Below are 230,686 nucleotides of genomic sequence, written 5' to 3'. Positions count from 1 at the left end.
ACAGCAATAACACTTATTACACAGGCTACCATACCAGCCGTTCGGCCACTGGTGTTGCTGTTGGCTATAATGGCCTGGAAGGCTGCTTCTATATGATTAAAATGAGTAAACCACTTAACCAGCAGCAAATGCAACAGATTGATATGGCTGAGCCACAGTTTGATAATGGCATTGGTGAAGCTGGGGGAGAAGCACTCTTCTAGAAACTATTCATTTGTTTTTATGCAATGTAAAGCCGGCTGATTGCTGGCTTTATGCTTTTACAGATATGATATGCCATTAAATTTGTAATGATAAAAATGAGTGGCAAAAACAATGCGAGCACTTATTCAACGAGTAAAGCAAGCCAGTGTCAGCGTGAATAATGATGTGGTTGGTTCTATTGACCAAGGCTTATTGGTGTTACTGGGAGTGCAAAAAGGTGATGATCAGGCAAAAGTCACCAAATTGCTTGAAAAAGTATTGAAATATCGTATTTTTGCTGATGCTGAGGATAAAATGAACCTCAGTCTAAGAGATATTAATGGCGGGCTGTTAGTAGTCTCTCAGTTTACCTTGGCAGCAGACACCCAAAAAGGTTTGCGCCCTAGTTTCAGCTCTGCAGCTCCTCCAGTAGAAGGAGAAAACCTGTATAACTATTTTGTGGAGCAAGCAACCAACCTTCATCCAGCAGTTGCTACCGGGCGTTTTGGTGCCAATATGCAAGTCAGCTTAGTTAATGATGGACCAGTGACTTTTCTTTTAGAGGTTTAAACTTTAAGCAGACTTTCTCTTAGCAACTATCCCTCCCATCAACAACCCAGCTTCAAACAGCAGCCACATAGGCAAGGCGAGTAATGATTGGGAAAAGACATCAGGTGGTGTTAGTAACATGCCTACTACAAAGCAGCCAACGATTATATACGGACGCTTTTTTCTTAAACTAGCAACACTGCTTATCCCGGACCAAATCAATAAAACGGTAGCAATAGGAATTTCAAAGGCTATCCCAAAAGCAAAAAACAGTTTTAGTACAATGCTCAGGTAACTGTGGATATCTGGCATTACTGATACATCATCAGGGCCTATGGTAGTAAAGAAGTTAAATAGCAGGGGAAATACGACATAATAGGCAAACGTAATTCCCAGATAAAATAACACAACACTTGAAGCTAATAGTGGGATGGCCAGCTTTTGTTCATGTTGGTAAAGCCCTGGTGCAATAAACCCCCATACTTGATGCAGAATATAGGGAATCGCTAAAAAAATAGCGGCGACTACGGTCAGTTTAAAGGGTGTAAAAAATGTCTGGGTAATTTCCGTTGCAATCATTGAGGAGCCTTCAGGCAATATGGATCGTAAAGGCTCAGAGATAAAGCTATAAATGTCGTTGGCAAAATAAAACAGGCAGGCAAATGCTATCAGTACTGCAACCAAGCAGCGGAGAATGCGAGATCTAAGCTCAACCAGGTGCTGTACTAAGGGTTGCTCTTGGCCTAGTTCAGGGTCTTCTGAATTGTAATAGCCATTCGGTTGGTCTGTCATAAAGGCTTAAGTCACTAATCGTTTAATGAGGACGTGGCTGAAGTAGGTTTGGCTTTTGGCTGCTGGTCAGGGGTATGGCTAGCTTCAATACTAGGGGTGGCTTCTGACTGGGCAAAACTAGTCGCTTGATTTGTATCAGCTGGTTGCGTTGTTGTGCCATCAATGTTGTTTTCTGCTTTTTCAACAGAGCTATCAATAGACTGCTTGAACTCATTGATCTGGCGATTAACATCTGCCTGAGCCTGTTTTAAGTCCTGCATAATCGATTCATTATGCAGTTGCCGGCGGATGTCATCAGCGCCAATTTCTCGCTCGATTTCTGACTTCATAGCCGCAAAGCCACGTTTGAGTCGCCCAGTCCAGAGCATCAGTTTCTTTATTGCATGGGGGAGCCGCTCGGGGCCAAGCACTAGCAAGCCAATGATGGCAATAACAATTAGCTCTGCAAAACCAATATCAAACACAAATCACCTAAACAAAGCTGAGTGGCTATTTATTTTCTGACTGTTTTGCTTGTTGCTGATCAGTAAGGGGCTTTTCACCATTAGGCTTATCAAGCTGTTGCTGAGAGCTACTGTCTTCATCACTTACCGCTTTTTTAAAGCCTTTAATAAAAGAGCCTAAATCGCCACCTAATGAGCGTAAGCGTTTTCCACCAAATATCAGCAGAACAATAACCAGAATAATAATTAATTGTGGAACGCTAATGCCAAACATCCTTTATCTCCAAACTATTTTGATACCCAAGCTTTCTAGCAAGCTGTGCTATTACAGAGCACCACTTGTTGCAACACCCTCATCTTACATGGGTTTTAGTACACCGCCACCTAAAATATGAAAGTGTAAGTGGTAGATTTCCTGTCGACCCCCTTGCCCGGTATTGGTAATGGTGCGGAAGCCATTCTCTAGCCCCACTTTTTTAGCCACTTTAGGAATCGTTAACATCAATTGGCTCATTATATCACGATGCTCAGAGCCAATGTCGTAAAGATTGGCGATATGTTGTCTGGGGATTAGAAGCAAGTGCACTGGTGCTTTGGGATGTAGGTCATTAAAAGCCAGGCAGTGATCATCCTGGTAGACAATCTTGGCTGGTGCATCACCACTGGCAATTTTGCAAAAAATACAGTCACTCACGGACTTCTTTAATCCTTTTTATAGTACTTATAGCTTATAGTAGTTATAGCTTATAGTAGTTATAGCTTATAGTACTTATAGATTGTAGCACTTATAACCAGGTTATCGCTCTTAACCTGGGTGTTGTTGTCTGGCTGCTTTCTCTACCAAACCAGAAAGATCGAAGCGCCTTGCTAGCTCCCTTAATACATCTTCAGGGCCTAAGCCAAGGTGAGATAGCATCACCAGTGTGTGGAACCAAAGATCAGCTGTTTCATAAACCAGGTCTGATTTTGCTGCTGCTTTGTTACTTTCAGCTTGATTGGCTAGGTCTTTAGCTGCCAAAAGGGTTTCGGTAGCTTCTTCTCCTACTTTTTCCAGAATTTTATTCAGTCCTTTCGCATGTAGGCTGGCAACATACGACTCATCGGGATCAGCTAGCTTGCGGGCTTCCAAGACCTTGGCTAACTCAGCTAATACATCACTCATAAGGCTTATTGTCTTTACTAGGTTGTTTTTACTGGTTGTCTTTATTGATAGCTTTTTGATAAATGGTGTCTGGATCTTTTAATACTGGCTCAGTAGTTTGCCATGTCCATTTATCGCCTTGTTTAGTCAGCTTGCGGAAAAAGCAGCTTTCGCGCCCGGTATGGCATGCAATTCCCCCTTTCTGTTCCACTTGTAAGATAATGACGTCACTATCACAGTCCAGGCGAATGGCTTTGATTTGCTGCTGGTGTCCAGAAGACTCGCCTTTGTGCCAGAGCTTTTGCCGAGAACGAGACCAGTAAACAGCATGGCCTTGCTCAGCAGTTAAAGCCAGAGCTTCCTGGTTCATCCAGGCCATCATTAATATTTTTCCAGTTTTATAGTCTTGGGCAATGGCTGGAATCAGGCCATTTTTATCCCACTTGATTTGGCTAAGCCACTCCGTTACAGCCATACTACGACACCTGTTTTACGCTTTTTTTTCGTTTAGGATTAAATATAAGCCCACCACACCTACCGCTATGCTAGGTAAATTTGCCTGGTTGAATAGCTGAGTCCAGTCAGGCCAAATTAAACTGGCGGCAGAGCCTGCCACTAACAATAAGCCGATTAAATAGCGTTTGTTAGTGGTTGAAGGCTGTTTTGTTATTTGAGTCGGCGCTTGAGCACGTTGTTCCAGCCAATGAAGCACATTTTGACTAATAATAGGTGCTTGCTCTAGCCACTCTGGGGCCTGTTGGTGAATATGTTTTAAAACCCCTAATGGGCCTACACGATCTTTCATCCACTGCTCAAGAAAGGGCTTGCCTGTATGCCATAGGTCTAAATCTGGGTAGAGCTGGCGACCAAGCCCTTCGATATTAAGCAGGGTTTTTTGGAGTAGTACTAGTTGGGGTTGAACTTCCATATTGAAGCGGCGAGCGGTTTGGAATAAGCGCAGCAACACTTGGCCAAAAGAAATATCCTTTAATGGTTTTTCAAAAATGGGCTCACATACGGCTCGAATGGCTGACTCTAGCTCATTTACTCGGGTATGCTTGGGTACCCAGCCAGAGTCGATATGCAGCTGAGCAACCTGTCGATAATCCTGATTAAAGAATGCCAGCAGATTGCGCGCGAGATAGCTTTGGTCCTCGGCAGTTAACGAGCCCACAATACCGCAGTCAATGGCTATATACTGAGGAGACTCTGGTTCGTGAGGCGATACAAAAATATTGCCGGGATGCATGTCTGCATGAAAGAAACTGTCACGAAATACCTGGGTGAAAAAAATTTCCACGCCACGCACAGCCAGTTTTTGCATATCAATGCCATGGGCCTTTAATTGGTCAATTTCTGCTACCGGAATACCATAAATTCTTTCCATCACCATTACGGAGCGTGAGCAATAATCCCAAAACACTTGTGGTACATAGAGCAGATCAGAGTTAGCAAAATTACGCCGTAACTGTGAGGCATTCGCCGCCTCCCGTTGTAAATCCAACTCATCGAAAATAGTGTGCTCGTAATCAGCTACTACCTCTACTGGGCGAAGCCTTTTACCTTCAGTAGAAAAAGCCACCAACAGTTTGGCCATAAAATACAGAATAGTCATGTCTTGTTTGATGACTTTATTAATGCCAGGGCGAATTACTTTTACTACAACCTGCTTGCCATCAGCCAGCTTGGCTAAATGCACTTGTGCAACAGAAGCAGAAGCCATTGGTTTTGGGTCAAAATCAGCAAACAGTTCATCAACTGTCTTGCCTAAACTTTGCTCAATTAGTTTGGTGGCTAATGTTCCAGAAAAAGGGGGTACTTGGTCTTGCAGCTTTTTCAGTTCATCTGCAACATCATCTGGCAACAGGTCTCGTCTAGTGGATAATAGTTGACCAAATTTGACGAAGATGGGGCCAAGCTCTTCAAGTGCTTTTCTTAGCCGTTCGGCACGAGGAGCTGGGTTTTTAATCCATCGCCAAGGAAGTAAAAGCAAGGCAAAGCGAAGATACCAAGGCAGTTGTGGGTGGTAGACCAACTCGTCTAAACGATATTTGGCAACAACACGGGTAATTTTAAACAATCGAAGCAGTTGGACCACGGTTTACTCTGTAGTTGTGGTTAATCAAAGTGTTTACATTGTCGTTATGCTAGGCAGTTTCGTCAATAAACTGACTGAGTTATATGATGGATTTCTATGGTTTAACTAAGGTAGGTTACAGTAAAGATATACAAAGTTAATCACTACTCTTTATATTGTGTTTCTGGCGAACTGTTGTACAGTTTTGAGTTCTTAGTTAGCGATACTTCTGGAGTCTTGTCAGTTGATGATTGCACCGAAAAAGCTTTCGTATCGGGAGTATAAGATTTTTGGTGTTATTTTTTTAAGGAGGATATAGATAATCATCAAGCTAAAAAACTTTTGGCCAGGGAGCTGCGAAGAATAAAGCGGTATATAATTGACAAGCTGTATAATCATCCAAAAAAACATTAGTGTAATGGAATAGTCAGTTGTCATTTGTATTGCTTGTATAGGGCCAAACTACTTTTTGCAATTCAGTTTCGAATGACTCCATTGGTATATGGCGATCCACCATTCTTTGATAAGTGCAGTCTACTGCTGTCCAGACCCATTCCTCCCAATCAAGCAAATAAGAACGTAAGCCTGTCTCATATACGCCTTTGGTGTGGCGATAGCATAATTTGAGCAAAGGCTCGTGTTGTTCTATAAGCTGCTTAATTATATTCTTGCGTTCTTCGTCGTATACTTCAGCTAACTTGGGGGGTATATCCATTAACTATCAGTCCTTGCTATTCTTTATTTAAACTTGGTCGCTCAACAACAGGCTTCCAGATAAGTGTAGATCGTTTGTGTGTTTTTCCTAGTTTGCCTGAATGTGTCAATAGTAAGCGCTAAATATTTGAGAAAATAATTTTAATAATAAAAATTTAAAGTGATAGCCAAGATTTATTAACTTGAAATGACAAACTTTATCTTTTTTTCGGAAGTTTATGAAAGTTAACATATAAAGGATAAAGAAAGTCATATAACTAAATAAAAAATTTGCTCATGAATATTTTTTATTTAGTTGCTGCTAGTCCATTGACATAAAGAAATATCTTGTTTTTTTACAGACTAACAGGCATTTTGGTTGTTAAAGTCATTACACCAGCTTTTATAATTAAAGCCTGTTTCTTTATATTTGACATGGGTACTAGGTTAAGTACTTATGCGGCTATCTAATTAATATTTTTGGTTGTAATTATGCAGAGTACATAAATAAATCAAGGCGTGAAATTATATAAACAAAGGTGAGTTTTTGTTGATTTATATAAAATAGCTCGCCCAAATTATAAAAAATGATTGGCAAACTGGGTGTTTTTATAATCAAGTGTAAATATTGTGTAAATTTTTTCAGGTTTGTATGGCTTGTAGGTATTTTCTGCTATATCCAGTCTGCTTAAACTTAAGTAGCCTGTGTTTTTTTAAAACTATTATGATTTATCAAAAATGTAGGGTATAGCTCTAATATAAGGTATAACTCTTTTGCTGTACGAATAAAGGGTACCTCTAATAAGAGTGATTAAAAATTACCTGCTAGTCCGGATATTCAAATAATTAGAATGTTCTGGCTAATCAGGCTGCTGGAGAGGTATTTTATGCAAGTAATTCGATTGATGTGTTTGTTTTGTCTTACAATTATTGCATTACAAGCAAATGCTGGTGGGCGTTATGGATTAATCCAGTCCGCAACAGGTAAATGTCTGGATGTCGATGGTGGAAGAGCAGATAATTTGGCTCCAGTCATTGCCTGGGACTGCCACGGCAAAGCAAACCAACTCTGGAAAATGGACCGTAAAGGTCGTTTACGCCCTAAGCATGCACCCCATATGTGTTTAGAAGCGGGACAAAACTTAAGGCAGGGTGATAAGGCATTTATTTATGAGTGTCATTCAGGTAGGCATCAGCGTTGGCAGTGGAATGGCAATACTATACAAAATAAAGCCAATCGTGGGGTTGTATTGGATTATTTTGTTGATCAAGGTCGAGTGGGTATATGGCAGCGTCATAATCGCTCCAATCAAAAGTGGTATTGGCAGCCTCGCCAGTCCAGAAGCAACGATGACTTTTTAGATCAGTTCTTTTATCAAGAAGAGCGGCAGCAATACAATTACAGACCGGCTTGCCAAACAAAAGACCGTCGAGCAGGGCCTATTTGGGATCAGCGCCATGCGAATGAAACCTGCCCAGGGGTATGTTCTGCTTACAACAGCCGTTGGACAGGCCACTGGAACACAGTAGAGTGGGGTTCAGTGTCAGTATGTCAGTGTAAGCAGTGTTGATAGTTTAGCTTTCAAATATTGAGGCAAAATCAATCTCAAGCTACATGTGGTAATAAAAATTAGATGGAAGACAATAATTTTTATTACCACTTATTTGTCTAGCTGCGCAGCTAACCTTTTTACTCGTGCGGTTAGTCGATCCGTAGCCAGTTTTAGTTCATCTATGTCGTCAAAAAAGCATTCTACTTCGTTGCGTGAAGGAAGCTGGCGCAACTCTTCTTGTAGGTATTCAGATAAGTTTTGCTGGAAAGTGCTGACGGTCTTTTTAGCAAAAGCTAACCCACCACGCACGCTTTGGCCAAAGGTGTGGGCAAATACTGGCCCGGTATATTTTGCCAGCCAGCCTTCCCAGTCTAATTGGCTATTTTGCAGTATCTGCTGGATTTGCATGGCAAAATCACTGCTACCAATTATTTGTACTGCGCCGCCAAATAGCTGATTATTTTTATCTTGGCTGACTAGTAGTTGTAATAAGGCAGGGCCTGTGCCTGCAATACAACAAGTGATTTCTGCCTCGTGAAGGCTTTTCAGCCTGAAGCCTTCTGTCGTTGGCTCAAGATAAATTACTAGTTGGGGCATGGTGCATTGAATGCACAGGGTTTTGCCAGCTAGTTTGGCCAGCTGCTCTAAAGCAATAGGGTCAAGCTGTAAAACGCGGTTAATAGCTGTTTCTATAGAAGCAAAAGCGGCGGTTGTAATAATTGAACTGGCCATTATAAAAATACTATCCTCTTACCCTATATATTTAAGGGTGCCTCTAAGGTTTTATTCCTTTATGCACAGCAACAATCCCACCGGTTAAATTATGATAGGTTGCTCTAACAAAACCGGCATCAACCATCATTTCTTTCAGGGTTTCTTGGTCTGGATGCATCCTAATCGACTCGGCCAAATAACGATAGCTCTCTGAATCATTGGTGACAAGTTTGCCCAAAGCCGGTAACACAGAGAAAGAATATAAATCGTAAGCTTTGCTTAATAAGGGGTTGTCAGTCTTTGAAAACTCTAACACCAGCAGCCGGCCACCGGGCTTTAATACCCGTAACATCGAGCGTAATGCGGCATTTTTATCGGTTACGTTCCGTAAACCAAAGGCAATGGTAATGCAGTTAAAGGTATTATCAGCAAAGGGTAAGCATTCAGCATTGGCTTGGACGAACTCGGTGTTATCAACTATTCCTCGGTCAATTAACTTGTCACGGCCTACAGTTAACATGGAGTTATTGATATCTGCCAAAACTACCCGACCGGTAGGGCCTACCAACTTGGCAAACTGAAATGCTAAATCACCTGTACCGCCAGCAATATCCAACACCTGATGGCCTTGTCTAACAGCGCTGAGCTCGATGGTAAACCGCTTCCATAAACGATGGACACCAAGTGACATCAGGTCATTCATAATGTCGTATTTTTGGGCAACAGAGTGGAAAACCTCAGCAACTTTTTCAGCTTTGTCTTTTTTCGCAACGGTTTGATAACCGAAGTGAGTGGTATCTTCTGCTTGCTCTTGCTGTTTTGTCATCACATGCCCTCGTTAAAGATCGACTAACTTTACCACACTGGTGTCTGGGTCTCGACTGGCACCTGCCTCGTGAAGCGCTGATAAATATTGCTGCCAAAGTTTATCTTGATTAATGCTCAGATGATGTAAGTATTCCCAAGTATATAGCCCGCTATCATGACCATCATCAAAAACCAGTTTTAATGCATAATTGCCAACTACTTCAACACCAGTAATGGCCACAAGGATTTTACCCGTTTGCAAAATAGGTTTGCCATGGCCTCGGACTTCTGCTGAGGGCGAGTGAACACGCAGAAGCTCGCTGGTTAGAGTGTAGCTTTGGTCAGCATAAACGAGCTCTAATGTTTTGGAGCGTTTATGGAGCTTAATGTCTTGTGGAATTGGTGCTGTAGTTGCCATGGGTAAATAAAGTTTTAATAACAATTTAACCCAGTTTACACCGAAATAAAGGGAAGGGAGATAGGTTTTTTTCTGTTGCTTAAGTTGTGCAGAAAAGGTGCTGTCGTAATAACAGCACTATGGTGTATTGATAGTTGGGAGGTTAATTTGTTTTACGGCGAATAAGTAAAGCAAGTGAGATTATAAGCAGTCCCAGTGAAGATGGTGCTGGAATGTCAATTACAGGGTCTCTTGCCCATAAGCTAATGTTAGATAGCCCGGCAGGATTGCCACCTCTATTTTTCAAAGTGTTACTAGTATCCCAGGTACCTGCAAATTTAAAATTAAAGTCTTCAGCTAAAACGGGGTCTATCCCTAAATCACCTATATTAAAGTTATATATGGAAAAGTAGTTAGCACTTTTGAAGATGACTGCTACTTGATCAAAAAACATACCGCCGAGCAGGTCTAACAGATCTTGTGGGTTCATGGTAGGTGGATTCCAAGACCATTCACCCATTATTGCATCACCTCCTACGCAGGCGGTAGAATCACCATCCTTGTCTTTGCAGTTGCTCAACACAAGAAGGTCATCAATAAACTGATAGCTTGTTACACCATCGGTACTAGTAGCCCCTTTAAACCCTTGACCATCATCTTTGCCTAAATAGACCCAACCGGGGTCGTTGACTTGACCATCACCATCTAAGTCTTGCAACTCACTACTTTCGGTAAAAGCTGCAGGTAAGCCTGGCCAGAAATTGGACTCTTTATTAAACCAGCCATCATTGTCATAGCCAAGATTACCCATGGTGGGGTTTGCAAAAAGGCTATTATTGCCTTGGAATGCTCCTACACAGTCACTAGCATTGAAGGGAGGATTAACTGTTGTGCCAGGGTCAACACCATCCAGTCGTTGTACGAAATTAAGTTGAATATCTGACACATCACAAGGAAGTGCAGTTGCGTAGGCATTATTGATTCCTACTAATAATCCTACAGCAACCAAGAACGTACGACACTTCATTGATACAACTCCACGATCTTTTTCGGCTGAGTTTTTCTTAAGTGTGCTACGCATTATTAATGTCAGAAAAAAAATAATAACTTAATCAATGAGTTGAGAGTGTTGTGTAGATCGGTTGTAAAAAATAAACCTAATTAGAGTACATAGGTTTATTCTAGCTGGAGTTTGTATTAGTAACCATTAAACTCAAAGCTAAATGCGGTTACAGTTGTTTTACTAGCAGGTACAATAGACTGCAAGTGACGAGAAACCTCCCCTAATGACATGCCTGGTTGAAATCGCTGCATTAATTGTTGAAAAACATTATTGGGGCTATTATAAGCGCTATTTATTTGGGTCACATTTTGTAAATAGCTAACTGTTGGCTGGTTTTGCGCAAGTTGTTTAAAACGCTGAGTAAATAGTTCATCGTTATTGAGTTTAGCTGCAATAGCATTAGCCATATCAGGGGTTAAATAAGAGTCCACTTTAATCTCATTAACATCATTTAATGAAACCTTCAGATAAGTTGACTCCATCAATCCCATCTCTTTCAAAGTATGCTGTAGCTGGGCTTTTAGTGAGTCAATGGTTTGGCGAAGCTCAGTTTGGTAGCTGGCTAACTTGAAGTCTCTGTGTAGTTTCAGGCTGGGAGAGTTAATCTGCCCTGAGAGATGAATAGACTCAGTGCTTGCAGCCTTGTTATTCCCCTCACCTTGCTGATGGTCTGTTTGAGAATTAACCTTTGCCTGCTTGCTCCCTTCCTGTCTGGCATGGTCGATTATGGGGTGAGTACTAGTTGTTACGTTCATAGTTAGCCGGTAATTGTTTGCCGTTTATTGATAGTTATTAGCTAGCCAGCAATAAGTGTACCGATTTAATTTTAAGTGGTAATGCTGTAATGATGTTCTAAGCTAATGAGCTTATAGAACCTTAAAGATACCGGTTAAAAATAAAAGCTCATTCAATAAAAGGATATTGCGCTCATGTTAAGGATAATATTAATAATATTTATCACTTTATTTTCTATTACCAGCTTTGCTGAGCCCCCTAAGGAATACCAATGGACACAGGGACGTTATGAGCAAGAGATGGGGTTGGCAGCATTTAATGTTTGTTATTTAACAGGTATTAAGGGCGTTTTTGAAAGCAGAAATGAAATTGTTAGAGTTTATCAAAATAACGGTAAATATTATTTAGGCGGTGCTTCACGCCAGCAAGGAGTAGGGGGATGGGCGATGTGTGTGGGTTCATTTTATGGTAGCTCCTCATTTACAGCTTTTAACTGGTTAAGTAGCCAAGGCGGTGGCACGCAAATGGTGCCAAGTAATACCCATCGTTGTTTTTTAAGTGGTTTAGCTGGAGCATTTAATAGCAGCCAGGATCAGGTGAGTATTAATCGAATGAGTAACTCATGGGTTTTAGGTGGTAATACAACCAGTCAAGAGCTGGAAGCTTGGGCGGGTTGCGTTAAAAACCCGTTATCTATTTTTTGGACACAAACTTTTACCTGGCATCATGGTAGCCCAGAAGTAGTTATGACCAATGCCAATGATTCCATGTGTTTTTTGCATAGTGTTAAAGGGAAATTTGATGCATTTTATGATTGGGTAAGAATCGCTATAAAAAATGGTAAGTTTGTTTTATCGGGCTCATTTTTCAGACCAGGTGTTTCTGCGACGGCAGTTTGTACGCCTAGGTTGTTGTAAAAAGTGAGAGTGAAATGTTCAAATATACCAAAATGAGCATTAGTTCGAATATTTCACCAAACCATAGAAAAGTTCCATATAGCTTACTAGAATCAGTGGTATTGCTAAAAGTGGCTAATAAGCGGCTTTTTTGAGTCTGTAATGTATGTATGTCTTCTATTGTTGTGATTTGGCAACAGTCTTTTGCTATCGTTTATTCCCTTGCTTTTTATTATTTTTTTAAACTGAATAATTTATCTCAAAGCCCGTAATGATGTAATCATTATTGAAATATATTAAAACAAGCTGCGTTCTTTAAGAAGTAACCACTCCTAAGGTTAATAATTGAAAGTTTTATATTAAAAGGTGCTGTTATGTTTTCTGGTAAAAAGCTTACACTGGGTTTATCTATCGTTTTATCGTCTACCCTTGCTAATGGAGCCTCTCTACATAATTCCAAAATTGAACATCAGCCTAAAGATGGGGTTGTGACTGTGTTTGGGCCTGGTGGGCCACATACAGCCTTAATTAGAGCAGGTAATGCTTTCCAAGCTAAAACGGGGAATAAAGTTGAAGTTGTTTTTGGTCCAGAATATAAATGGACAGAGAGAGCCCAAAAGTCGGCAGATATTATTTTTGGCTCCTCTGAGCAATCAATGACAGCTTTTACTGAAAATTATAAGTTTTTTGATGAAAAAAATGTTGAACCTATTTATATTCGTCCTGCGGTGATTATTGTAAAAAAAGGTAACCCTAAGAAAATTAGTGGTTTTCAAGACCTACTTAAACCAGGTGTGAAAGTAGTAGTAACAGAGGGTAAGGGGGTTTATAACACATCTGGTACGGGTGTGTGGGAGGATGTTGCAGGTCGCTTAGGTAAGCTAGATGATGTGAAAAAGCTGAGAAGTAATATTATCTCATATGAAAAGGGTAGTGGAGCTAGTTTTAGAGCTTTTAAAGAGAAACAGGCAGATGCATGGATTACCTGGGCTCATTGGGCTTTAAATCATACAGATAAAACAGATTATGTAGAAATTGAGCCAGAACGAAGAATATACCGTGATATGAATATTGCCATATCAACTAAAGCTGATAAAGAAGCAACAGAATTTGCTGAGTTTTTAAAATCGAAAGAGGCGCTGAAAATATTTAAGTCGGAAGGCTGGATTAAGTAAACAAACGAGTTTATAGAACGAAAAAAAAGCCACCTCTTATCAAGGTGGCTTTTGGATTTCTACAGAATATAACGACTTAAATCTTCATCCTGCGCTAAGTTGCCTAGATGTTTATCAACATAGCTGGCATCTATTTTCAGTGGCTTGCCATTTTGCTCGGTACCCAAGTCGGCAGCACTAAATGAAATTTCTTCTAATAGGCGTTCGACAACGGTATGTAAACGACGTGCGCCGATATTTTCGGTACTTTCATTTACTTGCCAAGCGACTTCAGCCACACGGGTGATGCCATCTTCAGTAAATTCTATAGTTAAACCTTCAGTATTAATTAATGCTTGATACTGCTCAGTTAAAGAAGCATCTGGCTCAGTAAGAATACGTTTAAAGTCTTCTACAGATAGCGCATTTAATTCTACACGAATTGGCAGGCGGCCCTGTAATTCTGGAATTAAATCAGATGGTTTAGATAAGTGGAATGCACCAGAGGCAATGAATAAAATATGGTCAGTTTTTATCATGCCAAACTTAGTGTTTACCGTGCAGCCTTCGATTAAAGGAAGTAAATCGCGTTGGACACCTTCACGGGAAACATCGGCATTGCTGCTGCCAGAAGAGCGTTTAGCTACTTTGTCTATTTCATCGATAAAGACAATCCCATTTTGTTCAACAGCATTGAGTGCTCTTGCTTTTAATTCGTCTTCATTGACCAGCTTAGCCGCTTCTTCATCTTGGACCTGTTTGAAAGCATCCTTTATTTTCATTTTGCGGGTTTTCTTTCGGCTGCCAGACATATTTGAGAACATGTTTTGCAGCTGGCTGGTCATTTCTTCCATGCCAGGAGGTGCCATAATTTCAACACCGATAGGGCTGTCTTTAACCTCAATGTCAATTTCCCGCTCATCTAACTCACCTTCACGCAGTTTTTTGCGGAATACCTGGCGAGTAGCCGAGTTATCTTTTTCTTCTGTATTTTCTTCAAAGCCTCGTGCAGGAGGGAGTAATGCGTCTAGAATACGTTCTTCGGCAGAATCTAAGGCGCGATGTTTAACCTTTTCTACTTCTTCTTCACGCATCATTTTGATCGCTGCATCAGCTAAGTCACGCACAATGGACTCAACATCGCGGCCTACATAACCAACTTCAGTAAACTTGGTGGCTTCTACTTTTATAAAAGGCGCCTTGGCAAGCTTGGCTAAGCGGCGAGCAATCTCAGTTTTACCAACACCGGTAGGGCCGATCATTAAGATATTTTTAGGGGTGATTTCGTTGCGAAGTTCTTCGTCCAATTGCATCCGGCGCCAGCGGTTCCGTAAAGCAATCGCTACGGCACGCTTGGCTTCATTTTGGCCGATAATATGCTTGTCTAATTCATGGACGATTTCACGAGGGGTCATGTTGGACATAGTAAACCTGTTTGCTACTGATCAGTGATTATTCGCAGTCTAGTTCTTCAATCGTGCGGTTATGGTTGGTGTAAATACAAATATCTGCTGCTATTTCCAACCCTTTCTCTACGATATCGCGTGCGCTTAGTTCGGTATTTTCCAGTAGTGCTCTTGCTGCAGACTGAGCAAATGGGCCACCAGAGCCAATGGCAATCAAGCTGTCTTCCGGCTCAATCACATCGCCATTACCGGTAATAATCAATGAAGCTTTTTCATCAGCAACAGCTAGCAATGCTTCTAGTCTTCTAAGGGCTCTATCAGTCCGCCAGTCTTTGGCCAGCTCAACGGCTGATCTCACTAAATGGCCCTGGTGCTTCTCAAGCTGGGCTTCGAAGCGTTCAAATAAGGTAAATGCATCAGCAGTACCACCAGCAAAGCCGGCAATGACTTTGCCATTGAATAGACGGCGAACTTTTCGAGCATTACCCTTCATAACGGTATTGCCTAAAGAAACCTGACCATCACCACCAATAACTACTTTACCTTGACGACGAACAGATAAAATCGTCGTACCACGATATTGTTCCAAACTTGATTCCTCTCTTTGATGAGGGTTGCCTGCTCTTTGGCTCGTAATAAAGCAGTCGCTAAAACAACTTCTTACAGTTTAGTTAACAAGAGCATATGCACCACTATTTTAGAGGTATATGGGGGGGAGCTGGCGGAATTCAAGCAGTGGCTATCATCTGATCCGCACAGCCAATGAATCTATTTTGTTGCTGGCTAGTAAGGTTTTGGCTTTACCAAGCTTATCTTTAGTTTTAAATGGGCCAACTTGTACCCGAAACCAGGTTTCGCCATTTTTAATATTAACTTTTTGGGTTTGGGCGGATAATCCCATTAATATTAGCTGTGCTCTGCGCCGATCAGCATCTGTTTTATTTCGGAATGACCCCGCTTGTAAAACATAGCTTTCATTAGCTGGCGGCTTAGATTGTACAGGCTTTTCTGGCTTATTGTTTTCCTGACTAACCGTAGGTTTTGGTGTGGGCTTTGGTTTTACTGGTGTGGGGTCAGAAACAATCGTCTCATTTTCAGTTAAAATAGTATAAAAATCAAACACTGCTTTTGTCGGCTGTTGTGAGTTAGCCGATTTCTCTTGTGTAGGCTGGCGTGGCTGATTGTTATTAGCCACGGCTTGCTTTAAATCAATAGCATTAGGTGCCAGTTTAAACAGCAGCGCAATGAATAACCCAACCACTACACCCGTAAATAACCACATCCAAGGTGGCATGGCTGGTTTTCTGGCAGCAGGTTTTTTTTTGCTTGCCCCACGTTTAGGTGGGCTGTTTTTTGTTTTGCGATTAGCTTGAGCCATAAGTGACAGGTAAGGTGTTTTAATACTCTCTAGTCTAGGTACTCTCTAGTGTAACATTCATAATAGTAACTGACACAAACTTAACAGGCTTTGTTTTCAGCTATCCTGCATCTTGAGTATATTGACCAGCAAAAAATATAAAACTAACACGCGTGTATTTTTTGGTGCTCATGGAACATGGCAGTTTTTCAAAGATTATGAGGTTTTGAATGCCTGATAAGTAACTCCGGGTGACTTCATGTTGAGTTAGAAAAAGTATTTAGGTACCATTTTTCCATGAATAAACTATCACCCTCATTATCTCAATGTTTGCAGACAGCTGTCATAGCCTGGCAGGCCCCGTTTGTACAGCGACGACGATAATCACTCCTACACTATGCAACTCCAGGCACTCGCTTGCTGTCCTTAGTTGTTAACCAGACATGCTAGAATGCCTTTAGCCAAACCGTATTGTTGACCTTAGCCCCAGTGTTAGTAAGGAATTGTAATGAATATTCGCCAGTATCTTGAAGCGAAAGTGAGAGAAGCGCTCGTAGCGGCAGGAGCACCTACAGGATCACCTGGAGTGGTAAGGCCGAGTTCCCGAGCGAACTTTGGTGACTATCAAGCAAACGGGGTTATGCCTGTTGCTAAAAAGCTGGGTATGAATCCTCGTGAGTTCGCAGAGCTGGTACTAGCCAAGCTTGATTTAGATGAAGTGGTTGATAAGCTGGAAATTGCTGGCCCTGGCTTTATCAATATGTTCCTTAAGCCCGAGTGGATGGCTGATCAGCTCATTACAGCTCAGCAGGATGAACGAGCCAACATTCAACCAGTGAGCAAACCACAAACAATTGTTGTTGACTTATCTGCACCTAACCTGGCGAAAGAAATGCACGTAGGCCATTTACGTAGCACCATTATTGGGGATGCTGTGGCCAGAACCTTGGAGTTTCTCGGCCATAAAGTGATTCGGCAAAACCATGTGGGTGATTGGGGTACTCAGTTTGGAATGCTGATCGCGTACATGGAAAAGCTGACTTCAGAAAACCCAGATGCGTTGTCTATGGAGCTTTCTGATCTGGAAAACTTTTACCGTGAAGCGAAAAAACTGTTTGACGAAAGTCCTGAGTTTGCTGATCAATCCCGTGAGTATGTAGTTAAACTGCAAGCAGGTGATGAGCACTGCAAAAACTTATGGCAGCGCTTTATTGATATTTCACTTTCCCATAGTGAAGAAGTGTATGAGCGGTTGAATGTGTCATTAACACGTAATGATGTAATGGCAGAAAGTGCTTATAACGATGACCTGCCTAATATTGTTAATATCTTGTCTGATAAAGGTTTGTTGAAAGAGGATCAAGGCGCCAAAGTCGTATTTCTGGATCAATTTAAAACCAAAGATGGTGACCCGATGGGGGTGATTATCCAGAAAAAAGATGGAGGCTATCTTTATGCTACCACTGACTTAGCTGCGACTCGCCACAGAAGTCGTACACTTCATGCGGATCGGGTACTGTATTATGTTGATGCCCGCCAATCACAGCACTTTCAGCAGGTTTTTACCATTAGCCGGTTAGCCGGTTTTGTGAACGAAAATTGCTCTTTTGAGCATCATCCATTTGGCATGATGCTAGGTGAAGATGGCCGTCCATTCAAAACCAGAGAAGGTGGGGTGGTTAAGTTAGCTGAGTTACTTGATGAGGCTGAAGAACGTGCTGCTGTAGTGCTGGCAGATAAAGGCACTAATCTGGATGAAGAGCAAAAAGTTAAGGTGATTCGTGCTGTAGCAATGGGTGCTGTTAAATATGCAGACCTATCAAAAAACCGCACCAGCGATTATGTGTTTAGCTGGGATAATATGCTGGCCCTTGATGGCAATACTGCACCTTATTTGTTGTACGCTTACACGCGTATTCAAAGTATTTTCCGGAAAGCGAATGCTGATCCTCAAACATTGGAAGGCAGTATCCAGGTAGTAGAGCCAACGGAGCGGCAACTGGCTATTCAGTTATTACGTCTCCATGAAACCATTGAGACAGTTGCTTTAGATGGTACACCTCACTTGTTATGCAGTTACCTTTATGAATTATCTGGTGCATTTATGAGCTTTTATGAAAAATGCCCAGTAAATAAAGAAGGTGTTCCAGAAGAGATTAAAAATAGTCGACTATTGTTGTGTGCTTTGGTGGCTAAAACACTGAAAATTGGTTTGGATGTACTTGGAATTGAAACAGTAGACCAAATGTAGTTGGGGAGTAAGGGCTAGATAAACGATACAGAACACGCAGCAAGCCCATCCCTGGAGGCTCTAATCGGCATCCATGCCTCATAAGGTTCTGAATCGTTTATCTAACCCTAACAGTGATTAGTCGTTACTTGAAAATTGTTGTTTAGTAGAAAAAATAAGTATCAAAATCTAATGGATCTAAGGGTGAAGATAGCAATGCATAAAAGGCCCTTCACTGTGGATATAGATCTAGAGGGCAATACTAAAGATGGTAGATGTGGGGTAATAGGTATTCTGTAGCGGCGACAGGGATGTCGCTTCAAGAGCGGAGGAAGAATAGCCTGTTATTCCATATCATACATTGAGTTTATTATCTGTTATCGTCTCTCTTTAATATGGTGTTGGCAGCGAAGGATATTAGTCTGTAATTAAACTTCCATCGCTAATTAAATTAGAAATAATTGTACTGCTATTGCTGGTACCATAATGGGTGGTTAAATCGACATTATCGAGCACAATTTTCTGCGTGACTTGGCCATTACCAGTATGAGCTACATCTATTGTTGTATCGCCACCAGATGCACTAACAGTAAGGAATTGATCTAAAGTGCCTTGAGTTTCTCCTACTAATAAATCCTGTAAATGTAGTACATCGTTTTCAGCAATATTAAAATCCATAATGGTATCAGTGGTAGGTGAAGCAACTGTGCCTTGGTCATTTACATTCCAATCAAATGTGTCAGCACCTGTGCCGCCTGTCATGGTGTCAGTACCAGAGCCGCCAATAATTAAATCATCACTGCCACCACCAGAAAGGATATCGTTACCACCTAAGCCAGAAATATAGTCACCTGCGGCAGTGCCAGTTAAATTATCATTCCCTCCTGTTGGTTGGGCAACGGTATTTCCAGTGATTGAGTCAATTAAATAGCTGGAACCTAAAGGCCCGCCATCTTGTAATTTTGCTGTGAATTGTAATTGGTCAAAACCGCCGCCAATCGCGACATTAAAATTACCTTGGTGGCCGTTACTAGCTGTAAAATCCCCTTGTCCTACTAGCACTCCATCTTTATAAGCATCCCAATGACCTATTTCATCTTTACTAGCATGTAGTCTTGCATAGCTGACAGTGGCATCAGCCATATCCTGGTCAAAATCGATAGTTACAACTTCTGATTTATTCCAGGTGGTGTCATAGCCAATTTCTTCCACTTTAGTATTGCTTTCATTTCCAGATGTAGAGGCATCAACACCAAACCCTTGATTACTAAAAGTATCAAGAGAGCCAGCTTCAAGAACGCCAGTAGATGAATTTATTTTTTGTCCTGTTACCTGAAAACCTTGGTTTGTTGTCGTGTAATTATTTACATCAACTGTTATATTGCTGCTTTGCGAGGCTGGGTTAGTGCCTGTAATAGTATTTAAAATATCAATATCCATTTGTGCACTGTTACTACTCCAATTGTTACCATCACTGACTTGATAATTAAAAATTGCAGATTGGCTGCCAGAAATTCCAGAAGCAGGCTGGTAAGTTAATAAATTATTATTTATATCACTAAGTGAAATTTCATCATTTATTGATACGGTAGAACCGTTTAATAATAATTGCCCCGAAGCAGGTAAACTTGTAATTTTTACAGAGGCTAATGAACTCCCTGCATCAACATCGGTAAATTTAAAATTACCGGCTGAAAATGTATAAGTCGTATCTTCAATTGCCGTAACTGTATTATTCGCTGTGGTAGGAGCCTCATTTACATCGGTAATATTAATTGTAACCTGAGCTGTTGTTTGATTGCCGGCTAAATCAGTTGTTTTAACATTGTGCTGAACGCTATTAGCACCTGCTTCATAATTTAATAAATCTGCTGCTGCGCCAGCTGCGGTTAAGGTAATTGCACCAGTATTTGCGTCAATTTGAAAATATCCATCACTACTGGTTTGAGTATCATTGGAAAAACTATAACTTAATGTGGTTGCATCAGTACCATTGGCTGTACCAACAGCTGTACCTGAAGCACTATTTTCTGTAAGGCTAAATACTGCATTATTAAAGGTTGGATTTGTCGTATCAATTGTTACTGGTAAACCGCTGGATAAGGCACTGACATTGCCGGCGGCATCGGTGGCACGGGCGGTGATGGTGTAATTACCATCGGCCAGGGTCGTACCAGTGTGATCAACGCTCCAGTTCCCCGAACCATCCGCACTAGTGGTACCGATGGAGACGCCATCAATAAACACTTCCACGGAGCTATTTGCTTCAGCCGTGCCGCTAAAGACGAGGGTGTTATCTGAGGTAGTCTCACCACCACTGTTTATGCTACTCATAGCGGGTTTATTGGGGGGGGTGGCATCTACTTGAGCTGGGGGGGCTGCTTCTTCAGTGTTGTTAGTTATGGTGTTGCTATCACTTTCGCTGACTTGGCTGTCGCCATTAAAACGGATATCAGTAGAGTTATTATCAGGCGTTGGTGCCTGAGGAGGGGGAGTTTTAGCGTTGTTTGCATTAGCATCATCTGCTGGTGCTTGGTTATCAACAGTAAGGTTGTTTACTGTTAATGTGGGTGAGTTGTTGGCTATTAATCCAGTCAGGCTAGGGTTTGTTTGAGTCTCAGCTTGGTTTGGTGAGGGTTGAATAATGAGGCTGAAGGTTTCTAAGACAGGTGAAACTGTAGCATAACCACTAGTAAAACCAGCGCCAGAAATGGTTTCTGAATCATCTCGGTAAATCACAGGGCTTGCTATTTCTTCTGCTGTTCTTTCCTCGACATTAACTGATGGAGCAAAGTCTGTTATTGATAGCTTGTTAAGAAAAAAGCTTGAAAAGATTACTGGCTGATTAGCTTCTGCAAACTCAACTTTACTGTTTTCAGTTGTGACATTATGGGAATAGTCACGAGCTGATGAAGAGGTAGTGTTTTGATTAAGCTCAAACAGGTTGCCAAGTCTGAGATTTTCCCCTGTATGCTGAGAGGGCTTATCGATGACTTCTGGGTGGCCAAATTTTTCTTCAATATTACCCTTAGAATAAACTTGGCTGCTTCGCATTAGTTGGCTGCCCGCTAGCAGTAAAGCATTGGCGGTAGCCTCTTCTGAAAGACTTTTAGTAAAGTCGGTCGGCTGGTTTTGAGCGGCCATTGTTATTCCTTTGTAATGACCACACCTTGCTAGGCACTAAAATATCACTCTGGATATAGCCTCTAACATCGCAAGTGCTTCGTGGGTGTTATTATTTTTAACACTTATTGAGATTTATAAGCAGAGTGTATTTTGGTTGCTCGAATGATAGAAGCACTTAGTTAGACTATCTTGCGATAACATTATGAGGTAAAGGCGTGCAAGGGCAGCTTGGCTAACAAGATGCCCTTTTTACTATAATTGAAATATACAGCTAGCCATGTACAACAGTTTGTTCATGATTTTCTAAGAGGCTGTCCAGCAAAATATTATTGTAAGCTCCAAACTGTAGCTCATTACTATGAGATTGGTCATTACTCGCAGTTGAGGGTAGCTCAGTTTGTAGGTTAGTTGCTGGTATTAGCTGAGTAACACTGGCTGACTCATGATCAATTAACACGTCTTGTAAGTCGAGTGGCTCTGGTTGACTAAGACTGATAATCATAGCCTCGTATTCAGACTGAAGGTTTGATAATAGGCTGTATTCATGACTATTCGTTGCATTTGGCTCACTGGACGATGTTAGTAGACTGTCATCTTCAATCAAGAAGCTAGAGAAGTCATTCCAAGCTGTTACAATCTCAAAAGGCACCTCATAAGGCATTGCAGTGCTATTACCCGCTTTATCAAAGCTGGTTAATGTTAGAGTGTAACTACCATCTGCTAAGTTGATATGGGTGTTATCAAAGCGCCAGTCACCTAGTTCATTGGTAGTTGTTGTGCCAATGCTAATGTCATCTATATATAGCTCGACTATTGTGTCTGGTTCTGCTTTGCCACTAAAAATCAGCTTACCATCATCAATAAAACCATCAGATGCACCATTACCATTTGAACCTTGAATATCCCAAAGCTCGGGTTCTAGTTCTGGGTCAGAAGTATCAATCAAGATAGGGAAGTCTTTAGATTCAGGGCTTTTAATACCATGCTCATTAGTACTTTGTGCAGTAATAATGTAATTACCATCAGGTAAGACAGTATCAGTATGGTTAAATACCCATTCGCCTTTGCTGTTTGAAATGGTAAAGCCGACACTAATCCCATCAATAAATACTTCAATAACGCAGTTAGCGGCTGAATTACCAAAGAAATAAAGTGTGTTGTCTGAAGTTATGCCATCAGCATCACTAAAGCCTGTGTCCATTGAAATATGAGTAACTTCTGGAGTGATAACAGCGGGTAAATCTGGCTCAGGCTCTGCGGGTTCTGGCTGTGGTTTAGGCTTCTCAGCTGTAGGAAGCTCTGGATCAGGAGTTGGTGGTTCAGGCTCAGTTATTGGTGGTTCAGGTTGTGGCTTAGGTTTTTCAGCAACAGGAGGAGGTTCTGGACTAGGTTTTGGCTCAGGTATTTGTGTGGGGGCGATGATCACTACTGGAGTAACAAAGGTGGCTGGTGTAGTAAAGCTCGACTCAGGAGAGGCCAACTTTAGACCAACATCTTCAGTTTGTTCAGGTGTCTTGAATTCGTAAGAAAGAGAGGTTGTTTCAAAACCATTATTGGCAATAGTGTTGTTGCCATCACGAAATATTAAAGCCAGTTCTTTAGTGCCTTCAGATAAGGTTGTTTGCCGGATTGGATGATAACCAATGGCCTGGGTGGGGGGCAGTATTTGGCTAGGGTCAGCCCCAGCACTAATCAGTTGTTGGATGTTTAGATAAGAGACTGTACTGGTAGCAGGTAGTAGAGCTACAGAGTTAGGAGTAAAACTGTTGCTGTCAGCCTCTTCAAGCGTGCTGTCTGCAGCGGTTGTGCGGCTAGTATGGAATAGAGAAGAGCCTGTTCCAGAAGTGGTTAGTGTTTTGCCGTTTTGGGGTAGTGCCTGTAGGCTAGTGCCGTCACTATTTTGCTGAAGAATCTGAGCTGAGTAACGAGCAATGTTACTGGCAACTATATTTAGCATACCCATTGTTAAATCCTCCATGACTTTACTTAAAGCCGTCCTTATTCGGCTTGTACTGGGCGGGCTTATGTCTTGTCGTTATGTTTAACATTAGTGCTGTTTATATAGGTTGCCAGGTAAGTTAGTCTAAACTGTGAGCTGGTTTGCGTAAGGGGTAGCTTGTTTTGAATGTGAGTCACACTTTGGTGGCCTTATTTGCTTAAAGCCGTGCGTAACTACCCCATATCTTGAGGGTCAACATCTACTGACCAGCGCACTTGACGACTTAGCTTGTTGTTCTCTAGACACTGGATAAGCATATGAGTCAGCTGATGAAGCGGCTGGCGTTGACGGGCATGTAAAACCAGTTGATAACGAAACCGCCCCTGTCGTTTTTCCATTGGGGCAGGTAGTGGTCCAAGCACTTCAACACTGCTAAGCAAAGAGGCTGTTACTTCAGTTTGTTGAACCTCTTGGCAGGCTTCATTTAGTAAAGCTTCAGCTTTTTGCTGGTGGGGAGATTCGGCTCTTAGCAAAACCATATAGCCAAAAGGAGGCAGTGAAAGTCCTTGTCTTTCCTTGAGTAGCGACTGGGTCAGCTCGCCATAAAGTCCAGCTTGAAGCCGTTGTAGCATCTTGTGGTCTGGCTGGTGGGTTTGAATAATGACTTCACCTTCAGTTGCCGCTCTGCCAGCACGCCCTGCTACCTGAGTAAGCAGTTGTGCCAGTTTTTCTACACCACGGAAATCGGCACTGAATAGGCCGCTATCTGCATCAACTACTACGACCAAGCTGACTTTAGGAAAGTGGTGGCCCTTAGCGAGCATTTGGGTGCCCAGCAAAATGGCCGGCTTTTCTTGATGGATTTTTTCCAGTAGCTCCTGCATGGCGTTTTTACGCTGGGTGGTATCACGGTCAATTCGAACAAGCTCAGTTTCTGGAAACCACTGGCTAAGTGTTGCCTCGCAGCGCTCTGTTCCAGTACCGACTGGGTGAAGGCTATTTTGCTGGCATTGTGGGCAGAGCGTTGGAATGCTTTCCTCTATACCGCAGTGGTGGCAGCGTAACAAAGGTGGATAGCGGTGTAGGGTTAAGTGGGCATCGCAATGGCTACAGTCTGATAGCCAGCCACACTCGTGACAAATAAGGGTGGGAGCGAAACCGCGTCGGTTGATGAAAACTAATACCTGGTTGCCTTTGGTTAAGTGGCTGGCAATCAACGGTTGTAGGTCTAGGGCCAGCCCATCAGACAGTGGTTTGCCTTTCAGGTCCAGCATATTGATGGCAGGTGGTTTGGCATCTCCAGCACGATCAGGTAGCTCCAGCTTTTGATAGCGCCCCATTGCAGCATTATAGAGTGACTCTAATGCTGGGGTGGCAGAGCCCAGTACTATAGGTGTTTGTAATTGGTTTGCTCGATAAACTGCCACATCACGGGCAGAGTAGCGTAGGTTATCTTGTTGCTTGAATGAGCCGTCGTGCTCTTCATCAATGATAATGACACCAGGCTTAGCTAGTGGTGTAAAAATAGCGGAACGAGTACCTATGACGATACCAGCTTGCCCTGAAGCCGCTGCTTGCCAGGCTTGCCAACGCTCTAAATCCGTTAAATTAGAGTGCAGGGTGGCAATAGGAACGCTGAACCTGGCTTGAAACCGTTGTAAAGTTTGCGGGGTTAAACCTATTTCAGGAATGAGCACCAAAGCTTGTCGCTTTTGTTTTAAGCAAGCTTCAATGATTTGTAAATAAACCTCTGTTTTTCCGCTGCCAGTCACTCCTTGTAACAAGAAACAGCAGAACTGCCCTAACAGCTGGCTCACTTTAGTTACCGCTTGTTGCTGCGCTGGATTAAGAGAGAGAGCAGGTTGTCGTAGTAGACTGTTTGGCCATGGTTTGGCAGTCGCTGGCTCGCGAGCTTCGACTGCTATAATTAGCTGTTTTTGTCTAAGGCCTTGGATTATGTGACTAGCGATGCCAAGCCCTTTTAGCCCGGCTAGTGTCAGGCCCGATGGATGCTCTAATAAGGCTTTGTAGGCTGCCAATTGTTTAGGCGCGCGGGACAGCGCAATGGTCTGATCTTGGTCAGCTGCAGCGGCGCTATATTTTGTAGCAGTGCCGTAGCCAGCGGTTTTCCCTTGCCTTAGCACGGCGGGAAGGGCAACTTGTAGGGTTTCTCCTAAGCTGTGGTGGTAATACTTTGCAGTCCACTGGCACAACTTGAGTAGCTCTGGTGGTATCAATGGTTGCTCATCAATTAACTCTAATACTGGCTTGAGTTTGTTGGCTGGCCAGTCTGACTGATGGGTGGTACTGATGAGTACGCCAATTAGCTGCCGGTTACCAAAACTGACTTTTACCCGAATCCCAGGCTGTAGTGGTTGGCCGTTCCAGCGATGAGGGGTGTGATAGTCAAATAAGCGCCGAAAAGGAACGGGCAAAGCAACTTGTAAATATGTGGTTGGGGCCTGAGAGTCGGGTTGGCTCATTGAGTAGATGGCTTAAGGCTGGAAAGTAAATATCTTTACATCGAAAAGTGATTCTTGATAGGCGTATCTTGACAGAAGTTGCTACGTGAGCCAATGCTTGGATACCGTTGCTTAAAAGTTAGATATGCCCTTTAAGTGCATTGCTTGCTTATTTAGTGCACTCTGGTAAGATGCGCGGTCTGATTTAAAAGGCCTATACGGCAGAATTTTCGTGCGGTGCTTGACGGTCAGTCAAATAATCAATGGCAGCTGATCAAGTAGCGGTACAATCCCTTGAGGAATAGTCCATGAAAGCTGATATTCATCCAACTTATGAAGAAATTACTGCAACTTGCAGCTGTGGTAATGAAATCAAAACTCGCTCTACTCTTTGTAAAGATATTCACCTAGACGTTTGCTCTGCATGCCACCCTTTCTATACTGGTAAGCAGAAAGTGTTAGACTCTGGTGGTCGTATTGAGCGTTTCAATAAGCGTTTCTCTGTGCGTGGTCTTAAAAAATAAAACTGTGCACTTCAGCTTAAAAAAGGCGCTACTGGTTAGCGCCTTTTTTATTGCCCAATTTTTTTACTCCTCCTATGGATGGACAAAGGGTAACTGCTTTCTTTCAGGTCCTTGGCAATCGGCAACATTGGCTAAAGTGCTAGATGGTGACACGCTGCTACTGAAATCGGGCGATAAAGTCAGGCTGATTGGTGTGAATACACCAGAACAAGCTACCGAAATACATCAAGCTGAGCCGTTTGCCATGCAGGCAACTCAAGCGACAAAAACTTTTTTTAATAATCAGCCTATGATTAAGCTGAAACTTGGTAAAGAGCCTAAAGATCACTATGGGCGAATCCTAGCTTATGTGGCTCGATCTGATGGAATGCTGCTTAGTGAATATCTGGTTGCTCATGGGCTGGCATTTTATCTGGCGATTCCTCCTAACCTTGATTTACTCGTTTGTTTGATGGCAACAGAGCAGCAAGCCAGACGCCAGCAAACAGGCTTATGGAAGCGCTACCGACCTACTACAGCTCAAACTATTAAGCAGGCGGGGTTTAGCTTGGTTACTGGTAAGGTGGAAAAAATCAGTCAGGCTGCTAATGGTGTATGGATTGATTTGGCTGGGAAGCTAGCACTGTTTATTCCTAAAAATAATCTGAAGTACTTCAGTAGAAGTGCATTTGATCAGATTAATGGTCGACTGGTAGAAGTGAGAGGTTGGTTAATTGATCGTCGTGCTGGTGGGCGTAAACTAAAAAAGGGAAGAAAACGTTGGATGATGAAAATTTCTCACCCTGCATCGATCATATTTAAATAAAGGGTACCTCTAATAAACACTGTGGTAGGGATCTCTGTCATGTCTCGATTGTTGGCGATTGCTTTTGTTTTATTGGCATCCTTGATGACTGGTTGTGCGGTTAATCCTGCAACGGGTAGTCGTGACTTTGTGTTGATGTCGGAAAGTGAAGAAGTTTCTACAGGGCGTCGTCATGCAAACCAAATTAGCAAGCAACTACCAATTTATTCTGATAAAAAGTTACAAGCCTATGTGCAAAGGGTTGGTCAGCGAATAGTGGCAAGAAGTCACCGACCAAATTTAGCCTACCAATTTACAGTTATCGACACGCCAGACATCAACGCATTTGCCTTACCAGGTGGATATATATACATCCATCGTGGGCTGATGGCTTATCTGAACTCTGAAGCTGATCTAGCTGCTGTACTTGCCCATGAAGTAGGGCATGTAACTGCCAGGCACAGTGTTCGTCAGCACAGTGCAAGCATGGCTACTGGCATTCTTGGGCAGGTTGTGGCTGTTTACACGGGTGTAAGAGTGGCTGGTGATCTCACTAGCTTGTTAGGTACCGCAGTGGTGAGAGGCTATGGTCGAGAGCATGAATTGGAAGCTGATCGGCTAGGGGCGCAATATCTGGCTAGCGCAAACTATAATCCTCAGGCAATGATTAATGTGATTGGAGTATTAAAAGATCAGTCTACATTTTCTGCCAGTAAAGCACGGGCCGAAGGTCGTGAACCTGTTTCATATCATGGTGTTTTCTCAACTCATCCCAGGCATGATGAACGTTTACAGCAGGTGATTAATAGTGCACCACAAGTGTCTGGCGATAGTGGTCGTGATCGTTACTTGCGAGCAATTAATGGTATGGCATTTGGTGATAGTACACAGGCAGGTGTTAGGGTAGGGCGAGACTTTTTGCATAAGCCAATGGATTTGAAAATTACCTTTCCCAAAGGCTGGAAGATTCAAAACAACCCAGATAGTGTTGTGGCTATATCACCTAATGAGCAGGCCATACTGGCCATGAAATTACTCCCAATCAAAAATCAAATGCAACCAGTGGAGTATGTGCGCGACCTTATTGGCAGTGACCAGATGCTGGGAGGGCACGACATTCAAAAAACACGAATAAGGGGCTACTCTGCAATTGCTAGGTCAGGCTTTCAAGGGCAGTTAAAACGCGTAGCGATTATTTATTACAAAGGCAAAGTATTTTTACTAGTAGGGGCGACTAAGCAAAGCCGCTATTTTTCAACCTATGATCCACATATGCTGGAAACTATACATAGTTTTCAGGTTCTTCCGAGAAAGGATTATAAAAAAGCAGAGGGTTTAAGGATCAGGCTAACTCGCGCCCGGCGTGGTGAAACCATTGCAAGGTTAGCTAAACGTAGTGCATTAAAAGAGTATGCTGTTGAGCAGCTCAGACTGCTAAATCATTACTATCCTAGTGGTGAGCCAAAAGCAGGTGAGTGGCTGAAAATAGTGCAGTAGTTTTGCAGCAGCCTAATTGCGGAAGTTACCAGCTTGTTAGGCCCCCCCCTTTTTTATATGCTTCTTCTCACAAAATAAACAACCGGAATCATCGCCATGTCTGAGGATATGAAAAAAGCCGCTCTCGATTACCATGCCTACCCTAAACCAGGAAAAATCAGCGTTGAATTAACCACCGCAGCAGAAACTTCTCGTGACCTTTCCTTGGCTTACAGCCCAGGTGTAGCTGAACCTGTGCGTGAAATTGCCAAAGACCCAGAAAATGCCTACAAATATACAGCAAAAGGTAACCTTGTTGCTGTCATTAGTAATGGCTCAGCAATTTTGGGTTTGGGTAATTTAGGTGCATTGGCCAGTAAGCCTGTAATGGAAGGCAAGAGCCTTTTATTTAAAAAATTTGCGGGTGTTAACTCAATTGATATCGAGGTGGATTCTGAAAGTCCTCAGGCATTTATCGATACAGTTAAACGAATTGCCGACACCTTTGGTGGAATTAACTTAGAAGACATCAAAGCACCTGAATGTTTCGAAATTGAAAAAGCACTTATTGAAACCTGTAATGTGCCAATTTTCCATGACGACCAACATGGTACTGCTATCGTGACAGCAGCGGGTATGCTGAATGCCTTGGAAATTGCTGGTAAAACCATTGAAGAAGCAAAAATGGTTTGTCTAGGAGCTGGCGCTGCTGCAATTGCATGCTCTAAATTATTAATCAGCTGTGGCATGAAGCCAGAAAATATCCTGATGCTGGATCGTAAGGGTGTTATCCACAGCAACCGTGATGATTTAAATCAGTATAAAGCTGCTTTTGCTAATGATACTGATAAGCGAACTTTAGATGATGCCATTGAAGGTGCGGATGTATTTCTTGGCTTATCTGGTCCTGACCTACTAAAACCAGAGCAGTTGGCTAAAATGGCTGATAGCCCGGTTGTATTTGCATGTTCTAACCCTGACCCAGAAATTAAGCCAGAATTAGCTAAGCAAACTCGCTCTGATGTCATTATGGCAACGGGTCGTTCTGATTATCCTAACCAAGTAAATAACGTACTTGGCTTCCCATTTATCTTCCGTGGTGCACTAGATGTGCGCGCTACGGTGATTAATGAAGAGATGAAAGTAGCTGCAGTTCATGCCATTAAAGATTTAGCTAAGCAACCTATACCAGAGGAAGTGATCAAGGCTTATGGTGGTGAGCAAATGACTTATGGCCGTGAGTATATTATTCCTAAACCAATGGACTCTCGATTGTTGGGTGAAGTGGCTGGTGCAGTAGCAAAGGCAGCAGTAGATTCTGGTGTTGCCAAAACACCTTACCCTGAGCATTACCCATTAAAAAGCATTGCTGACATTAAATAATTTGTAGTGTAGCTATTGCTCATAATAAAAAAGCCTCCAGATTGGAGGCTTTTTTATGTGTAACATTTTCTCTTCTTACATATTTTGGGTATCTCTAAAAATAGTAATTTTTTTAGGAGAGCAAGGCAGCACCGCATGGAAGGCCGCAGTGTATTAAGAAATACATGAGGACCTGAGTACGGAGCTAACGCAGCTATCATGTAAAAAGTGCATTTTTAGAGGTGCCCTTAAAAGATATCTTCGGTTTTCAGTGCTCCTTCATCATCCAGCCCAGGCAGCTCACTGGATGGGTCGTACTTAGGCGCAAGCTCCGTTCTGAAAATCTCGAAAATCGTATCATGGGCGCTGGCTTGGGTGGGTTTGCCTGTATTTGCATTAATTTTGACTTTGACTAGTCCATCAGGCTGTTTCAAAGGGTGCTCAGGCTTACCTGCTAGTGCTAGCCCCATGTATTTGATCCAGATGGGTAATGCGGCTGTACCTCCAAACTCGCGGCGACCTAAAGTAGAGGGCTGGTCATAACCCACCCAAACGGTTGTGGTCAGGTCACTGTTAAAGCCAGAAAACCAGGCGTCAACCTGATCGTTGGTAGTGCCTGTTTTACCTGCAATATCAGAACGCTTCAGTACTAACGCGCGACGCCCCGTGCCCCGTTTAATTACATCTTGCAGCATGGTGTAGAGAATGTAATTGGCTCGTTCATCCATGATACGAGGAGCAGGTTTAAATGCTTCACCTTCCTCAACTGAGCCTGCTAAATAAGGCTGGGCCTGATAAACGGTTTGGCCTAGGTGCTCAATGTGGTCAATAAAGTAAGGTTCAACTCGGTAACCACCATTGGCTAAGCTGGCGTAACCTTTAGCTAGGTCAATTGGAGTCATTGCGCCACTACCTAATGACAGAGAAAGGTCTCGAGGGAGAGCTTCTGGGTCAAAACCAAACTTATCAACATAAGAAAGCATTTTATTAATACCCAATGCTTGTAGTAGTCGAATTGAGACCAGGTTACGAGATTGGTAAAGGGCTTTACGCAAACGAGTTGGACCAAGAAACTTGCCACTGGAATTTTTGGGGCGCCAGGCTTTATTGGTGCTTGTGTTGTTGTAGATAATTGGCGCATCGTTAACAGTGCTTGCTGCTGTGTAGCCATTTTCCAAAGCTGCACTATACAGGAATGGTTTAAAGTTAGAGCCTGGTTGCCGAGAGGCTTGAGTAGCACGGTTAAATTTGCTGAGATTAAAATCGAATCCACCAACTATGGCTGTTACTGCTGCATCTGTTGGTCGTAGTGAAACCAGTGCCCCTTGAACTTTGGGAATTTGAGCTAAATAGAGGGTTTCATCAACCTGAATAGTTCGTATTAAATCACCCACAGCAAGAATATCAGCTGCTTTTTGGGGGGCTGGACCTAAGCTGTTGACCGTTTTATGAAGGCGTGCCCACTTTATCCCATCCCAGTTTAAGGTTTGCTCTCCTTTTTCAGTGAGAACGGTGGCTGTTTTTTTATCAAGACTAGTGACAATGGCAGGTACCAGGCGACCAATAGTAGACACCTTCTTGAGTGCTTGTTGCCACTTTTTCAGGTCAAAGCCAGCCTCAGGAGGCATTTGTTTTTCTGGACCACGATAACCATGGCGCCATTCGTACTCAACAAGACCATCCTGTAGCGATTGGGTTGCCATTTCTTGGTTACTGCTGTTAATAGTCGTATACACTGAGTAACCATCTGTGTAAGCGTTGGGGCCATAACGGTCGACCATAGCCTTTCTAACCATTTCAGCAAGGTAAGGTGAATTAAGCTCAATAGTCAGGCCATGGTATTTGGCAATGACAGATGTTTCTTTTGCTTGGTTGTACTGCTGCTCATCAATAAAGCCCAACTCATTCATACGGTGTAATATCCAGTTGCGCCTTTCTAAGGCTCGGTCTGGATTAACAATGGGGTTATATTTAGAGGGAGCTTTAGGCAGCCCTGCAATCATTGCTATTTCTGCTAGGTTTAGTTCATCTAGGCTTTTTCCATAATAGACCTGCGCTGCTGCTGCTACACCATAGGCACGGTTACCTAAATAAATTTTATTTAGGTAAAGCTCCAAAATTTCTTCTTTAGGTAGCTCTCGCTCAATTTGCAGTGCTAATAAAATCTCATTGAACTTTCGGGAAAAGACTCGCTCGCGGCTAAGGAAGAAGTTTCTTGCCACTTGCATGGTGATCGTGCTTCCTCCCGTCCTGATAGAGCCGCTTTGCAATAGCTGAACTGCAGCCCTAGCGAGCCCCTTGGGGTCGACTCCATGATGTGAATAAAAGCGATTATCTTCTGCTGCAACAAAAGCTTTAATCATAAGTTCTGGCAGCTCGCTATACTTGATAGGGGTTCGACGCTTTTCACCAAACTCAGCAATGAGTTTCTGGTCAGCAGAATAAACTCGCAGAGGTGTTTGTAATTTAACCTCTCGTAAAGCTTCCACATCCGGCAGACCAGGGCTAAGGTATAAGAAAGCGCTCGCTAAAATGAGGAATGTGCCACATATTGAAAGAAAAGTAGCCCATAGTAAAAATCTGATAAATGTCACAACTTTCCTCTAGATCCTACGAAATTGAATGGCTATGCGTAAACATGGGTGATTGTGCCGCGATTTACTGATCATTATAAGGACTTTTTTAGCATTTCACAGAATTGCGGAATCACTGCTACTGTTATTTAATGTAGAAAAGTAACTTTCATTTGTAAGTACCCGGTGCTGATAGGAAATTGGCTGTGATTGGAATGCTAAAAAAGAAAACTCCAACAGTCCTTGGTATCGACATAAGTTCAACCTCGGTCAAGCTAATTCAGTTGAGCAGGTCTGGCAGCCGATACAAAGTAGAAGCGTATGCAGTGGAGCCACTGCCCGATAATGCTGTCGTTGAGAAAAATATCAATGAAATCGAGACGGTAGGGGATGTCATTGCTAAAGCGTTTAAAAAATCTCGAAGCGGCTGCAAAGATGTTGCAGTGGCTGTTGCTGGCTCGGCAGTTATCACCAAAGTGATTGAGATGGATGGTAACCTCAGTGAAGACGAGATGGAAACCCAAATAACGGTAGAGGCTGATCAGTACATCCCATACCCGTTGGATGAGGTGTCTATCGACTTTGAGGTTGTTGGCCCTGCTGAGCGTAACCCTGAAATGGTTGAGGTGCTGTTAGCTGCCTGTCGAAAAGAAAATGTCGATATGCGTGAAGCAGTGCTTTCTCATGCAGGACTAGCGGCTAAAGTAGTTGATGTGGAAGCCTATGCCATGGAGCGCGCCTTTGAACTGCTTGAGTCGCAACTGAAAGAGGTGGATGAGCCAACAGCCGCTGTTGTTGATATTGGCGCTACCATGACCACTTTAAGTGTGCTGAATAATGGTAAAACTATCTATACTCGGGAGCAGCTATTTGGTGGCAAACAGCTAACAGAAGAAATTCAGCGCCGTTATGGGTTGTCATTTCAAGATGCTGGGCTATCGAAAAAGCAGGGTGGTTTACCTGATGATTATGAGCCTGAAGTGCTGAAACCTTTTATGGATGCTGTGGTGCAACAGGTATCTCGATCGCTTCAGTTCTTCTTTTCTTCCAGCCAGTTTAATGATGTGGACTATATTATTTTGGCAGGGGGTACAGCTTGTATTCCAGGTTTGGCTGCTATGGTGCAGGAGAAAATCGGTACTAAAACAGTTGTTGCCAATCCTTTTGCTGACATGTCGCTGGCAAGGTCAGTTAACTCGGCAGCATTGATGAATGATGCCCCTTCACTCATGATTTCTTGCGGTCTGGCAATGAGGAGTTTCGACTAATGGCTCGGATAAACCTCCTTCCATGGCGGGAAGAGTTGCGCGAGGAGCGCAAAAAGCAATTTTTGATGGTTTTGCTGGGAACAGCAGTAGTAGCTGGTATCACGATTTTTTTAGGTGATATGCAAATTAATGGCGCCATTAATTATCAGCAGAGCAGAAATGAATTTATGAAAAAAGAAATTGCTGCTCTTGATAAAAAAATTGTGGAAATAAAAGAGTTAAAGAAAAAACGGGAAGAACTACTGGAAAGGATGAAAGTTATTCAGGATCTGCAAGGTAACCGGCCAATAATTGTAAGAGTGTTTGATGAGTTGGTTAAGTCTGTTCCTGATGGTGTTTACTTTACGTCCCTGGAAATGAAGAAAAACCAGCTGTTGGTTAATGGCTTTGCTGAGTCTAACAACCGAGTTTCCAATCTAATGCGAGACTTTGATAACTCTAAGTGGTTTACCAGTCCAAACCTTACTTCGGTAAAAGCTGCAGATAAAAGTGACCTGGCTAATCAGTTTGTATTGACTGTTAACCAGACGACCCCTAAAGCCCTTCAGGAACAAATGAAGAAGGAGCAGGAACAATGAGCTTTGCTGACTCCCTAAAACAGCTGAATGAGCTGGATCCTGAGAATATAGGATCATGGCCGGCTTTTGCAAAAGCGTTTGTTGTGGTGATTCTTTTTGTAGCTGCAGTAGGGGCTGGCTATTATTTTCATTTAAGCGACTTAAAAAAACGTTATGACACGGTTCAAGGAGAGGAAAATACCTTAAAAGAACAATTTCGTCATAAAGCATTTCAAGCTGCTAACCTTGATGCATACAAAGCACAAATGGTTGAAATGGAAAAAACCTTCGGTGCATTGGTGAAACAATTGCCCAGTGATACAGAAGTGCCGGGCTTGTTAGAAGACATAAGTCGTGCAGGTTTGGGTAGTGGACTATATTTTAATTCAATACAGTTGCAGCCTGAAAAAGCTCAAGAGTTTTATGTTGAACTGCCGATTAATATTAGTGTGCGCGGCAACTACCACGATTTAGGTAATTTCGTTAGCTCCGTGGCCAGTTTACCAAGGATTGTCACCTTACATGATTTCAGTATTAAGCCTTCTGCAGATAATGTTGAAATTTTGAATATGGAAATAGTGGCCAAGACTTATCGCTATCATGATAAGTCTGGGGATGCAAGCCAATAGGAGACGAGGCACGAGATGAGCAAACCAATGCATGTGAAATTGATTGCCTTGAGCGCCCTATGTGTTTTGGCTGGCTGCTCTCCCAGTGGCCAGTTTGCTGATTTAGAGCAGTACATTGAAAAGGTGCAAGGGGAGCCTAAAGGGCAGATTCCACCACTTCCTAAATTTAGCACGTATGAGGCTTTTGCCTATAGCGCTTCTGGCCTACGCAGTCCTTTCCTGCCTCCGGTAAAAATTGATATTGCTAAAGAGGAGCAGGAAGAGTCAACCGTTAAACCAGACCCAAACCGCCAGAAGGAGTATTTGGAAAACTTTGGTATTGAGTCATTTGAGATGGTTGGCACGATGAGTAATGGTGCTCGGTTTTTAGGGCTGGTTAAAGGCGGCGATGGTATTCATAAGGTAGAAGTGGGTAATTACCTTGGTCGTAACCATGGTAAAATCATTGATATTAGTGAGACAAAAATCAGTGTGATTGAAATTGTTCCCACAGGAAAAGACCGGTGGGTCGAAAGGCCAAGAGAAATAGAATTAAAAGAAGGTGGCTAATCGGCGCAAAATTAACTATATCGTTTATAGGGGTGAACAGGGTAACTCTGTATTGGCAACCTAAAGCGATAAAAAAGAAACTGTAAAATAATAAAATTTCTTGCTAGTAAGTAAATAAATGCCTTTCGATTTATCTATAAATTGACAGTAATTGTTTCGGTTTTAGCTAGCAAACGAGCTGTGGCCGTTTAGGTGTTTTGGCTGTAGCGTAACTATTTATCCGGGCTCTAGGAAAATTGTTGGTATTTCCTGACTAAGAGCATTTAAGACTCAATGAATCTGACAAAAACAACAACTGGTGGGTAGGTATGAGCACCAAACTGATAAAAAGTGCGGGAATTTCGCTGTTGGCTGCAGTGTTTAGTATTGACTCGCTGCAAGCGCTTGCCGCAACCATTAAGGACCTGGAAGTGGCTTCTCTACCTGGCGAAAAGGTGGAATTAAAACTGGAGTTTGATGGTGATGTACCAAAACCTAGGGGTTACACGATTGAAAAGCCTGCCCGGATTTCAATTGATTTGCCAGGCACTAATAGTGCTTTGCCAAATAAATATAATGAAATTGGTTTTGGCAGTGCTAAAAGTTTGACAATTCTGGAAGCAAAAGACAGAACTCGTCTTATTGTTAATTTGGCAAAACCTTCAAAATACACCACCCGTATTGAAGGTAATAGCCTTTATATTTTAATTGGCTCTGATGTGTCGGGTGCCGTAGCAACAGCAGCCAGTCAGCAGCCTAGTGAGTCTGCAGGCTCAAGGTCAAGCGCAACTACCCGGTCTTTGACTCAAGCAACAACTGCGAGAAGTAAGCCTAAGCAAGACTACAATAGAAAAGCTATTACCAATGTTGATTTTGAGCGTGGCGAAAGTGGAGAAGGTAATGTGGTTATTACCTTATCTAACCCAAATGTGCCACTCGATATGTCAGAAGAAGCAGGGCGGATTCGCTTAGAATTTGCAGGCACTGAGTTGCCTACCGAGCTACGCAACCGCCTGGATGTAGTTGACTTTGCTACGCCAGTTCACTTTATTAATGTAACAAAAGAGCGTAGTGGTGCAGTTATTGTAGTGGAACCAGAAGGGTTCTATGACTATCTTGCTTACCAAACTGATAATACTCTGACCATTAGTGTTAAGCCATTAAAAGAGCAAGAAGTTGAAAAAAGAAGACGTGACCGGTTTGTTTATACCGGAGAAAAACTATCGCTTAACTTCCAGAATATTGATGTCAGAAGTGTGCTGCAGTTAATTGCTGATTTTACTGATCTTAACCTGGTTGCTAGTGATACAGTTACAGGCGATATTACTTTAAGGTTGCAAAATGTGCCCTGGGATCAAGCTTTAGACCTAGTGCTAAAAGCCAAAGGACTAGATAAACGTAAAATAGGTAATGTCTTAATGGTGGCGCCAGCTGATGAAATTGCTGCCAGAGAGAAACAAGAGCTGGAAAATGATAAACAAATTGAAGAACTAGCGCCAACCTTCACTGATTTAGTGCAAATTAATTATGCTGATTCTGCTGAAATTGCTGCAGTATTGCAAGGTGGTGCCGAAGGGGATGTTGGTCTGTTGAGTGAGCGTGGTACGGTCCAGGTAGTGGAAAGAACCAATAGCTTATTAATTCAGGATACCCGCAAAAAACTGGATGAAATTATTGAGCTGGTTGAGAAAATAGATATCCCTGTTAAGCAAGTGCAAATTGAGGCGCGTATTGTTGAAGCGAGTGATGAAGCCAAGGAAGCTTTAGGCGTAGAGTGGGGTGGAATTCTTTTTGACAATAAAGGTAAGTGGGATGTCCAGGGTAATGATAAAACCAGTACTGGTGGTATGCAATTTAAAAGACCGACAACTAGAGTAAAAGCTGATGGAACCATTGAAGAAAGTGAGGATGAGGATACTTTATTCACTGATTTAGGGGTTGAAGCGTTTACCTCCAACTTGAATATTGGATTTAGTTCAAGCCATGCTGTACTAAGGGCACAGTTGTCAGCTATTCAGTCTGAAGGCAGTGCAGAAGTAATTTCCCAACCAAAAGTATTTACCACAGATAAAAAAGAAGCATTGATTGAAACAGGGACTGAAATTGCCTATCAAGAGGCAAGCTCAAGTGGTGCAACCTCAACTTCTTTCAAAAAAGCAGTGCTTTCATTAAAAGTAACTCCACATGTGACGCCTGATAATCAAATCTTTATGGATATTGTGGTTAATAAAGATAATGTAAACTTACAACTGGGCACTTCAGTGCCAGGTATTGATACTAATGAGCTACAGACTCAAGTACTGGTACCCGATGGTCAAACAGTGGTGATTGGTGGAGTATTTATTCAAGAGTCAGAAAAAGTTGAGTCTAAAGTGCCTTTCTTGGGTGATGTCCCAATAGTAGGCAGACTCTTCAGAAAAGATGTAGTTGAAGATGAGAAAAAAGAACTCCTCATTTTCATTACACCCAAAATCGTTGATAATGCTCTGACGTCGCGATAACCAGTTATGTAATAGATGTCGAAGTACAATATATTTTTAATTGGCCCGATGGGTGCTGGTAAAAGCACCATCGGGCGTTTGCTTTCTAAAGAGCTGAACTTACCATTTAAAGACTCTGACCGAGAGATAGAAGCCCGATCAGGTGCTGATATCCCCTGGATCTTTGATGTTGAAGGTGAGGAGGGCTTTCGGCTGCGGGAAACAGGCATGCTGCAGGATTTAGTGTTAGATGAACGGGTAGTGCTAGCCACTGGTGGTGGAGCAGTGCTTCGTCAAGAGAACCGTCAGTTGTTGACTACCTATGGTACAGTGGTATATCTGGAAACCAGTGTTGAACAACAGTTGGAGCGTACTTCTCGAGATAAACGCCGACCGTTACTGCAGCAAGCTGATCCAAGATTGGTTTTAACCGAGTTGCTGTCTATCAGGGGGCCAATCTATGAGTCACTAGCTGATATCACCATTCATACTGATGGTAAGTCCCCCCGTGGGGTGGTAAGTGAGATTATGGAAGCGCTGGACCAGCTGAATCTGAATAGAGCTCAGTAATTTATCAACCTTTAAAACGCAGTAAATCAAGATGGAAAAGTTAATTGTCGATTTAGCTGAAAGAAGTTACCCCATATATATAGGCCAACAATTAATTGACCAGCTTGAGTACTATCAGCCCCATATTGACGGCCAGCAAGTCTTAATTGTCACGAACGATACCGTAGCACCTTTATACCTTGAGCAAGTTAAGCAAACTTTAGCTGATCACTATCAAGTGGCTGAAGTGATTTTGCCTGATGGCGAGCAGTACAAAAACTTAGTAACTGTCGAAAAAGTCTATGATGCTTTACTAACCAATAAATTCAATCGTACTGTGACGCTAGTTGCTTTAGGTGGAGGGGTTATTGGAGATATCACAGGCTTTGCAGCTGCTACCTATCAGCGAGGGGTTAACTTTATCCAAGTGCCAACAACTCTTCTTGCTCAAGTAGACTCTTCTGTTGGCGGCAAAACGGGGGTGAATCATCCGCAGGGTAAAAACATGATTGGTGCTTTTTATCAGCCCAAATGTGTTATTGCTGATACAACCACCTTAAACACTCTTCCAAGTCGAGAGTTGTCAGCAGGTATTGCGGAGGTGATTAAGTATGGTCTAATTTCCGATAAGCCTTTTTTTGATTGGTTGACAGAAAATATTGACTCACTGGTTAGCAGAAACTCTGATAATTTAAGTTATGCCATTTTGCGCTCTTGTGAAAATAAGGCTTGGGTTGTTGCTCAAGATGAAAAAGAAGGTGGTATTCGCGCTATTTTAAATTTAGGTCATACTTTTGGCCATGCCATTGAGAATTATATGGGCTACGGCAAGTGGCTGCATGGCGAAGCTGTGGCAGCAGGTATGGTGCAAGCGGCTGACTTATCCTGTCGGATTGGCTGGATTGCTGCGTCGGAAGTATTGGAAATTCAGTCATTGTTAAAACAGGCTAACTTACCAATCAAGCCACCAAAGGAAATGTCTTGTAATGATTATTTAGAGCTAATGGCGGTGGATAAAAAAGTTATTGATGGTCAGCTTCGTTTAGTATTGTTAGAGTCAATAGGCAAGGCCATTGTGACTGCTGATTTTGATCGACAATTGTTGCTTGATACTCTTAGCTAATTGTGTGCAGATAGTTAGGTCTACGTTATTTTGTGATAGATGATTTTCAGCAGCACCTACAGCAGGCAAAAAGTCTGCTAGCAAAATATAACAGTCCATTTTTTTGGAATGGTGCTGAACGAGGGCGTGCTGTTGAGCAGATAAGTCACCTGGTCAGTTTTAGTCAGCTGTTGCTGTTGATAGCTGGTCCTACTGGTAGTGGTAAAACTACTATTCTTCAACAGGCCAACCAGGTGCTTCAGGAGCAGTGTCGTAGCTGTTTAATCACTGCAACGCCGATGATGAATGCCAGCCAGTTATTTTCTCAATTATGGAAAAAACTGGTTGATCAAACCCAACCTGTTAGTGTTAAAACTCCTGAAGCCCTGCTTTTTGCTGTTAGAGATGTTTTATTGACGGAGCAGCAGGCCGTTGTATTGATAGATGATGCCTTATTACTTGATGTAGATGCATTACGCCTGTTAATAGTGTTAGCAATTAAAGCCAGTGAGCATAGTTTACCTATTCATTTTATTATTACAGGCAGTGAAGCATTAGCTAACAAATTACAGCAATGCAATCAATTAGCTCAGACCGACCTGTTGTATACCATTCACTTAAATCAATTAACCCTGGAAGAAACCGCTGATTATTTGCATCAGTACTTAAAACTAACAGCTACTGGTGATGTAAAGGAACTTACGACAACTGACTTAGACAAAATCCATAAGCAGGCACAAGGTAACTTTAGCAAGCTGAATATGCTTGCCGATGAGGTATTAGCACGCAAAATGGATATCAGTGAGCCAACTAAGTTGGGGCTACCAAAAGGGCATGTCTATGCTATTGGTGTAGTGGCAGGTACTTTATTAATATTGCTGTTAGTAAATTCGCTGTTTTTTTCCGAAACAGCAGAACAAACTCAACCTAAAGCAGAAACCAATAGCAAAACCACAACAATTGAAGTGCCGCTTTGGGACGAGGAGGCTGCCGTTACAACACCAGAGTTACCTGTGGTTGAGACTGAATTAACTACTGAAACAGCTGAATCTATTGAAAGTGAAGCAACCCGCACAGTTATTACCATAGAAAAACCCTTAGCGGATTCAAATGACCAGAAGCCAGCTGTTGTAGAGGAAAAGCCGCTTAATGATGAACAGAAGCAAGTAAATAAAGTTGACTCAAGTACCCAGCAAAAGCAGTCTGAATCTATTGCTAGTACCCATCTTGCGTCTGATCAAAAAACAGCACCTGAAAAGCAACCAGTAGCACCGAAGGCTGATAAATCACAACCAAAACCACAGGTTAAGCAAGCCAAGCAGCCAGTTAAGCCTCCAGCAAAAGTGGCTAAGAAAAAGCCTCCCGCTTTTTTTGCTGATGAAAACTGGTACTTAAGGCAGCCTAAATCAAGTTATGTACTACAAGTGTTAGGTGTTAGCTCAAGTCGGGGGGCTAAAGCATTTATTAAGCAACACTGGGCTGCTGGCAAGTTAAAGTACTTTCAGACTTATTATAAAGGCAAACCTTGGTATGTGGTGACTATTGGCTTGTATCCTAATCGTGATACCGCACTAACAGCCTCTCGCCAATTACCACCAGAGCTTAGACAGCAAAAACCCTGGGCTAGAAGTATTGCGAGTGTTCAGGCCGATATCCGGAAAAACTAATAAGCTGTTATTCAAAGCGGTTTTTGCTCTTCAGCTACAATAGGCTGTTGAAGTTGAATGTACCTTCACTATCCTGTAACCCAATCCACGTTGCCTGCTTATTAATCAACTGGCTTTTAAAACGCAGTAAGTAGATAAGAACAAGTGGGTTTTAACTAAAAGACTTACTTGAAGGCTTGGTATGCTCTGATTGACTAAGGGGTAGATAGCGATTTCTTCTTGGTAGGTGGATGCGATCTCATTAACAGTTGCAATAGTAAGCTGCCTTAAAAAATTATGACTATGGGACACTTATTTGTCTCAGATGGACATCATGTGTAGAATGTTTGCCCCTTGCACCAAAATTGCTACCACATAATAACAACACCAAGGATAGCTAAGTAACTGAAAAAACAAGAAATTCCTGGTGAGAGTGTGCCATATGAAAGTTTTGTATCACCCTGAGCAGTATAGGGATAACTGTGGGTTTGGTTTGATTGCGCATCGTGATGGGCAAAAAAGCTACCACTTACTGCAAACGGCTATTGAAGCCCTGACCTGCATGACCCATCGTGGGGGAATCGCTGCCGATGGTAAAACCGGTGATGGCTGCGGCTTGTTAATTCAAAAGCCTGATAGCTTTTTTCGTGCTGTTGCCAAAGAGACTTTCCAACAAGCATTAAATCAGCATTATGCTGTAGGAATGGTGTTTTTAAGCCCAGATGATGCCATTGCCGATAAAGGCCGCGAGGCACTGAACCACCATTTAGCTGATCAAGGTTTAGAGGTTGTGGGTTGGCGAACTGTGCCAACTAACCCTGAATGCTTAGGGCCTATTGCTCAAGATATTCAGCCTAAAATAGAACAGGTATTTGTTAACTGTCCTTATGGTATGTCTGAGGAGCAGTTTGAGGTTGGCCTGTTTATGGCCAGACGTCGGGCTGGCTTAGTTATTAAGAACAATAAACACTTTTATGTGTGCAGCCTGGCCCAGCGAGTCATTTCCTATAAAGGGCTGATGATGCCAGTGGACTTACCCAAGTTTTATCCAGATTTGGGTGACTCCCGGTTTGAGACGGCAATTTGCGTATTTCACCAACGCTTTTCCACTAATACCATGCCGGAGTGGCACTTGGCCCAGCCATTTCGGATGTTGGCTCATAACGGTGAGATCAATACCATTAGCGGTAATCGCAACTGGTCGGTGGCAAGAAGCAGTAAGTTTCGCTCAGAGCGTTTGCCTGAGATGGACACCGTTAAGCCAGTAGTTAACACCACGGGATCAGACTCATCCAGCCTGGATAATATGTTAGAGGTGCTGGTCAATGGTGGGGTTGATATCTATCGTGCGTTGAGAATGCTAATCCCTCCTGCTTGGCAAAACGTGAATACCATGGACTCTGACTTGAGGGCATTTTATGAGTATAACTCCATGCATATGGAGCCTTGGGATGGTCCGGCAGGCTTGGTAATTACTGATGGCTTAAAAGCGATCTGTATGTTGGACCGAAATGGCTTGCGGCCTTCTCGTTGGGTAATGACCAAGCAGGGGTACATTACGGTTTCTTCAGAAATTGGGGTTTATGGTTATCAACCAGAAGATGTAGTTGCTAAAGGCCGGGTAGGGCCTGGTGAAATATTGGCCATTGATACGGAAACTGGCCAGATCCATGAAGCCAAAGCCATCGATAACTACCTGAAAACCAAGCAGCCCTATAAAAAGTGGTTAAAAGAGCACGCCTATCGAATTCAATCTAAATACTTTGAAGAGCCCCATCGGCTTGATCAGCACTTTGATCGTGAAGAGCTGAAAACTCACATGAAAATGTTTCAGGTTACTTTCGAAGAGCGAGACCAGGTGTTACGCCCACTTGCAGAAGGTGGTCAGGAGGCGGTGGGCTCTATGGGAGATGATACGCCAATGGCTGTATTATCCCAGCGAGTGCGCCCGGTTTACGATTATTTTCGCCAGCAGTTTGCCCAGGTAACCAACCCGCCGATTGATCCATTGCGAGAAGCGATCGTAATGTCGTTGGAAACCTGTATTGGTGCTGAGCAAAACCCATTTGAAGAAACCCCGCAACATGCCGCGCGGGTTATTTTGGGTTCACCGGTTTTATCACCAATCAAGTTTTTAAAACTGTTTGATATTGAAAAGCCCGGGTTTGAGGCCACCACTGTTTCGCTTAATTATTCCGAACAGGAAAGTCTGGAAAGTGCGATTAAAAATGTCTGCAAGCAAGCTGAACAGTCCGCTCGTGATGGCAAGGTGATTTTACACTTCACTGATAAAAATATTCAACCAGGTCAGTTACCTATTCATGCTGCAATGGCAACAGGTGCCGTTCACCATCATCTAATTGAAAAGGGCTTGCGTTGTAATACCAATATTGTCGTAGAAACGGCTACTGCCAGAGATCCTCATCACTTTGCAGTATTAATCGGCTTTGGTGCAACTGCTGTATATCCCTATTTAAGTTACGAAGTGATTTATGATTTGATCAGAACCGGAGAATTACTGGCTGATCCTATTCCAGCTTTTAAAGCCTATCGAAAAGGCATCAATAAAGGCTTGATGAAAATCTTGTCAAAAATGGGGATTTCCACCATCGTTTCCTATCGGGGAGCCCAATTATTTGAAGCCATTGGTATTAGCAGTGAAGTAGTAGAGCTTTGTTTTAAAGGGGTGGCCAGCCGAATTGAAGGGGCTAATTTTGAGCATTTCTCGTATGAACAGCAGCTATTAGCTAAAGAAGCCTGGAAGCCTCGTAAGTCAATCCAACCTGGTGGCTTGCTCAAATATATTCACGGCATGGAATATCACGCATTTAATCCTGATGTTGTACAGACTTTACAACAAGCGGTTAAAAACAGTGATTATCAAGCATTTAAAGACTATTCACGGCTAGTGAATGAGCGCCCTGTTGCCACTATCAGAGACTTATTTAAACTGGAATCTGATCGAGAGCCTATTACTATTGATGAAGTTGAGTCAGTTGAGCAAATTGTTCGCCGTTTTGATAGTGCGGCCATGTCGTTGGGAGCATTATCTCCAGAAGCTCACGAAGCATTGGCAGAGGCAATGAACCGATTGGGGGCTCGTTCTAACTCAGGTGAGGGAGGGGAAGATCCGGCTCGGTTTGGTACCAATAAGGTATCCAAGATTAAGCAGATTGCTTCTGGTCGGTTTGGGGTGACACCTCATTATTTGATGAGTGCAGAAGTGCTGCAAATTAAAGTAGCTCAGGGCGCTAAGCCTGGTGAAGGTGGTCAGTTGCCAGGCAGTAAAGCTAACCAGTTAATTGCCCGCTTACGTTACTCTGTACCAGGGGTGACTTTGATATCACCGCCTCCTCACCACGATATCTATTCGATTGAGGACTTAGCTCAGCTTATTTTTGACTTAAAACAGATCAACCCTGAAGCGTTGGTGTCAGTCAAACTGGTATCAGAGCCAGGGGTAGGCACTATTGCTGCGGGTGTGGCAAAAGCCTACGCTGATTTAATCACTATTTCTGGCTATGACGGCGGTACAGCCGCGAGTCCGCTTAGCTCGATTCGTTATGCAGGCTCACCCTGGGAGCTGGGCTTAAGTGAAACTCATCAGGCGCTACGAGCGAATGACCTTCGGGGCAAAGTTCGAGTCCAAACTGATGGTGGTTTGAAAACGGGATTGGATGTTATCAAAGCGGCCATGTTAGGGGCTGAAAGTTTTGGCTTTGGTACGACTCCGATGGTGGCAATGGGCTGTAAGTATTTACGAATCTGTCATTTGAATAACTGTGCCACAGGGGTGGCTACTCAGGATAAGCATCTACGTGATCATCACTTTATCGGCACGGTAGACATGGTGATTAACTTTTTCACTTACATGGCTCAAGAAGTGAGGGAGTTATTAGCATCGTTAGGCTATTGCAGCCTGGATGAAATCATTGGTCGGACAGATTTACTACAGAGTGCTGAAGGCACTACCCCTAAACAGCAGCACTTGGATTTGTCACCGATTTTGGATCATAGCCATATCCCTGAAGACAAACCTCATCGTTGTCTGGTTGAGCATAACAATCCGTTTGACCGTGGTGAGTTGGCTGAACGAATGGTTCAGGACATTCTGCCCGCTATCGAAAACCTGGTTGGTGGTGAATTTCAATATCGAGTGAGTAACTGTGATCGTTCGATAGGTGCCAGACTTTCAGGAGAAATTGCCAAGCGTTATGGCAATCAGGGCATGGCTGACACCCCTGTAACCTTGAGCCTGACAGGAACAGCGGGTCAGTCATTCGGTGTGTGGAATGCAGGTGGTTTGGATATGTACCTGGAAGGGGATGCCAACGATTATGTAGGTAAAGGAATGACAGGTGGCAAGTTGGTGATTGTGCCGCCTAAGCAAAGTGAGTTTAAGTCTCAAGATACAGCAATTATAGGGAATACCTGTTTATACGGCGCTACAGGAGGCAAGTTATTTGCTGCTGGTCGAGCGGGTGAGCGGCTGGCGGTAAGAAACTCTGGTGCCCATGTAGTAGTGGAGGGAGCAGGCGACCATTGTTGTGAATATATGACGGGGGGGGTTGTAACCGTATTGGGACAGGCTGGGCATAACTTTGGTGCAGGGATGACCGGTGGTTTTGCTTATGTACTGGATTTAGATCGACATTTTTTTGATCGCTACAACTATGAGTTAGTGGAAATTCATCGCATTGATACGGAAGCGATGGAGCAATACAAAAGCTATCTCTACACGATTATTGAGGAATATGTAGCGGAGACGGGTAGTGAATGGGGTAAAACCATTCTCGATGATATGTACGACTTTGTTGGTAAGTTCTGGTTAGTTAAACCGAAAGCCGCGAACTTAGACCAATTGCTATCAAGTATTCGTACCCGTCCCGAGTAGATGGCAAAACTATTGTGCTTGCAAATACGGCGTTAAAAATTGGCTCAAAATGCTTATTTATAATTAATAAACTCCGCTTTTTCGCCAATTTTTGCCTTGTCTTTGCTGCGCTCATAACGTTTTGCAGAGCTTTCAATAATGTATATTTTTAAGGTCAATGATGACGTATAAGTACCTACAGCGAAGATAACAAAGCAAAAAATCATTCGCGAAGGGTATAAGAGGTTTGTAACAATGAGCGATCGATTAAATAACAACTTCCAGTTTGTTGATGTGGGGCGGACAGACCCAGATAAAAAAGATATTTTAGCAAGAAAAAAACAATTTGTAGAAATTTACGATAGTTATACTCCCCGTGAAGCGGCTGGACAAAGCCACCGTTGTTTAGCTTGTGGTAATCCCTATTGTGAATGGAAATGCCCTGTTCATAATTATATTCCTAATTGGCTTAAATTAGTGGCTGAGGGGAATATTATTGAAGCGGCAGAACTTTCCCATCAAACCAATTCCTTGCCAGAAGTCTGTGGGCGGGTGTGTCCACAAGATAGATTATGTGAAGGTGCCTGTACTTTAAATGATGGTTTTGGTGCGGTCACTATTGGTGCTGTAGAACGTTATATTACCGATACAGCATTTGCGATGGGGTGGCGGCCGGATTTATCCAAGGTGGTTAAAACCGATAAAAAAGTAGCAGTTATTGGTGCAGGCCCTGCTGGTTTAGCTTGTGCTGATGTGTTAGTACGTAATGGGGTTAAGCCGGTTGTATTTGATCGTCATCCAGAAATTGGTGGGCTGCTCACTTTTGGTATTCCAGAATTTAAACTGGAAAAAGATATTATTAAAAAGCGTCGTGATGTTTTTACCAAAATGGGTATGGAATTTAAATTAAATACCGAAGTAGGCAAAGACATCTCTATTCAACAGTTGTTGGATGATTATGATGCCATTTTTATGGGTATGGGTACTTACACCTATATGAAAGGTGGTTTTCCTGGAGAAGAGTTACCAGGGGTATATGAAGCATTACCTTATTTGATCTCCAACGTAAACCGCTGTTTAGGATTAGAAAAAGCCTCTGATGAATTTGTTGATATGCGTGGCAAGCAAGTCGTGGTGTTAGGCGGTGGTGATACCGCAATGGATTGTAACCGAACGGCGATTCGCCAGGGAGCTCGTTCCGTGATTTGTGCTTATCGGCGTGATGAAGAAAATATGCCCGGCTCTCGTCGTGAAGTAGCAAACTCAAAAGAAGAAGGTGTAGAGTTTTTATTTAACCGTCAGCCGGTAGCGATTGTGGGTGATAACAAAGTAAAAGGCGTTAAAGTTGTCACCACTCGTCTTGGTGAGCCTGACGAAAATGGTCGCCGTAGTCCAGAACCCATTCCAGGTAGCGAAGAAATTTTACCGGCAGATGCAGTATTAATTGCTTTTGGTTTTAGGCCCAGCCCTGCAGACTGGTTTGAAGAAGTAACAATTGAAACAGACTCAGCTGGTCGTGTGACTGCTAAAGAAGAGAGTGAATTTAAATTCCAAACCTCTAATCCTAAAATATTTGCTGGTGGAGATATGGTTAGAGGATCTGATTTAGTGGTAACAGCTATTTGGGAAGGACGCCAAGCGGCAGAAGGAATAATGGATTATTTAGAAATTTAAAATATTGCTTATGAAAGCTGTAGAAATTACGGGCCCAGGAGGCCCTGACGTTCTCTCTATTACTGAGAGAAAAATGCCTGAGCCTAAAACTGGTGAGGTATTAATAAAAGTTGCTGCTGCAGGTATTAATGCCCCTGATTTATTGCAACGAAAAGGTAAATACCCGCCACCACCCGGTGCTTCTGATATTCCTGGTTTAGAAGTAGCTGGTGAGGTAGTCAAGGTGGGCGAGCATGTAACCCAGTTGAAAGTGGGTGATAAAGTGTGTGCACTATTATCGGGTGGTGGCTATGCAGAATTTGCTGTAGCCGCTGCGGATTTATGCTTACCGATTCCAGACAGTTTTTCCATGGTTGAAGCTGCGGCTTTGCCCGAAACTTTTTTCACCGTTTGGCACAATGTTTTTGAGCGAGGTCAATTAACAGCAGGAGAAACCTTGTTAATTCATGGTGGTACCAGCGGTATTGGCACCACGGCTATTCAGTTAGCGGTGGCCAAAGGTGCTACTGTATATGCCACTGCCGGTACCAAAGAAAAGTGCGATTTATGTTTAAAACTTGGTGCCAGTGCAGCAATTAATTACCGTGAAGAAGATTTTGTTGAAAAAATTAAAGCATACACAGAAGGTAAGGGTGTTAGTTTAATTCTGGATATGGTGGGCGGTGATTATTTTCCACGAAACTTATCTTGTTTAGCTGTAGAAGGCCGGTTGGTGCAAATCGGTATGCAACATGGTGCAACTAGTGAAATTTCACTATGGCAAATAATGTCAAAAAGGCTAACCATTACAGGGTCTACTTTAAGGGCAAGAAGTGTTGAGGATAAAGCTAAAATAGCGGCAGAGTTAAAAGGAAAAATTTGGCCGTTATTAAATTCAGGAGCAGTAAAGCCTGTCATTCACTCAACTTTTCCATTGGCTGAAGCTAAACAAGCCCATCAATTGATGGAAAGCGGTAAGCATGCAGGGAAAATTATATTAACGACTTAAATAGGACTACTTTTATAACAAAGGGCAAGCCATTAAATTATAGACTTGCCCTTTTAGAGTATTGGAAGAGTAGGTAGTCTTTTATCCTATATTCATTGTTAAATTTTTACCTGTTGTAGCCTTCTTCTGTGTAAGAATAAACCTAATAAACAAACTGCAAGTATTCCTGCTGTACCAGGTTCAGGCATTGGGGTTGGCTCATCTGGCGTTGAGATTTCATTTAATATTTTTTGTTTGACTGCTGAGGCGAATTGTGTTTCATCGAATTCAGTTGTAAGAACAAATCCTTCCTCGGTAATTAAATGTAACTCTAAATATTCTTGCAAGTTTTCAGGTAAACCTAACATATCAACTGTTTCTTGGCCTAAAATATCGATCAGGTCTGATAAATAATCTTCCGCCATTTGAAGGTCAGTAATAGCTAAACCATTAATCATGACTCCTTGCCCGTCAGCCTCATCTCTTGCTCCATTAATTGCACTGTCAAATGCTGCTAAACAGGCTAATAACTCTTCTTCTGATGGTGGAAGGTTAAATATATCAATACACAATCCTCCATCTCTAAACAGGTTTTGTACGCCATCAGTTGATACATCAACAATTAGCATATCGCCTTCAAAGTCGTTATTTAACATAGAATTGACAGCGGAATCGACACCGCCAGCAATATTAGTACCTTGTGCATCACCATTAGGTATTGCGCTAATTGCATTTGCAAAATCCATTGCGCTCATCGCATCTGTTATATGAAACCAAGGGGTAGAGTTTAATTCGTAGCTGGCGGGAGCCATTGGATCATCAGCGCCAAATGCAGCGAATGGAAAGGCTGCTGCTGCAATACCATTTCCATTAGGTAATGCTAGAATAGCATTGATAACATCAGGGTCTTTAAATGCTGCTGCATAACCATTCATTTGTAGCGCAAATTCAGTGTCATCAATACTGCTTGATACATCAATTACCAGCGCCAGTTCTTTATCAACTGGCACGGCTTGCGCCGTATTTATTAGGGTAAATGGTAGTAGTGCTGTGACCAAGGCAATAGTTTTTATGGGTTTCATGTGCTCCACCATTTGAAATTAGTTCAGTAATCGCGGAGCAATATCTAAGCCACTATTTTTTATACATATAAATCAATTGGTTATCATGTCATCATAAATGAGGGTTGTAATTTATTTCAACATAAAGAAGTAAATATTAAAAGACTTGTGTGGTATTTGTTGCTTTTAAATATTAATCAAAACCTGGCTTGTATGGTTGACTAAGACGGTTTTTAATATCTTATTAAAATAGAAATACAGTTTTTAGTCTACAAAAAGCATATAAAATGGTGTGATTATGAAAAATGATAGAAGACGGCTGTTGTAAATTAAATAAACAGCTAATGATGAATATATCAAATAGCTCTGAAAGGCATTGGGTTAAACAAGCTGGGCATGAAAACCTATATCGAACAATAAGTGATCAGATTGGGATTTGAAAGCTACCGGAGATAAGTTAAGCGAGGCTATAAGGAATCTGTTATAGTTTTGTTAAAATCGTTTCTGATGTGCCCTTTGCGAAGGGTGTAAATGTAGTAGTTTTATTATCAAATTAGCAAGATATACAGACGACAGGTTCCAAATGGCTGCTTTAAAAAATGATCGCTTCTTGCGTGCTTTACTTAAACAACCCGTAGATGTAACCCCAGTTTGGATGATGCGTCAAGCAGGCCGCTATTTGCCGGAATATAAGGCGACAAGAAGCAGCGCAGGGGACTTTATGGCTTTATGTCAAAACCCTCAACTGGCCTGTGAAGTTACCTTGCAGCCATTAGACCGTTTTCCTCTTGATGCTGCTATTTTGTTTTCCGATATCCTAACAGTGCCTGATGCTATGGGCTTAGGGCTTTATTTTGAGCAAGGGGAAGGCCCTCGTTTTAAAAAGCCTATTCGTACGGAAGCGGATGTAAATGCGCTACCTATTCCTGATCCATTAGCTGATCTTGGCTATGTGATGGACGCGGTGAAAGTTATCCGTCAAGAGCTGAATGGACGAGTACCGTTAATAGGTTTTGCTGGCAGCCCCTGGACATTGGCTACCTATATGATAGAAGGTGGTAGTACTAAGGATTTTCGGGTCATTAAAGCCATGTTATATGACCAGCCAGAAGTATTGCATCAGTTGTTAGGAAAGCTTGCTCAGGCAGTGACTGCCTATTTAAATGCCCAGATTGAAGCGGGTGCTCAGGCAGTGCAAATTTTCGACACTTGGGGTGGCGTACTAAGTCCAGCCGCATACCAAGCATTTTCATTGAGTTATATGAAACAAATAGTCGATGGTTTAATTAAACAGCAAGATGGCCAGCCAGTGCCTGTTATTCTATTTACTAAAAATGGTGGTCAGTGGCTTGAAAAAATAGCCGCAACAGGTTGCACTGCTGTTGGATTGGACTGGACGACTGAAATAAACAATGCCCGTGCTCGAATTGGTGATAAAGTAGCGTTGCAGGGTAACATGGACCCTTGTGTGTTATATGCATCCCCTAAACGGATTAGAGAAGAAGTTGCGACTATTTTAAAAGCTTATGGCAACGGCTCTGGACATGTATTTAATTTAGGTCATGGTATTCATCAATTTGTGAAGCCTGAACATGCGGGAGCTTTTGTAGAGGCAGTACATGAGTTATCCCAACCTTATCATCAAGGGCATCTCTAAAAATTACTCTTTATAGAGATGCCCTCAATATGCCTGGACTAAAAATGTTAATGCGTAAGTTATATTTGCCTGCTGTTTTCAGCTTATTACTGACACCTGCTTTTGCGAGTGAAGCAGATAAGCCAGCATCAGAAGGAATTTGGGAATCATTACAGCAAACAGCAGATGAGTTTGCCACTGATGTGCATAAAAAAACAACTGAGAAGCTGTCGGCAGCTAAAGAAAAACTTAAACAAGTAAATACCAGTAAAGATCAGCAGTTAGAGCAGTTGTTGGCAACGCTTGATCAGAATATGCGGGTAATAGAACAGGCTGGCTTTCAATATTACTTCTTGAGAGGAAACTTTGAAGGGTGGTAGCAAAGGATAAAAATCATTTCTGAAGAGTATAATAATCTGGCGTTGAAACTTGGCTCTAGATTATTATCTAACATGACTAAAGACGATCAATTCCTAAGTGCTTTTTATATAGTTTTTTAACTTCGCCACTATCTATTAACTGTTTAACGATAGGGTCATAATTGTCGATCACTTTTTTCAGGTTAGGGTTTTTTGAAGCTCGACTGAAAGCATTGTAGTAAGGCTTTGCTTTTAGTGGTTTAGGTAAAAAACTAATGCGATTCATGAGTCCTTGCTCTTGCAATATAAGAAGGGTTGGGAAGGTATTAAGCGGTACAATATCGATTCGTTTTTTTAGTAGTTTTGGAATATGTAGGTCATTGTTAGAAACAATATCTAGCTTAAGTTCTGCTTGCCAGAATTCTGGTGTATAAGCCCAATCTTGGGTAGCGCCTATAGTTAAATTAGCTAAATCTTTAAGAGAATTGTAAATAATTTTATTTTCATCTTCTTTGCGAATAAAAAAATTCCACGTAAACTCTTTATATGCAATCTGAGGATAAATAAGGTAGGATTCTCTAGACTCTTTTCTTGAAAAACTCATAACAACGTCTACTTTACCTTCTTGAGCAAACTTGATAATTCTGGAGCCAACATTGATCAGTCTGAATTCACTCGCTATAGATAATTTATTGAAAACAATCTTAAGAATTTCAGCATCAATACCGATAATTTCACCGTTAGCTGCACTATAACGAAAAGGTTTTTCTGGAGTGCCGACAACTTTAACAGGTTGATTAGAGTAAGCAGTATTACAGTAAATAATGATAAAAAGAATACCTATAAAATAGGTCGTTGACTTGTTGCTTTTCAGGTGGTTTAGCATAACAGTTAAATCTGGTTAAGTATTTGGTTTTTGTACACGTCTTTTATCTGAATCAAGTCATTTTTATCTAGCCAGCTTTCAAAAATTATTTTCTTATATTCTTCCTGATGAATTAGGGTTTTCAGCATATTGTTAATGTCTGAAATCACTTGTTTACCCCAGTCATTTCTAGGACAAACTGTATATACTAAGAAATAGGGCGTAATTTCATCAATTTGAATGCTGGCATAATCATTTATATTTTTAAAGTATTGTTTACCATGATAAGAAGCAATAAAAGGATATTCGATAATGTAGTTGATACGGTTGTGATCAAGCATTTTAAACAAGCTGTCTGCTGCAATTGTAATTTTTTGGAAGTTACTATTCTTTTCGTGGCCGGTGAATATTTCATCAAGCTCTTTGGTATAAGAACGTTGGCTCTCAACAATACCTTTGAATCTTCTATCAGTTATAAGTTTTATTATTGAGTATGATGCAGGGCTATTTAGTAAAGCTGCATTAGTTTTCTTCATTATAATCCGATGAGATACAGCAACATCGACTGGTGTTGAAAAATAAGCAATTTTAAGTCGATCTGGTTTTTTTAAGTGCATGGGGCTACAAATTTTTTTGCCAGCTTTTATATCATGCCAAAACCTGCCCCAACTCATTTCTAGAATCTTATGATTATATTGAGATAATTTCGATTGATAGAGCTGCAGACGCATATCCACTCTTCCTGATCCCTTGTCATCCCCCCTTAACATCATCAATGGTGGCCAGTGAGCGGCAAACCAGGTAATAGTCTCTTTTTCAGTTGCATAGCTGTTGCTCCAAATAAAGAGAGTGCTAGTAAGAACTAATAATAATACTCTTAGCATTGTTTGGTTATAGAGTGCTGGCTTGAGAATATTCATATGAGTCATCTGTATACTAGCTAAAGCAAAAAACTGTATCTATTAAGACAATATAGAAGCTAATAGTATTCTAGGCGTTACCTACTTCAGGGGGAGATATGACTCAGAAAATTGCATTTATTGGTTTGGGCGTGATGGGCTTTCCAATGGCTGGTCATTTGGCTAAGGCTGGTTATCAAGTAACCGTATACAATCGAACGATGAGCAAAGCGAAAGCATGGTGTGCAGAGTATCAGGGGAGCTATTCAGAAACACCTGCTGAAGCAGCAAAGCAGGCTGACATTGTATGTTGTTGTGTAGGTAATGACGATGATTTACGACAGGTGACTTTGGGTGAGCAAGGGGCTTTTGCTGCTATGAAACCTGGCGCTATCTTTGTTGATCATACAACGACATCTGCTCAAGTGGCGAGTGAGTTAGCTCAACAAGCAGAGCATAAACAAATAGTTTTCTTTGATGCGCCTGTATCTGGTGGGCAGGCAGGGGCTGAAAATGGTCAGTTAACGATAATGGTTGGGGGCGCTGAGCAGCAATTTACAGAAATATTACCGTTACTCAATTGCTATGCCAGGTTTGTGAAATTAATGGGAGGGATTGGTAGTGGGCAATTGACCAAAATGGTTAACCAAATTTGTATTGCTGGTGTTGTACAAGGCTTGGCTGAAGGTATGCATTTTGCCCGAAGTGCAGAGTTAGATGTTGCTGCAGTCATTGAGGTAATTTCTAAAGGAGCTGCTCAGTCCTGGCAGATGGAAAACCGCTATCAAACTATGTTAGCTGGTGAGTATAATCATGGTTTTGCGGTAGATTGGATGCGTAAAGACCTTGGGATTGTTTTAGATGAAGCGCGTCGAAACCAGTCTCACTTACCTGTTACTGCTTTGGTTGATCAATTTTATTCAGAAGTGCAAGCAATGGGTGGCTCCCGGTGGGATACTTCTAGTTTATTTGCCGTTCTGGAAAGTAAGCGAAAAGCGACCTAGTTTGTAATTGCTGTTTAACGAAAAAATTTCATTGGATACTACAAGTTAAGAGTATTTGTACTTAATGGCTTTTTTATAATAGACTTTTAAACGAGGGAAAATGGATGGAACTGTTTCGTTTCCCTCTAGTCCTGTTAAGCTATAGGTAGTCGTTTTAGCCTAACTAATAGCTGATTAATATCATCTAGATCATGTTGTAAGCCAAAGCCAAATCGAATTCGATTATCTCGGCAGTCAACTTTAACTTTTAAGCTATTTAATGCAATGGATAAGTTTTTGCATATTTCTCGGTCTGCTAATTTGAATGTTAAAAAATGTCCATGAACATACTCGGGAATATACAATAAGTTACGGTAGTTTAATAATGGGTGTTTTGATGTACTGATTGATTGTAGAAAAGCTTGCTGCAGGGCAAAGACATGTTGGTGGACAGTTTCTACGGTGATTTTATTTTCTTGCCATAAATCAAATACTGCATTTAGCCTATAAATACCGGTAGGATCGAAAGTAGCTCCTGCAAATCGTTGGCCGTGACTATCATAGCCTATCACTGAGGAATCACTTTCCTCCAATTGTGAAAAATTTGCAAACCAGCCTGTATTCCATGGACGCAACTGGTTAGCTTTAGGCGGTGAGAGTAAAAAGCAGCAGCCTTCTCCAGACTGTGCATACTTATAGCCACCAGCCAAAAAAAATACATTATTAGCAATTTCAGATAAATCTACAGGTATGGCAGCAAAACTATGATAGCCATCGACAATGAGTATGCTGCATTGAGAAGATAGCTTTTCAATCACTTCATTTAGATTTTGAACAGTGTAGCCAGAGTTGAAAAAGGTATGGCTAAAAAAAATGATGTCATATTTTTTTGTATTAGCGGCCTGATAAAATCGCTCAATAAAACCATTAAATGGTTCTGTATTAACAACAGTAGTCTCGGTCCATTTTTCTTCATTCAAGCGTTTTAGCTGTCGGCTAAAACTATAAAACTCACTATCAGTGGTTAATACTGTTAGTTTCTTTCTAGCAGGAAAGCAGGAAATTAACCTGACTAATAGCTCGTGAGTACTAGGTGCGAAAGTAACTTGCTCTGGATAAGGATAGTTGAGTAATCGGCTGATATGCCGTTGTGCTTTTGGGATGATACTAGAAAAAATATATTGCCACTTATCATCAACCAATCTGGCAGAGTCATGCCAATAACGCATCATTGCCTGTAGTGTTACATCTGGCCAAAAATGATGACTATGGGCTGTAAACCACAGGGTATCAGTTTGATACTGGTTAAATTGTTGGTACCAATGTTTATACATCTAATACTTCGCAACGATAATTTATTTAATAACGGGTTACTGACTTCAGCTGCAACTTGGTATTTGGCAATAGAATAGCAAAGAAAAGATGAATAGGTGAGAAATGGTTAATAACTAATAACATGAGCTGCTACATCAAGGCTTGTAGTAGCAGCTTAAGTGAGTATTTGGAAATAGCCAGTTGGAAATATGAGAGGTGACCTTATGTTCCAGATAAGTAAAAACCTAGCGACTGCTTGATGGTATCTGGTAATTCAGGTCTGCTTGAGCTTGGTATTAAGAAAGTAGAAAGGGTAAATAAATCAGTGAACACTTTATTGCCACTCGCGGCTTTGGCAAGGTAGTCATGACCGGAAGAACCACCAGTACCTACTTTTCGGCCAAGCATGCGTAAAGCCATTTGGGCATGACGAGTTCGCCAAGCGGAGAAACGCTCATCGATATCCATTAAACAGGTCAATAGTTTATAAGGCTGTTGTAACATCGGCTCATCTCTATATAGGCTGATAAACAGAGCGGCTAAAAAAGCATCCTGACTAATTCGATAAAACCCCGTATCAAATTGCAACTGATAGGCTTTGGGTTCTAGTAGTTGCTTAAATTGATTACGAGTGTCAGCCAGACTGTTTAATTGCTGATCTTTTTCGTCTGCGCCTAAATGAGGGTTGTTGGTAATGATTTGCTCGTCTCGGTTTAACATATTATTAACTGCTTGCTGATAGCTTTGCCAGAAATTAAATTCACCAAAATTTAGGAAAGGTAATCTGGCTAACCATTGATCTATTTGTTCTAGTAAGCTGGGTTGCAATTCGAGATTTTTTAAATATTCCTGATGCTCTGTTTTGAGTCGACGATAAAAGTTCTGTTGGTCAAAAGCAATGCGATAACGACTTTTTAGACCAAAACGAATTTCTATTTCTTTAAACTGTACGCTTTGAAATCCAGACGCAGGTACTAAGTAATCTCTAAAATCAAGGAAGTCTAAAGGGGTCATGGTTTCAAGTACGTTTACTTGTTCAATCATTAATGTCTGTATGGCTAAGATGCGCTCCAACCGATGAGTAGCTACCCCTAGCTGTTTGTCATCTATAGGTTTTTGTTCAAATACGGTTTGGATTGTGCGTAGTTCATGTAGTATTTGTTTGAACCAGAGCTCATAAGCTTGATGGGTGATGATAAACAGCATTTCATCATGAGCAGTGTTATTGTAATCGCTACTTAGTAAGTGCTGACTATCTAATAGTTTATTGAGCTGTAGGTAATCGCCATAATATACGTCTTGATTTTTTTTCATTGTGCATCCTGCCTTATGTTTGTTATTAATTGATGTATATCAAAAATTACTTAATTGTATAGGATTAAGTTTAGGTTTAGCGAACAACCGCGTTTATTCTTTAGTTTTTAATGACTCCAAGCCCGGATAATCGATGAAATATCCAGGCTAGCTATCATCAGGACTTAGCCAGGTATAACATCAAGGACGAGGTAATGAAAATACTGCTATTAGTGTCTGCATTTAACGGCTTAAGTCAGCGTGTTTATGCTGAGCTTCGGCAAAGAAACTATTGGGTGTCAGTAGAATATGCTAGCACTGAACAGCAAATGAAAGAAGCTGTTGCTTTGTTTGAACCTGAGTTGGTTATTTGCCCTTTTTTAAAACAGGCAATACCCCGCTCGATTTGGCAGCACTACCTTTGTTGGATTGTTCATCCTGGGATTAAAGGCGATCGAGGGCCATCCGCATTGGATTGGGCTATTTACCAGCAAAAGCACTATTGGGGAGTAACATTAGTTGAGGCTGCAGAGGAGTATGATGCAGGTGATATATGGGGAAGCCAATCATTCAAACTGCCAAAGGCTAATAAGTCAACTACTTATCGTCACCAAATCACTGAAGCGGCTGTGGAGTTAATTTTAACAGCTCTTAAACAATTGGAAGCAAAAACATATAAGCCCGAGCCTTTAGATTACACTAAACATGATGTAAAGGGGAACTGGCAACCATTAATGAAACAAAACCAGCGGAGTATTGACTGGCAGCAGGATAGTACTACTGAAATATTAGCAAAACTTCGTGCTGCAGAAAGTTTTCCTGGTGTAAAAGATTTGATTAATGGCAAAGCTTATTATTTATTTAATGCGCATCAAGAAAAAATCCTCAATAAAACTAGAAATGCTTCACCTGGAGAAATTATTGCACAAAAAAGTCAGGCAATTTGTCGTGCAACTCGTGATGGTGCTATTTGGTTAACTCATTTAAAACAAGTGAGTGTGGTTGAGCCCAAGATTAAGTTGCCTGCGGCAGAGTATTTAGCAGATCATTTACAACAAGTGCCTGAACTAGTTGATGAAGGATTGCCAGGTTTTGACCCTGCGACATGGCAGGACATTCACTATGAGGAAGATGCTCAAGTAGGGTATTTGCACTTTAACTTTTATAATGGAGCAATGAGTACAGGGCAGTGTTACCGTTTATTAAAAGCCTATCGGGAAGCTTTGGAAAGGCCAACTCAAGTACTGGTTTTAATGGGAGGGACTGATTTTTGGGCAAACGGTATTAACCTGAATACTATTGAAGCCAGTCCCGAGCCTGGTTTAGAAGCTTGGGAAAACTTAAAACAAATAAATGACTTGGTTGAAGCAATTCTAACGACAGAAAACAAACTGACAATAGCTGCATTGAAAGAAAATGCAGCTGCAGGTGGTGTAATGTTGGCGCTTGCCTGTGACAAAGTATTAATCCGAGAAGGTGTTATTTTGTCTCCTTATTATCAGCACATGGGGCTTTATGGTTCTGAATATTGGAGCTTTAATCTGCCTCGGCGAGTAGGTGAGCAACAGGCTAGCAAGCTAATGGCAAATTGTCTTCCATTACTGGCAACAGAAGCTGTAAAAGTGGGCTTGGCTGATGAAGTTTTACCTTCTCAACCAAAGGGTTTTTTACGCAGCCTTCATAAGGTTTGTGAGTGGTATAGCCATAAGAAAACAGTGAGACAGCTTATTCTTCGTAAACAACAGTTACTTCGTTTGAATCAGCAATTAAAACCATTAAAACAGTACCGAGAGGAAGAAGAGGCTAAAATGTGGCAATGTTTTATGGCTCCGGAAAGTGCCTTTCATCAAGCAAGAAAGCAGTTTGTTTATAAACTGCCAGTATCTGCTGCACCTTCTTATTTGGCAGTTCATCGACAAGCAGCTCTTTCACAGCATAACCAGCAAAAATCTGCTTAGAAGTGATTATAAAAACTGTTATACCTATAGAGTTGCAGCACAGTAAAGGTTATTATGATTTTATAATATCTAAAAATAAATCGTGATTTGTATGGTTTAATTTAGTGCTTTGTTGCTCGACGGCCGTCCCTAAAAACCCTACACTTTTGGTATATAATACTTATTTTTGTGAACTTGTATTATAGAGTGGTTAGTAATGAAATGGCTAGGGTTGATTGCAGTACTAGTAGTTGTAACAATTGTAATATTAGCAAGCAAAGGACAACTACCAGCAGAAATAAAGGCCTTATATGACTTTCCTGGAGGGGACAAAGTAGGTCATATACTGTTGATGGGGACATTAAGCTTTTTTGTCAATTTGGCTGTTGTCAGTACTTTGGTGGCTAGGCCAACACGAAAAATAGTTATTACTACTGCTATTCTTGGGCTGGCTATAACGTTGGAGGAAATCACTCAACAGTTCTTTTCAACGAGAACTTTTTCATTATTGGATCTATTGGCTAGCTTTCTGGGATTGACAATAGCTGCTGTTATAGTCAACTTCATAGCAGGTAAAAAGCAGTCGTAGAAATAAAAAATCAACCAACTATACCCTTCACGAATGACTTTTAGGGTTTGTTGTCATCACTCCTCACCCCAATCACCTATTATTTATAGGCTCATGGGGCCTCGTCGCTCGACGGCCGCCCCTAAAAGCCATTCGTATTGGCTATAAAGTTTTAAATAGCGTTTTATTTTTTCCCATGAAACAAGCTTAAAGTTTGTTTTTTCACGCTGTCTACCTTTTGAATCAAAGCTTATTGGTTCATCATTGCCGTCTTGCACTACCATTAAGCCTTGAGGGTATTGTGCACCAATTGTTTGAGCTGTAATAGCTATACCATCAGTATGGCTGGAGCCATCAACTAGCCCTTTGTTTATTTGAAAACGGCCAATGAACTCTGGTTGTTGGCTTAGAGGTTGGTGATTAAGCTGGTAGACAGCATAGTGATCATCTCCTTGGCTTGAAGCAATCAAATATTGCTGTCCTTGTTGTGGTTGGTATAAAGCAAGGCCTTCGACATCGGCCCTTAAGTGAGCGTTTTGGGGGAGGGAGTTAAGCCAATGGCATTGGTATTCTTCCTCAGACGGATCCCAGATACGTTTATAGGGCACACCAAAACTAGCAACCGTGTCGATGAGGAGTGGTAAACCTGGCTTTGTACTAAGCTGATCTGTTTGATAAGGAATTTGCCAAATGCCTACTTGCTCTTGGCTAGCATAAAGCTGTTGTCGCTGAGGGTCTATAACCAGCCCTTCTAGTTGAGGCAGGTCTCCATCATCTTCTTGGCATGGTGACCAACGAGGATCGCTCTCTGTATTAAAATCTGATGGCAATAAATGATATGTATTAACCTTGTAACTTATTTTTCCTATGGGTGTGGTATAAAAGCTAACTTGAGCTATTTTGGTATGGTTTGCCTGGGTAACAAAGCCCATACTTTGTTGCTGTTTCTGATTATAATGAACAGCTAACCCGTATGCAGTATTCTTAGTTTTGACATCATCAATTGATCGACTAAATAACATAGGAACACTATTTGATGTAATATCTGTTAATACAGGTTTTTTTTCACTTTGATAATCAATTGAGAATATTTTTAGTTTGTCAGTCCCCCTATCAGTAACAACGGCAAAATCCATTTGACTATCTTCTAGTAAATAGCCAGTTAAAATATCGACATTATTATAGCGGCCTTGTAAACCAGTAATTTGATTTTTTTCTGGAATGATTTGTTGAAGCATATCTCCTTGTAAATTAAAAACGGCTAATCCCCCTTTTTTTAATGTGCCAATAATTAGGCTTTTAGAGCTATCGTGGGGGTTAACCCAAACAGCAGGGTCATCAGCATCTGACTCACTGTCCCATTTATCATCAAAAAATGTACGGGTTTCCTGGTTGGCTGTAACTGAGTTTATAGCTGAATAGTTATCATCTGAGCTACTTTGGGCAAAGGTAATGTTTGTAAATAAAATTGCAGAGTAGAGAATTTTTTGAACTATATATTGGTTTATATGCATTGTAAGTCCTTTTTTAAATAATGAATAAATTGATTAAAGGTTTCAAATATCAATAATGCATTTTACTATAGCGCTAGTGTGTTACAAAATAAAAAGCTAGTACAGAGGATGGTACATATCAAAAAATTCTGGATAAGCATATGCGGATAATTTAGGGAGAGTAAAAATAAAGTTTATTATCATGTTGTAAAGCCATACTTATGGTAGTTCTGTTGCTTTAGACATTCTTGATCAAACGGCCTACAATGCAGCTACACTACGTTGCAATCAATACTATGGGAGTGTTTATGCAATCGCACGTTCTTGCGGCATTAACTGAAGCAAAGCAGGCTCTGGACAACTTGTTGTCTAATGAGGCGATGATCGAGCAAATCACTAAAGCAGCAGCAGCATTAACAGCCACTTTTAAGCAGGGTGGGCATGTATATAGTTGTGGTAATGGTGGTTCAATGTGTGATGCTATGCACTTTGCAGAAGAGCTATCAGGACGCTACCGACTTAATCGGAAAGGTCTACCAGCTATTGCTATCAGTGATCCCAGCCACTTAAGCTGTGTATCAAATGACTTTGGTTATGAACATGTCTTTGCTCGTTATGTAGACAGCCATGCGCGTGCAGGGGACACCTTACTAGCTATTAGTACCAGTGGTACCAGCAAGAATATTATTGCTGCAGCAGAAGTAGCCAAACAAAAAGGAGTAACTGTAATTGGGATGACGGGGAAAACTAATTGTGCGTTAGGTGATCTAGCAGATATCCATATTTGTACACCAGGCGGACAATTTGCTGACCGGGTGCAGGAGCTGCATATTAAAGTCATCCATATTTTTATGGAGTTAGTAGAGCGCGAATTATTTCCTGAAAACTATCAATAACTTGCCTGCCTGTTACTAGATGTTTTTAGGAGCACCTGGAAAATAGATTGCTAAGCTAACAGTCCTCCCAAATAGCCTCAAAAGTAGAAGAGGCTAAGAGGATTTTTTGGTAAACTAGTGTGATGCAAATGGATGTTTAGTTAAAAAAAACTATAAATAAATTTTTGAATGCCCACTATCTTTTATTAAAGACTATCCTGATATTTTTGGTGGGCTTAAACCCATTTTGGTATTTGTCTACATAAAACTAAAACAATCAATCATTCAATCTTATCTATACTACTCGCTTCGTATAAGTAAAGTTACTCAAGCGCGATTAGTAAAAGCGGTTAGCGATTTGGATGCGATCTGCTTTCATATTTGTATTGAATATAATTCATAGAGTTCATTTCTTATTAGTTTTCAACTGTAAAATAGGATAACAGTCACGGAACCAGCTCAGCTGACCTCTTATTCTATACTGCAGAAACTTGTACAAACCAAGGTATGCAGTGATGAAACCCATTTTACGCTGGAGCATCATGGCTGTTTTGGCTACTGTCTTATATGGAGGTCCAAGCTATGCAGACTTATCCGAGCCAGACCAAAACACACTAACCAAGAATCTTGAGACGCTTGCAAAAGGTTGGAGCCAGGCTGATGCGAGTAGTGCATTCAAAATCTTTCGGCAAAACAGCTATGCAAGAGAAGATTACAGTAAATTTTTTAAAGACTTTTTTCAACACCAGGCTTTTACTGACCACCTAAAGGTTTACTTTGGCTATTTAGGTTTTGCGTTTTCCGAAAAATACCAAGATATACGCCAAAAGGTTAATCCGGCGTTAGCAGAGGTTTTGGCGAACAAATTATTGAAGCCATTTGATGAACAGGGCCAACAATTAGCAGAGTGGTTTGAGCAGAATCCTGAAGAAGCTAGATCGTTTTTTAATCAGCTGGCGTTCTTGAATCAATACAGCCAAACAGAAGCAATTGCTATTAATCTACGACGCGTCTATCAATATATATGGCAACAAATACCTTTAGTTGATGCACCAATTAGAGACAATAACTATCAGTGGTGGCCTCATATAAAACAGCAGTTGGCTATTAATTACCTCGATGCTAACCAAAGCCAGGTACCCAATGAGTTAGTGGGCCATTGGGGTGGTCGACGACAAAAGCTATTAGAAAACTATGGTCTATTACTGCTTGATAATGACCAACTCCTGGATCATGAAGTCAAACAAATCAGTCAACTAATTTCCAAGTTACCAAAACAGTTGCTCAATATCCGTTTTATTCATATTCAAACCCAGCATTCTCAGCTGATAAAAAGAGGTGTTGTCAATAGTAATGAAGTTGTGAACACTTATGAGAGTAATACGGTTAGTTTGAGTTTGCCCAAACTGACGTCTGTCAATAGTGATCTAGTGGTTAAGCGGCCCGCTACAAGCAGTGTTGCAGCTAGACAACACTTCTTACAACTACTGTTAGCAGAGTTAGGAAAAGAATTAGCTAAAAGGCAAACGGCTAACGCTAAAAGTAAAACCAAGCTGGGTCAAACTGTTGTAGTAGATGGAGAGCTTGCAAGTTCTATCAGTAGCTGGCTGTTTGCTACGCATCAAACATTAGCTAATGCTGTGGAGTCTTGGCAGCAAGGCCAAACAGGTGCTATAAAGCAGTTGTTTAGAGTTGCTGAATTGCTGAGTGAAGGCAAACCAAAAACCATCGCATTTGATTTTGCTAGCGAAAAAATCAGTTTTTCCTTACTTAAGTTAGCACGTGATGAGGAAGGTAAAATCACTTCACTGGTAACTACTCAAGCTCAATATGATTTTACCTATGATGAATCGGGTGCTTTGGTTGATATAAAAATAATTTAATCAAAGTTTTGGAAAACTTAGTTTTATAGGGGCTATTTGTTTTGCTGGGAAACTAACCACACCAACAATCTGTCTTCCTACTAACCCTCCACCTAACTCTCCACAACTATACAAGTCAGTTACTTGTATATTGCTTTTTTAATACCAATTTCACTTCCAATGTCTACATATATCATATTGATGGGTCTGAGTATTCCATTATAACTCTTTATTTTTGGGTATAAAGTACACTGTTTGGTTTGAATGCCCAGGAAATTTGATATTCAATGAAAGATTTAGGTTAGTTATTGTAGTTGATTAAAAGATCGGTTAATTTGCTATACATTTGATTTGGTTTTAGCGGGAATAGGTGTGAAATCTTTAACGTACCAAGATATTGAAGCAAATATAGAAAGAGCTTCTTTGCAAAAAGGGAAGGATTATTTTTTAAGCGGTCATGTAAATAGCCTGCATTGGGATAGTGAAAATGAAGTGATCGAGGCGAAAGTAGCAGGCCGTTATCCTTACACACAAGAGATCTTCCTCACTAAAAATGGTCGTAGAGTAGATATCGATGGTTATTGCTCATGTCCTATGGACTATAATTGTAAGCACGTAGCAGCAGTCCTATTAGAATATTTAGGTCAGCGGGATGCTATTACTGAAGCGAAATATCAAGAGAGTCGATCAAATTTTCACTCCTGGCAAGAGCAATTTCAGGTAGCACTGGCTGAAGAAAAATCAGATGAATCCCATACTAAATTTGAGGCTTACCCTGGTATTGAATTTATAGTATATATTCTCAAACCTATAAATGACAGGGATTTTTCCATTAGCCGTTATTACACCAAGAAATATAAAAAAGGTGGTTTTGCATCGCTGAAGCGTTATGTTAATAATTGGTATCACCGAAATGATATCAGCTCGCAGGATGATAATACTATTAATAATATATTAGGGTATGCGGCTGAATTATCAGAGGCACGTAACCCTTACTTATTGCTTAATCAGCTAGTAAATTGTGGGCGTGCTTATTTAAATGAGTTTGATCCTAATAACCTGTTAACTAAGGGAAAATTACTCAATGTTGTGTTTAACTGGGAGGAACAGAATCACTTAAAAAAATTAAAAGTTAATTTAGATAATTTCAAAAATGATGATTGGATGATTCTAGCAACACATCCAGCTTGCTATTTTAATAAAACCACCAGGCAAGTAGGTAGAATTAATAGTCAGTTAGGCTATGAGCTGTTACTGATGCTCAGAACCATGCCTGCAGTAGATACTAAACAGCAACTTGAAGTTGCTGGTTTATTAAGAACTCAATTAGCCAGCCATAATATCCCACTACCAGTAGAGTGGAAAATAGTGGAAGTTAATGAACAGCCAATACCGAAGTTACTGATTACTAAAAGTTTGGATGAACAAAGGTATATTGGTGAGCTGGTTTTTGAATATGGAGAACATGAGCTTCCTTACTTAGGAGAGAAGGAACTTAGTCAGAGAATAATTGTTAAAAATAATATTGAATACAAAGTTTTATTAAAGCCAGATCAAGAGCAGGAAGCGGCTAGGCTTCTGGATGAATATAATTATACACTAATCGATACCAGTGAAGAGGAGCCTACAGAACAAGCTGAAAAAACCGTTGTTAATATTGCAAGCTGTCCGGGAGACTATTACCAGTTTACAACAGAAGTGGTTCCTATTCTTGAGGAGAGTGGTTGGCTGGTTGATGAAACAGATGTAACAGAGCAGTTTAATGCAATTGATTCCTGGGAATTAACGACTAATAATGAAGGATCAAACTGGTTTTCTCTTGCTTTAGATATTGATATTAATGGCAATAAAGTGGCTGTTCTGCCATTAATCGTTCAGTGGCTTGAATCCTCAGCTGATTATAAAATTGAGCATGCCAAAAAACCGGCTTGTTTACCTCATCCTGATTATGGGTGGATTGTTGTACCGGCAGAAACTATTAATTCCATTCTGGATATTCTGGTTGAACTGTATGATCGTCCAACTTTAACTGAAGATGGTAAACTAAAAATTACCTATGCCAATGCGGTCAGGTTGCAAGCATTAGCTGAAGCATTACAACAAGTACGTTGGTTGGGTGATAAATCAATCAAATCACTAAGTCAAAACCTAGCTAATTTTAAAGGAATTAAAAAACTAAAACCACCAAGAGGATTGAAAGCCACTTTACGTGATTATCAACAAGAAGGTGTTGAATGGCTACAATTTTTAAGAGCTTATAAGTTTGGTGGTATATTAGCGGATGATATGGGCTTGGGCAAAACCATTCAAGTGCTATCACATATTCAGCTAGAAAAAGAGCGGGGGCGATTAAAGCAGCCTGCAATGGTAGTTGTTCCCACCAGTGTATTGGGTAACTGGGAGAAGGAGGCTGCTAAATTTACCCCCAAACTGAATACACATGTCTGGTATGGATCGGATCGAGGTGAACATTATGAGCTTTTACCAGATTATCAACTCATTATTACTAGTTATGGCACATTTCACCGAGATGCAGAGGAATTAGCTGAATATGAATACCATATGCTGATTTTAGATGAAGCGCAGTATATAAAAAATAGTAAATCTAAAATAGCGACAGCCGTTAGATTGATTAAAGCCAATCATTATCTTTGTATGACTGGCACACCACTTGAAAATCATTTAGGCGAATTGTGGGCTTTATATGATTTTTTGATGCCTGGTTTCCTTGGTCACGAAAAAAGTTTTAACCGTTTATTCCGTAAACCAATTGAGATAGAAGGTGCTCAGCAAAGGCATCATGAGCTATCTCAGCGGGTTAGACCTTTCTTGCTAAGAAGAACCAAAGACTCTGTTGCTGATGAACTCCCAGAAAAAACAGAAATGATTAGAAGTATAGAGTTGGGCAGTAGTCAACAAAAGCTTTATGAAAGCATTCGACTAAGTATGGAGAAAAAAGTAAGGAACCTACTAAAAACTAAAGGCTTAAACCGCAGTCGCATAGAAATACTCGATGCCTTAATGAAACTACGCCAAGTGTGCTGTGATCCGAGTTTGGTTAAGCTTGATAAGGCAAAAAAAGTAAAGCAGTCAGCTAAATTAAGCCTATTAAAAGAATTGCTAGTAGAATTATTAGAAGAAAATAGAAAAATCTTATTGTTTTCACAGTTTACTTCAATGTTAACAATTATAGAAAAAGAACTGACTAACCTGAAAATACCTTATGTTAAGTTAACAGGTAAAACTCGTAAACGTGAAGAAGTAATCAGTAAATTTCAGAGTGGTGAGGTACCAGTATTCTTAATTAGCTTGAAAGCAGGTGGAGTAGGTTTAAATCTAACTCAAGCTGATACAGTTATCCATTATGATCCCTGGTGGAACCCTGCAGTTGAACAACAAGCAACAGACAGAGCTTATAGAATAGGACAGGATAAACCGGTGTTTGTTTATCGGTTGATCTGTTCTGAAACAGTAGAAGAAAAAATACTAACTATGCAAGAGAGAAAACAACAGTTAGCAGATGGTATTTATAATAATAAAGCGGGGGAGCAGTTAGGATTAACTGGTGAAGATATATTGGATTTATTTAAATCTAATGTATAAAAAGCATACCCTATCTTAGCTAAAACCAGTAAATTTAGCTAAGATAGGGTATTTTGGTTTTATATTTGTAAATAATTTGTATATATAATAAAGTATCAATTTTCTTAACTAACAAAGTTATTGATTAAACCAGGTATCTTTTCCTTTGATAAATGAGTCTGATGACTCCATTGGTTCTAACTCCCAGTTTGGAGTATCTTTACTAATATTGCTTTTAAAGTGACAGGTAGGGCAGCCAATAATTTCGAAATCAATTTTGTTTACTGGACTTGAGCAGTTAGGGCAAATTACCTCCGGCTCATATTCTTTATTTAATTTCTTGTCGTCTAACATAAGAATCTCCTCCCTATTATGAATAGTAATAACTTATATGGGAAGTTAAGTTGTATTGCTATTCGAAAATGGCTTTTAAAGCTTGTTTCTATAATTTTTTGCTGCCTCCATTTTCTATAAGCTTAACCTGAATTGTGTTTTAATTTATTTGAGCTTGTTTTTTGTTGTTTTGATTTTGAGCAATCTTTTTATCATCTTTGATAGTAAAAACAAAGTTTTTAGGTTGATTAGGTGGTCAATTAAACACTATGCATGCAAAGAAGTTGTTATAAAACAATAGGATAAATATATTCATATAGTGTAGAAGTTTATGTTTGGGAATATCTATAACAAAAAAATATATGAAGATTATTTAAATAACTATAATGAAATATAAAAATTTGAGTTAAATAACTTGCCAGCTATTGAACTATTTTTTCTTGGACTGGATTGTAACTAGTACCAGTATAGCCATATAAGTTGTTTTAATTTGTATATTCATGTGGTCGTTTCAGGAGTAAAAGTAATAGCTTTATTGAATAATAGATCATATTGTGATAATTCCTGATCTTTACTTGTCTTGTGAAAGCGTATAGGATTTTTTAAAAACAGGTTAACGATTTAAGAGTGGCGGATTCAACTAACAAGTGCAACTCCGCTTTTTAAATTCCCTACTGACGCAATGTTCTGGCAAGAGATCGACTCATCATCTCTTCAGGTGTTTTATATCCAAGTGTTTTACGAGGCCTATTGTTAAGTTGTTAATTTAGCAATTTCACTATATTTTCGTCATCAAATGCTTGATGTAAGTACTAATATCACGATGAGAATAAAACAGTTTTTCTTTAAGCACCTATATAGTAAAGAGCCTGAATTTTTTGCTAACCACTTTCCAGGCGAAATATATCAGCGCTCAACAGAATTTGAACGCTATACACAATTTTGGTTTTCTTTGATCAATCAAGCTTTTGACTCACTGTTATTTGCTATTGCTGCCGCGCTTACAATTTTTTTAATTAGTCCATTAATTGGCTTTTATGAGCTTAATGTCAGGAATTTTAGTAACAGCTTTGGAGCAAATGGTTGCACAGTTTAAAGAGTACCTGGAAATGGAGGCAATTACTTACCGTGTAGCAGAAGTGATTGAAACTAAGCAGCCAATACCCAAACCAACAATTAGTATAAATGCTTCAAAACTAATACGTAAAAATGAATCTAATATAAGTACTAAACCATGTGTATTAACAATGGATAATGTAACTTATCGTTTTTCTGAACAGACAGAACCTATTATTTCTGGTACTTCCTTTGAGGTCAAACAAGGAGAGATTTTTAGTTTAGTGGGTAATAGTGGTTGTGGCAAAACGACCTGCTTAGAAGTACTAACTGGCCGGCGTATAGTAACTACAGGTCAAGTTAAATTTTTAGGTGTACCTGTATCTGGCCGAGTTTCATGTGGTTATGTATTTGCTGATGATGAGTTTATTACTGGCTCAGTAACAAATTTTGTTAGCAGCTATGGTAAAGCCAATAAAGATAAAGTGCTAAATGTACTTAAGTTAGTAGAACTAGAAAGAAGACTAGGCTTTTATGTGGATGAAAATCCTCCTTATATATTGTCTAAACATGATTTAAGCCGTGGTGAAATTCAGCGACTAATGCTAGCAATGGCTTTATCTCGTTCACAGGATTGTATTATTTTTGATGAAGCATTTAGTCATATTGGCTTAGAGCAAAGTCAACGAATAATTACAAGATTAAAAAAATTAGGAACAACTTTAATTATGGCAACCCATCGTCCAGAAATTCAAAAATTGTCTGACAAAATATATCAGATGCCCTAAAAGTTATCAGAAGTATCAAATCTATACTTAGCCAAGTACTAAAATTCAATACTTTGATAGTAAAGAAGTGAAGCTTTGCTGATCCTGTTATAGTTACATTGGTATGGTTATTAAAAGTATCTCATGCTTTGGGTACCATTCTATTGAAAACTAACTAGGCGCAGTAGATGGAAAAAGAAGAGTTAATTGCTAGAACTGACCTGGCAACTATACCAGCTAATCGTCGTTTGGTGGACGAGCTCTACGCTCACGGTTATCTAACTGCTGAAGGCAAAGCTTATGCATTGAACTTGCTACATCCTCATAACCAGTGGGGTTTGTGGGTATCAAGACTACTGCTTATCTTGGGTACAGCTTTGGTGCTTGCTGGGGTGATTTACTTTTTTGCTTTTAACTGGGCCAGGTTAACACCAATAATTAAATTTACAACAATTCAAACAGGATTAGTTGGATGTTTAATCGCTGCTTATAGTTATTCACTGCAAAAACTTGTCGGGAAAATATTTCTATTAGCAGCTTCGGTGTTGGTAGGTGTATTTCTAGCGGTATTTGGTCAGGTTTATCAAACAGGTGCTGATGCTTATCAGTTATTTATGGGGTGGGCGTTATTAACCCTTGGCTGGACTATTATTGCTAACTTCTCTGTACAATGGCTACTTTGGTTAATAATTTGTAATATCTTTGTCTTATTGTGGTGGGAGCAATCAGCTTTACCTTCCCGTTCAATGGAAGACCTGCTGTATAGTTTACTACTAGGCATTAATGGACTTGCCTTAGCCTTGAGAGAATACGCTGCTCAACATAACTATAACTGGCTATCAGCTCAGTGGCTTAGAGCTATTCTAGTAATAGCTTTATCTATATTCTTGGCTATCCCAATTGAGTACTGCATTATTGATCCTGGCTCAGCGCATGTCTCCACTTATATTAGTGCACTATTTGGTGGTGTCGCTTTGGTTGGTGGTTTTTGGGTATACCGTTTTATATTGTTTGATATGTGGGCGCTAGCAACAATAGTACTTACTTGTTGTGTTGTTGCTACCACAGCTACTTTTAAAATATTTTTTGAACTTATAGGTAAGTATGAGTCAGTTACTTTTCTATTGATGGGGTTGGCTACATTAGGTGTATTTACTATTGCACTGATTTATCTTCGAGCTGTTGTACATAAAATGGAGGCTACTCGTGACTGATTTAACGACTAATCAAAATACTGGTTACAGTGCTGAGAGTTTGTTAGCTAAGTTAGTTGATCAGTCATTAACTATTGGCAACCCTGATCAGTTAAAGCGCTTTATAATAGCTCAACAGCAAGTATCTGAATTGCCATTATATTTACGTTGTTTGATCGGTGTTGGTGCATTTATAGCTTCACTTTGCTTTATTGCTTTCTTGTTCTTAGTAGAACTGATTCAATTTAACAATGAGGCTGAATTAGTGTTATGGGGGCTGGTATTCACTGCAGTGGCTATCACTTTATTAAAAGTTGCAGGTGAGGTACATAACGCCAAACAAAGCTTTTTCATTCAGTTGTCATTTGTAGCAATGGCTATGGGTAAAACTTTGTTTGTATTAGGAGTTGGTATTGCAACTGAGTCTGCATGGGGAGTGACTTGTGCAATATTAATAATTACACTCATAACTTATTCAGTCTATCGTATTTCTATTGATCGGTTTTTATCTAGCTTTGCTGTTTTAGCTTCGGTAATGGCAAATATTTTTTGGGATAAAGACTTAGTTAGTGTAAGGGAGATTGTATTTAATGTTTTTTTGTTTCTTCAGTTATTAATTGCAGCATTATTGCTTTGTTATGAAAAAGTAAAACGATCTTTGATTCCTTTATCATATGCCTTTGTGTTTTCTATCATATGGGCAATATTAATATTAATGGATACATCTCAATTTGGCTATAGAAATGAACAAGAACTAATTAGCATAATGTTACCAAGCTGTATGTTATCAATTAGTTTGATAGCTTGTATGGGATGGGTTGCAGGTAGCTTTTCTATGCTAAAAAGCGTACCAATGGTATTAGCTACTTTAGTTGTAATTATAATAGGTTTTTTATCCATACCAGGTGTTACTTTATCGATTCTTTTACTGGTATTAGGGTATGCCAAACATGAGAATATATTGTCTGTTACTGGGGTATTATTCTTGCCCTATTGTCTTGTAGTATTTTATTACAATCTTGATATTACATTGTTACATAAATCAGTATTGCTGATATTGAGTGGTTTAGTGCTGTTAGCTGGTCGTTTTTGTATCACTTATCAAGGGTGGGATAAATGCAAAGAAAATTATTAGTCATTTGTTCATTGTTGGTTCTAGTAATACTTAATTATGCAATATTTAAAAAAGAACAAACAATTGCCCATGGTGAAACACTCCTATTGGAGTTAGCGCCTGTTGACCCTCGCTCTTTACTACAAGGCGATTACATGGCTTTAGACTATGCTATTGCTAGAAAAGCTTCGACAAAAGAGTTATCGGCCCATCATCGTCGCGGTTTCATTGTTATTAAAGGTGATAACAATAATGTAGCTCAGTTTGTTCGTTTCTATGAGGGTAAGCCTTTAGAGGCTGAAGAGAAGCTATTACGGTTTCATCATAAATATAATCGGGTGCGTATTGTACCCCATTCATTTTTTTTTCAGGAAGGTCATGCAAAGTATTATGAAAATGCAAAGTATGGAGTATATAGATTTGATAATAGTGGTAACCGGGTCTTGGTTGGGCTGGCAGGTGATGACAGGCAAATGATTGAGCCTTCACTAGATAGGCCTAAAATAGAATGACTAGTGAGTCGAATAGTGTGATATTAAAATAGCCAATTCAGAGATAAGCATAATAGTTGCTATTACTTTTTATTATGAGAATCATATGGTTTAGATAATGAAAAATGATATACACTACAGTTTCTGGTTACTTTTAAACCAGAGGCTACTGGATAATTTATGCGTTGGTTATTGTGTAGCACTAGCTCAAGCAATGCATGTTACAGAGAAATGACAAATGAATATATATGTTGGTAATTTGGCTTATAGTACTACTGAAAATGACTTGAGAAAGTTATTTGAAGAGTTTGGTGAAGTTTCTACTGCAACTTTAATTAAGGATAAAATATCGGGTAAATCAAAAGGGTTTGGTTTTATAGAGATGCCAAGTAATGCTGAAGCAGAAACAGCAATTCGTGAGTTAAATGACAAGCCTGTAACTGGCCGAAAAATAAAAGTTAATCAAGCTAAGCCAAGAACTGAGAATCGCCAACAACGAAGACCAAGATATTGATAGTACATTAAGTTTTTTATATATTCTTTCAAGCTATAGCTGAAGTATAGGGCTAGCCTGTACGATGTAAGTTTTAACTTTTAACTTATGGTCTTTTGCAGGCTAGTTTTATTTGCTGGCTAATAAACCTCGGGTATTGGTAAGTTTTGTTTAGACCCTCTCTGTGAAAAAATTATGAAGAACCAGGCTAGGCTACCAAACAAGGTGAACCCTATAGTTAGTGGTATTACAGTCATATTAAAGCTTTGACCTACAATAAGCCCTAGTGGTAAAGAAATCAGTGTTGATATTGCTGAAATAATTGCTGCCGCTATACCTGCTATTCTCCCCATAGGCTCCATTGCTAACGCATTAAGATTGCCAAAGGCTAATGCAATCGAAACAAATCCAATCGTTGCATATATCATAAAAATAAAAAAAGGTGGCGCTCCATCAGATAATAAACAAATAATAAAAAAAACTACAGAACAAAATACTAATAGTTGAACAGCAATTAATGATAGTTTTTCCATACCATATTTTATTACCAGCTGAGCATTGGCTAAGGATGAAGCACCAAAAGCTAAGGCTAAGAGAGCAAAGTATAATGGAAACTTGTCACCTGTCAGGTATATGTCTTGAAAAATCTGTTGTGAAGAATAAAGATAACCAAGAAATCCACCAAATAAACAGCCAATAGCCACGGTGTAGCATAGGGTTGTTTTGGTGGCTACTACAGTTTTAACAGATTGAATGATGGTCTCAATATGGAACCGACTTCTTTTTTCTTGAGGTAAAGTCTCTCTCTGACGCATAGAAAACCAGACTAATATAATTAAGCCAAGAACTAAGAAAAATACGAAAATACCATGCCAGCTGGTAAATTGTAGAATTGCCTGACCAACACTAGGTGCTAGTGCTGGTACTAGAATAAAAACAGCGGTTACAAAAGATATGACTCTGGCCATATCTGTACCTTCGAATAAGTCTCTAACCATGGCCATTGAAACTGTACGTGGGCCAGCAGCTCCTAATCCTTGGAGAATACGACCAGCTAACATTTGCTCAAAGGAGTGAGAAAGCCAACAGATTAAAGTACCGGCTAAAAAACATAATAACCCTAACACTATGGCAGGTTTTCTTCCTATGCTGTCAGATAAAGGACCAAAGATAATAGGTCCAATAGCCATTCCTATAAACAAAAAAGCAATTACCAGTTGTGCGTCATTATCATTAGTAAGAGCTAACGAAGTTCGAATATCTGGCAGTGCAGGAAGTATTGCATCAATAGCAAGAGCAACTAATGCAGACATCATAGCAACCAGAGTAACGAATTCTGGAAACGATATTGGGCTTTGCGTAGAAAATTTTGAATTCATGTACACCTTCTACTTACTGATAATTTTAAATAGTAAACCTTTCGGTTATACCATAATAAGTGGATATTCGCTTTAAAAATATAAACAATCTATTGCGAATACGACTAAAGTTTATCTCGACTTTGAGGCTTATATTTATATAAAGGATATGAGTTTAACTGAAGCAGTGTTTTGATTAAGGGGACTCTCTTCTATATAAATATATCAATTTTAGCATAATGAAAATATATTTTATTGCTAAACTTACTTTAATGATACATGGTCGCTTTTTTATTGAGTAAATTTACTGGATTGAAGGTGTTAATAATTTTATTTGAACCTGATTGTTCATTGGTAGTATTGAGGTGTGCTTGTGAATTAAGAAGGCTATACCCGTCGCGAATCATTTTTAGGTTTTGTTATCATCGTTCCTCACCCCAATCACCTATTAATATAGGCTCATGAGGCTTCGTCACTTGATGGCCTCACCTAAAAACCCTACGCATTGGGTATATCTCGCAAGTTTCCATTTGACATTATTAAAGTAGATCGCAGCTTTATTTCTAACCGAACAAACTCAAATCGTGATCAAGAGTTGGTGAGAACTATTATTACAATGGCCCATAAACTTTTAAGCTAAAGATGATTGCTGAAGGTATAGAAGCAAAAGCTCAAGCTGACTTTGTTCGTCAAAAGCAGTGTGATTTGGGGTAGGACTATTTTTATAGGACACCCCAATCTTCTAATAGCTTCGAGCATCAATACTTTTCTTAGCTTATTTTTTAAACATTCTATTACTTTGTTGCTTTTAATAGACGACAAACCACTTTAATATATTACTTCATTCTGATGTACACTAAGTGGTTAGTTGAATCTGCGAAGGAGTATTTTGGTGTTTGTCGATAAAATTAATATACAAGAAAAATTTTTAAAATTCTCTGATTACTGGTCTCCCAAAGTGATAGCTGAGATGAGTGACTACCAATTTAAACTGGTTAAGATTAAAGGTAAATTTACATGGCATGATCATAAAGATACAGATGAAGTCTTTATAGTTATTGAGGGCTGTATGAGAATTGAGTTTCGAGATAATCAAGTGGAGCTTAGAGAAGGAGAAATGTTTGTTGTGCCTAAGGGAGTAGAACATAAGCCAGTTGCTGATGATGAATGTAAAATCATGCTTATTGAGCCGAGAGGAGTAGCCAATACAGGGGATGCTGGTGGCCAACTAACGGCCGATGATAATATTTGGATTTAAAAATAAAAATCATTCGCGAAGAGTATAGTTTTCAAAGTAGCAGTGAATACTATTTACACCATCTGTGGTGTTCAGCAATGATAATAAAACACAAAGCTGGTTGTACCCACTGCTACAGTTTAAGCACTATTCTAAAATAGTTCTGGCATTCAATGGTTGGACAGGGCGGTTATTAGATTGCTTTAATGTTTTTACAAGTTGTCTAGCTTGCTTTTGTGAAATTGTGATAGGTTGTTTTAATACTAACCATAATACGCCTTCAGAACAAGGTGGTGTGGTTAAAGAGCCATTAAAGCGATAATACTCATGAGACTTAGGTAGTAAGTCTGTAGCATTAAATGGCTTCGCTAAATTTTGTTTTGTATTTGCTTGATTAGGCATGGCTTGCCAAAGTTCTGCAAGCTTTTGATTTGCATCTCCATTTTTAAACATAACGCCTACAACAGCTAAATTACCTTTGCTATCTGCATGAACAAAGTGAGCTTCTAGCGGAAAGTGTTTGCCATCTATAGTATTTTCACTGGGCGAGTGGAAGTGAAACTGTTTAAGCTCATATTGGTTACCACTCAAAGTGATATTATTACCTGCTGGGTAATCTACTTGAATAGTGTGACCATTATTTTTGATTGTTGAAGCGAGAATATTATAGTTAAACTTAACTGGTGCTAAATTGGTGTTGATACTGTCTTTGATATCAATAGGTGACTGGTTTCTTCCTTGTTTACACATAATATAATGCTCGCCCCAGCTTGCGGGCCCATACTCACCTTTATACTCCCACTGACCACCATCTGTAGCATAGCTATAATTGAACAGTTGAGTTAAAAGAAGGGTAGAAACAGATAGCTTGTTTTTTAAAAGTGACTTCATTGGTAGATTACCTTGGAATGAGTAATACATGTAGGGTGTTTGTAGCATATTGAATGCAGGTAGTGAAACTTGTGGTTATATTGTGAGCTTGGTGTTTTATAATGCAGAATAAGATCGGTGTGAGACACAACTGCGATGGAGCTTCGCCACTTGATGGCCTCACTTAAAAATCCAATGCATTGGGTAAAGGTATCGTGTGGGAACGCTAAAAAGTCATTCTTTCAAAAAAACAAAATTCGGTTGGTGACATCATGCTTTTCAACTTCTTGGTAGTTTTGTTTTAGTAGTCGTTTTCGGTGCCAATTGTTGTATAGAGCGGTCCAACCAATGACTACGCAAAAAATAACAAAACCATCCAGAGTATGAGAGTAACCTCTAAGGATTGTAAATAAAGTATTCAAGCCAATAACTGCCAGGATACTGATTAGCCAATAAATACATCCTTGCACGTCTTGCCTGATTAACATCGGAATAGGGCCAAAAAAGAATACCGTATATGACATACTATCATAGGCTTTGGCCAGCTTACCTGAGTCAGATTTCAGTAGGTATTGAGTATCAGCCATTGTAAACCACCTACTCTGTGAGCAGTTGCAATCTCGAGCGGGCCTAAGATGAGCAGCTGATAGTCAGCTTTTTACCCCACTCGGGAGGAGGTTTAGCGTAGTGCTCCCTATCTGGCTGTTCAGCAAAAGGCTTTTTTAATAAGTTTAGCAGTTGATTGACTTCTGGGGGATTGCTACAAAAACGACACCTAACTTGCTACAAAATCGCTTTGCAAACATCCGTTCTGACTGAGCTTTCATGCTTGATGTTTTGCTACAAAATAGGGCGACGGATGCGTAATTTAGTGTTAAGAGGAAGTACATACCACTTCCGCAAGGTGCTTCCTGAAGATGTGCGAGGCACTTTCCGTAAGAGGGAAATAACTTTGTCATTACAAACCAAGTCGAGGCGCTTAGCGCGTTCTAAGTCAGCTGTCATGCTTGGTGCTATTGATACGGCTATCTATGAAATACGAGGCCTGTCAGACCCAGCTCAAAAAGAAGCTGTTTATAAAGAACTTGAAGGCTATTTAGATAAGTTCAGGATAACAGGTAAAGGAGGCATGCTTTGCAAGAACATAATTATACCGACAAAACCTGTCAGTGTGGCTGAAGAACCAGGGATTAAGTTAGAAGATGCCCATGCCCTATTTATCAGTGAAAAAATGCGGATGGACTGGACCGATAAAACTAAAGATTCTGGTGCATGCCCAGCTTTTAAATGTCTCATAGATATTCTAGGCAATATGGAAGCTAAAAAAGTTACCAAAAGAATTGCAATTGATTGTACTCGCCAGCTTTATGAGTATCCTGCGAAGCGTAATCAGGGAGAAAATAAAAACCTAAGTTTAAAGTGCCTTAAGAAGAAGGATGTACCTGTTATCGCACCACCAACAGCAGTAAAATATTTTACTCATATCTCTATGTTTTTTAACTGGCTGGAAAATAGAGAATACATTGATAGCAACCCATTTAGAGGGCTTAGACCCCGAGCTAAAAAAGCAGCCACAAGTAAGAAGGCATTCACCCCAGGTGAACTTGAAATGTTATTTAAGCAATACATAATAAAGGAGAAAAATAAAACAAAGGAATGGAAATTTTGGGTCCCAATGCTTGCTTTATATACTGGGGCTCGTTTAGAGGAAATAGCGCAACTAAATACAAGTGATGTGAAGCAGAAAGATGGTATCATATACCTCGATATTCATGACGACGAGAATAACCAACTAAAAAATAATTCATCCATACGTAAAGTACCTATACATATTGATGTACTGCAGATGGGTTTTTTGGCTTACTGTGAAAGTAGGAAAGATGAAACAAAGTTGTTTAACTTATTTCGTGCAAAAACAGGCCAATATGGTAGGACAGTAACCGCTTGGTTTTCTCATATTAAAAAAAGTTTAGGCCTTCCATCTACAAAAGTATTCCACAGTTTCCGCCATACCTTCAGGGACCTTGCAGTTGAGTCAGGCATTCCTAATGAGCACCTAAAGGCATTACTAGGCCACGCACAAGGCGACATGACACATGGTATATACGGCTCAGGGTTTAGCTTAAAGCTGCTCAATGAGAGTATGCAGCGGATTGACTATAGCTTTGTGAGGGAGCTTCTGGTTTAACTTATTCAGGCTCCCTCATTTAATCTTGAGGGGCCTTAAGCAGAGTTGGCAGTGTTAATTGTTTTCTAATTCAATAGCTTTTTTAAATTCAGCCAGCGTATTTATTTCTGCTAGTTCAATATCAAAGCTGTAGTCGGAATCAATAGCCCTGAGTGGTAGGCCAAGAGTTTTCGTCAGCTCTAAAGCAAAGGTTAGTGCCTCATCCCCAGTACTACTACAGCTTATGGTCTCAAGGTTGTCAGATAACCTAATTATTGTTTTTCTTCCAAAAGCTTTATATACACACTCAAAGACTGCGCCTATCATTTGGCCTTCTTTGGTATTTATTGTTCCTTTCAGGTTGGATATTACTGTAATAGCGTCTTGCTTATCAAAGGCAAGACCACCATTTATAAATAGGAGTAAATTAGCCACTAATCCAGCCAGAAAGTTAAAAATTGTGGGAAGTTTTCAAAGGTTTCTGTTTCTCTGTAGTCTTCTGCTAAATGCCGCCAAACCACTTGTCCAGCCCTTGGGTGACCTTCACAAAATAAAGACACATAAGACTCGCCGTTATCAAGAACTACAACTGCATTATGTTCCAGTTTCGGGAGGCCTTCAGCATAATATTTTCCTTCGCGTCTGTCCTTCGTGAAATCTATAACAGACACATAATCATTTAATTCTGAAGGACACACACCATTGATACAAATACCGTCACCCAACATAAAGCCAAAGCGCCGTAAAAAGTCAGCATAATATTCAGGTAATTTAACCTGCAAGGTGTTCTCAATATGTTTTATTTCTTCTTCAGTTGCTTCTCGCCCTAAGTCCATATACTCAGGTTTTTGTTGTAACTGTCGATAAATTTCATTCAAGGTTATTTGTTGAGTCATTGGGGTCTATGCCTCTATTTTCCAGTGTTTTTCTGTAAGGGTTCTTACCATTTTCATACTTATGCAACTTCTTAGTTCTACCTTGATGAATTTTCTTTTGAATCACCCGCAGGTTATCGTAACTGTTATCTCCGCCCCTATAAAGAGGCTTCATATGGTGAACTTCGTAACGTTTGGGGAGCTTACCTGTTGCCGTAGCAAGTTTTAGCTCCATTGGGCTTAATATTCGCTTGGCCTGATTAGACGTTTTTGCCCAATGCCTAATAAAGTCTTTTTTAACATGGTTATCAAACTGTTGTCTCTGTCGTTCATGCCTAAGTACACCTACTTTTTGATACCTGTTAACTTCAGGGTTTTTAGGCGAAGGTTTCAACGCATAATTAGAATTATTTTTATAGCTGAAAACCTGCTCCCGGATAAGCTTTTTAGTGTCCCCCTCAATGCTCATCCCATCCCGAGTATATTTATTTCTCCCTTTCTTATCGCCTTTCCCTCTGCCTCTTGTAGACCCAATAGCTCCACCTAAAACCCCCATTTCAGTAGCCATGCCCATGACATCCCCAGTCTCTCGGGCTTCCTGCATAGCTGCGTCAGGACCATACTGGGCAATGAGCTTTTTAATGTAGGCTAACTGGTTTAGTTGGGGATTATTATCGCTGGCGTCTCTTTTTAGCCCTTGCCTGACTGCTTCGCCCCTGTCGTACATGTGGCTATCAGGACCAACATATAAGCCTGAAGCTCCACCACCATGCATAATGGCCCAGTCTTCCCCAGCCATGTCCTTTTTAGGTAGGGTTTCATTGCGTTTTAATATGGGAATACCTGGATAGCCCCAGGCTTCAGGTTTAAGCCCTTGAATATACGTCAGCCACCTTATGTCACCTTTTGTCGGGCTAGCGGTATCAATAGGGCTGCTGATGCCTTGGTCAGTTAGTAGGGCGCTATGAATCTGCTCTAAGCGGAGTATCCGGGCTTTTGGGTCTTTTATCTGTAAGGCTTTATTACCCTGCTCCTGTATCCTTTCAGCGTAGGACACATCACTTTCACCAGGCCGACGGGCTAAGTGCATATCGTACTGGTCGTATGGTTCTATCTCAGGGTATTCAACGGTAACTTGCTTAACGTGCTCAGGCAGGGGAATGTGTTTATTGCCCCTATCATCCAAGTAGCCTGTATCAAGGAGCTGACCACTAGCAGCGTCTTTAACAACGTAGACCTCGCCAGCCAATCCCTTTTCGTTCTGGTCTACAAGCTGTATTTTTACCCAGTTCTTAGGCTTCTCCTGCTCCTTCTTCGCTTCTCCTTGAATAGTCCCATTGTTAACCGCAGCGTTAAACCCAAGGCCTGAAGAGTCCATGTCACCGAAGTAGTGCATCCCCTTATTGCCGTCTAACTCAGGCCTTGCTGGGTCCTGCTGAAAGGCGTACTTCATGCCTTGGAAAGCGACAAGATTAAAGTCAGAAGGGGAGACACCACTGCCACCAGGAGCACCTGCACGAGTCGTAGAGCTGGCCTCAATCACTCCGCCATGACTTGTAACGCTGCCAAGTACTGCAACTGGTTTATTATCAACGTTCAGCCAACCAAGGCCTGTCACGATGGTTGCACCGCAAGTTGTCTTATCGCCAACTCGGGCAACTGGGAGTCCATCTACAAGAGTGCTTGAGGAGCCTTCTACAACTGTATTATCACCACAGAGAGGACAGCTTACTTTGTCCCCAACCTTTGCCAAATCTGCCACTGCTTCTTCCTTACAGCTCAATGAACAACAGGAGCAGTGGAGTCTATCAGGGTTTTAGGTGGGCTTTGTTTTTGATGGGTAACTTTGTGAGGTGCTTTGGGTTAGGTTTTTTCCCATGAGTAGCTAATATTTAAAAGCCTCTTAACCTGTGTTGTTGGTAAGAGCCGATGTCGTTAAGTATTAATCAACAGCAGAGAATGGTATTACACACTCACGATTAGTAATCAAGGAAACTAAGTGATACAAGAATTGTGTCGGAGAAATTCGTACTAGCTCAGTGATAAGAGGTCTCATTTCACCTTTCATAACCTCTTTAATATCATGGGGCCTGTAACGTGCTGCTGAGCCTAAATAGAACATAGCTGCTAGTGATGTACATAAAAAATGCCAATTTAGAGGCTCCAAGTCGACATAGTATCTATAACCTTCAGCTCTTGTCAAAATAGAAACAATTTTAAATTGGTTATACTCTCCTAGGATTTTTTTATAAGGTGTATTTATAGATTTTTTAGTATATTTCTCGTATTTTTTACTTATATAAGTTATGCGGCCTTCTTCTTTTATTCCTTTAGGACTATTACTGTACTCAGCACTGTGGTCATCTATTTTTCTAAAATAATCTTTCCTTTCTCCTCTATAAAACTTTTCAGTTTTAGCTTTATTTTCCTGTTCTTTTTGGTATGAAATCTGCGTATACATAAGGTTATGGTCTGGATTAGTCATAAAAGAGATATTAATAGGCAATAATTTACTTTTATCATCATCCGATTCTAGATTGCAGCAGAGACCATGTATTTCAGGTATGTTTCTTAATAATTTGAGCAGTTGTATTTCTCCAGAATCTACAGGTGTTTCTAATATTTCAGCAAATTCAGCAAATATATTAACCATGTCGTTTTTTTTCTGGCTTATCTTTACAGCTTTCCCTTCATCAGTAATTTTTAATCCATGATGCTCTGTCTTTTTTTCAAGCTCAACTCCTTTAGTTGAAAGAAAACATTTAACTAAATTCAGCATACTGTAGTAAATTAAGGTAGCCTTAGCAGGTAACTTGACTGCTTTGGAAGCAATAAAAAAGTTCTCTGCCAAGTCTGCGTAGTAACCTGCACGCTCCCATTGAGGAAGGTCCGCTTCGTGGCTGTTACTTTCTGATTCCTTTGCTTTAGATAGTAAATAATAAGTTAAATAAGACCATGCATCCGATGATAACAAGCGTGCCTGGCATACATCGCATTGCACAAATGTAAAACGAACAGCATTATACTCGTATTTTAAGGTTTTATCTTTAGTTTCTGACATTTTATAGACCCTTTATAATTACATAAAAAATCTGTCAGCTCTTTTTGAATATAAGCTAAACCAAAATCCCCCCGTAGGGGTGTCCATCAATCTAAGTTTAGTCGTTACTAACCTTTCCTTTAGTCACATCTCAATGACATTTATTAGGCGTTAACCTGTCAATTAATTTGTAAGTCGGTTGACACCCATTAATTCGTCAATTATCGTGTACATTAAATCAATAAATCACACCTAAGCTTACACATTTGTAAGTTAATCAATTTAATTGACACAAAAGACACAAGGACAGTGAACTATGGCTTTACTTGGTTATGCTCGTGTATCGACTCAACAACAAGACTTACAGTTACAAATTGATGCTCTAATTTCTGCTGGTGTTAAGGGCCACACTGATTACCTCTTCACCGATAAGGCTTCAGGTAAGAATGATGACAGGGAAGGCTTGAAGTTACTCCTACTCAAAGCTAGGGAAGGTGACACGATACTTGTTACCAAACTGGACAGGCTAGGCCGCAACACATACGACATGATACGAATTATTGAAGAGCTAGATAGCCGAGGGATTGCCGTTAAGTTTCTTCATGATGGTATTAGCACTGAGGGAAGCATGGGTAAAATGGTCGTCACAATCCTGGCTGCTGTGGCTCAGGCTGAGAGAGACAGGATACTAGAACGGACCCAAGAAGGGCGCAAGGCAGCCATTGAGCGTGGTGTTAAGATGGGTAGGAAGCCCACAGTAAGCCAGGAGTTAAAGCAGCAGGTTAAGCAGGCAGTTGAGCAGGGGATACCTAAAGCTAAAGTAGCTAAGCAGTACAAGATTAGCAGGCAGAAGGTGTATGACATACTTGAGGAGCTAGCCGAGACAGCTTAGGGCATATACCTAATTTGTGGTCCATCCCTACTCATTACCTATCATTGACTTCATAATGTGGCGCTTTGAAAATATAGCTACTGTGAGGAGTCAATAACGTGGAAGATGTATTTAAATTAGTATTGCCATTGCCTGAAAAGGTAAGAGAAATAATTCAAGATGCAGGATTAACAAGAGCTGAAGTAGCTGAGATGCTGCATGTGTCTTCTAGCAGGCTAAATAAATGGTTGTCACCAATTGGAAGCTCAGGCGCAAGACGTATTCCTGATGGAGCTTTTGAGCTGCTATTAATAAAAATAGGTAAGCACCCATTTTATAGGACAGACAAAAACTGTAAGGATACAATGAACATTGAAGACATAGAAACAATTGCACACTCGCCTGAAACTCTCAGAGAAATAGTAAAAGAAGCAGGTCTAACAAGAGCTGAAGCTGCTGAGCTTTTACATTTATCACGCAATAAATTTAGTAGGTGGTTAGCTCCAGAATATGCTGAAGACCACCGACCAATCCCTTTGGCTGCATTTGAGTTGTTATTGATTAAACTCAACAAACACCCTTTATATAAAAAAGTTGAAATTTAATATTGATAAATAAAAATTTAGGTGTATGATTATTTTTGTCTTGGATTAAGACACTAATAACTTAGGACAGGAAAGTATTTTACTTTCTACCATGTAAGGATAATTACAAAATGAACCCTCACGCTATCTTTGCGTTTAAACTCTTTTCTTTTTCCTTCGAAGTAGACTCATTAACTACCTACTACATTAAACTAGGCCGTCTAGCTTGGTATATCTGTAAGCCCTCTGATGATGTCTTAGGCCGCTCTTTTCTTCAGCAGTTAAAGCCTGATGTATTGGACTCAACAGGCCGCTTTATTTACTGAGAGCAAGGCCCTGAAATAGCTTAGGGACAGCTTTTAATTCGTCTTTAAGCTACAACAGCAAAATAAAATAAGCTTCGCATGGACCACAACAGAAGGCCTATTTAACTCTCTTTTGTTGGGTCCACTGCTTATGCATTCATATTTTTTATTTTAATTATTTACCTCTGCTGTAAAGGAATAAGCATGTCTGTAATAAATACACCTATCATTAACGAAGAAATAAATACTTTTAGTCACAATGCCTTTGGCGAATTAAGAACAGTAATTAAGGAGGGTGAGCCTTGGTTTATTGCTAAAGATGTCGCAGAAATTCTAGATTACTCCGTAGCAAGCGCAATGACCCGCCATTTAGATGATGACGAAACTCGTGTGTCAACTAGACACATGAATGGAAGCCCCCGTGACTTAATAATTATCAACGAGTCAGGCCTTTACTCAGCTATTTTCAGGAGCAGGAAGGAAGAAGCCAAAGCCTTCAAAAAGTGGGTAACAAGGGAGGTCCTACCAAGCATTAGGAAAACCGGAGGCTACCTCCTAGCCCACCCTGAAGACACCCCAGAACAACTAGAAGCAAGAGCCTATCACCTAGCCCAGGACACAATTAAACGGCAGGAGAAGGAAGTTAAGGAGCTACAGCAGACCGTTATTTCTATGGAGCCTAAAGCACTCTTTGTAGATAAATATGTGATGGCAAAAGGCACCTATGCACTGAGAGACGTAGCTAATCAGTTAGGCATTAGACCAAACAAATTTAATCAGTTGTTGAGGCAAGATAAGGTGCTGTATAACAAGCGCGGACAAAGGAATGTGCCTTATCAGTATTATTTGGCTAGGGGTTACTTCTGTTTAAAGCTTGGCGTGGATGAGGAAGCAGGGAGAGCTTATCAGGGAACCAGAGTCACTAATAAGGGCTTATCCTGGCTCACCAAGAATTATGAGCACATGAAAGGCCAGCTATAAAATAATTATTTCTTTTCTTGGTCCACTTATTAATAGAGCCTCAGCTAATCCCTGGGGCTTTTTTATTTTCCAAAGAATGTAAATCTTTTCTAGCTAATGGAAATACAGCCCTTATCAGCCGTAGCCTAGAGTAACCCCCCATTATTGATAACACATCGCAAAACAAAACTGACCAAAAATTAATCAATCAGATTAACTTTAAGATACCTAAAGATAACTCTAATAATCTCCTTAACTAAAAGGACCTCAATTAAAATGAATAATATTAATTCTTCATCTCTAACAACCACAGCACCTATCATCATTGACCAAGTTGAAATAAAACAAAACGAGAATGGTCTCTACTGCCTTAATGATATCCATAAAGTCTACGGACGTAATAAACCTAGAAAACATAGCCAGTGGATAGACCGTAGGTTAACTCAGGTCCTAATTAATGTAATTGAGCGTGAGACAAAGACTCCCCGTGATAAAGTTATCTCAGGTCAAAGAGGAGCTAATAAGACAGGAGCAGGCACTTATGCTTGCCTAGAGCTTGTCCTTGATTATGCTTCATGGGTATCAACATCTTTTGGAATTAAAATTAAAAAGGCATTTGAGAAGGTAAATAAACCAGTTGTTGTACAGCCAGTGGTGCAACCAGAGCCGCCTAAAACACCTAGCACAGAGTTAAGCACGTTTAATCATGCCCTTTTCGGGAAAGTGCGCGTTGTTAATAAAGGTGGTGAGCCTTGGTTTATCGCTAAGGATGTCGCTGATGCTTTAGGTTATTCTCTACCTAGTGCTATGACCCGCTATTTAGACGAAGATGAAAAGGGTATGTCAATTAAGCATACCCTTGGTGGCCCCCAAGAATTACAGGCTATCAACGAGTCAGGCCTTTATTCAGCCATACTACGCAGCCGTAGACCTGAAGCCAAAATGTTTAAGAAATGGATAACTAGTGAGGTCCTACCTACCATTAGAAAAACAGGCTCTTACTCATTACACCGAGAAACGCAGACACATCAACTACCAGACTTCACCAATCCCTCAGAAGCCGCTAGAGCTTGGGCTAATGAGTACGACGGTCGCCTTGTAGCTGAGCAGAAGGTAACAGCGCTTGAGCCTAAAGCAGCCTTTGCTGAAGAGTACCTGGAAGCTGACCACAACGTTGCTCTTAGATACGCCGCACAAGAGCTTAACAAGCAGAATGAAATGGTTTACCAAAGTACGCGCACTTAGAAATAGTGGGTGACATACGTGCAATTAGGTTGCCTGCTGACATTGAAAAAGTGCTAACAGCCTTGATTTAGCTAACTACGTTTGGTGATATGATGACTAAAGTTTATCGAGATTTATAAGTGAATGCATGCTGCAAACTAAGGTGCTGTAAGGTATGAAAAATATTCTGGCCACATTCTTATTGTTACTCTCAACTCAAGTATTCGCCGGAGGGGGCAGTATTGAAGTTGAATTGCTGTCCATGACTGAAACAGAAGATGCAGAATATACATTAAAATACAGAAGTATTGAGTCAGGTGAAACTTATACAGTTTATCTGTCATACGACAAATGGGGCTATCTCTTTGACTCTTGGTATTCGCAGGATAAATATGCTTCAGCAATAAATTTACTTAAAAAGCAACTGAAACAAAAAGCGCCTGCAAGGTTTGGCTGGTTTCGTCGTTGCGTAGTAGATGAGAGCAAAAATATATACCGCAGTGATGCTCTTGATATATTCGAAGAAAGGAATGCTGATAAAAGAATACCGGTTGTCTATGCTTTTTGCGAGCAGGGTTAAATAAGTTAGCCGTAAGATAGAATTTAGCAGCAGTGACCCACCTATCATCTTTGCTTTGAGCTGCCTTGTTTATGTAAACCTGTTACAATGGCACTCTTTTATGTAGTGGTCAGAGAAGTAAGTTTGTAATGCAGAGTAGTAAAGAGATTTATCAGGCACCAGAAGCTAAGTTAGACAAGCCAGAAGAGGTCAAAGTTTACGAACTAGCTTCAAGATGGCGCAGACTTGTAGCTTATTTTTTAGATTTGTTTATATGTGGTTTGATTGAAATAGTATTGCTTGTATTCCTCGATTTCTTTGTACTTAACCATGCTTTTGAGCAGCTCCAAGAAGAGAATCCAGCTAAATCTGAGCTTATACTTGTTTTAATATTTATTCCCCTCTTTTTTATCATTAATGGAAAGATGTTAGCAAGAAGTGGCCAAACTTTCGGTAAGAAATTGTTAGGTATAGCCATAGTCTCATATACTACAAATAAGACAATCCCTGTAATGAATATTATTTTATTTCGATATGGGATTTTTTGGGCATTGAGCTTTATTCCCTTGGCAGGTGAAACTGCAAACTTTTTTAATATTGTAGCTATTTTTGGCAAAGAAAAACGCTGCTTGCATGACTTAGTTGCAGATACGAAAGTTGTCCGTGTACGTTAATTTCTAGGTGTAAGTGGACCACAACAGAAAAACTAGGCCTGCGTATAACGAAACGTTAGGTGCAAGCAATAACAACAAGCACAGCCAGAACACCTACTAACTTATGTCTATTTTTTAAGCGTTCCGAAGATTCCCGGAGCGCTCCTTAAGCCACTGCGGAAATTCAAAAGCAGACCACGCTACAGCCCCCATTCTCTCTAAGCTCATCCAACCGCCCCCTTAGACAAGTTAAAACCCCCTGCGGAATCTCAAAGCCAGCCAAGCTACAGGCCCCAGCCTGCCTAGCGTTAACCAACGGACCAACTTAGAAGAACTAGGCCTACTCATATTGTGAGTACGAAGGGCAGCCCTTTGGCACCTATCACTTGCCTGCGGAAATCTAAAAGCCTCTCCCCGCTAGGCCTTACCATCCCTGGCCATTTTTACCCCGGAACTTAGATAAGTTTTCTTGGCTGTTATTTGCCCTAAGGCTCGAAGATGAGAAATTGAAGAAAACCTAAGCCCAATAAAAAAAGGGGGGGATGAAACGTCCCATCCCTCGTATTAGGGAGCTGCAATGTCAGTAATTATTTATTAGGTTAAAGCCTAAGTTGAAGCCGGAATTCCGGCCTTGACGAAAGAACAGTCAATAATTCCAAGGGTGGAATTCCCCCCTTGCATTAAAATAAATAGGTAGCAAGTAAGTGAATGCAAAGGGTACTCACAATCTGCGCACCCTTTAGTCCCTTAAGCCACCCAAGCGCGGGCTCGCTGCTTCCCCGTTGCCTTGTAGCCCTTGCGTTATCTGGTCTGCGAAAAAGGGACCATTATTGATAAGAGAGGCGTGTTTACCTTGCTCAAAAAGTAGGCGCGGGCTCAGCACTTGCCAGCTTCCGTATAGCCCACAGATACCAAGGGCTGTGAATTAGGGTGGGTTATTGAAGACATGAGCTGTCCAATTTGGCAGGCAAAAGTAAATAGCAATTGAGAGGGGAATAAAGGCTAATTTACCTATCATTTTTCGTGGTCATTTTACCTATTAATTTCTCTCTTTTTTGGCTACTAATTAGCCATTATCACAACAGTCATAAGTTATTAAAAACTTCTTTTTTATATGCGGAAAGATATATACTAAAATCGCTACAGCTCAAGGATGACAAGGCCTAGAGCTACCCCGTCCCTTAGGACCCGTCGGCAAGGTATCGTTTGGTTAAAAAGTGTACGTAAATCTTGTCTTTCTAATGTGCCTACAGCCCAGAGCTAACAAGGGCTAGAAAAAGGGCGCCGTATTGAAGACATCGCACGTCTTATTCTTGGCTGAAATTCGAACAAATTTATAGGCTCTTATAAATCAACCTCAGACTCTATATAAGTCGCTTTTAGTCTTGCCTATGGAAGTGCATTAAGAAGGTAATTAAGGCCGCTCTAGAAAGCTATTAGACGCCTTCTGACGGCTATTTATTATAGGAGCAAAAAGATAGTGGACCACAAAGCTAAAACTCGTTCTCAAATGACGACAGGTCTTGCTTAGGCCCTACACGCTTAACTCTTCCCTGAAAAAGGGCAAATTAATTGAGTAAAAATCAGCAGTAAATCAACCCCAAAAAAAGAAGGAAAATAATACATGAAAAACAAATTAAAAATAACCAAAGATGACTTAAGCTGGTGCCTGGACTTCGATAAGCAAGGCCGTGTGTGTCTCTGGTCAGTTATGTCCTCTGCCACTGATGAAGATGACTACAGCCCCGACGCTTGGTTCGCTGAGGAAGGCCAGGAGGTAATCAGGGAGCTAGCCGAGGATGAGCCCTTAGATAAGCTCGTCGATTACAGCAAGCGCCTAGCGATGTACCCAGGCTTTGACCCCGTCATTCTTGACTCATTCTATGCGGATAAAGCAGTGGCCTTGAGCTACGCCTTGTGGGTGTCTCCTGTGCTCTATACGGGCTTGTCTCCATACCTATACGGCTTATGTAGTGTTGCTTAGAGAGGCTTATAGATGCCTTAAATAAGGCTTATTATTTGGGACCAAGAAAAAGGAGGATAAAATCAAATTGGTGAGAAAGGACAGGATTCGAACCTGCGTCCGGCTGTTACACCAGAGAGCGGACCTTTCGGCAGCCGCCCACCTTCAGCCACTCAGTCACCTTTCCCATTTGAGTAGGCGGGGGAGTATATCAGCAACAAAGGTAAACTAACACCTGAATATTAATTAGCCATTCGCCTTATTTATCTGGACAACAACTGCTGTATCCGTTAATACATACCTGACTTGCAATATAAAGGAGTAATATTTCAATGACGACAGATACAAGCAAGACAAGTACAACAGATATAAAGCTCAGTCCTGCTATAGATGAGCATGGCAACTTTGGCTTGTGGTCTCTCCTTAACTCATTAAAGACTCCCAATAAGAGCAATTTAGAACCTGAAATCTGGCTGGATGGACCTGGAGGAGAGCTAATTGCAGTTTCAGCAGAATACTTGCCCTTAAAATCCATAATCCACTATGAGGATGATGTAGTACAAGGCAGTCATGGACTGGTTCAGCGTGAATATTATGCAGCACCTGAAATAGCCCTTAGCTACGCCTTTTGGGTATCTCCAGAACTCCACAAGAGCCTATTTAACTGGATGAAGAGTTTTGGTAATAATCCTTATACCACTCTACATTAAGCAGGCCTAGAGGCAGGCACAAGCCTGTTCTCTTTTTATGGACCACAACAAAAGGATGGTTTAGCCCTGGGTCAAGATAAAGCTGACTAGAGCTGAACTTAAAGTCACCTATTTGAACAGCCTTGAATACAGCTCATCAATAAGCCTCTCTCTTTTAATCTTTTTTCTTGGTCAATTAACAACAAAGACAAACAAGCCAAAGGTAGCAGCTAGTCACGATGAGTTAGCTTAAGGTCAGCCTATGCACATAGATAGCCTTAAGTCATCTCATCACTACCTAGCTATTCACCTATCACTAATTAATTGAGTAGGAAGAATTAATAACAAAGGAATAAATAACTAAGACAGACTAAAGGTAGCTTTAAGTTATCCTCTAGTTACCTATAGCTTCTGTGTCTGTTATGTCTTATTTATTCCTATTAAAAGAATTACTAAGAAGAGAATAACTAATAAGGAATAAGTAACTAAGAAGTAAATAAGCTTAAGTAGCTAAGGATATCTATAGCTAGCTAGAGGTAACTTAAAGATATCTTTAGGTATCCTTAGGGATATCTTATCTCATCTTAGAGCTTCCCCTCGCTACCCGAACCGTAACGAAATACCCCTTCATAGATAGCATATTTCTAATCATTTTTATTAATCACTCAACCTACTAAACTAGGAAATACTTACATGCGTAACCAAGTAATAACACCCCATATCAAGAAGCACAAAGTCTTGAGCAAGTTGCAAGAAAAGACCTACTACAGCCACTATCCAGCATTGCACTTAGGAGCTTTTAATAGTGACCAAGAAAATGTAGTAACTGAGATTTTAGGAGGCAAGGTTAAAAGGCATCGTGAGAAGTATTTAAAAGCCACTCAGGCAATTATTTTTAATCTACACACCAATTCCCTAGCTAGAAATAAAATAAGCTCAGAGGAGTCTGTAGGGCTTCATATAACACGCACAAAAAGTCACTACAGCAACCAGTCAAGATATGCAGTTAAAGACATTTCTTATCAGCCAATGATTAGCTTGTTAAATGGACTAGAAAACAAAGGCCGTATACGTGTCCTGAAGGGCTTTAAGAGCAAGGGGCAAGCAACAGGCATCCCTAGTACTATTGAGCTAACGGAAGGAGGCCTAGCGTGGCTTCAGGAGCTTGTAGACACATGCTCACTCATGGAAATAGACCCAGATAAAGAGCTTATTTATTTAGGTGATGAAAATACAAAAAACATTGAGTACGAGGACACAGAAAAGACCAATCAATTTAGACAGCAGTTGAAGTCTTTTAATAACTTCATTGCTCAGCACTCACTAATATACACCTCAGCGGATGACCAGGAAGAAATGCAGCCACACAGTTTATTCCTGAAGTATCACCGAAAGTTTCACAAAGATTTTTCCCATGGTGGCAGGCTTTATTCCCCAATTCAAAATTTAAAGAAGGAAGAAAGGAGGACAATAAAGTTAGATGGACAGCCAACGGTTGAGCTTGATTTTAAATCGTTGCATTTACGGCTGCTATACAACATGAGCGGTTTAAAGAGTCCTGAAGACTGCTACGAGTTCGGGGATATACAACGAAAAATAGCGAAGAAAATAGCCCTTGTCTGCCTCAATTGTAAAAGTCAATCTGGTGCTCTCCAGGCCTTGCACAAAGAGCTTAGAAATGAGATGAGCTACAAGGATATTAAGCAGGCTGTAGATATCTTCCTGAAGGCCCATAGACCACTCTCGCAGTACTTCTTCCGAGAGACTTGGGCACAGCTACATTACTGGGACAGCACAATTGCCTTTAACGTGATGCGTACTTTTCAGGAGGACAATGTGCCTATCATTGGGGTGCATGACTCCTTTGTGGTCCCAGAAAAAGAAGAAGACAGGCTTTACATGGTGATGACCAGTAGATACCGAGAGCTTGCTCAGTTTGAGCCTGTCATTAGCAAGGAGTGAGAGAGGTTGCTAGGGGGAACGCTTCGCTCCTCCCCAATATTTATAAAGCTTGTATTGTTAGGGGGCGTTTCATCCCTCCAAGCACTAAAGCAGTGCCTCTAGTAAATATAGGGATTAACAAGGGGGTCGCGTTTCACGACCTCCCCTTAAATTCTGTCTCAAGTCCTCAGCTTTTTGTTTTGCTGTCTGTCTTTGATTACCTGTTTTTACGGCTAGGGTTTCTTAAGGCATCTTCAGGCTTTTGATGTAGCAAAATTGTAAATAAAGTAGAGCGATACACAAAAGTAGCTTCTTGTCAAATGGGCTATTTTTCATGCTACAAAAGTTGTATGTACTTTTGCTACAAAACTCTACTAAACTTAAACGTAGGACGGATGAAAATTAGTTTGATAAACAACAAGTTATGTCGATTGCCTGTGGTGTAAGTGGTATATGACATACTATCATAGGCTTTGGCCAGCTTACCTGAGTCAGATTTCAGTAGGTATTGAGTATCAGCCATTGTAAACCACCTACTCTGTGAGCAGTTGCAATCTCGAGCGGGCCTAAGATGAGCAGCTGATAGTCAGCTTTTTACCCCACTCGGGAGGAGGTTTAGCGTAGTGCTCCCTATCTGGCTGTTCAGCAAAAGGCTTTTTTAATAAGTTTAGCAGTTGATTGACTTCGCTGAAGTCTTGCTGCTTTGTTGCTTTGTCTATGGCTTGTTGGGCCAGGTAGTTACGTAGGATATATTTAGGGTTAACAGATTTCATTTGTTGCGAGCGGTTTGTTTGGCTGTCAGCTTGCTGAGCTAGTCGTTGACTATATTGTTTAGCCCAGTTATCAAATCCATCTCGGTCAATAAATAGATCTCTAATAGAAGAGTTTTGCTGATTAGGTATAAAGTCGCAAAGCTGTCTAAAAAATAAAGTATAATCTACGCTGTTTTTTTGCATTAAAGTAAACAATTGTTGTACTAACTCTTGGTCAGATTCAGTCAACTCTAACAGTCCAAGCTTTTGCCGCATTAAATCAGCATATTTATGTATAAAAGCCTTTTCAAATTCACTTAATAGCTGCTTGATGGTGTCCGGTTTTATAAAAGGTACAAGCACTTGACCAAGGCAGGCACAGTTCCAATATGAGATTGATGGTTGTTGGTTAAATGCATAGCGACCAGAGTGGTCTGAGTGATTACAAATAAATCCCTGGTCATAATCATCCATAAAACCAAAAGGACCGTAGTCAAAGGTATCTCCTAGCAAGGACATATTGTCTGTATTCATTACGCCATGGGCAAAGCCAAATGCTTGCCAGTAAGCAATGAGCTGACCAGTTTTTATGACAGTTTGACGGTAGAACTCTTCATATTGATCTTGGCTACCTAATAAACTGGGATAGTATTGTTCAATTGCAAAGTCAATTAACTCTTTTAGTGCTTTATGCTGTCGGGTGTAATAAAAAAACTCAAAACTACCAAACCTTAAGTGAGTTTTTGCTACTCGGATTAAAGTAGCGGCTGTTTCTACAGTTTCTCGATATACAGGTTCATTACTGCCGACTATACATAATGCACGTGTAGTAGGGATGCCCAGGTGATGCATTGCCTCACTGCATAGATATTCTCGAATTGTCGAGCGTAATACTGCTCGACCATCGCCTTGGCGAGAGTAAGGTGTTATTCCAGACCCTTTAAGATGCAGATCCCATTTGTCGCCATTAGTGGTGCATATTTCACCTAGCAATAAGCCTCTTCCGTCACCAAGTTGGGGGTTATAAACGCCAAATTGATGGCCTGAATAGACCATGGCTAAAGGTTCTGCCGCAGGCCAAACTTTTTGGCCACTCCCTATACTGACCAAAGAGTCTGTATCTTTGCTGGTAGTTAGTTCAAAACCCAATAAATTAGCAACAGATTCATTAGCACTAACTAGGTGAGGGTTAGTTAAAGGTGTTGGGGGCTGTTTGGTGTAAAAGCAGTCATTAAGTTGGGCAAACTGGTTATCAAATGCCAGGTCAGTTATTGATTTCACAACAGAAGCAGCCCTTAGAAAGTAAATACTTGACTATATTACTTGGTTTTTGAGCTTTTGTGTAGTAGATCAAACCAGCTACTTAAAGTTAAAAGAACATAATGTAGGAATATTAATTAACAACTAGCTTGGTTTAATTGAGTGAAAAATTAAGATTGTGCTTTAGTAAATATACTTGTTAATGTTACATCAGTAATAATAAAAATCGTCCTATTTCTAAATATTCTCAATAATAGGTAGCATAGACTGGAAGATGGTGTTGAGCTTTGCAGGTTGTTTTTATAAGACGACATGGCTTACGCAGAGTCAATAGCAGTTTTTTATAATTGTAAATGGAGAATGTGCTTTGGCTGATTGGCAAATTTCACGCTCACTAATTGTGCCTGCTGATATCAATATTTCGAATGAGAATGAAGTTGAGAAAAAGGCTGATGTAAAAGCTACATTTAAAGGCTCGACTATTACGCTTGTTGAAAGCAGCGCTCGTCAGCTATTTGAGCAAAGCCAGACACCTGAGAGTGTTACTAGAGATTTTGGAGCTTTATCTTGCAGAAGTATTAAGGTTCAGCAGGTAAATAAAGAGACATCTAAAGATAGTGATCATAACACTAACAATGTTGATAAGCGCTTATCTGAATCGCGCATTAGAAGCAGTCCTCAAGTGGCGACGGCTGCTGACTTTTGGGGGGATCTTGTTGAAAAGAATACGCGAATTATTATTGGGTTAAACAGCGCTGACTACCAGTTACAAGGTCCGCGTGAATCCTGGTATGGCAAAAGAGATGATCATTTCATAGTTACTAAAGAGCCTCTGGCCCTAAGTGCGAAAACTGGGCATCTAATAGATGAGAAAAAACTAGAGAACGATGAAGTAACGAACTCAAAGTTTACTGTTGAAAGTAATCATATTGAAGGAGCTTTACGCACAGTTTATTCACAACAGGTAACTGCTATAAATTTTAATCAATGGCCTGATCGTGGGGCTATTACCCCAAAACAACTCTATAAACTTGTGGAAACAATTAACTCTGCCAGGTTGCAAGACCAAAAAGGTTCAGGTGAAATTTTGGTTCACTCTGCAATTCAAGATGGGCGCTCTGAAGTGGTTGTTACTGCAGAAAAACTATATCAATTAAATCTACAGAATAAACTAAATAAAGAAACACTAAATAAGACCGTTAGTGGATTAGTTGCTGAAGCAGGTTGTATTTCTACACAACAAGAATTGTTAAAGGATTTTGGCAGGGTGTTATTGGGGGAAGGTCAGTAATGCTTGCGTTAAACGTTAATATTAAAGTTGAGCCTTGCAATGTCCTTTGTATTGAGAATATTATACCCAATATGAGTTTTTTGGCACCTTCGTCAAATGATGAGACTCTATAAGCCTATAAGTAATAGGTGATTGTTGTGAATGCAGTTAAAAACTTCTGCATTCACAACATTTCTGGTGATAAAGGGTGAAGATAACATAGCCTAAAAAACATCGTAAAGGATACAAAAAGCGAACTGACCTTTGCCTTCATAAGTTCTTTTCTTAAAAGCTAAGCTAAAATAAAACTCTTAAAGTATTAAATTTTTAAATACTAGTATAATGGATTGACCTAAACTTCTGTATTAATCTTGTGATAAAAAAATGAGAAGTATATCTATTTATTTTTGTATGGATGTGTGAGCCAACACATTAAAATGGTTCCTCCTGTCACATTTTTTAGCTCACTTTATACTTGACCTGTTTTTAATTTGAACTAAATCACTTCGTTTATTATTAGACGACACATAATTCGCGCAGAAATTTAAACCATCATTTAAATAGGTATAAAATGAAAAGTATCGATGGGGCAATTATCAAATTAGCTGCTGCTTCTTGTGTGGCTTCTCTCTTATTTTCAAACCCTGTAGTTGCAAACCAAGCACCAACCACTATGAGTCAAAGCCATCAGGTTTTTCCTGGCAAGCCAGTTAAGGCAAAAGTTTGGGGGCAGGATCCTGAAAAGGCAACTTTATATTATCAGCTAGTTAGTTCTCCAAAATTTGGTACCCTATCCTTTGATAATTACAAAGGAACCTTTACTTATACAGTACATAAACCCCAAAAAAACTATGATGAGTTTCGATTTAAAGTTTGGGATGGTGAGCAATATTCTAATGAATCAGTTGTTCAATTCTTAATTAATACAGAGGCTACTAAGCCAACAACTCATAGCACAAATAAGGCACCACTAACTATAGGGCATAGCGATGCTGTTGAAAGAGGTAAGCGACTAAATAGTTGGGTATGGGCAGAAGATAAAGATAATGACAAGCTTACTTATAAAGTGGTTAGTCAACCAAAGCACGGCGAATTAAAGTTAGACTCAGCAACAGGAAAGTTTACTTATTATTCAGCGGCTAATATTAAGCAGGATATTTTTTCTTATCAAGTTTTTGATGGTAAAACAATCTCAAATATTTCTTCTGTTTATTTGTTATTTAATAATTCTACATCAACACCCAATAAACCGACTAAGCCAGGCAAACCTACCAAGCCGAATAATCCAGGTAAACCAAGTACCCCAGATAAACCTTCTAAACCTAGCAAGCCAAATAATCCCACAACCCCAGTAAAATTATATCCATCTCATTGGACAAGCAAAGCAAGTTTACCTAGTCACATACAAACAATTCTGTCTGCAACTCATTCTCAACGTAATAGTATGACAATGGGTATTTACTCAAAAGAGAAAGTGCTTGATGTTTTTAAATCACTTGCATTTTTAGCTGATCATAATAGCGCAAAAGATGAAGCTTTCGATGGTTTATTGACTTATATACAGGCTTGGCTGGCTAACCAGTCTGCAAGCCATTTTTCTTTAAGTGATGCATCATTGATCAATGCTACACTAACAAGATTAATTACAATGCCTGAGCTATCAGATATTGTTCCAGATATGAATGCAGAGATTAATTATCGTACGTCACTTATTATAAAAGGGTATGGAACAATACTTGATCATTGTATTAGAAATAAAACTGCACGAAGAATTTTTGCAAGACAATTACCTAACTTAGTTAACTTATTCGAAAGTATTTATCAGCAACAGAATGCAGTAAATGGGGCAAGAGGATATAGCCCTGCTATTGGTCAAATGTTCTTAACACTTAATATGTTTTCATATTTTGCAAAAAATGAAGGTGCTATATTAAAAGAAAATATTGTTTCTCAAACTAAGTTGCCAGTCTTGCTTAATAAAATTGGCAAAAGCTCTTTAGCTCAATTTAAAAACCGTTACAATAATAAAAAAGATGGTTATATTCTACTAAATACAATAATTTCTTTAGGCAAGATGTATATCAAGGGAGAGGAAAGCTGGAACAAGTTAATTGAGCAAAATGTTGTTGATATTGTACGAGCCCAGTCACGCTATCCTGATCAGAGAGAGTTGAAAGCCACATTCTACAAGTCTTATGTAAGCCAAACTCGTGAAAACCCAACTGAAAGCTGTAATAAGGAGTTTTCAGGGTTATGCTATAAATTACAAGTAACGGAAATTTTGCCTTATACCCATCAATGCAGTAACTCATTAAAACTACGTTATCAACAATTATCTTCAAAAGAAGTAAAGGGCGTCTGTACCAGGTTAAGTCGACAAGAGTATGACTTCCATTCTATGATGAGCACGAACTGGCAGCCAGTAAAAGATGATTTTAATACAGACTTAGAACTGGTTATTTTTAATTCTAAAAAAGATTATAGGAAGTATGGCTCAACTTTATATAGAGGACTAATGACAAATAATGGTGGGTATTATTTAGAAGGCACCCCTTCGCAAAAGAATAACCAAGCACGATTGTTTGTTTATGAGGAAAATAGATTTGGTAAATGGGATATTAGAAATTTGCAACATGAATATGTGCATTATTTAGACGGACGCTTTAACAAGTATGGTGATTTTAGCCAATATGATCATTTTAAGAAAGGGAGTGATGTAGTTTGGTCAACAGAAGGTTTAGCTGAGTATATTGCTTGGAAAAAGGACTTTCGCCAAGATGGAATTAATAATTTATTGCAATCAGCGAGGTCTGGTATCCCATCAATGAGTCAGGTCACTAATGTGATATATGGTGAATCTCAAACATTGATATATGGCTGGGCTTATACTTTAAACCGTTTCTTGTACGAACGTTATAGGTATGAATATTTACAGTTGCTAAATTTGTTACGTAACAATCAGCTGTCAGAATATAAAGTTCAGCTTAACTCTATGACAAGACGCTATAGTAGTGAATACTATACTTGGACTAATAATTTGATAACAGAACTGAAAGCAAAACAGAAGGGATCAACAGCTTCAGCAAGTATGGAAGAGGTAAGGCATAAGCATACTAATCACATGCCATCTGAAGCAGAAATAGCAAGTACAGTTCGTTATCCTTTATATGACTAGGCTTGTTTTAGTCATTAACTAAAAAGCTCCCTCTTTCTATAAAGGGGGAGTTTTTATCAAAAGATTACCTAAATCCTCTCCCTAGCTTACCCTTATTATAATCATCCCGCCTTCAAGTCTATACTCTTCGCGAATGATTTTTAGGCTTTGTTACCATCGCTCTTCACCCCAGTCATTTAGTTTATCTAAACTCCTGGGGCTTCATTGCTCGGTGGCCTCGCCTAAATTATCCTTCGCTGTGAGTATATACCACTTTATTTTTACACCTAAAAATGATTCATGATGGGTATATATATCCACAAAATTGCTAGTGTAAAAATGTGTTTACTATATAAGCAGTATTTTGTATGAATTGTAGGCGATTCATTACATTAGTAATACTTACAATAGTTGAATATAACAACTTATATGCCATCTCTTCTATTTTGTAATTTATATCTGGTTGCAAATTTTTTGTGCTCTATATCAATATTATATAGTGATACATGTTTGATATTCTTGAATTAGTGAGAACTACATCAAAGTAAACGTGTGTTACTTTATTGTAAAGTTCGCGTCAAATTTTAATGAATAACCTGCGCATTCAGTAAGGCTAATGATGTCTATTGCCATAACCAATATAACCTATTCTGCTATGACTAAAGTACTACAAAGGTACTTCTTAATAAAAGCTTACTGTTTTATTTGATGACAATATTGATAATTTCGGGAGTGAGAAAATAATGAGTTTATTTGGTAACGCTTTAGTTAACCAATTAGTAGTAGCCGTCACATTAATGAGTAGTATAGCCGCATCAGCTGAGCAGCCAGTAATTCTAGATGTTATGGCGGTTTATACGAAAAATACAGATAATAAACATGATATGGCAGCTAAGTTAAGTCAGTTCGTTAATTATGCCAATAAAAGTTATCAAAATAGTAAGATCAATATTAAATTACGATTAGTGCACCATAGTGCTTTACCAGAGTCAGAAGGATTTGAAGATAAATTAACAAGGCCTTCATTAAAAAAGTTAAAAAATAGTGAGTATGTTGCAGAACTTAGAGCTAAGCATGGGGCTGATTTTGTAACCTTAGTCGGGCCTTCTAGTCAATATTGTGGTTTGGGTTACTTACCTTGGAACAATGGCAAGGATGGGATACTTGCTAGCTCAAAATCACTGGCATACAACTGGGTAGCACTAAACTGTGTTAGCTCCTATGCCCATGAATTGGGCCATAATATGGGATTAAGCCATTCTCGTGCTCAAAAAAGTAAAGGTTCAATTTTTGACTGGGGCGTGGGCCATGGCGAATATGGTCAATTTGTAACGACTATGGCCTATCAAAGTGCTTATGGCGAAGGAAAATGGGTTCCTCGCTTACCGTATTTTTCTAATCCTGATATTCGTGAATGTAAAGGAATAGCGTGTGGAGTTGATAGTCATGACTCTAACAGTGCTAATGCTGCTTTGGCATTAAATCGGGTAGCAATGCAATTAGCTGAATTTATGCCCACTAAATATGCTTTAACTAATACCAATAATACACATATTAATATAACTGAAACAATAAATAACACCCATACTAATACAACGGGGACAACAACGAATAACACTCATACTAATACTACTGGAAGTACAACGAAAAACACCCACACTAATACAGCGGGGACAACAACGAATAACACTCATACTAATACTACTGGAAGCACAACGAAAAACAGCCACACTAATACAACAGGAAGCACAACAAATAACACTCGCACTAATACCACAGAAACCACAACGAATACCAATACAACTGGAACATCAACTAACAACACTAATACCACCACGAACACAACAATTACTACAATCTCAACCAGAACTTTTATAAATAACAAAATATGTAAAAAACCAGAGATAGCTGGAAATTTAATTAAAAATGCTGAGTTCAATAATGGCCAATATCAAGGTTGGGAGGCGAGTTATGAGAGCCAACTAAGAGTTGAGTCTGTGACTAAATCCTGCGGAAAAGACCAGGTGCTAAAAATAACAAATGATCAATATCCTGTAGGTGCTTATACTCGAATTGAAGGATTAAAGCTAAATACTCGTTATGACTTTACTGTTAAGGTAAAACTAGATACCGAGAATAATACTCGTACGGATGTGAAAATATTGTTGTATGTGCCAGGACAAAACTACAGCGAATTAAAATCGAAATCAGTCACTGATCAAGAATTTACCCAGTTAAAAGCTCACTTTACGATTAAGCAAAGTAAAGCGTTACAGAGTGCAGAAGGGGCTGCTTTAGTTGTTTATACTCCACGCTCAGGTATTTCATTTATGTTAGATGAGGCTGTGGTTAAACTAGCAACTAACCAGCCGACCATTCTAACAACTCAACCAACTAGAACAGTTCAGCCAGTTCAGCCAACTAAACCAGCTCCCGTCCTTTCTAGTGATTTTGAAGAAAATGGCTTACAAAGCTGGTATGAAGGCTTTCGTAGTGATGTAACTTTAGCTTCGGAGTCTGCAGTTGAAGGCCGCTACAGTTTAGCTGTCATCAACCGTCAATACTGGTATGCAGGAGCAGCTTACGACATGCAAGGCTTACTAAAAAATAACCAAACCTATAAGGTGAAAGCTGACTTTAAATTAGTGGGGCAGGTTAAGGATATTCAACACGCAGACATGAGACTGTACTATGTTGATGACGATGGCTATCACTGGGAAACCATTAAGCGTCAGCCTGTGTCAGCAGGTCAATGGAATACGATTAGTGGAACTATTAAGATTGCACCAAAAGGAAAAGTGAGCAAGCAAAAACTCTTCTTATTTGGACCTCAACCAGGTGTGAACTTCAACATCGATAATGTTCGGGTTGAACTATAACTGATAGGGCAGTTTATGCTGCCCTTGTTTTCTCAGACTATGTTTTTGTTGAATCAATTTGGTTAGAGGTTAAAATATGTTAAGGCCTGTAATATTAGGAATCTGTGCACTGTCAATTGGTATTGTGTCAGTAGTAATAATAAATCAACAAAGTAGTCAATCAGTACTATCCAATGACGTCGTTCTAGTAGATGAAAAACCTGTACCAATAATACAGCAACAAACTATTAGTCAAGAAGAAATTATTGCATCCAATAATAAAAATAAATTAGCGGGTATGACGCCAATTGATTTAGGAAACCTCAAACTACCACGTGAAAAACAAACTGCAGATGAAGATAGCTTAGGAGCAGGAGAAGCCATAACAGCATGGGTTGTCGATGCCAATAATCCTATTATTGAAGAAGATGGTATTCATGTTGGCCATGCTAAAGTGGACCTTAATGTTTTAGAAAGTCTAGCTTTGGGCCAAACCTTAGAGATAGCACTGCCACATCTTAATGAGAATTATAAGGCAACTATTGTCTCAACCTATAATACTCAAGATGGTGTTGAGGTTTGGCAAGGGCAAATTGAAAATGGTCAGGCGTTTGAAAATATTTCGATAAGTCGTGGCTCCCGAGAAACTTACATCACGGTTGTAACATCCAATGGGCCTTATTCTGTCAGTGCCAACAATGAAACAGGTAAAACCACAATTATTAATATTAGTGAAATTACAGATAAAAAAACACAAGGCCGTGTTGATTCTGTCAGTGTACCTAAATTTGAAATTACACCGCCGCCTTTAATCTGAAATGGGATTGAATTGTAAGATAGTTGTTGTTTATTTGGTTAATAAAAGCTCTAAGCTAGTGATCCATGCGCAAAATAAGGTAACAACTTCTTCTCCATTTATCCTCTAGCAGTGTTGCTTTTCTTTGACGTAGGCCCACTATGCCTGCAAAAAAGCGCCTTGCCAGAAAATAAATGGCTTTGAAGAGTGTTACCCAATTTTACGAATGCACCACTAGGGCTTTTGAGAACCTTTGACTGAATGATCTCTTTACTTCAAAAAGACACGCTTTTTCTCAATTTGGCTCTTCGTTTGGCCACCTGCTGGCTTTTTATTTTTACTGTGAGTGCTCTTCTTTGCTTTGACTTGTTGCTCTCCAACAGTTTTTTTATTATTCGTTTTTTTTCGTTGTGGCTTGCGGCTTTCACTGTTGCCATTATTTGACCGAACAATGCCCTTAGTATTCGCTTTAGTAAAGTCTGTTTTAACCTTCAACTTTTTAGGTCGTTTGGGTTTCTGATTGGGATCGGCTTTTCTTGAGGTTGGCACGACATGCTCAGGTTCAAATCCACCAACTTCTTCTCGCTCAAGATTTCTTTTAATAAGGCGCTCAATATCTTGCAGCAGTCTTATTTCATCTGCACTTACTAACGAAATAGCTTGACCTTGACTTCCTGCACGGCCAGTCCGCCCGATTCGGTGTACGTAATCTTCTGGCACATTAGGTAAATCAAAATTTACCACCTGTGGTAGTTGGTCAATATCAATGCCTCTTGCTGCAATATCTGTGGCTACCAATACATCCGCTTTGCCTCTTTTAAAATCAGAGAGTGCCTTGGTTCTTTGTGATTGACTTTTATTGCCATGAATTGCGGCTGCAGAGATACCATCTCCATGTAAGTCCCTTACCAGGCGGTTAGCCCCATGCTTAGTTTTAATGAAGACTAATACTTGCGACCATTTTTCAGTGCGAATTAAATGGCTTAATAATTTGGTTTTGCGCTTTTTATCGACAGGGTGAATCAGTTGTTGTACTGTTTCTGCTGTGGTGTTTTTGGGTGCAACATCTATCTCCAAAGGATTCTTCAACATGCCTTTAGCCAGCTGGCGAATATCATCAGAAAAAGTGGCGGAAAATAAAAGCGTTTGTCTTTCTTTTGGCATTAAAGCTTGAATTTTTTTTATGTCATGAATAAAGCCCATATCTAACATACGATCGGCTTCATCTAAAACAAGTGTTTCTATGTCAGTAAATTTAATAGCATTTTGTTGGTAGAGATCCAGCAAGCGTCCAGGTGTTGCAACTAACACATCCACCCCACGACGTAGCTTCATCATTTGTGGATTGATTTTGACGCCACCATACACAACCGTTGAGCGAATATGTAAGTGCTTACTGTAGCTTAAAACACTTTCATGAACCTGAGCAGCAAGCTCACGGGTTGGGGTTAAAACCAGTGCGCGTACGTGGTTGTTTCTTGCACTAGGGGCCTTGCTTAGGCGCTGCAGTAAAGGCAGCGTGAAACCAGCTGTTTTACCAGTACCCGTTTGAGCAGAAGCCATAATATCGTTGCCATCCAGAATAGCTGGTGTTGCTTTTGCCTGAATAGGAGATGGTTTGCTATACCCTTTTTCTTGGATGGCACGAAGAATCGGTTCAGACAAACCAAGTGTTTCAAAAGTCATTAATAATTCCTATTGGCAAAATTACTCGCCATAAAACTAATAAATTAGGGCTAATGCTACATAATGATGAGCTTTGCCGTGAGTGTGCTATTTGCACATTGCGGCATTCAGTAATTGGCTCTCTTGAGGAGGGACAGGCGCTTTGGCCATGCAACTAACGATGACGCTTACTTACTGGCGGTAAGCCAGGATGCAAATGGTAACACAGTTGAGTAGATAAAACCTAACGTTAGGGTATCTATACCCTTCTCGATAATTCTTATTATTCGAGTCATGGTCTCTAGTAACTCCAAGTATGGTGTTAGCATTTGGTAGAAAAATGACCATCGGACTCTGTTGCTTGTTGCTTGGAGATTTGGTGTATTCTGTAATAACCCTGCTTCTAGTTCTGGAGAACACATGCTAAATTACTAAGCCAGTATAGAGATGAACAATCAGCATTTAAAACTGCAGTATATTGTAAGAATAAATGTGAAGATATCTGGCAAGAAATCGGAAAAATAATAAATTTAAAATGAACAGATAGTTATTGATTGCTGATATTGTTAAATTTTAACCCTAGTCAGAATTTAATAAACTTCTGACTAGCTTAAGTCGTTAAATCTAAGTGCAGCTTTGGAGTGTTTCAGGCGAACCCAACTTAGTTATTAATAGGCTTTCAAGCTCTGATAAAGAAGCAACTTGATAATGAGGGTTAATACCTTCGGGAGTAGGCTTGTTATCTGCATTTAACCAGCAAGTATCCAGACCGGCATTAATTCCCCCTAAAATATCAGAACCTGGGTTGTCGCCAACCATTAACACGCATTCGCGAGGTGGGTTACCCATAATAGCAAGTGCGTGATCAAAAATATCCCGATGAGGTTTAGCAATACCCACTTGTTCGGAGATTACTACAAAATCAAAATAATCTTTAAGCCCAGTGCGTTCAATACGAATCTGCTGTAACTCAGAAAAACCATTGGTAATAATACCCAATCTGGCTTTACCTTTAATGGTGTCTAATAGGCTGATAGCGCCTGTAAGTGGTGTGCAAATTTCAGCCATACTACTTAAGAAAGCACTATTTAACTGTTGCGTTGAAACTTGCAGATGGTCAGCCCAAGTGCTGAAGCGTTGATGTTGTAACTGTTGTGCAGTAATTTCACCATTTTGATAATCTACCCATAAGGGTTTATTGACTACTTGGTATTCATGATAGTCTTGTAGAGTAAAAGTAACACCAAAATCTGAAAACATAAGCTGCAAGCCACTAAATGCATCGAAATGAAACAGGGTTTCATCAGCATCAAACACAATCCACTCATAGTTTTTCATTCAGCTTATTTCTCCATTTATACTGCATATTAACTTATATCGAAGTATTATACGGGAATAATGTTGGCTAGGGAAAGCCTTCGCCTGTCTATAGGTGGCTATATAATACCAAAGTTATAAATCAAAAGGAGTGTATTTATGGTAATATGTAATTACTGAAAATGAATTATATAGTCATAAAAACAGCTTAAATAATAGATTATTGTAGCTGGGAGTAATTGATGGTAGTGGCAATTGTTATGGTAATTATTGTTGATGGCAAACAAGAAAGCTGCGTGAGGTAGCTATTAAGGCGAAAGACCTTGAGTACACAACGGTGTGATTTAGAGTAGTTCTAAATAATATTCGCATTATCTTCATAAAAGTTAAAAGAAACCTATTCATGATGAGCTGGCAAATATATTTATAAAGTCAACAAAACATGGAGGTTGCTTTTAATGGCTATGAGCATAGGGAAGTTATCCATATTTATAATCACTCTCCTGTCTCTGCAGAAGGCATTGGCAGGATTAGAAGTTGTTAATCATTCACATAATACTGCAGTTGCTCAAAACACAATATCATCTCTCAACCGTTTGCCTGGTGATAATACAACGGTAAATGTTTTTGAAAGCAGTTGGATTCAGTTTGGAGGTGTCAATCATCGAGTAATTGATATTGAAGTGGATTTTCCTGAAGCTAGCAAAACCTACTCGTCAGTAGTTGGACATTTCTCTTTAAAATGTCCGAATCAGACCAAGTGTGATTATTGGGATCGTTATGGTAACTTTGGTTTCGTGATGAATAAAGGGACTGAAAATGAGTACTTTTTAGAAGCAGATCGTTTTATTACCGCTTATCGAGTAGGTTTTTCTTGGAAAACAGATTTCACTGCATTGCGCCCATTATTTACTGGTAAGCAAACCATGCGAGTTTTTATTGATACTTGGGTTGGCGAGGGCCATGCACAAGGTGATGGTTGGTTATTTAATGCTTCTATTGAGTTTGTTGGAGGGCAGCCCCCACAGCCTGAAGCAAAACAAGTAATTCCAATTTGGCCACATTTAAGTTGGAAGTCTGGCCAGCCAGATAAGCCTGTCCACCAACAGGTTCGACCAGTTAATCTAGAAATACCCGCAGGTAAAAAATATATTTTGCGTTCATTTATCAGTGGTCATGGTTGGAATAATAGGCAGAATTGTGCAGAGTTTTGTCCAAAGACGCATTTTTATACTGTTGCTGATAATGAATATTCAAGGGAAGTCTGGCGAACTGATTGTTGGGAAACTAAGACAGATGGTGTACAGAGAGGAACTTGGCAATATTCAAGAGCAGGATGGTGCCCGGGTGCACAGGTACATCCTTGGGAAATGAATGTAACCAATGTATTAATGGGTAGAGAAGTAGCTAAATTTTCTTATCGGCTGGAGGATTTTGAATGGCTGAAGGATGGTGATGTCCCTTTCTATTATATGTCTGGATTACTCATTGTTTACTAGACTGTAAGCTGGACTGCATGGAAGTGATCTGTGGTTTGATGAATTAATCGGGCTAGGGAGAGCATAATGAAAGTACGGGTACTGGTGGGTACACGGAAAGGCGCATTTATCCTGACATCAGATGGAAAACGTGAGCAGTGGGATGTTAAAGGACCTCTCTTCGGAGGTTGGGAGGTTTACCATATTAAAGGCTCTCCTGTTGATTCTAATCGAATATATGCATCACAAACTAGTGACTGGTTTGGGCAAGTCATTCAACGATCTAGTGATGGTGGAGAAACCTGGGAACAGCCTGGCACTCCCCCTGGTGAATCGGCTACCACAGAAGATGGTATGCCTAAAGGGGAAAGTAATAAGTTTGTTTACGATACTTCACCTGAAACAGGAAAGCCGCTTACCACTCATCAGTGGTATGATGGAACCCAACACCCCTGGGAGTTTAAGCGGGTATGGCATCTTGAACCCTCACTAACGGACCCAGATAAGGTTTATGCTGGAGTAGAAGATGCTGCGCTATTTCATACGACAGATGGTGGTAAAACCTGGCGAGAAATTGCTGGCTTGCGTGATTGCTCTGGAGCCCAATGGTCACCAGGAGCGGGTGGAATGTGTTTGCATACCATCCTTCAGGACCCAACCAATGTTAAACGACTATATGTAGCTATTTCTGCAGCTGGTGCTTTTCGCACAGATGATGGAGGATTAACCTGGAAAGCAATTAACCGTGGCTTAAAGTCAGAATATATTCCTGATCCAGCAGCAGAAATTGGTCATTGTGTACACCGTATTGCATTTCACCCATCACGTCCCGAAGTGCTTTTTATGCAGAAGCACTGGGATATTATGCGCAGTGATAATGCAGGTGATTTGTGGTATGAGGTAAGTGGAAACTTGCCGTCTGATTTTGGCTTTCCCATTGCTGTGCATGCTCACGAGCCTGAAACTATTTATGTAATTCCTATCAAGAGTGATTCAGAGCATTATCCACCAGACGGCAAGTTGCGTGTATATCGTAGCCGTTCGGGTGGCAACGAGTGGGAGCCTCTCACTAAAGGTCTGCCTCAAAGTGATTGTTATGTCAATATATTGCGAGATGCGATGGCAATTGATTCACTTGATGAGTGCGGTATCTACTTTGGCACAACAGGCGGGCAGGTGTATGTGTCTTCTAATGGTGGCGATAACTGGGCACCTATTGTTAGAGACTTGCCAGCAGTGCTATCTGTAGAAGTTCAAACATTGTCATGATTAGAATAGTACTCCCTCAACATTTAAGAACACTGGCTCATATTACTAGCGAAGTGCAGCTTAACGTTGAGGGGCCTGCTACCTTGCAAATAATTTTTGATGAGTTAGAAATACACTTTCCCATGTTGAAGGGAACAATTCGAGATCATGTGACTCAGCAGCGCCGCCCTTATTTACGTTTTTTTGCCTGCGGAAAAGATATTTCTCATGAGCCATTTGACTTTTTACTGCCCGAAGAAGTCAACTCAGGCGAAAAGCCATTTATGATTATTGGTGCCATAGCGGGTGGGTAATTAAACATCAATTAAAATCTATTAATATTTACCCAGCTATGTCATTTATTTTTCAGTAGAGTGGTGAAAAGGGAGGCGGGCTAGTATAGCAGATAACCCCTCTCATCCTCGATGTTGTTGAGTTGCATTTGTTAGTTGAATCTGCGCTTTAAAAACTATGGTGATTGGGTTTAGTCACTTGATGATTTCACCTGAAAAACTAGTATTGGACATACATTTTATTTTATTGCAGTTTTTAATTTTTCACCAAACTGACTCATCCAAAGTGTATCTGGATCCCATTGGAGTTTTACTTTCATCCACTCATTTAGCTTTGGATAAGCGTTCCTTAATTGTTGATTAGTATAATTTTTTCTATAGGGTAAGTAAAAAGAACCACTCAGACTTAGAATATCCTCGATGACTGCTTGAGTGAAGATTTTCATCTTTACTTCTTCTTTTTGAGTTGGTTCGTAGTTAAAAAGGCAAACTAGTGCAAAGCTGTCTTCCTGAGCGTAATTAAGTAAAGAAATTTTGTCTTCAAGTACTTCTCGAATGGTAACATTCAATAAATTAACAGAATGCTCTGACACTCTTGTTTTAAAAATTTTTAGAAACTTATCTAAAGCCGATTTAGGAATAAAGTATTCTTGTAAAATATCCTGTGTCCCAGGTTTTAAAGGCCAAAGCACATGAACATCAGCATACATTGCAGTATTTCGAGACATTTGTATAAGCTTTCCTAATGAAGTTGTGTATAGCTTTTCTGAAGCCCAGCGAAACTCTTTGCCAGTTTCTGAGTATTGTGACTGTCTAAAAATGGCTCTTTTCAGTGCAATAAATGATTCTGGCTCAAGTTTTTGATTTGATGATATATCGATTCGCTCAAACCAAACGAGTTCTGCTTCATCAAATAAATTATCCTTAGCAACTGATAGTCGACCGTAGGCGAGCTCCACATTAGGGTTTTGGTTGACTTGCTGGGTGTAGTGACTAATAAACTCATGGCTAGGAAAGAAGGCAGAAGACATTTTTAGGGTACTATTTGGTACTGTCTCAAGGCGTGCTTCCAAAATTACACCAAGTTGTCCATACCCTCCTATAACAGCTCTAAATAAATTGGGATGTTTGTTTAGAGAGGTTTCAATAACTTCACCATTAGCTGTGGCTATTTTAAGTGATTTCACTGATGAAACGATAGGTGGCTGCTTTACTTGCCAGCCATGAGCATTTACGCTAAGAGAGCCTCCTACAGTAAAAATATTATCAGATTGCATAATTTTAACAGAGCGACCTTCTTTATCCAAAAGGAGTTGTATTTGCTTCCATGTTGCACCTGCTTCAGCAATCAGCTCTTGATGCTCTGCATCATAATGTATCTGATTCATCCCCATCATATTTAAATGAATCGAGCTTGATAATAAAGTCTGTCCACCCATAGAATGTCGGCGGCCGCCTACACTAATTTTCTTACCCTGTTGTTTGGCGTCTCTTATTGCATTTAAAACATCAGACACACTCTGTACATATCTTACATCTGATATTTGTGCTGATACACCACCTGCATCGACCAGGTGATTTGGTAGAGCACTAAATTGAGTAACCATCTGTAGAGGCTTGTTGGTTTGAATGCTCTTTATTCCCATGTCTAAAAACTTGTGGGCAGTATCTTTAGAGTCCAGTGTCCAAGTAATTATAGGATAACCATGGGTTATTAGTTTTTTTAAGTTTTTTACAGGAATAGTCCATCTTGGACCTAAGTAGTCTGGTCGAATGATTCTGCGAAGCTGTTTTTGCACGAAGGCCTGTTTTAGCAACCATGGTATTTGATCAAATTGAGATTGACTTTCTTCTCCTATAGCATTCGAATCAAAGGTGAAATCTAGCATCAGTTGTACATCACGTGCTTCTAATCTCATTGCGGTCAGAAAAAATGGGTTAAATGACTCAACAATTACTGTTTCAAAAAGTAAGTGTTCTTTAATTAAGGATTTGATTGAATTAATCAATACTTCATTATTAACATTTTTCGATTTTACATCGAGAAAAATCCATTTTTTAGAGCCTACTATTTTGAAGAGTTCTTCCAAAGACATGATAGTTTCTGATGGAGAGCTACGATATTGTATTGTTTTCAATTCTTTCCAAGAAAAAGACTCTGGAAAACCTGTATTATTGGTGCTTTCCTCTAGTCTTTGAGGGTGGAATAAAAAAGGAATGCCATCTTTAGATATACGAACATCTACCTCTAATGCATCAACACTGCTTGCTAATACTTCGGTTAATGCTCCTCGTGAATTTGCTGGGAAATGAGAGGTTTCTAAACGACCTTTATGAGCAATTACTTTAGGTAAACTTAATTGGTTTGATGGTACTGATATTGCTGTAGGCAGATAAGCTGGTTCAGTATCAAGATATAAAATTACAATGGTTAATAAGGTAAGAGTTATAAGCCATTTTTTACGAATAAGCATAAGACATACTCTGGTTCAAAGTGACTATCATTTAGAATAACTCTATTGCTGTCAATTAATGAGTTTAATATATATGAAAGTAGCATCATATAATACTTTGGGTGTTGTTTTGTTAAGTTATAATTTGAACTATAAGTACTTAATAAAGTTGCTAGTATAAAAAACAACCAGCTTTTTCTTGAATCATTCTGGAATAGAATGATATTAAAATATATTCTCGGATTAGATGAATAAGAATACTATTAACATGAAACTGCAGTCAACCAGAAGTTATTGAGTTAAAATGAGTAGCTTACTAAAAGGAGATAACTATGCATTTTTATATTTTGATTTTTGTTTGTTTTTTCAGTTTTCCCATTGAAGCCTTTCAGTTTGATTGTGAAAACCCTAATACGATAGATACCAATAAAATTACTTCTTATATAAGCCAAATTGAGAGCCAAGACGACAGCTTGTCAATTGACGGTAAGTTGGTATCTAAAAAGTTAAAGGCTTATGAAAAACTATTTAAAAACTGTATAGATAATCGACAATCATTCAGAGAACTTAGTATACAAGAGTTATACAAGCACTATAAAAACATCCACACTATAGCTTTTTATACTAGCAATGTTACTCATGTGAATTACATGCAGACAGTGCTGGATGAAACAATCAAGCGTGGAGAAAAAAATAAAAGTCAGTTAAGTGAAATGTATAGAGCCTATGTTCAAACACGCCAGTTTACACAAGCTAATCGGCTAAAAAAACAGTACCCAGATATAGGTCTTTCACGATTACCGACTATAAAAGGAAATGAAGGGGGAGGGCGTAGCCTTTTATTTATTGAGCAAGATGGAAAAATTTTGGTACAAAAGTCATTTGATTTTTCTCAAGGTGCTCAAATAGTTGTTATTAGTTCACCAATATGTGGCCCATCACGTCGATATTTATCCTGGCTGCAAACTAAACGAGAAATTTTATCAGTATTTAATAATCACTCAACCTGGATAATGCCTGTTACTGGCCAGTTATATATAGATGAGGTAGTAGAGAGTAACAAGAAAAATGCGCCGATAAAAATGGCTTATACCTATAAGGAATCTGACTGGCCTGAGATTACTTATTGGGGAACACCTACATTTTACTTTTACTTAGATGGTAAACTAAAACAGCAAATAGTTGGGTGGCCAAGAGAGGGTAGAGAAAAGGAATTAAAACAAGCTCTTAAAGACATCGGGTTACTTTCATAAAAGAATATATACCCTTCACGTATGATTTCTAGGTTTTGTTATCTTTGCGCCTTGCCCCAATCACTCTAGTAGTAAGTATATACTGATATAAATAATGGTATCGCTTTTACAGCTGATAATGTATCTCACTGTTCTTCTCTAATAATTGGCGAATGACTCATAGCAGGCCGATAATCTAATGAGCCTAAAGCTTTAACAGCATTATCAACTACTGTTATGGATTGGTCTGATGTTGCATCACCGTTGCTATGTATCAGCAATTACCAGTTATTGGAAAAAACATATTTACATAACTTTGTATACCTTCTGTTTTCATGGCAAGGTAACCACGATAGTTGTTGTCTTGTCCACATAGGGTGGAATATGATAGGGCTGAGTTAACCAAGCAGTTTTAGCTTGTGGTGAACCGTCTAAGGAAGGTTATCTTTTGTTAGTGATAAGTAATCGGTAATAATATGGTTGTATTGATGAATGCTATTAAAAGATAGAAAATATCCTGTTAAAAAATGGAGCTAGTTGAAAGTGATATCTCAGTCAATTCATATGGAATTTGGTCAGTTAACGAATAATGAAGCATACCTTAGTTCCTTTTGTAAAAGAGTGATGAAACCCAGCTTAGAACCTTTGGATCCTTTTATTGGTAATACCCAAAGAAAAGATTTTATACCGTTACTTAGTAACTTGATTAAGCAACTTCCAGATAAACCACATGTTTTTGATGTGGGTGGTGGCAATGGAGAAATGGTTGACTTGATTCTTAAAAAGAATATCCCAAACAGTGCTTATTTTACAGTAGTAGAGCCTAATTCTAAGATGCTTCAAGAGTATATTTGTCGGCTGGAAAAAGCGAACATAAGGGTTAATGAATCTTTTCAGTCCCCAGTCCAAGATGTTTATCGGAAAAATCTACAAAAACCAGCTGATTTAATTATTGCGGTTCATATGATTTATCATCTAGTTGATTGGTGTAATAGTAACTTTACGCCAGATAAAGAGCTTATTGAGTTTATTAAATTTTTATATTCACAGTTAAAGCCAAGAGGAAGGATATTTTTGGCTTTTGCTGATGATGAGCAAGGATATGTGGGACAGGCAACAGTCGATTATTATAGGAAAAAACATGATCAAATTATAGTTGATAGACTAAATCTTCTGTATAAGTCACAAAACCAACTTTTGGCAGCAAAAGGAATTGAAGAATATTTGACAAAAGAGTGGCCGATGCATAAGCCAAAGTTAAGTATACATAAGTTTGACTCAAAATTTTTTGGAGAAACGAAGGATGATCTCTCTGCAATGGCGTTAATCAGTGGGATAATACCATTTAATGAACAACCTTTTGATATTAACAAGCTTTTTTGCACTAGACAATTTATTGAAGAGAACAGTGAGTCTATAGGTTTAAAACAAGAACTAGAACCGGGTGAGAGACAGTACATGTGGAAGTCTTGTCAACCTCAGGTTGTGTGTGTGATAGAAAAAGGTGAAACTTAAAAATATCACCTCTAGCTTTATTAATCGGTGATTAATATTTAAACAGCTCTTCGGTTTGATTGCATACTGAACAATTAGAATATTTTTAATGAAAAAATAGCATAGTTTAAATCTAGAGTATTATTTATTTGAAAATTATAGGCTGGTTATATTTACAAATTTAATAATGACGATAATATCTGTTCAACCCACTAAGTAAGTAATATAGTGGCTGCATAGCCAATTATTTATATAGTAATCAAATCCAGCGGGAGTCAAAAGTTGAAAATGGTGTCATTTATACTAGACAGCATCCAGGCGCAAAAGCAGAGAATGGGTTTGGTGAACTACTGGCTGCTACAATGCCTATGTTTAACTCAATGTTTGGCTCTGATGTAAATGCTTATTGGACTTTTCAAATTCGGTTAGCAAGGGTAAACTCTGGCTCACTTTGTAAACTCATAATGGTTGAATATTGATCGGCGCTTAAAGAAAATAACTAACTTGTTAATCCAAATCCAAGTTGTTGACCCTAAAAAAACACGTTTGATGTGACTTCTCACAAACTCTGTGGCTCAATCAGTTATCTAAAAATGAAAAGCGAGTCATCTTCGTGCATGGTCAGGGAAGAAATATAATGAATTTTCTACATATCTATATAATACTATCAAGAAAATTATTGGTTTTGTATCATTTGCGCTACGTAATAGAGAAAGTTTATACAGCCAATATTAACTATAGCTTATATAGTTTGAAAACATTTACAAGATAAAACGCTATGACTTACAACAAAGAAATTCAGTTTAATTATACTCGCAATTTAGATAATGAAATTTGTTTTTTACATAAAAATAACGATATATGTGAACTACCTGAAAGCCAAAGAATTAAAGTTGTAAACTCATATTATAATGCAGGCTACAAAGGAACTACAAAAAAATATATACAAGAAAATCAATCTTAAAAAGAATAAATAATGTTGTTCATAACTTACCTGACAACTTAGGATTACTTATATTTGATGCTTTCAGAACAAAAGAAACCCAGAGAGATATTTTTAATAGGTTTCAACTTGAAATCATAAAAAATAAACCTCATCTTAGTGACGAACAACTTCATCAAGAGGTACGAAAGTTTGCGGCCCACCCGGATGAGCCTTCTAGATTTGCAGTACCACCCCATAATTCAGGTGGTTCTATTGATCTAGCTTTATATGATATTAATACACAGCAGCAATTAGATTTTGGTAGTGACTTTGATGATATGACAGTTGTTTCCGCCACAGATTATTTCGAAAATAATATTAAAAATACTAATTTTAGTATAACTCGCACTAATATAGTAAAAATTAACAGAAGAATTCTTTATCATGCTATGACTTCACAGGGATTTGTTAATTTTGAGAATGAATGGTGGCATTATAGTCTTGGGGACTGTTTATGGGCTCAAATGTTAAATTTAGATTGGTATTATTTGTCATTAGAGCAAGAAGTATTAAAAATTATGGGAGATTAATAAATTTATGAAAAATAGCCCTCATTACGGATGGGTCAAAGCTGTTATTTGATCAGTTCTATACTGCTACTGGCTGGAACTTTACCACCTTACGTTCGCGTCTTCCTTAATGAAGGAGCATTGTATTCAGCAGCTAAATGGTGATTTAGCCATTTTCAAAGAGACTCATTTGTCTTGGAGAGGGGGCTCATAACACAGCTATCATGTATGTCGAAATTTCTATGGACATTGTGTTGTAGTGGTTGTTGAGTTATGTAAGCTGAAAACCTTGATATTTTTGGACTTTTTGCCATCCTTATTGGTACTTCAAGTTGAAATAAAAAAAGAAGTATCGATGATGAACACCAAAAAGCTTACCAAACTGTCAAAACAGCACCCTCGTTTAACTGTCCGGACTCTAGCCACTCTAATGGCTATCAAAGACAACGAAGGCTGTTCGGTTTCAGAGTTATCCCAGTTTATGGGTGTAAATGAGAAAAATGTGGCTACCACAATCCGCCGATTGGAAGAGGGTAGGGAAGGAAGTGGAGATGTGAAGCTAATTAAGGTCAAGCAGAACAAAGAGGATAAGCGCTTTAAGCTGATATGGCTAACAGCAAAAGGTAAATCCTTGTTGCAAAGGTTGTAGGGATTGCAGCGATTTAGACATTTGTAGCTGCTTTATCAGGTTAGTAAAGTGCTAGGGAAGGCCTGTGTGCTTATTGCTGGCTAAGCTCTGCTTTAGTAGCGCTTGAAGTACCTTGTGGTCCTTCAAGCGTTTGTAGCAGGGTATTCTATTTATTTTTTATAACCTCTCGACAAGAGAGGGAGCTATCAGGAGAAAAATGTTAAGCTGGCTGAACTGCTTCCACCAGTCGTTCCCGCTGTCTGAATAATAAGAAATAAATCACTGCATAAAGTCCTATTACCAATAAGCCAACCCACTCAATATCAAATGGTGTGAACTGATAGGCTAAGATTAAACCGTACATTACAATGAAATTTCCTGCCATATAGCGAACTTTACCAAATCGCTCCACTGTAATACCCATGTTAGATGTGTATAAACGGATTAATGAGTCCAGTGAGTTTATAACAAATACTACTCCAACAAATACCATGGCGATCTTCATGATTTGTACGACTTCGATGGCACTGGCGTGATAGTAGTAAAGTACTGAGAACCAAATGGCTAGCGGGATAGAGGGGATAACTAGTAAAGCGATGCATAATTGCCAGGTTTTTAAGCCACCCACAAAGCGAGCGACAAATTGGCCAATCATAATACTCCAGCTAAACCACCAGAATAGATAGAACTGATGATAATCTGAAATTGGGCTAACAAACTTATCTAAATTAGAAAAGTAGCCACCTATATTGGCCATAGTGCCAAACATTTCTTTTACACCCAAGCCTGGGGCAAAAAACATAACGCCAGCAATTAATGCAAAAAATACCCAGGTTGAGGAAATACTTAGTATTTTAACATAGTTAATATCTGTACTGGAAAATACTGCTGCGGCCACTACTATCGCAACCAAACCAAATCGTGCCCAGTCTGGAATACCTTCGATATAGCTGGGGAGATAAGAAAGGAATAAATAGCCGGTAAAAGCACAAGTACCAATAATCACTAGATTATTAACCAGCTTGACTAAAGGAATTTCAAATAATTTAACTTTTGGCTCTATTACACAGAAATAAAAAGTGGTTAAAAAGTAAAACCCCCAGACTAAAAAGCCCCAGAAGCCAAACTCAATGGCGAGAGGGTTGGTAAATTGGTAGGCTTCTTCTTTTGCATAAGTAGGAAACTCTGTCAGTGGGAACATAATCAGTCCCACATCTAATCCAGAAGTAAATAAAATAGCCATAAAAGCAAATAGGGAACTGGGTATTGTTCCTTTGCAGTTCACGTTTCCGGCGCGAATTATAATAAACGCTGAAGTAATAAGTGTCACCACGATGGCGACAGAGAGAATGCTAGTCATTGATTATCTACTCCTTATAATTTTTATATGTATACTCTTCGCGAATGATTTTTAGGTTTTGGTATCTTCATTCCTCACCTAAAATCCATTCGCATTGGGTATATGTTTGGGCATAGCGCTACCCATGTGCATTAAACTTATTGACTCATGAGTAATTTAAAGCCCGGTATGTTTTACTATTGCTGATTAACGGCTAGATTAATCACTTTAAGCCAAATAGGGTTGGTAAAAGCTCGTTTTCCTTGACTATCTTCCACTACCAGACTAAACCAACTGTCTTGTTGGGGAGTGACTGTAAATAATACCTCAGTTAATTCTTGACTATTGTTAAATGTCTTTTCATTTTTTACTTCGCCCCGTTCAATTAATTTCACAGACTTAAGTCCATGTACTGCTTGTACATCAAAGCTTAGTTTAACTTCAGCGCCTGGAATTGTTTTAATTTCCTCGCCCAATTTTTGGTGTGGGTAAATGAGTGGGCCAAAAGTGACGTATGCATTACCGGTCTTGATTGCTTTGACAAAACTATCTGCTGTTACCTCTCCATTAACCTGGGTGTAAATTCTCACTTTTCCTGATAGTTCATTCCAAACGTCATGGGTGTCAGATCCAGCAGAGAAATAGTATCGGTTACCATTATTCCATTGTTGCCAAACACGTTTTATTGTTTTGTCGTATTCCACAGCAGAGTTTATTTCTAGTAGTTCAAAATTCGGGTGAAACCCCCCTGGCACTTTTTTATTATCGGTGTTTTTAAAATAACCATAAGCAATCATTGGGTGATTAGCTTGGATGGCGCTTGCACCTAATTCAATAGCAGCAGTAAGTACTTCTTTGGCAGAGGCCGTGCCGGGATCAATCGTTAATGGCTTGCCGAGTTGTAATGGATAGGCATTAAAATGTCCCCAAGAGGGAGAAATTTCCATAGAAGGGATAAACGGCACATTACGGCTACGTGATAAATCTGCCATTTTATAATGGTTTTTAGCCGTATCGTGATCACTTAAAAAACTAAGGTCAAGGCCTGCTGCAAGTTGTGAACGTAGTACATATTCTGGTGGAGTAAAACCATCCAATACATCAGAATGGTGATGTAAGTCTGCACTATACCAGTGACTAGCATTAGGATTGGCTTGAGGACTAATTGCTGCTACTAAGTTTTGACTGCTTTCTGGTTTTATGCTGATATCGTAGTATTTTGCTTTAGCCAAAAAACCTTCTGCATGGGCTACTTTTAGTTTGTATTTACCGGGAGCAATGGTAATTTTAGCCTGGCCTGTGGGATGTAAATTAGTAAAAAAAGTTTTCTTACCAAAATACTTGATGAGTGGCTTATCCCCCTCTTCAATGGTAATTCGGGCATCCAATGGTTGGCCTGAACTAGTGGATTTAACTTTTACTTGTAGCTCACCAGGGGCTTGTAAGTCATTAAAATTTTGGGTGACAGTGTGCTTTTTCTTTAACTCAATTTCTATAGGCGTACTACTGGCATGGCCTTTGGCTGTGGCATATACATTATATTTGCCTGCAGGTAGACGCAGGCTGTATTTTCCTTTGTCGCCAATCACCCAGGTATAAGGTTGACCATTTTTCTCTACAACAATTGCTGGCTTTTCTACCGTTTTTCCTGAAGTAGTGACTACTGAGCCTTGAATAGTGCCAGCAGGTAGATTTTTTAATTTAATTTCACTGGCTACCATAGGAGACAGGTCACCGCTGGGGCCTACTTGCAACCAGCCTTCGAAACTACGCTCTTCACCTGGTTGTAATTGATGAGACAGATACATGTCCCGAGAACCATAATTAATAAAATTAAAGTAGGGGGCATGTAGGCCAAGGCTCCAGTCTTCATCATAAGCAGACATCCAGTCTGTAAGAGCATGGGTAGCTTTACCCTGTTTGGCACCTTTCATACCTGGCACGCCAAATAGATAGCCACCGTCAGGCCATAGCACATAACCAGAAAGCAATTTGTCATAGGCTTTCTTAGTGGTGTTTTTCATTTTGGTGACAACATGTACTTTGTTGTCGTTGGCTTTCAGCCGGTAGCGGGTATGCAGGGTCACGCCTTCCCAATCACGATCGGTGGTAATAATCGCTTCTTTAGGGGTATTTTTTACTACGTTGACTTTCTGGTAAGTGGTTGGCCAGCTTGACCAGTTATTGGGGATAAAATCCATTAATGAAGCTTTATCAGAACCGATAACGCCATCTTTAACGGTCGCTATATCAATGATGCCACCACGGGCAACCCCCCAAGGTGGGGCCGTTTCTACAGCGATGGCAATTGCCAGCTTATTGTTTTGAATGGTGATATCTTTTTTACCGACAGCATTGCCTTGGGGAATAGAGGTAGGGCCAACCTTGACTGATACATCAGCAGTGGCGAAAGGTGAGGCTAACCCACCAAGCACTAGGCTGGTTGCTAGTGTTAGTGTGGTTTTTTTGTTCATAAAATACTCCTAGTGTTTTTAATTTTTAGGCGTCCACTGCCGTGCTTTTATTTCGTTATTAATTAGTTGTGACGGAAATTGCTTCTTGTTGTTCTTGACTATGTTCAATAGTCATTGCTCGCATGGGTGAGCTAAGTCGCTGGCATTGCTGCCAATCAGGGGCAATCCATACATCCACGGGCTCGGCAGGTAGTGGTTGGTTGCCTAAAATTAAATCTGCTGCTTTTTCGGCCACCATAATGGTAGGTGCATTCAGGTTACCGTTGGGGATAGTGGGGAATATGGAGGAATCCACTACTCTGAGTGACTCTATGCCACGCACTCGACATTGCTCATCAAGCACAGCCATTGGGTCATCAGTTGCGCCGATTTTGCAGGTGCAGGAAGGGTGATAAGCACTTTCGACATTGGCTCTTACCCAGCGATCAATTTCCTCATCACTGTTGATTTCTACCCCAGGTTGAATTTCTTCCCCACGGTATTCATCCATGGCGGGTTGATTGAGAATTTCTCGGGTTAAACGAATACAATCGCGCCAGTCTTGTTTGTCTTGCTCAGTGCTGATGTAGTTAAACAAAATGCCTGGTTTAGCTTTGGGATCAGCTGATTTAATCCAGACCTGGCCTCGGCTTTCTGGTTTGTTTGGCCCAACATGCACTTGAAAGCCATGGCCATCAATTGCTTTACCACCGTCATAACGCATGGCAGCAGGTAGGAAATGATATTGGATATTTGGCCATTTCAGCCCTTTGCGAGAGCGAATAAACGCGCAGGATTCAAAGTGGTTGGTGGCACCTAAACCATCTTTAAACAGAATCCAGCGGGTGCCGATCATGCCTTTGCTGATCAGATCTAGTTTGCTATTTAGGGTGATAGGCTGTTTGCAGTGATACTGGAAATACACTTCCAAGTGATCCTGCAGGTTTTCACCCACACCTGGTAAGTCTTGTACAACGCCTACTCCTGCATCTTGTAATACCTGGGCAGGGCCAATACCTGATAGTTGCAGCAGTTGTGGTGAGCCTATGGAGCCTGCAGAAAGAATAACCTCTTGATTGGCTTGAACTTCAACCAGCTCATCATTTAGCTCATATTTAACCCCGGTGGCTCGCTTGCCTTCTAACACAACCTTATGGACAGTTACGTTACTAACCAAAGTAAGGTTGCTACGTTTTAACGCGCGGCGCAGGTAAGCATTAGAAGTAGAAGCCCGCACACCGTTATCCACCGTCATATGCATGGGGCCAAAACCTTCCTGACGGTAGCCGTTATAGTCTTCAGTGGTGGGGTAACCCGCTTGTTCTCCGGCATCAATAAAAGCCTGATATAGCGGGTTTAACTTCATATCATTGCCATTGCAGGTGGCTAAAGGGCCATCGCCACCCCGATAGGTATCACCGCCTTTGTACCAACTTTCAGCTTTCTTGAAGTAGGGTAGACAGTGTTGGTAACCCCAGCCTTTGGCTCCCTGGGCTTCCCATTCATCAAAGTCACAGGCATGGCCACGCACATACACCATGCCATTAATTGAAGAGCTGCCACCTAGCACCTTGCCCCGTGGACAGTGCATAGAGCGGTTATCTAAATAAGGCTCCTGCTCCGTGTGAAATTGCCAAGCGTACTTTTCAGTATTCATGGGGTAGGAGAGGGCGGTAGGCATTTGAATAAAAATGCTTTTATCGCTGCCACCCGCTTCTAGAACCAGTACTTTATGGCGACCATCTTCAGTGAGCCGGTCTGCCAGCACACAGCCTGCGGAGCCTGCGCCTACTATGATGTAATCGTATGCATCTGTACTCATTACTCGCGCTTCCCCTTAGCTATACGGGCACTCGATATCGCCCAACGCCACAAACACGCTTTTGGTTTGGGTGTATTGGTTGAGGGTCTCGATACCATTTTCACGGCCGATACCTGACTGCTTATACCCCCCCACAGGCATTTCGGCAGGAGAAGCACCCCAGGTGTTGATCCAGCAAATACCGGCTTGCAGTTGGGCAATCACTCGGTGGGCACGGGCAAAGTTGCTAGAGAAAACACCGGCTGCCAGGCCATAGGGGGTGTTGTTCGCTCGCTGAATAACTTCTTGTTCATCACTAAAGCGGAGGATTGACATAACTGGGCCAAAGATTTCGTCTTTGACATGGGGCATTTCATCGATACAGTCAGCAAATACGGTAGGCTTAACGAAGTTGCCTTTGTCCAGATCATTTTCGGTGGCTCGTTCTCCTCCACAGACTAACTGAGCGCCGCTGGCTTTAGCGGCTTCGATAAAGCCCAGTACTTTTTCCATATGTTGGCTGGATATCAACGCTCCGATTTGCGTGTTGATATCTGTGGGGTCACCAATGACTAAGCGCTGAGTGCGTTCTGCTACTTGGCTGACAAATTGGTCATAAATACTGTCGTGGACAAATACTCGGGTACCATTGGTGCAAACTTCGCCCTGGGTGTAGAAGTTGGCGAGCAGTGCCCCAGAAACAGCGTTATTCAGGTCAGCATCTTCAAAAACGATCAGTGGGGACTTGCCTCCCAGCTCCATAGTGACTTCTTTTAACGAGCCAGCAGCATCGGCCATGACTTTTTTGCCCGTGCCGCATTCGCCAGTAAACGACACTTTGGCTATTTCAGGGTGGCGTGATAGGGCCTGCCCGACCCGGTAATCCCCCTGTACCACGTTGAATACTCCATCAGGCAAGCCAGCCTCAGTGAAGATTTCAGCCAGTTTCATTGCACCTAAAGGGGTTTCCTCTGATGGTTTGAAGATCATGGCATTACCGGCAGCTAGCGCTGGTCCAGCCTTCCACATAGCAATTTGAATAGGGTAATTCCAGGCACCAATTCCTGCACAGATACCTAACGGTTCGCGTCTGCTATAAAAGAAGTTATTACCACCCAAGTCTTGTTGCTGGCCGTGAATAGTGGCAGCTAGGCCCGCGTAATACTCAATGACATCGGCACCTGTGGCGATATCTACGCAAATGGCTTCTTGCAGCGGCTTGCCGGTATCTTGTACTTCAATCATGGCAAGCTCGTCGTTACGTTCCCGCAAGATTGCAACAGCTTTCATTAAAATGCGTCCACGTTCAGCACCACTCATTGCAGACCACACGTTAAAGCCTTCTTTTGCTGCTGCTACAGCGTTATCTACATCAGCTAATGAGGCTTGTTGTACTTTGGCTAATACTTCACCTGTTGCGGGGTTACGGGTAACAAAGGTTTCTCCAGACGTGGCATCTTGATAGCGACCATTAATGTACAGTGAGTGTTGCATAGAGCTTTATCCTGATAATTCAGCTGTATATATCCAGTGATGCAGTATTGATTAGTGATGCAGGCTTGCTAGTTAAAGGCAGTGTTGTTGTGTAGTAGATGAGATGCTGTCTTAGCTAAGCCTGATGTTTAATTTTTATACGGCTTTAATTTAATTAGTTGTTCAATTAAAAATAATTTTGACTGTTTTTTATTCAGAAGTCAAGGGGGTGGGACAAAATGTCGCTTTTAGCCCCTGATATTTGATTTCAAAGAAACCCTAACAATGATTATTGTGGATAAAAATAACTGGCAGGTATGATTGATATGTGTCGTGCTCAGATAAACAGCTGGCAGCAACTGTCGTAAATGAAGTTAACTATGACGTGAATAAATAAGCTCAGTTGTTGGCTAAATAAACCACACAACAAACCATTGAAATCATTCGAGAAGGGTATTTTTATTCATCACCCATAACGACTTGGTTTTTTCCATTTTCTTTGGCTTTATATAAAGCCATATCAGCAATATCAATCAGTTTGGTTGTGGTATTGGCCGTTTTGCTGATAGCGCCTAACCCAATACTGACAGTGACATTAAAACTGCAAAAGGTTAGGTTTTCTATTTTTTTTCTGATACGGTCACCCACTTGATAGGCATCTTTCATAGTGGTATTAGGCATAATAATAGCAAGCTCTTCACCACCATAGCGGGCAGCTAAATCCATTTCCCTTACGGAATCATTGATAGTATCGCCAATTTTGCTTAACACTTCATCACCTTTTTGGTGGCCATAGGTGTCGTTAACATTTTTGAAGTCGTCAATGTCTATCATTAATAAACACAACATCGAGTTACTTCGTCTGGCTTCACCAAGTTCTTTTTTAAGGACTACATTGAATACTTCTCGTAAATATAAACCAGTTAATTCATCTTTAGTTGTAGCCTGAGCAACATAGTTAATTTTGTCTTCTTCAATTATTTTAGGCTCAATTAACGTGCATTTAATATTGGTAAGGTAGTCAAGAGAAGCGACTGATACACCTACATATCTACCCAAGGTATGATTTAGCTTTTGCATATGATCAATTATTTCATACCAAAGGGCTTTGGCTTCATTTTCAGGAAATGACTCATGGGTGAGAGACATTAAAATATTAGAGTATAGATGGCTTTTATATTTTTCTTTATAGCAGTTGTGTACTTTTTTATCATTAGCAATAAACTCAAGCTCAGCTAATGATAGAGTATTCTCATCAACCTCTATAATGTCTTCTAGCTGCTTTTCTGTATTGTCTAGCGAGTTGGTTGCAGCGTTACTGATTCTATCGTTACTTTTGGAGTTGTTACGATGAAGATTGCTATTGCTGTTATCATTACTGACAGTATGGTTTTTACTACCTTGAGCCACTTTTTATACCAACCTTTTATACCAACCCTAGTTTATGAATCTGCTTGAAAATCCAGAGTTTAATTATATCTAAAACTTTTATCGTAAATGAATGATTGGCCTCATTTTTTATGCCTTTTATAATATGATGATTTGAATTGAGTATTGATTAACACTATAGTTTCCAATGCTTAAAACTATCTAATAATCATCTTAAATACGGAACAGTGTTGTTTGAGATAGGTTTAACAAGTTGTGTTGGTTTTACTGTTCTTTTGATTTTAGCTCCTTTTGTTTTGAGCATGGACAGCTAATTCTCTATAAGCTGCCTTTTGGTGATACTAAGATTGTATAGCCAAAACTATTGTAGCCTTTCTTTGCAAATACTCGCTTAGGGCTGACCTATTTTAATTCAATACTATGCAAACAATAAAAAACTATAACTATTAATGGTTTTTATTTCAGTTTTAACTTTATTAATCTTTAATTATCTAGCCTACCTTGATAGATATCCTATGTGTGCTGGAGGCTAGGTTATGACCACCTTTCGTCAACGTTGGGTCAGTGGCCCACTTTTGCGGCACTTGAAAGCAGTTTTGCCCCCCATTTCTGAAACCGAGCGACAAGCACTGGAAGCTGGTGGTGTTTGGTGGGATTCAGAGTTATTGTCTGGAAAGCCTGATTGGTCGGTGTTGCATAGCATTGGTAAACCGAAGTTAACTGAAGAAGAGCAGGCTTTTTTAAATGGCCCGGTTATTGAACTTTGTAAAATGATAGATGACTGGGAGATTACTTTTGAGCATCGTGATATTCCCGCGCCCATTTGGCAGTTTCTAAAAGAAAAGTGCTTTTTTGGCATGATCATTCCTAAGCGTTATGGCGGCTTGGAATTCTCTGCTTATGCCCATTCTGAAGTAGTCACTCAAATTTCTACCTGTAGTACAACGGTTGCAGTGACTGTGATGGTGCCAAACTCGCTAGGGCCTGGTGAGTTATTAATGGAGTTTGGAACAGATGAGCAGAAAGAACACTATTTACCTCGCTTAGCTGATGGTCGTGACATTCCTTGTTTTGGTCTAACAAGCCCAGAAGCTGGCTCAGATGCAGCAGCAATGACTGATAAGGGGGTGGTTTGTTATGAAGAATACAATGGTAAGCGAACATTAGGGATGCGAGTAAACTGGCATAAGCGTTACATCACTCTGGGTCCTGTTGCCACTTTATTAGGATTGGCTTTTAAGCTGTATGACCCAGACCATTTGCTTGGAGAAAAAGAAGAACTGGGAATAACAGTAGCTTTAGTACCTACCAATACCCCTGGAGTTGAGATAGGCGAGCGCCATTACCCAGCGTTTCAAGCATTTCAAAATGGCCCCAACTGGGGGCGTGATGTGTTTATTCCTATGGACTGGATTATTGGAGGCCAAGAGCGAATTGGTGAAGGCTGGAAAATGCTAATGTCGGCACTGGCTGCTGGCCGGAGTATTTCATTGCCATCACTCAGTACTGGTGGTGCCAAACTCGCGGCGCGATCCACTGGTGCCTATGCGCGTATTCGTGAGCAATTTAATGTGCCAATTGGAATGTTTGAAGGTGTACAACAACGCTTAGCTCGAATAGCTGGCTATGCGTATATGTTAGATTCTGCTCGAAAAACCACTACTTGGGCGTTAGACCAAGGTAAAGTGGCTGCCGTTATATCAGCAATATTAAAGGCACACTCTACTAACTGTTTGCGAGAATCCATTAATGATGCGATGGATGTTCATGGAGGAAAATCCATTTGTGATGGGCCGAGCAATTATCTGGGTAATTTTTATCGCTCAATTCCTGTGGCTATTACGGTAGAAGGTGCGAATATCCTTACATGCAGTTTGATTATTTTTGGGCAAGGTGCCATGCGTTGTCACCCTTATTTATTGGATGAACTGCATACAGCTGAAATTAAAGATGAAGCGGTTGCTTTAGAAAAATTTGATGCTTTAATTGTTAAGCATTTAGTTTTTCAACTAAAAACATTCGGTCGTGCTTGGTTCCATGCTTGGACAGGCGGTTATTTTGCCACAAATCCAGATAAAGACGGTACATTACGCAGGCATTATCAACAGGTTGAGCGTTACGCATCTGCACTAACACTAGTGAGTGAAGTTGCATTACTAACACTGGGGGGTGAATTAAAACGAAAAGAGTTTCTTTCTGCTAGGTTGGGTGATGTACTAAGCCAGCTTTATTTAATTTCTTGTGTATTAAAACGCTTTGATGATGACGGCCGTCAGCAGGCCGACTTACCTTTAGTGGATTGGTGCGTTCAAAATAGTTTATGGATTATAGAGCAGCGCTTGGCGGAGGTGATTGCAAACTTTCCATCACGACCGCTGGCTTGGCTAATGCGTTTATATGTATTACCAAGGGGAGCTAGCCGTAAACCTCCTTCAGATAAATTAACCCAGGCTTGCGCGGAGCTGTTGTTATCTCCTTCCGATACCAGGCAGCGATTAACAGGTGGCGTATTTGTGGGTGATGCAAATACTGGTGTAGGCCGGATCGAAGCAGCTTTTGAGCAGGTCGTTAATACCCAACCCTTACGAGATAAAATGAAAGCAAACCAATTGAGGACTATTGAACAGGCAGTTGTGCAAGGTGTTATTACTGATCTTGAAGCTCAACGGTTAAAAGCAGCAGAACAAGCTGTTACTAAAGCAATAGAGGTAGACTACTTTGATGCGGATTATCTAAGCCAGTTAAAAACCAAACCAGGTGGGCACGCTGGTGTTAAGAAAAAACGGAAGCATTAAATAAAGGATACCTCTAATCAATGTTCAAGACCCGTCAACTTGCGCAGAGGCCGTAAACAATTATTATAAACCCAAAGCCATTACTATTGTTATAAAAATAGTAATGGCTTTTTTTTGAATTCTTAATTTTCTTATTTTTTTAAGTTTAATCCTGAGTTTTTATCCTCTTCATATACCTCTTGTGAATAACTTTTAGGCGTAAAGAAAAATAGTTATATACTCACAGTGAAGAATTTCACCTGATGTCAGCTCGTAATCGGTGATAAATTTACCCATCAGTAAATTGAAAGAGCGAATCAGATGAAATCATGAATAAACAATACTACAACGTACTAACAGAGGTGGGTACAGCGAAGCTGACTAATTCCACTTTAATGGGTGATACCCTTAAATTAACCACAGTTAAAGTAGGTGATGGCGGGGCAGAAGAGGGCAAAGAAACTTTCCCTAATGAAGCTGCGACAGCCCTGGTACGAGAACGTTGGTCTGGTAATATTACCAATCTATCCATTGACCCGGAAAATAAAAACTGGGTAGTGGCCGAGGCTGTGATACCTGTTGATGCAGGTGGTTTTTATATTACCGAGTTTGGTTTATATGATGACCAAGGTGACTTGATTTGTATTGGTAAATACCCTAAAACCTATAAACCCAAAGTGCAGCAAAACAGTGGCAGTGCCAGCAGCCTTTATTTAAAAGTGGTGTTGGAAGTGTCAAACGCTAAAAATATAGAACTTAAGATTGATCCCGCAATTGTGCTGGCTTCGCGGGAGTATGTTGATAGGGTTTATAAGGAACAATTATCTAGCTTACCATTCCCACCGGAAATCGTAGGTGGTGATAATCGGCTTAAAGTTACTATTAAAAATAATGAAAATAAACTAGTGGTTCAAAAAGACCAAAGCATTCGTTGGCGAGGTTGGAAGGAATTTAACACAGCTGATTATGATAAAAAAGAACAAAGGACATTTAATTACGAACCAGAAGAAACTTATCACTTAAGATGGAGTCCTACTGACGCTTTTAAATTATATGATGTTACTGATAACACATATAATCCAAATAATTTATCAGAGTATGATCAAATATTTGATACGAGTTATGATGATGTGCTGATGGGTAAGCTTGAAAAAGGCGAGTTTTATCCAGCTATTGTTGCAGCGAAGCGGGTTTATCGTTATAAGCTTAATGGAGATGGTGTTATAAAACTACCTTTAGGTTATCTAGATAAATCTTTTCGTATGCTCGTAACGGTTAGAGATATAGTTACAGCTAATAAAAACCATATACAGATTAATGGAGTTACTGGTCGTTGTGGTTATTTTTTATTAGATGAGGATCATACTACGATTACACCTAGAGTTGAAAAAAGCTTTTATATCAGTAGTGCTAATGCTCTTAATGAAGTTTCCATTACAACAGTTCACGGGGATGTTTGTGGAAATGAGCTGTATTTACAATCTCATCAAAGTGAATATTCAAATAGTGCTGATGAAGCAAGTGAAGAGCTTTTGGCTATGGGAGTTAAGCAGCTAAATTCAATAGAATTAAAAGAAGGACTGCCGCTTAATTACTTTGATGTTAAAAACGCAACTATAGTTTTTGAAGTATTTTAATTAAGTAAATTTTATCGCTGTTTAACGCCTCTCAGGGAGAGGGCGTTAAACGTTGCCAAAAAACTACTGCCAAGACCAGGTCATATCATGATCTGATGTGATCATTGCTTGCCAGCTGTCTGGGTTATAAGTCAGGGATAAATTAAAGTTGGCTAGATTCCGTAAATAGTCGCCATTCCACTGCCAACGTTGTGCACGGGTATTATTGCAGCGCTCGATCACTAGTTTACCACCTTCATTTAACTTCGCTGTTGCACACATATTAGTTGCGTGGGCTGGATGTAGACGACCATAGCGGTCTTGCCACCATTTTTGGTTATTACCTGAATGACAGTCCCAAGCCAAAACGAGTGTGCCATCAGTAGTGCCATTGTTAGCAACATCTAAACATAAGCCATCATTAGATACTATTTGACGCCACTCATCGTTGGGCGTATTACTGTCATCAGAAGCGCGAGAAAACAGTTCATTAACTACTGAGGTTAATGGTTGACCATAACGAGATGATTGCTTGGCTTTAGTCTTCCAGTTAGCAGGAACAGATTGACCTGCACTCCACTTACCTGAACCATCTTGCCAAGATTTAGCCATTGCTTTTGGTGTCGGCGTCCAGAGGAAATCAGGATGACGATTACTATACCACTCTCCACCTAAGATTTTTCCTTGGTTATTTAACTCTAAGTCATAGTAATAACTGACTTTAGTAATACCATCATACTGTGGACTATCAGTGCGTCGATGCGATGGATTAGTTTCAACAACATAAGACACATCCATTCTTACCCCAACAATATGGGTAGATTGACTACCACGATAGTTACTAAACTTATCATTGGTATAGTTTGATAGGGGGATAGTGGCAGCTTTGGCAGATGAATAGCTAGCGTTAGTTTGTGGATTAAAGTAAGTGACTTTATAAGACTGGATTGGCTGATTCCAAACTTGATAATCATAGGTGGCATCCATAATTAAGCTGCGACCAGAGATGCCTATCTGATTCACCACAGACATATGCCAGGTGCCGGGGTTTGTATCAAAACATACATTATTAATTATCCGGCCATTAGCATCTCGCTGAGGGTTCTTAATATTACAGCGGCTACCAATAAAACGGGTATCAAACCGAGCATTAGCCCACAGTAAAGTAGCCAGCGCTTTTATATCGGATGGATAGAAAGTGAGATTTTCACCACTGGCATCTTTTACTGTTAAGGTTTTTGTTGGACGTGGCAACATATAGGCAGCTGGTGCCCAACCATGACATAGCCCCATCCAACGTTCTACTTTGCCACTACGTTCATAATAGCCTTTGCCGCTATTCCAGGCATTTTCAGTAAGCGTATAGTTGGAATCACCCATTAAGAGGTCATATTTTTCTGCTGGGGATAAATTGTCTCGAGCTTGTCCTGTATAAGAAGAAACAGGTTTAGTGACATAACTAAAATTCCAGTAGTCTTTCCAGCTAGATGGTGATGAACGCCATAAGTCACTATCGGCATAACGCCAGCCTGCTGCGCCAGAATAAAGTGGCCAATAAGTATCTGACCAAGGTTGTACATCTAATGAGCGTTGTTTAGGTGCTTTTTTATCAAGAGTATATAAGTTGCTAATGACATTGTTGCCTAAGTCAACTAACCGGGCAGGGTTGTCATTGTTATAATTTATAGGTGCTCTTGGAATATCTAAATTAGTATTTTCTCCTCGAATGATTTTTTGTCGAGTTTGATCTTTATATTGAATGTAATCTCTGTTAGTGATAGCACTTTCAGAAAATAATGTGGCAGAATACCCTGTTTTAGGTGGCAATTTGTCCATTACTGCTGCAGGATTTTGGTGAAACTCCTCCATATAGGTTTTTATTTCTTCATTTAGATCTGCAAATGACCAGGTAGAGCACATCGCCAATGTTAAAGCTGCCAAGGGTAGTGGTTTGTTAATCATTAATATTCCCTTACTTTCTTATTTTATTTAAGTCTATCTAAAACGACTGATAATCTTAGTGAATAAAGATTACAATTTTATATTTACACATTGAAAAAAATAGATAAACATTAAACTGTTAGAAAATTATTTAATATTCCTGGTGAGTATGGTAGGGAGTCGTTTGAAGCGAGAAGATTAGAATTATATATTATAGCGGTATGGAAGTATGAACTTACCATAAGCGAGACTTGAGGATACTATAGAAAATCATTTTTAGCGGTTCTCTAATGATGTATTGACGATAGGAGGAATTGGACAGCCAATTAAAATAGCAATAGCCCTCAATACTTGCGCCTCTTTTAAAGTGACCTTTTGATTAAACTCAATGCAATAGCAGCAAATGTTAATAAATTGCTGCTTAAGTCCTGGCGTTAGATTTGCACAACATTCGAGTGCTCTGTAAAGTTTTTGGAAGGAAAGTTGGGATGGTAGCTGGTCTTGATTAATATTTAGTTTTAGCATTGCTGTTGCGAAGCAATGTTGTTGTTGCTCAGCAGGCATACCTGAGACACGACAAATAATGCCAATTACTTGAGGAATTTCATAGGTTAAACTACTAAACTGCTTTATTTCTTTAGATAGCTTGCCTGCACGATGAGTTTCTGCCCACTTATTGAAATAATGTTTTATAATAGCAGCAACAGCCCACTCAAATAGTGAAATCTTTTTATCAACTTGAATGAGTGCAAGTATGCTTTTTTCTAACTTAGTACGCTGTGCCAAACTACCTTGCTTTAACGTGGGAATAGCTATTTCAACTAATACTAATGGGTCGGGCATAGCAGCTATTTGGATTTGGTTTGCAAACTGTTCTACTTTTGCTGCTGTATCGGTATGAGGGTAATGTTGAGAAAGTAACTGTAATTGTTGTAATTGCAGGTCTTCTTCCTTAGCAAAAACTAAGGCCATCATATACAGTGGAGCATCAGTGAGTGAATGAAGCCCCTTGCTGATAGCAAAGGGTAAAGTTTTTAACAGTTGCTGAGCATATTGAATATGTTCAGGTTCGGGTTGGCCAATATGATTAATCGCTTGTTCTAGTTGCTGGTGAGTCACTGCTGCAACAGAAGAACTAAAACCCATGGCTGCTGAAATATTATTTGATTGCTCTTGGGCAGAGGCTGTTTGCTCCGGTTTATCTTCGAGCTCTGCTATATTTAATGAGGGTAAAAACCTGCCGTCCCAGCTGGGTTGTAGTTTTCTAATACGTTTTTCCAATGGTGGGTGAGAAGCAAATAAACTGGCAAAAAACCCCGTTGAGCTGCTACCAAACATCATATGACTGACTTCGTTGGCATTAGCTGATTCCAGGTTAGTGCCTACAGAAGCGCCACCTATTCGTTTTAGGGCATTACTGATACCATCTGGATTACGAGTGTATTGCAGTGCAGAAGCATCTGCTAAATATTCACGGGTTCGACTGATGGTGGATCGGATCCAACTGGCGAAAAAGGTGCCAATAGATCCTGCAATAACAAAAGCTAGCCCAAGTAGAAAGGTTTTATTTTCTCTGCTACGGCCACTATGGCCACCTCGTAATATAATCTCACCTAAGTGAGCAATCATGGTAATACCAAATACAATACCAATTAGTCTGATATTGATTCGCATATCCCCATGAATGATATGACTGAATTCATGTGCAATAACGCCTTCTAATTCATCGCGAGTTAATCTTTCACTGCAGCCACGAGTAACACCAATCACAGCATCCTCAAGCTGAAAACCAGCGGCAAAAGCATTAATAGCCAGCTCAGAATCTAGAACATAGACATCGGGAACAGTAGTGCCAGAGGCAATAGCCATTTCTTCGACAATATTTAGTAAGCGTTTTTCATAGAAGTTGGTGGTATTTACACTCACTTTTTTGCCACCTAAAGCTGAGGCAACTGTATATCCACCAGAAGATAATTTATAAGTTTTAAACAGACTGCCACATAGTACAGCGAATGCAACACCAGCTAAACAAGCAAAAAAGAAAGGTATATTGATCCAGTCAATTTGTAGGTAGGCTTGTTCTGGTGAGGGGATCGAACCGCTTTGTAAGTAGTAGAAAAAAAATAAAAGAGGAAAATAGAGGATTAGGCTGATACCAACAACGCTTACTATAAGTGCTAGTATCAGTATTTTAGTTTTTCTTTTGGCAATTCTTTGCCACTCAAAGAAATTCATAAAATTATATAGTATTTAATAGGGCTATTTGCCTTTTATGGAAAGAGTTAAAAAGATACCTTCGGCACTTGCTGAATTTGGGCTGAATCTGCAAATTCAAGCAAGCCAATATCCTGAGTGTGGCCAAACATATTGGCAAGTACATTAGGCGGAAATGACTGCCGAAAGTTATTGTAGTCAGTGACTGCGTCATTATAAAACTGCCTGGCTCTAGCCACTTTATTTTCTGTGCTGGTTAATTCCTCTGAAAGCTGCATCATATTTTGGCTGGCTTTCAGGTCCGGGTAATTTTCCATTACAACATTAAGCTGTCCAAGCGCACCTGTTAGAGACTGCTCAGCTTGACTAAATTTTCTCACATCATCTGGGGTTAAGTGTTGTGCTAAATCCTGTAATAAATTTGCTGCTGCATTTCTAGCAGATATAACTTTTTCTAAGGTTTCTTGCTCATGTTTCATGTAGCCTTTGGCAGTTTCAACTAAGTTTGGGATCAAATCATGCCGTCTTTTTAGTTGCACTTCGATTTGGGCAAAGGCATTTTTAAAAGTATTCCGCTTTTTCACCAAATTATTGTAGACACTAATTACATAAAAGGCTGCACCGATTAAGATAGCAAGGATGACGATTGTGGAGATAGACATGGTATTTGTTCTCCCTATGTGACACTTACACTGAGTATTCTAGACAGTATAGTTAGTGTATATACTCTTCGCTTTGATATAGCATGTTTACAGTTGAGAGTTTAATGAAACCGGTAATAGAACCTCACCCTTGGGATTTGGCTGAAGCTGAAGCACTAGAACTGCAAGGTCAGTTAGCTGCCAAGGTAATAAAAGAAGATAAGTTTAGTGAAATTCACTATGTTGCAGGAGTAGATGTTGCTTATGAAAAGCACAGCAATCAGCTAATTGCTGCTGTAGTTGTATTAAATGCAAGCACGCTTCAAATAGTTGAAACAGCGACAGCCTCAGGTTTTGCACAGTTTCCTTATATTCCAGGACTATTCTCATTTAGAGAGCTGCCTCCATTAATCAAGGCATTAGAAAAGTTATCAATGGAACCTGATTTAATCATATGTGATGGTCAAGGAATTGCACATCCTCGTCGATTTGGTTTGGCTTGCCACTTAGGGGTTTTGTATAACATACCAACCATTGGTTGCGGTAAAACTCGGCTAATAGGTGAGGCTGGGACAATAGAGCGGGTTAGGGGAAGTTGTGCAGAGCTAATTGATAATGAAGAAGTCATTGGTTGTGTGTTACGTACGCAAAGCGATGTAAAACCAATTTATGTTTCTATTGGGCATCGTGTATGCTTAGCAACTGCATGTGAATGGATATTAAAACTATCACCAAAATACCGGTTACCAGAGACAACAAGGCAAGCAGACCAGCTAGTAAATAAATTAATGACAAAGGCAAACAATGGCTAAATCAGAAATATATGTAAGCACTGACATAGAGGCGGATGGGCCAATTCCTGGTCCTCACTCTATGTTAAGCTTCGCTTCTGCCGCTTATACAGCAGATAAAAAACTCATTAAAACATTCTCTGCCAACTTAGAAACATTACCTGAGGCAGCTGCACACCCTGATACCAAAGCTTGGTGGGAGAAGAATTCTGAAGCTTGGGCTGCCTGTAGGGAAAACTGTCAACCACCAGACGTTGCGATGAAAAACTATGTAGAGTGGTTAAAAGCGCTGCCAGGTAAACCTGTGTTTGTTGGTTATCCTGCAACTTATGATTTTATGTTTATTTATTGGTATTTAATTCGGTTTGCAGGCGAAAGTCCATTTTCTCACTCAGGGTTGGATATTAAAACCTATGCAATGGCAGTATTAAAAACTAATTATCGTGAGTCCACTAAAAGAAATATGCCTAAACGCTGGTTTGATAAGCTTCCACATACACATGTTGCATTAGACGATGCGATTGAGCAAGGAGCTCTATTTTGTAATATAATGCGTGAGGCGGATAAAATGAACTAGAAATAGAACAATGCTGGTCTACTATCTTGTGATGGTAGACTTTGAGTGGAGTTTGTCTGTAGTTGATTTATATTTTCTTAAAATGGATAACATACTTTTGTCTTCTAGCATTTTATGTGCAGCGTTAATGAGTTGCTTGGCTATTGCTGGGGAGTTTTTTGAAAATGCGCAGTGTAGAGGATATTTTTTATCAACTAAAGAACTTAGGCGCAGTCCTGATGCGACACCTTGTTTTTTTAAATAATTGAACGAAATTTCATTATCAACTAATGCGTTAACTCTATTTAATTTCAGAAGTCTATATAGTAAAGCGGTTTTTTGTTTATTAATTCTTGTGGTAAGTCCCTCTTTAAATAGTGCCATCGTCTTTTTGCTGTATGTATAGCCAAGGTGGGTAGCAATGCTTTTACCTCTTAGCTGTTGATGATCAAAAATATCAGGGGACGCGTTACGAATGATGAAATATTCTTTACGGTAAAACATCACAGGTCCCCAATGGAAGCGCTTTGGAGAGCGGACCCACATAGGATTGTGAAAGCAAATCATTGCTGTTTTGCCTGTAACAAGAAAGTCATCTACCCGATTGGTGGGTAGATTCATGAAATAAGCTTGCTTACCAGTATTAGCTGCGATGGCACTAGCGACATCATAAACTAAGCCGCCGGTCAACTTTCCATTAGTTAGTTGATGGAATGGAGGGCCATGTTCAACATAACCAATATTGACCTGGTTGCTTGTTGCATTTAGTGAGTAAATTAGACTTAAAATTGTAAAAATAAAAATGTACATGATGTTGGGTGGAGTGAATTAATTTTTGCAAAGTCAAGTTTTAAGTTTGTAACAAAATATAAAATTCACAAAAAAATAAAAGCAACTTTATACTTGCTCATTTTTGTATAATAGCTGTTATATGTGAATATGCAATCTACATCTTTCGTGTTAGCATATGGTTTTTTTTATGGTTTCCTGAAAAATATTTGTTGAGACTATTTTTGATTGAGGTTTATATATACCCAAAGCGTAGGGTTTTTAGGGGCGGCCGTCGAGGATGAAGTCCCAGGCGTTTAGATAAACTAAATGACTGGGGTGGCAGTTGAATACTCCTGCATAAACTGCATTTCCACCATCCTTGGTGGTCAAAAGTGACGACAACAAACCCTAAAAATCATTCGAGAAGGGTATATGTTGGATAGGAATTGGTGTTATAATTATTTGTTAATATAAAGCTTCTCTACACTTCTTACTCCTTCTTTGTCTATAGCGATTTTAAATGCAACATTGCTTATAGCTTTTTCGCATTGCTTTATTTCTGCAATTAAATAGATGTTGTATAGTCTTCTTGTTGGTAGCGACACTACCTCATTATTTTTAGTGAAGGAAGGAATTTCTTTGTAAGCCTCATCAAGGTTCTCAAAGTATCTTCCCATATTGATTCTGATGATGTTCTGGAGTTCATAGCCAGTATTTTGAATTTCATTTTGTAAATTTATGGTATATAAATATCTTAAATGAATAATATCTTCAGGTTGATATTTGTCGATTTTACTTCCCAGTTTACTGTATCTTAGTTGATGAACTGAATTGGGTAGTGTAGAAGAGTCTGTTAGATGAAACCACTCTTTTATAAAACCAATTTTATTATTTTGAATATCTAGAATGATGTTTCTATCAGGAAAATAATTTGATAAACAGTTGCTGATTACTAATTTGATTCTATCTTTAAGTCGATCTCTAATTGCATAGCCTATAATGCCCAATGCCATTAGGTATAATCCACCTCTGCTTATGGCTTCCCAGTTTGAAGCTGCAACTTTTTCAACAGTAAATCCACAGATAGCTGCTAGAATTGCAGAAAATACAGCAATAGGTTCTTTAAGTCTTTTAATGGCAACTTTATTATTTTTTGTGTCAACAAACATTTCAGATTGAAAGTATTTTTTTAGTTTGCTGATCTTGATCAGATAATCTTCAGCTTCTTTCTCATTTGCTAAGTCAGTATTTAATTGTGCTTGCTTGGAATAACATGACTCCTCGTAAGTTAATTTTCTCAATAAGTTATCTATATGAACTGTATCTTTATCAATGTTTAAACTGTTTTTGTTTATATTATTTTTTATGGAGTAAATGTAGCGGATATTAACATAATTTAAGAAAGTTGCTAAATTTAATCGATGCTCAGGGTTTGGTAGAGATAAGCAGGCTTCCCAAATTTTTTTATTTGTTTCTGTGATTTGCTCAATATCATTAGTTAGTTGGAGAATACTTTTTGATCTGGCTCCTGGGTTGGTTTCTTGGGTTAAGCGATTGATGATTTTGGTGTGTATTTTGGTTTGCTTTTTTATAATGTCCCACCAATAAGCTCCCAGCTTTCGAATAACTTTTAAATCATCTTTTTGGTTTTGAATTGCAGTATTAAGAAAAGAGCTCTGGTCTGAGATTTGGCTCTTGAGCGACTTGGAAGATAGAGCAAGTCGTACCCGGCTACTGATATATGAATAAGCTTCCTCTTTATTCAGGTTACTTATACCCAGTGTACGTGGGGCTATAAAATAGAAGGCAACATCTGATACTTCCTTTTTTTCTTTGGGGATCAGTAAAGACTTTATTTCAAGGTTATGGGTGTCGTGTTTGGATACAGAAATTTTATGTTTCATTTTACTATAGGGTTATATCCTCCCAGTTATGCTTTTTTATGAGTAATATCTACCTATTGGGTATGACCAATATGAGCTCATATTTTAGGTGTACTAATGTAAGAGTAGAAAATGCAATATAGAATTCAAGAAAGAGTCGTTTGATGTACACATAGTGCGGGCCAGCTCTGCACTATGTATATAAAAAAAGGCCCTAATGGGCCTTTTTGTGTTTAAAAATTAGCCTTCATCCTCTGGGCTGGGTAGCATTTGCTGTGGCCACTCTTTTATATGTATATCTTGTTGTGGGAAGGCAATTTCAATATTGTGCTTCGCAAATAGCTGATTGATAGTCCTGTTTAGCTGATCTATAACAGGCAGCCGATCGCGTAGCTCTTGAACATGAATGCGTAGCTCATGATTTAAAGTGCTATCACCAAAAGCAAGGAAAAACACATCAGGTGCAGGGTCATGCAACACTTTGGGGTGTTCGTGAGCTGCTTTTAATAGTAGCTTGCGAGTTAAGTCTAAATCTGAGCCATAGGCAACACCTACATTGATAATGACTCGAGTAATAGGGTTAGACAGTGACCAGTTGATCAGCTGGTCTGTAACAAAGACTTTATTGGGAATAATGATTTCTTTATTATCCCAGTCGGTGATTGTGGTGGCTCGAATTCTAATTAGGGAAACAACCCCATGTTGATCACCGATGGTTACAGTATCGCCAATCCGAACAGGGCGCTCAAACAAAATAATTAAGCCTGAAATAAAGTTAGCAAAAATTTCCTGTAAACCGAAACCTAACCCTACACCGAGTGCCGCGACCAGCCATTGCAGCTTGCTCCATTCTAGGCCCAAGGTAGATAGTGCCATGATTATACCAACCCCAGAGATCACGTAACGTACCATGGTGGTAAGCGCATAGGCTGTGCCTTGGCGAAGTCTTAGTTTTGATAGAATGGCAATCTCCAACAAGCCAGGAAGGTTACGGCTTAGAATCATCGAAACGCCAAAAATAACTAATGAAAGCAAGAAGTCTTTGAGTTTGATTGGTACCAGCTCAGTACCTGTTTCTGTCGTAGACTTGTACTCCCATAGGGTGAAAGTATTTAAATATTCAAATACTGGCAATAGGCTAGACCAGATAAGATAAAATACGCCGACTAAAACAGCGAGCATTGCTGCATTAATTAGTCTGGTCGATTGACTGCTGATCGCTTCAATATCGATGGTGGGCTCTTCAAATACTTCCTGGGTTTGCTCTGCATCTCGGCTGGCAGCTCGTTTTTCCAGTGCTCGCTGGAAAGCTAGGCGACGGGCTGCTACATGTAAGTTACGAATAATTAGTGCATGGATAATGACCCAGCCAAGCAACACATAAAGTGATGCTAACAATAAACCTTGTACTGTCAGTGCGGTGTAGAAATATCCCATTAAAGTGAGCACAACCATTGCTAACGGGGTCAATGCAAAGAAGTAACCAAACAGATAATGGAGTAGTACTGATTTAAATAAAGCCACTGGTGGTTGAATTAACCTGACCAGTGCCATGCTTAATAATAAAGAGGCAACCATAAAGGGTATTTGGCCGATAACATCGCTATCCAGCTCCACCATTAAATAAGAAGAGGCTGCAGTAATAAAAGCAAGGGGGATTAATCCTAGAGCAAGCTTTCTAACATTGCGGTGAACATGTTCACTGACTTCAGGCTTCCATTTAAAGTGTTCAGTAGTAATGCCCTCAGATTTGGTGATTTCTTTTAGCCAAATAACACATAATGATGCAATGGCTGCTGCTATAAAACCATCACTTAAGGTTTTGCTTAAGGTGCTATTGTCACTACCGTTAATGAAGTAGCCTAAAGCAAATAAGGCAAGTGGTACTGGCAATGAGTGCATTAGGCTAACAGCCAGCACCTTAGGGGTTACTGAGAGGTTGTCTCGCTGTACTTTCCCTACTTTTTCTGTTTGCCATTGTTGGTAGTCAGCTAGTGATTGGCGACGGAAGATACAGAATAGGATTAGCACTAAAAACATCAAGGCTTCAGGCCAATGAACTTGAACATTAATAATCAATGATTCCCATGGGCTTCCCTTGAGTGCTTTTACTTGGTTACTGAGGTTACCTGAAAAATTTTTGAACCAGTCAATATCCATTTGGTCGTTACTAGCAATCCAGAACAGTTGTTTCTGTAGCTTTACCGCTAGCTCATCGCGATTTTTTTCTAATGACTTTTGGTCACCAGCTAAGTCTATGGCTTCTTTTAAAAGTTTATCATGTTGGTTAATTAAACTGTCGAGTAACTCCTTTCTGGTATTAACGAGTTTGTTAATTTCATCGTCAATTAAGGCACGTTCTTGTTCGGGGAGATCTGCTGGTAATTTTTTGGTGATTTTTTTTATGTAATCGTCTTCCAGTAGTTTTTTTTCTTCTTCTAACTGAAACTGATTGAAACGAAGGTTGGTGATTACCTCTGGCAGATCTTGAACAAACTCTGTTTTAGGTAAAATTTGTTTTTGTTTGCGGAGAAATTTACCCAGATTATGGCTACCACCTAATAAAGCAGTTTGCTGATCAATATCTTGTTGAATTTTTTTGATAGTTTCATGTGCTTGCTTAATCTCAGACACTTTTTTGCTATATTCACCGATTTTTTCAGCCACTTTTGATAAAGCGTTGCTATGATCAAGGTTTTTCTTTGCTTCTTTTTGTACAGAAGGGTGCTTTTTAGTAATGGATTCAGTTACTTTGGTAGCAGAATCAAGCACTTTCTTAGCTTCTTCCGTGCGCTTTTCTATAACCAGTGTTTCCATTGCCTTGACTTCTTTATCCAAGACTTTTATTTGAGCATTAAGTCTTGCTTCTTGGGCTTGAAGTAACTTTAGGCTTTTACTGCTGTTACGGTTTTGCAGTCTAAGGATTTTATTTTTTTGCTGTATAAATTCAATCTGGGCTAAACTTTGTTGGGCTCGTTCTTCAGGAAAACTGTCGCTATCGTCACCACTTTCAATATCTCGAATGACGGCGTTTAGCTCTTCGATGTGGTCATTATTTTTTCTGATATCTTCTTTGGTAGATTCTGGTAGTTTTTGGGTTATTGTGATAAGGCTTTTGGTTCGGTCGAGTTGGCTTTGAAATTCAGCCAGTTGTCCTTGTTTGTCACTAATGGTCTCATCAAGAGCTCTGGAGTCCATCTTTTTGAATTTTTGTAATAATGCATTGTCTTCAGGAATATTGATTTTAGCGACTTCTGCCTCTACTTTTTTCAGTTTGGCTGGAATTGCTTTGTACTCTGCTCGAAGCTGCTTATATTTTTTTTTAGACTTTTCAATATTGTTTAAGTCGTCGATGGTTTTTTCAATAATGTCGCGAAGGGCTTGTTCCTCGCTTTCCTCTAGCTTCTTTTTTTCTATATGTTTTAATGATTCAGTTAAGGCACTAGTGGTAGGCAAACTAGTCTCATTACCGGCAGCACTTAAATAGAGAGGTTGTAAAAAAAGCAACAATAGCACTAAGCTGACAGGAAATTGCTTAACTACACGTTGTATAGATTGGTATAACATAATGACCTAGCTACTCACCATTAACATTACTTACATTCAGCTAATGTAATTCGTACTAAATAAGTTGTTGTAGTCTTTATACTAGCCTGTATAACTTGGGTAGTACTACTACAACAGCTGTATGACCTTCTTAAAAGGCGAACCATTGTAAGCTAGTTCTCTAGCCTCGCTTAATCTTTTGATGGTATTTTGCCAAACAGTTCTATAGGTAAAAGTCGCTAGCCAAGATATTTTTGTGACGGGTGAGGTAGTTACGCTGGTGGGAGCTTTGATGTACTGCTTACTGTTATTGAATGGCCCTCATTAAGAGGGCTTAAAGAAGAAGGGATATGGTAGTTAACAGGCCCTAATACAAGCTAAGAGGTGCTTCTTGCAAGGCGGCCAGTTGTTCTCTTAGCTCCAAAATATGATCTGCCCAATAGCGTGGAGTGTTAAACCAAGTGAAACTATGGGGAAAAGCTGGGTCATCCCAGCGTTTAGCTAACCAGGCACTATAATGCATTAATCGTAGGGTACGAAATACCTCGATTAACCTCAGCTCACTGGTATTAAAGGTATAAAACTCATTATAACCACCTATCAATTCTGATAGCTGTGCTGTTTGTTGATGGCGGTCACCGGAGAGGAACATCCATAAGTCCTGAATAGCAGGGGCCATACGGCTATCGTCAAAATCAACAAAGTGAAATTGATCTCCTCGGGTTAAAATGTTGCCTAAATGGCAGTCGCCATGAATACGAATAGCCGTCGGCTTAATTCCACTTTGCCAAATAGCTTCTACTTGTTTGATGCAGTCTTCTGCCAGGGTTTGATAAGCTTTGACTAAGTCTAAGGGGATAAAGTTACTCTCTAGTAAAAACCGGTAGCTGTTGGTGGCATATTGTTCAATAGTGATACCAGGGCGATGTTGAAAAGGCTTAACTGCACCTACTTGGTGTATACGTCCTAATAATCTACCCAACTGGAGCAGGGTATCAGCGTCATCACATTCTGGGGCATGACCACCATAACGGGGGAATAGGGCAAACTGAAATCCTTTATGTTCATGTAATGTACAGCTGTTTATCTTTACTGGTTGCACGGCAGGAAGTTCAACTTCGGCAAGCTCTGCAATGAAGTCATGTTCTTCAAGGATTTGCTCTTTACTCCAACGCTCTGGCCGATAAAACTTAGCAATTAGTGGCGTTTCTTCTTCTATTCCTACTTGATAGACCCTGTTTTCATAACTATTCAATGGAAAAATTCGGTTATCACTGAGATAGCCTAATGACTCTACAGCCTCGATGATAGTGTCGGGGGTTAAACTGTCATAAGGGTGGCTCATGCTAACCTCTATATACAATGAAAGATAACTTATGTCCCTTGACAGTTTACCTCTAAGCCAAACTGTCAACAGAGCTTATAATGCAAAGACTATATAAAGGGTGCCATAGAATGAGTAGAGCGGAAAGGGCCGCTGACTAATATTTTTATATAGCAGCTTAAAGCCATTCATTTTGGCTATAGGTGAATAATAATTTATTTCATTTTCTTAAGGGCATGAAAACAATTAATAGCTAATATTTATAGTTAAGCGCGATTTGTAGTGGTTTGGAGTAGCGTTTAATGAAAAAAATAAGCTTGTCATCTGTATTGTTAATTCTACTGACTAAGTTAGCTGTGATCTGTAATGCTGAGGAGGGGATTGAAAGTAATACAATTTACTTTGGGTCAGTACTGGCATTAAAAGGCCAGGCAAGAGATCTGGGGCTAGGTATGAAAACTGGCTTAAATGCGGCTTTGAAAGGGCAGACAGTCAATGGCTTAAAAATAGAAGTGCTGTATCGAAATGATAATTATGAGCCAGATATGGCTGTTAAAGCAACCCAAGAATTAATCAATAAACCTGTTTTTTTAATGATAGGGAATATAGGTACGCCAACTGCCAAAGTTACATTGCCGCTATTGGCTGCACATAATATCCCAGCAGTTGGTTTTTTTACCGGTGCTGGTTTATTGCGGCCAGGTGTAGCCCCCACAGTTAATTATCGGGCTAGTTATGTTCAAGAAACCGGTGCGGTGATAAAAGCGGCTATTCAAAATGGTATTGGCCCAGAAGCAGTATGTGCTTATGTTCAAAATGATGCATATGGTATGGCTGGTTTGGTAGGCGTTAAGAATGCGTTAGCTAGCCATAATAAAACCGAACAAGTAGTAAAGGTGCTGGATAAAATTATAAACATAACAGGTGACAACCCAGAGCGTAATAATATTGGCCCTGTTGGAACCTATAAAAGAAACACAAAAGATGTAATTGATGGCTATAAATCGTTAAAAACCTGGGAGAAAAATAATGGCACTAAATGTAAGCTGGTTGTTACTGTTGGTGCTTACGAAAATATAGCTAAGTTCATTTGGTATGCAAACTACAAAAAAAGTGAAAACTGGATTGTTAGCGCAGTTTCATTTACAGGGGCCGATAACTTAAAGAAATTCCTTTCTCATTATAAAGCTTCAAGGAATGTGCTTATGACCCAGGTGGTTCCTCTCATTGACTCTGCAATACCTATTGTAGAAGAAGCTAAAAAGAAAATAGGCAGACGATTTGGTTATGTCTCTTTGGAAGGATATATTGTAGGGAAAATGGTGTTACATATATTACGAGAAGTCTCCTCACCTATTACCCGAGAAAAATTTTTAGCTAAAGCAAGACAGTCTAAATTTGATTTAGGAGGGGTAATAATAGACTTTACAAAAAATGGCTATCAGGGCTCTGATAAAGTAGAAATCAGTGTTTTAGGGCATGATGGTTTTGAGTCTTTAGCTAGTGATTTTTGGAAGAATTAGTGATTAGGTGGAGTGAAACACTTGTTAAAAAAGGGGATGTGCTCTAATTGTAACTGGCTTTGCGCTATAAAAATAGTGTATGTGTGTACTGAATTTTTATTTTGTCAGGCGGCCTTGACAGAAAATATAGTGCGTTTTGCCGCATCTGAGCAAGAACCCTATATTGGACAAAACCTATTAAATAATGGCTATGTTGCTGAGCTGGTGAAAGAAGTTTACAGCATTTCAGGTTATAAAACTGATATAAAGTTTTATCCCTTGGCCAGAGCAAGAGAGCTCGCAAAGCAAGGTAAAGTTGATGGGCTGTTGCCCTTTTATCAACAGCATACAGTCAATAATGTTTTTGTACTCTCTAACCCTTTTCCTGGTAGCAGTATTGGATTAATAAAGAAAAAATCTTTACAGATTGCAAAACTCTCTAATTTGAATGACTTATCCTGGCATAAATTAGTATTTCAAGATAAATATAAGTTTGGTGCAGTAAGAGGCACAGAGGATATTCTATCAAGTTATAGTGAAGTTAAAACGTTAAAGCTTGATCTTGTCAGTAGTGATATTCAAAATATTGATAAGATCATTGCCAATAGAATCGATTTTGCAGTAATTGATAAATACACAGCGGCTGATTTGTTGATTAATAAACGGCCACATTTTATTGGAAAACTGGAGTTTATGCCTCCACCTTTGCTTCATAGTAACTTTTATGTTGCTTTTTCCACAATACCTGAAAACGTTCAAAAAAATAAAAGGATATTCGATAAAGGGTTGAAAGTAACTATTGATAATGGAGGGTTGACAAAAATCATGTTAAAACATGGTTTTATGTCAGAAGAAGTGAGTGGTACCTCTAAACAAAAACTAACCATTGGTACGGTTAATAATAATGATATGGTCGTTATGAAAAGGCTATCTAAACACTTTGAGGCTATGCATCCCAATATTAAACTTGAGTGGCGTATTCTTGATGAAGATATTTTACGAAAACGTCTAATGGGAGACCTGGCAATAGCAGATGGTCAGTTTGATGTAATGACAATAGGTACTTATGAAACACCAATTTGGGCTAAGCGAAATTGGTTAACACCGCTGCATAGTTTTCCAAAGAAATATGATATAAATGATATTATTGAAAACGTTAAAAAAAGCTTGTCTTATCAGGATGCATTGTATGCATTACCTTTTTATGCTGAAAGTTCTGTGACTTATTATCGTACTGATTTATTGAAGAAACTGAATATTAAAATGCCGTTGCAGCCAACCTATGAAGAAATAAAACAAATTGCAGCTAAAGTACATAATCCTGCTGAGCAGATATATGGTATATGTTTAAGAGGAAAAGCTGGTTGGGGTGGTAACATGGCTTTGCTAAGCACTATGGTAAATACATATAACGGCCAATGGTTTGATACCAAGTGGTTGCCTACCCTAAACACGACTCCATGGCATGAAGCGGTATCCATGTATAAAAATTTAATTATAAATTATGGCCCTCCAGAACCTATTAATAACAATTTTGTCGAGAATTTGGCATTATTTGCAAACGGCCAATGTGGTATTTGGATTGATGCTACAGTTGCAGCTGGTTTGCTATTTAACCCAAAATACTCAAAAGTATATGATAAATTGGGTATTGCTAATGCACCAATAGCTAAAACCTCAAAAGGGGCAAACTGGCTTTGGTCATGGGCATTGGCTATCCCTGCATCATCCCATAAAAAGGAAGCAGCATTTAAGTTTATTACTTGGGCAACATCAAAAGACTATATAAAACTGGTTGCACAGCAAGAAGGATGGGTATCTGTGCCTCCAGGTACCAGAAAGTCTACCTATCAAAATAAAGACTATTTGCAGGCAGCACCGTTTGCAAAATTTGTATTCAATGCAATTCAATCTGCTGACCCGCATGAGCCTACTTTAACTCCATCACCTTATATAGGAATTCAATATGTAGGGATCCCAGAGTTTCCTGCAATTGGACATCAGATAAGCTTAAAGTTAGTTGAAGTTCTAAAGGGACGAATTGAGATCGATCGATTTTTAAAAGAAAGTCAAGCCATTGCAAAACAGCAAATGCAGCATTCTGGCTATATTCTTCACTAATGACTTTTAGTCTTCATTGGCATTTACTCGAATGGGTCGAACCACAAAGATTTATCATTTAATAGAGACTCGTTCGTGAAAAGAGGATTATAAAGTTTGAATAATCTTCTTGACTTTAGCTTGGCTCTTTTTATGGCTTTTTTATTATATTTCCAAAACCACTTATCATATTGACCATTAGTTTTAATTAATTTAAAACCATGTTTAATTCTTCTTTCCAGAGAAGGGTTTTTGTTGGAAACATAGAAGAATTTTGGCCAAGGGTAATATACTAAAATATCTTGTTCAATATGCAAATTTGGTAAGCGTTCTTTCCGATCATCGTATTCTGCTGGGGCTTCATTAACACCCCGCGAAAAATAGTCAACCCTTCCTTTAGATACCATATCGAATAAGCTTTCATAGTCTGTGCTAGTTTGAACATTGATATTATTAGCTTTGAATACTTCCACATCATTCCAAAAGCGTCCTTGGGCTACGGTAAGTTTTTTGAACTCAGCCAATGTTTTTAGTTTAGAAAATTTTGGTTGATCTTGTTTGCGGATGATAAAAATACGATAACCTAATAAACCTTTTCTAATTGGTTGCCAAATAGGAATTAAATACTTTTCAAGATAAGGCGTGGCACTGCTCCAAATTACATCATAAACTGATCCATGAGTTATTAAATATCGAAACTTTGCTTCATTAACTTTATCTTTATGTGAAACCAGCTCACATGGGCCAAAATCTTTTTTTGAGGCATCAATAATGATGTGTAGTAACTCTTCAATATCAAGCTCCCTTTTAGCTGTTTGTGGATATATTACTTTTTCGATAGAAAAAGCACTAAATATCAGTAGGGAGAATACAAGAGTACTCAATTGAAAATAAAGTTTATACAAGTTGACTTCCTACTCATTTTGATCATACATTGAGCCTAGCATCTCTGCGTAGAAAGTGTGACTATCTATCCATACTGAAGATGGAGAGTAGACTTTCAAGACCAACGTACACAAGCAGTAACAGAGCTGGATGTTTTTTTGATTTTGAACTGCCACTTTTGTGCCTGGCAAATCTCTTGGACTAAATCAAGACCAATGCCAAACCCGGTAGTATCATCTCTATCACTCATTACCTGGTTTTTAATAATAAAATAGTCTTTTGCTGGTCTTATGTATATTGTGCCTGAATAAGAATGTTGAAAAGCATTTCTAATTAAGTTATTTATAATTATCTTAATTAGTGTGGCAGGTACTAAAGTATTCGTTGTTTTAGAGCCTTTAGTTATCCTGATAAATATATTTTTGTTATGTAGTAAATAACTATTATCTTTTAATAGAAAATAGGTCAGTTCTTTAATGTCAATATTTTCGGGTATTATATTGGCTGTATTCTTTTTTGCTAGCCATAAGAGCGATTCAGTAAGGTCTTTCATGTGGCGACCAGACCTTAGTATACGCTGATATGACAGATATAAGTCAGGGTATGCTGAAATACCTTGTTTTTCCAATAGTTGTGTCGAGGCAAGTAATACTGAAATAGGGGTACGTAGTTCGTGGCTTAATTGTCGTAGAAATTTACTTTCTCGTTGATTAATGGCTTGAATTTGTTGATAAGAAGCTTGTAGGTTGTTGGCAATTTGGTCAAGCTCTTTATAGCGCTGAATGGGCTTCGGGGATGCCATATTATTAGACCATTCAGCCAGTTGACTGGTTGCTTTAATGATTTTTCTTGAACTGAACCAAGCTAGTGTTGAGGTGAGTAAAATAAAAATAACGGTTATGATTGAGATTCTATTGACTAGACTAATAAAGTGGTTATCTTGAATCTTATGATCTAAGTTGAAATAGCTAATAATAAAATAATTTTTATTGGTGTATTTTTCATCAAAATGACAATAAGCATAAAGATGAAAGTGAAAGTCACCTATCTGCATAAAAAAATTGGTGACTAGCTCTCCGGTATCAGGTTTATTTGGTAAATACTGTTTAATGCTTGTTGGTATTTCATCCCAGCTATTATATATTTCATGCTTAGCTGTAGGTTTGGCTGACATTTGCTTTGATTTTCGGTACCAATGTTCATATTGTTGAATCATCTCATGAATAACAACATCATAAATACCTGCTCGGTATGTTTTAAATGCGAAATAGGAGTAGACCGCCATTATTATTAAAGCGCACGCAAGTAGCTTTAAAATAATTTCAGTTGTCAGCCTTCTCATTATGTTCTCTTATTGTGATGCCTATACCTGATATGGTATGTATAAGTGGTTTAGTAAATGGTTTGTCGATAGCTGAGCGCAATTTATGTATATGAACTTTTAAACTATTAGGTGCAGGGCAGCAGCTATCATTTCCCCACAAATAATCTTCAAGTTCTTGTCTGGAGATTATCCGAGGACTATTTTTTACTAAATACTCTAATATTTTCCAGCAAAAAGGAGTGAGCTTAATCGTTATATTACCTCTTTTAACAATGTGTAGGCTTAAATCTACGGTTAAATCTCCGACAGTAATAATATTATTGAGTCTTTTGTGTCGTTGAGTTAATACCTTAAGACGAGCGACGAGTTCTGGCATATCAAAAGGTTTAATTAAGTAGTCGTCGGCCCCTACAGCAAAACCTTCCAGCTTGTTATCTAGGGTTTCACGAGCGGTAAGCATTAGTATCGGAGTATTGATATTATTAGCTCTTAACTTACTGCAAATAGTCAAGCCATCTCTGTAGGGTAAATTTAAGTCCAAAACAATGACTTCATAGTTATCTTCTAGCAAATTATAAGCAAGCCTACCCGTTGCATCATAATCGCATTCAAAACCTTCCAAACTAAGGTATTCACCCATGGAGGCTGCTAACTCTTGATTGTCTTCAACTATTAACACGCTATATTTCTGCATAATGGTAATGGTCCGAGCTGCTAAAAGCTTGGATTACTAATATAACTATACCTCTTGAAAGAAGTTTGGTTGTAAGTTTGTCTGGATTAGATACTGAGAGGCCGCTAATATTGCATAAAAATCAAACAAAAAGTAATTGATATTAATACTTATATAGTTAAATAGAATGCTTGATTGGAAATAAAGTATTAATATGCTTATAGGTAAATATAGTTATATATCGTATACAGGTTTATCTATTACTGTTGAAATACACTGTTCGAGTTACAAATAATAACAAAACTCAGCTTATTTATTCTTATATCATTAACCTTTCATTAACCCCTCGCTCGTTAGACTAGCCCCGTAGCAGTAATTGTGAAAATCAATTGATTTGTGCTCAAGAGAATACAGTAGTTTATATTAATTAAACATAGAATTTAAACAGATGTTTATGCTTGTTGATCGGTATTAGCAGCTGTATATCAAGTTAATGAAATACATCGTAAGGTGCTTGGGTGATAGTGAATAATGGTATCTGAACAGCGTAGGTTTACAGAGCTAGTAGCTACTTATCAGAAATCATTGTATCAGTATGCTTATTGGCTTACACATGATCAGCCAACAGCAGAAGACTTGGTTCAAGATACTTTTATGAAAGCTTGGCGAGGATTTGCTGGGCTTAAAAAAATCGAATCAGCAAAGGCATGGCTGATTACGATTTTGCGTCGTGAAAATGCTCGAAGGTTTCAGCAAAAAACGATTGATTACTCCGAAGTAGATGTTGAGGACATGGCTGACTATAGTGGTCGTTATCACTACTCCGAAAACTTAGACTCACTTCGTTATTGTATACAACAGCTGCCAGATATGTATCGTGAGCCTTTGCTAATGCAAGTTATATTAGGGTTTTCTCAAGAAGAAATTGCTGAGGAATTAAATATCCCTTCTAATACCGTCGCGACTCGGCTAAGACGCGCTCGTTTTCAGTTAAAAACTATTACCCAAGAAAATGAAATTTTGGTTAATAGACAAAATAAGGTAAAAGTGAAAGGGTAATAATTCCTATTTAAATTTATTTTTTGCTGCCTTGAATACTTATTGAAACTACTTTACTTGCGATTCACACTCATTTACCTTATATAAACGTTTGTTAGAGGTTTTCTAGGGAATTGAAAATAAAAGGACATTGTATTGATAGTTGAAACTGATCAGTTGGTTTTGCGCGATTTTCAACAAGCAGATATAGAACAGTATTGTGTATTAACTCAAGATGAAAAATACCAGCGTTTCTATAGTGAAGAAGACTGTTCTATAGAAAAGGCTAGAACATTGGCTGAAATGTTTGTTAAGCAAACAGCTGACCTTGAAAGAACAAAGTTTCAGCTTGCTGTTACGCTCAAAGATTCTGGTCAATTGCTTGGGACTGTTGGATTACGACTAGAGCCAGAGCAACAAGCTTCTATTGGCTGTGGCATTGCACGTAAACATCAGGCTACAGGGCATGCCAAAGCGGCGATGTCTGCTTTAATTGGCTATGGTTTTAAGTGCCATAATCTCCACCGGATTTATGCTGAAACAATCGCCGATAACAAATCAGCAATTCAGCTATGTAAAAAACTGGGCATGCGAGAAGAAGCATACTTTGTTGAGAATCGGTTTTTTAAAGGTAAGTGGTGGAATACAGTTGTTATGGCCATACTTAAAAGAGAGTGGCAAAAAACAAAATAGAAGTAGCTATACCCAATGCGAGGGGAGGGTTAAAGTGTAAACCGCTTAACCTGCTCATCTAACTGACAGGCTTTACTTAATAATTGCGTAGTGGCATCAGCATTTTGTTGAGTTTGGTCGGTAGCGAGTTGAATAAGCTGGGAAACGTCTTCAATGGTTGTGGCTATTTCATGGGTAACATTGGATTGCTGTTCAGTTGAGGCGGCAATTGAAGTTATCATGCTAGCCACATCATTAACATGGCTGACAGCTTCTTCAATTGAATGTCCTGCTGCCTGGGCATTGTCCGTACCTTGTTTCACTAATTGGATGCCATTAGCCATGAGCTTTACTGCTTCACTGGTCTCTTGTTGAATGGCTTGAATCGAGCGGGTAATTTCTTCTGTTGAGGTGCTCGTGCGCTGGGCTAACTGTCGTACTTCATCGGCCACTACAGCAAATCCTCTGCCTTGCTCACCTGCACGGGCTGCTTCAATAGCAGCATTAAGCGCTAATAAGTTAGTTTGCTCAGCAATATCTCGGATGACTTCAGTAATGCGACCAATTTCTTCACTTTTCGCGTTTAAATTTTCGACGGCCTGGTTGCTGCTCGTCACGGATTGCTGAATATCGCGGATAGTTGTAATGGTTGCTTTGAGTTTATCTCCACCTTCATTGGCAATATTGGCAGAATCTTGTGCATGGTGTGATGCATCTGCCGTATTTTGTGCCACTTGATTGGCTGCGGCAGATAATTGGTCTACAGCACTGGCTATGGTAGTTATTTTTTCATTTTGATGCTGCATCGAGCCAGCTATTTGTTTATTAGCTTCAGTTAATTGAGCAGTTCCCTGGTTGACATCTTGGGTTGTGTTATTCATCTGCTCAACCAATTGGCGTAGGTGGTTTGCCATGCGGTTAATTGACTCAGTCAGATTGCCTAATTCATCATGGACTTTGACAGGTAAATTTTTCCCTGAAAGATCGCCATTGGCAATTTCATTGGCTTTGCGATTAAGAGGGACTAAGGCATTGACTAACTGCTTGCTAAATATCACGCCAATAATAATACTGACTAGCAGTGTTGCTACACTGGCACTAATGACGGTTAGACTGATTTTTTCTATTGCCTCGCCTAGAACCTTGGTATCTTGTTGAGTTAATTGATTTTGCTGTTTAATGATTTCAGTAATTTGCTCAACTCTAGGCACTGCCTCTGTTGCCATTAAATGATAAGCTTTATTCCAGTCGTTTCCTTTACGTAGCTTGATCATTTCCTCGGGCAGTGGGGCAAACAGTTGGCGCATTTTAAGATACAGCTTCCAAATGCGAGCCTCTGTTTCTGTAAACAGGTAAGCCATGTCTTCAACGGGCTTTAGTTTTGTCTGGTTTATTTGCCAGTTGGTTTGGAATTTTTCAACGAAACGATTATCGCCTGTAATTAAAAAGTCCTTTAAATTCGAAATACTATTACTTAATGAGCTGTGGCTATCAGCAAATAATTTAAGGAGATGTTTGCGTTTAGGGGTGGCTATTTGTTGATCTTCTTCGTTCATTAAAATATTAAGTTGATCTAAAGCAGTATCTGCATAAGGTCCTGCCTCATTTAGTAGTGTTGTAATCGCGGGTATGTTTGCTTCCGTATGGCTTAGAGCCTCTATTTTATCCTGCCATTGTCGTAACTCTGTCATGATAGGAGTGAGCCGGTTTAAGCTATCGCCCAGTTGCTGGTCTTTTTGACTTGGCTGATTAGCAAGTTGGCTGAGTTGTTGCTGCGATTGCTGAATAGTTTTCCAGGCGGCTATACGTTGCTTCTTGAATTTTTCAGCCTGTGCCGATTGGTTGCCTAAAATTAAATAGCCCCGCAAAGCAGCAATTGAAGTATATAAGCCATTAAGTAGTTCTTTACTGGCATTAACAACCACAAACTGGTGTTCAATCAGGTAGCTTTTCGCCTGGTTAATTTGGGTTGTGCGCTGTAGGGTTAAGAAGGCAGTAGCAGCAATTAAGGCAATAATTGTACCAAACCCAATAACTAGCTTTGTGGTGAGAGTGAGTTTCATTGTTGATGTTGAATTTCATTATTACTACTGGTTCAAGTGTAGATGAAAGGAAAAGATTTAAGTAGCAATGGCTCTAGACAGTAGTGCTACGCTTTTAATGCTGGCGTAGATAGCTTTACCTGACTCTAGTTGTAGCTCCTGGCAGGACTTACTGGTTATCAGTGATAAAATTCGTTGCTGGTTGACGGTTAATTCAATCAAGCATAAACCATCAGCAATATTGGTAATTTGGCTAATAGTGCAAGGAATGCTGTTTAATGCGCTGGTGTTATGGTTGGGCTGCAGTGCCAGGCTAACATCTTTGGCTGGAATTTCTAGGCGAATACGATTACCTGGGCTATAGGGGAGCTGGTGTAAACACACTTTAAACCCATCCAGATCAAGAAAAGATAGGTGATGTTGCTGGTCGTGCTTAGTTAAGTCTCCTTCTACAACACTCACCATATGATGTAAATCTAACCGTTGTTGTGGCAGGTAGTGGCTTAATTGAAAAATATCAACGTTGGCTGTGATATTTCCTGCTTCCATTAAAATAACTTGATCAGCCAGCTGGTTTACTTCATGAATATCATGGCTAATTACTAGCCAGGGAATTACCATTTGTTGAGCAATATGGTGCAGGTTGCTCCATATTTCTCGACGACTGGCACGATCAAGGGCCGTTGAGGGCTCATCCATTAATATTAATTGACAGGCTGCTAACAGTCCTCGGGCGATGGCTACTCGTTGCTGTTGACCACCTGATAACTCATAAGGATAGCGGTTAATCAGGCTATCTAAGCTTAACAGGCTAATCGCATCATTCAGACTAAGATACTGTTGATAACCCTTAAGTCGACGCTTAATTGCAAACTTCAAGTTATCCAACACAGTTAAGTGGGGAAATAGTCGTGCGTCCTGAAATACATAACCTACTCCTCGTTGATAAGCCGGGGTAAATAATTTTTTTTGGCTATCTAACCAGGTTTGCTGGCCTAAGGTAATTTTTCCTGTAGCTTGTTGGTTCAGCCCAGCGAAAGTTTCAAATAAAGTAGTTTTACCACAGCCAGAAGGGCCAAAAATGGCTGTAATACCCTGGTTGGTAATTTCTCCAGCAGCGCTTAATTGAAATTGATCCTGGTTATTTTGCAGTAAACACTGAACATTAAAGCTTAGCATGGGCGGTTGGGGAGTTAGCAGCTTGATTATTACGTTGCAAGCTGTACAACAGCCATAACAACAGAAATGAAAATACCAGTAAAATTCCAGCCAGCCAGTGGGCTTGTTGATAATTTAAGGATTCTACATGGTCAAACAATGCAATGGATAATACTTGGGTTTCACCAGGAATATTGCCTCCAATCATTAACACCACACCAAACTCACCAACGGTATGAGCAAAAGCCATGCTGGTGGCGATTAAAAAGCTGCGTTTAGTTAGAGGAATAATCAGGTTAAAAAATTGATCCCAACGGTTGGCACCCATGCTAGAGGCTGCCTGTAATAACTTGATATCCAGCTGATTAAAAGCGGCTTGTAGTGGTTGTACCATAAATGGCAGAGAATATAGCACTGAGCCAATTACCAACCCTTGAAAAGTAAAGGTAAGTGAACTTCCCGTCAGTTGCAGCCAAAAATTACCAATGAAAGAATTGGGTGAAAAAGCGATTAATAAATAAAAACCCAGCACGGTGGGAGGCAAAATTAATGGCATGGCCACTAATGCTTCAATCATGTTACGAACACGACTGCGGCCATGAGCAAGCCACCAAGCAATAACAGGGCCAATCAGTAATAAAATAATGGTAGTGACTAAAGCCAGCTGCAAAGTAAGCTTGATGGCTAGCCAGTCTTGTTCGGTGAGTACATCCATTATAAGTAGTAGTTAATCAGTAAATAAATTGAGTGACTAGTGAGCTATAATCAGGCCCTAATCGTCATCGGAGCTGGTACCATAACCGTTACGTTGGATAATGCTGTGGCTGTCTGAGCTTTTTAGAAATGCAATAAAATCGATAGCAGCATCATTGGTAATGGCTTTTTTTAGTAAAACTGCTTGCTGAACAATCGGTTGGTAGTGCTTTTGAGGAACAACCCAGTAGGTATTGTTTTTTAGGGTAATTACTTGTGAGAGAGCAACCAGCCCTAAATCAGCATTGCCACTGGCAGTAAACTGATAGGCTTGAGCAATATTGTTTCCCATGACCACTTTATATTTTGCTGCTTCCCACAGTTTTAGCTTTTTTAAGCTCTGCTCTGCAGCCATGCCATAAGGGGCTAAGTCGGGATTAGCAATACTAATAAAGCGACTATTGGTGATTGCTTGACCTAAGCTACCTTCAGTTAAGTGAAAATTATCTTTGGGATGCCAGAATACTAATTTACCGTAGGCATAGGTAAAACGGCTATTCGGTATAATTAAATTTTCTTTATCAAGCAGCATTGGGCGGCGTTGATCTGCAGCTAAAAATACCTCATAAGGCGCCCCATTTTTTATTTGAGTATAAAGTAAGCCAGTGGCACCTGAACTTACTTTAAAATAAGTTTTTGGGTTATTTTGCTTATAATGGCGGATGAGCTGATGAAGAGTATTTTTAAAGTTGGATGAGACTGCAATGGTTATGTTTTTCTTGTCAGCGAAAGCTTGCTGACAAAATAAAGCCAGGATGAGCGTGAAGAGTCCTTTTATTTTAGTCATAAATTAAGACCTTATACTTCTATTCAAGTGCTGCCCTTTATTACCCTATAACTAGCTTGTATCTATTTTCTTAACCTTTTGTAGTGTTTACAAAAGTGAGTAGGGTAATGTAATTGGCTGAGGCAATATATGTCAATGTCTGGCCTGAATATTTGCGCTAGTTCCACTTTGGTGTTTTTGCTATACACCATATGTCGACTTTTTGTACGCCTGCTTCTTTTAGTAAGCGGCTTATTTCATTAACAGTTGTTCCTGTGGTGACAACATCATCAACTAAGGCAAGGTGGTTTGGTAAAGACTGACTTATTATCTGAAAAGCATTGCGAATATTAACCTGCCGCTCTTTTGCTGATAAGCCAGTCTGGGCACTGGTTTTTTTATATCTGCGAATAAGGCGAGGTTGCAAAGGTATTTTTAGTTGTTTACTTAATTGTCTGGCAATTAATAAGGCTTGATTAAAGCCTCGTTGTAATTCGCGCTTACGATGAAGTGGAGTAGGGATGATGAGTTCTGGCCACGGCTGATTGGTGTAAGCACTAACAAGTCTTTCCTTTAACTGAATGGTAAGTGCCTGGCCACAGATCAACTTACCATTAAATTTATATTGATGAATCATGTGATCTATAGGAAAACTGTAACAAAAAGCGGGGATGCAGTGATTAAATGTGGGCGGCTGTGAATAACATCGGCCGCATACCATATCTTCTGTTTTGAAAGGTAACGGCTCTGAACAAAGACGACATGGGTGCTTTATCCGTGGTAACTGCTTAATACAGTCTTGGCATAGCCGGTGATATGCATCACATGATGCTTGGCATAGCCAACAAGAGTGTGGTAGCCGTAGATTGTTTTTTATCCATTTGTAAACCTGGTTAATCATTTTGGGTTGACAGATAGTCTCTCCTTTATATTATGTCGTCCATACTGTTCGATACATAAAAGACTAACTCATACAGCCGGTGATGTAGGATAACGAAAATGACTGCCACAGCTTCTAGCGCCAAACTTATACGTCATGACTGGACCTATGACGAAGTTAAAATGCTGTTTGATTTGCCATTTAATGATCTATTGTTTCAGGCGCAAACTATTCATAGGCAATTTTTTGATCCTAATGCAGTGCAAACTAGCACGTTGCTATCAATCAAAACTGGAGCCTGCCCAGAAGACTGTAAATACTGTCCACAAAGTGGCCATTACAACACGGGTTTAGAAAAAGAAAAGCTACTGGCAGTTGAACGAGTGTTAGAAAAAGCCAAAGAAGCCAAGCAAGGCGGCGCAAGCCGTTTTTGTATGGGAGCAGCCTGGAAACACCCTCGTGAAAAAGATATGCCCTATGTGCTGGAAATGGTGAAAGGCGTAAAAGCGTTAGGTTTGGAAACCTGTATGACCTTGGGCATGTTAAAGAAAGATCAGGCAGATCAATTAGCAGAAGCTGGGTTGGATTATTACAACCACAATCTGGATACTTCACCTGAATTCTACGGCAATATTATTACAACTCGTACCTATCAAGACCGCCTTAATACTTTGGGCAATGTGCGTGATGCTGGTATTAAAGTATGCTCTGGCGGCATTATTGGTATGGGCGAAACGTTAACTGATCGCATTGGGCTATTAGCTCAGCTTGCCAATTTGTCTCAACACCCTGAAAGTGTGCCAATTAATATGTTGGTAAAAGTAGAAGGCACACCACTGGAAAACGTCGAAGACTTAGATCCTATCGAGTTTATCAAAACTCTGGCTGTGGCTCGGATTATGATGCCTGCATCCCATGTACGCCTGTCAGCAGGGCGTGAGCAAATGTCTGATGAAATGCAGGCCTTGGCCTTTTTTGCCGGAGCAAACTCTATTTTTTATGGAGAATGCCTGCTTACCACAGCTAATCCAGAAAAGAATAAAGACTTAATGCTGTTTAAGCGACTGGGTATCAAGCCAGAGCAGCGCATTGAAAAGTCAGATGAAGAGCAAACCTCGAATATTTTGCAAGCGATTCAAGACAAGCAAAATAGCGAACTGTTTTACGACGCTGCGCAGCCAAGTCAGTAAGCAGCTGGTGTTGTATAGATGACAGATTGGAGTCGCCTCACCAACCGTTTGGCTCAACGTCAACAGCAGCAGCTAATGCGCCAGCGAAATACGCTCGAAACAGCTCAAAGTGCAAAAATTATCTGCAATGGCGAGAAGCTGCTGAATTTTTGCAGCAATGACTATTTGGGTTTAGCCAATCACCCTAAGGTGGTTGCTGCCTTACAACAAGCGGCTGAGAAATATGGGGTAGGTAGCGGTGCTTCTCATCTAGTAAATGGACATTCGACTCTTCACCACCAGTTGGAAGAGGCCCTGGCAGAGTTTACGGGGCGCCAACGAGCACTATTGTTTTCCACTGGTTATATGGCCAATGTTGGGGTTATTAGCGCCTTAGTTGAAAAAGGCGATCTGGTACTACAAGACAAGCTCAATCATGCATCGTTAATTGATGGTGGCTTATTGTCTGGGGCTCGTTTCACTCGTTATCTCCATAATGATGTAGCCAGCTTAACCAAAAAGCTTCAGCAACATCAGGCAGGTCAACAGCTCATTGTGACTGATGGGGTGTTCAGCATGGATGGTGATATTGCCCCACTAACTGAAATTGCAGCATTAGCCAAACAACATAACGCCTGGCTAATGGTGGATGATGCCCATGGCATCGGCTGTCTTGGGCCAAATGGAGAAGGCGCAGTTGCTGAAGCGGGGCTAAGCACTGATGATGTACCGATTTTAGTAGGCACTTTTGGTAAAGCGTTAGGAACGGCTGGCGCTTTTGTTGCGGGGGATGAGGTGTTAATCGAATCGCTTATTCAGTTTGCTCGGCCTTATATTTATACCACAGCAATGCCTCCCGCAATTGCTGCGGCTACATTAGCCAGTCTCAAATTGGTGCAAACTGAAAGCTGGCGGCGCGAAAAGTTACAGCAGAACATCAGCCAGTTTCGCTCAGGCGCTAGCCAGCTTGGTTTGCAATTAATGGAGTCAACTACGGCGATTCAGCCAATTGTGGTGGGAGATGCCGAAGCAGCCCTAAAGCTTAGTCAACAATTAAAGTCACAAGGTGTCATGGTGACAGCCATTCGACCACCTACAGTGCCAGCGGGGACTGCCCGGCTGAGAATAACCTTATCAGCCAGCCATTCTGAGCAGCAGGTAAATCAGTTGCTGGAGTCGTTAGAGCAAGCCTGCAAACAGTTTAAAGCCACTTCCAGCCAGTTGAATTAGCAGTATGTCAGTGAATTATTCAGCATCATATTCCTTAGCATTAATCCCTGGTTGGTCAATGCCTGCAGCTACCCTTGAATCACTTGCTGACTCTTTATCTGCTGAATGGCCTGTAAAAGTCTTGCAGTGGCCTACTGAACTGGAAGTTTGGCAGCATCAAGAGAGTTTGCTTGATGCGATGGCTGCCCAGTTACCAGAAGGGCCAGTTGTATTGGTGGGCTGGTCACTGGGAGGGCAACTAGCGAGTCTGTTGGCTTTAGCATCATCTACCCTCTCCCAGAGGGGGCAAGTGGTCTTAGTTACCTTGGCGAGTAACCCCTGTTTTGTCGCTAACCAAGATTGGCCTTATGGCATGGACCAACCAACTTTTCATGGTTTCCAGCAAGGCTTTAATCAATTCCCAGCTAAAACCCTAAAAGAGTTTTGCTTGTTGGTAGCAAAAGGGGCAGGTAACTATCGGACTACAGCAAAATTACTCCAGCAATTGCAGCCTCAGGCAGGTTTGAGCAATGAAGTGCTGGCAGAAGGGCTTAAGCTGCTGGCAACTCTCGATACTCGAAACCTGCTACAGCAGTTGACTTGCCCGCAATTGCATTTATTGGGTGCTAAGGATGCTTTAGTGACTCACCAGTTGGTTGAATGGTTTCAAAAGCAAGAAATACCAGTGGATAAGTTGGCCAACTCAGGTCATTACCTAATGGCCAACACAGTCGAGCTGGCCAGTAAAATAAAGCAGTTTGCAATGGGGTGTAATCAGTGATGAAAAGGCTGGATACACTCGACTTTCCGTGGGCTGGGGGAACTGTTGGTGAATATCATCCTGCAACTTATGAAAGCCAGCATTTGGTTGTTGATGAACATGGCATCATTGACAAACAAGCTACCGATAAGCAAGTGGTCAATCAAACAGTTGTTGATAAACAAAAAGTTGCAGCTGCTTTTAGTCAGGCTGCACCCTGTTATGACAGTGCTGCAAAGCTACAGCAACAAGTATTGGAGCAATTGGTTCAGGAGCTGCCGGCTTTGCCGGATCACTCAGTTGTTGTTGATCTCGGCTGCGGTACTGGTAAAGGTTTGCAACAACTAACTCAGCGTTATCCGATGGGGCAGTTATTTGGTTTGGATTTAGCCTATGGGATGTTAGTTCATGCTCGTTCTAGCCAAAATGTTACTGCAAACTGGTGTTGTGGGGACGCAGAGCAATTACCCTTACAAGAAAACAGTATTGATTTAGTTTTCTCCAGTCTAGCAATTCAGTGGTGCCAGTCTTTTCCTAAGCTGCTAAGCCAGATACAACAAGCTTTAAAACCAGGGGGCTACTTTGTATTGAGTACTTTAACGGAAGGTACTTTGGCAGAATTAAGTCAAGCCTGGCAACAGATTGATCGCTATGCTCATGTGAATAAATACCCCAGTGAAAACTGGCATCGCCAACAGATCAACGGCAGTGGTTTTCAGATTGTTCAGGCTAAAAATAAGCAAGAAGTGGCTTATGAGCAAAACCTGAAAGCGATATTGCAGGGGTTAAAAAATATTGGCGCTGGTACTGTTAATGGCAAACGCCGGTCTGGGCTAATGAGCCGCCAACAGTATCGGCAATTAACGAACCAGTATGAAGCTTTCCGGCAGCCTTCAGGCCTACCAGCTACTTATCAAGTTTTTTATTCAATTTTAAAAAAGCCCAATGACTAAACCATTTTTTGTAACCGGCACAGATACTGAAGTAGGCAAAACCCTGATTAGCTGTGGTTTGCTACACAAAGCGAGGCAGCAGGGCCTCAGTACTATTGGACTAAAGCCAGTGGCAGCAGGTTGCAACCAAACAGTAGAGGGTCTGCAAAATGAGGATGCGCTTGGGCTACAGCAGTGCTCCACAGTTAAGCTGCCTTATCAGCAGGTCAACCCTATTGCTTTAGAGCCACCCGTTGCCCCACATATAGCGGCAGCAGAAATAAACAAGCCTATACGTGCCGATAGATTAGTTGGCTATTGCCGAGGGGCTTTAATGCAACCAGCAGACTTTAAGTTAATTGAAGGTGCTGGGGGGTGGCGAGTTCCCCTCAATTACCGAGAAACACTAGCCGATGTAGCTAAGCAGCTTAATTGCCAGGTGATAGTAGTGGTTGGAATGAAGCTAGGCTGTATCAACCATGCGCTATTAACTTATGAAGCAGTCGTTCGAGATGGCTTGACTGTGGCAGGCTGGGTAGCGAATCAAGTACAGCCGGAAATGTCGCATTTAGAAGCTAATATCGAAACCCTTCAGCAAATGCTGCCAACCCCTTGCCTTGGGGTAGTACCTTATCAAGAGCAGCCTACGCCTGAGAGTGTTAGTGCCTATCTAAAGCTGCCGAGTTTGTAGCCTTATTTATAACAAGTACCCTTATTATGAAAAATCCATTTTATCGAGCAGCAGCGGCTTGTGTTTAAATAATCTACAGAGCTATAAGTTTGCTTGGAGTTGGGGGTGGATAAATATCCTACTGCTCCAAAGTTATATAGTATTTCTAAGTGTAGGAGGACTAACCAATGCAAGTAAACTCTGCTTTTGGTGCAGGCTTAGCGGGTATTCAACGGGGTATGCAAGGGTTGCAAGCATCGGCGGAAACCATTGCTGAAGCCAATGCGCGCGATAGTTTTTCCATGAATAAAATTACGGAAGCCATCGTTGATCTAAAGGTAAATAAACATACCGTTGAAGCTTCAGCCAAAGTAATAAAAGCCGCTGATGAAAATATGGGAACCTTGATCGATACGCTAGCGTAATCAGCCTTTATAAAACGACTAAAGCTAAAGCTGACCTATAAGCAGCCGAAAAACATTCTAGAAACAACCTTCTATAAAAGTGGTCAAACCCTCGTAAGAGGTAAATATAAATGCAGGTAGTTACTCCAGTTTTAACTCCAACGGTGGTAACGCCTTTTTCTCCACCGGGTAAACCTTCGGATGCCATTAGCCGGGCAGAAACCGAAGCCACTACCTTTGCGCCTATTGACCAAACCCCTGAGCTTGCTCCCAAGCGAGAAATTGAACAATCTCCTTCCTCTTCTGAAGAACAGGCACGTAACCATCAGCAAGAAATTGTGCAAGCTCAGCAAGAAAGTGAAGAGCAAAGCTCACAACAGGTTCAACAGCAGCCTAATCAACAAATTCAAGAGCAACAACAAGTTCAAGAACAGCAGCAACAACTTGAACAACAACAGCAGGCTCAGCAGGAGCAACAGGACTTAGCTGTTATTAGAGAATTGGCTCGACGTGATCGAGAAGTGCGTGCTCATGAGCAAGCCCACCAGGCGGTGGGTGGTCGGTTTGCGGGAGCAGCCAGTTTTACGCTACAGCGTGGACCTGATGGTGTTGCCTATGCAGTCGGAGGAGAAGTACCGATTGATGCGGGGCCGGTAGCCAATAATCCAGAAGCAACCATCCAAAAAGCCCAAACAATTCGGCGAGCAGCATTGGCGCCTGCACAACCATCTGCCCAAGATCGAGCTGTCGCCGCACAAGCGACTCAGCTAGAGCTACAGGCGCGACAAGATTTGGCCATTCAGCAGCAAGAAGAGGCTGAAATTGCTGAGGCGGAGCGTCAAGCTGATGTAGAGTCAGACGAGGTGACAGCAGAAACCACTACGGCTGAGGCTTCAGAGTCAACGCAAAATAGCGAAGAGACCCAAGCAACAGCGCAGGCCCAATCTACAGCTGCTAACGAAACAACTGCAGCACAGGCTGAAATAGTTGAGCCCCAAACTGAGCTGAACCGCCGAAACCTTGCCATCTATAATGATTTTGTTGAGTTGGCTAGAAGCAGCCAGCAGACAAACCAAACTCCCGTTGATTTAATAGCATAAGTCTCTTACTGCATACCCAATCTTTAGCGAATCTTAAACCTCTTTCTCTATAAATAGTCACAATGTGAAGGCTAGTCTTTAAAAGCACATGTTTTGTCTTCTGTGTGGCTTGCTAGTCAATAAAAATACTATGTAAGAAAAACAATCATGCTTGACAATAGACAAAACTGAACTTATGTTTTAAACAATTGTTTGATTTTATGAGGTTTCGATCACTGAGCCTAATTCAGAGAAGTGGTCACTAAGAAAGCTAAACTATCAATATATCCAGGGTATAACGAGAATAATATTGAGGTGCGTTGACAATGCCAGAGTATAAAGCCCCCTTACGAGATATCCGGTTTGTGCGTGATGAAGTGCTGTCTTACCCAGAACACTACGCAACTTTGCCAGGCTGTGAGGAAGCCACCCCAGATATGGTCAATGCCATTTTGGAAGAAGGCGCTAAATTTTGTGAGCAGGTACTGGCACCTCTAAACCAGGTGGGTGATCAGGAAGGTTGCCAGTTAACTGATGGAGAAGTAAAGACTCCAACTGGTTTTAAAGAAGCCTATCAACAATATGTTGAAGGTGGTTGGCCTTCATTAGCTCATGAACCAGAGTATGGTGGCCAAGGGCTGCCAGAATCACTAGGACTGGTAATGAGTGAGTTGATAGGTGAGTCTAACTGGTCCTGGGGTATGTACCCAGGCCTGAGCCATGGAGCGATGAATACCTTAGCTGAGCATGGTACGGAAGAACAAAAACAGTTGTATTTGACCAAGCTGATTTCAGGTGAGTGGACAGGTACGATGTGTCTTACTGAACCACACTGTGGAACTGATTTAGGTTTGCTTAGAACCAAGGCTGAACCTCAAGCCGATGGTAGCTATAAAATCTCAGGTACCAAAATATTTATTTCTGCTGGTGAGCACGATATGGCAGACAATATTGTGCATATCGTATTGGCAAGACTGCCAGATGCGCCAAGCGGCACTAAAGGTATTTCGTTATTTATCGTGCCGAAGTTCGTACCTAACGAACAAGGCGAGCTTGGCGATCGTAATGAAGTCAGTTGTGGATCGCTAGAGCACAAAATGGGTATTCACGGTAATGCTACTTGTGTAATGAACTTTGATAGTGCCACGGGTTATTTAATCGGGCCGCCTAATAAAGGCTTAAACTGCATGTTTACTTTTATGAATACGGCGCGATTAGGTACTGGTTTACAAGGGTTAGCTCATACTGAAGTGTCCTATCAAGGTGCACTGGCTTACGCCAATGAGCGACTACAAATGCGTTCATTAACGGGGCCGAAATCACCAGATAAACCAGCTGATCCCATTATTGTGCACCCCGATGTACGACGGATGTTGCTTACCATTAAGTCATTTGCTGAAGGTAACCGAGCGCTGGCTTATTATGCCGCGAAATTAGTGGATATAGCTAAACAGGCTGAAAGTGAGGAAGAGCGGGAAGAAGCAGATCAGTTATTGTCTTTCTTAACCCCTATTGCTAAAGCGTTTATGACAGAAGTGGGCTTTGAGGCAGCTAACCATGGGATGCAAGTGTTTGGTGGGCATGGTTATATCAGTGAGTGGGGCATGGAGCAGAATGTTCGCGACTGTCGTATAGCATTAATGTATGAAGGCACAACAGGTATTCAAGCACTGGATTTATTGGGCCGTAAAGTGCTGATGACCCAAGGTGAATCGTTAAAACGCTTTACCAAAATAGTGTATAAATTCTGTAAGGCCAATGAAGAAAATGAGGCTATAAAAGAGTTTGTTGAACCACTAGCGGCACTTAATAAAGAGTGGGGTGAGCTAACCATGAAAATTGGAATGGCTGCCATGCAGAATAGAGATGAGGTCGGGGCCGCAGCCTATGACTACTTAATGTATTCTGGTTACGCCTGCTTAGCTTATTTCTGGGCAGAAATGGCAAAAGTAGCCAGTGAAAAGCTGGCGGCGGGCACCACTGAAGAAAGCTTTTACCAAGGTAAATTGAAAACTGCGCAGTTTTATTTCCAGCGGATTTTGCCTCGCACACTAACACATAAAACTACTATATTGTCAGGTGCTGACAATATAATGGCAATAGAAACGTCAGAGTTTGGTGAAGTATTAATGTAATTACCTTTAATAGTAAGAGTTATTTATTTGTGAAATCAAAAGTTTATATATCGTAAAAGGTATAGAAGGTTTTAGCAGCGATGATTTGCCCGTAGGTCACTACGGGCTTTTTTTATTATGTCTGTTAAAAAACTAGCCTTCATCGAGTATTGCAAAAGTGGCAAAGGTGGCGATTAATAATAAGCAAACTATAGCAGGTAGTGAATTTATTTGGGTGAGAAAGCCTCCCAGTATCAACCAGTAAATAGCGAGTCGTTGTTTTTTATTTTGGTAAGTATCGGTAAATAGCCGACGGTAGAAGTGTTTTGCGTCAGGTGTTTTATTACGCATCCAGCTGGGAAGCAACTTAGTGCATAGCCACTGAAAAATAAACTTCATAATTACTGCAACAGTGATTGAATCGGCTGGTTGGCTAAGACTGATAGTCAGCTAGCTGAGTAGACTTGATGGATAAACCCCAAAAATTATATTGAGCAAGCTGAATCCAGCTAAAACCAGAAGCTGAGGTGTAACTGTTGAAAATCGATTCCGTCATTGTCACTGGTAATACCTGCATTCGAATAGTGAATATAGCGATAGCCTAGCTCAAACTGTTGCTGGCTGCCAAGTTGCAGCCCTAAACCGATACGGTCTTCAAATTGGAAGTTGTTGCCAAGGTCTACGGCAGTAGTAGCTTTTGCTACGATGCGTGAATGGGTTAACAAGGTTGCCCCTACCCCAATTTCGACATAGGGGGTAAAGGTGTTCCATAAAGGCTGTCTAGGCTTAATTCTAAATACTGGGCTAAATGAGATACCAGTAGTAGACCCATTACCTTCGGCAGACAGGTTATCCTGATGGTTAAGTTGGTTTTCCCAATAAAAGAGGCTTAAATCATAGTAACCAGAAAGCAGCCAATTAGACCCTTGTAACCAGTCCTGTTGCCAGTCCCAAAGTAATGAAAGCCGATAACTGTCCATATCTGCGTTTGAATTGGTTTCTGGTCCGGTACTAACAGCTATGCCATTAATAAAGTTATCGGCAGCACAATAGCTGTAACTAAAAAAGCTTAAGATAAAAATACTCAAAAATTTTATGGGCATCTTATTTGTGTCCTTACATCTGATTTGTTCCATTATGGGATTGGCAGTTAATTATAGATTTAAATGAGTAGTTTACCTTTAGAAAGAATATCAAAGAATCAAAAACTAATTAGTCAAATTATGGTGTAACAGGCAGGTTATGTTTGATTTATTATTGATATATCCTGATTAAAAAAACAAGCGGAGGGCCACAGTCATGGCTGAGTATCAAGCACCAATCACAGATATGCAATTTGTGCTGTATGACGTATTTAAAGCAGATCAACTGTGGTCTCAATGGGAGTCACTGGCTGAGTTGGTTGAGCGTGAAACTGCCGATGCCATTTTAGAAGAGGCAGGTAAATTAGCTACAAACCTATTAGCACCCATCAACCGGTCTGGTGATGAAGAAGGGGTTAAATGGGATGATGGTAAAGTAACTACTCCTTCTGGTTTTATAGAGGCGCATCGTACTTATGCAGAGGGTGGTTGGGTAGGACTTTCTGGTAACCCCGAGTATGGTGGTATGGGAATGCCTAAAATGCTGGCGGTGCAAGTGGAAGAAATGGGGTACAGCGCTAATAACTCATTTATGTTGTACCAAACCCTGTCATCAGGTGCTTGCCTTGCTATAGATAAGCATGCCACTGAAGAATTAAAAACTACCTATCTGGAAAAAATTTACAGTGGCGAATGGTCTGGTTCAATGTGTTTAACAGAGCCTCATGCTGGTACTGATTTAGGCATTATTCGTACTAAAGCAGAGCCTCAGGCTGACGGCAGCTTTTTAATAACTGGCACCAAAATTTTTATTACCGGTGGCGAGCATGATTTAACAGGCAATATCATTCATTTAGTTTTAGCAAAATTACCTGATGCACCAGCGGGCTCAAAAGGGATTTCATTATTTTTAGTGCCTAAAATAATGGTGAACGAAGATGGCTCTTTAGGTGAGAGAAATGCCGTACATTGTGGGTCAATTGAGCATAAAATGGGGATTAAAGCATCCTCAACTTGTGTGATGAACTTTGATGGTGCCAAAGGTTATTTAGTTGGTGAAGAAAATCGTGGTCTGGTTTGTATGTTCACCATGATGAACTATGAAAGACTATCGATTGGTATTCAGGGTTTAGGCTGCTCTGAAATGTCATATCAGAAAGCACTGTCCTATGCCAAAGAGCGTATTCAAGGTAAAGCGGTTATTGATGGTAAACGCTCTGATCAAGCTGCAGACCCGATTATTGGACATGCTGATGTACGGCGAATGTTGCTTAATATCAAAGCGATGACTGAGGCAGGCAGGGCATTTTCAACTTATGTAGCCATGCAATTAGATATTGCTAAATATTCAACTGATGCTGCTACTAAGGCAGCAGCTGAAAAGCTGGTAGCATTACTAACTCCGATCACTAAAGCATTTTTCACTGATATCGGGCTAGATAATTGTGTATTAGGTCAACAAGTATACGGTGGGCATGGTTACATTAGAGAATGGGGGCAAGAGCAGCTGGTACGAGATGTGAGAATTGCTCAAATTTATGAGGGTACTAATGGTATTCAAGCACTTGATTTGATGGGCAGAAAAGTAGTGCATAACAAGGGTGAGTTTTTTAATTGTTTTGCTGAAGAAGTAAAAGCTTTTATCAATAGTGAAAAAAATAATACTGCATTAATTAAGTATATTGAGCCATTAGATAGAGCATTAAATAACCTGGTGGAATTAACGAACTGGATTATTGAGCAGGCGGCAAATGATGTTAACGAAGTTGGGGCCGCATCTGTTGAATATCTTCATGTATTTGGTTATACCGCATACAGCTATATGTGGGCGCTGATGGTGAAGACGGCACTTGAGAAAAAAACTGAGGGAGAATTTTCACAAAGTAAGTTGTTAACAGCTAACTACTTTAATCAGCGATTATTACCCAGGGTATATGGGCTGGCAGAGGCTATCCGATCTGGTTGTGGGCCGATGTATGAGTTTGGAGAAGAGCACTTTTAGAAATGCGCTTAATGGTCGAGTTTGAGCGATAAATTGTTGCGCGAATGAGAGTTGGAAGAGAGTTGGAAGAGAGTTGTAAGATATTTCTTACGACAATTGGCGTGTATATCTGATTGAGAGTTTTCTATTTTAAGCTACCATAGCAGCCAGTTTTCTTTGCCCGTAGCAACAGGGATGTTGTTTAGGACGTGGATTAAAGAAAGCGGATTTCTTATGGAGTAGGGTCTGGTAAGATACTCCCCCCGCTATTAACTATAGCGGGGGTTTTTTTATGGGCTGTCTGAAGTAAATTATGCAGCTAGTAGAGTGTATAATATGGTTTTGGCTAAACCCCATTCACTACATAAAGAATGAGGCATTATCAGTTAAATTGTTATTTTGAGTCGAGTTGATCAGTCAAGGTGATAGTGGTTGACATTTAGGCACGTATGTTAAATACAAACCCAGCGCCAATCCCATGTATCAAAGTAACAGTTACCACCAGTACCACCTGAGCCTGGTTCAGTTTCAGTACTTCTCACTAATGATTTAGCTTTTTTCACAGCAGCATACGCATCAATAATGCCTGCTCCACAACCATAGCTATGGCATTTGCTGTTATTTGGAAAATCTCTGGCAGTATCAGTTAAAATAGACTTCACTTGGCTTGGGGTAATATCAGGATTAACTGAGTACATTAATGCTACTACACCTGCCACATGGGGAGCAGCCATACTTGTTCCCTGATAAAACTCATAGTTATCTGAACCTGGGCGATCATCGCCACTATTTAAAGTAGATAAAATGCCTTGGGATTTGTCTTCCCAAACTAACTCGTTATCACTGTTTCGATAGTTTGTTTCACCACCTGGAGCTGCTACAGTGACTTTGCTGCCATAGTTAGAGTACCAGGATTTATTGCCATCGCGATTGGTAGCGGCAACATTGATAACGTCTGGACAGTTACCTGGCGATGCATTTGCGGCATTCATGCTTTCATTTCCGGCAGCAACTACTACTGTGACGCCTTTTTCGACAATATCTTCAATGGTATATCGATAGGTTGAAGAGCAACGACCATAACCCCCTAAACTTAAATTAATGACTTGAGCTGGATAACTGTTAGTAGGAACTCCCTGTACTTTAAAACCAGCAGCCCAACGCATACCATCAGTAATATCTGAGGTATAACCGCCGCACTTACCTAACACACGAACAGGTAGTATTTTAGCGTTCCAAGCAACGCCAGAAACTCCGCTGCCATTATTAGATGTGGCTGCTATGGTGCCTGCCACATGAGTTCCGTGCCATGAGCTTGTGGTATCTCTTGAGGGACTATTGAAACCACATTCACCTGCACGAGCAGCATCTCCTGGGTCATATTCATTACTATCTCTGCCGCTGCCGTCGTTAGCATTATCACTGTCAGATATAAAATCATAACCAGATACTAAATTGGCTCTTAGGTCGGCATGAGGGCGAACGCCAGTATCAACAACAGCTATAACAACATCTTTGCTGCCAGTGGAAATATTCCAGGCTTTTGGTAAATTGATGCCACCAGTTGAATCATGATAATTCCATTGCTCACTAAAACGAGAGTCATTAGGGACTTGTTGTTTGGTCATTATATAATCAGGTTCAGCATACATCACATGACTTTTATTACTAAGCTCCTTGGCTATTTTTTCAGCTGTTGCTAGATCAACTGACTCTCCAATTTTATATACTTGTGCGCCAGTACTCGTACGACGTAAATGCTTTAATGGTTTTCCTGCGACCATAAGAGGTCTGTTTAAATTTACATCAGCTACAGAAGAGCCGTTACTTTGCACTTTTTTATATTTAATTATGATTCTATCAGTGGCTGGTGCAATATCAGCTAGAGAGGTTGCACCATAAGTCGCTAACAGTGACGCAGAAACAACAGCAAACAATTTCTTAGGGTTCATTTACTCACTCCTTATAATAATTTTCTTCAACCTGTATGCTCGTGACGAAAAATTTTTGGCAAGCACGTCAAATAATGAATTTCAGTCAACATTTTTTCGAAAACTGAAAAAACGCAACTACTAGCTTTCCTAAATTAAACTTCTACGTCTTGAGTATTTATTTGTTGTATTTTTGTTATACCAGGCGGGAAGTAGCGCTAACAGCTGTAAACTTAAACTCTCCCCTGAATACAAGTTACGTCGATTATACGGCTACCTTACTGCACAAGCTCTCTTTTGAGGCATAGATAGTATTCTTTGTATTCATTATTGTTATTATGATGGCCCCGAATAAGAGTTAATTAAAAATTGATCAATGTCAAATTATTTTATTGAATATCATTAGTCTTATTTTGTTAGTGTTAGTACGATTGTTTGACATGGTAACTACGGTTTTTTTAGTCATTTTTTATACTCTAGGTTTTGTGTATCGAATTAAAGATGACTACAGTTGTTGTTTTTATCGTAAGCAAAAGCTAGGCCAGCTCAGAAGTGAAAAAAAGCTGCTCTTTTAGTATTTGAGTGCTTGTTTTTGATGCAGGTGCTTTAATTTGGTGGCGCAGCTTTTTATACAAAAGTTGTAGTTTGGCTGGTGGTTGTAATGATTGTTGAAAGTAGGCAGTTAACTCTCAAAAAAATACCGGTTAACATCTTAGTAAGTAGAATTGTTAGTCTGTAAGATTTTGCTGTTGTTGAGCTCTTCGCCCTAGGTATAGCATATTTTATATGCGTTAGAGTGAGCTGTGATTGGCTGTGTAGTTAATAGTAAATAATTCGATGTTATGAATTCTGTAGCTAAAAACTAATTTGCAGATTTGCTGCCTAACAGTTTCATCGAAATTATTCCTGCAGCCAAGATCTTAATAAAATTTTCTTGTTTTTTTATTTTTTTCTTTGGTGGAGTGCTTAGGTCCTGTTTTTTTGCTGGAGCTGATGTGTTGAAAATAAATAAGTCATTTGTATTGTATGATTGCTCTTCTTGTATCCGATAGGGGGGCATATGCATCGTAAGAAGTGGCACTTTCATTGGGCTGAAAAAATAATAATTTGAAAATATTTTGGGGTACGGAGTATCCAGATTAACAAGATAAGTAGGAATGGCTTGAACAGTCGTTGGTAAAAAAATAACTGCTATAACTAAAGTATGCAACAACTTCACTGCGCTCTCCTGACGGTTAAGAAAAAGAAGCCCTGCAGGAGCAGGGCAAAAGTCGTTAGGAAGTAGGTCACAGAATATAACGCAAAGCCCGTTCCAGCTTAGAAAAATGGTTTAATTTGAAGTAGTTAACATGTTTTGTGTAGTTTGCATCCTAATGGTTGTTAATTAGGCTGACAATGAGCAATTAATCCAATTGATTGTTTATGTACTGGTTTCATTTTTTTTACAGTAAAATTTAATGGCAGTAATACTAAAATTTTTTGTTGGAGTACTGCTGTTGAGGTTAATTTGAATTCGAACAGGCGTACTTGTATTTGCTGTTAAAATATACAACAAATACTTTATACTAATTTGAACTGGTTATCTTTTTATGTGGGGGATTTATATTATCCTTCTTCTCAGCGTAGTTTAATTATTTAAGTGGTTTATTATTGAATTTATTGTTTGCTATTTAATTCTACTGATATTTGATCAATAGTGCTTGAAGGGTTACCTAAGAAAGGTTCTTATGATTAATCACCCTCAGTGGATGTCACTCGATATTGATAATACTCGATATTGATAATGTTGTAGGAAAGCAAACAGTTACTGAAAAAAATAAGGCACTGAAAAAACAAGGTTATTTTAACTTGGTCTGGTACCGAGGGTGATAACTACTTTGGTGCAGATCCAAGGTGGAAATAGTTCCCTAAACCTAGCGTTGATGTTAGCTGCCTCTTCGGGGGCAGCACTTTTTTTAGTTAGGTTTACTTAAGCTCCCTATTGTAAGCTTTGTTACCTCCCCACTGAAGCTGTTCACAAAACAGCCTGAATCTTGTCAACATATACTTTTTGCTTGCATAAGATAGTAGCTTGTTAAAGTAGAAGGTATTTGTTGAGTGTTTAGCAATAAGCAACAAGTTATTTCTGGGGACCCCCTTGTAGAAGCGCAAGATTATGCAAAAGCCAGATGGTTTTCTGTTAAAGGGCGACTAGGGCGGGCAAGGTTTGCTTGCTACTTTCTATTGGTAGTTCTGCCTATCCTCATAGCTATTGATGTACTACAGCTTTTGGCAAAAACTCATCAGCCAGGTCTGCTGGATAACCTAATGCGAGAATCCTATATTCCTTGGGTGATTATTGCTGTTGCGGTTGTTGCTATTTTACCGTTAGTGATTCAGCGTTTACATGATTTTGGCTGGCCAGCTTGGCTTAGTGTAGGGTTGGTTGTTCCCTTTGTTAACTTGCTAGTGCTGGTCCATTTGTTTATTGGAGCAGGGCAAAAACAGCCAAATCGCTATGGAGCGCCACCAAGGCCAAACTCTCCAGCTATTTGGATGTTGTTAGGTTTCTTACTGGGTACACCATTTCTTTATTTCTATAAAATCTTCAAAACTTACCTATTATTTTTATTAATCGCGATATACTAACTGTGCATACGTATAGCCAATATGAAGGGTTTTCTAGGGGATGATAACAACAAACCCAAAAGTCATTCGTAAAGGGTATAAAGCTAGATATATTGATGAGTTAGGAATAATGAAAGTTGGTCGGATTATTAGTTTAATGTTGTTATTGGTTGCTGTGCCAGCCATGTCAGAGCTGTATAAGTGGGTAGATAAGCAAGGGAATGTTCATTACAGTGATAAGCCGCCTGTTAATGCTCAGCAGCAAACAGAAAAAGTGGAAGTTAAGGTACAGAATACCGACTTTAACTACTTAGATGAAAATGCTAAACGTAAACAACAACAGATTAACAGAAATCGGTCTATTCAAAAGCAGCAGCAGGATCAGCAACAGGCCAAGAAAAAAGAGAATCCACGCAAGAAAGCCTGCCAAAGTGCCAAACAACGCTTAAGTAAACTGCAAGGTAGAGTGGTGTTTGTGGATAAAAAGGGCAAGGAGCTGAAAGTCACTGAAAAAGAAAGACAGCAACGAGCCAAGGTTCTAGAGCAGCAGATTAAAAAGTATTGTAAATAAAATGTTTCGCCCTTTTTGAGGCTGTCGCTAGTTTGCTACAGCAAGACTAGCGACAGCTGCATTCATTGAAATAGAAGTGCTGGCTGTTCTGTGTAACGGTGGCTTTAAAGTAACTTCACCCTCACCCTGAGGGAGAGGGTGCTAAATATAACTTTAATAAGAGCGCTAGCTGGAACGGGGTGAAGGGATTAAGCAACCTGCTCGCCAGCTCCTAGCTGAGATATCTCATTTGTTGCAACCAATATCGCTTTAGCATGCTGCTTTAACTTATCCCAGTCAGACTCACTAACCATGATACCGTTTGCCCAGGCGTGCTGTTTAGCGCTGTTAAGTTCGTCGGAAGTAATATGCTGGTTGTATTCTTTTTGCTGGGGTGGCTGAATGGGGCTTTTGCTAATTTCAATAGTTAGTGAGTGTAAGCAGTCTGTTGGTACATCAGCAATATAAATCTCTGGTAGCTGGTTACTAGGGGTGATGAGGTACACCACATGTTGTGGGTGACTGCCATTACTCCACGCGGCCTTAACGGAAAGACCTTGATTAGCCAGATTAATCAGAACCCCAAAAGCCAGCCAGCGATTATGGCAGTGTTCAATTGATAGTGTGATGCTATTTTTATTTGCCAGCTGTTCTTGGGCATAGTCCAGCAAAATAGGCAAATAACCTAAAATACTGCTGCCTTTTAGGTCTGCGACGAGCTGGGATGGAGACGAAGAGTCTACCTGCGGAGGTAAATCGCTGTCGTTTTGTAAGAAAGTTAGTGCTTTAACAAAATGCTGAATGCCATTTAACCCGACCATCTCTAGGTCAACTACCATGTTGGCAATGATGTTTGGCTCACCACAATGACGTTGTAATCCAGAAAACGCTTTTTCACAAAGTGTAACTAACTCATTATGCGAAACTTGCATTATACAGTTGCCTCCTCCTTGGCTGGGTCCAATAATGTAGTTGATTGAAATTGATGAGTATTATTTACACCTTCCGTATCAGGTAAAAGAGGAAATAACCACTCATTTTCATGTAGTTCATCCAGTAAGGGAGCACCCTGGAACAGGGTGACACGTACCCATCGATCAGACCTCGGGTCAAACTTGGTAGCACCAAACATAGCAAGCTTGCAGCGCAGTAAATGCATCGGCAGGGCATCTTTGCTTAATACATTGATTTGGATATCACCCATTATGCAACGGCCCATTGTCCACACTCGTCTAGCAATAGAGCGGTATTGGGGGTGCTGAAGAAGGAATTCAGAGAGTGGTGTGGTTTCAGGCTCATTAATAAGTGCTTGATGAAAACGATAGACCTGGCGACCTATATCTAGTGGCAGTTCACGTTCTTCGCCAGGCTCATTGCCACGGATGCCAAGTCTAGGCTCTTCTTTATCTTCTGAGCGATACCAGAACCAGTAACAATTTTCAGGCTGGCTAAAATCAATTGCTAATGCCCATTGGTAATGATCAGTTAACACCTGTTGTGCATCAGCTACGGTAATCCCGGGTGTTAATGACAGGGTTTCATCAGTATTCATATTATTTTCATGCTGATCAACTTGCTCTGGATAAAGCTCTAATAAGCAAGACAGGATGACCTCTTGGGTTTCCATGCTGTATTGTTCGCTTTGTTCTATCAGCTGTTTCCACGTCCACTGTTGTAGGCAAGCGTGTTGTGCCTGCTCAATAACAGCTTGAATTTCCCCAACACAATGCTTATTGAGCTGCTGCTGGTGCTCGTCAATGGTAATCACTTGTTGCAGGTGTACAGCAGCCCGACTAAGTAATAAGTTGATTTGGTTACACTTGTCTTCGGTAATGGCATAAGACACAATCTCTGCTAATGCTTGTTCCCGAACCGATAGCCACTGGTCAACAATACGAGGATGGTTAATTAAATAAGGGGCCATGCCTAGCCCTGTTGCATTGCCAATACCCAAATAACGTTGCAATGGACGGCTTAAAAAGGCTGCTTTATTTCCCCCCCGCTGCTGGGCAAGATAGTGAACCCAGTCAATGCTGAATTGGCGCAGTAAATAGACGGCACACATTTGTGCGCTAAACGAGAGGTTAAAATCGGGGTTTGCTTGTAGTAATTCAAAGTCAGCAATACCGAATTTACCATTGCCATAAACGGCAGTGGTACGCAGGATATAGCCGACAGTAGCTAGAATTTGTGGATCGGGCTGCTGACCTTTCGCTAGTGAGGCGACAAGATGTTCAAATACACGAACACTTTTATTGGCGCGAGCTAATACAAGCACCTGACTGTTGTTTCTTCCAGCTTCTTGTCGGGGGACATTATGACGCAGCTGCGCAAGTTGAGTACTGCTAATGCTTCCTTTTACAAAGGCAAAGGTAACATCCCACTTTTCTGCAATTACTCGATCATTGCGTTCTTCATCACTGATTTCATCACAAAAAATAACGAGATGGTAATGGTGGTTAGGTGTGTCCAGCCGATAAATAACGGTACCAAAGCCTTGTGCTGACATATTCCAGAGAGATAAGTCAGCTGTCCACTGTTGTTTGGCCATACGACGAATTAAACTGCGAACAAAGCTTAAGCGACTTTGGTGCATGGCACCTAACCTGCCGGGGTTCATCACAGTATTGGGATGTCGGAATGGAGAACGATTCTTGGTACAAAGACGTGCATCCATATTGCTCACTCTTGAATGTTGCTTGAGTGTCAGGCTACTCATTATTGTTATTAAGAGCGGCCGTTATAAATCTGGCCGCTCACCTTTTTTGGTTGTTTTTGCTAGTTGCTGTGGTTAGACGCTTTATTCGTTTTTATAAGTTGTTGTTATCTGTTTTTTAATTATTAATTAATGGTTTTACAAAGTTGATCTGAACTTATAAACCTTGGGCTTTTGCCATTTTTATTGCTAACTGCGGTGCATTCCAAAGTGATGGCAATAGAATTAACGATACAGGTACTGCAGTAATTACAATAAAGGATTGCAGTGCTGATACGCCACCGGAGCCGAGGGAAATCAACATAATGGCAGTCAGGCCCATCATTACGCCCCAGAAAGTCCTGATAAATGCATTAGGCTCTGCTTTTCCACTAACGACCATGCTAATGGTATAAGTCATCGAATCCCCGGTGGTAACAATAAATATTGAGGTCAGCACCAAAAACAAAATAGAGGTTAATAAGGGCATAGGCAGTTGCTGAGTAATGGCCAACAATGATGCAGGTAAATTAAACCCTTCAAATGCTTTGCTCACAGAACCAGGATCTGCAATCTCAAAGGCTAAACCTGAGCCTCCCACAATGGTAAACCAGAAACAGGTAATTAGTGGTGCAGCCACTGCAACCGCTAATACCAGCTGGCGAATAGTGCGGCCACGAGATATTCGAGTAATAAATATTGCCATCATGGGGCCATAGCCTAGGAACCAGCCCCAGAAAAACACCGTCCACCAGCTGAGCCAGCCTTCATCACCTCGGTAAGTAGCCATGGGGATAAAGCTATCCAGCATGGTGCCTACCCCTTGCAGGTAACCATTAATAATAAAATGGGTGGGGCCAACTACCAGGATGTAAACCATTAAACCAACCGCAAGAATAATGTTGTAACGGCTGAGAATTTGAATGCCACGATTCAGTCCGCTGAGGGCAGACAAGGTATACATAGCAATAGCGAGCAAAATAATGATGAACTGGGTGGTGAAGTTATCAGGTAAATCAAATAAGGCATTTAATGCATAGCTTACCTGCAACCCAAGAAACCCAATAGGCCCAATAGTCCCAGCAGCCACGGCAACAATGCAGCAGGCATCAACTGTTGCGCCTGTCATCCCTTTTAGTGCTCGCTCACCCAATATGGGGTAAAGCAGAGTACGTGGCTTTAGTGGCAAGCCTTTATCATAGTGAAGATGTGTTAATACAATGGCGGTCAGAGTGCCTAAAATAGCCCAGGCTAGAAACCCCCAATGCATAAAAGACTGTGACAGAGCATTGATTGCCGTTTGATTTGTATTTTCTTGTGGTCCATATAAGGGTGGAGGAGAAACGAAGTGGGCGATGGGTTCAGCCGCTGCCCAGAATACGCCGCCACCGGCAAGTAAAGTACAAAGAATAATAGATAGCCACTGGAAACTGCTCATTTCTGGTTTGTCTAGATTACCCAGTTTGACATGACCTGTTCTGCCAACGGCTAGAAACAGACTAATCAAAAAAGTAAGCAACAGCAGTATTTGCCAATAAGGGCCAAATACTTGAACTGACCAGGCAAATCCTGTATTAACAATACTGGAGAGAAGCTTATCGTCAAAAAGGGCTAGCCCGACAAACAGCGCAATAAAACCGCCACTCAGCCATTGAGTGGGGTTGTCCAGCTCTAGCTTAGCTGCAATAGGTTGTTGAGTTGTAATATGCTCCGTATTGGCAGCATTAAGTAGTTCAGACATTCTATGCCTCCCGGCAATATCAGGTTGGCGCGCGATAGTATCTTATTACTTACTTGTTTGCTGGCTTTCTGGTGATAAACCTGTTTTAAGGAAATTGAACCAGTTGCCACCCATAATTTGGCCGACTTCTGATGCGTTGAACCCCTGTTGGAATAAACCGTTATAAATATTTTCCATCCCAGTGCTGTTACAAAACCATGGAAGAGCATCTGGCCAGCTGGCATTACTAGCTGAACCTTCGCCATAGTCCATGGCTTTTGACCAGCGACCATTGCGCATCCATTCCAGAACGGTTTGTGGCTGATTAAGACACAGGTCGCTGCCAATACCCAAATGATCCACTCCCACCATATCAGCAGTGGTAGCGATCATCTGACAGAACGCTTCCAATGTGCACTGGCTGCTATTTGGTAAATGGAAGGGGTAGAGGCTAAACCCAATCAGCCCCCCACGGCTGGCTAGAGCTGTAATGACAGCAGTTGATTTATTACGCAATGCTTGATGAGCAAAGCTGGGGTTTGCATGGCTGATACAGATCGGGCGAGCTGACAGGTCAATCGCTTCTAAGGTGGAACGTTCTGCACTGTGGGACATGTCGATAATCATGCCCACCCGGTTCATCTCCGCAATCACCTGCTTACCAAAGCGGGTGACTCCACTGTCTTGCTGCTCATAACAGCCGGTGGCCAGCAGGCTTTGATTGTTATAAGTCAGTTGCATGATCAGCAGCCCTTGCTTGCGCATGACTTCCACCAAGCCAATATCATCTTCAATGGGGCTACAGTTTTGAGCGCCAAAGAAAATACCGACTTTGCCTGTCACCTTAGCTGTTTCTACATCCGCCATGTTCATCACAGGCATAATCAAATCGCTGTTTTGCTCAAAGCGTTGATTCCACTCAGCAAAGCGTGACAAGGTTTCCCGAGCGGTTTCGTGATACACCAATGTAGCGTGGACAGCTGTGATCCCGCTGGCCTTCAAGGTTTCGAAATAAGCGCGGTCCCAACGGCAATACTGTAAGCCGTCAATAATGATCTGGTTTTGGTATGTTTGGGGTTGACTCATAGTGATTAATAAGCCCGCTGATACGCAGTTTTCACAACGGTATAAAACTCTTTTGCATACTGGCCTTGCTCTCGCGGACCAAAGCTTGACTGCTTACGGCCACCAAAAGGTACATGGTAATCAGTACCTGCGGTAGGCAGATTCACCATGACACAGCCGGTCTGTGCTTGTTGCTTGAATAATGCGCTGGTGCGGAGGCTCTGAGTGATAATGCCGGCGGTCAAGCCAAAACGGGTGTCATTTACAGTGGCGATGGCTTCATCCAGGTCACTAGCCTTAATTACACAAGCCATGGGCGCAAAGATTTCTTCCTGGTTAACATCCCACTGATTCTGAGTATTGAGAAATAAGGTTGGAGACATGTAATAGCCTTCATGAGCCATTGAAAGCTTGTCGCCCCCGAAGGCCAATTCGCCACCATGGGCTCGGGCTTTTTCAATCCAGCTCAGGTTAGATGCCAATTGCTTATCATCAACAACCGGCCCCATAAACACACCTTCTTCCAGAGCATGGCCAACTTTTAACTGTCCCATGCGCTTAATTAAGGCATCTACATAGGCATCATGAATGCTTTCCAGTACAACCAGACGGGAAGACGCGGTGCATTTTTGGCCGGTGCCTGAAAAAGATCCCATTATCGTAGCTTCTACAGCTGTGTTGATATCAGCATCTTCGGCAATCACTAATGCGTTTTTACTGCCCATTTCTAGCTGGCAACGAACAAAATTAGGCGCGCTAGCCGCAGCCACCTGGCGACCGACATCAACTGAGCCGGTAAAACTTACCGCATTGATTTGGTCTGAATGAATTAAACTGTTGCCTACTTCTGCACCGCTACCCAAAACCAGGTTAAAAGTGCCAGTAGGCAAGCCTTGTCGGTGAATGATGTCAGTAAGCGCAACAGCGCTTGCTGGCGTTAAATTCGCAGGCTTCCAAATCACGCTGTTACCAAATGCCAGAGCGGGGGCTATTTTCCAAGCAGCAGTGGCAGTAGGGAAGTTCCAGGGGGAAATGATAGCCACTACACCAACCGCTTCACGAGTGACTTCAACCGAAACACCGGGGCGCACGGAGTCAGCAATATCGCCCATTTGGCGCAACACTTCGGCAGCATAATATTGGAAGAACTGGCCTGCGCGGTAAATTTCACCTCGCCCCTCAGCAACAGGTTTGCCCTCTTCGCTGGATAGCAACTTACCTAACTCATCACAACGGGCAATTAATTCATCACCAATTGCTTGTAGAACTTTTTGCTTTTGCTCTAACGGCGTTTTTCCCCAAATGGGTTGTGCAGATTTTGCAGCATCAATAGCCTGTTGTACTTGCTGCTGACTGGCTTGGGCAAAATCGCCTAAATGCTGAGAAATATCGGATGGATTAATATTTTTGATGGTAGAGGTTCCAGGCTGCCATTCACCTGCAATGTATAGTGCTTTCTCTGCTATAACTTCAGCTATAAACGTCATACGAAATCCTTTGGCCCCTTGTAAATAATTATTTTTTTAAAACGCTATCTTTTGTTGTTTAATCTGCTGAGGAGCTAACTTATTAGTTGTCGATTGCGGCGTATACAACAAGCTCAACCAGCATTTCTTCTCGAGCCAATCCTGCAACCACAACTGCTGCGCGGTTGGGGTAGGGGGCATTAAAATACTCTGCATAAACCTGATTAACAGTGGTTAAATAGGTTCTGTCTGTGACATAAATTAACACCTGGATAACTGCATCCGTTGTTACACCCGCAGACTCTAATGTGTGTACAAGGTTATTCAGCGTTTGGCGTGTTTGCGCCTCAATACCACCTTCAACCACATCACCTTTGTTATCGATAGGGATTTGAGCTGTATAGAGTGTGTTATTGCCAATCACTGCCCACTCTAAAGGGGCTTTTGATGCATAAAGTGATGTCTCTACAGGCGTTTTATTAGAGGGTTTATGATCAGAGGTCTTATAACTAGAGTTTTTATGAAAAGTGCCAGACATATGCCACCTATTATATGAGTAAGGATGCCCTTCGCTTTGGAGTGCATATCCTGCAATTTGTGTATATGAGCTTATACTGCCGACAAAAGACTGATCAGTCGAATGGTTTATTTTTGACAAATGATAAGATTTATTTATCAATCAGCTAAACAATTGGTATGGATGTTAAAGAGTTGTTTTACATATGCATCCTAAGTAAGTATTAATTGTATGCGAGTAGAAGCGCCTTAGAGTTAGTATGCGATGGACATAAAAATACAACAGCTAAAACATTTTTTGCTGGTTGCAGAAGAGGGGGGATTTCGTGCTGCATCTGCTAAAGCAAGTCGTTCACAAGCCGCGTTATCTTCATCAGTAAAAGAGCTGGAAAGAAATCTTGGACAAGCCCTGTTCGAAACTGGACATAAAGCTAAACTAACGCCTTTTGGGGAGTTTTGCTTGCCTAAAGTCAAACAGTTCTTTCATCAGTATCAAACATTAGAGGCAGATTTACGAGCGGCAGCAGAAGGACAGCGAGGTAAGTTGGCAGTTGCTTGTGTGCCTTCTGTGGCAGCTAAACTAATTCCCGGACTATTAGCAACATTTACGAAAAGTCACCCCAAAGTAGAAGTGTCATTAATTGATGATAATGCAGCAGGTGTGGAAGCCAGATTATTAGCCGGTGAAGTAGATCTTGCACTAGGTAATTGCTTGCATACTAATGATGAACGTATAGCATTTACCCCTTTATTTTCAGACCCAATCGGAGTGGTGTGCTTGAATAATCATCCACTAGCTGAATGGGAAGAGGGAGTAAGCTGGCAACAAGTTTCATCTTATCCATTTATAAAAAATGGTACCTGTGAATTATTAAGTCATACTGCCGCTTCGGAATTAGCTGAAAAAGCAATTTATTCAGTCAAAAATATTGTTTCACTATTTTCTGTATTAGCTCGCGGAATAGGGGTGACGACACTCCCTAAGTTAGCATTTCCTGATGATTCAACCAGTCTGGTGTGGCTGCCGTTAAAAGATCCTATTGTGAAGCGGCAGATTGGAATTTTTCGGCTGTTGGGCCGCCCTGCTTCGCTGGAAGCAAATGTTTTTTTGAATTGTGTTTAAAAGAGCTTAATGAGTAATCTTTTGAAGCTAGTGGTCCATGCGTAAAGTTGTTACCTTATTTTGCACATGGCCCACTAGGCCTTATTTAAAGGTTCTGATTGGTCTTTAATATGGACACCTCTAATAATTGGCGGTGTCCATAAGCATAAAATAGTAATTATGTATTTTTCCTGTCCTTAATTAATGAATCCACCACTGAAGGGTCCGCCAGGGTGCTGGTATCGCCTAAGTTTTCCAGCTCATTATTGGCTATTTTACGCAGAATTCGCCGCATAATTTTTCCTGAACGGGTTTTAGGTAGACCCGCTGTCCACTGAATCAGGTCGGGTTTGGCTATAGCACCTATTTCTTTGGTAACAAAATCACCTAACTCTTTTACAAGCTCTTCTGATGGGTTTGCATCATGCATCGGCATAATATAAGCGTAAATCCCTTGGCCTTTGATAGGGTGTTCATACCCTACAACAGCAGCTTCTGCTACAGCATCATGTAGTACTAAAGCACTTTCTATTTCAGCGGTACCTAACCGATGGCCAGAAACATTCAGTACATCATCCACTCGACCAGTAATCCAGTAATAACCATCTTCATCACGGCGGGCGCCATCACCCGTAAAATACATCCCAGGATAGGTGGAATAATAGGTGTCAAAACAGCGTTGATGGTCTCCATACACAGTGCGGATTTGGCTGGGCCAGCTGCCAGTGATGACTAAGTTGCCAGAGCCTGGTCCCTCAATAAGTTTTCCATCATTATCCACCAAGGCGGGTTTTACCCCGAAGAAAGGCCGAGTGGCAGAGCCGGGTTTTAAATCGGTGGCACCAGGTAATGGGGTAATAAGAATAGAGCCAGTTTCGGTTTGCCACCAGGTATCCACAATTGGGCAACGGGTTTCGCCTACTACATTGTAATACCACTCCCAGGCTTCCGGGTTAATAGGCTCACCCACAGTACCAAGAATTCTAATGGAGTCGCGCTTAGCGCTGGTAACATAATCATTGCCTTTGGCCATTAAGGCGCGAATAGCGGTAGGTGCCGTATAAAAAATATTAACCTGATGTTTATCAACTACTTCCCAGCAACGAGAGGCATTAGGATAAGTGGGTACTCCTTCAAACATTAAAGTGGTTGCGCCATTAGCTAAAGGCCCATAAACAATATAAGAGTGGCCTGTTACCCAGCCGACATCGGCCGTACACCAGTAAATTTCACCGGGCTGATAGTCAAACACATATTTATGACTCATGGCTGCTTGTAGAATATAACCACCTGTCGTATGTAGTACGCCTTTAGGTTTTCCGGTGGAGCCGGAGGTATATAAGATAAATAGTGGGTCTTCAGCATCCATAATTTCTGGTGGGCAAGATGAAGCCACATGATCACTTAATTGGTGATACCAGATGTCTCGTTTTTCATGCCAGTCAATCTTGCTGCCAGTGTGTTTGACTACAACTACCGTATTTACATTAGGGCAGTGTTCTAAGGCAGTATCGGTATTTTGTTTTAATGGGATGGTTTTTCCGCCACGAATGCCTTCATCAGCTGTAATAACCGTTTGGCAATCAGCATCAAGAATGCGATCTTTCAATGACTCTGGAGAGAAGCCTCCAAACACTACGGAATGGATAGCACCAATTCGAGTACAAGCCAGCATGGCATAAGCAACTTCAGGGATCATTGGCATATAAATACATACTCGGTCGCCTTTTTTGACCCCACGCTCTTTTAGTACATTGGCGAACCGGCAGACGTTTTCATACAACTCCTGATAGGTAATTTTCTTGTCATCTTTTGGGTCATCGCCTTCCCAAATAATCGCAATATCATTGGCTTTTTCAGGCAGGTGGCGGTCAATACAGTTGTAACTGACATTCAACTTGCCGCCGATAAACCAGGCTGCTTTACCTTCACCGAAGTTGCTTTCATGCACTTTTTCCCAAGGAGTAAACCAGGTTAAAAACTTTTCAGCCTGCTCAGCCCAAAAGGTTTCTGGCTGTTCGATAGAGGCTTGGTACATTTGTTGATATTGCTCATTGGTAATATGGGTTTGAGCTTTTATTGAATCCTTAACCTTGTGGTTTTTAATTTGGTACATAACGCTGTAATCCTTGTTGTTATTTTTTCATATGGCCAGATTGTTCTTGAAAAATTATTATTGAAAATTAAGCTTCACTAATAGTTATTAATCGTTCTGATACTCTGACTAAGAATGCTATAGAACATACCCTAACCAATACTCTAAATTTTGGTCAAGCCAAGAAGCAACTTATCATCTGTATGGGGCTATCTTTCCGCCTTAGCTTTATATTTTTCAATCAGACCTTCTTGTTTCATTTTTTTCAGAACCAAAGAGAGCTTAGGGGCTAGTGACTTATGTTTTTTATGTAAAAAAGCATGGGCGGGTGTTTTCTCCATGATACCCACTCGATAAAACACGACCTTTTGGAACTCACTTTGATTAAGGTGAAATGTGATGTTTTGTTGAACATCTATAAATACCTGAGTTCTTCCAGCAACAACTTGCTCCAGTCCCTGTAGTGAAGACTCTGAAATCATCAGCCTGTTTGGGGGGAGTAGTGCAGGTAGAATTGTTTCGCACTTTTTGACGCCTCTGCGATAGCCAACTCTGTAGCTGTTATTTTTTAGGCTTTCCCAGCCATCAAGATGGATGCTGGGGTCAATTCCGTAGGCAGAAAAGTAGACAGAGAAATGGGGTTCATCCACTCTGACAAGGTTGGGGTGCTTATTGGCATAGTCTGCTACTCGGTGAATTTCACCATCGACAATGCCCTGGTCAGAAAGCTGGCTGGCTCGTTTTGCTGGGTATCCATTGTATACCAGAGTGTAGCCAAGCCTGTTAAAAGCCTCATTGTAAATCAAGGCTAACCACCTTCCATAAAAAGAGTTTTTGGTTCCTTTTCCGCCTGCTAAAGTAATGACTTTTTGGGTTTCTGAGTAACTGGTTGTTCCAGTAAAAAGCCCACCAATAATAATGGCCAGCCAGTAAATAAAATAGGTTGGATTAAAAATAGTGTGTGCAGTTTTTTTGGTTTTCATGAGTATTGGTATAGCTCATTTTGCACTCCAGTTGCTTGGTAAGGTCCCTTTACTGTTTCTCATGCCCTATCGTCTTTCAGATTGTCGCAAAAAGCTAGCGGGTATGGGGTGACAGGGTGTTCTGTAGCTGCGACAAGGAAGTCGCTTTAGCTCTTGATGGGCCAGGGGCGGCACTTCAAGAGCGGCGGAAGAATATCCTGTTATTCCAATCGGACACTAAATTTACTTTCTGCACCCTTTTGCAACACCCTGATAAGGTAGAGGAGTCCTACTGTCCGATTTTGCTTAGCCTATTCCCCCTGATTAATTTCTCTAAATAGTGAGATTAATCCATTAGTGGAGCTATCCTGGTCCAACGGGCTATCAGTATCTTTTAATTTAGGGAATAAGGTGTTGCCTAGTTGCTTGCCTAATTCCACACCCCATTGATCAAACGAATTAACCTGCCACAACATGCCTTGGGTAAATACCTTGTGCTCATAAAGCGCAACCAAAGCACCTAGGGTTTCAGGTGTCACTTTCGACATTAAAATGGTGTTGCTGGGGCGGTTGCCTGGGATGACTTTATGGGGGGCTAGCTTTTCAATTTCTTCAGTGCTTAAGCCTTGTTCGGCTAATTCTGCCTTGGCTTCATCTAACGTTTTACCAGCCATTAATGCCTGGCTCTGGCTGAGTGCATTAGCAAATAACCAAGGGTGGTGGTCACCAATATCATTATGGCTTTGAGCGGGTACCACAAAATCCACAGGAATTAACAGGGTGCCTTGATGCAGTAACTGATGGTAAGCATGTTGGCCATTGGTGCCAGTATCACCCCAAATAACTGGGCCAGAACTATAAGACAGCGTCTCTCCATCATGATTAACTGACTTACCATTACTTTCCATATCTACTTGTTGTAAATGGTTGGGTAATTCGCTGAGATACTGGTCGTAAGGTAATACGGCATGTGCAGTAGCACCATGATAATTGTGGTACCACACACCAATTAAGCCTAATAAAGCCGGCATATTTTCGGTGATAGGGGCAGTACGAAAATGCTCATCCATTTGATAAGCACCTTTCAGCAAGGCTTCGAAGTTATCAAAACCCAGAGTCAGTGCAATGGGTAAACCAATAGCAGACCATAGTGAATAGCGGCCACCCACCCAATCCCACATCGGGTAAATATTGTCGGGGTGAATACCAAACTCGACGGCTTTATCCACATTGCTGGAAACCGCTAAAAAGTGTTTGGCAATATCTTCGGCTTTAGCGCCTTGATCCAGCATCCACTGACGACAGGTTTCGGCATTGAGTTTAGTTTCAATAGTGGAAAATGATTTGGAAGCCACTATAAATAAACTGGTTTCGGGATCAATATGCTTAAAGGCTTCGGCAACATCATTAGGGTCAATATTAGCAATATAATGATGTTTAATATCAGGCTTAATATAAGGCGTAAGCCCTTCAATAATCATTTTAGGGCCTAAGAAAGAACCACCAATTCCAATATTGATAATATGCGTAATCGGCTTGCCAGTGTAACCGCGCCATTTACCAGAATGCACCTGCTGAGTGAGCGTTGCAATTTTTGCTAATGTGGCTTTAATTTCAGGCATTACATCCTGGCCATCAACCCAAATAGCTTCATCATCCTGCTTACGGAGTGCCATATGTAAAGCAGGGCGTTGCTCAGTGTGGTTGACTTTATCTCCTTGGAATAAGCGTTTGATAGCTTCAGGTAATTTAGCTTCTTCTGCCAGCTTGCCCAGCAACTGCAGTGTTTCTGGCGTCATCAGATTTTTAGAGTAATCTAAAAACAGCCCAGCAGCTTTCAACGAAAACTGTTCAAACCGTTTGCTATCTTCAGCAAATAGGGCTTTTAAATTGGTTTGATCAATGGCTTGTTTTTCTTGTAACAAGGCCTCAGATGATGGGTATTGGCTAAGGGGAGTGACACCACTAATAGTACGATTACTCTGATTAATCATATCCATCTATTCCTTAATTAAGCTAACTGTACTGGAATGGCATTAGCTGTGTGGCTGACTTCATTTCCTTCTGCCATATAGATTAAAGCAGGTTTGAAGTTTTCCAGCTCATGAGCTTCAAAATTAGCGTAAGCACATATAATCACGCGATCACTGACACTGGCTTTATGGGCTGCGGCACCATTTACAGAGATAATTTTTGAGCCTTCTTCACCGCGAATGGCGTAGGTTGTAAAACGCTCGCCATTGGCCAAGTTGTAAATCTGAATTTGTTCGTATTCGCGGATGCCTGCCATATCCAATAGCTCACCATCAATCGCACAAGAACCTTCGTATTCTAGTACAGCGTGAGTGACGCGAGCCTGATGAAGCTTAGCTTTTAGCATAATAGATTGCATGGAAATGGGTCCTAAGTTAGTTGATGTCTACTTGAATATTGTCAATTAAGCGGGCTTTACCCAAGTAAGCAGCGGCTAAAATAACCAGGGATTTATCCTGCTGGGTCGCAGGTAGCAGTGTTTCGCGGTTGCAAATATCGAGGTAATCAGGCTTAAACCCAGCTTGGGCTAAACGAGCGATACCATCCCGTAAAATATGGTCGTAAGGTCGGCCTGAAAGCACTTCTTGTTTGGCATTTTCCAGCATTTGATTTAATGCTGGAGCAATAGCTAATTCCTGCCGGGTGAGATATCCATTCCGAGAACTTAGCGCCAAGCCTTCACTATTTCTAGCGATGGGCGCGCCAACAATTTTAACTGGCATGCACAGGTCATTGACCATACTACGAATGACAGCCAGTTGTTGAAAATCTTTTTCTCCAAACACCGCTACATCGGGTTGCACGATATTAAAAAGTTTACAAACAATCGTCGCGACACCGGTAAAGTGGCTAGGACGGCTTTTACCACAATGTAAATTCGATAAATGGACGACGGCAACTGAAGTGTGGTGTTCCATCCCGTGGGGGTAGATTTCGTTGCTGGATGGTGCGAACAATAAATCAACCGCTTGTTCTTTTAATTGCGCTTGGTCTTCCGCTAGCGTTTTAGGGTAAGACTCTAAATCTTCATTGGCTCCAAACTGTAGCGGGTTTACATAAATGCTGGCAATCACTATATCGGTTTTTTCTCGGGCTTTATGAATTAACGATAAATGCCCATCATGCAGATTGCCCATGGTGGGAACAAAGCCAATGGTTTTGCCAGTAGCCTTGGCTTCGTTAATAAAGGCCTGTACTTCATCAATGCTATAAACAGTCTTCATGCTTTAAACTCATGCTCTGCGGCAGGAAATGTACGGCTTTTAACGGCAGCGACATAGTTTTCGATAGCAGCCTGAATAGAATCAGCTTCTGCCATAAAGTTTTTCACAAAGCGGGGGGATTTCCCTGGAGAGATACCTAACATATCGTGCAACACTAATACCTGGCTATCGGTGGCTGCACCAGCGCCAATGCCAATCACTGGAACTGACACTGACTCAGTAATGGCTTGAGCCAGTGGGCTAGGCACGCACTCAAGAACAAATAATGATGCTCCCGCTTGTTCTAGTGCCTTAGCATCTTCCAGCATGGTTTGGGCAGCTTGTTCTTCTCGCCCTTGTACTTTATAACCACCAAAAACGTTCACCGACTGGGGAGTTAAGCCAAGGTGTACACAACTGGGAATACCGTTACGACTTAACTGTTGTACGGTTTCACACAGCCATCTTCCCCCTTCGAATTTCACGACTTGAGCACCTGCACGCATTAACTTGGCGGCATTTTTCAGGGCATTAGCTGGGGTGTCAAAGGTCATAAAAGGCAGATCAGCAATAATAAGAGAGCCTTGGTTACCTTTTGCCACACATGTGGTGTGGTAACACATGTCTTCTATGGTGGCAGGCAGAGTTGAGTCGTTGCCTTGTAACACCATACCCAGCGAATCACCCACCAAGATTACTTCCACACCAGCAGTGCTAACAACATGAGCAAAGGTTGCGTCGTAAGCAGTTAACGTTGCAAACTTTTCCTTGTTTTGCTTGATTTTGTTTAGTGTAGTTAGGGTGATATTGGCCATAACAAACTCACAGACTTTTGTAGAATTTAGGCTGGATTATACGAAATGTTATTAGGGTGTCACATCGGGCTAGCTGGCCCTAGCGGGTCAACGTTACCCCTTCTAATAGGCTAATGCCAGCCTTTGAACAGTTTGCAGCTAATTCTTTAACAGACTCCCCAGTCGGTAGCTGCAAGTTTGGAGCGATGTCTTGCAAAGGAAGCAGTACAAAGTTGCGAACAGTCAGCTGATAATGGGGAACAGTTAATCGCTCTGAGCTGATAACCTCTTCACCATAAAGCAGTAAGTCGATATCCAGTGTACGAGGCCCCCAACGAATATCACGAACACGCCCTTGCTCCAGCTCAATGGTTTGGGTGTGATCCAGTAACTCCAGTGGTGCAAGTAAAGTATCAATGGCAACGACTGTATTTATATAGTCTGGTTGGCCTTCAGGCCCTACAGGATCGCTTTGGTATACTGGCGAAACCGCTGCCAGAGTAGTGCTGGGCAGTTGCTCAATAGCACTTACTGCTTCAGCTAATTGCTGGGTTGGGCTGGATAGGTTGCTGCCAAGCCCAAGATAGCAACGGATGGAGGCACCGTTCTTAATCACTACTCATTCTCATTGGGTTTACGATGGTGATGCTTGCGATGATGGCGGCGTGGTTTTCTGGACTTTTTATACTTGCCACTTTGTAGTGACTTAACCATTTGGCGACGTACAAACTCGTCTGCTTCTTGGTAGTCTGTCCACCATTGGCCTAGCCCCCCTAAGTCTTCACCTGCTTGTTCTCTTAGTAATAAGAAGTCATAGGCTGCTCTGAATCTTGGGTGGTTAAGGGCTTGATCTGCTTTCTTACCAAACCGTCGGGTGAGACGATATTGCAGCTCCCAAATTTCCCGCATTGGGATGGCAAAACGTTTGGGAATGGTAGTCCGTTGGTTTTGATTTTCAATAGCAGTCATTGCACCCTGGTTTAATGCGGGCAGTGTTGGTATATCCTGCTCTTCAATTTGCCGGGTGTAAGCAAGCGTGGAATACCAGAGAAACACAGCATATAAAAATGCAGGGGTTAGGCTTTTGCCTTGTCTGACTCGTTTATCGCTATTAACTAATGCAGCATGAATAAAGCGTGCATGAAAACCATCCGGTTCAGCAATTGCAGCAGCAGTGGCTGGCAGTAACTGCTCGAGTAAACCGTAGTCTTGTAGCAGTTGAAAAGATGCTGCTGCATGGCCACTTAAAAACAGCTTTAAAACTTCATCAAATAACCGGGCAGGAGGAATATTCTCCAGCAGATAGCCAAGGCTATAAAGGGGTTTGGCCGTGTATTTCTCAATTGTAAAATCAAGTTTGGCTGCAAAGCGTATTGCCCGTAGCATCCGTACTGGGTCTTCCCGATAGCGCTGTTCTGGGTCGCCAATTAGTCTCACCAGGCGGCTATCAATATCATCTAAACCACCAGCATAATCTTTAACAGCAAAATCACTGAGTCGGTAGTAAAGCGCATTGATAGTAAAGTCACGGCGGGAAGCGTCATCCTGAACAGTACCGTACACATTATCGCGAAGAATTTGCCCATCATCAGAGTGGTGGGAGTGCTTGCCATCACCATGGCTGTCTTGAGAGTGGTGTGCTCTAAAAGTGGCTACTTCTATTACTTCACGACCAAACTGAACATGAACCAGCTTAAAGCGGCGGCCAATGAGTCGGGAGTTACGAAACAGAGAACGAACGTCTTCTGGAGTAGCGTTGGTTGCTACATCAAAATCCTTAGGATGGCCACCCACTAAAATATCACGAATACAGCCACCCACTAAGTAGGCTTGGTAACCACTGCTCTCAAGCCGGCGCAATACTTTGAGCGCATTTTGGCTTAGCAGCTTACGAGATACCTGGTGCTGGTCGCGTGGAATAATTGTTACATCACCTATGGATGCTTGTTTTTGTTTGCCGGATAGCCGACCGAGAAAACTCTGTAGCCAGCCTAACCGCTTCTTTAGCATAGTAATAATCGAAACTTAGCTATATCAATCATAGTTCTACTAGAGCTTATTAATAGGCTCTAAACCAGTTACAGGGCCTTAATATCAATGATGAGCCCTGAAAGAGCTGGCTATAATAATCACTGCTAAGCATAGATGCCAGCCTGGATATTTCATCAGCTCGCAGAAATATATGATTGAAGTAAAGAGCAAGACATATAAAGGGTGGTTTAGATATGAGATGTAAAAGGCAAGCGACTTGGCTTTTTTGCAATCTATAGGGTTGTTTTAGAAAATAATAGAAAGGAAAAAGGAGGGCTAGCCCTCCTAACGAAATATTGCTTTGGTAATATTATTTTTATTATATGCTTGGATGGAGAGTCGGTTACATAACCGACTCAGGAACCAATTTCGGGTCCATAACCAACAAACGGATTCCTTTGGAAGCTGGGTGTGACAGTGCTGAGTGTACACAGTGTGTGTTGAGTAACTAAGCTCGCCCGTTTTAGGTTCTTGACTTACTTACCTGCTTTCTAACGAAAGCCACTCATGTTGGCCACTAAAAAGGCCCCTCTCCAAAAAAATCAATTTGTCGACTCCAGTTATTATTTTTATTGGCGGAGTAATCGTTATTCTTATTATTAGTAAGCATTCTTATTATTGTTGTTGTAAGCAATAAATTGCATTTGCTGTGCCAAAAAAATAAAATTCTTTTAAATCAATAGCTTATATTTTTAAGTGGTAGGAGCCGCACTTTTGTACGTATAAATACGTAAAAAGTGTTACCTGATCTGAGGTGATTTCACTGCATAGTGTTACTGTCTTACCGTTACGGTAACACTTTGTCCTAACGGGTAAACTTATTATTACCTTTATAGGTTAAAATATAGACGATTTTACAAGGTGGTGTGGAAAAAAATTGCCACAGGGTGGCAAAAGTTGTGGTGAAAACGGTGGCAAATATTGCTGCTAACGATAGGTTCGTGCTTATTAGCTGTTAGTTGCTTTTTGACGAGGAATGCCCAGGCGCTGGCGACGTTCCCACAGGCACTTACGACTGATACCCAGTTTTTGAGCCAGCTCTGTTTCTGTCATTCGCTCTTGGTTTTCTAGTACGAAGCTCTGGAAGTAATCTTCTAAAGTAAGCTCTTTACCTTCTTCTGCTTTTTGTGGCTCAGTGCTTTGGTTGGGGGTGGAAGTATTTAGATCGATGCCTAGCAGGTCGGTAGTAATCAAACAGTGGTCGGCCAAGATCACTGATCTTTCAATAGCATTTTCCAGCTCACGCACATTACCAGGCCAGCTGTATTGCTGAATGGCATAAAGGCTGTCAGGTGAGAATTGGTGTGATTCTTTACCCAACTTCTCGCAGATTCTATTCAGAAAATACTTTGCCAAATCAATAACATCAGATCCCCGCTCTCTCAAAGGGGGTAAATTAAGCTGAATAACATTTAGCCGGTAGTAGAGGTCTTCACGAAACTCGCCAGACTGGGCTAGTTGCTTAAGCTGGCGGTGGGTAGCCGCGACCAGCCTGACATTGACTTTTTGCGATTGCACTGAGCCAACCCGGCGAATTTCACCTTCTTGTAACACCCTTAATAGCCTGGCCTGTGCTTCTAACGGCAGCTCGCCAATTTCATCCAGAAATAGCGTGCCTCCGTCAGCTGCCTCAACCAGTCCATGACGCGCAGCGGTAGCACCAGTAAAGGCACCTTTCTCATGACCAAACAGCTCAGATTCAATGAGTGTTTCAGGGATGGCCGCACAGTTAACGGAAACCATCGGTTTGTCTGCACGCTGGCTACTTTCATGAATAGCTCTGGCAACCAGTTCTTTACCCGTACCTGATTCACCCAGAATCAATACAGTAGAGTCGGTAGGGGCAACCTTGCTGACCCGTTTAAAGAGAGTTTGCATTGTTTCGCACTTGCCAACAATACCGCTGTTATGGGGTTCGTTTTCTTCCGACTGATTTGTTGTGGTGGAGGAAGTTGGGGACTGTTGGTTGTTTGAAGTGTTGGAATGTTTGGTAAGGATATTCTTGATAGTGTCGAGCAGCTCGTCATTATCAAACGGCTTAGCAATATAGTCCACTGCACCAAGCTTCATGGTATCAACCGCTGACCGCAAACTGGCATAGCTGGTCATAATCAGCACGGGAGTGTTGCCCGAGATATTAATAATGTCGGTACCAGGAGCACCGGGTAGTCTCAGGTCCGAAATAATTAAATCAAAGTCGCTGGTTAAGTCATATTGACTGCAGGCATCGTCTACCGATGACGCCTCGCTAACAGTGTATTTATTGCGCTCAAGCAGTCGACCGAGGGCTGCCCGAATCACTGACTCATCTTCAACAACTAAGATATGCTTCATAGTTACGACCTGAACCTGGACTAATTGGTAATTCTCTGCTGCCTCTCCCACTAACTATAAACTTGTTTGATTTTTTTGTTGTTACGCTGTTACTAGTGGTAACGACACAGTTACTTTTGTACCCGAATTTTGCTTCAGGTCAAGTGGGCTTTCAATACTTATCTGGCCTGAGTGTTCTTCAATAATGTTATAAACCAGTGCTAGGCCAAGCCCCGTGCCCTTTCCAGGGTCTTTAGTGGTAAAGAAAGGTTCAAATAATTTGTTTTGAATTGGCTTGGGAATACCGCTTCCTTGATCGACTACGGCTATTTTCAATAACGAGCCACAAGCCGCCGTTGTTACTTTAATTTGGCTTTTGGCAGGAGAGGCATCACTTGCATTGCGTAGCAGATTGATAAGCACCTGCATCAAGCGCTGTTCGTCTCCCATCACAGCAGCTGAGTCGTTGCACTGATTAAGAAAGGCGAGCTGTTTTTGTTTATCTGCCAGTTGGATCAGCTGAATGGCTTTGTCTATTAAGGGTTTAACAACCACCCGGGTATATTGATCAGTTGGTTGGTGCTGGCTGCCTTGATGAGCAAAGCTGACTAATGTTTGTACGATACGGGTAATGCGTTGGGTCTGCTCAAGAATTTGCTCAGCAAACTGCTTGGTGCTGTCTTCCTGAGATTCAGACTTCAGTTCTTGAGCCAGACAGGCAATGCCCGTAACGGGGTTACCAATTTCATGGGCAACCCCGGCCGCCAGCTGACCAATAGAAGCAAGTCGCTCAGTATGGACCAGCTTGTTTTCCAGTAGTTGGGTGTCTGTTGCATCATCTAGCAGAATAACCAGCCCTTCATCATCGGTGAAGGGGGCGCCGATGGCCGCTTTATGCAAGCTGAGCCAGCGGGGTTCACCATCAACAATAATTTTTTCTTTGCTGAGGTGGTTGCGGGCAGGGTTGGTTGCAAAGCGATTGAATAGGGATTTCCAAGGTTCAGGAATGTCTTCAAACCGTGAGCCCACCACTTTGCTGGAGCCAATCCCGGTAATAGCAGCCATGGCTCGGTTCCACATCAATACTTCAGAGTCTTTACCAATAGAGCAGACGCCGAGGGGCAAATTTTCCAATGTGTGGCGATGGAACCGACGTAAGTTGTTTAGCTCGGCAGCCAAACCGGTCAGTTGTGATTGGTAAGCTTCAAATCGACCTTCGATAAAGTTGATGTCTTCGGTTACATACACATCGGCTTGAAGCTTGTAGGGTAGAAAGCTATCAACAATATCTTTAGCTACCGCAGGCCCCATCAGGCCAGATAGGTTGGCTTCAATGCGGTCTCGCAATCGGCGCAAAGCATAAGGGCGGCCTTCGTCCATTGCTAGATTAAGGTCTTGCAGTGCCTGGCTGACCTCTCGTTGAGCTGCTTTGCTGCCAAGGATTTTCCCCAGTTGCTCTTGAAACTCGGCAGGGCTTTGGGCGGCGAGCATCCAGCGATGAGGGCGGCTGACGTTATCCACACTGCAGGCATTAGCGGCACCGACTTCTTCTTCTGAAATAGGCGTGAGCAGGGAAACCAATACAAAGGTCAGTGTATTGGCTGACAGGGATGCAATGGTAGCGATATGCCAGCTGTTTTCGTCCAGTGATAGTGTCAGATTAATAATAGGGAAGGTGATGGAATCAATATCTAAAAACAGCGGTAACATTAAAGTGAGAAACCAAACAATCGCCCCTACGATCAAGCCGGTGATAAATCCTTGTCGATTGGCGGCTGGCCAATAAAGCACACTCAAAATGCCAGGCAAAAACTGCAAAGTCCCTACAAACGCAGCTATCCCCAAATTAGACAAGTCTTGCTTGGCCCCCAACAGCCAGTAAAAACCATAGCTGGCAGTAATGATCAGCAAGGTTAATATACGGCGAGTCCACAGTAGCCACTTATATATGTCTACTTTACTGGAAGGTTGATAGCTGGGTAACACTACATGGTTGAGCAGCATACCCGACAGCGCCAAAGTGGCTACGATGGTGACGCCACTGGCAGCAGATAGGCCACCAATAAAAATTAAGCCAACTAGCAAGGGGCTTTCACTGGTTAAGCTGGTTCCAAGAATGAAGTATTCGGGGGTGGTGGGGTTATTAAGCTTGAGCCCTGCCCAAAGTATGGGAGGAATCGCCAGGCTAAATAACAGTAAATAAAGTGGTAATCCCCAGCTGGCGGTAAAAAGCGCTTTTGGATTAGGGTTTTCAATAAACCCCATATGAAACATGTGGGGCATGACCATTGCCGCAGCAAAGAAAATCAGCAATAACGTGCGCCATGGGCCTTCTTGCAGTGGGGTATGCAAAGCTGTTAATGCTTCGGCATTGCTGGCTAGCCACTGATCTAAGTCACCAGGACCATTGAAAACAAACCACAGGGCAAAAATACCTGCCACCCCCATGGCTATTAGTTTGATCACTGAGTCAAAGGCAATGGCCATTACCAGCCCGGTATGTCTGTCGCGGCTGGAAATATGGCGAGTACCGAACAGCACGGTAAACAAAGTGATTAAGCCACAAAAGCCTAACGCTAATTCCTCTGGTTGACCGTGTTGGCTAAGAATGTCTGCTGAATCTGCTACTGCCTGTATTTGCAATGCAATTAGCGGCAGCATCGCCAGCAGCATAAAACCAGTGGTTAAGGTACCTGCCCAGCTGCTACGAAAACGAAATGCAAATAAATCGGCCAAAGAGCCTAGTTGATAAGTGCGGGTGAGCTTAAGAATGGGGGCTAATAAAACTGGAGCCAGCAAGTAAGCGCCACAAATCCCCAGAAAATAGGCTAAAAATAAAAAGCCATATTGGTGGGCTAAACCTGTCGTACCATAAAATGCCCAAGCGCTGGCATAAACTCCAAGCGATAATACATAAGTAACTGGATGACTTACCAGTGTGCGTTTAATAACACCTTTTTCAGCGCAATAGGCAATGATAAACAGCAGGGCAAGATAACCGGCACTAATAATAAACAGGTGGCCAAGCTCAAAGTTCATCAGACCCCCGCTGTGTTTGCAGTAAAAAACCCACCACAATCAAAATCAGCCATAACAAATAGGGCCGATACCATTGAGTCGTCGACTCAATCCACCAATCCATAATGGCGGGTGAAAACAGGTAAATGCCTACCACCAAAAGCAAAACCAGTCGGTAAATATACATACCCGTAACCTGTTGTAGATATTTGGTTCATAGTAAAGCAGAAGATGGGGTGGGGGAAGGTCTTAACTTTTTGGCTATTGAGGACTGTAGGGGGCTGCTGTGCTCTGGTGTTTGATATTGAGCAACAGGGCATTCTTCCGCCGCTCTTGAAGAGCCATCCATGGCCCTCAAGAGCTAAAATGACATCCTGTCATAGCTACAGAAAACCCTGTTACTCTATATCCTTGGGCTTTGGTGTTGGCTGTTAATTACCCGTTTATCATCGTAGGATCGGCCCTTTTTTAGTCAGATTAAAATCATAACTGGTGCCTTCGTTATAACGCTAATGTGGTAAAACCAATTTTTCTGTATAATCTTATGCTTAGTTTCTGATCAACTGGCTCCGTAAGCTTACCTAGGAGACACAGAGCTTGAAAAGCTCTGTTTATTTGATGCATCACGCACAATTTTTATATCTTTACTAGCTCCACTCCCCCCAACTTTTCCATCACTACCAAAACTAACTACTTCATAAGTTGATCCATTTTCTAAGCGGCGATATATGTACTTATTACCCCAAGGATCTACAGGAGTATTGTCAACCAAGCCAATGTGCTCTAAAAAAGTGCCAAGCTCTTCTTTATTTTTAAGAGCCAAATACCATCCATCTTCTTTTGGTAGTAATGCTTCCAGTTTTTTATACTCATACAATTTCTCAACTATTATCTGGATATCAATTTCAGCAACTTTAATCTTCGCCAACTCATTTTTACTAGGGCTGACTACTGTTTTAATAATCAGCCCAATAGCTATTAGAGCGACAAAAAAAACATTTACTCTAAAAATCGTTTTTTTCATTCTTTAATCCACAAGGAAGCAATCATTTCTTTGAACATTGCTGTTTTGCTCTATTTTTGCATATTGTCCTAACATTATTTACCCAATGAATACAATTATTTGTGATTGCATCATATGCAGAACACTGGCCAGCTGTTCCTATATACACCAAAACACATTGATCAAAAGCACTTTTTTCACACTCACTATCCCCACCTTTATCCTCCGTGCAAAACAATGCATCATCTTTCTTATCAGGAAGAGTAATTCCACCTTGAGGACAACTTCTATTAGGATTGTCTTCCTCCCAAGGCCAGTTACCCGCACATTTATTTTGAACACAAATATACTTATGAGGAAAGTTCCCATTATAGCTCCAGCAAACTTGAGCTAAACCCAGCGGATCTTTATAAATTAGCGGATTTCCACTTACATACGTATACGTATTTAACCCTCCCTTTAACCCAATCGGATCACTCTCAATATAACGCCCAAGTGTAGGGTCATAATCCCGGAAGTAGTTGTAAAACAGTCCGCTTTCTTCGTCGGCTAGTTGCCCTGGAAAACGTAAGGAAACAACTGTCTTCTGACCATTACCATCCACATCTTCACTAGCTTCTCCTACTCCAAACGCATCAGAGTCCCATGCCCATACGGTTTGTTGCTGCTGGTTTGTGGCCAGTCTTGGGGTATTGAGGTGATCGCTGTGTAAATACGTGACTTGTGGTGCAGCTAAGCTTTTACCGTTAGCGGTTTGCTCAACCATGGCTAGTGGTAGGCTGCCTAACCAAATATATTGGCGGGTTAATTGTTGTCGCCAGTGTTTGTTGTATTTTGTTTCCGCTAAAATTTGGCCCGTTTCGTTGTAGGTGTAAATCCAGTGGGTGGGTTGTTCAGGTCCATAATGAATGGTTTTATGGACTCGTTCGCCGATTGCATTGTAGTGGTAGCTGGCTAATAGAAAGTCCATTTCTTTAACTTTGCTTAAGCGATTATTAGCGGCATATTCAAAGTTTAAAGGGCCATTACCAGTGGTATTTCCTGCGGCATCTATGCGAACAGGGCCCATAAATGTTGTAGCAATGCGGTTGCTATTTTCTGCGTAAGTTTGCTCTTGCAAACCTAGCATATCCCTTAATCTTTCTTTTTTACTTAACCGATTTCCTACTGCATCATAGGTATACTCAGTGGTTTTGAAACCATCAACTTCTTTTAAAAGATGATCTAATGGATCATAGGTAAATTCCCTTTTTTCGGTTTCGCTTTTGGCTATTTCGGTAATATTGCCATTAGGGTCATATTTGTAATTCAACTGTTGTAAGCCAGCAATGGTTTGTTGAGTTAGCTGGCTGTCTAAATTGAATTGACGGTTTAAGGTCAGGCCGTTGCCCCATGTGAGTGAGGTCATTGGGCCGAAGGCTTGATTGGTAATATTTTTGGCTAGCTCGATGGTTTGTGCAGTTTCACCTGCTCCCCATTGGGCTGTCACACCAGTAATTTGTCCTTCGTTATTACGTTGGTAATTAACTTTTAAATGACTGGGATAAGTGACTTGGGTGAGTTGGTTGTTAATGTTGTATTGATAACCAATGCTTTGCTGAATGCTTTGACTACTTGTTTCAATAGTACGGCTTAAGTTAACGATATTACCGCGATCATCATATTGATAGGCAATTACACCTTTTGCATCTTTAACTCCGGTCAGCTTGCCAATACCTGGATGATTATCACTGGTATCGTCGTATAAATATTCGATGGTTAATTCGGAGGCGCTTGGATACGTTTTTTTCGTGAGGCGATTCAGTGCATCATAGGTGTATTCTGTAACTTCACCACGGGCATCGGTACGTTTGGTGATGTTGTCAGCCAAGTCATATTCATAAGTGGTGGTGCCTGTATCGGGGCTGACTCGTTTAATTAAGCGGCCAAATACATCATACTCATACTGAGTAGTCGTGCCTTTAGGGTCAACCACTTTAGTAATTTGATCTTGTTGGTTGTACTCTAGGCGGGTAACACCTTCTAAAGCATCAGTCGTTTGGGTTAAACGGTTTAAGGCATCAAAGCCATGGGTGGTTTTGTTGTTATTAGGGTTAGTAAAGCCCACCAGGTTGTCATTAACATCATATTCATGCTGAGTGGTTTGCTCGTTGGCACCAACACTACGTAATAACCGACTTAACTCATCATATACCCAGTTTTGTTGGCTAACAATTTCGCCAGTAGCCGATTTAACGGTTTGTTTGGTTTTATTGCCTGCATTGTCGTACTCATACTCAATGCGCTCACCTAAGCTATTTTCTATGGCCATTAAATAACGAGCAGGGCTGTACTCATATTTAATGACACTGCTATTTGGCAAGGTGATTTGAGTGACTTGCCCAACATTGTCGTAAGCAAAGCGAGTAGTAATATCGCCTGATTTGCTTTTAACCGTAAAGGTTTCTGCGGCGCCATCATGGTTATAGGTGATTTTGGTAACAACGCCGTTAGCATCAATCAGGGTTTGAGGGCTTCCACGATAATTGTGGTCTTTTAATTCAGTGGTATGGCCAAGGGCATTAATGGTTTTAATTAAATTACCTTTCTCATCATATTCATAGTGAGAAATATCTTGCACATCCGTACGAGGGCCGTCTATCTGTGTGATGTTGCCTTGGTTGTCATATTGATACAGCCATTTCCGTTCGAGTGAAGTATTGGCCTGAGCAGAAAATGCTAACCCTGCTGCCAATAATGCAGAAAATATCCGATTAAATTTCATACATCTAATGCCGTGTTTTAGGTTGAATCTTATTTAAATAACTTAAAATGAATGAAAAGAATGCTTTGAAATTGCACCAAAGCTAATGGATATGGAGTAACAGGGTATTCTGGAGCTGCGACATGGATGTCGCTTTAGCTCTTGATGGGCTCAAGGATGGCACTTCAAGAGCGGAGGAGGAATATCCTGTTATTCCATATCAGGTGCTGGACTTAATTAGCTACTTACTCACCTGCTTTTTATTAATCAGCAGTCCTTTATCGTTGTACTGATACAGGGTCTCCAGTTGACCGTCTGAGGTTTTTAAAGGTAAGCGTTTCTCAATATCCCACTCTGTAGTAATAGTGCGCGCTTGCGGTGTACCTGCAGCTTCTGTCTTCTCAGTCTGTAAGCCCTGATCGTTGTATTTGTACTCAGTGGTATTACCTTTCCAATCGGTTTTAGTCTTGAGCAGACCATTGGGGTAATAGCTATATTCTTTATTAGCCGCAGCACAGTTAGTCGATTGATGACCTTCAACACGTACCACTTTATTTACCCCATTAAATTGCTGGAAATGGTAAGTGGTTTTCTTGCCTAGTGGATTAGTGACAGTGGTGGAATTATTGTCGTGAAATTCCAGGGTGATTTTTTCCTTGCCACCAGCATGTTCAGAGCTGATAGCACGCCCTTGATTGTCATAGGTCCAAGTAGCAAAGCGAACGCCGTTTTCATCGGTGATGCCAGTTAGGTGGTAGGGGAAATCTGCATTTTCATAATGTAAGACTTTTAATTTTCTTTTTTGATTGGTAATACCTGAAAGCCTTCCCTGCTCATCATAGTTATAATTTATTTCTTGACCACTTTTTCCTTTTATTGAAGTTATACCGTTTTTCCCCTGTAGCAAAGTTATTTGTTTTTCAGATTGAGTGCTTGAAAAAATCACTTTATCTGAAGTTCCATCAGGTTGATAAAAGTATTTCGTATTACCTCGTGACTGGATTTTATATATATAACCATTATCAAAGTAATACTCTGTATTGCCATTTGAAACTATTTTCATGGTTATTATGTAACCATTGTGGATATAGCCATCTTTGGGTTCTAACTTTATATTAACTTGCTCTGCGACAAAATTTTGATCAGGGCTTGTCCACTTATCACCTTGTTTCACTAAGCGAATAACTAGACCACTAGGGCGGTGTAAATCAATATAAACAGGGGAGGTTGTATCCTGTGCATTTATATGTATTTTTTTATATCTATATTCAAAGCTATGTGATGTTTTGCCTGTTGAGCTATTGAATGAAATAGTAAAAGGTACGTTATCAATTTGATTTGTAAATGATTGAAACTTATTTCCATTCGATACAATGATAGGATTTCCTCCAGATGGTCTTGTGCAATTACCTTGACCATTTTCCAGTGGGGAGGGTCTATCACAAGAACCATTTTTATTTGGTTCTAGGCCATCTGCACATAGTCTCTTTGAGTAATAAATATTTTGTTCCGAGCAATCGGACTTGTCTGATGGGCAGCGTCCGTTACTCCCTCCAACAAAACATGAACCATTCTCTTTTTTACAGTTTGCTAGGTATTTAGGAACATGGTTATTGGCACAAAAGTTAATATACCAGCTTGTATCATAGCCAAAACACCAAGCGTAAACTCCCACCTCATAATAAGGACGATCACTTGACTCTGCTTGCCCATGGTTAACCATGATTGTAAAACAAGCGATTAATAACAAAAAATATGGTTTTCCAACATTATTTAGCATTCAACTGCCTTTTGCTTCACTCCAATAAAATGCCGTCGATTATAATCTGGCGATATTGTTATACAACAAGTGATGGGCTTTATTTGCTGGTGTGTATGTGCTTGCTTAATTTACTGGGCTTGTTTTTATTGCAGTGAGAGTTAAGTAAAAATTTGTATCCTTAATGATTAGCTCGGTCATTTTGAATATCAGGTAGGAGGCAAAGGATTAGAGCTTCTAATTAAGAATGAAAGTTGGTGGGCTAGGCCTACTCTTCTTTGTGCTGAGCAATAAAGCTTGCTAACTGTTGTAGTTTAAATACTGCAGTAATCGTCATTCTATGCCTAGCTCGTTGTCCAAATCGGCCATTTCTTCTAATGCGTGCTTTGTCTGCTGACGTAGACGTGCTTTAAATGCTAGAGCATCATTTTCTTGAATACGATAGTGCTTACCTACCATAAAATAAGGTAAGTCGCCGGTTTTTATGGCTTTAACCACCATTGGCCTAGACATTCCGATGATATTGGCAGCCTCTTGGGCGGTTAGAGGGTTGTCTGATTGACTGGCTTTAACATGAAGTTTTGCTTTGGGGTTTTTAGCTAGTACCTGTGCGGCCTCTTGTATAACTGTGACTAGCGATTGACTGATCTCAGAGTCAACAAACTCAAATTGTTCTCCTCCTAGTTCAAACTTAATAGGCTGAGGGTTGCTAATCTGGTATCGGACTTTAACTAGAGAGTTCAATAACTGCTTTTGCTTTTTCTTTGTACTATTAGCGGTTGGAATTGGTTTCACACTCATTGTTAGGGCCTCCTATAACAAGTTTAGCCTAACTGAAATATCTGAAATAATCAAAATAAAAAAAAGCTGATAATCAAAAAGTGCTGACACTCCCCAAACCATCTATTCTTAAAAAAATCCTAAAGTTTTTGTCATATCTGCCGGGGTGGCGGATAGTGTGGGTGGATTATGGTGCAGTCTATAAATACCAACCTCACTTCGTTGCTGGTGCAACGGCATCTTAATCAAAACCAGCGGGCGCAGGATACGGCGCTTGAGCGATTAGGCTCAGGTCTACGGATTAATGGCGCAAGAGATAATGCGGCTGGGTTTGCGAATACCATTCAACTTGATACAACGATTTCCAGCACCTTTGCCAGTGTCCGTAATGCCAATGACGGTATTTCATTGCTACAAACTGCTGAGGGTACGTTAGGTATTATTACGGAGAGCTTGCAGCGTATTAGAGAATTGGCTTTGCAAGCAGCTAATGGCAATAACAATGAAGTTGATCGCCAAGCGTTAGATGAAGAAGCACAGCAATTAATAAAAGAAGTTGATAGTGCCGCTTCTAATGCAAACTTTAATGGCCAGAAGTTGTTTGATGGTAGCTTTAATCGGCATGTATTTCAGACTGGGGTGGATTTAGGTGAGGTTATTCAGCTAAGTATTCCTAATACCACTACAGCCTCCCTTGGCACTTCGCTCACTGCAGGGGTTTCTTCGACCAGAGGCACCCGGAGTATTTTCCCCCTTACCCGTGGTGATGTGATTATTAATGGAATTGAAATTGGCGATTCCCTAGGTGTGGATGACAAGCTATCAACGGTTAACCCAGAATTCAGTGCTATTGCTAAAGCCGCTGCGATTAACCGGGCAACTACCTTAACTAATGTGACTGCCAGAGTGAATGCTAATACTGTCGGCTATTCAGGCCCGGTAGCCACTAATGCGACTGTTGCGGCAACCACTATCAATATCAACGGCGTAGCCATCAATGTTTCTACTAATTCGGCTCAGTCTGCTGATGTGAACCGACAAGGAGTAGTGAATGCCATTAATGGAGCTTCAGGGTTAACTCAGGTTGCAGCGGTTGATACAGGTAATACCAATACAGGGATTTCTTTAGTAGCCGCGGATGGCCGGAACATTCAGTATGATGATAATTTCTCAGGGATTTCTGCCGCTGTGGGGGTAGGTAATAGTGGTGCGGCGCAAGTTTACTCAGGCACTTTTACTTTGGTCTCTCAAACCGGTGGGCTGATTGAGCTGGACCAACGGTTTCGTGATAGCCATTTAATTACTGGGCTACGGTCTGACACTTTCAGTGGCAGCAATAGTGTGGCACTTGGTCGACGTGTGTCTAGTGTGGTTTTGGCTGCAGGTGATTTAGTGATTAACGGTGTATCAGTTGGGGGTTCTTCAAGCTTGGATGACAGTGCCTCTTCAACAGCAAAAAGTGCCAGTGCTATTGCCAAAGCGGCAGCTATTAATGCAGTAAGTGATCAAACGGGAGTGGTTGCTAGAGCACTGCCAAATGTGGTTATAGGCTATACCATTACCCCTGGCAATACCCGGCAAGAGTCGGTGGATATTAATGGGGTAACGGTTGAGGTTAATTTTAGTGCGGCTGATACCGCAGAAGAAATTGCTCGCAAAGTGGTTAGCTCAGTCAATCAACATACTGGTTCCACTGGGGTAGTGGCGGAGTTTGTGGTAGACCCACACTTTGGTGCAGGCAGTATAGGCCCTTCATTTCGGCTCGAAGCCGCTGATGGGCGGAATATTGTGTTTGAAAACCAAACGGCCAACATTGCTGAGGCTGGCTTTTCCATAGTAGAGCCCCCAATCCCCAGTGTGATCAATAATAATAACCCTCACCTAAGTGCTATTGAGCTGGTATCGGCAGGTAGAATCACCTTAAGCTCAACGACTGCATCTGGTGGGATAGATAATGCGGGTTTTAGCGTAGGAGAGTTTGGTGATTTGACTGATAGCATTCCGCTCAAATTTGCCAGCATCAGTACCGTGGCTGGTGCTAACCTGGTGCTCACTGCAGTGGATAACAGCTTGCAGCGGCTGGCGTTTCAACAGGCTCAAGTGGGTGCTTTACAGAACCGTTTTGTCGCAAATGTGGATAATTTACTAAGCCAGCGAGATAACCTGACTTCAGCAGTGTCTCGAATCAGGGATGCTGACTTTGCACTGGAAACAGCCAATCTGGCGAAAACCCAATTGTTACAACAAGCCTCTATTTCCGTATTAGCCCAGGCAAACTTAAGATCTCAGCAAGCACTAAAGCTGCTAGAGTTTTAGCTCTGACCAAATGTTTCCTGTAATGCCGCTTCAGGTATTCCTATTGCCTTTGGCACTTTTGGTAGTTGCCAGTGCTGAACTCCCCACTCAATAATCTCATTTACTGAGCTATTGGCTAGCGCTTTAGGTGGGGTGTGCCCTAGTGCAATCAAAGCGCGTAGCAGTTGTGGAGCAGGCATGTCTAGTGGTAGTGGGTTAGCAAAAGTCTGTTTACTGAGCTTGCTACCGTCCTCTTTATTAATCACAGGGTGATGGGCATAGAAAGGGGTTTGATAACCTAAATACTGCTGTAGCAGGCACTGCTTGGGGGTGGATGTCAGCAGGTCAGAACCTCTAACAATATGAGTAATTCCCTGTTCTTGGTCGTCGACGGTTACGGCGAGTTGATAAGCAAATAAGCCATCCTTACGAAACACGACAAAGTCGCCATCATCTACACCGAACTGACATTGTTGAATCCCTTGAACTAGGTCATCAAAAATCACTTTATGGTTGGCTGTTTTGACTTTGATAGAGTGATCATCATCCGGCTCTAAGGCTTTATCATGACAGTATCCAGGGTAAACCGACTGGCCTGTCAGCTGCCTGCGCGAACAGGTGCAAAAAAAACTAAAGCCTTCTGTCTGTAAGTTTGTCAGGGCTGCGCGATATAGCTCGCTCCGCTTTGATTGATAAACCACAGGGCCATCCCAATAAAGGCCATATATCTCAAGGGCTTTTAAAATTAAACTGGCGGCACCAGGTTGTTCACGGGGAGGGTCGGTATCTTCAATACGAACTTGCCATTGGCCTTGGTTGGCTTTGGCGTCAAGATAACTGGCAACAGCACTGACTAGCGAGCCAAAATGCAGTGGGCCAGTGGGAGAGGGGGCAAATCGTCCAATATATTGCGGGGCAGTCATTCACTTGATAGCAGAGCATTTATGCCATGGTAAAAGGAGTCCATGGCATATTATGTATTTTTTAGCAGTGTTTTAGTTTAGATGCCTGTTTGACGCTCTTTAATTTCAGCCAGAGTCTTACAGTCGATACACAGGGTTGCGGTTGGTCTTGCTTCCAGCCGGCGAATGCCAATTTCTACACCACAAGCATCACAAAAGCCGTAATCGTCACTTTCAATTCGCTCTAGTGTTTTTTCGATTTTTTTAATCAGTTTGCGTTCGCGGTCACGCGTTCTTAGCTCAAGGCTAAATTCTTCTTCTTGGCTGGCGCGGTCGGCAGGATCCGGAAAGTTGGCTGCTTCGTCTTTCATATGGGAGACGGTGCGGTCAACCTCTTCCATCAGCTCTGTTTTCCAGGTTTGCAAGATGCTTGCAAAGTGGGCAAGCTGCTTCTCATTCATATATTCCTCACCATCTTGCGCCTGGTAAGGAGTGAAGCTTTTTAACAGGTTGCCGGTATCTGTCTTATTTTGTGCTGACATATTTTTACAGCCTCACATTCAAGAAATTTTCCCATCGATCAGCAGCTGGCTATGTCACTTTGGTTCATCTGCCCGCTCCAACCGGATCAATTCCTTTTAGGAGCGGTGAAACTACCAGATAGCTTAAAAGGAAGCTACTGATTTATTTGCGGAAGCTGTGCTTCCCAAATTATCAAAGTGATAAAAAGCTGCTCCTTTATTACCAAGTGTTGTGAACTGCTGCCAACTTAACTAGTATGGTCGATTTATCGTTAGACTGCACACATTTGATTGAATTCAATCATAGGGATATCAGCTTGAAGTTCACTCCAGCTTGCCAACAAGGCGTCCTCATAAAACGCTATAAGCGTTTTTTGGCCGATATTGAGCTAGCGGATGGTTCGCAAATTACCATTCACTGTCCCAATACGGGCTCAATGAAAAACTGTTGCCAGCCAGGTAGCAAAGTTTGGTTTTCTACCTCTAACCAAGCGAAGAGAAAGTATCCTCACACCTGGGAAATTGTAGAGACCCCAATTACTCATCAGGATGGCAAAGTTGACCATTACTTGGCAGGTATTAACACTGGCCGAGCGAATCATTTGGTCAGGGAAGCTATAGATAAGGGCGTGATAACCGAATTACAAGGTTATAGCGAAATTAATAAAGAAGTTCGCTACGGGAAAGAGAACAGCCGCATAGACTTTTTGTTAAAAGGTGAGGGTTTAGCGGACTGCTATGTAGAAGTTAAAAACGTCACTTTAGCCATTGGTGATGGCTGGGGTATCTTTCCTGACGCAGTGACTGCTCGTGGTGCAAAGCATATCCGTGAGCTGATGGAAATGGTAGAGGCTGGGCATCGAGCTGTTTTGTTGTTTTGTGTGCAACACCATGGCATTGAGAAAGTGGCGCCAGCCGATGCTATTGATCCCACTTATGGTGAGCTACTGAGAGAGGCTATCAAGGCAGGTGTTGAAGTGATTGCCTATCAGGCAGATTTATCAGCAGAGCAAATTGAGCTGGTAAAGTCGCTACCGGTTATTGAGCGACTTACTCAATAACCTTTAAACAAATCTGCCCATCTTGGATTGAAAATGGGCAGGGTAACAAGCATTCGCCTTGGCAGGGACCGGCGATGCACTCGCCAGATTCGATTAAAAACAAAGCACCATGAGTAGCACACTGAATTAAGCTGCCTTCTATATCTAAAAACTGATCTGGCATCCATTCCAGGCTAATGCCCAGGTGGGGGCAGCTGTTGTGGTAAAGGTAAATCTCACCCTGCTTTTTAATTGCAAATACATTGTACTCGCCACTTTTAAAGCCTCGGCTTTCCCCTTCTTTTATTTCATCTATATGGCACAGTTTAATCACATCAATTTCCAGTAGTTTCAGCTGCTCTGCTTCTTCATATCTACTTTAAAACTTCTTATTAAAACCTCAAAGGATGGCAGTTAGGTAATTATGCTATTGACTTGCAAATAATAATTATTATCATTTGCATTTATTGTGCTACTACTCACTTAGCTTAATCACTGGAGTATTTGCTTCAGTGAGTTTTTTCTTTCTTTTCAAAAGGGTTGTCGTAAAAACTAGGATGTATGGGGTAACAGGATATTCAATCGCTACTGTCGGGAACAGCTTTAGCTCTAAAGGCTAGGGATGGCCTTTTAGAGCGGCGAGGAATAGCTTGTTACTTCTTCATACCGGATACTAGATTTTGGTGACAACCTCCAATATCTGGGGGGATATTCCAATGACAGAGCAGCCATATTGGCAGCTCACTGCTTTAGCCAGTGCATTAGCTGTTAGCGTTTCTAGTTGGGCCAGTCAAAAAGTCACATTTGATGAGGTAGTGGTAACCGCCACACGCTCAGAAACAACTACTCAAAAAGAGCCTAAATCAGTAGATCAGGTTGATAGTGAGTCTATTTCACTACAGCAGCCGGATAGTATTGCGGATACTGTAAAGCACTTGTCGAATGTACAAGTGTCAGCTGGGCCAAGAAAAGCTTCCCAGCGAGTGAATATTCGTGGTTTAGATGAGCGCAGAATTGTTCAAGTGATTGATGGTGCTCGGCAAAATTTCAGTGACGGTGCTCACCGTGGGTTATTTTTTATTGAACCGGAATTATTGAAGTCAGTAGAGGTAGTTAAAGGTGCATCAGGTTCACTGTGGGGTAGTGGTGCAATTGGCGGAGCTATTGGTCTGACAACCATTGATGCTGACGACATTCTTAATCCTGATGAAAACGTTGCAGTAAAGGTTAAGCAGGGTTATCAAAAAGCGGATCATGATAATCGCAACAATACGACACTGGCTGGTCGTTTAGGCAATACCGATTATTTGCTAAGCACCTTTTATACAGATAGTAATGAGTTAAGGCTGGGCAGTGGAAAAGAGTTAGAAAATTCTGCGTCTCGGCATAAGGGTGGGCTAGCTAAATGGCGCTGGCATTTAGCTGAAGATGAAATGCTGAAGTTTACTTATCATATGAACCATATTGATGAGAATGTGCCATCCAATCCCTCTACTAATGTTTCAGCGCGGTCTAATCCATTAATCAATCGTAAAACCGAGCAAAATAACTGGGTGGTTGGTTATGAGTTAAACCCAGAAAATAACGACTGGGTAAATGTAAATGCCACCCTTTATCATAATTACACTAAGCTAAATGAATTTAAGAAAACGGGTGCACCAAGACACGACTCGATTCGTTATAGCACGACGGGCCTTTCGCTAGTCAATACCTCGGAGCTTAGCTGGGTAGATTGGACATATGGCTTGGACTATTACCAGGATCGAGTTGAAGGTAAGCGAAACGGAGCAGACCGGCCTGAATTTACTGATGGACGGAGCACGGTATGGGGCGTATTTACCAAGCTAGCCATTCCTTTGGGTGACTACTGGACGATACAGCCAGGTCTTCGTTTTGATCAGTTTGATAACAGACCAGACGACAGTTCAGTGGGTAAAGATCAAACTGAAAATGAGTTATCTAAGTCACTGGCAATTAGCTATAACCCATTTGAGTGGTTAACCCTTCATGCACTTTATGATGAGGCTTTTAGGGCACCAAGCCTACAAGAGTTGTATGTTTCTGGTACCCACTTCTATGGCAATGTCTTTGTGCCAAACCCTAACTTGAAGCCTGAAGAAGCCAAAAATAAAGAGCTTAGTACCCGCTTTAAATTTAATGATCTGCTCAGTCAGGGCGATATTTTAAGTATGCGTCTGACTTATTTTAAAAATGATGTGGATAACTACATTGAGCAGGATGTTGAAAGGTTTACCACTACTTATGTCAATGTTCGCGATGCTGAACTAAAAGGCTATGAGTTTGATTCACAATATAAGACAGGTGATTATGGGGTTAATTTTTCCTATGGTCGTACTCGCGGTAAAGACAAAGACAGTGGCCAATATTTACAGAATATTCCTGCCGATAAAACGGTGGTTGGGTTAGAGCGTTACTTTATGCAGGGTGATGTTACTGCAGGGGTAAGAGTGACTCATGCCAAGAATCAAGATCGAGTGCCTGTGGGTAACCCTCAGTCTAATTATGATGGTTATACGGTAACTGATATTTATGTCAGTTGGGAGCCTAGTCAGAAAAAACTAGAAGGGCTACGGGTAGACTTTGGTATAGATAACGTTACTGATCGCCATTATCGAACTGCATTCTCACAGTTGGATGAATCAGGGATTAATGCCAAAGTAGCGGTGAGTTATAAGTTTTAAGAAAGAGCTTCCTGTAAGGGGCTACATAAACAATACAGAACACGCATCAAGTCCCTCCCTGGATGCTCTAATCGGCATCCTTGCCTCATAAGGTTCTGTATTGTTCATCTATCCCCTACTTAAGCACTGGTAGTTATTCCATAAATAACGTGAACCCACATGAGGGTCCACTATTGATTTGCGGTTTCTTGTAGTTAATAATCATTATCATTAAGTTGATTTTGATAAAGTTGGTTATGAGCCGGTTGTTGCTGTTATTCATAAGTGTGTCTGTTCTATTGCATGGTTGGCTTTGGTTGTTCCTTCAGCAACAACCAGAAGTAACGCCGAAGGCAATGGCTGCGTTAAGTTCACCTCTTAAACTTCAGCATGTCACTTTTAAACAGCGGGTAGTGGAGCCTACTCAGGCAAAGCCTGTTGAGGAAAAACAGCTAGAACCTAAGCAAGAAGTAGCCAAAGTTGAGCCAAAACCTACCCCTAAGCCTGTTACCAAAAAAAAACCAGCTAAGAAAATAGTTAAGAAAAAACCAGTTAAGCCAAAGCCTAAAATAGCTAAGGTAGTCAAACCAAAGCCAGTCAAAAAGCCACCGGTTAAAAAGGTAGTAAAAGCGAAGCCTAAACCAAAAACACCAAAGCCTGTGGTTGCGAAAAAAACTGAAAAGCCAATTAAAAAGCCAGAAAAGCAAACTCAAGTGGCAAGTGCTACACCTGTGGTGGCAAAAAAATCGCTGGGTTCTAGTCATAAGAATGCTCAAGCAAAGCCTCGTTGCTCTCAGACTGAACTTAATTACCCTTCTAGAGCAAAACGTCGTAATCAGCAAGGAGAGGTATTAGTAAAAGTGGAGTTAGATGAAAGGGGTGGCAAGGAAAGTATTTCAATTCAGAAAAGCTCTGGTTATCCGGTGTTAGATAGGGAAGCACTCAAAATGGTAAAGAGAACACAATGCTCTCCCATGTTGCTAGCAGGTAAGCCAGTTGAGTCTACAGTCATCCAGTCAGTAGTTTTTAAACTCAATTAATAATGGCTAATTTATGAATATTGATTATTTACAACAAGCCCTAAATGCCATGGGCTGGATGTTATATCCACTGGCCTTTTGTTCACTGCTAATGATCGCTTTGATTTTAGAGCGGCTTTGTTATTTTTTACTGTTACCACTCATTCCAGACAGCAAATTATCTGTGTTGCTTAGTCGCTGGAAAAATAATGTGGTTGAACAGCCTGCTTGGCTGCAAAAAAAGCAGCGTGGTATTGCCGTCGGTATTAAGCTGTTAAGTGAGTACCAGGGTAAAAACGTTGTAAGAGAGCAGCAGCTATCTTGCTGGTTGGCAAAGCAACATCAAACTAACACTGCTCGCTTAAAGCTATTACAACTCATAGGCATGATCAGCCCTTTACTAGGCTTGTTAGGTACGATTTTAGGCATGATTGTGATGTTTAAAGGTGTTGCTCAACATCAAGGCCCGGTGACTCCCAATATTCTTGCGGATGGCTTATGGCAGGCGATGTATACCACTGCATTTGGCTTGGTTATTGCCGTGCCTGCGATTGTGGGAGCACAACTGTTTTATATTTGGAGCAATAGTTATTGCCAGCGGCTTCAGCATTGGCTCAATGCGTTTCATTGCCAGATGATGGTGAAGGAGCATGATGAAGGCAGCCTTGAAAGCAATTCAGACCAGAATTTAAAGGCTGTAGCATGATTCAGTTTTCCAATGAAGATGACCAGTCATCTGGCTCATTTTTACCGGATTTAACATCACTATTAGATGTATTGTTCATTGTTCTGGTGTTTTTTCTCCTTACTGCAAACAGCGCTCAGTTATTGCTACCCATTGATTTACCAGCAGCTGCCTCTGAATCACTAGAGCCCCAGAAAAAGCCAAACCCTATCGAAATAGCAGTACTTAAAGACGGCACTGGCTGGCAAATTGAGTCTGCCACTTTTACTGAGTGGGATGAATTAACCAAAGTGCTTGATGGAAAGTTACAGCAAAACAAACTGGATAAAGTCACGGTGGCTGCAGATAAACAAGCTCAGGCTGAGCAGCTCTTAAAACTGTTAGCCTATTTGCAGGAAAATGAAATTGCGGTGGCTGACATTATTATGCAGAGAGAATAATGAAAGCAAAATTATCCGCTTTAATTCTAGGGGTTGTACTGTCTACATTGCTTCAAGCTCAGCAGCGCATTATTTCAGCTGGTGGCGCAATGACAGAGCTACTTTATGCACTAGGTGTGGGAGGTCAACTGGTGGCAGTGGACACTAGTAGTATATATCCCGAGTCTGCCAGTAAACTACCGAAAATAGGCTACCATCGTAGTTTGTCGTTAGAAGGTGTAATTAGTCTTAAGCCTACTCTATTGCTAGGCTCTGCTGAAATGGGGCCGCCGAATGTTATCCAGCAGTTGCAGTCTTTAAACATTAATGTGCAACAACTGCCTACTGCTGTAACCATAACAGCACTAGAGAAGCGAATAACTGAAGTTGCCAAACTGGTGAGTAAAGAGCCTCAAGGGCAGGCATTACTTGCTGGCATTAGAGCTAATCAGCAGCAGCTGGCTAAGCAATTAAAAGCTGTTAAAAAGCCTTTGAAGGGAGTTTTTTTGGTTCAGCCGGGCGGTCGTTCCCCAATGGTTGCGGGAACAGGTACTTCTGCTAACACGTTAATGGCATTAGCAGGCATATTAAATCCAGCTGCGACGTCAGTTAAAGGTTATCGACAACTGGCTAGCGAAAGCTTGATAGCAATGGCACCTGAAGTGATCATAGTGCCTGATCATATGTTTAAAAACAGTAGTAGTCTGGCTACATTAATTGCGCAGCAGCCAGGTTTAATACAAACTCCAGCGGCAAAAAATAACCGAGTGATTACTGTAGATAGTAGTTTATTGGTAGGCGGTGTTGGGCCTAGAGTTGTTGAAGCTGCACAAAAATTAGCAGCTGAAGCATACCCTGATTTACATTCTGCAATTGTTAAAGTTCCATAAATCTAATTTAGTGTTTGATATGGTATAACTGGGTTTTCTTCTGCCTCTTATGAAACGATCTCAAAAAGCGCTGTCAGTGATTGTTGTTCTGGCAGTGGGGCTCCCCATTTGCTTGTTGTTGGGAATTGCTAATGGTGCTGTGTCGATTGATCTAGCTGATGTGGTTGCTGCTATTTTCAATAATTTAGGTTTTTCCTTAACTTCGACAAGTGATGGCTTCTCCCAAAACCAACTAATTATTGAGTCCATTCGTACTCCCAGAGTTTTACTTGCCTCATTAATTGGTGCTGCACTGGCAGTGAGTGGGGCATTAATGCAAGGTTTATTTCGAAACCCATTAGCTGACCCTGCCATTATAGGTGTCTCCAGTGGAGCTGCAGTAGGTGCTGCATCGGCTATTTTATTTGAAAGTGCTTGGCCTGCAGGTTATGCCCACTGGGCGACAACAATGGCTGCATTTTTAGGTGGTTTGGCTGCAACTTGGTTGGTTTTTAAAATTGGCACCAGCCCATACGGCACTTCCGTCGCCACGATGCTATTAGCGGGCATTGCTATTAATGCGTTTGCCATGGCAGGAATAGGGCTGATTAATTATCTGGCAGACGATAATCAGCTCAGAAGTATTATTTTCTGGCAAATGGGCAGTTTAGGTGCCGCTAGTTGGCTGAATGTAGGCACTATGGCTTTAGTGGTTGCCGCTGTTGTTTTAGTTCTACCACGCTATGCCAATACACTTAATGCTTTATTGTTAGGTGACTCTGAAGCACGACACTTAGGGGTTAATGTTGATAAAGCCAAAAAATGGCTAATTATCGTAACCGCAGTGTTAGTAGGCGTTGCAGTGGCTTTTGCAGGGATGATTGGTTTTGTTGGGCTGGTTGTTCCCCATTTAATTCGGCTTATTGTTGGGCCCGATCATCGTTTTCTATTGCCTGCTGCAGCATTGCTAGGAGCAATGTTAATGGTTTTAGCTGACTTGTGTGCACGCATAATTATCTCGCCTGCTGAATTACCCATAGGGATTGTGACTGCTCTGATTGGTGCGCCATTCTTTATGTTTTTACTACTACAAAAACGACAGACAATCAGTGGATAGCAAGTAAATCAATGAAAAACCCTATGCTAGAAGTACAAAATCTGTCGGTTAATATCCAGAACAAAACCATTATTGAAAATATTACTTTTGAAGTGATGCCTGGTGAAGTGCTGGCAGTGCTGGGGCCTAATGGGGCAGGTAAAAGTACTTTATTTTCAGCGCTTACTGGAGAGCGCTTGCCAGCAACTGGACAGGTATTAATTAATCAACAGCCTTTATCTGCAATTTCAGATAATCTGAGAGCCACTCAAATAGGGGTTTTACCACAAAGTTCTGCTTTGAGTTTTGCTTTTAGTTGTTATGAAGTGGTCTCGATGGGACGAATTCCCTGGGCAACAGGCAAAGACAAAGATGCTGAGATTATTCAGCAGGCTATGGAACAGGTTGATGCTTGGCATTTGTGCGACCGTATTTATACGTCGCTATCGGGTGGGGAAAAACAGCGGATTCATTTAGCCAGAGTGATTGCACAAATCACTACCGATAATCAGCAAGCTCCTAGATTGCTGTTGTTAGATGAACCGACCTCTGCACTAGATCCCTCCCACCAACATTTAACACTCCAGCTAGCCAGGCAATTAACTGCAAGTAATACGGCAGTATTGGTGATTCTTCATGATTTTAATTTAGCAGCCCGCTATGCTGACAAGATAATGGTGATAAAAGAAGGCAAACAAGTTGTTCTAGGCGAACCGCCAGAAGTATTAAAGCCAGGCTTAATTAAAGAAGTTTTTGATATTGAGAGCCAAATAATTAACCACCCTACTTATCAAGTACCTGTTGTGTTGTTGGGGTAAAGAGGAAGTATTATAAGATTAGTGTTTGAATGGGATAACTGTGGAAACTGTGTGTAAGGCTACATGAACGATACAGAGCACGCAGTAAATCCACCCCTGGATGCTCTAATCGGCATTCATGTCTCATAAGACTCTGTATCATCCATCTAGCCTTAGCATATTCGCAGTTTGCTAGCTATATAGAAGGGTTTTGATAGTGAGTAAACTACTAAAATTGTCTTGGTTATTTTGCTTTTATAGTGTCATTTCTGGCTGTGCGGCAACTGTCGAAAAGCAATCTGAAAAGCCTATTTGGCAACAACAAAATTCACAGCTGATTACAGAAGCAGACCTATTAAAAAAACTGCCTGAAGTTGATGTTTTGTATTTAGGTGAAGCGCATGATAACCCCGTTCATCATCAGCATCAGTTAGCCATACTTGAGTATTTGCAGGCAAAAGGGGAGTTGGCCGGAGTGGTAATGGAAATGCTTAACTCTGATCAGCAAGCAAAAATCGATGGGGCTTATGGCAAAGTCAATTCACAAACAGAACTATATAACTGGTTAGAGTGGCAACAGATAAAAGGCTGGCAGTGGGATTTTTATGGGCCAATGATGTGGCTGGCTATTAAAAATAATATACCACTCAAGGCGGGTAATATTACCAGGAAGCAAATAATGGCGTTATATCACAGTTCTACTAAGCCTAAAGCAGAAGGCCCGTACATTGGTGCTATTAGAGAACCCTTAGCGAAGAGAATAGAAGAAGCTCACTGCAATAAAATAGATCAGAAGTCTTTGGTTGCAATGGTGAATATTCAACAAGCTCGAGATAAGAAGCTGGCTGAAGAGGCTGTTAAACTCAGCGATGGTATGAAAAGTGGAGTGAAAGTAATAATCACTGGCTCATTTCATGCCAGGAAAGACGTAGGCTCCCCCCAATTTGTTCAGTGGCTTGCCCCAAATGTAAACGTGGCTAGTGTAATATTTATTGAAGCAAATGAAGAGCAGCTGCCAGAGGTCAGCAATAATAAACGGAGTACAAGTGCACCTTGGTATAAAGGAGTAGAACCGTGGGGAGACTGGCTATGGCGCACGCCAAAAGCAGATACTAATCGTCCTGACTGTGGCTAACCTCATTGTTAAAAAACTTATTCTCTCCACATAGGATAAAAGAGAGTGAAAGATAGGGGTTGTAATTTTTTAAAAGTTTAGTAATATAGCGCGCCCATCAAGGGTCGTTAGCTCAGTTGGTAGAGCAGTTGGCTTTTAACCAATTGGTCGCTGGTTCGAGTCCAGCACGACCCACCATTTTTCTCCCATCTTGTTTTATTCTAAATTACGCCTGGTCAACACCTTTTTGTATTCACAGCTTAACCTAAGTTTATTCGGTACTAACTTTGTGTAAATGCTAGTTGATGGAAGCTTGTTCAGAAGCGTGGTTATACCAGTAATTAGCTAACTGCTGATTGTGACTTACCCCTCGGCCTTGCTGGTACATTTCTGCGAGTTTTAGCTGAGCTGTTTTCACTCCTTGCTTGGCTGCTTCCCAATACCACATGGCAGCCCTAGTTTGATCCTTCGCAATTCCATTACCCAGCTCATAATGCATACCAAGCTGCCATTGGGCAATCCTATCTCCATTATTGGCAGCATGGCTCAGCCAGAATACACCTTCATGTAAATTGAATAGCTGGCTTTGATTACTCAGAAAAACATCGCTCAGCTGCTTATAAGCGCTAGCGTCACCTTTATAAGCAGCCTCTTTTAACCATAACACTGCTTGGTCTTGGTTAAATAATCTACTTTCAGGTTCTAGCATTAGCTCTGCTGCTCTAACCATGGCAATTTTACTTCCTTGCTTGGCTGCTTGCTCAAACCAGTAAAGTGACTGGCTGTGTTGGTCTTCAAATTGTTGATAATAAGAGCCTAATACTAACTGGGCATTGACGTGATTTTGTAGTGCCGCCTGGCTGACTAGGTAAATACCACGTTTGCTGTCTTTGGGTACTTTTTCGCCTTGTATCAGCAAAATACCAAGGCGGTATTGTGCATACTTGTTGCCTTTTTTAATGGCACGTTGATACCAATATGTAGCTTTTTTAGGATTTTGGGCTACACCATCGCCGATTAAGTAAGCTTTGGCTAGGTTATTTAAGGCGGCAGGATGATCTTTTTTGGCTGCTTTTTTATACCATTGTGCTGCAACTGTTTTATCTTGCTTTACACCAAGGCCAGTTGCGTACATATAACCTAGGTTATTTTCGGCTGCAGCATGACCTAATTGAGCTGCAGTCTGATAATAGCTAAGGGCTTGTGTCAGATTTTTATCAACGCCTTGGCCAAGCTGGTGCATCATGCCTAGGTTATTTATCGCCTTGGGGTATTTTTTAGCAGCTGCTTGATTAAACCAGTAAAGGGCTTGGTTATAATCTTTTTGTAGTATATTGCCGAACCAATACCACTCACCTAATAAAACCTGGCTTTCAGCCAAGCCTTGTTGAGCTGACTGCCTAAGCATTGATACCGCTTTTGCCGTATTGTGTGGAGCAATACAGCGGGCAGATTCATACTGCCCTTCTAGTGCTGCCAGTTCGGCTGACTTTTGAAACCAATCGCAGGCTGTTTGAGGGTGCTGGTCAGCTTGATAAAACTGGCCAATTAGATAGTACACAAAGCCAAGAGATTTTTTGTGAACGGGTTTTATTTGTGAAACTTGTTTGATGTGCTGTGTAGACTGCTTCTGTTGGCTAATTGTCGAGACAGACTGGTTCAGTTTGGTAAGCGAACTGGAGCTAGCAGCTACATGTCCCGCCAGACTTAATGTAAATAAGCCTATAAAAAGACGACTAGTTCCCTTTTTGGTGTTTATCATTGGTGCCCTGCTAGCTAAATAGCGACATAAGATATAACTAAAAAAGTCACACTACAAAAACAGACGACTTGTTTATTATTTAACCTATTTTAAACATATCAGTAGATTTGATTTATTTCAGTGAAATTAAGCATTTGATTAAGAAATTAATGCACCTATGTGAATATTCATTATAAAAGGTGACGTAGGTCGTAAATAATCTGTGATTAATTAGATGAGGAAGGGAATTGAAAAGTCACGGCACAAAAAAAAGGCTACCAAAAGGTAGCCTTAGAACCGTGATTAGCCTGATGAGGAGATAACCTGTAAAAAAGCTGTTTAACTGCCAGGTAAACGTCTTACAGTTGTTATCAGAGTTGCCTGTGGCAACTGTTAAACAGAATAGGAAAGTAGCTTATAAATGTCAACACAAATGATAATTATTTTTATTTGCATATTGAGAGTGAGAGAAGTTAGTGCATTAAAAAGCTGAATGACAGGCAAAAAAAAGCCACTCTCAATAGAGTGGCAAAAGTCTGTGATTAGCCTGATGAGGAGATAACCTGTATATAGCAACTTCCTACAGAAGAGGTATCGACAGATTAAATCTGTTGTGCAACGACAACAATGCAAATGATAATTGTTATCATTTGCATTGTCAATATCTATTTTAAATATTTCCCTGCCGCAAAGAATTATTGTGTATGTAAGAAGGTTGTGTCTGTCTAACGCTTAATGATTAGCTCATTATCCCAACCGAGCTGGCAGAGTCATTTGAGTCTGGTGAAACTAGTTTTTGGTTGAGTGCGTTGATTCGCCTGGCCATATTTTCCATCAGGTTAAGGCAAACCCTGGGATGAGTTTGAATGAGGTTAATAAACTGGTCTTTAGGTACGGCCGTTAGGGTGCAGTCATCTTTGGCGATCACAGTTGCTGAGCGTTTTTCTTGAGTAAACATAGCCATGGCACCAAAGATCTCATCCTGATAAATGTTGCCTACTTTTACTCCACGTACATAAACTTCGGCGCGTCCTGTCATCAAGATAAAAACGTGGTCGGCTTGCTCACCTTCACTAATAATAGTGTCTCCTGCTTTTGCTTGGAGAAAACCAGTTGCAGGTTTATCACTATATGGGGTGAGTCGAGATAACCCATCAGCTAATACAGCTGCATAACCAACCAGATATTTAGTAAGCAAAGTCTGTCTGGCTGGGTCGGCCTGAATGTGTTCAAAAAAAGCCTTGCGATCATAAGGAATCAGCTCAATAGGGTCTTTACTGCTGTATTTACATTTTGGCAGGTTAAAGCCTTGTCTTAACCCGACGATGTCACCCTCTTGCATGTAAAAAACTTCACGCTGATTAATCGAACCTGCGAGCTTTCCCTCGCAAATTAAAAAAACTTGGTCAGGATCATGCTGAGTATAAAGGTCAGCAACGGAGTCTAAATAGATATTGGCTGCCTCGCTGGGCAGTCCATTAACAAGCTGGGCAGGGATTAGCTGCAGCTCTGAAATGACTTCACTGATATAGGGGAATTGCTCTCCCACCAAGTACATGGTTGTAGCCTTAAATTAACAATAAGCCATGTTTACTGGCTGACTGCACTGGGTTCTTTGGCCTCTGCTTCCCGTATCAACCTTTCTTTTAATGACGGGTCAAGCTGGTTCCAGTGCGCATTGAGTAGAGCACCTTCTAGTGCATATAACAACACTTTAGATACTTTGAATCCGCGTGTTTTAATTTTGCAATAGGCTTCCACGGCACCAATTTGCTCTAGTGTTTCGCGGTCTCTAATGCCAACGGCATTAAGCCATTGAACGGATGTTTTCCCTAGGTTTTTCAGCTCGATTAAATCTGTTGCCATCTTCGAGTCCTTGCCCTCTGAAAATACCAAGTTGCTCAGGTGACAACAAAACTTCATATCATTCATCATCGAGTTTGCCACCTTGATATAAATAATAGCTGATTATTGTGCCTTGTATGATAATTGATCAGAAACTCGGCTAAATTTTTATTGTATGGTCTGGGCATCGCTTGATGTGACTCAGTTACATATCAGTGTAAACCTGTTGAGTTTTCAGCCTTGGTCTTTTTTGATAGCCAGTCTAAAAGCCTCTCTAAGAGGACTACCACTAGTTGCCGTACACTTAAAAAGTGAGAAATTTCCCTCAAATTGTTGGTTTGCTCTGAAAATCAGCAGCCTAATCGAATACACTTTAGCCAACTATTTTGTAAGACAACTGACGCAAGAAAAATATAAGTGCTTCGCTTTGAAGTAGTGAGTAGCCAGGGTGTTATGTGAACCAAACATATCATGTAAGTAACAAACCTTATTATCAGCATAACTAGACTCGTTTATTGTGCTGACAAATTAGCCAGTAAAGTATCTGAGCTATCGAAAAGCTTCTAAGCATTAATATCTGATTGCAGTCTGACGGTCTTTAGGAAAAAACATAAACACATGACTGAACGTATTCGCACTGGCAGGCAGCCAGCCAACAAAAGTAAGAAGTCAAATGGAAAGGCCAAAAAAGGAGGCTTTTGGAAGAAGCTATTTAAGCTAACAGCTGTGTTGTTAGTCATTGGTGGTGTTCTATTTGCCGGTTATGCCAGCAAGCTAGATATTGAAGTAACAGACAGGTTTGAAGGCAAAAAGTGGGCAATTCCTGCAAAAGTCTATGCTCAGCCATTGGAGTTATTCTCCACTAGAAGAATTAACGCGAAGCAGCTGACGCAACAGCTGGATCAGCTTGGTTATCAGCCTGTTAGCTATGTTGAGCGTGCGGGACAGTTCCATCAAAAAGGCAATACAGTCACTGTAAAAACCAGAGGGTTTCAGTTTGATGATGGCTATGAAGAGTCAGCTCTGCTAAAAATTACTTTTCAAAATAAACAAATTAAAAAGGTAGTAGATCAAACGGGCCAAGAAGCTTTAGCACGCCTAGAGCCACAGTTAATTGGTGGCATTTACCCTGCCTCAAATGAAGACCGCTTGTTAACCAAATTGGATCAGTTACCTGAAACTTTTATTCCTACTTTATTAGCGGTAGAAGACAGAAATTATTATGACCATTGGGGCGTGTCACCCAAGTCAATTATTAGAGCATTTTATATCAATTTTAAAACAGGAAGAGCTGTTCAAGGTGGATCAACTTTAACTCAACAGTTAGTAAAAAATTTATATTTGTCGAATGAGCGTAGCCTGAAAAGAAAAGCCAATGAAGCTATTATGGCTGGTTTATTAGATTTTCATTACGACAAAGATGAAATACTCGAAACTTATATCAACGAAGTGTTTTTAGGTCAGCAAGGTAATCGCGCTATTCATGGATTTGGCTTAGCCAGCCAGTTTTTTTTCGGTCAGCCTATTAATGAGCTGTCAGTTGAGAAGGTTGCTCTGTTAGTTGGCATGATTAAAGGTCCTTCTCAATACAACCCCCGCCGTAAACCTAAAAATGCCCTTAAGCGTCGTAACCTGGTGCTAAAAGTAATGGCGCAACAAGGGGTAATTACTGAGCAGGAAGCAAACCAGGCTAAGCAGAAACCTTTAGGCGTGGTGAAGCATAGCAAGGTACAAATGAACCACTATTATGCTTACCTTGACCTGGTTAAAAGACAGTTAAAGCGTGACTATGATGAAGATAACCTAACTTCTCAAGGGCTGAGAATCTTTACAAACCTCGACCCTATCGTTCAGCAGCAAGCTCAAAAAAGCCTGACTGAAACCCTGAAAAAAATCAGAAAATCTAATGAAAAGCATAAAGCGTTACAAGGTGCTATGGTGGTTACAGCACCAGGTAGCGGTGATGTGCTGGCAGTAATTGGTGATCGTAAGGCAGGTTATACAGGATTTAACCGAGCAGTAGATGCCCAGCGCCATATTGGCTCTTTAATTAAGCCAGTAGTGTTCTTATCTGCGCTGACACAACCTGAACAGTATACTTTGGCTACTTTTGTGGATGACAGCAAAGTCAGCATTAAAACTCAGGATGGTCAGTTGTGGGAGCCAAACAACTTTGATCATAAAAGCCATGGTGCAGTGCCCTTACATGAGGCTTTGGCTAAATCCTATAACTTGGCAACAGCGAATATAGGGCTGACTGTAGGCGTGGAAAAAATACTACAGTTACTTAAAATAATGGGGGCTGATCAGGAGTTTCCTGCCTATCCCTCTTCACTGTTAGGTGCTGTAGCCATGTCGCCTGTGGATGTAGCTACTGTTTATCAAACTCTAGCAGGGGGGGGCTTTAAAGTACCACTCAGGACGATACGAGCTGTTTTGGATGCTGAAGGCAAACCACTGCAGCGTTACCCGCTGGCTATACAGCAAGTTATTCCTAGTGAATATGTACACCTACTACAATATGCAATGCAAGAGGTTATGCGAGAGGGAACTGGTAGAAGAGCCTACCGGTTGTTAAACAACAAAGTGCGTGTTGCAGGTAAAACTGGCACCAGTAATGAGCAAAGAGATAGTTGGTTTGCTGGCTATTCTGAGGACTACTTAGCAGTTGTCTGGATGGGGCATGATGATAATAAACCAACACCAGTAACAGGTAGTAGTGGTGCATTAAGGGTTTGGACAGACTTTATGTTTAATGTAAACCCTAAGTCACTGCGACCAAAAGTGCCTGACCAGGTTCGTTATGTATGGGTAGATGAAATTAGTGGCATGCTTGCCAATGAGTCTTGTGCAGGTGCACGTTACTTACCATTTATTAAAGGCTCTGAGCCTCAGGAAGAATCTTCCTGCATTATTCGTCACCAACCTCAAAGGAGAGGGTCTAAGGTGGTAGATTGGTTCAGAACTCTGTTTCGCTAGTCGGGGGCAATGATAGTGTTTCAACAAACAAGCATATTTCAGTTTCAGCTTAAAACATCGTGGTTTAAACCAGCAATTATTGGCGGAATGCTGGCTGTATTAACTGGCTGTGTACAGCACGCATATATTCCATCATCACAAGACCCTGGTCGGGATATGCGGCCTGAAGTGGTGGATGTTGCTCCGGCCCCTGCTGCTCGTCCTGAATATCGTCAGCCTCAGGTAGTGACTCAACCTCGCCAAGAAAATCAAGATCAATATGCTTATGTAACACCTGATTACCCAGACTCTGGAGTGAGCAACAATCCCGCTGCTCGTCGATTAATTGATCGGGCTCTAGAGCAGCGTGCTAGTGGTGATTTAGAAGCAGCTGCAGCCACTTTAGAAAGAGCGCTGCGAGTTGCACCAAATGATCCAGAAGTCTATTACGAGTTAGCGTCAATTCGGCTTAGCCAGCAAAATTATGCACAAGCAGAGCAGCTAGCTCGTCGTGGCTTATCCTTAACCCGTGATCCTGGGATGAGAGCCAGGCTGCAATCTATAATCGATCAAAGTGCAGTTGGCCGGGGATAGGTTGAATACTTGATTAGTTATTTAAAAATAAAGTTAAATTTCTAGCAAAAATGCCCGGAAACGTTGGTGTCAGGTGAAATATTCGGGCTAGCTTTTAATTGTCATCAAATGGACAAGCTCGTTAAACTAGTGTTACATCCTTTCCAGAACACAACACAAGCATTACTGAATCAAACTTAACGAGCGCTTGTCTTTTTATGAGTACTGATCACATATCTGCGTTATTAATTGAGCTGGAGCAAGAGCTTCAACACCTGAGTATGTGGGAGTCTATCCCCCCTTCTGTAGATGCTTTAGCAAGTACTGAGCCTTTTTGTATTGACACCTTGGCATTGAATCAGTGGTTGCAGTGGATTTTTATTCCTCGCCTTCGTGCTTTAATTGAAGGTGGTCTTCCTTTACCCTTAAACTGTAGTATTCTACCTATCGCTGAAGAGTTCTGTAGTCAGCAGTCCGATGATTGTGCAAAGCTACTGATCATAGTTACAAAAATTGATCAATATCTTTCTTAAGTTTCTACAACAACTACATTTCTACAACAAGAATGCCTTTATAAAAGCAATGCGTACGGTGAGATTGTTTCAGCTAGTTTTTCTATTGTTGGTTTTATCTGGATGTCAGACGATATACCGGAAGCCAATGCTTATTGCTCCAACTATGTTGCTGGATAAAGTGAGAATTCGTAATTACCTTTCTCAATGCTTAACAATAAAACCCTTGGGGGTGAGACATACACCTGAAAGTGTTGTGTTAATTACTGAGATGGTTGCTTCTCAGGATATTAGCCAATGTCAGTGCAAGTCTGTTTTTGTTGAATATCAGGTTGAGGAAAGACTGTTTAATACAGGAAATGCTCATGGTAAGGCGACGCAGATTAACTGGGGGCAGGGTTACTTTATTGCACCTGTACCAAAGTTTCAGCTTAAGCCGCAACTAATCACTTTAAAACATGATACTGCACTACAGTACCAAGGGCCTTTAATCGTTAGCTTACGTTGTAAAGATGAGTGATTAATTTTAGGGTAAGGGTAGTTGCCCAGCATATAACTTAGCTGGGCAATATAATCGAAGCTTAGTTACACCATTCTTTGATGGCTTCATAAGCTCTTTTCAGTTGCTCCTCTTTCTCCTCTTGGCTGAGAACTTTTACTGAGCCATCTTCCATAGTCATCCTGACCCGGTTTTTGATAGTTAGTTGAATTTTATTTTGCTTAGCCTGCTTGCAGTGTTCATCTTTTTCTTTTTTGGCTTTGGCTAAGTCTTTTTCAAACTCTTCCTTCTCTGTTTGCTCTTTCTGTTTGGCTGCTTCTGTATCTTTAATCGTTTTCAGTTGCTTCTCTCCAGCCTCTTGGCTGGAAGGTTTTTGGGCTCGAGTATTGACAACTTTACCTTGGCCTTGCTTAGGAGGCTCAGTGCTGTAATGGGTAACGCCATTTTCGTCTACCCACTTATAGAATTTGCCCGCAATTAGGTTGGTAGAGATTAAAATTAAGCTGGTGAGCAGGAATAGCTTTTTCATGAGTGTTCCCAAACGTTCTGTTATCTTCAATAACACCACAGTTTAGTGGTCACATGAATATATATGTAACTTGTTATGATAAGTAGAGATGTGACATCTCTATCCTTAGTTTTGTTATACATATCACTAAATAAAAGTGAGGTGAAATAATATTTACGATTTAAGCACTTTGCTTGGAGCTTATACCCTTATTGAGTGCAACCCTAAGTTATTCAGCAATATTCTTACCATTGTAGACGACGTGGCAGGTCCTTGACTTCTGTCGCTAAACTGTCAAGAATTACCGGTCTTATTTTTGGATGTTTACTGCGTAAATCGCCATCCACTCTGTACTGAAATTTACACCTTAATTTTCAGTCTTTTCCCAAAGACGCGTTACCTCGCGCTGGGTCGGCTCGCTTGTACAATGTTGTGGGCCTGACAATCTGGCAGTTTCGTTAGGCGGCTGAGCAATGCTTAGCGAAGCGAGGTAGTGGTGTATCTCTTATTATAAGAGCTAATGTGGCTCTTCTCTTTAATTCAACTAGATTGACCACTAGCTTAAAATTAGCAAGTCACGCCCCCGTCATTAGTGTTTGGTCAGATATAACCGTTTGGCAAGCATTGGCAGAGCTGTTCATCTTGCTAATCAGATAGGTTTATGTTGCTCTATAGCTAATGGATATAATCTGTTAGATCGTTAAACTAATTTGTTATGTAGTGATGCTCTAGAGGGTTCATCAAGTGGAACTATTATCGGGTGCTGAAATGGTAATCCGCTCATTAGCGGATGAAGGGGTTGAGTATATATATGGTTATCCCGGCGGTGCACTGCTTCATGTCTATGATGCGCTGTTTCGCCAGGACCGAGTCACCCATATTCTCGTGCGCCATGAACAAGCAGCAACCCATATGGCTGATGGTTATGCACGAGCGTCGGGTAAACCTGGGGTAGCACTTGTTACATCTGGGCCAGGAGCAACAAACACAATTACAGGTATTGCCACTGCTTATATGGACTCTATTCCAATGGTGGTTATTTCTGGGCAGGTACCATCAGATTTTATTGGCACGGACATGTTTCAGGAAACTGATATGGTGGGAATTTCTCGGCCAATCGTTAAGCACAGCTTTTTGGTTAAGCGAGCCGAAGATATTCCAATGACCATTAAAAAGGCATTTCATATTGCTCAGTCTGGTCGCCCCGGTCCTGTGGTAGTGGATATCCCTAAAGATATCACTAACCCTAGTGATAAGTTTGAATATGTATACCCTAAAAAGATCAAGCTTCGCTCTTATAATCCTCCGCAAAAAGGCCACTCAGGGCAAATTCGCAAAGCGCTTGATCTACTGATGCAGGCAAAGCGACCCATTATTTATAGTGGTGGTGGAGTTATTTTAGGGCAGGCTGCAGAGGTGCTGACAGAGTTAGCACAAAAGCTAAATTTCCCTGTTACCAACACTTTAATGGGATTAGGGGGTTATCCAGGTTCTGATCGCCAGTTTTTAGGGATGCTAGGAATGCACGGCAGTTATGCCGCTAACCTGGCAATGCACCATGCTGATGTGATTTTGGCGGTAGGGGCTCGTTTTGATGATAGGGTGACAAATGGTGTCGCTAAGTTTTGCCCAACAGCCAAAATTGTTCATATCGATATTGATCCAGCCAGTATTTCTAAAAATATTCGCGCTGATGTGCCTATTGTTGGCCCAGTTAAAGCGGTTCTGAATGAGATGCTGGGTGCGGTTAAAGATAGTAAGCGGGAAGCTGACAAAGAGGCCATTAATAGTTGGTGGAAACAAGTAGATGAATGGCGTAGCTCAAAAGGCACCTTCCCTTATGACCGAGGTGATGGTGGCATTATTAAACCTCAGGCGGTGATTGAAGCCTTATATGAAACGACCAAAGGCGATGCATTTGTAACTTCAGATGTGGGGCAGCATCAAATGTTTGCGGCGCAATATTATAAATTTGATAAGCCTAATCGTTGGATTAACTCAGGTGGCTTAGGCACTATGGGCTTTGGTTTTCCTGCTGCAATGGGGGTGAAGCTACATTATCCCGATCATGACGTTGCTTGTGTAACGGGAGAGGGTAGTATTCAGATGAATATTCAGGAGCTATCCACCTGCTTGCAATATGACCTGCCGATAAAAATTATTACCTTGAATAACCAAGCGCTAGGTATGGTACGGCAGTGGCAAGATATGCAATACGACAGTCGTTACTCTCACTCTTATATGGAATCACTTCCTGACTTTAAGCGACTGGTTGAGGCTTATGGGCATGTGGGAATAACAGTCGAAAAGCCAGATGACCTGAAAGGGGCAATGGAAGAAGCCTTTGCCCTGAAAGATCGGTTGGTATTTTTAGATGTAAAAGTTGATCCTAATGAGCATGTTTATCCCATGCAAATTAAAGATGGCTCAATGCGTGATATGTGGTTAAGTAAAACGGAGCGTACCTAATGCGTCGTCATATCATTTCAGTATTAATGGAAAACGAGCCCGGTGCGTTGTCTCGGGTAGTTGGGCTATTTGCTCAGCGTAACTACAATATTGAGTCATTAAATGTGGCGCCAACCGATGATCCTACATTGTCTCGACTTACGCTGACCACTATTGGTGCTGACGATAAAATCGAGCAAATTACCAAACAGCTAAACAAACTAATTGATGTGGTTAAGCTGGTTGATTTATCTGAGGGGTCTCATATTGAGCGTGAGCTGATGTTTCTGAAAGTAAAAGTGTCTGGTGCTCAGCGAGCAGAAATAAAGCGAACAACAGATATTTTTCGTGGCCAGATTGTGGATGTCACCAGCTCAACTTATGTTATTCAGCTAACGGGTGATAGCGATAAACTGGATGCTTTTATTCAGGCTGTTGCGCCTGTGTCTGTTTTAGAGGTTGTGCGGACGGGTGTGTCTGGAATTGCGAGAGGGGAAAAAGTACTTAGCTTGTAATTATAGAATTAACTGAAAACAAAAAAAGCCTGGTTGTTATACCAGGCTTTTTTTTGTGGTGAAAAAGTGAAACTAAATAATCCGCTTCATATCAGTCATATGCCCACGCAACTCATAACCGATTAACTCAACGGTATGGTCACGAATAGCATCGTTAACTTCAACTAAGCGAGCATTATCAACACTGTTTGATTTAACAGTTAAGCCTTTACCAATGACATCTGTGCCAATTTTAGCCATAAAGTCTTTTAATAATGGCACGCAAGCATGGGCAAATAAATAGCAGCCATATTCTGCAGTATCAGAAATAACCACGTTCATTTCATACAGCTTACGACGAGCAATAGTGTTAGCTATTAGTGGCGTTTCGTGTAGTGATTCGTAGTAAGCAGATTCTTCGATAATGCCAGAACTGCACATTACTTCGAAAGCTAGTTCAACACCTGCTTTAACCATCGCAACCATTAAAATACCGTGGTCGAAGTATTCTTGCTCGTCAATTTCTGCTGATGAAGTTGCTTTTTCGAATGCTGTTTCGGCCGTTTCGGCACGCCAGGTCAGCAGGTTTTTGTCATCGTTGGCCCAGTCTTCCATCATGGTTTTAGAAAACTCGCCTGTAATGATATCGTCCATGTGCTTTTCAAACAGCGGACGCATGATGCCTTTTAATTCTTCAGATAGATCAAACGCTTTAATTTTTGCAGGGTTTGATAAGCGGTCCATCATGTTGCTGATACCGCCGATTTTTAATGCTTCAGTGATTACTTCCCAGCCTTGCTGAATTAGCTTGGACGCATATCCAGCATCGATACCATCAGCAACCATTTTTTCAAAGCATAAAATAGAGCCTGTTTGTAATACGCCGCACAAGATGGTTTGCTCACCCATTAAGTCAGATTTTACTTCAGCGATAAATGAAGACTCTAATACCCCAGCAAGGTGGCTACCTAAACCTGCTGCATAAGCTTTGGCCTGCTCTAAGCCTTCGCCATTAGGGTCGTTTTCACGGTGTACAGCAATTAAGGTAGGTACACCAAAGCCACGTTTGTACTCTTCTCTTACTTCTGTGCCAGGGCATTTAGGTGCAACCATGATAACGGTGATGTCATCACGAATTTTCATACCTTCTTCAACAATGTTGAAACCGTGGGAGTAAGACAAGGTAGCGCCTTTTTTCATTAAAGGCATAACTTGCTCAACAACGGATGAGTGTTGCTTATCTGGAGTTAAATTACTGACTAAATCCGCTTGAGGAATTAACTCTTCGTAAGTGCCAACAGTGAACCCATTGTCAGTAGCATTTTTCCAGGACTGGCGTTTTTCTTTGATGGCTGACTCACGCAAAGCATAAGATACATCTAAGCCGCTATCTTTTAAATTTAAGCCTTGGTTTAAGCCTTGAGCACCACAGCCAACAATAACGATTTTTTTGCCTTTTAGGGCTTCGACACCCGCGTCAAACTCTGCGCGGTCCATAAAACGGCACTTGCTCAGCTCTTCTAACTGGATGCGCAATGGCAGTGAGTTGAAGTAATTCATCTGTAGCTCCTTAAAGATTTTTTGCCAGCATGGGCTGCAAGGGAGGTGGCCATGAAGGCAGCTAGGAGAGGCCCTAGTTTGTACTCGGTTTGTGGGTGAAAAAATGGCCTGGCAGCAATAGCCGCCAGGGAGACTTTATTATTGATCACAAGTTTCAACTTTAATATGTATTTGTATGCTGAACCAAGAGATCTTTATAGACACTCCACTTTGTAGTGACAAGAAAGATAGCCTATTCTCAGTGTTGCGTAAAATGATATGTTTCGAATACTGTATTGCATAATATGAAACATACTTGGGTGAAAGTGGTATGGACTATCAAGGGTTAAAGTTGTTTCTGCATCTGGCGTCTACTTTGCACTTTGGGCAAACCAGTGAAGCTTGCTTTATCAGCCCCTCCACATTAAGTCGTCATATAAAACGGCTAGAAGAGGAAGTAGGGAAGCCGTTGTTTGAGCGAGACAAAAGAAAGGTCAGCCTAACTCGAGCAGGTGAGTTGTTTCGACAATATGCATCGGAAACACTTGCCAATTGGAACCGTTTTCAGGAAACCCTGCAGGAAGAGACAACTTTATTAAGTGGTGAAATCAGTATGTACTGCTCAGTCACTGCAAGCTATAGCTTTTTATCTGATTTGCTAGTGACTTACCGGCAGCGTCAGCCTAGCGTGGAAGTAAAGCTGCATACTGGTGATGCAGCTTACTCTATTCCGAAAGTAGTGGCAGGTGAGGAGGATATAGTTATTGCGGCTAAGCCGGACCACTTGCCTGCTAGTTTAAGCTTTAAGCCTATAGCAACATCAGGCCTAGTTTTTATTGCACCAACGGTAAGTTGTTTGGCAAGAGAGTTTGTTGATGCTGAGATGATAGACTGGGAAAAAGTCCCGATTATTCAAGCAGAGCAGGGCCTAATCAAACAAAGGCTGCAATTGTGGTTTCGTCAGCAAGGTATTAAGCCTAATGTCTATACATCGGTTGCAGGGCATGAAGCAATAGTCAGCATGGTGAGTCTGGGGTTTGGGGTGGGGATTGTGCCTGAGCTGGTGCTGCTTAATAGCCCATTAGCAAATAAAATACAGCAATTAACAGTAGACCCTGTCTTGCAGCCGTTTACTATCGGTTTGTGTATACAAACCCGACGTTTACAAAATCCACTGGTCAAAACCTTTTGGGATACTGCTAAAGTGCTTGGCTAGCCTCTGTGGTCTGATGAAATCTTTGGGTTAATCACGCAATTTAATTCGGGTTTGATATAATGCCAGAACCGTTTGTTTTTTGGACAATTACTCTATGAGTCAAGAGAAAGACAATTCAGTGGCGGATGATACCGAAGATCAATTGCCACAAACTATATTACCCATCGACGAGCATGTTGAAGAAGTTGCTGAAAATGGTAGAAAGGTAAGGCGGAAAGGGGTTTATCTGTTACCTAATCTGTTTACCACTACAGCATTATTTTGTGGCTTTTATGCCATTGTTAGCTCAATGAATCAGATGTTTGAGCAAGCTGCAATCGCTATTTTTGTGGCGATGATTTTTGATGGGCTTGATGGTCGTGTGGCACGGATGACTAATACTCAAAGTGCATTTGGTGCAGAGTACGACAGTTTGTCTGATATGGTGGCCTTTGGTGCGGCGCCAGCTTTGGTGTGTTTTAACTGGAATCTAACCAGCTTAGGTAAGGTCGGCTGGATGGTGTCTTTTATTTATGTTGCTTGTGTAGCCCTACGTTTAGCACGCTTTAATACGCAAATTGAAACAGCGGATAAACGCTATTTTACTGGCCTACCTTGCCCGTCGGCTGCAGCAGTAGTTGCTGCTATGGTTTGGGCGCTTAGTCTGGCTGATTTAGCCTCTAACGGGCTTGTGACCATATTTACTGCAGGGGTTATGGCATTAACAGGGATTTTGATGGTTAGTAACGTTCGTTACCACAGTTTTAAGGATTTAGAGTTTAAAGGTCGAGTGCCATTTGTTGCAATTATTGCAATTGTGCTGGTATTCGCTGTTGTGTTCACTAATCCACCCTGGGTATTGATGGTGGTATTTTTGCTCTATGCCGCTTCTGGTCCTGTTCTGGCTGTATGGCGATTTAAACAAAAGCGTGTAGCCGCTGCACAAGGGAAATAAATTTCCCAATTACACTGTCTATATTGTTAAGAATGAGTTTTAGCTCAAGGCATCTCTGGTTTTTGTAGTTAATGGAGATGCCTTTAATTTTATAGGCAGTGCCTTTATGTTGATCAAAAAGCCCAGTGATATCAAAAGCTATGAAATAACCCCTGAATCTGCTTACTTTAATCGTCGGCAGTTTATGAAACGATTAGGGCAGGCCGCAATGCTGACAGCTGGCTCTGGGTGGCTGACCGCTTGTGTTGAAGAAAATGGTAGTGCTCAAGCTCAGTCAGTAGCAAAAGCAAAGCCTGTTAGCTTGGTTTCTACGGAAGGT

The 230,686-nt window shown here is 40.8% G+C and carries 188 protein-coding genes, 2 tRNA genes and 1 pseudogene (2 of these 191 running past the window's edge); 98 read left to right on the top strand and 93 right to left on the bottom strand.

Going from position 1 to position 230,686, the window contains the following annotated elements:
• Window positions 1–203 carry the end of a hypothetical protein gene (locus OQE68_RS09770; protein WP_180568899.1) on the top strand. Its footprint begins 220 nt before the window's first position, so only the last 203 of its 423 coding nucleotides appear in the window; its start codon lies off the left edge, out of view; the stop codon is at window positions 201–203.
• Between the two features lie 112 nt (window positions 204–315).
• The gene (gene dtd, locus OQE68_RS09765) at window positions 316–753 is read left to right on the top strand and encodes a D-aminoacyl-tRNA deacylase (protein WP_180568898.1); all 438 of its coding nucleotides are present in this window, start codon (window positions 316–318) and stop codon (window positions 751–753) included.
• 3 nt (window positions 754–756) lie between these two features.
• On the opposite strand, the gene tatC is transcribed toward dtd, so the two are convergent.
• The 8 genes from tatC to OQE68_RS09725 form a co-directional block, all read right to left on the bottom strand.
• Complete coding sequence (tatC, locus tag OQE68_RS09760; protein ID WP_180568897.1) at window positions 757–1,524, bottom strand: twin-arginine translocase subunit TatC; 768 nt, start codon at window positions 1,522–1,524, stop codon at window positions 757–759.
• Between the two features lie 14 nt (window positions 1,525–1,538).
• Window positions 1,539–1,988, bottom strand: coding sequence for a Sec-independent protein translocase protein TatB (gene tatB / locus OQE68_RS09755; protein ID WP_180568896.1), 450 nt, complete (start codon window positions 1,986–1,988; stop codon window positions 1,539–1,541).
• 25 nt (window positions 1,989–2,013) lie between these two features.
• Window positions 2,014–2,241: a twin-arginine translocase TatA/TatE family subunit gene (tatA, locus tag OQE68_RS09750; protein WP_180568895.1), complete on the bottom strand. Its 228-nt coding sequence runs from the start codon at window positions 2,239–2,241 to the stop codon at window positions 2,014–2,016.
• An 84-nt stretch (window positions 2,242–2,325) separates the two neighbouring features.
• Window positions 2,326–2,661 carry a histidine triad nucleotide-binding protein gene (locus OQE68_RS09745; protein WP_180568894.1) on the bottom strand — a complete coding sequence of 112 codons (336 nt, stop codon included), beginning with the start codon at window positions 2,659–2,661 and terminating at the stop codon, window positions 2,326–2,328.
• A 111-nt stretch (window positions 2,662–2,772) separates the two neighbouring features.
• Window positions 2,773–3,129, bottom strand: coding sequence for a phosphoribosyl-ATP diphosphatase (locus tag OQE68_RS09740; protein WP_180568893.1), 357 nt, complete (start codon window positions 3,127–3,129; stop codon window positions 2,773–2,775).
• 28 nt (window positions 3,130–3,157) lie between these two features.
• Complete coding sequence (hisI, locus tag OQE68_RS09735) at window positions 3,158–3,583, bottom strand: phosphoribosyl-AMP cyclohydrolase (RefSeq protein WP_180568892.1); 426 nt, start codon at window positions 3,581–3,583, stop codon at window positions 3,158–3,160.
• 15 nt (window positions 3,584–3,598) lie between these two features.
• Window positions 3,599–5,206, bottom strand: coding sequence for a ubiquinone biosynthesis regulatory protein kinase UbiB (gene ubiB / locus OQE68_RS09730; protein WP_180568891.1), 1,608 nt, complete (start codon window positions 5,204–5,206; stop codon window positions 3,599–3,601).
• 406 nt (window positions 5,207–5,612) lie between these two features.
• Entirely contained in the window at window positions 5,613–5,900 is a 288-nt protein-coding gene (locus OQE68_RS09725) for a hypothetical protein (protein ID WP_180568890.1), read from the bottom strand.
• An 865-nt stretch (window positions 5,901–6,765) separates the two neighbouring features.
• Here OQE68_RS09725 and OQE68_RS09720 point away from each other — a divergent pair.
• The gene (locus tag OQE68_RS09720) at window positions 6,766–7,449 is read left to right on the top strand and encodes a ricin-type beta-trefoil lectin domain protein (RefSeq protein ID WP_219340052.1); all 684 of its coding nucleotides are present in this window, start codon (window positions 6,766–6,768) and stop codon (window positions 7,447–7,449) included.
• 90 nt (window positions 7,450–7,539) lie between these two features.
• On the opposite strand, the gene OQE68_RS09715 is transcribed toward OQE68_RS09720, so the two are convergent.
• From OQE68_RS09715 to OQE68_RS09695, 5 genes are all read right to left on the bottom strand, one after another.
• A complete protein-coding gene (locus OQE68_RS09715; protein ID WP_180568889.1) occupies window positions 7,540–8,163 on the bottom strand; it encodes a ubiquinone biosynthesis accessory factor UbiJ in 624 nt (207 codons plus the stop codon).
• A 43-nt stretch (window positions 8,164–8,206) separates the two neighbouring features.
• The gene (gene ubiE / locus OQE68_RS09710; protein WP_180568888.1) at window positions 8,207–8,971 is read right to left on the bottom strand and encodes a bifunctional demethylmenaquinone methyltransferase/2-methoxy-6-polyprenyl-1,4-benzoquinol methylase UbiE; all 765 of its coding nucleotides are present in this window, start codon (window positions 8,969–8,971) and stop codon (window positions 8,207–8,209) included.
• A 12-nt stretch (window positions 8,972–8,983) separates the two neighbouring features.
• Window positions 8,984–9,370, bottom strand: a complete 387-nt coding sequence (locus OQE68_RS09705) for a gamma-butyrobetaine hydroxylase family protein (RefSeq protein WP_180568887.1) — start codon at window positions 9,368–9,370, stop codon at window positions 8,984–8,986.
• A gap of 142 nt (window positions 9,371–9,512) precedes the next feature.
• Window positions 9,513–10,376, bottom strand: coding sequence for a hypothetical protein (locus OQE68_RS09700; protein ID WP_180568886.1), 864 nt, complete (start codon window positions 10,374–10,376; stop codon window positions 9,513–9,515).
• Window positions 10,377–10,546: 170 nt separating this feature from the next.
• The gene (locus OQE68_RS09695) at window positions 10,547–11,167 is read right to left on the bottom strand and encodes a hypothetical protein (RefSeq protein WP_180568885.1); all 621 of its coding nucleotides are present in this window, start codon (window positions 11,165–11,167) and stop codon (window positions 10,547–10,549) included.
• Window positions 11,168–11,341: 174 nt separating this feature from the next.
• Here OQE68_RS09695 and OQE68_RS09690 point away from each other — a divergent pair, with 174 nt between their 5' ends.
• Together OQE68_RS09690 and OQE68_RS09685 are read left to right on the top strand one after the other, a co-directional pair.
• A complete protein-coding gene (locus tag OQE68_RS09690) occupies window positions 11,342–12,064 on the top strand; it encodes a hypothetical protein (protein WP_180568884.1) in 723 nt (240 codons plus the stop codon).
• A 353-nt stretch (window positions 12,065–12,417) separates the two neighbouring features.
• Window positions 12,418–13,218: an extracellular solute-binding protein gene (locus OQE68_RS09685; protein ID WP_180568883.1), complete on the top strand. Its 801-nt coding sequence runs from the start codon at window positions 12,418–12,420 to the stop codon at window positions 13,216–13,218.
• Between the two features lie 59 nt (window positions 13,219–13,277).
• On the opposite strand, the gene hslU is transcribed toward OQE68_RS09685, so the two are convergent.
• The 3 genes from hslU to OQE68_RS09670 form a co-directional block, all read right to left on the bottom strand.
• Window positions 13,278–14,621: an ATP-dependent protease ATPase subunit HslU gene (hslU, locus tag OQE68_RS09680; RefSeq protein WP_180568882.1), complete on the bottom strand. Its 1,344-nt coding sequence runs from the start codon at window positions 14,619–14,621 to the stop codon at window positions 13,278–13,280.
• A 28-nt stretch (window positions 14,622–14,649) separates the two neighbouring features.
• Window positions 14,650–15,192, bottom strand: a complete 543-nt coding sequence (gene hslV, locus OQE68_RS09675; protein ID WP_163835957.1) for an ATP-dependent protease subunit HslV — start codon at window positions 15,190–15,192, stop codon at window positions 14,650–14,652.
• A gap of 153 nt (window positions 15,193–15,345) precedes the next feature.
• Window positions 15,346–15,981: an SPOR domain-containing protein gene (locus OQE68_RS09670; RefSeq protein ID WP_180568881.1), complete on the bottom strand. Its 636-nt coding sequence runs from the start codon at window positions 15,979–15,981 to the stop codon at window positions 15,346–15,348.
• Window positions 15,982–16,468: 487 nt separating this feature from the next.
• Here OQE68_RS09670 and argS point away from each other — a divergent pair, with 487 nt between their 5' ends.
• On the top strand, window positions 16,469–18,211 hold the full coding sequence (argS, locus tag OQE68_RS09665) for an arginine--tRNA ligase (RefSeq protein WP_180568880.1): 1,743 nt from the start codon (window positions 16,469–16,471) through the stop codon (window positions 18,209–18,211).
• Between the two features lie 396 nt (window positions 18,212–18,607).
• Here the strand turns inward: argS and OQE68_RS09660 are convergent, their stop codons facing one another.
• The 3 genes from OQE68_RS09660 to OQE68_RS09650 form a co-directional block, all read right to left on the bottom strand.
• Window positions 18,608–21,334: a type I secretion C-terminal target domain-containing protein gene (locus OQE68_RS09660; RefSeq protein ID WP_180568879.1), complete on the bottom strand. Its 2,727-nt coding sequence runs from the start codon at window positions 21,332–21,334 to the stop codon at window positions 18,608–18,610.
• Between the two features lie 253 nt (window positions 21,335–21,587).
• The gene (locus tag OQE68_RS09655) at window positions 21,588–23,279 is read right to left on the bottom strand and encodes an Ig-like domain-containing protein (RefSeq protein ID WP_180568878.1); all 1,692 of its coding nucleotides are present in this window, start codon (window positions 23,277–23,279) and stop codon (window positions 21,588–21,590) included.
• Between the two features lie 209 nt (window positions 23,280–23,488).
• Window positions 23,489–25,738, bottom strand: a complete 2,250-nt coding sequence (locus OQE68_RS09650; protein WP_180568877.1) for a primosomal protein N' — start codon at window positions 25,736–25,738, stop codon at window positions 23,489–23,491.
• Between the two features lie 287 nt (window positions 25,739–26,025).
• Between OQE68_RS09650 and rpmE the strand changes: the two genes are divergently transcribed.
• From rpmE to OQE68_RS09630, 4 genes are all read left to right on the top strand, one after another.
• Window positions 26,026–26,241, top strand: a complete 216-nt coding sequence (gene rpmE / locus OQE68_RS09645; protein ID WP_180568876.1) for a 50S ribosomal protein L31 — start codon at window positions 26,026–26,028, stop codon at window positions 26,239–26,241.
• A gap of 136 nt (window positions 26,242–26,377) precedes the next feature.
• Window positions 26,378–27,046: a thermonuclease family protein gene (locus OQE68_RS09640; protein ID WP_266195877.1), complete on the top strand. Its 669-nt coding sequence runs from the start codon at window positions 26,378–26,380 to the stop codon at window positions 27,044–27,046.
• A 39-nt stretch (window positions 27,047–27,085) separates the two neighbouring features.
• Entirely contained in the window at window positions 27,086–28,522 is a 1,437-nt protein-coding gene (locus OQE68_RS09635) for a M48 family metalloprotease (protein ID WP_180568874.1), read from the top strand.
• Between the two features lie 96 nt (window positions 28,523–28,618).
• The gene (locus OQE68_RS09630; protein ID WP_180568873.1) at window positions 28,619–29,884 is read left to right on the top strand and encodes a malic enzyme-like NAD(P)-binding protein; all 1,266 of its coding nucleotides are present in this window, start codon (window positions 28,619–28,621) and stop codon (window positions 29,882–29,884) included.
• 227 nt (window positions 29,885–30,111) lie between these two features.
• Here the strand turns inward: OQE68_RS09630 and OQE68_RS09625 are convergent, their stop codons facing one another.
• Entirely contained in the window at window positions 30,112–32,457 is a 2,346-nt protein-coding gene (locus OQE68_RS09625; RefSeq protein WP_180568872.1) for a penicillin-binding protein 1A, read from the bottom strand.
• A gap of 185 nt (window positions 32,458–32,642) precedes the next feature.
• Here OQE68_RS09625 and OQE68_RS09620 point away from each other — a divergent pair, with 185 nt between their 5' ends.
• The 11 genes from OQE68_RS09620 (at window position 32,643) to OQE68_RS09570 (ending at window position 48,730) form a co-directional block, all read left to right on the top strand.
• Window positions 32,643–33,704: a pilus assembly protein PilM gene (locus OQE68_RS09620; protein WP_180568871.1), complete on the top strand. Its 1,062-nt coding sequence runs from the start codon at window positions 32,643–32,645 to the stop codon at window positions 33,702–33,704.
• On the top strand, window positions 33,704–34,282 hold the full coding sequence (locus tag OQE68_RS09615) for a PilN domain-containing protein (protein WP_180568870.1): 579 nt from the start codon (window positions 33,704–33,706) through the stop codon (window positions 34,280–34,282). Before OQE68_RS09620 ends, OQE68_RS09615 begins: the two co-directional genes overlap by 1 nt.
• Window positions 34,279–34,890, top strand: a complete 612-nt coding sequence (locus OQE68_RS09610; protein WP_180568869.1) for a type IV pilus inner membrane component PilO — start codon at window positions 34,279–34,281, stop codon at window positions 34,888–34,890. Before OQE68_RS09615 ends, OQE68_RS09610 begins: the two co-directional genes overlap by 4 nt.
• Before the next feature lie 15 nt (window positions 34,891–34,905).
• Entirely contained in the window at window positions 34,906–35,439 is a 534-nt protein-coding gene (locus OQE68_RS09605; protein WP_255490878.1) for a pilus assembly protein PilP, read from the top strand.
• 308 nt (window positions 35,440–35,747) lie between these two features.
• Window positions 35,748–37,919: a type IV pilus secretin PilQ gene (locus OQE68_RS09600; RefSeq protein WP_180568868.1), complete on the top strand. Its 2,172-nt coding sequence runs from the start codon at window positions 35,748–35,750 to the stop codon at window positions 37,917–37,919.
• Between the two features lie 15 nt (window positions 37,920–37,934).
• Entirely contained in the window at window positions 37,935–38,468 is a 534-nt protein-coding gene (aroK, locus tag OQE68_RS09595; protein ID WP_180568867.1) for a shikimate kinase AroK, read from the top strand.
• A 31-nt stretch (window positions 38,469–38,499) separates the two neighbouring features.
• Entirely contained in the window at window positions 38,500–39,570 is a 1,071-nt protein-coding gene (gene aroB, locus OQE68_RS09590; protein WP_180568866.1) for a 3-dehydroquinate synthase, read from the top strand.
• Between the two features lie 32 nt (window positions 39,571–39,602).
• Window positions 39,603–41,216 carry an SPOR domain-containing protein gene (locus tag OQE68_RS09585; protein WP_180568865.1) on the top strand — a complete coding sequence of 538 codons (1,614 nt, stop codon included), beginning with the start codon at window positions 39,603–39,605 and terminating at the stop codon, window positions 41,214–41,216.
• Window positions 41,217–41,637: 421 nt separating this feature from the next.
• Complete coding sequence (gene gltB, locus OQE68_RS09580; protein ID WP_180568864.1) at window positions 41,638–46,089, top strand: glutamate synthase large subunit; 4,452 nt, start codon at window positions 41,638–41,640, stop codon at window positions 46,087–46,089.
• A 234-nt stretch (window positions 46,090–46,323) separates the two neighbouring features.
• The gene (locus OQE68_RS09575; RefSeq protein WP_180568863.1) at window positions 46,324–47,742 is read left to right on the top strand and encodes an FAD-dependent oxidoreductase; all 1,419 of its coding nucleotides are present in this window, start codon (window positions 46,324–46,326) and stop codon (window positions 47,740–47,742) included.
• 10 nt (window positions 47,743–47,752) lie between these two features.
• Entirely contained in the window at window positions 47,753–48,730 is a 978-nt protein-coding gene (locus tag OQE68_RS09570; protein WP_180568862.1) for an NAD(P)H-quinone oxidoreductase, read from the top strand.
• Window positions 48,731–48,828: 98 nt separating this feature from the next.
• Here the strand turns inward: OQE68_RS09570 and OQE68_RS09565 are convergent, their stop codons facing one another.
• On the bottom strand, window positions 48,829–49,791 hold the full coding sequence (locus tag OQE68_RS09565; RefSeq protein ID WP_180568861.1) for a DUF1194 domain-containing protein: 963 nt from the start codon (window positions 49,789–49,791) through the stop codon (window positions 48,829–48,831).
• A gap of 562 nt (window positions 49,792–50,353) precedes the next feature.
• On the opposite strand from OQE68_RS09565, the gene hemE reads away from it, so the two are divergent.
• A complete protein-coding gene (gene hemE / locus OQE68_RS09560) occupies window positions 50,354–51,427 on the top strand; it encodes a uroporphyrinogen decarboxylase (RefSeq protein WP_180568860.1) in 1,074 nt (357 codons plus the stop codon).
• Between the two features lie 29 nt (window positions 51,428–51,456).
• Window positions 51,457–51,786 (top strand): hypothetical protein, encoded by a 330-nt coding sequence (locus tag OQE68_RS09555; RefSeq protein WP_266195591.1) that lies wholly within the window; start codon window positions 51,457–51,459, stop codon window positions 51,784–51,786.
• 76 nt (window positions 51,787–51,862) lie between these two features.
• Here OQE68_RS09555 and OQE68_RS09550 read toward each other — a convergent pair whose 3' ends face one another.
• Together OQE68_RS09550 and OQE68_RS09545 are read right to left on the bottom strand one after the other, a co-directional pair.
• On the bottom strand, window positions 51,863–52,651 hold the full coding sequence (locus tag OQE68_RS09550; protein WP_180568858.1) for a substrate-binding periplasmic protein: 789 nt from the start codon (window positions 52,649–52,651) through the stop codon (window positions 51,863–51,865).
• Between the two features lie 5 nt (window positions 52,652–52,656).
• On the bottom strand, window positions 52,657–53,550 hold the full coding sequence (locus tag OQE68_RS09545; protein ID WP_180568857.1) for a TIGR02285 family protein: 894 nt from the start codon (window positions 53,548–53,550) through the stop codon (window positions 52,657–52,659).
• A gap of 98 nt (window positions 53,551–53,648) precedes the next feature.
• Here OQE68_RS09545 and OQE68_RS09540 point away from each other — a divergent pair, with 98 nt between their 5' ends.
• Window positions 53,649–54,533 (top strand): NAD(P)-dependent oxidoreductase, encoded by an 885-nt coding sequence (locus OQE68_RS09540; protein ID WP_180568856.1) that lies wholly within the window; start codon window positions 53,649–53,651, stop codon window positions 54,531–54,533.
• Window positions 54,534–54,667: 134 nt separating this feature from the next.
• On the opposite strand, the gene OQE68_RS09535 is transcribed toward OQE68_RS09540, so the two are convergent.
• Both OQE68_RS09535 and OQE68_RS09530 read right to left on the bottom strand, forming a co-directional pair.
• Window positions 54,668–55,846 carry an aminotransferase class V-fold PLP-dependent enzyme gene (locus tag OQE68_RS09535; RefSeq protein WP_180568855.1) on the bottom strand — a complete coding sequence of 393 codons (1,179 nt, stop codon included), beginning with the start codon at window positions 55,844–55,846 and terminating at the stop codon, window positions 54,668–54,670.
• Window positions 55,847–56,048: 202 nt separating this feature from the next.
• Window positions 56,049–57,140 carry a tryptophan 2,3-dioxygenase family protein gene (locus OQE68_RS09530; protein WP_180568854.1) on the bottom strand — a complete coding sequence of 364 codons (1,092 nt, stop codon included), beginning with the start codon at window positions 57,138–57,140 and terminating at the stop codon, window positions 56,049–56,051.
• Window positions 57,141–57,334: 194 nt separating this feature from the next.
• Between OQE68_RS09530 and OQE68_RS09525 the strand changes: the two genes are divergently transcribed.
• Together OQE68_RS09525 and OQE68_RS09520 are read left to right on the top strand one after the other, a co-directional pair.
• Complete coding sequence (locus tag OQE68_RS09525; RefSeq protein ID WP_180568853.1) at window positions 57,335–59,077, top strand: hydrogenase maturation protein; 1,743 nt, start codon at window positions 57,335–57,337, stop codon at window positions 59,075–59,077.
• 196 nt (window positions 59,078–59,273) lie between these two features.
• Window positions 59,274–59,645 (top strand): VanZ family protein, encoded by a 372-nt coding sequence (locus OQE68_RS09520; protein ID WP_180568852.1) that lies wholly within the window; start codon window positions 59,274–59,276, stop codon window positions 59,643–59,645.
• Window positions 59,646–59,728: 83 nt separating this feature from the next.
• Here the strand turns inward: OQE68_RS09520 and OQE68_RS09515 are convergent, their stop codons facing one another.
• A complete protein-coding gene (locus OQE68_RS09515) occupies window positions 59,729–61,138 on the bottom strand; it encodes a phytase (RefSeq protein WP_180568851.1) in 1,410 nt (469 codons plus the stop codon).
• A gap of 287 nt (window positions 61,139–61,425) precedes the next feature.
• On the opposite strand from OQE68_RS09515, the gene OQE68_RS09510 reads away from it, so the two are divergent.
• From OQE68_RS09510 to OQE68_RS09500, 3 genes are all read left to right on the top strand, one after another.
• Window positions 61,426–62,013 carry an SIS domain-containing protein gene (locus tag OQE68_RS09510; RefSeq protein ID WP_180568850.1) on the top strand — a complete coding sequence of 196 codons (588 nt, stop codon included), beginning with the start codon at window positions 61,426–61,428 and terminating at the stop codon, window positions 62,011–62,013.
• Between the two features lie 494 nt (window positions 62,014–62,507).
• Window positions 62,508–63,875 (top strand): hypothetical protein, encoded by a 1,368-nt coding sequence (locus OQE68_RS09505; RefSeq protein WP_180568849.1) that lies wholly within the window; start codon window positions 62,508–62,510, stop codon window positions 63,873–63,875.
• A 351-nt stretch (window positions 63,876–64,226) separates the two neighbouring features.
• Complete coding sequence (locus OQE68_RS09500) at window positions 64,227–67,457, top strand: DEAD/DEAH box helicase (protein ID WP_180568848.1); 3,231 nt, start codon at window positions 64,227–64,229, stop codon at window positions 67,455–67,457.
• Between the two features lie 117 nt (window positions 67,458–67,574).
• Here the strand turns inward: OQE68_RS09500 and OQE68_RS09495 are convergent, their stop codons facing one another.
• Window positions 67,575–67,790, bottom strand: a complete 216-nt coding sequence (locus tag OQE68_RS09495; protein ID WP_180568847.1) for a hypothetical protein — start codon at window positions 67,788–67,790, stop codon at window positions 67,575–67,577.
• A 1,016-nt stretch (window positions 67,791–68,806) separates the two neighbouring features.
• On the opposite strand from OQE68_RS09495, the gene OQE68_RS09490 reads away from it, so the two are divergent.
• From OQE68_RS09490 to rbp, 5 genes are all read left to right on the top strand, one after another.
• Window positions 68,807–69,613: an ATP-binding cassette domain-containing protein gene (locus tag OQE68_RS09490; RefSeq protein ID WP_266195590.1), complete on the top strand. Its 807-nt coding sequence runs from the start codon at window positions 68,807–68,809 to the stop codon at window positions 69,611–69,613.
• A 167-nt stretch (window positions 69,614–69,780) separates the two neighbouring features.
• The gene (locus OQE68_RS09485) at window positions 69,781–70,806 is read left to right on the top strand and encodes a DUF2157 domain-containing protein (RefSeq protein WP_180568845.1); all 1,026 of its coding nucleotides are present in this window, start codon (window positions 69,781–69,783) and stop codon (window positions 70,804–70,806) included.
• Window positions 70,799–71,920, top strand: a complete 1,122-nt coding sequence (locus OQE68_RS09480; RefSeq protein WP_180568844.1) for a DUF4401 domain-containing protein — start codon at window positions 70,799–70,801, stop codon at window positions 71,918–71,920. Before OQE68_RS09485 ends, OQE68_RS09480 begins: the two co-directional genes overlap by 8 nt.
• Window positions 71,902–72,411 carry a GDYXXLXY domain-containing protein gene (locus OQE68_RS09475; protein ID WP_180568843.1) on the top strand — a complete coding sequence of 170 codons (510 nt, stop codon included), beginning with the start codon at window positions 71,902–71,904 and terminating at the stop codon, window positions 72,409–72,411. The genes OQE68_RS09480 and OQE68_RS09475 overlap by 19 nt, the downstream gene beginning before the upstream one ends.
• Window positions 72,412–72,628: 217 nt before the next feature.
• On the top strand, window positions 72,629–72,904 hold the full coding sequence (rbp, locus tag OQE68_RS09470) for an RNA-binding regulator (RefSeq protein ID WP_180568842.1): 276 nt from the start codon (window positions 72,629–72,631) through the stop codon (window positions 72,902–72,904).
• Between the two features lie 119 nt (window positions 72,905–73,023).
• Here the strand turns inward: rbp and OQE68_RS09465 are convergent, their stop codons facing one another.
• Entirely contained in the window at window positions 73,024–74,262 is a 1,239-nt protein-coding gene (locus OQE68_RS09465; protein ID WP_180568841.1) for a multidrug effflux MFS transporter, read from the bottom strand.
• A 484-nt stretch (window positions 74,263–74,746) separates the two neighbouring features.
• Here OQE68_RS09465 and OQE68_RS30805 point away from each other — a divergent pair, with 484 nt between their 5' ends.
• Together OQE68_RS30805 and OQE68_RS09460 are read left to right on the top strand one after the other, a co-directional pair.
• Window positions 74,747–74,881, top strand: coding sequence for an EAL domain-containing protein (locus OQE68_RS30805; RefSeq protein WP_180568840.1), 135 nt, complete (start codon window positions 74,747–74,749; stop codon window positions 74,879–74,881).
• Window positions 74,882–75,133: 252 nt separating this feature from the next.
• The gene (locus tag OQE68_RS09460) at window positions 75,134–75,499 is read left to right on the top strand and encodes a cupin domain-containing protein (protein ID WP_180568839.1); all 366 of its coding nucleotides are present in this window, start codon (window positions 75,134–75,136) and stop codon (window positions 75,497–75,499) included.
• 126 nt (window positions 75,500–75,625) lie between these two features.
• Here the strand turns inward: OQE68_RS09460 and OQE68_RS09455 are convergent, their stop codons facing one another.
• Both OQE68_RS09455 and OQE68_RS09450 read right to left on the bottom strand, forming a co-directional pair.
• A complete protein-coding gene (locus OQE68_RS09455) occupies window positions 75,626–76,369 on the bottom strand; it encodes a carbonic anhydrase (protein ID WP_180568838.1) in 744 nt (247 codons plus the stop codon).
• A gap of 221 nt (window positions 76,370–76,590) precedes the next feature.
• Entirely contained in the window at window positions 76,591–76,935 is a 345-nt protein-coding gene (locus OQE68_RS09450) for a hypothetical protein (RefSeq protein WP_266195589.1), read from the bottom strand.
• Between the two features lie 245 nt (window positions 76,936–77,180).
• Here OQE68_RS09450 and OQE68_RS30800 point away from each other — a divergent pair, with 245 nt between their 5' ends.
• Complete coding sequence (locus tag OQE68_RS30800) at window positions 77,181–78,536, top strand: tyrosine-type recombinase/integrase (protein ID WP_353620491.1); 1,356 nt, start codon at window positions 77,181–77,183, stop codon at window positions 78,534–78,536.
• Between the two features lie 54 nt (window positions 78,537–78,590).
• On the opposite strand, the gene OQE68_RS09440 is transcribed toward OQE68_RS30800, so the two are convergent.
• The 4 genes from OQE68_RS09440 to OQE68_RS09425 form a co-directional block, all read right to left on the bottom strand.
• Entirely contained in the window at window positions 78,591–78,950 is a 360-nt protein-coding gene (locus OQE68_RS09440; RefSeq protein WP_180571808.1) for a hypothetical protein, read from the bottom strand.
• A complete protein-coding gene (locus OQE68_RS09435; protein ID WP_180571809.1) occupies window positions 78,950–79,411 on the bottom strand; it encodes an SMI1/KNR4 family protein in 462 nt (153 codons plus the stop codon). The genes OQE68_RS09440 and OQE68_RS09435 overlap by 1 nt, the downstream gene beginning before the upstream one ends.
• Window positions 79,386–81,152: a PAAR domain-containing protein gene (locus tag OQE68_RS09430; RefSeq protein ID WP_266195587.1), complete on the bottom strand. Its 1,767-nt coding sequence runs from the start codon at window positions 81,150–81,152 to the stop codon at window positions 79,386–79,388. Before OQE68_RS09430 ends, OQE68_RS09435 begins: the two co-directional genes overlap by 26 nt.
• Before the next feature lie 180 nt (window positions 81,153–81,332).
• The gene (locus tag OQE68_RS09425; protein WP_180571703.1) at window positions 81,333–82,451 is read right to left on the bottom strand and encodes a YaaC family protein; all 1,119 of its coding nucleotides are present in this window, start codon (window positions 82,449–82,451) and stop codon (window positions 81,333–81,335) included.
• A 295-nt stretch (window positions 82,452–82,746) separates the two neighbouring features.
• Between OQE68_RS09425 and OQE68_RS09420 the strand changes: the two genes are divergently transcribed.
• The 8 genes from OQE68_RS09420 to OQE68_RS09385 all read left to right on the top strand — a co-directional run bounded on the left by OQE68_RS09420 (window position 82,747) and on the right by OQE68_RS09385 (window position 89,570).
• Entirely contained in the window at window positions 82,747–83,322 is a 576-nt protein-coding gene (locus OQE68_RS09420; protein WP_180571702.1) for a recombinase family protein, read from the top strand.
• A 98-nt stretch (window positions 83,323–83,420) separates the two neighbouring features.
• On the top strand, window positions 83,421–83,906 hold the full coding sequence (locus OQE68_RS09415) for a transcriptional regulator (protein WP_180571701.1): 486 nt from the start codon (window positions 83,421–83,423) through the stop codon (window positions 83,904–83,906).
• A gap of 110 nt (window positions 83,907–84,016) precedes the next feature.
• Window positions 84,017–84,211 (top strand): hypothetical protein, encoded by a 195-nt coding sequence (locus OQE68_RS09410; RefSeq protein ID WP_180571700.1) that lies wholly within the window; start codon window positions 84,017–84,019, stop codon window positions 84,209–84,211.
• A gap of 183 nt (window positions 84,212–84,394) precedes the next feature.
• Window positions 84,395–85,171 carry a BRO family protein gene (locus OQE68_RS09405; protein ID WP_266195586.1) on the top strand — a complete coding sequence of 259 codons (777 nt, stop codon included), beginning with the start codon at window positions 84,395–84,397 and terminating at the stop codon, window positions 85,169–85,171.
• Window positions 85,172–85,426: 255 nt separating this feature from the next.
• Window positions 85,427–86,395, top strand: coding sequence for a BRO family protein (locus OQE68_RS09400; protein ID WP_266195585.1), 969 nt, complete (start codon window positions 85,427–85,429; stop codon window positions 86,393–86,395).
• 154 nt (window positions 86,396–86,549) lie between these two features.
• Window positions 86,550–86,954: a hypothetical protein gene (locus OQE68_RS09395; protein WP_180571567.1), complete on the top strand. Its 405-nt coding sequence runs from the start codon at window positions 86,550–86,552 to the stop codon at window positions 86,952–86,954.
• Between the two features lie 128 nt (window positions 86,955–87,082).
• A complete protein-coding gene (locus OQE68_RS09390) occupies window positions 87,083–87,607 on the top strand; it encodes an RDD family protein (RefSeq protein ID WP_180571566.1) in 525 nt (174 codons plus the stop codon).
• A gap of 1,603 nt (window positions 87,608–89,210) precedes the next feature.
• Window positions 89,211–89,570 (top strand): hypothetical protein, encoded by a 360-nt coding sequence (locus tag OQE68_RS09385; protein WP_180571565.1) that lies wholly within the window; start codon window positions 89,211–89,213, stop codon window positions 89,568–89,570.
• 68 nt (window positions 89,571–89,638) lie between these two features.
• Here the strand turns inward: OQE68_RS09385 and OQE68_RS09380 are convergent.
• Window positions 89,639–89,736, bottom strand: a tRNA-Gly gene (locus OQE68_RS09380).
• 145 nt (window positions 89,737–89,881) lie between these two features.
• Here OQE68_RS09380 and OQE68_RS09375 point away from each other — a divergent pair.
• Window positions 89,882–90,259 (top strand): hypothetical protein, encoded by a 378-nt coding sequence (locus OQE68_RS09375; protein WP_180571564.1) that lies wholly within the window; start codon window positions 89,882–89,884, stop codon window positions 90,257–90,259.
• Between the two features lie 672 nt (window positions 90,260–90,931).
• A complete protein-coding gene (locus OQE68_RS09370) occupies window positions 90,932–92,200 on the top strand; it encodes a hypothetical protein (protein WP_266195584.1) in 1,269 nt (422 codons plus the stop codon).
• Between the two features lie 545 nt (window positions 92,201–92,745).
• On the opposite strand, the gene OQE68_RS09365 is transcribed toward OQE68_RS09370, so the two are convergent.
• Window positions 92,746–94,212 carry a protein adenylyltransferase SelO gene (locus OQE68_RS09365; RefSeq protein WP_266195583.1) on the bottom strand — a complete coding sequence of 489 codons (1,467 nt, stop codon included), beginning with the start codon at window positions 94,210–94,212 and terminating at the stop codon, window positions 92,746–92,748.
• 346 nt (window positions 94,213–94,558) lie between these two features.
• Here OQE68_RS09365 and OQE68_RS09360 point away from each other — a divergent pair, with 346 nt between their 5' ends.
• From OQE68_RS09360 to OQE68_RS09345, 4 genes are all read left to right on the top strand, one after another.
• Window positions 94,559–95,482 carry a protein-tyrosine phosphatase family protein gene (locus tag OQE68_RS09360; RefSeq protein WP_180571152.1) on the top strand — a complete coding sequence of 308 codons (924 nt, stop codon included), beginning with the start codon at window positions 94,559–94,561 and terminating at the stop codon, window positions 95,480–95,482.
• Between the two features lie 550 nt (window positions 95,483–96,032).
• A complete protein-coding gene (locus OQE68_RS09355; RefSeq protein ID WP_180571153.1) occupies window positions 96,033–98,636 on the top strand; it encodes a collagenase in 2,604 nt (867 codons plus the stop codon).
• A 722-nt stretch (window positions 98,637–99,358) separates the two neighbouring features.
• Complete coding sequence (locus OQE68_RS09350; protein WP_180571154.1) at window positions 99,359–101,494, top strand: carbohydrate binding domain-containing protein; 2,136 nt, start codon at window positions 99,359–99,361, stop codon at window positions 101,492–101,494.
• A gap of 76 nt (window positions 101,495–101,570) precedes the next feature.
• The gene (locus tag OQE68_RS09345; protein WP_180571155.1) at window positions 101,571–102,290 is read left to right on the top strand and encodes a protease inhibitor BamI-like protein; all 720 of its coding nucleotides are present in this window, start codon (window positions 101,571–101,573) and stop codon (window positions 102,288–102,290) included.
• Between the two features lie 249 nt (window positions 102,291–102,539).
• On the opposite strand, the gene OQE68_RS09340 is transcribed toward OQE68_RS09345, so the two are convergent.
• Both OQE68_RS09340 and yjjG read right to left on the bottom strand, forming a co-directional pair.
• Window positions 102,540–103,955 carry a DEAD/DEAH box helicase gene (locus tag OQE68_RS09340; protein ID WP_180571156.1) on the bottom strand — a complete coding sequence of 472 codons (1,416 nt, stop codon included), beginning with the start codon at window positions 103,953–103,955 and terminating at the stop codon, window positions 102,540–102,542.
• 603 nt (window positions 103,956–104,558) lie between these two features.
• Window positions 104,559–105,272 (bottom strand): pyrimidine 5'-nucleotidase, encoded by a 714-nt coding sequence (gene yjjG, locus OQE68_RS09335; RefSeq protein ID WP_180571157.1) that lies wholly within the window; start codon window positions 105,270–105,272, stop codon window positions 104,559–104,561.
• Between the two features lie 500 nt (window positions 105,273–105,772).
• On the opposite strand from yjjG, the gene OQE68_RS09330 reads away from it, so the two are divergent.
• The 3 genes from OQE68_RS09330 to OQE68_RS09320 all read left to right on the top strand — a co-directional run bounded on the left by OQE68_RS09330 (window position 105,773) and on the right by OQE68_RS09320 (window position 108,291).
• Window positions 105,773–106,750, top strand: coding sequence for a peptide-N-glycosidase F-related protein (locus OQE68_RS09330; RefSeq protein ID WP_180571158.1), 978 nt, complete (start codon window positions 105,773–105,775; stop codon window positions 106,748–106,750).
• Window positions 106,751–106,816: 66 nt separating this feature from the next.
• Window positions 106,817–107,998, top strand: coding sequence for a WD40/YVTN/BNR-like repeat-containing protein (locus OQE68_RS09325; RefSeq protein WP_219340204.1), 1,182 nt, complete (start codon window positions 106,817–106,819; stop codon window positions 107,996–107,998).
• Window positions 107,995–108,291, top strand: a complete 297-nt coding sequence (locus tag OQE68_RS09320) for a MoaD/ThiS family protein (protein ID WP_180571159.1) — start codon at window positions 107,995–107,997, stop codon at window positions 108,289–108,291. The genes OQE68_RS09325 and OQE68_RS09320 overlap by 4 nt, the downstream gene beginning before the upstream one ends.
• Before the next feature lie 218 nt (window positions 108,292–108,509).
• Here the strand turns inward: OQE68_RS09320 and OQE68_RS09315 are convergent, their stop codons facing one another.
• On the bottom strand, window positions 108,510–110,744 hold the full coding sequence (locus tag OQE68_RS09315; protein WP_180571160.1) for an FAD-binding protein: 2,235 nt from the start codon (window positions 110,742–110,744) through the stop codon (window positions 108,510–108,512).
• A 311-nt stretch (window positions 110,745–111,055) separates the two neighbouring features.
• Here OQE68_RS09315 and OQE68_RS09310 point away from each other — a divergent pair, with 311 nt between their 5' ends.
• The 4 genes from OQE68_RS09310 (at window position 111,056) to OQE68_RS09295 (ending at window position 115,592) form a co-directional block, all read left to right on the top strand.
• Window positions 111,056–111,976 carry a hypothetical protein gene (locus OQE68_RS09310; protein WP_180571161.1) on the top strand — a complete coding sequence of 307 codons (921 nt, stop codon included), beginning with the start codon at window positions 111,056–111,058 and terminating at the stop codon, window positions 111,974–111,976.
• Window positions 111,977–112,519: 543 nt separating this feature from the next.
• Window positions 112,520–113,470, top strand: coding sequence for a class I SAM-dependent methyltransferase (locus tag OQE68_RS09305; protein ID WP_180571162.1), 951 nt, complete (start codon window positions 112,520–112,522; stop codon window positions 113,468–113,470).
• A 918-nt stretch (window positions 113,471–114,388) separates the two neighbouring features.
• Entirely contained in the window at window positions 114,389–114,964 is a 576-nt protein-coding gene (locus OQE68_RS09300; RefSeq protein ID WP_180571166.1) for a M15 family metallopeptidase, read from the top strand.
• A gap of 334 nt (window positions 114,965–115,298) precedes the next feature.
• The gene (locus OQE68_RS09295; protein ID WP_266195582.1) at window positions 115,299–115,592 is read left to right on the top strand and encodes a MarR family winged helix-turn-helix transcriptional regulator; all 294 of its coding nucleotides are present in this window, start codon (window positions 115,299–115,301) and stop codon (window positions 115,590–115,592) included.
• A gap of 199 nt (window positions 115,593–115,791) precedes the next feature.
• Here the strand turns inward: OQE68_RS09295 and OQE68_RS09290 are convergent, their stop codons facing one another.
• The 5 genes from OQE68_RS09290 to OQE68_RS09270 all read right to left on the bottom strand — a co-directional run bounded on the left by OQE68_RS09290 (window position 115,792) and on the right by OQE68_RS09270 (window position 124,047).
• Entirely contained in the window at window positions 115,792–116,931 is a 1,140-nt protein-coding gene (locus tag OQE68_RS09290; protein WP_180569271.1) for a BCCT family transporter, read from the bottom strand.
• 176 nt (window positions 116,932–117,107) lie between these two features.
• Window positions 117,108–119,384 carry a CehA/McbA family metallohydrolase gene (locus OQE68_RS09285; RefSeq protein WP_180569272.1) on the bottom strand — a complete coding sequence of 759 codons (2,277 nt, stop codon included), beginning with the start codon at window positions 119,382–119,384 and terminating at the stop codon, window positions 117,108–117,110.
• Between the two features lie 58 nt (window positions 119,385–119,442).
• Window positions 119,443–121,185 (bottom strand): choline dehydrogenase, encoded by a 1,743-nt coding sequence (betA, locus tag OQE68_RS09280; RefSeq protein WP_180569273.1) that lies wholly within the window; start codon window positions 121,183–121,185, stop codon window positions 119,443–119,445.
• 15 nt (window positions 121,186–121,200) lie between these two features.
• Entirely contained in the window at window positions 121,201–122,658 is a 1,458-nt protein-coding gene (gene betB / locus OQE68_RS09275) for a betaine-aldehyde dehydrogenase (protein WP_180569274.1), read from the bottom strand.
• 438 nt (window positions 122,659–123,096) lie between these two features.
• Window positions 123,097–124,047, bottom strand: coding sequence for a GGDEF domain-containing protein (locus OQE68_RS09270; protein WP_180569275.1), 951 nt, complete (start codon window positions 124,045–124,047; stop codon window positions 123,097–123,099).
• A 515-nt stretch (window positions 124,048–124,562) separates the two neighbouring features.
• Here OQE68_RS09270 and OQE68_RS09265 point away from each other — a divergent pair.
• Window positions 124,563–126,821 (top strand): acyl-CoA dehydrogenase, encoded by a 2,259-nt coding sequence (locus OQE68_RS09265; RefSeq protein ID WP_180569276.1) that lies wholly within the window; start codon window positions 124,563–124,565, stop codon window positions 126,819–126,821.
• 308 nt (window positions 126,822–127,129) lie between these two features.
• On the top strand, window positions 127,130–128,437 hold the full coding sequence (locus OQE68_RS09260; RefSeq protein ID WP_180569277.1) for a phage tail protein: 1,308 nt from the start codon (window positions 127,130–127,132) through the stop codon (window positions 128,435–128,437).
• A 63-nt stretch (window positions 128,438–128,500) separates the two neighbouring features.
• Here the strand turns inward: OQE68_RS09260 and OQE68_RS09255 are convergent, their stop codons facing one another.
• The 3 genes from OQE68_RS09255 to OQE68_RS09245 all read right to left on the bottom strand — a co-directional run bounded on the left by OQE68_RS09255 (window position 128,501) and on the right by OQE68_RS09245 (window position 133,233).
• The gene (locus tag OQE68_RS09255) at window positions 128,501–130,378 is read right to left on the bottom strand and encodes a ricin-type beta-trefoil lectin domain protein (RefSeq protein WP_219340071.1); all 1,878 of its coding nucleotides are present in this window, start codon (window positions 130,376–130,378) and stop codon (window positions 128,501–128,503) included.
• 255 nt (window positions 130,379–130,633) lie between these two features.
• Entirely contained in the window at window positions 130,634–132,283 is a 1,650-nt protein-coding gene (locus tag OQE68_RS09250; RefSeq protein WP_180569278.1) for a M48 family metallopeptidase, read from the bottom strand.
• 356 nt (window positions 132,284–132,639) lie between these two features.
• Window positions 132,640–133,233, bottom strand: a complete 594-nt coding sequence (locus OQE68_RS09245) for a LemA family protein (protein WP_180569279.1) — start codon at window positions 133,231–133,233, stop codon at window positions 132,640–132,642.
• A gap of 104 nt (window positions 133,234–133,337) precedes the next feature.
• On the opposite strand from OQE68_RS09245, the gene nfi reads away from it, so the two are divergent.
• Together nfi and OQE68_RS09235 are read left to right on the top strand one after the other, a co-directional pair.
• Window positions 133,338–134,024 (top strand): deoxyribonuclease V, encoded by a 687-nt coding sequence (gene nfi / locus OQE68_RS09240; RefSeq protein ID WP_180569280.1) that lies wholly within the window; start codon window positions 133,338–133,340, stop codon window positions 134,022–134,024.
• Window positions 134,017–134,580, top strand: coding sequence for a 3'-5' exonuclease family protein (locus OQE68_RS09235; RefSeq protein WP_180569281.1), 564 nt, complete (start codon window positions 134,017–134,019; stop codon window positions 134,578–134,580). Before nfi ends, OQE68_RS09235 begins: the two co-directional genes overlap by 8 nt.
• A 21-nt stretch (window positions 134,581–134,601) precedes the next feature.
• Here the strand turns inward: OQE68_RS09235 and OQE68_RS09230 are convergent, their stop codons facing one another.
• From OQE68_RS09230 to OQE68_RS09215, 4 genes are all read right to left on the bottom strand, one after another.
• A complete protein-coding gene (locus OQE68_RS09230; RefSeq protein WP_180569282.1) occupies window positions 134,602–135,369 on the bottom strand; it encodes a substrate-binding periplasmic protein in 768 nt (255 codons plus the stop codon).
• Between the two features lie 419 nt (window positions 135,370–135,788).
• The gene (locus OQE68_RS09225; RefSeq protein WP_180569283.1) at window positions 135,789–137,234 is read right to left on the bottom strand and encodes a hypothetical protein; all 1,446 of its coding nucleotides are present in this window, start codon (window positions 137,232–137,234) and stop codon (window positions 135,789–135,791) included.
• A 219-nt stretch (window positions 137,235–137,453) separates the two neighbouring features.
• Complete coding sequence (gene mscK, locus OQE68_RS09220) at window positions 137,454–140,780, bottom strand: mechanosensitive channel MscK (protein ID WP_180569284.1); 3,327 nt, start codon at window positions 140,778–140,780, stop codon at window positions 137,454–137,456.
• Between the two features lie 346 nt (window positions 140,781–141,126).
• Window positions 141,127–142,104 carry a serine/threonine protein kinase gene (locus tag OQE68_RS09215; protein ID WP_180569285.1) on the bottom strand — a complete coding sequence of 326 codons (978 nt, stop codon included), beginning with the start codon at window positions 142,102–142,104 and terminating at the stop codon, window positions 141,127–141,129.
• Between the two features lie 281 nt (window positions 142,105–142,385).
• On the opposite strand from OQE68_RS09215, the gene OQE68_RS09210 reads away from it, so the two are divergent.
• Together OQE68_RS09210 and OQE68_RS09205 are read left to right on the top strand one after the other, a co-directional pair.
• Window positions 142,386–143,606: an ABC transporter substrate-binding protein gene (locus tag OQE68_RS09210; RefSeq protein WP_180569286.1), complete on the top strand. Its 1,221-nt coding sequence runs from the start codon at window positions 142,386–142,388 to the stop codon at window positions 143,604–143,606.
• Window positions 143,607–143,720: 114 nt separating this feature from the next.
• The gene (locus OQE68_RS09205; protein WP_180569287.1) at window positions 143,721–145,706 is read left to right on the top strand and encodes an extracellular solute-binding protein; all 1,986 of its coding nucleotides are present in this window, start codon (window positions 143,721–143,723) and stop codon (window positions 145,704–145,706) included.
• Between the two features lie 23 nt (window positions 145,707–145,729).
• Here the strand turns inward: OQE68_RS09205 and OQE68_RS09200 are convergent, their stop codons facing one another.
• From OQE68_RS09200 to OQE68_RS09190, 3 genes are all read right to left on the bottom strand, one after another.
• Complete coding sequence (locus tag OQE68_RS09200; RefSeq protein WP_180569288.1) at window positions 145,730–146,590, bottom strand: type 2 periplasmic-binding domain-containing protein; 861 nt, start codon at window positions 146,588–146,590, stop codon at window positions 145,730–145,732.
• 95 nt (window positions 146,591–146,685) lie between these two features.
• The gene (locus tag OQE68_RS09195) at window positions 146,686–147,855 is read right to left on the bottom strand and encodes a sensor histidine kinase (RefSeq protein WP_266195581.1); all 1,170 of its coding nucleotides are present in this window, start codon (window positions 147,853–147,855) and stop codon (window positions 146,686–146,688) included.
• Window positions 147,856–147,892: 37 nt separating this feature from the next.
• On the bottom strand, window positions 147,893–148,588 hold the full coding sequence (locus tag OQE68_RS09190; protein ID WP_180569290.1) for a response regulator transcription factor: 696 nt from the start codon (window positions 148,586–148,588) through the stop codon (window positions 147,893–147,895).
• Window positions 148,589–149,098: 510 nt separating this feature from the next.
• Between OQE68_RS09190 and OQE68_RS09185 the strand changes: the two genes are divergently transcribed.
• Both OQE68_RS09185 and OQE68_RS09180 read left to right on the top strand, forming a co-directional pair.
• Window positions 149,099–149,626: a sigma-70 family RNA polymerase sigma factor gene (locus OQE68_RS09185; protein ID WP_180569291.1), complete on the top strand. Its 528-nt coding sequence runs from the start codon at window positions 149,099–149,101 to the stop codon at window positions 149,624–149,626.
• Window positions 149,627–149,761: 135 nt separating this feature from the next.
• Window positions 149,762–150,298 carry a GNAT family N-acetyltransferase gene (locus OQE68_RS09180; RefSeq protein ID WP_219340072.1) on the top strand — a complete coding sequence of 179 codons (537 nt, stop codon included), beginning with the start codon at window positions 149,762–149,764 and terminating at the stop codon, window positions 150,296–150,298.
• 29 nt (window positions 150,299–150,327) lie between these two features.
• On the opposite strand, the gene OQE68_RS09175 is transcribed toward OQE68_RS09180, so the two are convergent.
• From OQE68_RS09175 to OQE68_RS30795, 6 genes and pseudogenes are all read right to left on the bottom strand, one after another.
• Window positions 150,328–152,340 carry a methyl-accepting chemotaxis protein gene (locus tag OQE68_RS09175; protein ID WP_180569292.1) on the bottom strand — a complete coding sequence of 671 codons (2,013 nt, stop codon included), beginning with the start codon at window positions 152,338–152,340 and terminating at the stop codon, window positions 150,328–150,330.
• 57 nt (window positions 152,341–152,397) lie between these two features.
• Window positions 152,398–153,498 (bottom strand): molybdenum ABC transporter ATP-binding protein, encoded by a 1,101-nt coding sequence (gene modC, locus OQE68_RS09170; protein WP_180569293.1) that lies wholly within the window; start codon window positions 153,496–153,498, stop codon window positions 152,398–152,400.
• A complete protein-coding gene (modB, locus tag OQE68_RS09165) occupies window positions 153,485–154,192 on the bottom strand; it encodes a molybdate ABC transporter permease subunit (RefSeq protein ID WP_180569294.1) in 708 nt (235 codons plus the stop codon). Before modB ends, modC begins: the two co-directional genes overlap by 14 nt.
• 57 nt (window positions 154,193–154,249) lie before the next feature.
• A complete protein-coding gene (gene modA / locus OQE68_RS09160; protein ID WP_180569295.1) occupies window positions 154,250–155,017 on the bottom strand; it encodes a molybdate ABC transporter substrate-binding protein in 768 nt (255 codons plus the stop codon).
• A gap of 157 nt (window positions 155,018–155,174) precedes the next feature.
• Window positions 155,175–155,633 (bottom strand): ComF family protein, encoded by a 459-nt coding sequence (locus OQE68_RS09155; RefSeq protein WP_180569296.1) that lies wholly within the window; start codon window positions 155,631–155,633, stop codon window positions 155,175–155,177.
• 78 nt (window positions 155,634–155,711) lie between these two features.
• Window positions 155,712–155,897: pseudogene (locus tag OQE68_RS30795) on the bottom strand (double zinc ribbon domain-containing protein); the annotation flags it as partial.
• 98 nt (window positions 155,898–155,995) lie between these two features.
• Between OQE68_RS30795 and bioB the strand changes: the two are divergent.
• The 8 genes from bioB to OQE68_RS09115 all read left to right on the top strand — a co-directional run bounded on the left by bioB (window position 155,996) and on the right by OQE68_RS09115 (window position 164,234).
• Window positions 155,996–157,066 carry a biotin synthase BioB gene (bioB, locus tag OQE68_RS09150; RefSeq protein ID WP_180569297.1) on the top strand — a complete coding sequence of 357 codons (1,071 nt, stop codon included), beginning with the start codon at window positions 155,996–155,998 and terminating at the stop codon, window positions 157,064–157,066.
• An 18-nt stretch (window positions 157,067–157,084) separates the two neighbouring features.
• Window positions 157,085–158,275: an 8-amino-7-oxononanoate synthase gene (gene bioF, locus OQE68_RS09145; RefSeq protein ID WP_180569298.1), complete on the top strand. Its 1,191-nt coding sequence runs from the start codon at window positions 157,085–157,087 to the stop codon at window positions 158,273–158,275.
• Between the two features lie 10 nt (window positions 158,276–158,285).
• A complete protein-coding gene (locus OQE68_RS09140) occupies window positions 158,286–159,035 on the top strand; it encodes an alpha/beta fold hydrolase (RefSeq protein WP_180569299.1) in 750 nt (249 codons plus the stop codon).
• On the top strand, window positions 159,035–159,967 hold the full coding sequence (gene bioC / locus OQE68_RS09135; RefSeq protein WP_180569300.1) for a malonyl-ACP O-methyltransferase BioC: 933 nt from the start codon (window positions 159,035–159,037) through the stop codon (window positions 159,965–159,967). The genes OQE68_RS09140 and bioC overlap by 1 nt, the downstream gene beginning before the upstream one ends.
• Window positions 159,960–160,637, top strand: coding sequence for a dethiobiotin synthase (gene bioD / locus OQE68_RS09130; protein ID WP_180569301.1), 678 nt, complete (start codon window positions 159,960–159,962; stop codon window positions 160,635–160,637). The genes bioC and bioD overlap by 8 nt, the downstream gene beginning before the upstream one ends.
• Before the next feature lie 167 nt (window positions 160,638–160,804).
• On the top strand, window positions 160,805–161,041 hold the full coding sequence (locus tag OQE68_RS09125) for a hypothetical protein (protein WP_180569302.1): 237 nt from the start codon (window positions 160,805–160,807) through the stop codon (window positions 161,039–161,041).
• A gap of 110 nt (window positions 161,042–161,151) precedes the next feature.
• Window positions 161,152–162,120, top strand: a complete 969-nt coding sequence (locus OQE68_RS09120) for a putative metalloprotease CJM1_0395 family protein (protein ID WP_180569303.1) — start codon at window positions 161,152–161,154, stop codon at window positions 162,118–162,120.
• A 305-nt stretch (window positions 162,121–162,425) separates the two neighbouring features.
• The gene (locus OQE68_RS09115) at window positions 162,426–164,234 is read left to right on the top strand and encodes a phenylacyl-CoA dehydrogenase (RefSeq protein ID WP_180569304.1); all 1,809 of its coding nucleotides are present in this window, start codon (window positions 162,426–162,428) and stop codon (window positions 164,232–164,234) included.
• Window positions 164,235–164,366: 132 nt separating this feature from the next.
• Here OQE68_RS09115 and OQE68_RS09110 read toward each other — a convergent pair whose 3' ends face one another.
• Together OQE68_RS09110 and OQE68_RS09105 are read right to left on the bottom strand one after the other, a co-directional pair.
• Window positions 164,367–164,612 (bottom strand): hypothetical protein, encoded by a 246-nt coding sequence (locus OQE68_RS09110; protein ID WP_180569305.1) that lies wholly within the window; start codon window positions 164,610–164,612, stop codon window positions 164,367–164,369.
• Between the two features lie 110 nt (window positions 164,613–164,722).
• Entirely contained in the window at window positions 164,723–165,316 is a 594-nt protein-coding gene (locus tag OQE68_RS09105) for an acyloxyacyl hydrolase (RefSeq protein WP_180569306.1), read from the bottom strand.
• A gap of 196 nt (window positions 165,317–165,512) precedes the next feature.
• Between OQE68_RS09105 and OQE68_RS09100 the strand changes: the two genes are divergently transcribed.
• On the top strand, window positions 165,513–167,297 hold the full coding sequence (locus OQE68_RS09100) for an acyl-CoA dehydrogenase C-terminal domain-containing protein (RefSeq protein WP_180569307.1): 1,785 nt from the start codon (window positions 165,513–165,515) through the stop codon (window positions 167,295–167,297).
• A 431-nt stretch (window positions 167,298–167,728) separates the two neighbouring features.
• On the opposite strand, the gene OQE68_RS09095 is transcribed toward OQE68_RS09100, so the two are convergent.
• Both OQE68_RS09095 and OQE68_RS09090 read right to left on the bottom strand, forming a co-directional pair.
• Window positions 167,729–169,228: a S8 family peptidase gene (locus OQE68_RS09095; protein WP_180569308.1), complete on the bottom strand. Its 1,500-nt coding sequence runs from the start codon at window positions 169,226–169,228 to the stop codon at window positions 167,729–167,731.
• A gap of 841 nt (window positions 169,229–170,069) precedes the next feature.
• On the bottom strand, window positions 170,070–170,426 hold the full coding sequence (locus OQE68_RS09090; RefSeq protein ID WP_180569309.1) for a hypothetical protein: 357 nt from the start codon (window positions 170,424–170,426) through the stop codon (window positions 170,070–170,072).
• 878 nt (window positions 170,427–171,304) lie between these two features.
• Here OQE68_RS09090 and OQE68_RS09085 point away from each other — a divergent pair.
• Together OQE68_RS09085 and OQE68_RS09080 are read left to right on the top strand one after the other, a co-directional pair.
• Window positions 171,305–171,835, top strand: coding sequence for a DUF805 domain-containing protein (locus OQE68_RS09085; RefSeq protein WP_180569310.1), 531 nt, complete (start codon window positions 171,305–171,307; stop codon window positions 171,833–171,835).
• 40 nt (window positions 171,836–171,875) lie between these two features.
• Window positions 171,876–172,385: a DUF4124 domain-containing protein gene (locus tag OQE68_RS09080; protein WP_180569311.1), complete on the top strand. Its 510-nt coding sequence runs from the start codon at window positions 171,876–171,878 to the stop codon at window positions 172,383–172,385.
• Between the two features lie 188 nt (window positions 172,386–172,573).
• Here OQE68_RS09080 and OQE68_RS09075 read toward each other — a convergent pair whose 3' ends face one another.
• The 6 genes from OQE68_RS09075 to OQE68_RS09050 form a co-directional block, all read right to left on the bottom strand.
• A complete protein-coding gene (locus OQE68_RS09075) occupies window positions 172,574–173,296 on the bottom strand; it encodes a DUF3726 domain-containing protein (protein ID WP_219340074.1) in 723 nt (240 codons plus the stop codon).
• Window positions 173,296–175,041 carry a hypothetical protein gene (locus OQE68_RS09070; RefSeq protein WP_219340075.1) on the bottom strand — a complete coding sequence of 582 codons (1,746 nt, stop codon included), beginning with the start codon at window positions 175,039–175,041 and terminating at the stop codon, window positions 173,296–173,298. The genes OQE68_RS09075 and OQE68_RS09070 overlap by 1 nt, the downstream gene beginning before the upstream one ends.
• Before the next feature lie 196 nt (window positions 175,042–175,237).
• Window positions 175,238–176,800 carry a BCCT family transporter gene (locus OQE68_RS09065; protein WP_180569312.1) on the bottom strand — a complete coding sequence of 521 codons (1,563 nt, stop codon included), beginning with the start codon at window positions 176,798–176,800 and terminating at the stop codon, window positions 175,238–175,240.
• Window positions 176,801–176,845: 45 nt separating this feature from the next.
• The gene (locus tag OQE68_RS09060; protein ID WP_180569313.1) at window positions 176,846–177,865 is read right to left on the bottom strand and encodes a membrane dipeptidase; all 1,020 of its coding nucleotides are present in this window, start codon (window positions 177,863–177,865) and stop codon (window positions 176,846–176,848) included.
• Between the two features lie 5 nt (window positions 177,866–177,870).
• Window positions 177,871–179,331 carry an aldehyde dehydrogenase family protein gene (locus OQE68_RS09055; protein WP_180569314.1) on the bottom strand — a complete coding sequence of 487 codons (1,461 nt, stop codon included), beginning with the start codon at window positions 179,329–179,331 and terminating at the stop codon, window positions 177,871–177,873.
• A gap of 82 nt (window positions 179,332–179,413) precedes the next feature.
• Window positions 179,414–179,848 (bottom strand): RidA family protein, encoded by a 435-nt coding sequence (locus OQE68_RS09050; protein WP_180569315.1) that lies wholly within the window; start codon window positions 179,846–179,848, stop codon window positions 179,414–179,416.
• 243 nt (window positions 179,849–180,091) lie between these two features.
• Here OQE68_RS09050 and OQE68_RS09045 point away from each other — a divergent pair, with 243 nt between their 5' ends.
• Window positions 180,092–180,949, top strand: a complete 858-nt coding sequence (locus tag OQE68_RS09045) for a LysR family transcriptional regulator (protein WP_180569316.1) — start codon at window positions 180,092–180,094, stop codon at window positions 180,947–180,949.
• Window positions 180,950–181,106: 157 nt separating this feature from the next.
• Here OQE68_RS09045 and acs read toward each other — a convergent pair whose 3' ends face one another.
• From acs to OQE68_RS08970, 15 genes are all read right to left on the bottom strand, one after another.
• Window positions 181,107–183,044, bottom strand: a complete 1,938-nt coding sequence (gene acs, locus OQE68_RS09040) for an acetate--CoA ligase (protein WP_180569317.1) — start codon at window positions 183,042–183,044, stop codon at window positions 181,107–181,109.
• Window positions 183,045–183,232: 188 nt separating this feature from the next.
• A complete protein-coding gene (locus OQE68_RS09035) occupies window positions 183,233–184,006 on the bottom strand; it encodes a type 2 periplasmic-binding domain-containing protein (RefSeq protein ID WP_180569318.1) in 774 nt (257 codons plus the stop codon).
• Between the two features lie 290 nt (window positions 184,007–184,296).
• A complete protein-coding gene (gene pgi / locus OQE68_RS09030; RefSeq protein WP_180569319.1) occupies window positions 184,297–185,979 on the bottom strand; it encodes a glucose-6-phosphate isomerase in 1,683 nt (560 codons plus the stop codon).
• 17 nt (window positions 185,980–185,996) lie between these two features.
• Entirely contained in the window at window positions 185,997–186,377 is a 381-nt protein-coding gene (gene panD / locus OQE68_RS09025; protein WP_180569320.1) for an aspartate 1-decarboxylase, read from the bottom strand.
• A 16-nt stretch (window positions 186,378–186,393) separates the two neighbouring features.
• Window positions 186,394–187,242, bottom strand: coding sequence for a pantoate--beta-alanine ligase (panC, locus tag OQE68_RS09020; protein WP_180569321.1), 849 nt, complete (start codon window positions 187,240–187,242; stop codon window positions 186,394–186,396).
• Window positions 187,239–188,036, bottom strand: coding sequence for a 3-methyl-2-oxobutanoate hydroxymethyltransferase (gene panB / locus OQE68_RS09015; protein WP_180569322.1), 798 nt, complete (start codon window positions 188,034–188,036; stop codon window positions 187,239–187,241). Before panB ends, panC begins: the two co-directional genes overlap by 4 nt.
• 79 nt (window positions 188,037–188,115) lie before the next feature.
• Window positions 188,116–188,631: a 2-amino-4-hydroxy-6-hydroxymethyldihydropteridine diphosphokinase gene (gene folK / locus OQE68_RS09010; protein ID WP_266195579.1), complete on the bottom strand. Its 516-nt coding sequence runs from the start codon at window positions 188,629–188,631 to the stop codon at window positions 188,116–188,118.
• Window positions 188,631–190,025 carry a polynucleotide adenylyltransferase PcnB gene (gene pcnB / locus OQE68_RS09005; protein WP_180569323.1) on the bottom strand — a complete coding sequence of 465 codons (1,395 nt, stop codon included), beginning with the start codon at window positions 190,023–190,025 and terminating at the stop codon, window positions 188,631–188,633. Before pcnB ends, folK begins: the two co-directional genes overlap by 1 nt.
• A 969-nt stretch (window positions 190,026–190,994) precedes the next feature.
• Complete coding sequence (locus OQE68_RS09000; RefSeq protein WP_180569324.1) at window positions 190,995–192,380, bottom strand: sigma-54-dependent transcriptional regulator; 1,386 nt, start codon at window positions 192,378–192,380, stop codon at window positions 190,995–190,997.
• A gap of 81 nt (window positions 192,381–192,461) precedes the next feature.
• Complete coding sequence (locus OQE68_RS08995; protein WP_180569325.1) at window positions 192,462–195,398, bottom strand: sensor histidine kinase; 2,937 nt, start codon at window positions 195,396–195,398, stop codon at window positions 192,462–192,464.
• Window positions 195,388–195,564 (bottom strand): hypothetical protein, encoded by a 177-nt coding sequence (locus OQE68_RS08990; protein WP_180569326.1) that lies wholly within the window; start codon window positions 195,562–195,564, stop codon window positions 195,388–195,390. Before OQE68_RS08990 ends, OQE68_RS08995 begins: the two co-directional genes overlap by 11 nt.
• A gap of 390 nt (window positions 195,565–195,954) precedes the next feature.
• A complete protein-coding gene (locus OQE68_RS08985; RefSeq protein ID WP_180569327.1) occupies window positions 195,955–196,401 on the bottom strand; it encodes a type II secretion system protein GspG in 447 nt (148 codons plus the stop codon).
• 22 nt (window positions 196,402–196,423) lie between these two features.
• Window positions 196,424–199,144: an RHS repeat protein gene (locus tag OQE68_RS08980; RefSeq protein WP_180569328.1), complete on the bottom strand. Its 2,721-nt coding sequence runs from the start codon at window positions 199,142–199,144 to the stop codon at window positions 196,424–196,426.
• A gap of 220 nt (window positions 199,145–199,364) precedes the next feature.
• Complete coding sequence (locus OQE68_RS08975; RefSeq protein WP_180569329.1) at window positions 199,365–200,903, bottom strand: hypothetical protein; 1,539 nt, start codon at window positions 200,901–200,903, stop codon at window positions 199,365–199,367.
• A 312-nt stretch (window positions 200,904–201,215) separates the two neighbouring features.
• Window positions 201,216–201,683: a helix-turn-helix domain-containing protein gene (locus tag OQE68_RS08970; protein ID WP_180569330.1), complete on the bottom strand. Its 468-nt coding sequence runs from the start codon at window positions 201,681–201,683 to the stop codon at window positions 201,216–201,218.
• A 168-nt stretch (window positions 201,684–201,851) separates the two neighbouring features.
• On the opposite strand from OQE68_RS08970, the gene OQE68_RS08965 reads away from it, so the two are divergent.
• On the top strand, window positions 201,852–203,978 hold the full coding sequence (locus OQE68_RS08965; protein ID WP_180569331.1) for a flagellin N-terminal helical domain-containing protein: 2,127 nt from the start codon (window positions 201,852–201,854) through the stop codon (window positions 203,976–203,978).
• Here OQE68_RS08965 and gluQRS read toward each other — a convergent pair.
• Together gluQRS and dksA are read right to left on the bottom strand one after the other, a co-directional pair.
• Entirely contained in the window at window positions 203,975–204,880 is a 906-nt protein-coding gene (gene gluQRS / locus OQE68_RS08960; RefSeq protein ID WP_180569332.1) for a tRNA glutamyl-Q(34) synthetase GluQRS, read from the bottom strand. The genes OQE68_RS08965 and gluQRS overlap by 4 nt on opposite strands.
• Window positions 204,881–204,957: 77 nt before the next feature.
• Window positions 204,958–205,401 carry an RNA polymerase-binding protein DksA gene (gene dksA / locus OQE68_RS08955; RefSeq protein WP_180569333.1) on the bottom strand — a complete coding sequence of 148 codons (444 nt, stop codon included), beginning with the start codon at window positions 205,399–205,401 and terminating at the stop codon, window positions 204,958–204,960.
• A 296-nt stretch (window positions 205,402–205,697) separates the two neighbouring features.
• Here dksA and sfsA point away from each other — a divergent pair, with 296 nt between their 5' ends.
• Complete coding sequence (gene sfsA, locus OQE68_RS08950; protein WP_180569334.1) at window positions 205,698–206,441, top strand: DNA/RNA nuclease SfsA; 744 nt, start codon at window positions 205,698–205,700, stop codon at window positions 206,439–206,441.
• Here sfsA and OQE68_RS08945 read toward each other — a convergent pair.
• Window positions 206,431–206,754, bottom strand: coding sequence for a Rieske (2Fe-2S) protein (locus tag OQE68_RS08945; protein ID WP_180569335.1), 324 nt, complete (start codon window positions 206,752–206,754; stop codon window positions 206,431–206,433). The genes sfsA and OQE68_RS08945 overlap by 11 nt on opposite strands.
• Before the next feature lie 382 nt (window positions 206,755–207,136).
• Between OQE68_RS08945 and OQE68_RS08940 the strand changes: the two genes are divergently transcribed.
• From OQE68_RS08940 to OQE68_RS08900, 9 genes are all read left to right on the top strand, one after another.
• Window positions 207,137–209,122: a TonB-dependent hemoglobin/transferrin/lactoferrin family receptor gene (locus OQE68_RS08940; protein WP_180569336.1), complete on the top strand. Its 1,986-nt coding sequence runs from the start codon at window positions 207,137–207,139 to the stop codon at window positions 209,120–209,122.
• Window positions 209,123–209,358: 236 nt separating this feature from the next.
• A complete protein-coding gene (locus OQE68_RS08935; RefSeq protein ID WP_180569337.1) occupies window positions 209,359–210,141 on the top strand; it encodes an energy transducer TonB in 783 nt (260 codons plus the stop codon).
• A gap of 13 nt (window positions 210,142–210,154) precedes the next feature.
• Window positions 210,155–210,826, top strand: coding sequence for a MotA/TolQ/ExbB proton channel family protein (locus OQE68_RS08930; protein WP_180569338.1), 672 nt, complete (start codon window positions 210,155–210,157; stop codon window positions 210,824–210,826).
• Window positions 210,823–211,245, top strand: coding sequence for an ExbD/TolR family protein (locus OQE68_RS08925; RefSeq protein WP_180569339.1), 423 nt, complete (start codon window positions 210,823–210,825; stop codon window positions 211,243–211,245). The genes OQE68_RS08930 and OQE68_RS08925 overlap by 4 nt, the downstream gene beginning before the upstream one ends.
• Window positions 211,245–212,114 (top strand): heme/hemin ABC transporter substrate-binding protein, encoded by an 870-nt coding sequence (locus tag OQE68_RS08920; protein ID WP_180569340.1) that lies wholly within the window; start codon window positions 211,245–211,247, stop codon window positions 212,112–212,114. The genes OQE68_RS08925 and OQE68_RS08920 overlap by 1 nt, the downstream gene beginning before the upstream one ends.
• Before the next feature lie 49 nt (window positions 212,115–212,163).
• Entirely contained in the window at window positions 212,164–213,210 is a 1,047-nt protein-coding gene (locus tag OQE68_RS08915) for a FecCD family ABC transporter permease (RefSeq protein WP_180569341.1), read from the top strand.
• Between the two features lie 11 nt (window positions 213,211–213,221).
• Window positions 213,222–214,007 (top strand): heme ABC transporter ATP-binding protein, encoded by a 786-nt coding sequence (locus OQE68_RS08910; protein ID WP_219340077.1) that lies wholly within the window; start codon window positions 213,222–213,224, stop codon window positions 214,005–214,007.
• Window positions 214,008–214,203: 196 nt separating this feature from the next.
• Window positions 214,204–215,121: a ChaN family lipoprotein gene (locus tag OQE68_RS08905; protein WP_180569342.1), complete on the top strand. Its 918-nt coding sequence runs from the start codon at window positions 214,204–214,206 to the stop codon at window positions 215,119–215,121.
• Window positions 215,122–215,222: 101 nt separating this feature from the next.
• Window positions 215,223–215,298 (top strand) — tRNA-Lys (locus OQE68_RS08900).
• A 100-nt stretch (window positions 215,299–215,398) separates the two neighbouring features.
• On the opposite strand, the gene OQE68_RS08895 is transcribed toward OQE68_RS08900, so the two are convergent.
• The 3 genes from OQE68_RS08895 to OQE68_RS08885 form a co-directional block, all read right to left on the bottom strand.
• Window positions 215,399–216,862: an SEL1-like repeat protein gene (locus OQE68_RS08895; RefSeq protein ID WP_180571910.1), complete on the bottom strand. Its 1,464-nt coding sequence runs from the start codon at window positions 216,860–216,862 to the stop codon at window positions 215,399–215,401.
• 718 nt (window positions 216,863–217,580) lie between these two features.
• Window positions 217,581–218,399: a Crp/Fnr family transcriptional regulator gene (locus OQE68_RS08890; RefSeq protein ID WP_180571307.1), complete on the bottom strand. Its 819-nt coding sequence runs from the start codon at window positions 218,397–218,399 to the stop codon at window positions 217,581–217,583.
• A 32-nt stretch (window positions 218,400–218,431) separates the two neighbouring features.
• The gene (locus OQE68_RS08885) at window positions 218,432–218,707 is read right to left on the bottom strand and encodes a TfoX/Sxy family protein (protein WP_163835792.1); all 276 of its coding nucleotides are present in this window, start codon (window positions 218,705–218,707) and stop codon (window positions 218,432–218,434) included.
• A 597-nt stretch (window positions 218,708–219,304) separates the two neighbouring features.
• Here OQE68_RS08885 and mrcB point away from each other — a divergent pair.
• From mrcB to OQE68_RS08865, 4 genes are all read left to right on the top strand, one after another.
• A complete protein-coding gene (mrcB, locus tag OQE68_RS08880; protein WP_180571306.1) occupies window positions 219,305–221,665 on the top strand; it encodes a penicillin-binding protein 1B in 2,361 nt (786 codons plus the stop codon).
• 15 nt (window positions 221,666–221,680) lie between these two features.
• Window positions 221,681–222,238 carry a tetratricopeptide repeat protein gene (locus tag OQE68_RS08875; RefSeq protein ID WP_180571305.1) on the top strand — a complete coding sequence of 186 codons (558 nt, stop codon included), beginning with the start codon at window positions 221,681–221,683 and terminating at the stop codon, window positions 222,236–222,238.
• A 197-nt stretch (window positions 222,239–222,435) separates the two neighbouring features.
• Entirely contained in the window at window positions 222,436–222,750 is a 315-nt protein-coding gene (locus tag OQE68_RS08870) for a YqcC family protein (protein ID WP_180571304.1), read from the top strand.
• Window positions 222,751–222,799: 49 nt separating this feature from the next.
• Window positions 222,800–223,249 carry a DUF2195 family protein gene (locus OQE68_RS08865; protein WP_255491068.1) on the top strand — a complete coding sequence of 150 codons (450 nt, stop codon included), beginning with the start codon at window positions 222,800–222,802 and terminating at the stop codon, window positions 223,247–223,249.
• A 61-nt stretch (window positions 223,250–223,310) separates the two neighbouring features.
• On the opposite strand, the gene OQE68_RS08860 is transcribed toward OQE68_RS08865, so the two are convergent.
• Window positions 223,311–223,757, bottom strand: coding sequence for a DUF4124 domain-containing protein (locus OQE68_RS08860; RefSeq protein ID WP_180571302.1), 447 nt, complete (start codon window positions 223,755–223,757; stop codon window positions 223,311–223,313).
• A gap of 723 nt (window positions 223,758–224,480) precedes the next feature.
• On the opposite strand from OQE68_RS08860, the gene OQE68_RS08855 reads away from it, so the two are divergent.
• Complete coding sequence (locus OQE68_RS08855) at window positions 224,481–226,205, top strand: acetolactate synthase 3 large subunit (protein ID WP_180571301.1); 1,725 nt, start codon at window positions 224,481–224,483, stop codon at window positions 226,203–226,205.
• Window positions 226,205–226,699, top strand: a complete 495-nt coding sequence (ilvN, locus tag OQE68_RS08850) for an acetolactate synthase small subunit (RefSeq protein ID WP_180571300.1) — start codon at window positions 226,205–226,207, stop codon at window positions 226,697–226,699. The genes OQE68_RS08855 and ilvN overlap by 1 nt, the downstream gene beginning before the upstream one ends.
• Before the next feature lie 72 nt (window positions 226,700–226,771).
• On the opposite strand, the gene ilvC is transcribed toward ilvN, so the two are convergent.
• Complete coding sequence (ilvC, locus tag OQE68_RS08845; RefSeq protein ID WP_180571299.1) at window positions 226,772–228,238, bottom strand: ketol-acid reductoisomerase; 1,467 nt, start codon at window positions 228,236–228,238, stop codon at window positions 226,772–226,774.
• Window positions 228,239–228,548: 310 nt separating this feature from the next.
• Here ilvC and ilvY point away from each other — a divergent pair, with 310 nt between their 5' ends.
• The 3 genes from ilvY to msrP form a co-directional block, all read left to right on the top strand.
• Window positions 228,549–229,433 carry an HTH-type transcriptional activator IlvY gene (gene ilvY, locus OQE68_RS08840; RefSeq protein ID WP_180571298.1) on the top strand — a complete coding sequence of 295 codons (885 nt, stop codon included), beginning with the start codon at window positions 228,549–228,551 and terminating at the stop codon, window positions 229,431–229,433.
• A gap of 94 nt (window positions 229,434–229,527) precedes the next feature.
• Window positions 229,528–230,367, top strand: coding sequence for a CDP-diacylglycerol--serine O-phosphatidyltransferase (gene pssA / locus OQE68_RS08835; protein ID WP_180571297.1), 840 nt, complete (start codon window positions 229,528–229,530; stop codon window positions 230,365–230,367).
• A 106-nt stretch (window positions 230,368–230,473) separates the two neighbouring features.
• Window positions 230,474–230,686 carry the 5' end (the start) of a protein-methionine-sulfoxide reductase catalytic subunit MsrP gene (gene msrP / locus OQE68_RS08830; RefSeq protein WP_180571296.1) on the top strand. Its footprint extends 846 nt past the window's final position, so 213 of the gene's 1,059 nt are visible here — the first part of the coding sequence; the start codon lies at window positions 230,474–230,476; the stop codon falls past the right edge of the window.

The sequence above is a fragment of the Spartinivicinus marinus genome, assembly GCF_026309355.1.
Classification (GTDB): domain Bacteria; phylum Pseudomonadota; class Gammaproteobacteria; order Pseudomonadales; family Zooshikellaceae; genus Spartinivicinus; species Spartinivicinus marinus.
Note: the sequence above shows the minus strand (reverse complement) of the source record. Positions and strands in the feature narration are given on the sequence as shown.

Excerpts from the sequence above, each read along its gene's own strand:
- dtd (WP_180568898.1), top strand. The coding sequence starts at position 316 with ATGCGAGCACTTATTCAACGAGTAAAGCAAGCCAGTGTCAGCGTGAAT.
- tatC (WP_180568897.1), bottom strand. The coding sequence starts at position 1,524 with ATGACAGACCAACCGAATGGCTATTACAATTCAGAAGACCCTGAACTA.
- tatA (WP_180568895.1), bottom strand. The coding sequence starts at position 2,241 with ATGTTTGGCATTAGCGTTCCACAATTAATTATTATTCTGGTTATTGTT.
- OQE68_RS09740 (WP_180568893.1), bottom strand. The coding sequence starts at position 3,129 with ATGAGTGATGTATTAGCTGAGTTAGCCAAGGTCTTGGAAGCCCGCAAG.
- hisI (WP_180568892.1), bottom strand. The coding sequence starts at position 3,583 with ATGGCTGTAACGGAGTGGCTTAGCCAAATCAAGTGGGATAAAAATGGC.
- OQE68_RS09725 (WP_180568890.1), bottom strand. The coding sequence starts at position 5,900 with ATGGATATACCCCCCAAGTTAGCTGAAGTATACGACGAAGAACGCAAG.
- OQE68_RS09720 (WP_219340052.1), top strand. The coding sequence starts at position 6,766 with ATGCAAGTAATTCGATTGATGTGTTTGTTTTGTCTTACAATTATTGCA.
- OQE68_RS09715 (WP_180568889.1), bottom strand. The coding sequence starts at position 8,163 with ATGGCCAGTTCAATTATTACAACCGCCGCTTTTGCTTCTATAGAAACA.
- ubiE (WP_180568888.1), bottom strand. The coding sequence starts at position 8,971 with ATGACAAAACAGCAAGAGCAAGCAGAAGATACCACTCACTTCGGTTAT.
- OQE68_RS09705 (WP_180568887.1), bottom strand. The coding sequence starts at position 9,370 with ATGGCAACTACAGCACCAATTCCACAAGACATTAAGCTCCATAAACGC.
- OQE68_RS09700 (WP_180568886.1), bottom strand. The coding sequence starts at position 10,376 with ATGAAGTGTCGTACGTTCTTGGTTGCTGTAGGATTATTAGTAGGAATC.
- OQE68_RS09695 (WP_180568885.1), bottom strand. The coding sequence starts at position 11,167 with ATGAACGTAACAACTAGTACTCACCCCATAATCGACCATGCCAGACAG.
- OQE68_RS09690 (WP_180568884.1), top strand. The coding sequence starts at position 11,342 with ATGTTAAGGATAATATTAATAATATTTATCACTTTATTTTCTATTACC.
- OQE68_RS09685 (WP_180568883.1), top strand. The coding sequence starts at position 12,418 with ATGTTTTCTGGTAAAAAGCTTACACTGGGTTTATCTATCGTTTTATCG.
- hslU (WP_180568882.1), bottom strand. The coding sequence starts at position 14,621 with ATGTCCAACATGACCCCTCGTGAAATCGTCCATGAATTAGACAAGCAT.
- OQE68_RS09670 (WP_180568881.1), bottom strand. The coding sequence starts at position 15,981 with ATGGCTCAAGCTAATCGCAAAACAAAAAACAGCCCACCTAAACGTGGG.
- argS (WP_180568880.1), top strand. The coding sequence starts at position 16,469 with ATGAATATTCGCCAGTATCTTGAAGCGAAAGTGAGAGAAGCGCTCGTA.
- OQE68_RS09660 (WP_180568879.1), bottom strand. The coding sequence starts at position 21,334 with ATGGCCGCTCAAAACCAGCCGACCGACTTTACTAAAAGTCTTTCAGAA.
- OQE68_RS09655 (WP_180568878.1), bottom strand. The coding sequence starts at position 23,279 with ATGGGTATGCTAAATATAGTTGCCAGTAACATTGCTCGTTACTCAGCT.
- OQE68_RS09650 (WP_180568877.1), bottom strand. The coding sequence starts at position 25,738 with ATGAGCCAACCCGACTCTCAGGCCCCAACCACATATTTACAAGTTGCT.
- rpmE (WP_180568876.1), top strand. The coding sequence starts at position 26,026 with ATGAAAGCTGATATTCATCCAACTTATGAAGAAATTACTGCAACTTGC.
- OQE68_RS09635 (WP_180568874.1), top strand. The coding sequence starts at position 27,086 with ATGTCTCGATTGTTGGCGATTGCTTTTGTTTTATTGGCATCCTTGATG.
- OQE68_RS09630 (WP_180568873.1), top strand. The coding sequence starts at position 28,619 with ATGTCTGAGGATATGAAAAAAGCCGCTCTCGATTACCATGCCTACCCT.
- OQE68_RS09615 (WP_180568870.1), top strand. The coding sequence starts at position 33,704 with ATGGCTCGGATAAACCTCCTTCCATGGCGGGAAGAGTTGCGCGAGGAG.
- OQE68_RS09610 (WP_180568869.1), top strand. The coding sequence starts at position 34,279 with ATGAGCTTTGCTGACTCCCTAAAACAGCTGAATGAGCTGGATCCTGAG.
- OQE68_RS09605 (WP_255490878.1), top strand. The coding sequence starts at position 34,906 with ATGAGCAAACCAATGCATGTGAAATTGATTGCCTTGAGCGCCCTATGT.
- OQE68_RS09600 (WP_180568868.1), top strand. The coding sequence starts at position 35,748 with ATGAGCACCAAACTGATAAAAAGTGCGGGAATTTCGCTGTTGGCTGCA.
- aroK (WP_180568867.1), top strand. The coding sequence starts at position 37,935 with ATGTCGAAGTACAATATATTTTTAATTGGCCCGATGGGTGCTGGTAAA.
- aroB (WP_180568866.1), top strand. The coding sequence starts at position 38,500 with ATGGAAAAGTTAATTGTCGATTTAGCTGAAAGAAGTTACCCCATATAT.
- gltB (WP_180568864.1), top strand. The coding sequence starts at position 41,638 with ATGAAAGTTTTGTATCACCCTGAGCAGTATAGGGATAACTGTGGGTTT.
- OQE68_RS09575 (WP_180568863.1), top strand. The coding sequence starts at position 46,324 with ATGAGCGATCGATTAAATAACAACTTCCAGTTTGTTGATGTGGGGCGG.
- OQE68_RS09570 (WP_180568862.1), top strand. The coding sequence starts at position 47,753 with ATGAAAGCTGTAGAAATTACGGGCCCAGGAGGCCCTGACGTTCTCTCT.
- OQE68_RS09565 (WP_180568861.1), bottom strand. The coding sequence starts at position 49,791 with ATGAAACCCATAAAAACTATTGCCTTGGTCACAGCACTACTACCATTT.
- hemE (WP_180568860.1), top strand. The coding sequence starts at position 50,354 with ATGGCTGCTTTAAAAAATGATCGCTTCTTGCGTGCTTTACTTAAACAA.
- OQE68_RS09555 (WP_266195591.1), top strand. The coding sequence starts at position 51,457 with ATGCCTGGACTAAAAATGTTAATGCGTAAGTTATATTTGCCTGCTGTT.
- OQE68_RS09550 (WP_180568858.1), bottom strand. The coding sequence starts at position 52,651 with ATGCTAAACCACCTGAAAAGCAACAAGTCAACGACCTATTTTATAGGT.
- OQE68_RS09545 (WP_180568857.1), bottom strand. The coding sequence starts at position 53,550 with ATGAATATTCTCAAGCCAGCACTCTATAACCAAACAATGCTAAGAGTA.
- OQE68_RS09540 (WP_180568856.1), top strand. The coding sequence starts at position 53,649 with ATGACTCAGAAAATTGCATTTATTGGTTTGGGCGTGATGGGCTTTCCA.
- OQE68_RS09535 (WP_180568855.1), bottom strand. The coding sequence starts at position 55,846 with ATGTATAAACATTGGTACCAACAATTTAACCAGTATCAAACTGATACC.
- OQE68_RS09530 (WP_180568854.1), bottom strand. The coding sequence starts at position 57,140 with ATGAAAAAAAATCAAGACGTATATTATGGCGATTACCTACAGCTCAAT.
- OQE68_RS09525 (WP_180568853.1), top strand. The coding sequence starts at position 57,335 with ATGAAAATACTGCTATTAGTGTCTGCATTTAACGGCTTAAGTCAGCGT.
- OQE68_RS09520 (WP_180568852.1), top strand. The coding sequence starts at position 59,274 with ATGAAATGGCTAGGGTTGATTGCAGTACTAGTAGTTGTAACAATTGTA.
- OQE68_RS09515 (WP_180568851.1), bottom strand. The coding sequence starts at position 61,138 with ATGCATATAAACCAATATATAGTTCAAAAAATTCTCTACTCTGCAATT.
- OQE68_RS09510 (WP_180568850.1), top strand. The coding sequence starts at position 61,426 with ATGCAATCGCACGTTCTTGCGGCATTAACTGAAGCAAAGCAGGCTCTG.
- OQE68_RS09505 (WP_180568849.1), top strand. The coding sequence starts at position 62,508 with ATGAAACCCATTTTACGCTGGAGCATCATGGCTGTTTTGGCTACTGTC.
- OQE68_RS09495 (WP_180568847.1), bottom strand. The coding sequence starts at position 67,790 with ATGTTAGACGACAAGAAATTAAATAAAGAATATGAGCCGGAGGTAATT.
- OQE68_RS09490 (WP_266195590.1), top strand. The coding sequence starts at position 68,807 with ATGAGCTTAATGTCAGGAATTTTAGTAACAGCTTTGGAGCAAATGGTT.
- OQE68_RS09485 (WP_180568845.1), top strand. The coding sequence starts at position 69,781 with ATGGAAAAAGAAGAGTTAATTGCTAGAACTGACCTGGCAACTATACCA.
- OQE68_RS09475 (WP_180568843.1), top strand. The coding sequence starts at position 71,902 with ATGCAAAGAAAATTATTAGTCATTTGTTCATTGTTGGTTCTAGTAATA.
- rbp (WP_180568842.1), top strand. The coding sequence starts at position 72,629 with ATGAATATATATGTTGGTAATTTGGCTTATAGTACTACTGAAAATGAC.
- OQE68_RS09465 (WP_180568841.1), bottom strand. The coding sequence starts at position 74,262 with ATGAATTCAAAATTTTCTACGCAAAGCCCAATATCGTTTCCAGAATTC.
- OQE68_RS09455 (WP_180568838.1), bottom strand. The coding sequence starts at position 76,369 with ATGAAGTCACTTTTAAAAAACAAGCTATCTGTTTCTACCCTTCTTTTA.
- OQE68_RS09450 (WP_266195589.1), bottom strand. The coding sequence starts at position 76,935 with ATGGCTGATACTCAATACCTACTGAAATCTGACTCAGGTAAGCTGGCC.
- OQE68_RS30800 (WP_353620491.1), top strand. The coding sequence starts at position 77,181 with ATGTTTTGCTACAAAATAGGGCGACGGATGCGTAATTTAGTGTTAAGA.
- OQE68_RS09435 (WP_180571809.1), bottom strand. The coding sequence starts at position 79,411 with ATGACTCAACAAATAACCTTGAATGAAATTTATCGACAGTTACAACAA.
- OQE68_RS09425 (WP_180571703.1), bottom strand. The coding sequence starts at position 82,451 with ATGTCAGAAACTAAAGATAAAACCTTAAAATACGAGTATAATGCTGTT.
- OQE68_RS09420 (WP_180571702.1), top strand. The coding sequence starts at position 82,747 with ATGGCTTTACTTGGTTATGCTCGTGTATCGACTCAACAACAAGACTTA.
- OQE68_RS09410 (WP_180571700.1), top strand. The coding sequence starts at position 84,017 with ATGAACCCTCACGCTATCTTTGCGTTTAAACTCTTTTCTTTTTCCTTC.
- OQE68_RS09405 (WP_266195586.1), top strand. The coding sequence starts at position 84,395 with ATGTCTGTAATAAATACACCTATCATTAACGAAGAAATAAATACTTTT.
- OQE68_RS09400 (WP_266195585.1), top strand. The coding sequence starts at position 85,427 with ATGAATAATATTAATTCTTCATCTCTAACAACCACAGCACCTATCATC.
- OQE68_RS09395 (WP_180571567.1), top strand. The coding sequence starts at position 86,550 with ATGAAAAATATTCTGGCCACATTCTTATTGTTACTCTCAACTCAAGTA.
- OQE68_RS09390 (WP_180571566.1), top strand. The coding sequence starts at position 87,083 with ATGCAGAGTAGTAAAGAGATTTATCAGGCACCAGAAGCTAAGTTAGAC.
- OQE68_RS09385 (WP_180571565.1), top strand. The coding sequence starts at position 89,211 with ATGAAAAACAAATTAAAAATAACCAAAGATGACTTAAGCTGGTGCCTG.
- OQE68_RS09375 (WP_180571564.1), top strand. The coding sequence starts at position 89,882 with ATGACGACAGATACAAGCAAGACAAGTACAACAGATATAAAGCTCAGT.
- OQE68_RS09370 (WP_266195584.1), top strand. The coding sequence starts at position 90,932 with ATGCGTAACCAAGTAATAACACCCCATATCAAGAAGCACAAAGTCTTG.
- OQE68_RS09355 (WP_180571153.1), top strand. The coding sequence starts at position 96,033 with ATGAAAAGTATCGATGGGGCAATTATCAAATTAGCTGCTGCTTCTTGT.
- OQE68_RS09350 (WP_180571154.1), top strand. The coding sequence starts at position 99,359 with ATGAGTTTATTTGGTAACGCTTTAGTTAACCAATTAGTAGTAGCCGTC.
- OQE68_RS09345 (WP_180571155.1), top strand. The coding sequence starts at position 101,571 with ATGTTAAGGCCTGTAATATTAGGAATCTGTGCACTGTCAATTGGTATT.
- OQE68_RS09340 (WP_180571156.1), bottom strand. The coding sequence starts at position 103,955 with ATGACTTTTGAAACACTTGGTTTGTCTGAACCGATTCTTCGTGCCATC.
- yjjG (WP_180571157.1), bottom strand. The coding sequence starts at position 105,272 with ATGAAAAACTATGAGTGGATTGTGTTTGATGCTGATGAAACCCTGTTT.
- OQE68_RS09325 (WP_219340204.1), top strand. The coding sequence starts at position 106,817 with ATGAAAGTACGGGTACTGGTGGGTACACGGAAAGGCGCATTTATCCTG.
- OQE68_RS09320 (WP_180571159.1), top strand. The coding sequence starts at position 107,995 with ATGATTAGAATAGTACTCCCTCAACATTTAAGAACACTGGCTCATATT.
- OQE68_RS09315 (WP_180571160.1), bottom strand. The coding sequence starts at position 110,744 with ATGCTTATTCGTAAAAAATGGCTTATAACTCTTACCTTATTAACCATT.
- OQE68_RS09310 (WP_180571161.1), top strand. The coding sequence starts at position 111,056 with ATGCATTTTTATATTTTGATTTTTGTTTGTTTTTTCAGTTTTCCCATT.
- OQE68_RS09305 (WP_180571162.1), top strand. The coding sequence starts at position 112,520 with ATGGAATTTGGTCAGTTAACGAATAATGAAGCATACCTTAGTTCCTTT.
- OQE68_RS09295 (WP_266195582.1), top strand. The coding sequence starts at position 115,299 with ATGATGAACACCAAAAAGCTTACCAAACTGTCAAAACAGCACCCTCGT.
- OQE68_RS09290 (WP_180569271.1), bottom strand. The coding sequence starts at position 116,931 with ATGACTAGCATTCTCTCTGTCGCCATCGTGGTGACACTTATTACTTCA.
- OQE68_RS09285 (WP_180569272.1), bottom strand. The coding sequence starts at position 119,384 with ATGAACAAAAAAACCACACTAACACTAGCAACCAGCCTAGTGCTTGGT.
- betA (WP_180569273.1), bottom strand. The coding sequence starts at position 121,185 with ATGAGTACAGATGCATACGATTACATCATAGTAGGCGCAGGCTCCGCA.
- betB (WP_180569274.1), bottom strand. The coding sequence starts at position 122,658 with ATGCAACACTCACTGTACATTAATGGTCGCTATCAAGATGCCACGTCT.
- OQE68_RS09265 (WP_180569276.1), top strand. The coding sequence starts at position 124,563 with ATGACCACCTTTCGTCAACGTTGGGTCAGTGGCCCACTTTTGCGGCAC.
- OQE68_RS09260 (WP_180569277.1), top strand. The coding sequence starts at position 127,130 with ATGAATAAACAATACTACAACGTACTAACAGAGGTGGGTACAGCGAAG.
- OQE68_RS09255 (WP_219340071.1), bottom strand. The coding sequence starts at position 130,378 with ATGATTAACAAACCACTACCCTTGGCAGCTTTAACATTGGCGATGTGC.
- OQE68_RS09245 (WP_180569279.1), bottom strand. The coding sequence starts at position 133,233 with ATGTCTATCTCCACAATCGTCATCCTTGCTATCTTAATCGGTGCAGCC.
- nfi (WP_180569280.1), top strand. The coding sequence starts at position 133,338 with ATGAAACCGGTAATAGAACCTCACCCTTGGGATTTGGCTGAAGCTGAA.
- OQE68_RS09235 (WP_180569281.1), top strand. The coding sequence starts at position 134,017 with ATGGCTAAATCAGAAATATATGTAAGCACTGACATAGAGGCGGATGGG.
- OQE68_RS09230 (WP_180569282.1), bottom strand. The coding sequence starts at position 135,369 with ATGTACATTTTTATTTTTACAATTTTAAGTCTAATTTACTCACTAAAT.
- OQE68_RS09225 (WP_180569283.1), bottom strand. The coding sequence starts at position 137,234 with ATGAAACATAAAATTTCTGTATCCAAACACGACACCCATAACCTTGAA.
- mscK (WP_180569284.1), bottom strand. The coding sequence starts at position 140,780 with ATGTTATACCAATCTATACAACGTGTAGTTAAGCAATTTCCTGTCAGC.
- OQE68_RS09215 (WP_180569285.1), bottom strand. The coding sequence starts at position 142,104 with ATGAGCCACCCTTATGACAGTTTAACCCCCGACACTATCATCGAGGCT.
- OQE68_RS09210 (WP_180569286.1), top strand. The coding sequence starts at position 142,386 with ATGAAAAAAATAAGCTTGTCATCTGTATTGTTAATTCTACTGACTAAG.
- OQE68_RS09195 (WP_266195581.1), bottom strand. The coding sequence starts at position 147,855 with ATGGCGGTCTACTCCTATTTCGCATTTAAAACATACCGAGCAGGTATT.
- OQE68_RS09190 (WP_180569290.1), bottom strand. The coding sequence starts at position 148,588 with ATGCAGAAATATAGCGTGTTAATAGTTGAAGACAATCAAGAGTTAGCA.
- OQE68_RS09185 (WP_180569291.1), top strand. The coding sequence starts at position 149,099 with ATGGTATCTGAACAGCGTAGGTTTACAGAGCTAGTAGCTACTTATCAG.
- OQE68_RS09175 (WP_180569292.1), bottom strand. The coding sequence starts at position 152,340 with ATGAAACTCACTCTCACCACAAAGCTAGTTATTGGGTTTGGTACAATT.
- modC (WP_180569293.1), bottom strand. The coding sequence starts at position 153,498 with ATGCTAAGCTTTAATGTTCAGTGTTTACTGCAAAATAACCAGGATCAA.
- modB (WP_180569294.1), bottom strand. The coding sequence starts at position 154,192 with ATGGATGTACTCACCGAACAAGACTGGCTAGCCATCAAGCTTACTTTG.
- modA (WP_180569295.1), bottom strand. The coding sequence starts at position 155,017 with ATGACTAAAATAAAAGGACTCTTCACGCTCATCCTGGCTTTATTTTGT.
- OQE68_RS09155 (WP_180569296.1), bottom strand. The coding sequence starts at position 155,633 with ATGATTCATCAATATAAATTTAATGGTAAGTTGATCTGTGGCCAGGCA.
- bioB (WP_180569297.1), top strand. The coding sequence starts at position 155,996 with ATGACTGCCACAGCTTCTAGCGCCAAACTTATACGTCATGACTGGACC.
- bioF (WP_180569298.1), top strand. The coding sequence starts at position 157,085 with ATGACAGATTGGAGTCGCCTCACCAACCGTTTGGCTCAACGTCAACAG.
- bioC (WP_180569300.1), top strand. The coding sequence starts at position 159,035 with ATGAAAAGGCTGGATACACTCGACTTTCCGTGGGCTGGGGGAACTGTT.
- bioD (WP_180569301.1), top strand. The coding sequence starts at position 159,960 with ATGACTAAACCATTTTTTGTAACCGGCACAGATACTGAAGTAGGCAAA.
- OQE68_RS09125 (WP_180569302.1), top strand. The coding sequence starts at position 160,805 with ATGCAAGTAAACTCTGCTTTTGGTGCAGGCTTAGCGGGTATTCAACGG.
- OQE68_RS09120 (WP_180569303.1), top strand. The coding sequence starts at position 161,152 with ATGCAGGTAGTTACTCCAGTTTTAACTCCAACGGTGGTAACGCCTTTT.
- OQE68_RS09115 (WP_180569304.1), top strand. The coding sequence starts at position 162,426 with ATGCCAGAGTATAAAGCCCCCTTACGAGATATCCGGTTTGTGCGTGAT.
- OQE68_RS09110 (WP_180569305.1), bottom strand. The coding sequence starts at position 164,612 with ATGAAGTTTATTTTTCAGTGGCTATGCACTAAGTTGCTTCCCAGCTGG.
- OQE68_RS09105 (WP_180569306.1), bottom strand. The coding sequence starts at position 165,316 with ATGCCCATAAAATTTTTGAGTATTTTTATCTTAAGCTTTTTTAGTTAC.
- OQE68_RS09100 (WP_180569307.1), top strand. The coding sequence starts at position 165,513 with ATGGCTGAGTATCAAGCACCAATCACAGATATGCAATTTGTGCTGTAT.
- OQE68_RS09095 (WP_180569308.1), bottom strand. The coding sequence starts at position 169,228 with ATGAACCCTAAGAAATTGTTTGCTGTTGTTTCTGCGTCACTGTTAGCG.
- OQE68_RS09080 (WP_180569311.1), top strand. The coding sequence starts at position 171,876 with ATGATAACAACAAACCCAAAAGTCATTCGTAAAGGGTATAAAGCTAGA.
- OQE68_RS09075 (WP_219340074.1), bottom strand. The coding sequence starts at position 173,296 with ATGCAAGTTTCGCATAATGAGTTAGTTACACTTTGTGAAAAAGCGTTT.
- OQE68_RS09070 (WP_219340075.1), bottom strand. The coding sequence starts at position 175,041 with ATGGATGCACGTCTTTGTACCAAGAATCGTTCTCCATTCCGACATCCC.
- OQE68_RS09065 (WP_180569312.1), bottom strand. The coding sequence starts at position 176,800 with ATGTCTGAACTACTTAATGCTGCCAATACGGAGCATATTACAACTCAA.
- OQE68_RS09060 (WP_180569313.1), bottom strand. The coding sequence starts at position 177,865 with ATGAGTCAACCCCAAACATACCAAAACCAGATCATTATTGACGGCTTA.
- OQE68_RS09055 (WP_180569314.1), bottom strand. The coding sequence starts at position 179,331 with ATGACGTTTATAGCTGAAGTTATAGCAGAGAAAGCACTATACATTGCA.
- OQE68_RS09050 (WP_180569315.1), bottom strand. The coding sequence starts at position 179,848 with ATGTCTGGCACTTTTCATAAAAACTCTAGTTATAAGACCTCTGATCAT.
- OQE68_RS09045 (WP_180569316.1), top strand. The coding sequence starts at position 180,092 with ATGGACATAAAAATACAACAGCTAAAACATTTTTTGCTGGTTGCAGAA.
- acs (WP_180569317.1), bottom strand. The coding sequence starts at position 183,044 with ATGTACCAAATTAAAAACCACAAGGTTAAGGATTCAATAAAAGCTCAA.
- OQE68_RS09035 (WP_180569318.1), bottom strand. The coding sequence starts at position 184,006 with ATGAAAACCAAAAAAACTGCACACACTATTTTTAATCCAACCTATTTT.
- pgi (WP_180569319.1), bottom strand. The coding sequence starts at position 185,979 with ATGATTAATCAGAGTAATCGTACTATTAGTGGTGTCACTCCCCTTAGC.
- panD (WP_180569320.1), bottom strand. The coding sequence starts at position 186,377 with ATGCAATCTATTATGCTAAAAGCTAAGCTTCATCAGGCTCGCGTCACT.
- panC (WP_180569321.1), bottom strand. The coding sequence starts at position 187,242 with ATGAAGACTGTTTATAGCATTGATGAAGTACAGGCCTTTATTAACGAA.
- panB (WP_180569322.1), bottom strand. The coding sequence starts at position 188,036 with ATGGCCAATATCACCCTAACTACACTAAACAAAATCAAGCAAAACAAG.
- pcnB (WP_180569323.1), bottom strand. The coding sequence starts at position 190,025 with ATGCTAAAGAAGCGGTTAGGCTGGCTACAGAGTTTTCTCGGTCGGCTA.
- OQE68_RS09000 (WP_180569324.1), bottom strand. The coding sequence starts at position 192,380 with ATGAAGCATATCTTAGTTGTTGAAGATGAGTCAGTGATTCGGGCAGCC.
- OQE68_RS08995 (WP_180569325.1), bottom strand. The coding sequence starts at position 195,398 with ATGAACTTTGAGCTTGGCCACCTGTTTATTATTAGTGCCGGTTATCTT.
- OQE68_RS08990 (WP_180569326.1), bottom strand. The coding sequence starts at position 195,564 with ATGTATATTTACCGACTGGTTTTGCTTTTGGTGGTAGGCATTTACCTG.
- OQE68_RS08985 (WP_180569327.1), bottom strand. The coding sequence starts at position 196,401 with ATGAAAAAAACGATTTTTAGAGTAAATGTTTTTTTTGTCGCTCTAATA.
- OQE68_RS08980 (WP_180569328.1), bottom strand. The coding sequence starts at position 199,144 with ATGAAATTTAATCGGATATTTTCTGCATTATTGGCAGCAGGGTTAGCA.
- OQE68_RS08975 (WP_180569329.1), bottom strand. The coding sequence starts at position 200,903 with ATGCTAAATAATGTTGGAAAACCATATTTTTTGTTATTAATCGCTTGT.
- OQE68_RS08970 (WP_180569330.1), bottom strand. The coding sequence starts at position 201,683 with ATGAGTGTGAAACCAATTCCAACCGCTAATAGTACAAAGAAAAAGCAA.
- OQE68_RS08965 (WP_180569331.1), top strand. The coding sequence starts at position 201,852 with ATGGTGCAGTCTATAAATACCAACCTCACTTCGTTGCTGGTGCAACGG.
- gluQRS (WP_180569332.1), bottom strand. The coding sequence starts at position 204,880 with ATGACTGCCCCGCAATATATTGGACGATTTGCCCCCTCTCCCACTGGC.
- dksA (WP_180569333.1), bottom strand. The coding sequence starts at position 205,401 with ATGTCAGCACAAAATAAGACAGATACCGGCAACCTGTTAAAAAGCTTC.
- OQE68_RS08940 (WP_180569336.1), top strand. The coding sequence starts at position 207,137 with ATGACAGAGCAGCCATATTGGCAGCTCACTGCTTTAGCCAGTGCATTA.
- OQE68_RS08935 (WP_180569337.1), top strand. The coding sequence starts at position 209,359 with ATGAGCCGGTTGTTGCTGTTATTCATAAGTGTGTCTGTTCTATTGCAT.
- OQE68_RS08930 (WP_180569338.1), top strand. The coding sequence starts at position 210,155 with ATGAATATTGATTATTTACAACAAGCCCTAAATGCCATGGGCTGGATG.
- OQE68_RS08925 (WP_180569339.1), top strand. The coding sequence starts at position 210,823 with ATGATTCAGTTTTCCAATGAAGATGACCAGTCATCTGGCTCATTTTTA.
- OQE68_RS08920 (WP_180569340.1), top strand. The coding sequence starts at position 211,245 with ATGAAAGCAAAATTATCCGCTTTAATTCTAGGGGTTGTACTGTCTACA.
- OQE68_RS08915 (WP_180569341.1), top strand. The coding sequence starts at position 212,164 with ATGAAACGATCTCAAAAAGCGCTGTCAGTGATTGTTGTTCTGGCAGTG.
- OQE68_RS08910 (WP_219340077.1), top strand. The coding sequence starts at position 213,222 with ATGAAAAACCCTATGCTAGAAGTACAAAATCTGTCGGTTAATATCCAG.
- OQE68_RS08895 (WP_180571910.1), bottom strand. The coding sequence starts at position 216,862 with ATGATAAACACCAAAAAGGGAACTAGTCGTCTTTTTATAGGCTTATTT.
- OQE68_RS08890 (WP_180571307.1), bottom strand. The coding sequence starts at position 218,399 with ATGTACTTGGTGGGAGAGCAATTCCCCTATATCAGTGAAGTCATTTCA.
- OQE68_RS08885 (WP_163835792.1), bottom strand. The coding sequence starts at position 218,707 with ATGGCAACAGATTTAATCGAGCTGAAAAACCTAGGGAAAACATCCGTT.
- mrcB (WP_180571306.1), top strand. The coding sequence starts at position 219,305 with ATGACTGAACGTATTCGCACTGGCAGGCAGCCAGCCAACAAAAGTAAG.
- OQE68_RS08870 (WP_180571304.1), top strand. The coding sequence starts at position 222,436 with ATGAGTACTGATCACATATCTGCGTTATTAATTGAGCTGGAGCAAGAG.
- OQE68_RS08865 (WP_255491068.1), top strand. The coding sequence starts at position 222,800 with ATGCGTACGGTGAGATTGTTTCAGCTAGTTTTTCTATTGTTGGTTTTA.
- OQE68_RS08860 (WP_180571302.1), bottom strand. The coding sequence starts at position 223,757 with ATGAAAAAGCTATTCCTGCTCACCAGCTTAATTTTAATCTCTACCAAC.
- ilvN (WP_180571300.1), top strand. The coding sequence starts at position 226,205 with ATGCGTCGTCATATCATTTCAGTATTAATGGAAAACGAGCCCGGTGCG.
- ilvC (WP_180571299.1), bottom strand. The coding sequence starts at position 228,238 with ATGAATTACTTCAACTCACTGCCATTGCGCATCCAGTTAGAAGAGCTG.
- ilvY (WP_180571298.1), top strand. The coding sequence starts at position 228,549 with ATGGACTATCAAGGGTTAAAGTTGTTTCTGCATCTGGCGTCTACTTTG.
- pssA (WP_180571297.1), top strand. The coding sequence starts at position 229,528 with ATGAGTCAAGAGAAAGACAATTCAGTGGCGGATGATACCGAAGATCAA.